The sequence below is a fragment of the Ruegeria sp. HKCCD6119 genome (assembly GCF_013110585.1).
Taxonomy (GTDB): Bacteria; Pseudomonadota; Alphaproteobacteria; order Rhodobacterales; family Rhodobacteraceae; genus Ruegeria.
Genome location: NZ_WVQV01000001.1, coordinates 397,488 through 621,458, shown reverse-complemented (window position 1 = coordinate 621,458; position 223,971 = coordinate 397,488). Strand labels below are relative to the sequence as shown.

237 protein-coding genes and 1 tRNA gene (2 of these 238 running past the window's edge) are annotated in these 223,971 nt (G+C 59.3%); 108 read left to right on the top strand and 130 right to left on the bottom strand.

Translation table 11 applies throughout. The features are described from left to right. The 4 genes from hflX to trkA all read right to left on the bottom strand — a co-directional run. Window positions 1–1,237 carry the 5' portion of a GTPase HflX gene (gene hflX / locus GS611_RS03175; protein WP_171632101.1) on the bottom strand. The gene continues 41 nt to the left of window position 1, outside the view, so the window shows 1,237 of its 1,278 coding nt (coding positions 1–1,237); it begins with the start codon at window positions 1,235–1,237; the stop codon falls past the left edge of the window. Then, window positions 1,237–1,476 carry an RNA chaperone Hfq gene (gene hfq / locus GS611_RS03170; protein WP_005982826.1) on the bottom strand — a complete coding sequence of 80 codons (240 nt, stop codon included), beginning with the start codon at window positions 1,474–1,476 and terminating at the stop codon, window positions 1,237–1,239. The genes hflX and hfq overlap by 1 nt, the downstream gene beginning before the upstream one ends. A 132-nt stretch (window positions 1,477–1,608) precedes the next feature. Continuing rightward, a complete protein-coding gene (locus tag GS611_RS03165) occupies window positions 1,609–3,147 on the bottom strand; it encodes a TrkH family potassium uptake protein (protein ID WP_171632099.1) in 1,539 nt (512 codons plus the stop codon). Continuing rightward, a complete protein-coding gene (trkA, locus tag GS611_RS03160; protein WP_152458149.1) occupies window positions 3,147–4,523 on the bottom strand; it encodes a Trk system potassium transporter TrkA in 1,377 nt (458 codons plus the stop codon). The genes GS611_RS03165 and trkA overlap by 1 nt, the downstream gene beginning before the upstream one ends. 96 nt (window positions 4,524–4,619) lie before the next feature. On the opposite strand from trkA, the gene GS611_RS03155 reads away from it, so the two are divergent. After that, entirely contained in the window at window positions 4,620–5,099 is a 480-nt protein-coding gene (locus GS611_RS03155) for a hypothetical protein (RefSeq protein WP_171632096.1), read from the top strand. Window positions 5,100–5,117: 18 nt separating this feature from the next. Here GS611_RS03155 and GS611_RS03150 read toward each other — a convergent pair whose 3' ends face one another. The 5 genes from GS611_RS03150 to dusB all read right to left on the bottom strand — a co-directional run bounded on the left by GS611_RS03150 (window position 5,118) and on the right by dusB (window position 12,347). Continuing rightward, window positions 5,118–6,527, bottom strand: coding sequence for a sigma-54 dependent transcriptional regulator (locus GS611_RS03150; protein ID WP_171632094.1), 1,410 nt, complete (start codon window positions 6,525–6,527; stop codon window positions 5,118–5,120). Next, window positions 6,524–8,788: a PAS domain-containing sensor histidine kinase gene (locus GS611_RS03145; RefSeq protein WP_171633817.1), complete on the bottom strand. Its 2,265-nt coding sequence runs from the start codon at window positions 8,786–8,788 to the stop codon at window positions 6,524–6,526. Before GS611_RS03145 ends, GS611_RS03150 begins: the two co-directional genes overlap by 4 nt. Window positions 8,789–8,911: 123 nt before the next feature. Next, window positions 8,912–10,279 carry a response regulator gene (locus GS611_RS03140; protein WP_171632092.1) on the bottom strand — a complete coding sequence of 456 codons (1,368 nt, stop codon included), beginning with the start codon at window positions 10,277–10,279 and terminating at the stop codon, window positions 8,912–8,914. Next, window positions 10,279–11,367: a nitrogen regulation protein NR(II) gene (locus GS611_RS03135; protein WP_171632089.1), complete on the bottom strand. Its 1,089-nt coding sequence runs from the start codon at window positions 11,365–11,367 to the stop codon at window positions 10,279–10,281. Before GS611_RS03135 ends, GS611_RS03140 begins: the two co-directional genes overlap by 1 nt. Further along, on the bottom strand, window positions 11,364–12,347 hold the full coding sequence (dusB, locus tag GS611_RS03130; protein ID WP_256418883.1) for a tRNA dihydrouridine synthase DusB: 984 nt from the start codon (window positions 12,345–12,347) through the stop codon (window positions 11,364–11,366). Before dusB ends, GS611_RS03135 begins: the two co-directional genes overlap by 4 nt. A 182-nt stretch (window positions 12,348–12,529) precedes the next feature. On the opposite strand from dusB, the gene GS611_RS03125 reads away from it, so the two are divergent. The 7 genes from GS611_RS03125 (at window position 12,530) to GS611_RS03095 (ending at window position 19,714) form a co-directional block, all read left to right on the top strand. After that, complete coding sequence (locus GS611_RS03125; RefSeq protein ID WP_171632085.1) at window positions 12,530–13,660, top strand: bifunctional 2-C-methyl-D-erythritol 4-phosphate cytidylyltransferase/2-C-methyl-D-erythritol 2,4-cyclodiphosphate synthase; 1,131 nt, start codon at window positions 12,530–12,532, stop codon at window positions 13,658–13,660. Beyond that, window positions 13,657–14,154, top strand: a complete 498-nt coding sequence (locus GS611_RS03120) for a phosphatidylglycerophosphatase A (RefSeq protein ID WP_171205028.1) — start codon at window positions 13,657–13,659, stop codon at window positions 14,152–14,154. The genes GS611_RS03125 and GS611_RS03120 overlap by 4 nt, the downstream gene beginning before the upstream one ends. Continuing rightward, window positions 14,151–14,627, top strand: a complete 477-nt coding sequence (locus tag GS611_RS03115; protein ID WP_171632082.1) for a CinA family protein — start codon at window positions 14,151–14,153, stop codon at window positions 14,625–14,627. The genes GS611_RS03120 and GS611_RS03115 overlap by 4 nt, the downstream gene beginning before the upstream one ends. Before the next feature lie 197 nt (window positions 14,628–14,824). Further along, a complete protein-coding gene (locus GS611_RS03110) occupies window positions 14,825–16,006 on the top strand; it encodes an ammonium transporter (protein WP_171632079.1) in 1,182 nt (393 codons plus the stop codon). Window positions 16,007–16,148: 142 nt separating this feature from the next. Then, a complete protein-coding gene (locus GS611_RS03105; RefSeq protein WP_171632077.1) occupies window positions 16,149–16,829 on the top strand; it encodes an orotate phosphoribosyltransferase in 681 nt (226 codons plus the stop codon). Between the two features lie 225 nt (window positions 16,830–17,054). Continuing rightward, window positions 17,055–18,545, top strand: coding sequence for a replicative DNA helicase (locus tag GS611_RS03100; RefSeq protein WP_152458159.1), 1,491 nt, complete (start codon window positions 17,055–17,057; stop codon window positions 18,543–18,545). A gap of 122 nt (window positions 18,546–18,667) precedes the next feature. Next, window positions 18,668–19,714: a Hint domain-containing protein gene (locus GS611_RS03095; protein WP_171632074.1), complete on the top strand. Its 1,047-nt coding sequence runs from the start codon at window positions 18,668–18,670 to the stop codon at window positions 19,712–19,714. Between the two features lie 46 nt (window positions 19,715–19,760). Here the strand turns inward: GS611_RS03095 and GS611_RS03090 are convergent, their stop codons facing one another. Continuing rightward, on the bottom strand, window positions 19,761–20,300 hold the full coding sequence (locus tag GS611_RS03090) for a GNAT family N-acetyltransferase (RefSeq protein WP_171632071.1): 540 nt from the start codon (window positions 20,298–20,300) through the stop codon (window positions 19,761–19,763). Beyond that, complete coding sequence (locus GS611_RS03085; protein ID WP_171632069.1) at window positions 20,279–20,542, bottom strand: hypothetical protein; 264 nt, start codon at window positions 20,540–20,542, stop codon at window positions 20,279–20,281. The genes GS611_RS03090 and GS611_RS03085 overlap by 22 nt, the downstream gene beginning before the upstream one ends. Between GS611_RS03085 and alr the strand changes: the two genes are divergently transcribed. From alr to GS611_RS03060, 5 genes are read left to right on the top strand one after another with little or no spacing between them, the layout of a single operon-like run. After that, the gene (alr, locus tag GS611_RS03080; protein WP_171632066.1) at window positions 20,541–21,575 is read left to right on the top strand and encodes an alanine racemase; all 1,035 of its coding nucleotides are present in this window, start codon (window positions 20,541–20,543) and stop codon (window positions 21,573–21,575) included. The two genes, GS611_RS03085 and alr, sit on opposite strands and share 2 nt — an antisense overlap. Beyond that, a complete protein-coding gene (locus GS611_RS03075) occupies window positions 21,572–22,354 on the top strand; it encodes an ABC transporter permease (protein WP_171632063.1) in 783 nt (260 codons plus the stop codon). The genes alr and GS611_RS03075 overlap by 4 nt, the downstream gene beginning before the upstream one ends. Continuing rightward, window positions 22,351–23,097, top strand: coding sequence for an ABC transporter ATP-binding protein (locus tag GS611_RS03070; RefSeq protein ID WP_171167850.1), 747 nt, complete (start codon window positions 22,351–22,353; stop codon window positions 23,095–23,097). The genes GS611_RS03075 and GS611_RS03070 overlap by 4 nt, the downstream gene beginning before the upstream one ends. A gap of 12 nt (window positions 23,098–23,109) precedes the next feature. After that, window positions 23,110–23,763: a hypothetical protein gene (locus GS611_RS03065; protein WP_171632059.1), complete on the top strand. Its 654-nt coding sequence runs from the start codon at window positions 23,110–23,112 to the stop codon at window positions 23,761–23,763. Beyond that, window positions 23,757–24,206, top strand: coding sequence for a paraquat-inducible protein A (locus GS611_RS03060; RefSeq protein WP_171633814.1), 450 nt, complete (start codon window positions 23,757–23,759; stop codon window positions 24,204–24,206). The genes GS611_RS03065 and GS611_RS03060 overlap by 7 nt, the downstream gene beginning before the upstream one ends. A 182-nt stretch (window positions 24,207–24,388) precedes the next feature. On the opposite strand, the gene GS611_RS21085 is transcribed toward GS611_RS03060, so the two are convergent. Continuing rightward, window positions 24,389–24,544 (bottom strand): hypothetical protein, encoded by a 156-nt coding sequence (locus GS611_RS21085; RefSeq protein ID WP_253283784.1) that lies wholly within the window; start codon window positions 24,542–24,544, stop codon window positions 24,389–24,391. On the opposite strand from GS611_RS21085, the gene GS611_RS03055 reads away from it, so the two are divergent. The 4 genes from GS611_RS03055 to purF all read left to right on the top strand — a co-directional run bounded on the left by GS611_RS03055 (window position 24,537) and on the right by purF (window position 29,425). Beyond that, entirely contained in the window at window positions 24,537–25,139 is a 603-nt protein-coding gene (locus GS611_RS03055) for a DNA repair protein (protein ID WP_253284946.1), read from the top strand. The genes GS611_RS21085 and GS611_RS03055 overlap by 8 nt on opposite strands. A gap of 121 nt (window positions 25,140–25,260) precedes the next feature. After that, window positions 25,261–26,625, top strand: a complete 1,365-nt coding sequence (gene radA, locus GS611_RS03050) for a DNA repair protein RadA (RefSeq protein ID WP_152458168.1) — start codon at window positions 25,261–25,263, stop codon at window positions 26,623–26,625. 40 nt (window positions 26,626–26,665) lie between these two features. Next, window positions 26,666–27,259: a CvpA family protein gene (locus tag GS611_RS03045; protein WP_171632054.1), complete on the top strand. Its 594-nt coding sequence runs from the start codon at window positions 26,666–26,668 to the stop codon at window positions 27,257–27,259. A 642-nt stretch (window positions 27,260–27,901) separates the two neighbouring features. Beyond that, entirely contained in the window at window positions 27,902–29,425 is a 1,524-nt protein-coding gene (gene purF / locus GS611_RS03040) for an amidophosphoribosyltransferase (RefSeq protein WP_171632051.1), read from the top strand. 24 nt (window positions 29,426–29,449) lie between these two features. Here the strand turns inward: purF and GS611_RS03035 are convergent, their stop codons facing one another. Next, window positions 29,450–29,725, bottom strand: coding sequence for a hypothetical protein (locus GS611_RS03035; protein ID WP_171632049.1), 276 nt, complete (start codon window positions 29,723–29,725; stop codon window positions 29,450–29,452). Between GS611_RS03035 and GS611_RS03030 the strand changes: the two genes are divergently transcribed. After that, window positions 29,724–29,972, top strand: a complete 249-nt coding sequence (locus GS611_RS03030; RefSeq protein ID WP_152458171.1) for a hypothetical protein — start codon at window positions 29,724–29,726, stop codon at window positions 29,970–29,972. The two genes, GS611_RS03035 and GS611_RS03030, sit on opposite strands and share 2 nt — an antisense overlap. A gap of 42 nt (window positions 29,973–30,014) precedes the next feature. Further along, the gene (locus GS611_RS03025) at window positions 30,015–30,659 is read left to right on the top strand and encodes an SDR family oxidoreductase (RefSeq protein WP_171632046.1); all 645 of its coding nucleotides are present in this window, start codon (window positions 30,015–30,017) and stop codon (window positions 30,657–30,659) included. A 60-nt stretch (window positions 30,660–30,719) separates the two neighbouring features. Here the strand turns inward: GS611_RS03025 and GS611_RS03020 are convergent, their stop codons facing one another. The 4 genes from GS611_RS03020 to GS611_RS03005 all read right to left on the bottom strand — a co-directional run bounded on the left by GS611_RS03020 (window position 30,720) and on the right by GS611_RS03005 (window position 33,237). Then, complete coding sequence (locus GS611_RS03020) at window positions 30,720–31,562, bottom strand: ATP-binding protein (RefSeq protein ID WP_171632043.1); 843 nt, start codon at window positions 31,560–31,562, stop codon at window positions 30,720–30,722. Window positions 31,563–31,678: 116 nt separating this feature from the next. Continuing rightward, a complete protein-coding gene (gene tatC, locus GS611_RS03015) occupies window positions 31,679–32,560 on the bottom strand; it encodes a twin-arginine translocase subunit TatC (protein WP_171362748.1) in 882 nt (293 codons plus the stop codon). Beyond that, window positions 32,557–33,015, bottom strand: coding sequence for a Sec-independent protein translocase protein TatB (tatB, locus tag GS611_RS03010; protein WP_152458175.1), 459 nt, complete (start codon window positions 33,013–33,015; stop codon window positions 32,557–32,559). The genes tatC and tatB overlap by 4 nt, the downstream gene beginning before the upstream one ends. A 6-nt stretch (window positions 33,016–33,021) precedes the next feature. Beyond that, entirely contained in the window at window positions 33,022–33,237 is a 216-nt protein-coding gene (locus GS611_RS03005; RefSeq protein ID WP_152458176.1) for a twin-arginine translocase TatA/TatE family subunit, read from the bottom strand. Window positions 33,238–33,459: 222 nt separating this feature from the next. Between GS611_RS03005 and GS611_RS03000 the strand changes: the two genes are divergently transcribed. Together GS611_RS03000 and GS611_RS02995 are read left to right on the top strand one after the other, a co-directional pair. Beyond that, on the top strand, window positions 33,460–33,765 hold the full coding sequence (locus GS611_RS03000; protein WP_171231525.1) for a hypothetical protein: 306 nt from the start codon (window positions 33,460–33,462) through the stop codon (window positions 33,763–33,765). 21 nt (window positions 33,766–33,786) lie between these two features. Continuing rightward, on the top strand, window positions 33,787–34,458 hold the full coding sequence (locus GS611_RS02995) for a YafY family protein (protein ID WP_171228194.1): 672 nt from the start codon (window positions 33,787–33,789) through the stop codon (window positions 34,456–34,458). A gap of 58 nt (window positions 34,459–34,516) precedes the next feature. On the opposite strand, the gene GS611_RS02990 is transcribed toward GS611_RS02995, so the two are convergent. The 8 genes from GS611_RS02990 to GS611_RS02955 all read right to left on the bottom strand — a co-directional run bounded on the left by GS611_RS02990 (window position 34,517) and on the right by GS611_RS02955 (window position 41,952). Next, window positions 34,517–35,683: a M23 family metallopeptidase gene (locus GS611_RS02990; RefSeq protein ID WP_171632038.1), complete on the bottom strand. Its 1,167-nt coding sequence runs from the start codon at window positions 35,681–35,683 to the stop codon at window positions 34,517–34,519. A 63-nt stretch (window positions 35,684–35,746) separates the two neighbouring features. Continuing rightward, a complete protein-coding gene (locus GS611_RS02985) occupies window positions 35,747–36,397 on the bottom strand; it encodes a protein-L-isoaspartate(D-aspartate) O-methyltransferase (protein WP_152458180.1) in 651 nt (216 codons plus the stop codon). Continuing rightward, complete coding sequence (gene surE / locus GS611_RS02980; protein WP_171632035.1) at window positions 36,394–37,176, bottom strand: 5'/3'-nucleotidase SurE; 783 nt, start codon at window positions 37,174–37,176, stop codon at window positions 36,394–36,396. The genes GS611_RS02985 and surE overlap by 4 nt, the downstream gene beginning before the upstream one ends. A gap of 114 nt (window positions 37,177–37,290) precedes the next feature. Next, window positions 37,291–38,385, bottom strand: a complete 1,095-nt coding sequence (locus GS611_RS02975) for an ATP-binding cassette domain-containing protein (protein WP_171632032.1) — start codon at window positions 38,383–38,385, stop codon at window positions 37,291–37,293. Between the two features lie 80 nt (window positions 38,386–38,465). Beyond that, on the bottom strand, window positions 38,466–39,515 hold the full coding sequence (locus GS611_RS02970; protein WP_171632029.1) for a methyltransferase domain-containing protein: 1,050 nt from the start codon (window positions 39,513–39,515) through the stop codon (window positions 38,466–38,468). A gap of 106 nt (window positions 39,516–39,621) precedes the next feature. After that, the gene (locus tag GS611_RS02965) at window positions 39,622–40,734 is read right to left on the bottom strand and encodes a hypothetical protein (RefSeq protein ID WP_171632026.1); all 1,113 of its coding nucleotides are present in this window, start codon (window positions 40,732–40,734) and stop codon (window positions 39,622–39,624) included. A 2-nt stretch (window positions 40,735–40,736) separates the two neighbouring features. Beyond that, window positions 40,737–41,516, bottom strand: a complete 780-nt coding sequence (locus GS611_RS02960; protein WP_171633812.1) for an SDR family oxidoreductase — start codon at window positions 41,514–41,516, stop codon at window positions 40,737–40,739. Window positions 41,517–41,589: 73 nt separating this feature from the next. Further along, window positions 41,590–41,952, bottom strand: coding sequence for a nuclear transport factor 2 family protein (locus GS611_RS02955; protein ID WP_171632024.1), 363 nt, complete (start codon window positions 41,950–41,952; stop codon window positions 41,590–41,592). A gap of 109 nt (window positions 41,953–42,061) precedes the next feature. On the opposite strand from GS611_RS02955, the gene GS611_RS02950 reads away from it, so the two are divergent. The 4 genes from GS611_RS02950 (at window position 42,062) to GS611_RS02935 (ending at window position 46,917) form a co-directional block, all read left to right on the top strand. Further along, window positions 42,062–43,666, top strand: coding sequence for a peptide chain release factor 3 (locus GS611_RS02950; protein ID WP_171633809.1), 1,605 nt, complete (start codon window positions 42,062–42,064; stop codon window positions 43,664–43,666). Window positions 43,667–43,715: 49 nt separating this feature from the next. Next, window positions 43,716–44,459, top strand: coding sequence for a hypothetical protein (locus GS611_RS02945; RefSeq protein ID WP_171632021.1), 744 nt, complete (start codon window positions 43,716–43,718; stop codon window positions 44,457–44,459). After that, a complete protein-coding gene (locus tag GS611_RS02940; protein WP_245223405.1) occupies window positions 44,456–45,385 on the top strand; it encodes a glycosyltransferase family 2 protein in 930 nt (309 codons plus the stop codon). Before GS611_RS02945 ends, GS611_RS02940 begins: the two co-directional genes overlap by 4 nt. 185 nt (window positions 45,386–45,570) lie before the next feature. Next, entirely contained in the window at window positions 45,571–46,917 is a 1,347-nt protein-coding gene (locus tag GS611_RS02935; RefSeq protein ID WP_171632019.1) for a DEAD/DEAH box helicase, read from the top strand. Here the strand turns inward: GS611_RS02935 and GS611_RS02930 are convergent. From GS611_RS02930 to GS611_RS02920, 3 genes are read right to left on the bottom strand one after another with little or no spacing between them, the layout of a single operon-like run. Then, window positions 46,914–47,816 carry an EamA family transporter gene (locus GS611_RS02930; protein ID WP_171632016.1) on the bottom strand — a complete coding sequence of 301 codons (903 nt, stop codon included), beginning with the start codon at window positions 47,814–47,816 and terminating at the stop codon, window positions 46,914–46,916. The genes GS611_RS02935 and GS611_RS02930 overlap by 4 nt on opposite strands. A 21-nt stretch (window positions 47,817–47,837) precedes the next feature. After that, window positions 47,838–48,740: a fatty acid desaturase gene (locus tag GS611_RS02925; protein ID WP_171632013.1), complete on the bottom strand. Its 903-nt coding sequence runs from the start codon at window positions 48,738–48,740 to the stop codon at window positions 47,838–47,840. Continuing rightward, window positions 48,733–48,936, bottom strand: coding sequence for a DUF2061 domain-containing protein (locus tag GS611_RS02920; protein ID WP_171167827.1), 204 nt, complete (start codon window positions 48,934–48,936; stop codon window positions 48,733–48,735). Before GS611_RS02920 ends, GS611_RS02925 begins: the two co-directional genes overlap by 8 nt. A gap of 109 nt (window positions 48,937–49,045) precedes the next feature. Here GS611_RS02920 and GS611_RS02915 point away from each other — a divergent pair, with 109 nt between their 5' ends. Next, a complete protein-coding gene (locus tag GS611_RS02915; protein ID WP_171632011.1) occupies window positions 49,046–49,915 on the top strand; it encodes a helix-turn-helix domain-containing protein in 870 nt (289 codons plus the stop codon). Between the two features lie 79 nt (window positions 49,916–49,994). Continuing rightward, entirely contained in the window at window positions 49,995–50,177 is a 183-nt protein-coding gene (locus tag GS611_RS02910; RefSeq protein ID WP_117868740.1) for a hypothetical protein, read from the top strand. Between the two features lies 1 nt (window position 50,178). Here the strand turns inward: GS611_RS02910 and GS611_RS02905 are convergent, their stop codons facing one another. From GS611_RS02905 to GS611_RS02890, 4 genes are all read right to left on the bottom strand, one after another. After that, on the bottom strand, window positions 50,179–50,937 hold the full coding sequence (locus GS611_RS02905; protein ID WP_171632007.1) for an SDR family oxidoreductase: 759 nt from the start codon (window positions 50,935–50,937) through the stop codon (window positions 50,179–50,181). Further along, a complete protein-coding gene (locus tag GS611_RS02900) occupies window positions 50,934–52,400 on the bottom strand; it encodes a carnitine 3-dehydrogenase (RefSeq protein ID WP_171632005.1) in 1,467 nt (488 codons plus the stop codon). Before GS611_RS02900 ends, GS611_RS02905 begins: the two co-directional genes overlap by 4 nt. Before the next feature lie 8 nt (window positions 52,401–52,408). Further along, entirely contained in the window at window positions 52,409–52,726 is a 318-nt protein-coding gene (locus GS611_RS02895; RefSeq protein ID WP_171632002.1) for a hypothetical protein, read from the bottom strand. Window positions 52,727–52,787: 61 nt separating this feature from the next. Beyond that, entirely contained in the window at window positions 52,788–53,702 is a 915-nt protein-coding gene (locus tag GS611_RS02890; RefSeq protein WP_171631999.1) for a 3-keto-5-aminohexanoate cleavage protein, read from the bottom strand. Window positions 53,703–53,835: 133 nt separating this feature from the next. Here GS611_RS02890 and GS611_RS02885 point away from each other — a divergent pair, with 133 nt between their 5' ends. Then, window positions 53,836–54,822 (top strand): GlxA family transcriptional regulator, encoded by a 987-nt coding sequence (locus GS611_RS02885; protein WP_171631997.1) that lies wholly within the window; start codon window positions 53,836–53,838, stop codon window positions 54,820–54,822. A 76-nt stretch (window positions 54,823–54,898) separates the two neighbouring features. Here the strand turns inward: GS611_RS02885 and GS611_RS02880 are convergent, their stop codons facing one another. From GS611_RS02880 to GS611_RS02870, 3 genes are read right to left on the bottom strand one after another with little or no spacing between them, the layout of a single operon-like run. Next, complete coding sequence (locus GS611_RS02880; RefSeq protein WP_171631995.1) at window positions 54,899–55,945, bottom strand: aldo/keto reductase; 1,047 nt, start codon at window positions 55,943–55,945, stop codon at window positions 54,899–54,901. 31 nt (window positions 55,946–55,976) lie between these two features. Further along, on the bottom strand, window positions 55,977–56,435 hold the full coding sequence (locus GS611_RS02875) for a DNA polymerase III subunit chi (protein ID WP_171631992.1): 459 nt from the start codon (window positions 56,433–56,435) through the stop codon (window positions 55,977–55,979). Window positions 56,436–56,439: 4 nt separating this feature from the next. Then, window positions 56,440–57,906, bottom strand: a complete 1,467-nt coding sequence (locus GS611_RS02870; RefSeq protein ID WP_171631990.1) for a leucyl aminopeptidase — start codon at window positions 57,904–57,906, stop codon at window positions 56,440–56,442. Between the two features lie 229 nt (window positions 57,907–58,135). Between GS611_RS02870 and lptG the strand changes: the two genes are divergently transcribed. The 5 genes from lptG to rsmA all read left to right on the top strand — a co-directional run bounded on the left by lptG (window position 58,136) and on the right by rsmA (window position 64,531). Further along, a complete protein-coding gene (gene lptG, locus GS611_RS02865; protein ID WP_171633804.1) occupies window positions 58,136–59,236 on the top strand; it encodes an LPS export ABC transporter permease LptG in 1,101 nt (366 codons plus the stop codon). Continuing rightward, window positions 59,236–61,398, top strand: coding sequence for an LPS-assembly protein LptD (locus GS611_RS02860; RefSeq protein WP_171631988.1), 2,163 nt, complete (start codon window positions 59,236–59,238; stop codon window positions 61,396–61,398). Before lptG ends, GS611_RS02860 begins: the two co-directional genes overlap by 1 nt. After that, window positions 61,389–62,642, top strand: coding sequence for a peptidylprolyl isomerase (locus tag GS611_RS02855; RefSeq protein WP_171631986.1), 1,254 nt, complete (start codon window positions 61,389–61,391; stop codon window positions 62,640–62,642). The genes GS611_RS02860 and GS611_RS02855 overlap by 10 nt, the downstream gene beginning before the upstream one ends. Further along, window positions 62,639–63,604, top strand: a complete 966-nt coding sequence (pdxA, locus tag GS611_RS02850) for a 4-hydroxythreonine-4-phosphate dehydrogenase PdxA (RefSeq protein ID WP_171631983.1) — start codon at window positions 62,639–62,641, stop codon at window positions 63,602–63,604. The genes GS611_RS02855 and pdxA overlap by 4 nt, the downstream gene beginning before the upstream one ends. Window positions 63,605–63,688: 84 nt before the next feature. After that, window positions 63,689–64,531, top strand: a complete 843-nt coding sequence (gene rsmA, locus GS611_RS02845; protein ID WP_171631979.1) for a 16S rRNA (adenine(1518)-N(6)/adenine(1519)-N(6))-dimethyltransferase RsmA — start codon at window positions 63,689–63,691, stop codon at window positions 64,529–64,531. A gap of 54 nt (window positions 64,532–64,585) precedes the next feature. On the opposite strand, the gene GS611_RS02840 is transcribed toward rsmA, so the two are convergent. The 3 genes from GS611_RS02840 to prfA all read right to left on the bottom strand — a co-directional run bounded on the left by GS611_RS02840 (window position 64,586) and on the right by prfA (window position 67,303). After that, window positions 64,586–65,164 (bottom strand): DUF4167 domain-containing protein, encoded by a 579-nt coding sequence (locus GS611_RS02840; protein WP_171631977.1) that lies wholly within the window; start codon window positions 65,162–65,164, stop codon window positions 64,586–64,588. Between the two features lie 241 nt (window positions 65,165–65,405). Beyond that, window positions 65,406–66,251 carry a peptide chain release factor N(5)-glutamine methyltransferase gene (gene prmC, locus GS611_RS02835; protein ID WP_171631975.1) on the bottom strand — a complete coding sequence of 282 codons (846 nt, stop codon included), beginning with the start codon at window positions 66,249–66,251 and terminating at the stop codon, window positions 65,406–65,408. Then, entirely contained in the window at window positions 66,248–67,303 is a 1,056-nt protein-coding gene (gene prfA, locus GS611_RS02830) for a peptide chain release factor 1 (RefSeq protein ID WP_171633802.1), read from the bottom strand. The genes prmC and prfA overlap by 4 nt, the downstream gene beginning before the upstream one ends. 62 nt (window positions 67,304–67,365) lie before the next feature. On the opposite strand from prfA, the gene GS611_RS02825 reads away from it, so the two are divergent. Next, window positions 67,366–67,647: a hypothetical protein gene (locus tag GS611_RS02825; RefSeq protein ID WP_171631964.1), complete on the top strand. Its 282-nt coding sequence runs from the start codon at window positions 67,366–67,368 to the stop codon at window positions 67,645–67,647. Window positions 67,648–67,662: 15 nt separating this feature from the next. On the opposite strand, the gene GS611_RS02820 is transcribed toward GS611_RS02825, so the two are convergent. The 5 genes from GS611_RS02820 to GS611_RS02800 form a co-directional block, all read right to left on the bottom strand. Continuing rightward, window positions 67,663–68,064 carry a DUF1499 domain-containing protein gene (locus GS611_RS02820; RefSeq protein ID WP_171631961.1) on the bottom strand — a complete coding sequence of 134 codons (402 nt, stop codon included), beginning with the start codon at window positions 68,062–68,064 and terminating at the stop codon, window positions 67,663–67,665. Window positions 68,065–68,130: 66 nt separating this feature from the next. Continuing rightward, window positions 68,131–69,078: an agmatinase gene (gene speB / locus GS611_RS02815; protein ID WP_171631958.1), complete on the bottom strand. Its 948-nt coding sequence runs from the start codon at window positions 69,076–69,078 to the stop codon at window positions 68,131–68,133. Between the two features lie 33 nt (window positions 69,079–69,111). After that, entirely contained in the window at window positions 69,112–69,669 is a 558-nt protein-coding gene (locus GS611_RS02810; RefSeq protein ID WP_171631956.1) for a hypothetical protein, read from the bottom strand. Next, a complete protein-coding gene (speB, locus tag GS611_RS02805; RefSeq protein ID WP_171631953.1) occupies window positions 69,666–70,628 on the bottom strand; it encodes an agmatinase in 963 nt (320 codons plus the stop codon). The genes GS611_RS02810 and speB (GS611_RS02805) overlap by 4 nt, the downstream gene beginning before the upstream one ends. Before the next feature lie 12 nt (window positions 70,629–70,640). Beyond that, the gene (locus tag GS611_RS02800) at window positions 70,641–71,804 is read right to left on the bottom strand and encodes a M20 aminoacylase family protein (protein WP_171631950.1); all 1,164 of its coding nucleotides are present in this window, start codon (window positions 71,802–71,804) and stop codon (window positions 70,641–70,643) included. A gap of 66 nt (window positions 71,805–71,870) precedes the next feature. Here GS611_RS02800 and mazG point away from each other — a divergent pair, with 66 nt between their 5' ends. Genes mazG through GS611_RS02785 form a run of 3 tightly spaced genes read left to right on the top strand, consistent with a single transcriptional unit; the run spans window position 71,871 to window position 74,179 of the window. Next, window positions 71,871–72,737, top strand: coding sequence for a nucleoside triphosphate pyrophosphohydrolase (gene mazG / locus GS611_RS02795; protein WP_171631948.1), 867 nt, complete (start codon window positions 71,871–71,873; stop codon window positions 72,735–72,737). A gap of 54 nt (window positions 72,738–72,791) precedes the next feature. Further along, window positions 72,792–73,733: a nucleoside hydrolase gene (locus tag GS611_RS02790; RefSeq protein WP_171631945.1), complete on the top strand. Its 942-nt coding sequence runs from the start codon at window positions 72,792–72,794 to the stop codon at window positions 73,731–73,733. Next, the gene (locus GS611_RS02785; protein WP_171631942.1) at window positions 73,730–74,179 is read left to right on the top strand and encodes an N-acetyltransferase; all 450 of its coding nucleotides are present in this window, start codon (window positions 73,730–73,732) and stop codon (window positions 74,177–74,179) included. Before GS611_RS02790 ends, GS611_RS02785 begins: the two co-directional genes overlap by 4 nt. Here GS611_RS02785 and GS611_RS02780 read toward each other — a convergent pair. From GS611_RS02780 to GS611_RS02755, 6 genes are all read right to left on the bottom strand, one after another. Further along, on the bottom strand, window positions 74,176–74,340 hold the full coding sequence (locus GS611_RS02780; protein WP_171631940.1) for a hypothetical protein: 165 nt from the start codon (window positions 74,338–74,340) through the stop codon (window positions 74,176–74,178). The two genes, GS611_RS02785 and GS611_RS02780, sit on opposite strands and share 4 nt — an antisense overlap. A 140-nt stretch (window positions 74,341–74,480) precedes the next feature. Then, complete coding sequence (locus tag GS611_RS02775) at window positions 74,481–75,020, bottom strand: GNAT family N-acetyltransferase (RefSeq protein ID WP_171631937.1); 540 nt, start codon at window positions 75,018–75,020, stop codon at window positions 74,481–74,483. Between the two features lie 48 nt (window positions 75,021–75,068). Continuing rightward, window positions 75,069–76,346, bottom strand: coding sequence for a phosphopyruvate hydratase (gene eno / locus GS611_RS02770; protein ID WP_171631935.1), 1,278 nt, complete (start codon window positions 76,344–76,346; stop codon window positions 75,069–75,071). A 136-nt stretch (window positions 76,347–76,482) separates the two neighbouring features. Beyond that, on the bottom strand, window positions 76,483–77,361 hold the full coding sequence (locus GS611_RS02765; protein WP_171631932.1) for a DMT family transporter: 879 nt from the start codon (window positions 77,359–77,361) through the stop codon (window positions 76,483–76,485). A gap of 133 nt (window positions 77,362–77,494) precedes the next feature. Further along, complete coding sequence (locus GS611_RS02760; RefSeq protein WP_171631929.1) at window positions 77,495–77,908, bottom strand: Fur family transcriptional regulator; 414 nt, start codon at window positions 77,906–77,908, stop codon at window positions 77,495–77,497. Window positions 77,909–77,973: 65 nt separating this feature from the next. Beyond that, window positions 77,974–78,696, bottom strand: a complete 723-nt coding sequence (locus GS611_RS02755; RefSeq protein WP_152458217.1) for an endonuclease/exonuclease/phosphatase family protein — start codon at window positions 78,694–78,696, stop codon at window positions 77,974–77,976. Between the two features lie 165 nt (window positions 78,697–78,861). Between GS611_RS02755 and GS611_RS02750 the strand changes: the two genes are divergently transcribed. Next, entirely contained in the window at window positions 78,862–79,821 is a 960-nt protein-coding gene (locus GS611_RS02750) for a DMT family transporter (protein WP_171631926.1), read from the top strand. Between the two features lie 14 nt (window positions 79,822–79,835). Here GS611_RS02750 and GS611_RS02745 read toward each other — a convergent pair whose 3' ends face one another. Beyond that, the gene (locus GS611_RS02745) at window positions 79,836–81,254 is read right to left on the bottom strand and encodes a YdiU family protein (protein WP_171633799.1); all 1,419 of its coding nucleotides are present in this window, start codon (window positions 81,252–81,254) and stop codon (window positions 79,836–79,838) included. A gap of 85 nt (window positions 81,255–81,339) precedes the next feature. Between GS611_RS02745 and GS611_RS02740 the strand changes: the two genes are divergently transcribed. Further along, the gene (locus GS611_RS02740; RefSeq protein ID WP_171631924.1) at window positions 81,340–81,759 is read left to right on the top strand and encodes a cupin domain-containing protein; all 420 of its coding nucleotides are present in this window, start codon (window positions 81,340–81,342) and stop codon (window positions 81,757–81,759) included. A gap of 96 nt (window positions 81,760–81,855) precedes the next feature. After that, window positions 81,856–82,623 (top strand): extensin family protein, encoded by a 768-nt coding sequence (locus GS611_RS02735; protein ID WP_171631922.1) that lies wholly within the window; start codon window positions 81,856–81,858, stop codon window positions 82,621–82,623. A 17-nt stretch (window positions 82,624–82,640) separates the two neighbouring features. Here the strand turns inward: GS611_RS02735 and GS611_RS02730 are convergent, their stop codons facing one another. From GS611_RS02730 to GS611_RS02720, 3 genes are all read right to left on the bottom strand, one after another. After that, window positions 82,641–83,102, bottom strand: coding sequence for a hypothetical protein (locus tag GS611_RS02730; protein WP_171631919.1), 462 nt, complete (start codon window positions 83,100–83,102; stop codon window positions 82,641–82,643). 10 nt (window positions 83,103–83,112) lie between these two features. Continuing rightward, window positions 83,113–83,403, bottom strand: a complete 291-nt coding sequence (locus GS611_RS02725) for a hypothetical protein (protein WP_171631916.1) — start codon at window positions 83,401–83,403, stop codon at window positions 83,113–83,115. A 78-nt stretch (window positions 83,404–83,481) separates the two neighbouring features. Beyond that, on the bottom strand, window positions 83,482–84,630 hold the full coding sequence (locus tag GS611_RS02720) for an anhydro-N-acetylmuramic acid kinase (RefSeq protein WP_171631913.1): 1,149 nt from the start codon (window positions 84,628–84,630) through the stop codon (window positions 83,482–83,484). Window positions 84,631–84,860: 230 nt separating this feature from the next. Here GS611_RS02720 and tyrS point away from each other — a divergent pair, with 230 nt between their 5' ends. Then, entirely contained in the window at window positions 84,861–86,150 is a 1,290-nt protein-coding gene (tyrS, locus tag GS611_RS02715; protein WP_171631910.1) for a tyrosine--tRNA ligase, read from the top strand. A 75-nt stretch (window positions 86,151–86,225) separates the two neighbouring features. On the opposite strand, the gene GS611_RS02710 is transcribed toward tyrS, so the two are convergent. Then, window positions 86,226–87,038, bottom strand: a complete 813-nt coding sequence (locus tag GS611_RS02710; RefSeq protein WP_171631907.1) for a hypothetical protein — start codon at window positions 87,036–87,038, stop codon at window positions 86,226–86,228. A 222-nt stretch (window positions 87,039–87,260) separates the two neighbouring features. Here GS611_RS02710 and GS611_RS02705 point away from each other — a divergent pair, with 222 nt between their 5' ends. Further along, the gene (locus tag GS611_RS02705) at window positions 87,261–88,016 is read left to right on the top strand and encodes a 3-hydroxyacyl-CoA dehydrogenase (RefSeq protein ID WP_171631905.1); all 756 of its coding nucleotides are present in this window, start codon (window positions 87,261–87,263) and stop codon (window positions 88,014–88,016) included. Window positions 88,017–88,026: 10 nt separating this feature from the next. Continuing rightward, window positions 88,027–88,581: a sugar O-acetyltransferase gene (locus GS611_RS02700; RefSeq protein WP_171631903.1), complete on the top strand. Its 555-nt coding sequence runs from the start codon at window positions 88,027–88,029 to the stop codon at window positions 88,579–88,581. A gap of 437 nt (window positions 88,582–89,018) precedes the next feature. Here the strand turns inward: GS611_RS02700 and GS611_RS02695 are convergent, their stop codons facing one another. From GS611_RS02695 to GS611_RS02685, 3 genes are all read right to left on the bottom strand, one after another. Then, on the bottom strand, window positions 89,019–90,827 hold the full coding sequence (locus GS611_RS02695) for an ABC-F family ATP-binding cassette domain-containing protein (RefSeq protein WP_253284945.1): 1,809 nt from the start codon (window positions 90,825–90,827) through the stop codon (window positions 89,019–89,021). Window positions 90,828–90,895: 68 nt separating this feature from the next. Then, window positions 90,896–91,651, bottom strand: a complete 756-nt coding sequence (locus tag GS611_RS02690; RefSeq protein WP_171631900.1) for a GNAT family N-acetyltransferase — start codon at window positions 91,649–91,651, stop codon at window positions 90,896–90,898. Between the two features lie 84 nt (window positions 91,652–91,735). After that, window positions 91,736–92,209 carry an outer membrane protein assembly factor BamE gene (locus GS611_RS02685; RefSeq protein ID WP_171631898.1) on the bottom strand — a complete coding sequence of 158 codons (474 nt, stop codon included), beginning with the start codon at window positions 92,207–92,209 and terminating at the stop codon, window positions 91,736–91,738. Window positions 92,210–92,294: 85 nt separating this feature from the next. On the opposite strand from GS611_RS02685, the gene GS611_RS02680 reads away from it, so the two are divergent. From GS611_RS02680 to GS611_RS02645, 8 genes are all read left to right on the top strand, one after another. Further along, entirely contained in the window at window positions 92,295–92,831 is a 537-nt protein-coding gene (locus GS611_RS02680) for a DUF177 domain-containing protein (protein ID WP_171631895.1), read from the top strand. Window positions 92,832–93,036: 205 nt separating this feature from the next. After that, a complete protein-coding gene (rpmF, locus tag GS611_RS02675) occupies window positions 93,037–93,243 on the top strand; it encodes a 50S ribosomal protein L32 (protein WP_008756996.1) in 207 nt (68 codons plus the stop codon). Between the two features lie 24 nt (window positions 93,244–93,267). Next, window positions 93,268–94,356 carry a phosphate acyltransferase PlsX gene (gene plsX, locus GS611_RS02670; RefSeq protein WP_171631892.1) on the top strand — a complete coding sequence of 363 codons (1,089 nt, stop codon included), beginning with the start codon at window positions 93,268–93,270 and terminating at the stop codon, window positions 94,354–94,356. Between the two features lie 21 nt (window positions 94,357–94,377). Then, a complete protein-coding gene (locus GS611_RS02665; protein ID WP_171631890.1) occupies window positions 94,378–95,349 on the top strand; it encodes a beta-ketoacyl-ACP synthase III in 972 nt (323 codons plus the stop codon). Window positions 95,350–95,445: 96 nt separating this feature from the next. Then, window positions 95,446–95,748, top strand: a complete 303-nt coding sequence (gene ihfA / locus GS611_RS02660) for an integration host factor subunit alpha (protein WP_152458234.1) — start codon at window positions 95,446–95,448, stop codon at window positions 95,746–95,748. Window positions 95,749–95,766: 18 nt separating this feature from the next. Further along, the gene (locus GS611_RS02655) at window positions 95,767–96,372 is read left to right on the top strand and encodes a MerR family transcriptional regulator (protein ID WP_171631887.1); all 606 of its coding nucleotides are present in this window, start codon (window positions 95,767–95,769) and stop codon (window positions 96,370–96,372) included. Window positions 96,373–96,433: 61 nt separating this feature from the next. After that, window positions 96,434–96,510: transfer RNA gene (locus GS611_RS02650), tRNA-Pro, on the top strand. A gap of 61 nt (window positions 96,511–96,571) precedes the next feature. After that, the gene (locus GS611_RS02645; RefSeq protein ID WP_171631884.1) at window positions 96,572–97,651 is read left to right on the top strand and encodes a 2'-deoxycytidine 5'-triphosphate deaminase; all 1,080 of its coding nucleotides are present in this window, start codon (window positions 96,572–96,574) and stop codon (window positions 97,649–97,651) included. A gap of 3 nt (window positions 97,652–97,654) precedes the next feature. On the opposite strand, the gene GS611_RS02640 is transcribed toward GS611_RS02645, so the two are convergent. The 6 genes from GS611_RS02640 to argS all read right to left on the bottom strand — a co-directional run bounded on the left by GS611_RS02640 (window position 97,655) and on the right by argS (window position 103,265). Further along, window positions 97,655–97,870, bottom strand: a complete 216-nt coding sequence (locus GS611_RS02640) for a hypothetical protein (RefSeq protein ID WP_171631881.1) — start codon at window positions 97,868–97,870, stop codon at window positions 97,655–97,657. A gap of 65 nt (window positions 97,871–97,935) precedes the next feature. After that, the gene (scpB, locus tag GS611_RS02635) at window positions 97,936–98,586 is read right to left on the bottom strand and encodes an SMC-Scp complex subunit ScpB (protein WP_171631878.1); all 651 of its coding nucleotides are present in this window, start codon (window positions 98,584–98,586) and stop codon (window positions 97,936–97,938) included. Next, on the bottom strand, window positions 98,579–99,373 hold the full coding sequence (locus GS611_RS02630) for a ScpA family protein (RefSeq protein ID WP_171204907.1): 795 nt from the start codon (window positions 99,371–99,373) through the stop codon (window positions 98,579–98,581). Before GS611_RS02630 ends, scpB begins: the two co-directional genes overlap by 8 nt. Further along, window positions 99,363–100,370, bottom strand: coding sequence for a beta-N-acetylhexosaminidase (gene nagZ / locus GS611_RS02625; protein WP_171631875.1), 1,008 nt, complete (start codon window positions 100,368–100,370; stop codon window positions 99,363–99,365). Before nagZ ends, GS611_RS02630 begins: the two co-directional genes overlap by 11 nt. Continuing rightward, on the bottom strand, window positions 100,367–101,431 hold the full coding sequence (locus tag GS611_RS02620) for an SPOR domain-containing protein (protein ID WP_171631872.1): 1,065 nt from the start codon (window positions 101,429–101,431) through the stop codon (window positions 100,367–100,369). Before GS611_RS02620 ends, nagZ begins: the two co-directional genes overlap by 4 nt. Window positions 101,432–101,519: 88 nt before the next feature. Then, window positions 101,520–103,265, bottom strand: coding sequence for an arginine--tRNA ligase (gene argS / locus GS611_RS02615; protein ID WP_171631869.1), 1,746 nt, complete (start codon window positions 103,263–103,265; stop codon window positions 101,520–101,522). Between the two features lie 133 nt (window positions 103,266–103,398). Between argS and GS611_RS02610 the strand changes: the two genes are divergently transcribed. Next, window positions 103,399–103,950, top strand: a complete 552-nt coding sequence (locus tag GS611_RS02610; protein ID WP_171631866.1) for a hypothetical protein — start codon at window positions 103,399–103,401, stop codon at window positions 103,948–103,950. Here the strand turns inward: GS611_RS02610 and GS611_RS02605 are convergent, their stop codons facing one another. Then, window positions 103,951–105,090: a deoxyguanosinetriphosphate triphosphohydrolase gene (locus GS611_RS02605; RefSeq protein ID WP_171631863.1), complete on the bottom strand. Its 1,140-nt coding sequence runs from the start codon at window positions 105,088–105,090 to the stop codon at window positions 103,951–103,953. It abuts the gene before it with no gap. Between the two features lie 76 nt (window positions 105,091–105,166). Here GS611_RS02605 and GS611_RS02600 point away from each other — a divergent pair, with 76 nt between their 5' ends. Together GS611_RS02600 and xth are read left to right on the top strand one after the other, a co-directional pair. Next, window positions 105,167–105,490, top strand: coding sequence for an iron-sulfur cluster assembly accessory protein (locus GS611_RS02600; RefSeq protein WP_152458245.1), 324 nt, complete (start codon window positions 105,167–105,169; stop codon window positions 105,488–105,490). A gap of 278 nt (window positions 105,491–105,768) precedes the next feature. Beyond that, on the top strand, window positions 105,769–106,548 hold the full coding sequence (xth, locus tag GS611_RS02595; protein ID WP_171631859.1) for an exodeoxyribonuclease III: 780 nt from the start codon (window positions 105,769–105,771) through the stop codon (window positions 106,546–106,548). 4 nt (window positions 106,549–106,552) lie between these two features. On the opposite strand, the gene GS611_RS02590 is transcribed toward xth, so the two are convergent. Both GS611_RS02590 and dksA read right to left on the bottom strand, forming a co-directional pair. Next, window positions 106,553–107,698, bottom strand: a complete 1,146-nt coding sequence (locus GS611_RS02590; protein ID WP_171631856.1) for an FAD-dependent monooxygenase — start codon at window positions 107,696–107,698, stop codon at window positions 106,553–106,555. Between the two features lie 72 nt (window positions 107,699–107,770). Further along, the gene (gene dksA / locus GS611_RS02585; RefSeq protein ID WP_171167736.1) at window positions 107,771–108,193 is read right to left on the bottom strand and encodes an RNA polymerase-binding protein DksA; all 423 of its coding nucleotides are present in this window, start codon (window positions 108,191–108,193) and stop codon (window positions 107,771–107,773) included. 382 nt (window positions 108,194–108,575) lie between these two features. Here dksA and GS611_RS02580 point away from each other — a divergent pair, with 382 nt between their 5' ends. The 5 genes from GS611_RS02580 to GS611_RS02560 all read left to right on the top strand — a co-directional run bounded on the left by GS611_RS02580 (window position 108,576) and on the right by GS611_RS02560 (window position 112,712). Further along, window positions 108,576–109,421: a MoxR family ATPase gene (locus tag GS611_RS02580; protein WP_171631853.1), complete on the top strand. Its 846-nt coding sequence runs from the start codon at window positions 108,576–108,578 to the stop codon at window positions 109,419–109,421. Window positions 109,422–109,522: 101 nt separating this feature from the next. Continuing rightward, window positions 109,523–109,981, top strand: coding sequence for a GNAT family N-acetyltransferase (locus tag GS611_RS02575; protein ID WP_171631848.1), 459 nt, complete (start codon window positions 109,523–109,525; stop codon window positions 109,979–109,981). Continuing rightward, complete coding sequence (locus GS611_RS02570; protein ID WP_171631845.1) at window positions 109,978–111,345, top strand: DUF2927 domain-containing protein; 1,368 nt, start codon at window positions 109,978–109,980, stop codon at window positions 111,343–111,345. Before GS611_RS02575 ends, GS611_RS02570 begins: the two co-directional genes overlap by 4 nt. Then, complete coding sequence (locus GS611_RS02565) at window positions 111,326–111,523, top strand: hypothetical protein (protein ID WP_171630689.1); 198 nt, start codon at window positions 111,326–111,328, stop codon at window positions 111,521–111,523. The genes GS611_RS02570 and GS611_RS02565 overlap by 20 nt, the downstream gene beginning before the upstream one ends. Window positions 111,524–111,527: 4 nt before the next feature. After that, entirely contained in the window at window positions 111,528–112,712 is a 1,185-nt protein-coding gene (locus GS611_RS02560) for a VWA domain-containing protein (RefSeq protein ID WP_171631843.1), read from the top strand. A 15-nt stretch (window positions 112,713–112,727) separates the two neighbouring features. On the opposite strand, the gene GS611_RS02555 is transcribed toward GS611_RS02560, so the two are convergent. Further along, window positions 112,728–114,212: an inorganic phosphate transporter gene (locus GS611_RS02555; protein WP_171631841.1), complete on the bottom strand. Its 1,485-nt coding sequence runs from the start codon at window positions 114,210–114,212 to the stop codon at window positions 112,728–112,730. Window positions 114,213–114,429: 217 nt separating this feature from the next. Here GS611_RS02555 and GS611_RS02550 point away from each other — a divergent pair, with 217 nt between their 5' ends. Then, complete coding sequence (locus GS611_RS02550; protein WP_152458255.1) at window positions 114,430–115,116, top strand: M48 family metallopeptidase; 687 nt, start codon at window positions 114,430–114,432, stop codon at window positions 115,114–115,116. 70 nt (window positions 115,117–115,186) lie between these two features. Here the strand turns inward: GS611_RS02550 and GS611_RS02545 are convergent, their stop codons facing one another. Genes GS611_RS02545 through GS611_RS02525 form a run of 5 tightly spaced genes read right to left on the bottom strand, consistent with a single transcriptional unit; the run spans window position 115,187 to window position 120,457 of the window. Next, window positions 115,187–115,729, bottom strand: a complete 543-nt coding sequence (locus GS611_RS02545; protein ID WP_171631838.1) for an RSP_2648 family PIN domain-containing protein — start codon at window positions 115,727–115,729, stop codon at window positions 115,187–115,189. Beyond that, window positions 115,726–116,928 carry an RSP_2647 family RNA methyltransferase gene (locus GS611_RS02540; protein ID WP_171631835.1) on the bottom strand — a complete coding sequence of 401 codons (1,203 nt, stop codon included), beginning with the start codon at window positions 116,926–116,928 and terminating at the stop codon, window positions 115,726–115,728. Before GS611_RS02540 ends, GS611_RS02545 begins: the two co-directional genes overlap by 4 nt. A 38-nt stretch (window positions 116,929–116,966) precedes the next feature. Further along, complete coding sequence (locus GS611_RS02535) at window positions 116,967–117,239, bottom strand: hypothetical protein (RefSeq protein ID WP_171631831.1); 273 nt, start codon at window positions 117,237–117,239, stop codon at window positions 116,967–116,969. Further along, complete coding sequence (locus GS611_RS02530; protein WP_171631829.1) at window positions 117,223–120,018, bottom strand: glutamine-synthetase adenylyltransferase; 2,796 nt, start codon at window positions 120,016–120,018, stop codon at window positions 117,223–117,225. Before GS611_RS02530 ends, GS611_RS02535 begins: the two co-directional genes overlap by 17 nt. A 49-nt stretch (window positions 120,019–120,067) precedes the next feature. Continuing rightward, window positions 120,068–120,457 carry a nuclear transport factor 2 family protein gene (locus tag GS611_RS02525; RefSeq protein ID WP_171631827.1) on the bottom strand — a complete coding sequence of 130 codons (390 nt, stop codon included), beginning with the start codon at window positions 120,455–120,457 and terminating at the stop codon, window positions 120,068–120,070. A 142-nt stretch (window positions 120,458–120,599) separates the two neighbouring features. Here GS611_RS02525 and GS611_RS02520 point away from each other — a divergent pair, with 142 nt between their 5' ends. The 4 genes from GS611_RS02520 (at window position 120,600) to GS611_RS02505 (ending at window position 122,816) form a co-directional block, all read left to right on the top strand. Continuing rightward, window positions 120,600–121,022: a DUF2852 domain-containing protein gene (locus GS611_RS02520; protein ID WP_171631824.1), complete on the top strand. Its 423-nt coding sequence runs from the start codon at window positions 120,600–120,602 to the stop codon at window positions 121,020–121,022. Between the two features lie 65 nt (window positions 121,023–121,087). Next, window positions 121,088–121,519, top strand: a complete 432-nt coding sequence (locus GS611_RS02515; RefSeq protein ID WP_171631821.1) for an RDD family protein — start codon at window positions 121,088–121,090, stop codon at window positions 121,517–121,519. 75 nt (window positions 121,520–121,594) lie between these two features. Continuing rightward, entirely contained in the window at window positions 121,595–122,419 is an 825-nt protein-coding gene (locus GS611_RS02510) for an arginyltransferase (RefSeq protein WP_171631818.1), read from the top strand. Window positions 122,420–122,426: 7 nt separating this feature from the next. Then, window positions 122,427–122,816: a VOC family protein gene (locus tag GS611_RS02505; protein WP_171631814.1), complete on the top strand. Its 390-nt coding sequence runs from the start codon at window positions 122,427–122,429 to the stop codon at window positions 122,814–122,816. Window positions 122,817–122,948: 132 nt separating this feature from the next. Here GS611_RS02505 and GS611_RS02500 read toward each other — a convergent pair whose 3' ends face one another. From GS611_RS02500 to GS611_RS02490, 3 genes are all read right to left on the bottom strand, one after another. Then, a complete protein-coding gene (locus GS611_RS02500; protein ID WP_171631811.1) occupies window positions 122,949–125,303 on the bottom strand; it encodes a TRAP transporter large permease subunit in 2,355 nt (784 codons plus the stop codon). Between the two features lie 17 nt (window positions 125,304–125,320). Beyond that, complete coding sequence (locus tag GS611_RS02495) at window positions 125,321–126,247, bottom strand: TRAP transporter small permease subunit (protein WP_171228130.1); 927 nt, start codon at window positions 126,245–126,247, stop codon at window positions 125,321–125,323. Window positions 126,248–126,367: 120 nt separating this feature from the next. Beyond that, window positions 126,368–127,450, bottom strand: a complete 1,083-nt coding sequence (locus GS611_RS02490) for a TRAP transporter substrate-binding protein (protein WP_117868673.1) — start codon at window positions 127,448–127,450, stop codon at window positions 126,368–126,370. Window positions 127,451–127,695: 245 nt separating this feature from the next. On the opposite strand from GS611_RS02490, the gene GS611_RS02485 reads away from it, so the two are divergent. Together GS611_RS02485 and GS611_RS02480 are read left to right on the top strand one after the other, a co-directional pair. Continuing rightward, window positions 127,696–129,129, top strand: a complete 1,434-nt coding sequence (locus GS611_RS02485) for a cache domain-containing protein (RefSeq protein ID WP_152458267.1) — start codon at window positions 127,696–127,698, stop codon at window positions 129,127–129,129. After that, window positions 129,126–129,773, top strand: a complete 648-nt coding sequence (locus tag GS611_RS02480; RefSeq protein ID WP_171631808.1) for a response regulator transcription factor — start codon at window positions 129,126–129,128, stop codon at window positions 129,771–129,773. Before GS611_RS02485 ends, GS611_RS02480 begins: the two co-directional genes overlap by 4 nt. Before the next feature lie 95 nt (window positions 129,774–129,868). Here the strand turns inward: GS611_RS02480 and GS611_RS02475 are convergent, their stop codons facing one another. Both GS611_RS02475 and GS611_RS02470 read right to left on the bottom strand, forming a co-directional pair. Beyond that, window positions 129,869–130,240, bottom strand: coding sequence for a VOC family protein (locus tag GS611_RS02475; protein WP_152458269.1), 372 nt, complete (start codon window positions 130,238–130,240; stop codon window positions 129,869–129,871). 47 nt (window positions 130,241–130,287) lie between these two features. After that, on the bottom strand, window positions 130,288–131,133 hold the full coding sequence (locus GS611_RS02470; RefSeq protein WP_171631805.1) for a hypothetical protein: 846 nt from the start codon (window positions 131,131–131,133) through the stop codon (window positions 130,288–130,290). Window positions 131,134–131,555: 422 nt separating this feature from the next. On the opposite strand from GS611_RS02470, the gene GS611_RS02465 reads away from it, so the two are divergent. The 3 genes from GS611_RS02465 to GS611_RS02455 all read left to right on the top strand — a co-directional run bounded on the left by GS611_RS02465 (window position 131,556) and on the right by GS611_RS02455 (window position 134,971). Further along, window positions 131,556–133,307 carry an acetolactate synthase 3 large subunit gene (locus GS611_RS02465; RefSeq protein ID WP_171631802.1) on the top strand — a complete coding sequence of 584 codons (1,752 nt, stop codon included), beginning with the start codon at window positions 131,556–131,558 and terminating at the stop codon, window positions 133,305–133,307. A gap of 69 nt (window positions 133,308–133,376) precedes the next feature. Beyond that, entirely contained in the window at window positions 133,377–133,937 is a 561-nt protein-coding gene (gene ilvN / locus GS611_RS02460; protein WP_171631799.1) for an acetolactate synthase small subunit, read from the top strand. Window positions 133,938–134,251: 314 nt separating this feature from the next. Beyond that, window positions 134,252–134,971 (top strand): helix-turn-helix domain-containing protein, encoded by a 720-nt coding sequence (locus tag GS611_RS02455; RefSeq protein ID WP_171631791.1) that lies wholly within the window; start codon window positions 134,252–134,254, stop codon window positions 134,969–134,971. Between the two features lie 9 nt (window positions 134,972–134,980). Here GS611_RS02455 and GS611_RS02450 read toward each other — a convergent pair whose 3' ends face one another. The 4 genes from GS611_RS02450 to prfB form a co-directional block, all read right to left on the bottom strand. Then, a complete protein-coding gene (locus GS611_RS02450) occupies window positions 134,981–135,766 on the bottom strand; it encodes a DUF2189 domain-containing protein (RefSeq protein ID WP_171631789.1) in 786 nt (261 codons plus the stop codon). A gap of 26 nt (window positions 135,767–135,792) precedes the next feature. After that, window positions 135,793–137,193: an amidase gene (locus GS611_RS02445; RefSeq protein ID WP_171633794.1), complete on the bottom strand. Its 1,401-nt coding sequence runs from the start codon at window positions 137,191–137,193 to the stop codon at window positions 135,793–135,795. A 103-nt stretch (window positions 137,194–137,296) separates the two neighbouring features. Then, complete coding sequence (locus tag GS611_RS02440; protein WP_371732216.1) at window positions 137,297–138,001, bottom strand: M50 family metallopeptidase; 705 nt, start codon at window positions 137,999–138,001, stop codon at window positions 137,297–137,299. 1 nt (window position 138,002) lies between these two features. After that, the gene (gene prfB / locus GS611_RS02435) at window positions 138,003–139,130 is read right to left on the bottom strand and encodes a peptide chain release factor 2 (RefSeq protein WP_171631785.1); all 1,128 of its coding nucleotides are present in this window, start codon (window positions 139,128–139,130) and stop codon (window positions 138,003–138,005) included. Window positions 139,131–139,265: 135 nt separating this feature from the next. Between prfB and GS611_RS02430 the strand changes: the two genes are divergently transcribed. Continuing rightward, window positions 139,266–139,622, top strand: a complete 357-nt coding sequence (locus tag GS611_RS02430) for an aminoglycoside phosphotransferase family protein (RefSeq protein ID WP_171631782.1) — start codon at window positions 139,266–139,268, stop codon at window positions 139,620–139,622. Here GS611_RS02430 and GS611_RS02425 read toward each other — a convergent pair. The 3 genes from GS611_RS02425 to GS611_RS02415 form a co-directional block, all read right to left on the bottom strand. Further along, the gene (locus GS611_RS02425) at window positions 139,616–142,105 is read right to left on the bottom strand and encodes a PBP1A family penicillin-binding protein (RefSeq protein WP_171631779.1); all 2,490 of its coding nucleotides are present in this window, start codon (window positions 142,103–142,105) and stop codon (window positions 139,616–139,618) included. The genes GS611_RS02430 and GS611_RS02425 overlap by 7 nt on opposite strands. A 94-nt stretch (window positions 142,106–142,199) precedes the next feature. Then, on the bottom strand, window positions 142,200–143,420 hold the full coding sequence (locus tag GS611_RS02420) for an N-acetylmuramoyl-L-alanine amidase (RefSeq protein WP_171631776.1): 1,221 nt from the start codon (window positions 143,418–143,420) through the stop codon (window positions 142,200–142,202). A 66-nt stretch (window positions 143,421–143,486) separates the two neighbouring features. After that, window positions 143,487–144,650, bottom strand: coding sequence for a pyridoxal phosphate-dependent aminotransferase (locus GS611_RS02415; RefSeq protein WP_171631774.1), 1,164 nt, complete (start codon window positions 144,648–144,650; stop codon window positions 143,487–143,489). On the opposite strand from GS611_RS02415, the gene GS611_RS02410 reads away from it, so the two are divergent. From GS611_RS02410 to GS611_RS02400, 3 genes are read left to right on the top strand one after another with little or no spacing between them, the layout of a single operon-like run. Then, window positions 144,649–146,031 (top strand): M48 family metalloprotease, encoded by a 1,383-nt coding sequence (locus GS611_RS02410; RefSeq protein WP_171631770.1) that lies wholly within the window; start codon window positions 144,649–144,651, stop codon window positions 146,029–146,031. The genes GS611_RS02415 and GS611_RS02410 overlap by 2 nt on opposite strands. Then, the gene (locus GS611_RS02405; protein WP_171631767.1) at window positions 146,028–146,786 is read left to right on the top strand and encodes a DsbA family protein; all 759 of its coding nucleotides are present in this window, start codon (window positions 146,028–146,030) and stop codon (window positions 146,784–146,786) included. The genes GS611_RS02410 and GS611_RS02405 overlap by 4 nt, the downstream gene beginning before the upstream one ends. 24 nt (window positions 146,787–146,810) lie before the next feature. Continuing rightward, window positions 146,811–147,881, top strand: a complete 1,071-nt coding sequence (locus GS611_RS02400; protein WP_171631764.1) for an agmatine deiminase family protein — start codon at window positions 146,811–146,813, stop codon at window positions 147,879–147,881. Between the two features lie 18 nt (window positions 147,882–147,899). Here the strand turns inward: GS611_RS02400 and ispG are convergent, their stop codons facing one another. The 3 genes from ispG to hemA form a co-directional block, all read right to left on the bottom strand. Beyond that, window positions 147,900–149,021 carry a flavodoxin-dependent (E)-4-hydroxy-3-methylbut-2-enyl-diphosphate synthase gene (gene ispG / locus GS611_RS02395; protein WP_171631761.1) on the bottom strand — a complete coding sequence of 374 codons (1,122 nt, stop codon included), beginning with the start codon at window positions 149,019–149,021 and terminating at the stop codon, window positions 147,900–147,902. A gap of 71 nt (window positions 149,022–149,092) precedes the next feature. Further along, window positions 149,093–150,298, bottom strand: coding sequence for a helix-turn-helix domain-containing protein (locus tag GS611_RS02390; RefSeq protein WP_171631757.1), 1,206 nt, complete (start codon window positions 150,296–150,298; stop codon window positions 149,093–149,095). Window positions 150,299–150,427: 129 nt separating this feature from the next. Continuing rightward, window positions 150,428–151,651, bottom strand: a complete 1,224-nt coding sequence (gene hemA, locus GS611_RS02385) for a 5-aminolevulinate synthase (protein ID WP_152458284.1) — start codon at window positions 151,649–151,651, stop codon at window positions 150,428–150,430. 325 nt (window positions 151,652–151,976) lie between these two features. Between hemA and GS611_RS02380 the strand changes: the two genes are divergently transcribed. Next, a complete protein-coding gene (locus tag GS611_RS02380; protein WP_171631753.1) occupies window positions 151,977–153,362 on the top strand; it encodes a dipeptidase in 1,386 nt (461 codons plus the stop codon). A 153-nt stretch (window positions 153,363–153,515) separates the two neighbouring features. Here the strand turns inward: GS611_RS02380 and lpdA are convergent, their stop codons facing one another. Next, window positions 153,516–154,910, bottom strand: coding sequence for a dihydrolipoyl dehydrogenase (lpdA, locus tag GS611_RS02375; RefSeq protein ID WP_171631749.1), 1,395 nt, complete (start codon window positions 154,908–154,910; stop codon window positions 153,516–153,518). Window positions 154,911–155,123: 213 nt separating this feature from the next. On the opposite strand from lpdA, the gene GS611_RS02370 reads away from it, so the two are divergent. Next, entirely contained in the window at window positions 155,124–155,558 is a 435-nt protein-coding gene (locus tag GS611_RS02370; protein WP_171631746.1) for a hypothetical protein, read from the top strand. A 46-nt stretch (window positions 155,559–155,604) separates the two neighbouring features. Here GS611_RS02370 and GS611_RS02365 read toward each other — a convergent pair whose 3' ends face one another. The 4 genes from GS611_RS02365 to GS611_RS02350 form a co-directional block, all read right to left on the bottom strand. Beyond that, window positions 155,605–156,180, bottom strand: coding sequence for a DUF924 family protein (locus GS611_RS02365; protein ID WP_171631742.1), 576 nt, complete (start codon window positions 156,178–156,180; stop codon window positions 155,605–155,607). Window positions 156,181–156,289: 109 nt separating this feature from the next. Further along, entirely contained in the window at window positions 156,290–157,561 is a 1,272-nt protein-coding gene (locus GS611_RS02360) for an MFS transporter (RefSeq protein ID WP_171631739.1), read from the bottom strand. 111 nt (window positions 157,562–157,672) lie between these two features. Continuing rightward, a complete protein-coding gene (gene queA / locus GS611_RS02355; RefSeq protein ID WP_171631735.1) occupies window positions 157,673–158,719 on the bottom strand; it encodes a tRNA preQ1(34) S-adenosylmethionine ribosyltransferase-isomerase QueA in 1,047 nt (348 codons plus the stop codon). 42 nt (window positions 158,720–158,761) lie between these two features. Next, window positions 158,762–162,136 carry a DUF3971 domain-containing protein gene (locus GS611_RS02350; protein WP_253284943.1) on the bottom strand — a complete coding sequence of 1,125 codons (3,375 nt, stop codon included), beginning with the start codon at window positions 162,134–162,136 and terminating at the stop codon, window positions 158,762–158,764. An 80-nt stretch (window positions 162,137–162,216) separates the two neighbouring features. Between GS611_RS02350 and GS611_RS02345 the strand changes: the two genes are divergently transcribed. The 6 genes from GS611_RS02345 to aqpZ all read left to right on the top strand — a co-directional run bounded on the left by GS611_RS02345 (window position 162,217) and on the right by aqpZ (window position 167,310). After that, window positions 162,217–162,678: a peroxiredoxin gene (locus GS611_RS02345; RefSeq protein WP_171115431.1), complete on the top strand. Its 462-nt coding sequence runs from the start codon at window positions 162,217–162,219 to the stop codon at window positions 162,676–162,678. Window positions 162,679–162,738: 60 nt separating this feature from the next. Further along, window positions 162,739–163,581: a ferritin-like domain-containing protein gene (locus GS611_RS02340; protein WP_171631731.1), complete on the top strand. Its 843-nt coding sequence runs from the start codon at window positions 162,739–162,741 to the stop codon at window positions 163,579–163,581. Window positions 163,582–163,755: 174 nt separating this feature from the next. Beyond that, complete coding sequence (locus tag GS611_RS02335) at window positions 163,756–165,087, top strand: DUF5930 domain-containing protein (RefSeq protein ID WP_171631728.1); 1,332 nt, start codon at window positions 163,756–163,758, stop codon at window positions 165,085–165,087. Further along, entirely contained in the window at window positions 165,077–165,577 is a 501-nt protein-coding gene (locus tag GS611_RS02330) for a polymer-forming cytoskeletal protein (RefSeq protein ID WP_117868644.1), read from the top strand. The genes GS611_RS02335 and GS611_RS02330 overlap by 11 nt, the downstream gene beginning before the upstream one ends. Before the next feature lie 121 nt (window positions 165,578–165,698). Beyond that, window positions 165,699–166,508, top strand: a complete 810-nt coding sequence (locus GS611_RS02325; RefSeq protein ID WP_171631725.1) for a zinc-dependent peptidase — start codon at window positions 165,699–165,701, stop codon at window positions 166,506–166,508. 112 nt (window positions 166,509–166,620) lie between these two features. Further along, window positions 166,621–167,310, top strand: a complete 690-nt coding sequence (gene aqpZ, locus GS611_RS02320) for an aquaporin Z (RefSeq protein WP_171631722.1) — start codon at window positions 166,621–166,623, stop codon at window positions 167,308–167,310. Between the two features lie 62 nt (window positions 167,311–167,372). Here aqpZ and GS611_RS02315 read toward each other — a convergent pair whose 3' ends face one another. Together GS611_RS02315 and GS611_RS02310 are read right to left on the bottom strand one after the other, a co-directional pair. Beyond that, complete coding sequence (locus tag GS611_RS02315; RefSeq protein WP_171631719.1) at window positions 167,373–167,930, bottom strand: peptidylprolyl isomerase; 558 nt, start codon at window positions 167,928–167,930, stop codon at window positions 167,373–167,375. Further along, complete coding sequence (locus tag GS611_RS02310) at window positions 167,923–168,429, bottom strand: peptidylprolyl isomerase (RefSeq protein WP_152458298.1); 507 nt, start codon at window positions 168,427–168,429, stop codon at window positions 167,923–167,925. The genes GS611_RS02315 and GS611_RS02310 overlap by 8 nt, the downstream gene beginning before the upstream one ends. 133 nt (window positions 168,430–168,562) lie before the next feature. On the opposite strand from GS611_RS02310, the gene pgk reads away from it, so the two are divergent. The 7 genes from pgk to GS611_RS02275 all read left to right on the top strand — a co-directional run bounded on the left by pgk (window position 168,563) and on the right by GS611_RS02275 (window position 174,877). Further along, window positions 168,563–169,753, top strand: a complete 1,191-nt coding sequence (gene pgk, locus GS611_RS02305; RefSeq protein WP_171631715.1) for a phosphoglycerate kinase — start codon at window positions 168,563–168,565, stop codon at window positions 169,751–169,753. A gap of 71 nt (window positions 169,754–169,824) precedes the next feature. Further along, a complete protein-coding gene (locus GS611_RS02300) occupies window positions 169,825–170,169 on the top strand; it encodes a lysozyme inhibitor LprI family protein (protein ID WP_171631712.1) in 345 nt (114 codons plus the stop codon). A gap of 140 nt (window positions 170,170–170,309) precedes the next feature. After that, entirely contained in the window at window positions 170,310–170,609 is a 300-nt protein-coding gene (locus tag GS611_RS02295; protein ID WP_171115419.1) for a septum formation initiator family protein, read from the top strand. A 170-nt stretch (window positions 170,610–170,779) separates the two neighbouring features. After that, a complete protein-coding gene (pdhA, locus tag GS611_RS02290) occupies window positions 170,780–171,769 on the top strand; it encodes a pyruvate dehydrogenase (acetyl-transferring) E1 component subunit alpha (protein ID WP_171115415.1) in 990 nt (329 codons plus the stop codon). 15 nt (window positions 171,770–171,784) lie between these two features. Next, the gene (locus GS611_RS02285) at window positions 171,785–173,158 is read left to right on the top strand and encodes a pyruvate dehydrogenase complex E1 component subunit beta (RefSeq protein WP_171631707.1); all 1,374 of its coding nucleotides are present in this window, start codon (window positions 171,785–171,787) and stop codon (window positions 173,156–173,158) included. Between the two features lie 14 nt (window positions 173,159–173,172). Then, window positions 173,173–174,480 (top strand): pyruvate dehydrogenase complex dihydrolipoamide acetyltransferase, encoded by a 1,308-nt coding sequence (locus GS611_RS02280; protein ID WP_171631704.1) that lies wholly within the window; start codon window positions 173,173–173,175, stop codon window positions 174,478–174,480. Between the two features lie 154 nt (window positions 174,481–174,634). Continuing rightward, window positions 174,635–174,877: a hypothetical protein gene (locus GS611_RS02275; protein WP_171631700.1), complete on the top strand. Its 243-nt coding sequence runs from the start codon at window positions 174,635–174,637 to the stop codon at window positions 174,875–174,877. A 4-nt stretch (window positions 174,878–174,881) separates the two neighbouring features. Here GS611_RS02275 and cysE read toward each other — a convergent pair whose 3' ends face one another. After that, window positions 174,882–175,691 carry a serine O-acetyltransferase gene (gene cysE / locus GS611_RS02270; protein WP_152458304.1) on the bottom strand — a complete coding sequence of 270 codons (810 nt, stop codon included), beginning with the start codon at window positions 175,689–175,691 and terminating at the stop codon, window positions 174,882–174,884. 83 nt (window positions 175,692–175,774) lie between these two features. Between cysE and GS611_RS02265 the strand changes: the two genes are divergently transcribed. Then, window positions 175,775–176,113 (top strand): TraR/DksA C4-type zinc finger protein, encoded by a 339-nt coding sequence (locus GS611_RS02265; protein WP_171631697.1) that lies wholly within the window; start codon window positions 175,775–175,777, stop codon window positions 176,111–176,113. Here the strand turns inward: GS611_RS02265 and GS611_RS02260 are convergent. The 16 genes from GS611_RS02260 to GS611_RS02180 form a co-directional block, all read right to left on the bottom strand. After that, window positions 176,094–176,390: a hypothetical protein gene (locus tag GS611_RS02260; protein WP_171631694.1), complete on the bottom strand. Its 297-nt coding sequence runs from the start codon at window positions 176,388–176,390 to the stop codon at window positions 176,094–176,096. The two genes, GS611_RS02265 and GS611_RS02260, sit on opposite strands and share 20 nt — an antisense overlap. Continuing rightward, window positions 176,390–180,505 (bottom strand): glycoside hydrolase/phage tail family protein, encoded by a 4,116-nt coding sequence (locus tag GS611_RS21080; RefSeq protein WP_253284942.1) that lies wholly within the window; start codon window positions 180,503–180,505, stop codon window positions 176,390–176,392. The genes GS611_RS02260 and GS611_RS21080 overlap by 1 nt, the downstream gene beginning before the upstream one ends. Further along, window positions 180,505–180,951: an NlpC/P60 family protein gene (locus GS611_RS02245; protein ID WP_171631691.1), complete on the bottom strand. Its 447-nt coding sequence runs from the start codon at window positions 180,949–180,951 to the stop codon at window positions 180,505–180,507. Before GS611_RS02245 ends, GS611_RS21080 begins: the two co-directional genes overlap by 1 nt. Next, on the bottom strand, window positions 180,948–181,835 hold the full coding sequence (locus GS611_RS02240) for a DUF2163 domain-containing protein (RefSeq protein ID WP_171631687.1): 888 nt from the start codon (window positions 181,833–181,835) through the stop codon (window positions 180,948–180,950). Before GS611_RS02240 ends, GS611_RS02245 begins: the two co-directional genes overlap by 4 nt. Continuing rightward, window positions 181,835–182,467, bottom strand: coding sequence for a DUF2460 domain-containing protein (locus tag GS611_RS02235; protein WP_170343941.1), 633 nt, complete (start codon window positions 182,465–182,467; stop codon window positions 181,835–181,837). The genes GS611_RS02240 and GS611_RS02235 overlap by 1 nt, the downstream gene beginning before the upstream one ends. A 15-nt stretch (window positions 182,468–182,482) precedes the next feature. Continuing rightward, complete coding sequence (locus GS611_RS02230) at window positions 182,483–183,145, bottom strand: phage tail tape measure protein (protein WP_171204954.1); 663 nt, start codon at window positions 183,143–183,145, stop codon at window positions 182,483–182,485. Continuing rightward, the gene (locus GS611_RS02225) at window positions 183,132–183,341 is read right to left on the bottom strand and encodes a rcc01693 family protein (RefSeq protein ID WP_170343939.1); all 210 of its coding nucleotides are present in this window, start codon (window positions 183,339–183,341) and stop codon (window positions 183,132–183,134) included. Before GS611_RS02225 ends, GS611_RS02230 begins: the two co-directional genes overlap by 14 nt. Beyond that, window positions 183,338–183,658 carry a gene transfer agent family protein gene (locus GS611_RS02220; RefSeq protein ID WP_170343938.1) on the bottom strand — a complete coding sequence of 107 codons (321 nt, stop codon included), beginning with the start codon at window positions 183,656–183,658 and terminating at the stop codon, window positions 183,338–183,340. The genes GS611_RS02225 and GS611_RS02220 overlap by 4 nt, the downstream gene beginning before the upstream one ends. Window positions 183,659–183,662: 4 nt before the next feature. Then, window positions 183,663–184,076 carry a phage major tail protein, TP901-1 family gene (locus tag GS611_RS02215; RefSeq protein ID WP_170343937.1) on the bottom strand — a complete coding sequence of 138 codons (414 nt, stop codon included), beginning with the start codon at window positions 184,074–184,076 and terminating at the stop codon, window positions 183,663–183,665. A gap of 20 nt (window positions 184,077–184,096) precedes the next feature. Further along, entirely contained in the window at window positions 184,097–184,510 is a 414-nt protein-coding gene (locus tag GS611_RS02210) for a DUF3168 domain-containing protein (protein WP_171631683.1), read from the bottom strand. Beyond that, window positions 184,507–184,845, bottom strand: a complete 339-nt coding sequence (locus GS611_RS02205) for a phage head closure protein (RefSeq protein WP_170343935.1) — start codon at window positions 184,843–184,845, stop codon at window positions 184,507–184,509. The genes GS611_RS02210 and GS611_RS02205 overlap by 4 nt, the downstream gene beginning before the upstream one ends. Next, on the bottom strand, window positions 184,842–185,441 hold the full coding sequence (locus tag GS611_RS02200; protein ID WP_171631680.1) for a head-tail connector protein: 600 nt from the start codon (window positions 185,439–185,441) through the stop codon (window positions 184,842–184,844). The genes GS611_RS02205 and GS611_RS02200 overlap by 4 nt, the downstream gene beginning before the upstream one ends. 170 nt (window positions 185,442–185,611) lie before the next feature. After that, window positions 185,612–186,790 carry a phage major capsid protein gene (locus tag GS611_RS02195; protein ID WP_171631678.1) on the bottom strand — a complete coding sequence of 393 codons (1,179 nt, stop codon included), beginning with the start codon at window positions 186,788–186,790 and terminating at the stop codon, window positions 185,612–185,614. A gap of 34 nt (window positions 186,791–186,824) precedes the next feature. Beyond that, complete coding sequence (locus GS611_RS02190) at window positions 186,825–187,370, bottom strand: HK97 family phage prohead protease (protein ID WP_171631674.1); 546 nt, start codon at window positions 187,368–187,370, stop codon at window positions 186,825–186,827. A 26-nt stretch (window positions 187,371–187,396) separates the two neighbouring features. Next, window positions 187,397–187,615, bottom strand: a complete 219-nt coding sequence (locus GS611_RS02185) for a hypothetical protein (protein ID WP_171631671.1) — start codon at window positions 187,613–187,615, stop codon at window positions 187,397–187,399. After that, window positions 187,608–188,768: a phage portal protein gene (locus tag GS611_RS02180; RefSeq protein WP_171631667.1), complete on the bottom strand. Its 1,161-nt coding sequence runs from the start codon at window positions 188,766–188,768 to the stop codon at window positions 187,608–187,610. The genes GS611_RS02185 and GS611_RS02180 overlap by 8 nt, the downstream gene beginning before the upstream one ends. 521 nt (window positions 188,769–189,289) lie before the next feature. Here GS611_RS02180 and GS611_RS02175 point away from each other — a divergent pair. Continuing rightward, complete coding sequence (locus GS611_RS02175; protein WP_171631665.1) at window positions 189,290–189,778, top strand: hypothetical protein; 489 nt, start codon at window positions 189,290–189,292, stop codon at window positions 189,776–189,778. A 25-nt stretch (window positions 189,779–189,803) separates the two neighbouring features. Here GS611_RS02175 and GS611_RS02170 read toward each other — a convergent pair whose 3' ends face one another. Together GS611_RS02170 and GS611_RS02165 are read right to left on the bottom strand one after the other, a co-directional pair. Next, complete coding sequence (locus tag GS611_RS02170) at window positions 189,804–191,030, bottom strand: DNA-packaging protein (protein WP_245218020.1); 1,227 nt, start codon at window positions 191,028–191,030, stop codon at window positions 189,804–189,806. 597 nt (window positions 191,031–191,627) lie between these two features. Next, window positions 191,628–192,005 carry a VOC family protein gene (locus tag GS611_RS02165; RefSeq protein ID WP_171631662.1) on the bottom strand — a complete coding sequence of 126 codons (378 nt, stop codon included), beginning with the start codon at window positions 192,003–192,005 and terminating at the stop codon, window positions 191,628–191,630. A 39-nt stretch (window positions 192,006–192,044) separates the two neighbouring features. Between GS611_RS02165 and GS611_RS02160 the strand changes: the two genes are divergently transcribed. Both GS611_RS02160 and GS611_RS02155 read left to right on the top strand, forming a co-directional pair. Continuing rightward, complete coding sequence (locus tag GS611_RS02160) at window positions 192,045–192,581, top strand: winged helix-turn-helix transcriptional regulator (protein ID WP_171631658.1); 537 nt, start codon at window positions 192,045–192,047, stop codon at window positions 192,579–192,581. Window positions 192,582–192,908: 327 nt separating this feature from the next. After that, a complete protein-coding gene (locus tag GS611_RS02155; protein WP_171631655.1) occupies window positions 192,909–194,174 on the top strand; it encodes a DEAD/DEAH box helicase in 1,266 nt (421 codons plus the stop codon). 81 nt (window positions 194,175–194,255) lie between these two features. Here GS611_RS02155 and mltG read toward each other — a convergent pair whose 3' ends face one another. The 7 genes from mltG to fabD all read right to left on the bottom strand — a co-directional run bounded on the left by mltG (window position 194,256) and on the right by fabD (window position 200,565). Further along, entirely contained in the window at window positions 194,256–195,413 is a 1,158-nt protein-coding gene (mltG, locus tag GS611_RS02150; protein WP_171631652.1) for an endolytic transglycosylase MltG, read from the bottom strand. Beyond that, window positions 195,414–196,679 carry a beta-ketoacyl-ACP synthase II gene (gene fabF / locus GS611_RS02145; protein WP_171631648.1) on the bottom strand — a complete coding sequence of 422 codons (1,266 nt, stop codon included), beginning with the start codon at window positions 196,677–196,679 and terminating at the stop codon, window positions 195,414–195,416. It lies immediately after the preceding gene. A 182-nt stretch (window positions 196,680–196,861) separates the two neighbouring features. Beyond that, window positions 196,862–197,605, bottom strand: coding sequence for a HisA/HisF-related TIM barrel protein (locus GS611_RS02140; RefSeq protein ID WP_171631644.1), 744 nt, complete (start codon window positions 197,603–197,605; stop codon window positions 196,862–196,864). Between the two features lie 123 nt (window positions 197,606–197,728). Then, window positions 197,729–198,268, bottom strand: a complete 540-nt coding sequence (locus GS611_RS02135; protein ID WP_171631641.1) for a GNAT family N-acetyltransferase — start codon at window positions 198,266–198,268, stop codon at window positions 197,729–197,731. 138 nt (window positions 198,269–198,406) lie between these two features. After that, the gene (locus GS611_RS02130; protein WP_008756330.1) at window positions 198,407–198,640 is read right to left on the bottom strand and encodes an acyl carrier protein; all 234 of its coding nucleotides are present in this window, start codon (window positions 198,638–198,640) and stop codon (window positions 198,407–198,409) included. 206 nt (window positions 198,641–198,846) lie between these two features. Beyond that, the gene (fabG, locus tag GS611_RS02125) at window positions 198,847–199,584 is read right to left on the bottom strand and encodes a 3-oxoacyl-[acyl-carrier-protein] reductase (protein ID WP_171631637.1); all 738 of its coding nucleotides are present in this window, start codon (window positions 199,582–199,584) and stop codon (window positions 198,847–198,849) included. Window positions 199,585–199,626: 42 nt separating this feature from the next. Then, window positions 199,627–200,565: an ACP S-malonyltransferase gene (gene fabD, locus GS611_RS02120; protein ID WP_171631634.1), complete on the bottom strand. Its 939-nt coding sequence runs from the start codon at window positions 200,563–200,565 to the stop codon at window positions 199,627–199,629. A gap of 174 nt (window positions 200,566–200,739) precedes the next feature. Here fabD and GS611_RS02115 point away from each other — a divergent pair, with 174 nt between their 5' ends. Next, window positions 200,740–201,966 (top strand): cytochrome b/b6 domain-containing protein, encoded by a 1,227-nt coding sequence (locus GS611_RS02115; RefSeq protein WP_171631630.1) that lies wholly within the window; start codon window positions 200,740–200,742, stop codon window positions 201,964–201,966. Between the two features lie 60 nt (window positions 201,967–202,026). On the opposite strand, the gene GS611_RS02110 is transcribed toward GS611_RS02115, so the two are convergent. Next, window positions 202,027–202,599: a YceI family protein gene (locus GS611_RS02110; RefSeq protein WP_171631627.1), complete on the bottom strand. Its 573-nt coding sequence runs from the start codon at window positions 202,597–202,599 to the stop codon at window positions 202,027–202,029. A 126-nt stretch (window positions 202,600–202,725) separates the two neighbouring features. Continuing rightward, a complete protein-coding gene (locus GS611_RS02105) occupies window positions 202,726–203,244 on the bottom strand; it encodes a hypothetical protein (protein WP_171167615.1) in 519 nt (172 codons plus the stop codon). Window positions 203,245–203,527: 283 nt separating this feature from the next. Between GS611_RS02105 and rpsF the strand changes: the two genes are divergently transcribed. The 6 genes from rpsF (at window position 203,528) to GS611_RS02075 (ending at window position 207,312) form a co-directional block, all read left to right on the top strand. Next, window positions 203,528–203,881, top strand: coding sequence for a 30S ribosomal protein S6 (gene rpsF / locus GS611_RS02100; protein WP_152458335.1), 354 nt, complete (start codon window positions 203,528–203,530; stop codon window positions 203,879–203,881). A 28-nt stretch (window positions 203,882–203,909) separates the two neighbouring features. Beyond that, complete coding sequence (rpsR, locus tag GS611_RS02095) at window positions 203,910–204,137, top strand: 30S ribosomal protein S18 (RefSeq protein WP_005608650.1); 228 nt, start codon at window positions 203,910–203,912, stop codon at window positions 204,135–204,137. A 12-nt stretch (window positions 204,138–204,149) separates the two neighbouring features. After that, window positions 204,150–204,770, top strand: a complete 621-nt coding sequence (gene rplI / locus GS611_RS02090) for a 50S ribosomal protein L9 (protein WP_171631623.1) — start codon at window positions 204,150–204,152, stop codon at window positions 204,768–204,770. A 156-nt stretch (window positions 204,771–204,926) separates the two neighbouring features. Continuing rightward, on the top strand, window positions 204,927–205,412 hold the full coding sequence (locus GS611_RS02085) for a lytic transglycosylase domain-containing protein (protein ID WP_171631620.1): 486 nt from the start codon (window positions 204,927–204,929) through the stop codon (window positions 205,410–205,412). A gap of 236 nt (window positions 205,413–205,648) precedes the next feature. Beyond that, window positions 205,649–206,350, top strand: coding sequence for an autoinducer binding domain-containing protein (locus tag GS611_RS02080; protein ID WP_171631615.1), 702 nt, complete (start codon window positions 205,649–205,651; stop codon window positions 206,348–206,350). A gap of 107 nt (window positions 206,351–206,457) precedes the next feature. After that, window positions 206,458–207,312, top strand: a complete 855-nt coding sequence (locus GS611_RS02075) for an acyl-homoserine-lactone synthase (RefSeq protein ID WP_171631612.1) — start codon at window positions 206,458–206,460, stop codon at window positions 207,310–207,312. Window positions 207,313–207,413: 101 nt separating this feature from the next. On the opposite strand, the gene tig is transcribed toward GS611_RS02075, so the two are convergent. The 3 genes from tig to GS611_RS02060 all read right to left on the bottom strand — a co-directional run bounded on the left by tig (window position 207,414) and on the right by GS611_RS02060 (window position 211,964). Then, window positions 207,414–208,745 (bottom strand): trigger factor, encoded by a 1,332-nt coding sequence (gene tig, locus GS611_RS02070; RefSeq protein ID WP_171631608.1) that lies wholly within the window; start codon window positions 208,743–208,745, stop codon window positions 207,414–207,416. A 184-nt stretch (window positions 208,746–208,929) separates the two neighbouring features. Next, the gene (locus GS611_RS02065) at window positions 208,930–210,054 is read right to left on the bottom strand and encodes a porin (protein ID WP_171631603.1); all 1,125 of its coding nucleotides are present in this window, start codon (window positions 210,052–210,054) and stop codon (window positions 208,930–208,932) included. 308 nt (window positions 210,055–210,362) lie between these two features. Further along, window positions 210,363–211,964 carry an NAD(P)H-hydrate dehydratase gene (locus tag GS611_RS02060; RefSeq protein ID WP_171631599.1) on the bottom strand — a complete coding sequence of 534 codons (1,602 nt, stop codon included), beginning with the start codon at window positions 211,962–211,964 and terminating at the stop codon, window positions 210,363–210,365. 171 nt (window positions 211,965–212,135) lie between these two features. On the opposite strand from GS611_RS02060, the gene GS611_RS02055 reads away from it, so the two are divergent. The 5 genes from GS611_RS02055 (at window position 212,136) to GS611_RS02035 (ending at window position 216,657) form a co-directional block, all read left to right on the top strand. Further along, complete coding sequence (locus GS611_RS02055) at window positions 212,136–212,474, top strand: P-II family nitrogen regulator (RefSeq protein ID WP_152458342.1); 339 nt, start codon at window positions 212,136–212,138, stop codon at window positions 212,472–212,474. A 41-nt stretch (window positions 212,475–212,515) separates the two neighbouring features. Beyond that, the gene (gene glnA / locus GS611_RS02050; RefSeq protein ID WP_171631589.1) at window positions 212,516–213,922 is read left to right on the top strand and encodes a type I glutamate--ammonia ligase; all 1,407 of its coding nucleotides are present in this window, start codon (window positions 212,516–212,518) and stop codon (window positions 213,920–213,922) included. Window positions 213,923–214,048: 126 nt separating this feature from the next. Then, window positions 214,049–214,696 carry an MSMEG_1061 family FMN-dependent PPOX-type flavoprotein gene (locus GS611_RS02045; protein ID WP_171631552.1) on the top strand — a complete coding sequence of 216 codons (648 nt, stop codon included), beginning with the start codon at window positions 214,049–214,051 and terminating at the stop codon, window positions 214,694–214,696. Between the two features lie 66 nt (window positions 214,697–214,762). Continuing rightward, on the top strand, window positions 214,763–215,551 hold the full coding sequence (locus tag GS611_RS02040) for a lytic transglycosylase domain-containing protein (protein ID WP_171631486.1): 789 nt from the start codon (window positions 214,763–214,765) through the stop codon (window positions 215,549–215,551). A 197-nt stretch (window positions 215,552–215,748) separates the two neighbouring features. Further along, window positions 215,749–216,657 (top strand): hypothetical protein, encoded by a 909-nt coding sequence (locus GS611_RS02035; RefSeq protein ID WP_371732214.1) that lies wholly within the window; start codon window positions 215,749–215,751, stop codon window positions 216,655–216,657. 36 nt (window positions 216,658–216,693) lie between these two features. Here GS611_RS02035 and GS611_RS02030 read toward each other — a convergent pair whose 3' ends face one another. Beyond that, complete coding sequence (locus GS611_RS02030) at window positions 216,694–217,437, bottom strand: DUF3445 domain-containing protein (protein ID WP_171631455.1); 744 nt, start codon at window positions 217,435–217,437, stop codon at window positions 216,694–216,696. Between the two features lie 123 nt (window positions 217,438–217,560). On the opposite strand from GS611_RS02030, the gene dddP reads away from it, so the two are divergent. After that, a complete protein-coding gene (gene dddP / locus GS611_RS02025) occupies window positions 217,561–218,904 on the top strand; it encodes a dimethylsulfonioproprionate lyase DddP (protein ID WP_171631452.1) in 1,344 nt (447 codons plus the stop codon). 10 nt (window positions 218,905–218,914) lie between these two features. Here the strand turns inward: dddP and GS611_RS02020 are convergent, their stop codons facing one another. Then, window positions 218,915–219,109, bottom strand: coding sequence for a hypothetical protein (locus GS611_RS02020; RefSeq protein ID WP_171631450.1), 195 nt, complete (start codon window positions 219,107–219,109; stop codon window positions 218,915–218,917). A gap of 275 nt (window positions 219,110–219,384) precedes the next feature. Between GS611_RS02020 and GS611_RS02015 the strand changes: the two genes are divergently transcribed. Further along, complete coding sequence (locus GS611_RS02015) at window positions 219,385–220,599, top strand: bifunctional alpha/beta hydrolase/OsmC family protein (protein ID WP_171631447.1); 1,215 nt, start codon at window positions 219,385–219,387, stop codon at window positions 220,597–220,599. Window positions 220,600–220,629: 30 nt separating this feature from the next. Here the strand turns inward: GS611_RS02015 and GS611_RS02010 are convergent, their stop codons facing one another. The 3 genes from GS611_RS02010 to GS611_RS02000 all read right to left on the bottom strand — a co-directional run bounded on the left by GS611_RS02010 (window position 220,630) and on the right by GS611_RS02000 (window position 222,028). Beyond that, a complete protein-coding gene (locus GS611_RS02010) occupies window positions 220,630–220,950 on the bottom strand; it encodes a hypothetical protein (RefSeq protein WP_171631445.1) in 321 nt (106 codons plus the stop codon). A gap of 10 nt (window positions 220,951–220,960) precedes the next feature. Continuing rightward, window positions 220,961–221,521, bottom strand: a complete 561-nt coding sequence (locus tag GS611_RS02005; RefSeq protein ID WP_171631443.1) for a hypothetical protein — start codon at window positions 221,519–221,521, stop codon at window positions 220,961–220,963. Window positions 221,522–221,695: 174 nt separating this feature from the next. After that, a complete protein-coding gene (locus GS611_RS02000) occupies window positions 221,696–222,028 on the bottom strand; it encodes a hypothetical protein (RefSeq protein WP_171631440.1) in 333 nt (110 codons plus the stop codon). Window positions 222,029–222,116: 88 nt separating this feature from the next. Here GS611_RS02000 and purB point away from each other — a divergent pair, with 88 nt between their 5' ends. After that, window positions 222,117–223,421 (top strand): adenylosuccinate lyase, encoded by a 1,305-nt coding sequence (purB, locus tag GS611_RS01995; RefSeq protein WP_171228076.1) that lies wholly within the window; start codon window positions 222,117–222,119, stop codon window positions 223,419–223,421. A gap of 373 nt (window positions 223,422–223,794) precedes the next feature. Next, window positions 223,795–223,971, top strand: partial view of a tetratricopeptide repeat protein gene (locus GS611_RS01990; protein ID WP_171631438.1) — the start only. The gene runs 366 nt beyond the window's last position; 177 of the gene's 543 nt are visible here — the first part of the coding sequence; its start codon is at window positions 223,795–223,797; its stop codon lies beyond the right edge, outside the window.

The window sequence follows — 223,971 nt, the reverse complement described above, 5'->3', positions numbered from 1 at the left end:
TCCACAATACCGTGATGCGGAAACCGTCATCGGTCTGTTCTTCTGTGCGCACCACATCCTGCCGGAACAACCAGGCCCGCTTGTCCCCGTCCGAGAAAGACAGATCCAATACCGCCTCACGGCGTGCACCTTGCAGATGCATCGCGATCTCGGTCAGCAAAGGTGCGATGCCTTCCCCGGTCACAGCCGAAATCGCAAATATCTCAGGATCTCGGTCCGCCCGCGCTAATGTCGCCTCGCGTTCATCAGCGCTCAGCAGATCTATCTTGTTCCAGACCTCAAGCCGGGGCCTCTCTTCGTCGACGCCCAGCGAGGTCAGGATCGCCTCGACATCCTGCGCCTGCGCCTCGGTTTCCTCGTGGCTGATATCACGCACATGGACGATCAGGTCGGCCCCCAGGACTTCTTCCAGCGTCGCCCGGAAAGCCGCCACAAGCTCGGTCGGGAGGTTCGAGATAAAGCCCACCGTGTCCGACAGGATCACTTCGGGGCCGTCGGGCAACTGTACGCGGCGCATGGTCGGATCCAGTGTGGCGAACAGCATGTCCTTGGCCATCACTTCGGCCCCAGTCAGGTGATTGAACAGCGTCGATTTCCCTGCGTTCGTATACCCGACGACTGCGACGATTGGATAAGGCACCTTGGCCCGGGCGGCCCGGTGCAGTGTCCGGGTCTTGACCACCTTCTGCAACTGCCGCCGCAAGCGCACCAATTGCTCGTCAATGGCGCGGCGGTCGGCTTCGATCTGGGTTTCGCCGGGTCCGCCGACAAATCCCAAACCACCGCGCTGACGTTCAAGGTGAGTCCACGCCCGTACCAGTCGCGTCCGCTGATAGCTGAGCGCGGCCATCTCGACCTGCAATACCCCTTCCCGCGTGCGGGCGCGATCGCTGAAAATCTCTAGGATCAACCCGGTCCGATCGAGGATCTTGACCTTCCACGCCTTTTCCAGATTGCGCTGCTGCACCGGGGTCACCGGCCCGTCGATCAGAACCAGCTCAACCTCGTTGTCGCGAAAACGCGCACCAAGTTCTTCAATCTTGCCGCTGCCGAACAAATACCCGGCCTGCGCGCGTTGAAGTCGCACGATTTCTGATCCGATCACGTCCAGATCGGGCAATGCGGCGGCCAGTGCCACCGCCTCTTCCAGCGCCGGTTCGGGGACACGGCGCTGTTCATCTGATTTGATTTCGGGATGCAGCACCCAGGCCCGGGTGCGCGCCCGCTCATGTTCCATCAAGAGGCGTCTTCGCCCTCATACAGGTTAATCGGCTGTGACGGCATGATGGTCGAAATCGCGTGTTTGTAGACCAGCTGCGACTGTCCGTCGCGGCGCAACAATACGCAGAAATTGTCGAACCAGGTGATGACACCCTGCAATTTCACACCGTTGATCAGGAAAATCGTGACCGGAACCTTAGCTTTCCGTACATTGTTCAGGAAGGCATCCTGAAGATTCTGTCTGTCCGAAGCCATATTTTTATAATCTCGCCATTGTTCTTGCTACGCGCTGCGGACCAACGCGCTCCCTCCGGCAGAGTATGGAGTGCTACGCACAGATATTCCAGATGAAAAATCAGGCGTTAGCCGCCGCACGATGTGCCCGGCTCAATCCCGCCAAAGCGACGGGGTGATCAGGGCGATGATCGCCAGCGTTTCCAGACGCCCGATGACCATGGCCGCGCACAGCGTCAGCTTGGCGCTGGCAGAAAGATCGATCAGGCGAATTGGAACGTCCGTGGCCAACTCGATCAACGGCCCCGTCGTGCTGAGCGTGGCCACGCTGAGCACCATGGCCTGTTCGAACCCGGACCCCATCGCCGCAAGCAGAAGGTTGAAGACCGCAAGGGTCAGCGCAAAGAGCATCAGAAAGATCCAGGCGATGAACGCACCATCGCTTTGAATGCGGCGATTGCCCCCCCCTGCACCGCTGACGGATGAGGGATAGATCAGGCGGTCGATCTCTCGTGCGCCATTCAGATACAGCGCGAAGACCCGCAACAGCTTGACCCCTCCGGCTGTCGTCGCGACCCCGCCGCCGATCAATGCCAGCCCCATCAACAGCAAACCGGGCGTTCCCAAACCCGACAGTTGCTGTGCGTCGTTCCAGTTCGCGCTTTCGAAACCGGCCGTCGTCAGGAAAGCCAGAACGGTGAACAGCATCCCCCAGATGACCTGCAAGGCCTGCAATCGTTCCATTTGACCACCGATTTCCGTCACGCCCGCGACAACCCGGAAGAACAACAGGATTGCGACGCCCAGGACAATCATCAGACCAATACGAAACTCGGGGTCCGTATCCAGACGGGAATAGCCTGTTGTCGCGGTATCCTTCGAAAAAGTCAGACGCGAGAGAGCAAAGAACAGGAACAGAAACAGGATGGCTTCGCCCGTAAACCCGGCCTGCGCCCCTTCCATGCCCCCGACAGGAGAGATGCCGGACGTGGCCATCACTGCCATCGCATGGCACACCGCCGTCAGACCGACTTCACCGGCGATCAACAGAAGAACCCAGATCACGGTCGTCAGCCCGACATAGACTGGCGTCAGGGTCCTGGCGACACGGATCAGACGGCCACGCGGGTCCACGCGTTCGCTCTGCGCCACCCCTGACACCGGGCGCCCCGGCTGGCCTTTGGCAGTGACCTCGAACCCGCCAAGCGACAGCGGCGCAAGGATCGCCGCAGCGGCGATCCACATCAGCAGGCCGCCCATCCAACCGACCATGGCGCGCCACAAATGCAACGGGGCCGTCAGGCGGGCCGGATCCGGAAACAGGTCCGCCCCCGTGGTCGTCAGAGAGCTGACCATATCGAAATAGGCGTTCAGAAAGGTGGTCGTACCAAGCGCGTCGTGAAATGGGATCGCAAGAAATATGGGCAGCAGCGTGAAACAGGCCAGCATCACCGCCAGCTGCCCCAACGTGCCGCGCCGGGGTATGCGGTTGGAGGACGCCATCGCGATGGTGGCTACCAGAAACAAGCCCAGGATCCCGGAATACAGAAAGGATCGTGACGTGTCGTGATCGTCCAGAGCCAATGCATAGATCGCCGGAATCCACATGGTCAGGGATGCAATGCCCCAGATCAGCAGGAACAACGGCAACCGCCGCAACAATCCAACCTGTTGTGTCCCTGCATGCGCCATCAGAAGAAATCGATTGAAACCTGCATCAGGCGTTCAACCTCTGGCACGTCCTTGGCCATGGCAAAGATTGCGACCACATCTTTTTCATCGATCCGCAGGCTGCCTGTCGGTCGCAGAACCTCGTCTCCCTTGCGGACCGCGCCCACAAGCACCCCCTCGGGGAAGTCGATATCGCGCAGACGTTGCCCGGCCATAGGCGAGGTCGACAGAACCTCGGCCTCGATCACTTCGGCCTCGGCGTCCCCGATTGAATAGACCTGACGCACCCGTCCATGCCGGATGTGCCGCAGGATCGAGCTGACGGTCGTGGCCCGCGGATTGATATAAGCATCGATCCCCAAAGGCCCCATCAGGGCCACCATGCTGGGGTCGTTGATCAATGCAATCGCCAGAGCGCACCCTTCGGCCTTGGCACGCACCGCAGCCAGCATGTTCGTACGGTCGTCATCCGTAACTGCCAGCATCGCATCGGCCCGTTCGATCCCCGCCTCGCTCAGCAACCCGGCATCCAGCCCGTCGCCATGCAGCACGATCGTCCGTTCCAGAGCTTCGGCGGCGAGTTCAGCGCAATGGCGGTCGCGCTCGATGATCTTGGCCCGCACGCGGCTTTCGCGTTCTTCCAGCGTTCTGGCCACTTCCAGCCCGACATTTCCGCCGCCCACGATCACCACGCGATCCTGCCGTTTTTGCGCTTTGCCGAACACCTCCATGGTGCGATCCACGTCCTTGACGTTGGTGAAGACATAGCATTCATCGCCCACGAACAGCTGATCCTCGGACTCGGGCGCAAACAGCGTGCCTTCGCGCCGCACCCCAACCACAATGGAACTGAGGGTCGAGAACAGATCCGTCAGCTGCCGCAACGGCGTATTGACGATCGGGCAATCCTCTTCCACCCGCACTCCAAGCAGCTGCGCCTTGCCGTCCATGAAAATCTCGGTGTCAAAGGCGGATGGGGCTGACAGGCGGCGCATGGCGGCGGCGGCAACTTCGCGTTCGGGGCTGATCACCACATCAATCGGCAGATGATCACGACGGTACAGATCCGAGTGGATCGCCTCGAGGTAGGATTTCGACCGCAGGCGCGCGATCTTGCGCTGAATCGAAAAGACCGAATGCGCCATCTGGCAGGTGACCATGTTCACCTCATCCGAATGGGTGGCGGCAATGATCATGTCAGCGTCACGGGCCCCTGCCCGTTCCAGCACGTCCGGATAACTTGCAAACCCGGCGATCCCCTGCACATCAAGCGTTTCAGTCGCCCGCCTTACAAGGTCGGGATTGTTGTCCACGACGGTAACATCGTTCAGCTCGCCCGAAAGATGCCGCGCGATCTGCCAGCCGACCTGACCCGCACCGCAAATAATGACCTTCATGCTTCTGGCCCTTCTGCCTGAAAGGATTGAATGACAGATGCCCCCAGAGCGGTCAATTGAATTGTCATCGCAGCCCGGCTGCGGCATGATAAGCATATGAAAACGCTGTTTCCTATGCTGTTACCTTTGATGGTGCTGTCTTCTTGCGGACCACTTTCGCTGTACTACCGCGAAGGTGAAACCGTATCGCGCCTGCAAAAAGAGACCACTCAGTGCCAGCTGAAGGCGGTCAAGGAAGTGCCGGTAGCCAATCAGATCCGCCAAAGCCCGCCAACCTATTGGCCGGGGCGCACATATTGCGATGGCAGGGGTCGTTGCTATCAATCACCCGGCTGGTGGCAGCCCGGCCGTGTTTATACCGTGGATGTGAATCAGGGACTGCGCAACACGGTCGAAGCGCAATGCATGGCACAGAAAGGGTTTCGACCCGTAAGCCTGCCGCCGTGCAAACAGAACGTGAAATCACGCGTGCCCGCAACGCGAACAACCACTTTGCCACCGCTCAACAGCGCGTCGTGCTTTGTGAAATTCGATGACGGCTCATTTCAGATCATAACGCCCGGTCAGGCCGGCTGAGGCCGTGCGACCGGCAGATTATTCTGCCGGTTCGGGTTCATCGATTTGCGCCACGCGCGCGCCGGATTTGTTCGAAGTCACTACGCCCAGCGATTTCAACTTCCGATGCAGGGCGCTGCGTTCCATACCTACAAAGCTGGCCGTGCGGCTGATATTGCCGCCAAACCGGTTGATCTGTGTCAGCAGATACTCTCGCTCGAACGCCTCGCGGGCTTCGCGCAACGGCAAGGTGGCCAGTGCGCCAGACAATACGACACGACCTGAATCTTCTGCCTTTTCTTCTTCGTTGGGCAACTCACGCGCCTCAATCGGGCCGGAGCCATCGCCAAGGATCAGAACCCGCTCGATCAGGTTTTTGAGCTGGCGCACGTTGCCGGGCCATGTCATCGTCTGCAACAGGGCAACAGCCTCTTCCGACAATTCCCTGATCGGCAAACCCTGTGTTTCGTTGCACATCTCAATAAAGTGCTGCGCCAGAACCGGGATATCTTCGCGCCGATCTTCCAGTGACGGCACGGCAATCGGGACGACGTTCAGACGGTGGTACAGCTCTTCCCGGAACCGTTCAGCCGCGATTTCTTCGTCAAGATCCTTGCTTGTTGACGAGATCACGCGAAGGTCCACGCGCACCTTGTCACTGCCACCGACACGCTGGAACTGCTGATCCACCAGCACCCGCAGGATTTTTGACTGTGTCCCAAGGGGCATGTCGGCGACTTCGTCAAAATAGATCACGCCTCCATGCGCCTCTTCCAGCAAACCCGATTCCACGCCGCGTTCCGCCGATTCCCGGCCAAACAGCACCTCTTCCACACGTTCGGGTTCGATCCCGGCACAGTTTACCGTGACAAATGGCGCGTTGGCGCGATTTGAATGGGCATGGATATACCGTGCTGCGATCTCTTTGCCGGACCCCGCAGGGCCGCTGAGCATCACGCGGCCATTCGACTTGGTCACCTTGTCCAACTGCCCCTGCATGGCGCGGAACGCGGCGGATTTGCCGATCATGTCGGAATTGTTGACTTCTTTCCGCTTCAGAGACGCATTCTCGCGACGCAGGCGAGAGGTCTCCATCGCGCGGCGGATCACCACCATCAACTGGTCTATGTTGAACGGCTTTTCGATAAAATCATAGGCGCCCTGCTTGATTGCGGCGACGGCAATTTCAATGTTGCCGTGGCCGGAAATGATCACCACCGGCACATCCGGGTTGTCGCGTTTCACCGCTTTCAGGATATCGATGCCATCCATTCGGCTGTCTTTCAGCCAGATATCCAGGATCAACAACCCCGGCGGTTCAGAGTTGATCGACGCCATGCACTCGTCCGAGTTGGCCGCCAGCCGGGTTGAATAGCCTTCGTCCTCCAGAATGTCGGACACCAGCTCGCGAATATCGCGCTCATCATCTACGATCAGAATGTCACTCATCTTTGGCCTGCTTTCAGTTTGTTGGTTCTAATTGCCTGCTTCTGTGGCGCTGCCGCTTGGGACCCAGTAACCCCCGGCAATCGGATCACGGCCATCGCGCCAAAATGGTCCTGTCCGTCAAATACGGGCGCATCCTCGAGGGTCAGCGCGCCGCCATGCTCTTCAATGATCTTCTTGACGATGGGCAGGCCCAGTCCGGTCCCTTCGTCACGTGTCGTTACATAGGGCTCAAACAGCCGTGCCCGATCCTCGGGCAGGCCGATCCCGTTGTCTGCAATGGTTATGACCGTACCCGCATCATCACTGGTGACCGCCACTTTGATCTGGGGCTGAAGGTTGTCGGGCGCCCCTTTTTCCTTAAGGGTTGCAATGGCTTCCCCGGCATTCTTGATGAGGTTGGTAAGCGCCTGGTTCAGCATGGTTGCATCCACATCGGCCATGATGGGCTGTTGCGGCAGATCGGCATCAATCTGCACATCCGGCTGCCCGGCCTGTTGCAGCAGGACAGCCTCGTGCACCAGATCAACAAGGTTTTCTTCCCTGCGTTCAGGTTCAGGCATCCGTGCAAATTTCGAGAATTCATCCACGATGCGACGCAGATCGTTGGTCTGACGCACAATCACGTTCGTCATCGAATCCAGGCTGCTGCTGTCTTCCTCGTCCAGTTTGCGCGAGAACTTGCGCTTGATCCGTTCCGCGCTCAGCTGGATCGGGGTCAGAGGGTTCTTGATCTCATGCGCGATGCGGCGGGCCACGTCACCCCAGGCCGCCATCCGTTGGGCGCTGACCAGATCGGTGACGTCATCGAAGGCAACCACATAACCTTCCAGGCCGCCATCTTCTCCGCGACGGATGGCCATGCGGACCAACAGGTTCTCAAGCCGTCCCTTGCGGGTCACTTTGATTTCACCCTGAACGGCCTCTTGCCCGCTGTCCTTCAGACTTTCAAACAGGGGCAGAAATTCCGGCACCGCAATGCCGATGGCCAGATGCTGCTCGCCCCCGGTCCAATCCAGCAACCGCTCGGCCGAACGGTTCACGAATGTAATGCATCCTTCCGGGTCCACTCCAACGACACCCGAAGTGACCGAACTGAGCACCGAATCGAACAGACGGCGCCGGCTTTCAATTTGCCGCGTGTTCTCCAACAGCGTATCGCGCTGTCCTTTCAACTGCCGGGTCATCTGGTTGAAATACCGGCCCAGCATCGCGATTTCGTCGTCGCTGGCCTCTTCAATCACCTGGACGCTCAGATCACCGGCCCCAACCCGCTGCGCCGCGGTGGTCAACCGCCCCACGGGACGCGACAACCGCTCGGCAAACCACATGCCCAGGGACATAGCCGCAAGGATCAGGATCAACGCAAAGCCCAGATACAACAGGCCGAACTCGAACAGCACCCTGCCCCGTTCGCTTTCCAGTTGCTGATAGAACTGTGCCGTTTCCTTGGTATCGTCCAGCAGCGTCAACAACTGCCCATCCACCTCGCGGCTCACATAGAGATAGCGATCCAGATAAGCCTTCAGAGGGACCAGCGCCCGGAACTCATTGTTGGGCCAGTCGGCGATGATCAGCAGGCCCTTGTCCGTGGCTTCTGCAATCTGCTCGGGGGTTGGGGCTTCGTAGTTGAACAGGTAGGACCGGTCCCCGCGCGATTTGATTTCGCCACCACCGTCGATGACATAGGCTTCGCGCAGCCCCCGTTGAATCTGAGCTTGCCCCTGCGCCAAAACTTCGCGCAGTTCAGCGTCCGAGATATAGAAGTCCAGCGATCGCGCATTATCCAGATATCGCGCAAGAACAGACGCGTCTTGCGTCAACCCCCGACGGTGTTCCTGTTCATACGCTTCTGCCGCGGTCAGCGAAGATCCCACGACCTGACGCACGCGGTCGGAAAACCAGCCCTCAAGGCCGATATTGACGGTCAATCCGGCAAAAATCGCCACGGTCACGGTTGGAACCAGCGCCAGCAGAGTAAACGCCCCGATCAGGCGCAAATGCAGGCGCGAACCCGCCGACTTGGCCCGACGTGCGGCAATCAAGCTGCCAACCTGCCCAAGCACAAGTGCAGCAACAACCAGAACGTATACGAGATCGGCCAACAGAATCAGCCGCAAAGTCGGTGCCGTCGCGCCAAGATCGAAAGGACCGATGACAAGATAAGTGGCCAGCGCCAGGACAGGCCCCATGAGAACCAGGCCAAACGTGCCAAAGTTGCGCAGTTTCCGTGATTTACGCCATCGACTGATCGATGGGATCATCCCGCTCTGTGCTCGGGTTGCCACTGTCTGCCCTCATCCTGATGTGCCGCTTGCGCGGCTTACCGCCATATATCGTGATCTTTTCCCAACAGATGCCGGGATGCCACGGTTTGTGTGGCGATATTACATCAGTTTGCGTCGACGTGTCACCTGAATATCGAGATCCGTAATCTTTTTTCGCAACGTATTTCGGTTGATTCCCAGCAAATCGGCACATTTCGCCTGATTTCCGCCAGTTGCATCCAGCGCGATTTCGATCAGCGGGACCTCAACTTCCCGTAAAATGCGCTGATACAGGCCCGGGGGCGGCAAAATGTTGCCGTGCAGGTCAAAATATCTCCGCAGATGCCGCTCGACCGAGGTCGAAAGCTTTTCGCGTTCGCCGCCGCTCAGGACCGGTTCCGCCTCTGGCTGGCTGCCCAGCACCATTTCCACTTCGGCTTTGGTGATTTCATCGGCCCGGCTGGTCAGACCCAACCGGCGCACGGCATTTTCCAGTTGCCGCACGTTCCCGGGCCAGGAATAGCGCCGCACCAGTTCCACCGCCTCGGGGCTGAGCCAGCGTTTGGTGCCGTTTTCCCGCTCTTCCCGAGCCAGAAAGTGCTCGGCCAGCAGCGGAATGTCATCCACCCTTTCACGCAGTGATGGAACGTGGATCGTCGCCCCGCACAAACGATAATAAAGGTCCTGACGGATGCGCCCGTTCTCCATCCCTTCGGTCAGGTCTGATTGGCTGGTGGCCATGAAACGGGGAACGTGATCGCCCGGAGTATCCATCATGCGGACGATGCGCGCCTGAACCTCATCTTCGATATCTGCGATTTCGTCTATCAACAGCGTGCCGCCGCGAACCCGCGCCATCACACGGGCCGGGCCTTCCAGATCGCGCAGTTCGGCAGCGGTGACAGTGACAAAGGGCAAGGTTCGACGGTCGGAAAAATCGTGAATGGCCCGCGCAATCAGTGACTTGCCCGTGCCGCTTTCACCGAAAATCATGACCGAGAGGTCCGTGTTCATCACCCGGGCGACCAACCGGTACAGAGCCTGCATCACTGGTGTTCGCCCGACCAGTGGCAGTTCTTCGGGGCGCTCGCTTGTGCCCACGGCCGGCTCTGGCTGGGCGCGTTGCTTCTGATCCAGCGCCCGCGCCGTCCGTTTCATCAGATCCGGCAGGTCGAAGGGTTTTGGCAGATAGTCGTACGCATCCGCCTCTGTCGCCTGAATCGCCGTCATGATGGTGTTTTGTGCGGAAATCACGATCACCGGCAAACCGGGGCGGTCTTCGGCAATCTTCGGCAGCATCTCAAGACCGTTTCCATCGGGCATGACCACGTCGGAAATCACCACGTCGCCTTTTCCCTCGCCGACCCAGCGCATCAACGTGGTCAGTGATGAGGTCGCATGCACCTTGCACCCGGCACGCGTCAGGGCCTGTGTCAGAACAGTGCGGATCGTGCGATCGTCGTCCGCGACCAGTACGGTGCCATCCATCAGGTGCTCTCCTTCTTGTCCTCGATTGCGTCTCGCGGCGCGCGGCGCAGCGACAGTTTGAATACCGTTCGCTCGGGCACGGATTCGGCCGAAATCCAGCCGTCATGGTCCGAGATGATCTTGCTGACCAGCGCCAGCCCCAGGCCGGTGCCGTTTTCCTTGCCGGATACGAAGGGATCAAAAATATCGCCGCGGATGTCTTCTGGCAGGCCCGGACCATCATCGATGATCTCGATCTGCAAGGGCAGCGAATGCCCTGACCCGTCACTGCGACGCAACCGGAAGGAATGTTCGAAATAGGTCCGCAGGCGGATCGTTCCGCCCTGCGGTCCTGCCGCTTCGGACGCATTCCTGAGCAGGTTCAGGATCACCTGCAGGATCTGATCCGGGTCTCCGTAAGCCAGCGGCAGCGACGGGTCATAGTCTTCGACGATCGTCATGTCAGCGCCAAATCCCAACAATGCCGACCGTCTTGCGCGATCCAGCACATCGTGGATGTTGACTGGCTTGAAGTCAGGTTTCTGAAGGTTCCCGAATTGCTCGACCTGTTCCAGCAACTTCACGATCCGGCGGCTTTCGGCAACAATAAGATCCGTTAGTTCAAGATCTTGCGGCGGTATATTCATGCTGAGCAACTGCGCCGCACCAGTGATCCCGGCCAGCGGGTTCTTGATCTCGTGCGCCAGCATTTCCGCCATGCCGATGGCGGATTGTGCCGCGGATTTGACCGTATTCCCCCGCGTCATCCGACCTGCCAGTTCACGAGGCGAGATGATCATGATCATGGAGCCCGGATGCCCGACCAAAGGCGCAATCTGCAACGCGCATTGCAGCGGCGCCCGGCTACCCGACCCCACATCCACATCATTCACGAACAATGGCGTGCCCTGCCAGCGGGCGCGCTCGAACGCCTCTTCCAACGGCGCGTCGACGGCGATCTGATCCCACACCGGATGGCTGATCACCGATTTGCGCGACGCGTTCAGAAACCCCTCACCCGCAGCATTCACATCGGATATCCGATCCTGTTCATCAATAATGAACGCCGGAACCGGCAGCGAGTTCCAGATGCTGGCATCGGAATTCATGCCGCCACCTCGTCCGTGTCGCTGAGTGCATCCGCCAACAGGCGCAGAACTTCCGCCGGATCACGTGACGTCAGCACAGCCCGACGCAAGGGCGCGGGCGTTGCGGCTTCGTCCATGTACCATCCCAGATGCTTTCGGGCGACACGCAGACCCAGATCGGCGCCGTAGAAATCCAGCATCGCTTGATAATGCGCGCAAACCATATCAACCAGATCATGACCGGTCGGAATCTCGGGCGCCTCGGCCCCGTACAGGTCGTGACAGATTTGCGCCAACACCCAGGGCTTGCCCTGGGCGCCACGACCGACCATCACCCCATCCGCGCCGGATTGGCGCAACGCGGATCGGGCGGCGTCAGTGTTCACGATATCTCCGTTCGCGATGACCGGGATCGATACGGCCTCTTTCACCGCCCGGATTGCCCGCCAATCGGCGTGACCCTTGTAGAACTGACAGCGTGTGCGGCCATGGATCGTGACCATCTGAATACCCGCGTCCTGAGCGCGGCGTGCCACGTCGGGCGCGTTCAACAGAGTGTCGTCCCATCCCAGCCGGGTTTTCAGCGTCACCGGCAGATCGACCGCTCCCACCACGGCCTCGATCAATGCCAGCGCGTGATCCGGTGTTTTCAGAAGGGCCGAGCCGGAATAACCGTTTGTTACCTTCTTGGCGGGGCACCCCATGTTGATGTCGATCACCCGCGCGCCACGGTCGGCCACCTGACGGGCCGCCTCGGCCATCCAATGGGCCTCACGCCCGGCCAGTTGCACGGCGGTGTTTTCCACATCTGCGGACAGTTCCGCCCGTTCCCGCACACCGGGCTTGGCCTGCACCATCTCTTGACTGGCGACCATTTCACTGACGACCATACCCGCACCGAAACGCATCACCAGATCGCGAAACGGGCGGTCGGTGATTCCGGCCATGGGGGCCAGCAAAACAGGCGGTGTTATTTCCTTGTCGGCAAGGTGCAGTGTCAACGTGCTTAATCCTTGGGCAGTTGTGGTTTTGATATCGTTTTCTGCGCATATGAACAACAAATCGGCATGCAGCAAGCCCGCAAAATCATCATTTGCCTAATTATTAATCACATGACCATGGGTGATTGCCTCTGCATTCACCGCCGCCTAAACAATGCCCATCACGAGGAGAGCGCGCACATATGACAACTGCCGCCATCATAGTTGCCGCCGGTCGCGGGTCGCGCGCCGGGGGTGGCGTGCCAAAACAATGGCGCAGCCTTGCGGGCCGGCGGGTGGCCGATTGGACGATCGAGCGCTTTCGCGGACAGATGGATCACATTGTTCTGGTGTTGTCCGACGAAGACAGCGTCGCATGGGAAGAATTCCGTGAAACCGACCTGATCCTGGCTTCGGGCGGAACGGATCGCGCGGGATCGGTGCGCAATGGATTGGCTGCACTGGCCGGCCGGAACGTACAGCGCGTTTTGATCCATGACGTTGCAAGGCCTTGCGTCACACCCCGCATCATCACCGACGTTCTGAATGCCCTGGAAACATGTCCGGCGGCGGCGCCCGGGCTGGCGGTGACGGATGCGCTGTGGGTTGGGCATGAACAGGCCGTGACCGGCACGCAGGATCGCAGCAACCTGTTCGCTGCGCAAACTCCGCAGGGGTTTCACTATGACGCCATCACCGCCGCCCACGCCGCCCATCCGGGCGAAGCTGCGGACGATGTCGAAGTGGCCCGCGCCGCCGGCCTTGATGTCTGCATCGTACCGGGCGATGCGGACAATCTGAAAATCACCCGACCCGAGGATTTTGCCCGGGCGGAACGCATAATGGGAACGGAAATGGATGTAAGGCTGGGCAACGGGTACGATGTGCACCGTTTTGGCGATGGGGATCATGTGATCCTTTGCGGTGTGAAAGTGCCGCATGACCGCGGACTGCAAGGCCATTCGGATGCCGATGTCGGAATGCACGCGGTCACCGATGCGATCTATGGCGCTCTGGCACAGGGCGATATCGGGCAGCATTTCCCGCCTTCGGACCCGCAATGGAAAGGCGCCGCCAGCGAGATTTTCCTGCGCCACGCGGTCGAGCTGGCAAGGCAGATGGGATACCGCATCTCGAATGTCGATTGCACGCTGGTCTGCGAATATCCAAAGATTGGCCCGCACGCAGTGGCCATGCGAGAAAAGATGTCTGAAATCATGGGCCTGCGTGCAGATCAGGTTTCGGTCAAGGCGACAACGTCCGAGCGTCTGGGCTTCACCGGCCGCAGCGAGGGCATCGCCTCTTTGGCCACAGCCTGTCTGGTGAAAGCATGAACGCGGCACAGATGATCGGGACTGTCGGCGGCGTCGGCTATTTGCGCCCTGCCCCGGGCACCTGGGGATCGCTGGTGGCCCTGCCGATGGCCTGGGTATTGCACATGCTGGGTGGTTTCCCGTTGCTGGCCCTCGCAACGGTTGCGGTTTTTGTCGGCGGCCTCTGGGCCACACGCGTGATGACCGAAGGTCAGGATGACCACGACCCATCCGAAATCGTCATTGATGAGGTCGCAGGCCAGTTCATCGCGCTTTGGGCAATTTCCTATCCGTCCTGGGCGCATGGAATCGACATTACCGCGCTCTGGCCCGGCTGGGTTGCCGGGTTCATCCTTTTTCGTCTGTTCGACATCACCAAACCCGGCCCTGTCGGCTGGGCCGATCGGCGTGGCGATCCGATGGGCGTGATGCTGGATGACGTGATTGCAGGTATATTTGCAGCCATCGGAGTGATGGTTCTGGCAGGTATCGCACACGGAGTTCTGGGGCTATGAACGTGACAGACCTGCTGGACCGCGCCAAGGCGCAGGGCGTGATGATCGCCACCGCCGAAAGCTGCACCGGCGGCATGGTCGCTGCGGCCCTGACCGATATTCCCGGCAGCTCTGCCGTCGTGGATCGGGGTTTCGTCACCTACACCAACGAGGCCAAACAGGACATGCTGGGCGTTCAGGCCGAAACGCTGAACGCGCACGGTGCGGTTTCCGAACAGGTGGCCCGCGAAATGGCAGAAGGTGCGCTGCGCAATTCACTGGCGCAACTTGCCGTCGCGATCACCGGTATTGCCGGGCCGGGCGGGTCCGAATTCAAACCTGAAGGGCGTGTGTGTTTCGGGTTGGCCGCCGAGGGGCGGCCGACGCATGTGGAAACCGTCGAATTCGGCGCACCCGGTCGCGATGCCGTGCGTCGCGCGGCGCGTGACCACGCCTTGGCCCTGCTGTATACGGCCCTTTCCGCAGGTGCCTAATCTTTCAGCACCTGACCAATAGAACCGCTGCTTTTAAAGTCAGTTGAAAAAAGGCCGCCAAAACAGGCGCTTTTTTTTGCCATGCCTCTTTTTTCTCCAACCGACGGTGGCTTGAAACAGCCCACACCGCTCACGCAGCGCCGATCCGCGCCCAGTTTCCACGGATCCGCGCACTCATTCGGAAGGGAGAATGGCCCATGAACGGAGCCGATACAGCCTGGATCATCGTTGCAACCGCGTTGGTCCTTTTCATGACAGTGCCGGGCCTCGCCCTGTTCTATGGCGGGCTCGTGCGTGCCCGAAATGTACTCAGCGTTTTCATGCATTGCTTTGCCATTGCCTGTTTGATGAGCGTCCTGTGGCTGGTCGCAGGGTATTCCATCGCGTTCGGACCCGGTGAAAGCGGGCTTTGGGGTGGTTTGGGCAAGGCCTTCCTCAACGGCGTCGATGTTGACAGCCTTGCCGGAACCCTGCCCGAGATCCTGTTCTTTGCTTTCCAGATGACCTTTGCCATCATAACCCCTGCGTTGATCGTTGGCGCTTATGTCGAACGTGTGGGCTTTGGCTTTGTCCTGACCTTTTCGGCGCTGTGGATGCTGCTGTGCTATGCGCCCGTGGTGCACTGGATCTGGGGCGGCGGGATGCTGGCTGATGGCGGCATTCTGGGCGAGATCGGCGTTCGCGACTTTGCGGGTGGCATCGTGGTGCATGAAACCGCTGGTCTGGCAGCGCTGATTGTCGCGGTCATCCTCGGGCCGCGCCGCAACCGCACCACTCCGCCGCACAACCCCGGTTACGTCATGGTCGGCGCAGCAATGCTGTGGGTCGGCTGGTTCGGTTTCAACGGTGGTTCGCAACTGGCCGCCGATGGCGGAGCGGCGATGGCCCTGACCGTCACGCACCTGTCCGCGGCTACGGCATCGCTAAGCTGGGCCCTGTGGGAGCGTATCCGCTTTGGCAAGGCCTCGATGGTCGGTCTGGTCACCGGCACAATCGCGGGCCTGGCCTCGATCACGCCTGCATCGGGTTTCGTCGGTCCGGTTCAGGCCCTGATCATTGGCGCGGTGGCCGGTGTTCTGTGTCAGGAAGCCGTCAGCGTCGTGCGTAACAAACTGAATATCGACGACACGCTGGATGTCTTCGCCGTGCATGGTGTCGGCGGTATCTTTGGCACGCTCATGATCGCCCTTTTTGGCCTTGGAACCTGGACCGCTCAGTTGGGCGGGCTGATTGTCGTGGGTGCCTTTACGGCAGTTGTCACGTTTGTGTTGGTCAAACTGGTTGCACAGATCACGCCACTTCGCGTAGACGCCGAGACCGAGACAAATGGCCTCGACCTCTCGGTACATGGCGAGCGGGCCTATGACATGAGCAGTTAAGCCCACCTTGGCTGCCCATCGCCCGTAAGGGCAAAAGCGGACCTCTTGGGGGTCCGCTTTTCTTTTGCCCAATCCCTCTCGACTCCAGCCCAAGGGTCGGGCTATCAGCCCGCAACGTGTTTTCAGCCCCGAGGTTTGCGCCATGATCCCCAGTTCTTTTCCCGACAGCACCGAAATCGCCCGCCTGACTGCACGGATGCTGCTGGAGATCAAGGCCGTGCATTTCAACTCGCGGGAACCGTTCACGCTGGCCAGCGGGTTGCCTAGCCCGACCTATATCGACTGCCGCAAACTGATCTCGTATCCGCGTATCCGCTCGACCCTGATGGATTTCCTGACCGTCACGGTGATGCGTGATGCTGGCTTTGAGGCATTCGACAACATCGCAGGCGGGGAAACGGCGGGCATCCCCTTTGCCGCTATGGTCGCCGAGCGTATGGCTCTGCCCATGACCTACGTGCGCAAGAAACCCAAGGGCTATGGCCGCAACGCCCGAATCGAAGGGGCGATGAGCGAAGGCGAGCGTGTGTTGCTGGTTGAAGACCTGACCACTGATGGCGGCTCGAAACTGTCCTTTGTCGATGCGATCCGCGAAACCGGTGCCACCTGCGGGCACACCGCCGTCATCTTCTACTACGGCATCTTCCCCGAGACCGAGAAAACGCTGGGTGATCATGGCGTCAAGCTGCACTCGCTCTGCACGTGGTGGGATGTTCTGGCCGAGGCCAAGGCACAGGAAGCCTTTGATCAGGAAACACTTGAGGCTGTCGAAGCTTTCCTGAACGACCCGCGCGGATGGCAAGAGGCCAATAAACCAGCGTAAACCTCTTGTGGAAGGATTGGGGATAAACCCGGAAGAATCGGGCAGTTCGCCACGATATATGGTGACTTTTCCGACAATTCCTACATAATAAGCGATGCATATGCAGGCATCCAAGCGGTCTGGAAAGTTATCCCTAGGCTTTACCCCAAGTTAGCCACAGGTATTTCCAGATAGCTTGCGGTGACGTTTCGCGTGTAGAACCTCGGAACGGGCAGCGGGGATAAAATGAACGAGATCAGCAGTATCGAGCAGGCAGCGGCACAGATTCAGAATGCCGAAACCATGCCGCATTCCATCGAGGCCGAGCAGCAATTGCTGGGCGCGATTCTGACCAATAACGACCTGTACGACCGGGTCGCCTCGATCATCGGGGCTGAACATTTCTATGATCCGGTCCATGCCCGGATTTACGAGGTGGCCTCGGCCCGTATTGCAAAGAACGCGCTTGCCTCGCCCGTGACGCTCAAATCATTCATGGCCGAGGATGAGGGCCTGAAAGAACTGGGCGGTCCCGCTTATCTGGTCAAACTGGCGGGCGCTTCGATCAGCGCATTCGCGGTGCACGACTATGCCCAGATGATCTATGACCTTGCCATCCGGCGCGAGCTGATCCGGCTGGGTCGCGACATCTCGGACAAGGCGGCGCGGGTCGATGTTTCGAGCGAGCCGAAAGAACAGATCGTCGAGGCCGAGCAGCAGCTTTATCAGCTGTCCGAGCAGGGCCAGACCGAGCAAGGCTTTCAGTCCTTCCTCAAGGCCGTCACCGAAGCCGTCAACGTCACCAACGAGGCCTACCAGCGCGGCGGCGGCATGGCCGGGATTTCCACCGGTCTGGCCGATCTGGACAAGCAATTGGGTGGGTTGCACCCGTCCGACCTGATCATTCTGGCCGGCCGTCCATCCATGGGTAAAACCTCGCTGGCGACCAACATCGCCTTCAACGTTGCCAAGGCCTACAAGCGTGGCACAAAGCCCGACGGCAGCGAAGGCGCGATCGATGGCGGTGTTGTAGGCTTCTTCTCACTCGAAATGAGCGCGGAACAGCTTGCGGGCCGGGTTCTGGCGGAAGCCTCGGAGATTTCCAGCCACAAAATCCGTCAGGGCGACATGACCGAGGCCGAGTTCCGTCGATTTGTGGATGCGGCCAAAGAGCTTGAGGCCTGTCCCCTGTTTATTGACGACACCCCTGCCTTGCCGATCTCGCAACTTGCCGCCCGGGCACGACGGTTGAAACGGACCCACGGGCTGGACTTGCTGGTCATCGACTATCTACAGCTCTGCCGGGGCATGGCCGACAACCGGGTGAACGAAATCGCCGAGATTTCGATGGGCATGAAAGCTATCGCCAAGGAACTAAACATCCCGGTCATTGCTCTTTCACAGCTGTCGCGCCAGGTGGAAAACCGCGACGACAAGCGCCCGCAGCTGTCCGACCTACGTGAATCCGGCTCGATCGAGCAGGACGCCGACGTTGTGATGTTTGTGTTCCGCGAGGAATACTACAAAGAGCGCGAAAAGCCCGGTGATCACGAACTGGAAAAGATGGAAGAGTGGAAGCAGGCGATGGAACGTCTGCACGGCAAGGCCGAGGTCATCGTCGGCAAGCAACGTCATGGCCCAATCGGCACGGTCGAGTTGTCGTTCGAGGCCCAATTCACCCGCTTTGGCAATCTGGTCAAGCCTTGGCAACAGGGTGGTGAAATCGAGGGTTATTGATCGCGGGCAGAACACCTGCCCCAGATATTGAACGCCAAGTCCTTTGGTGTTTTTCCTGCCCGGTGTTAACGTGACGGTGACGTTCAACCCAACGCGCCAAACCCGCCCGGAGACCCACTGATTTGCCCGCGATCATATCGGAAATAAGATATCGCAACGGCCCGAACTTTGCTCCGGACGGAGATTTCATTGAAATCCGGGTTCCGACCGGAACCGACGTTACCGGCTTGCAGGTCGATGTTTACAACCCCAATGGCTCGGTGCGCAGTTCGACGGATGTCGACAACGGAACGATGACCACCGTGGGCGGGTTCGACTATTACGTGATTTCGGCGCGCATCAACCGGTTTGGGGCGGTTTCTCTTTCGGACAATGGTTCGGTTCTCAGCTTTGTATCCTTCGACTCGCAGGTAACTGCGACACAGGGGCCGGCCAGTGGCCAGACTTCTACCCAGATCGGCAGCAACGGCACGGACGATACCGCGTCTCTGTCATCGAAGGACGGGGTCAACTTTGTTGAGGATCCCAATCCCAGCCCCGGCGCCCCCTGTTTCGTTTCGGACACCCTGATCCTGACGGACCGTGGCGAAATCAGCGTTCAGGATATCCGCCCCGGTGACAAGGTGATGACGACCGAACGCAGCTCGGCAACCGTTCGGCTTGTTCTATCCCGGTCCCTGCGCCAGGCCGATCTGTTGAAATCACCCGAACTGCGCCCAGTCCGCATTACGGCCGGCGCCTTGGGGCACGGCCTGCCCCGCCGAGACCTGACGGTTTCGCGACAGCACAGAATGCTGGTCCGATCGGACATCGCGCAGCGCATGTTCGACACAAGAGACGTTTTGGTCTCGGCCATCCGACTAACAGACCTGCCGGGCGTTTACGTGGATTACGATGCGACGCAGGTGGTTTATCATCACGTTGTCTGTGACCGTCACGTGGTTCTTCTTGCCGAAGGCGCGCCAAGTGAAAGCCTGTTCACCGGCCCGGAAGCCCTCAAATCCCTTCCGCCCGAAGCGTTGCAAGAGCTGTTGCAGATTTTTCCGGGTCTCGACTGCAATAAGGATATGGACCCTGCCTTTTATATCCCCAGCGGCAGGCGACAGAAAAAGCTGGTGGCCCGACATGTCCGGAACAGCAAGGCGATCATAGATCAGGCCCTGTTCTAGGCTGTGGAACCAAGGCCATCGACCAAAGCGAATAAACCGATCCCGCCTACCACAGCAATGGATTGTTCAGCGCGGAAACGCATCCCGACGGGCCTTTCAGCGGTTTCAGGTCAAAACCGTCTAGCGCCTGTCCCAACCAGCCGTGCGGATGGCTGAGTTTCAGCGGTGGCTGAGCAGTATCCTCGGTGATCTGCACAAAACCCGTTTTGCAATAATAGGCCGGGTCGCCATAGGTCAGTGCCACGTCCACACCTGCCGCCCGCAAGCGATCCAGACCATAGGTAATCAGCGCCTGTCCAATACCTGTTTTTTGCTTGCCCGTTTGCACGGCCATCGGCGACAGGATGAACACATTGCGCGTATCCTGCGAAAACGTCATCCGGGAAAAGATGGCACAGCCAAGCAGCTCGTGATCCTGTAGAGCCGTGCACACAAGGATATCTTCAGGCGGCGTGGTGTTGAGCAATTCACGTACGAATGCACCTATTGCCGCCCCTTCCTCTGGCCCTTCCGATGCGGAAAAAACGTCGGCAAAAAGACGGATGATCTCTGACGGGTCCCGGGTCAAACCGGAAGAAAAATCCATGGCTCCCTCATGAGTTGACGTTGCGCCCGGCCTTTACCGGAACCGAACGATCCGGCTCTCAGGATCGCTTTAACCTTGACGTGAAGACAATCCCAAAAACCTGCAACCATGGCGGAATGCTGCCATTTCTTCTGGTTTTTTGGTGTTTTCCGTAACAACAGACCAAACACCAACATAAACCGACAGGTAAATGCGCCATTCCCTCTTGACCTTAAGCGGCGCAATGTCATGAACAGTGCCATGAGTACTGCACGTTTGACGATCAATCTTCAGGCGCTCGCCAGGAATTGGCGGGCGCTCGACGCGAAAACCGGGGTCGAAACCGGCGCCGTGGTCAAGGCCGATGCCTATGGGCTGGGTGCCGGGCCCGTCAGCGATACGCTGGCCGAGGAAGGCGTTCGCAAGTTTTTTGTGGCGGCCGCAGAAGAAGGCGCCGCTGTCCGCAATGCGGTTGGCCCCGGCCCGATGATCTTTGTCTTTTCCGGCCATATGGAGGGCGACACAGACCTTCTGCGCGCCAATGATCTGACGCCGCTGATCAATTCGGGCGAGCAGTATCAGCGCCATATGGAGGCCCTGCCCGACCATCCCTTTGGCATTCAGCTGGACAGTGGCATGAACCGGCTGGGGCTGGAACCCGCCGACTGGGCCGAACTGCGCCCAAGGGCCGAGGCCCTGAACCCAGCCGTTGTCATGTCTCATCTGGCCTGCTCGGACGAGCCAGACCACCCGATGAACAGGCAGCAGCTGAAAACCTTCCGCGAGATGACCGACGGTATCGCCGCGCCGCGTTCTCTGGCTGCGACCGGCGGTTTGCTTTTGGGGCCCGAGTTCCATTTCGATTTCTGCCGCCCGGGCATCGGCCTGTATGGCGGCCTGCCCTTTGCGGATGCCAAACCCGTTGTCACGGTCGATCTGCCTGTCATCCAGGTGCGCAAGGTGGCCGTGGGCGAAACTGTTGGTTACGGCAACAACTGGGTTGCGCGCCGGCCGTCCCGTATCGCCACCGTCGCGGCCGGGTATGCAGACGGCCTGCATCGCGCCATCGGGGGCGGCATCGACGCCTTCGCCGGCAATCAGCCCTGCCCGGTTGTTGGCCGTATCTCGATGGACCTGATCACGGTGGATGTCACGGACCTGCCCAAAGACCCGGAACGCCTGCGTATCCTGAATGGCCATCAGACCGTCGATGACCTGGCCGAAGCTGCAGGTACAATTGGCTATGAAATCCTCACATCAATGGGCAATCGCTACTCGCGGGGCTATGTGGAATGAACCCTCTCACCGCGCTCGAAGGTCTGGGCCGCACGGTTCTGAGCCTGCTTGCGGCCTTTGGCCGGGTGGCACTGTTCGCGCTTGATGCGATTTCGCATATTCTGCGCCCCCCCTTCTATCCGCGCGAATTTGGCATGGCCCTGCTGAACATCGGCTGGCTGTCTCTGCCGGTCGTCGGCCTGACCGCGATTTTCACCGGCGGTGCGCTGGCGTTGCAGATCTACGCCGGCGGCGCGCGTTTCAACGCCGAAGCCGTGGTGCCCCAGATCGTCGCCATCGGCATGGTGCGAGAGCTTGGCCCGGTTCTGGTCGGCCTGATGATTGCTGCGCGCGTGACATCCTCGATCGCGGCCGAGATCGCCACGATGAAAGTGACCGAACAGATCGACGCGCTGGTCACGCTGTCCACGCATCCGATGAAATACCTCACCGTCCCGCGCGTTCTGGCCGCCCTGATCACAGTGCCTGCTTTGGTGGCCGTGGGTGACATCATCGGAATTGCCGGCGGCTACACCGTGGCCACGCAGAACCTGGGCTTCAACCCGGCGGCCTATCTTAAAAACACCGTGGATTTCCTGGAAACCCGCGACATCGTCTCATCACTGGTCAAAGGCGCGGCCTTCGGCCTGATCGCAGCCACCATGGGCTGCTACTACGGCATGAATTCCGGCCGTGGCGCGCAGGGCGTGGGCCGCGCCACAAAAGGCTCGGTCGAGGCCGCCGCGGTGTTGATCCTGGCTGCAAACTTCGTTCTCACGGGGGTATTCTTCTCGCTATGATCCGGATGGAGAACGTACATAAAGCCTTTGGTGACAACCACGTGTTGCAAGGCATGAACCTTGAGATCCCCAAGGGTACCTCGATGGTCATCATCGGCGGTTCGGGCACCGGAAAATCGGTCGCCCTGAAATGCATTCTGGGCCTGATCAAACCCGACAGCGGCATGATCTATGTGGACGGCAAAGACGCGAGCAAAGGCGACCGAGATGCCTTTCTGGCCCGGTTCGGGATGTTGTTTCAGGGCGCGGCCCTGTTTGATTCACTGACCGTCTGGCAGAACGTCGCCTTCCGCCTGCTGCGTGGTTCTCTGAAACGTCCAACCGAGGAAGCCCGCGAAATCGCCATTGAAAAACTGCGCCGCGTGGGCCTGAAATCCGACGTGGCCGACCGCTTTCCGGCGGAGCTGTCTGGCGGCATGCAAAAACGCGTCGGCCTCGCCCGCGCCATAGCCGCCGAGCCCGAGATCATCTTTTTCGACGAACCCACCACCGGCCTCGACCCGATCATGTCCGGCGTCATCAACGATCTGATCCGCGAAATCGTGACCGAGATGGGCGCCACCGCGATGACCATCACCCACGACATGAGCTCGGTCCGCGCGATTGCCGACAACGTCGCCATGCTGCACGGAGGTGTGATCCAGTGGACCGGCCCCGTTGGACAGATGGATGCATCGGGTGATCCTTATGTGGAGCAGTTCATCAGCGGGAGCGCAGAGGGGCCGATCGAGGCGGTGCGATGACAGGAGAATATCGTGGATCCGTTTGAGCAATTAGAATCTGTAATTTCACGAATTAAAGAACTTAATGAAGGCACCCTATCTCCTACGCAAGACTACAGCCATGCGCTAGAAATCGCTGGAAGCTTGTTCGAGTACTATGGGCAAACTGTGGAGTTGGCCAAGTTGGTCGGTCACCCGATTCAAATCCTAGATCCGTCCAAGGCAGAATCAGTTGAAAAAGCTTGCGACATAGCCCTGTTACAAATCCAACAACTGGAGCTTATCTTCAAAATCAAGAAAGGAAGTACAAGCGTATTGGTGGACTACGAAAACCATCTCGTTAGGCTCTCGAAGGAACAAGTCGAAGAAATCGAGGAGCACATTAATGAAGCTCGGCAAAAAATTCGTTCCTCTAATGCGTTCGAAGAGAAACACAAGCGAAGACTCTTGAACCGCCTTGAAAAGCTTCAAGCCGAAATAAACAAAAAGATTAGCGATCTAGATGTAATGCTAGCCGGCGTGACAGAAGTAACTGCGGTAGCTGGCAAGAGCGCAAGAAACCTTGAACCCGTCGTAGACCTGTTCAAAAAAATCTTCACAATCGCTGAAGGCGAGACGGACGAACCGCTTGGCCTGCCGTCGCCACCGAAACAAATTGAAGACAAATCCGGAGAATCTGAATCTTAAAGCTCGCCACCCTCTCCCTCCTGATCCTCTACCCCATCGCGTGGTTCGCCCCACTAATGCGCGCAGGATTCCTGCCGATCTTCGGCCTCAGCGAAATCAGTGTCATCACCGGCCTCCAGTCGCTTTGGAAATCCGACGTTTTCCTCGCCCTGATCGTCACCATCTTCGCCCTCTTCGCCCCCTACATCAAAACCATCGGCACCGCGCTGATCCAATGGAACCTGCTGGATGCCCGCGTCCAGCCTGCGCTCAATATCCTCGGCAAACTGGCCATGGCGGACATTTTCCTGATCGCGCTCTACATCACATTGGCCAAGGGCATCTCTTACGCCACCGTTGAGACCGCATGGGGTCTCTACCTGTTCACAGCCTGCATTCTGGCCTCCATCGTGCTTGGCCATATTACAGAGATGACATCCACTTCACGAAAAGCTCAGACCTAATTGATTGAAAACACAAATCTAAGTATCATCTTTATATTTCGAGCAGTTGAGAGTTGTAGTTTTCGGGTCCGCAGCGGATCGCCCTAAGTTGTTTGTTTATCCTCCGCTTCGGCCCGGTGTGTACCGGTTTGAAGAAGGAGTTCGACGATCATGGCCGCCCTCCACAGTATTACATTGCAATTTCAGAATGCCTTTTTAAGACTGACTTTTTTCCTGATCTGCTTGGCGGCCTTATTGGCCGTTTCAGCCACACTGTTATCCGCTTTTGGCGTATTGCCCTGGCTTTCGATGCAGGCCGGATTTGGCGAGGCACCGGCAAAGGATGCCGGCATGTTCATCCAGATTGGCCTGACAGCGCTGATTCTCATGCTGGCGTTTTACCTGCCGGCAAATGCCCGAATGATGGCGCTGGAAAACAACCACCGCAATTTTGCGCTCAATATGCATGACATCGCGGACGCGTATCAAATGGCACATGCCGCCGATCGCGGCGGGCTGTTCATGATGTCGTCCGAGTTTGACGCCGTCAAGGAACGTATGGGGTTTCTGCGCCAGCACCCCGACCTGCAATCGCTCGAGCCCGAGATCCTGGAACTGGCCGCGCAGATGAGCCAGATCAGTCAGGAACTGGCCCGGACCTATGGCGATGCGCAGGTCGAACGCGCGCGGATATTCCTGCAACAGCGACAGGAAGAGATCGAACTGTTTCAACAGCGTCTGGAAGAGGCGCAGGTCATCCAGAACGAATTGCGCCAGTGGACGCGGGATGTGGAAATGGAAGAGACGATCGCCAGGTCGCAACTTACCCGCCTGCGGGATGAGCTGTTCGAGCTTCTGCCCGAATTGTCGACCCAACTGCACACACCGCGCAAAAATGGCTCCTCAAAGGCGTCCAGCGTGGTTGCAATGTCGCCCCTTCGACCGGCGGAATAGGCGCGTCAGCGCCCGCTTCGGGCGATGGCCCATCTGGGCCTGAGACCGCAGCGCGCCATCGGCCATGAGGAAAGCCCGTAAGGGCTTGAAGAACCGCCCAAGCTCGGGCACCAAGTGCGTCATGGCAAAGACGACATCCTTCTCCTGCTCGGCCTGCGGTGCGACGCATACACGATGGTCCGGACGCTGCGACGGTTGCGGCGAATGGAACACCATCGTTCAGGACGCACCCATATCGACTGGCCCGGCCAGAAAATCCCTCGGCGGCAAACGCGGCCAGTCCATCGCACTCACGGATTTGTCCACCGAGGAAACACCGCCGCCCCGCACCCTCTGCGGGGTCGAGGAGCTGGACCGTGTTCTGGGCGGCGGGCTGGTCCCGGCCTCCGCCCTGTTGGTGGGAGGAGACCCCGGCATCGGGAAATCGACCCTGCTGCTGCAAGCCGCAGCGCGTTTCGCGCGTGCGGGCGTGAAAACCATCTATGTCTCGGGCGAAGAAGCCAGCGCACAGGTGCGTATGCGCGCCCGCCGTCTTGGGCTTGAGGACGCCCCCGTTCAACTTGCCGCCGAAACCAACCTGCGCGACATCCTCACGACGCTGGAAGCCGAAAAACCAGGCCTGGCCATCATCGATTCGATTCAGACGATGTGGGCAGACAATGTCGACAGCGCACCCGGTTCCGTATCACAAGTCCGGGCCGCGGCCCATGAACTGACCACGTTTGCGAAACGGCACGGTGTTTCGATCATCATGGTTGGCCACGTCACCAAGGAAGGCCAGATCGCGGGCCCTCGCGTGGTCGAACACATGGTTGATACCGTCCTTTATTTCGAGGGCGAGCGCGGCCACCAGTTCCGCATCCTGCGCGCGGTCAAGAACCGTTTTGGACCAGCGGACGAAATCGGCGTGTTCGAAATGACCGGCAAGGGTCTGGCGCAAGTGACCAACCCCTCGGCCCTGTTCCTGTCCGAACGTGGCAGGCCAAGCCCCGGCTCTGCTGTTTTTGCGGGCATTGAAGGCACCCGACCCGTGCTGGTCGAATTGCAGGCTCTGGTCGCACCCTCGCCCCACTCACAGCCCCGCCGCACCGTTGTTGGGTGGGACAGCGGGCGGTTGGCAATGATCCTTGCGGTGCTCGAGGCCCGCTGCGGCATTCCCTTTGCCGGGCTCGACGTCTATCTCAACGTTGCCGGAGGTCTTAAAGTCAGCGAACCCGCCGCCGATCTGGCTGTGGCTGCCGCCCTTCTCAGTGCCCGAGAAGACACAGCATTGCCCGCCGACACGGTCGTTTTCGGAGAAATCTCGCTGTCCGGGGCACTTAGACCGGCCCCACAGACCGAAAACAGGTTGAAAGAAGCGCAAAAACTTGGTTTCACGGCGGCAATTGCTCCGGCTGGTGGCAAAACCGGCACTGTGGCAGGTCTGACACTCACCCGACCCTCTGATTTGGTGGGGTTTGTTGGCGAAACCTTCGGAGCAGGTTAAAGTCGCGCCCCGAGGGGCAGAAAAAGAACAGGCGAGGGCCATGGAAGGTTTTACTATAATTGACGGGGTCGTCGCCCTGATCATCGTGCTGTCGGGCTTGCTGGCCTACTCACGTGGCTTCATGCGCGAAGTTCTGGCCATTGCAGGCTGGGTCGCGGCGGCCGTTCTGGCATTCATCTTTGCCCCACAGGCTGTGCCGCTGGTCAAAGAAATCCCTGTGGTCGGAGATTTCCTGCGCGACAGTTGTGAACTGTCGGTGATCACCGGCTTTGCAGCCGTCTTTGCCGTGGCTTTGATTGTGGTCAGTATCTTCACACCGCTGTTTTCATCGCTGGTGCAGCGCTCGGCATTGGGCGGTCTGGATCAGGCGCTGGGGCTGTTCTTCGGCATCGCGCGCGGCATTCTGCTGGTTGCAATCGCCTTCTTTGTCTATGATACGGTCATGACCGGCCAATCCTATACAATCGTGGACGAAAGCCGCTCGGCCAAAGTGTTCGAGCAGTTCAGCAGCCAGATTGAAGAGCAAAACCCCGAAGCCGCTCTGGGTTGGGTGACTGCACAATACGAAGAACTGGTCGCCAGCTGCACGGCAGGAAACGAACAACCCGAAACCACAGCACCAACTGACGGGTAATCATGGGGTGCATTGCGTAATGAAAGCCCGGCACTGTCCGGGCTTTTTCGATTCAAACATACCCTTCCCCGCCACAGACCGTGCAGCGGATCGTTTTCAGCCCAAAACACCCGTCGCATCGGCTGGAGATCGGTTTGCCAAGAATATCCCGGCTTTTGACAACTTCGCCCGCCCCGTTGCAGATCTGACAGGGCGCCCGGCCCATTCCCCGGCACCTGTGGCACCGTTGTTTGATCCGGTCCTGCTTCTTTTGAGGTTTATGTTGCCACATTCCGGCCCTTTGCGTGCTTCACCCATCCTGTTTTGCACATATTAATTGGCATGACAGCACATTTGATTGCACATGTCATCTTCTTCCTGACCCTGCCCCGATCCGCGAAATCCCGACCTGCGGCAATAGGTGAGTGTGATCCTTTGATGACAGCCACGCCATTAGGCATTATGTGGAGGCCAACCCGCCACGGAATCGGAGCCACCGATCTTGTTCTTTCTGTTCGAATGCGCGCTGGTCGTTGTGATGGTCGCCCTATTGGCGTCTTTGTCGCCTGCCACCAAACCGACCGCACGCGCCTTGCAGAGGATCCGATGCCGAACGGCGGTCAACCCTCAGGTCAAATCGTCATAGAAGTTGGAGCCCCTTAAATGTGTGGGATTTTGGGAATCGCAAGCCGGACACATGATGTGTTTGCCGAAATCTATGACGGGCTGCTGATGTTGCAGCACCGGGGTCAGGATGCCTCAGGGATCGTGACCTACAACGGCGAATTCTTCCGGGAAAAGAAGGCCAACGGTCTGGTAAAGGATGTGTTCAACGCCCAGGATGCAGAAACCCTGTTGGGTCGTGTGGGCATGGGGCATGTGCGCTATCCGACGGCGGGGTCCCTCAGCGCGGCCGAGGCGCAGCCCTTTTTCGTGAACGCCCCTTACGGCATCTATCTGGTTCACAACGGCAACATCACCAACACCGCCGAACAGCGCGAAAAGGTTACCGGCAAATACAGCCGTCACCTGCGCACCACGTCAGACTCTGAAATCCTTCTGAACGTGCTGGCCGACAAAGTGGCGGACGCGATCAAGGTGAATGGCAACGGCGAACCCATCCGCAATCTGTTTGCCGGTGTGAAGATGACGATGGAACGCGTTCAGGGCGCCTATTCCGTGATCTGTCTGGTCGCGGGTGTCGGTATGTTGGCCTTCCGCGATCCGTTTGGTATTCGCCCACTTTCGGTCGCCAAACGCGAAGTGGACGGAGACGGTGATGATTATGCCTTTGCCTCGGAAGACGTGGCCTTTGGCATCAACGGCTTTCAAAAGCTGCGTGATCTTCGCCCGGGTGAGGCGATCCTGATCGATCTGGACGGCAACATGCACGAGTTTCAGGCGGTCGAGGGAAAGCTGACGCCCTGCATATTCGAGTATGTCTACCTGGCGCGCCCGGATTCTTTGCTGGACGGTGTTTCGGTTTACAAGACGCAGATGCGCATGGGCCAGACGCTGGCAAAACAGATTCAGGACTCGGGGCTGGAAATCGATCGGATCATCCCGGTGCCCGACAGCGCCCGCCCCGTGGCCCTGGAAGCCGCAAAGATCACCGGCATCCCCTATCGCGAAGGGCTGGTGAAAAACCGGTATGTCGGGCGTACGTTCATCATGCCGGGTCAGGCAGAGCGGCAGAAATCCGTTCGCCGCAAGCTGAATGCCGTGCCGCTGGAATTCGACGGCCATAGTGTTCTGCTGATCGACGATTCCATCGTACGGGGCAACACCATCAAGAAGATCGTTCAGATGTGCCGCGATGCCGGGGCCAAGAAGGTCTATGTCGCCAGCGCCTCGCCGCCGGTGAAATACCCCAATGTCTACGGTATAGACATGCCAACCAAGGCCGAACTGATCGCGAACGGCAAGGAAATCGAAGAGATCCGCGAAGAACTGGGTGCCGACGCCCTGTTCTATCAGCACCTGGAAGATCTGATCTGGGCCGCCAAGGAGGGCAATCCCGAGATCGAAGCCTTCGACTGTTCCTGTTTTGACGGCAAGTACATCACGGGCAGCGTCAGCGAAGGTTATCTGGACAATCTGGAGAACAGCAGCCGTGTCAGCCAGAAGCGCGCCGACATGCAGGTTCCGGGCGAGTCTTGGAACGCGGCGAAACTGGCCTCGGGCTGAGCGGACGAAACGGGACTGACACAGTCAGTTTTCCGTTCTGAGAAGCGAATCAAAACGGCGGAACATCCCGGCCAACCGATAGCTGTCGACCGGCTTGATTGCTGTCATGGGATGTGAATGAGTGGAAATCTGCCACAACCAGTCGGCGAATTCCACGCAATCACAAGGGCTTTTTTCAAGGGCGCCAAATCGTGATGACACCTGTCCGTGCAGCGCTTTTGTTCGCTTGAGCGTTTTGCTATCTGGCCGCGACCACTCACTCAAAAAGGGGTCCGGGCCACGGCCCGGTCCGCGGATCATGTCAAACGCCAAAGTCCAAAGCGCGGCCACACAGCGGGGCGCGCTGAAGAAGAATTCCGTCTCGGTTCTGGGCGTATTCGGGCCGAAAGCGGATATGCGCGCCCTGATGCGCCTGTCATCAGGCCGCGTGAAAGAAGTAAAACCCGGAAGCCGCGTTGCCTCGGGCACAGTTATCGCGATTGATGAGCATGGCATAATGCTGCGACAAAGCGGCCAGACCCGGCGTATCGCCATCCCCGGCGGCTGATCACATCTTGACGCCCCGCGCGCGGGGGTTCAAACCGCAGGCATGACCGATACGACCAAAATCGCCCTGATAACCGGGGCCTCGCGCGGGCTGGGCGCTGCCCTGGCCGAAGCGCTGGCGCCCGAATACCACATTGTCGCCGTCGCCCGGACCACTGGCGGGCTGGAAGAACTGGACGATCGCATCAAGGCCAAGGGTGGCTCTGCCACGCTGGCACCGATGGACATCACTGATCCGAACGCGATGGCAACCCTGTGTCGCGGGATCCATGACCGTTGGGGCAAGGTGGATTTGTGGCTGCATACGGCCATTCACACTTCGGCGCTGACACCGGTACATTTCGTTGACCCCAAGGAATGGACCAAGGCAGTCAACACGAATGCAAACGCAACCTCGGTCCTGATCCCATATGTCGCGCCGCTGCTGGGTGAAAACGGCCACGCGGTGTTTTTCGATGACCCGAAAGCCGGTCACAAGTTCTATGGCATCTATGGTGCCACCAAGGCCGCGCAAATGGCGCTGGCCCGCAGTTGGGCGGCCGAGACCGAACGAACCGGTCCGCGCGTTTCGATCGTGGAACCAGCACCGATGCCGACCGCCGTGCGTGCCCGGTTCCACCCGGGCGAAGATCGCGATGCACTGACGAGCACCGCAGATGAAGCTGCGCGGATCCTGGCGCTGCTTTAGGAAATGGCCCTGACGGGCCATGCCTCCGGCGGGGATATTTTTAGCCAGATGAAGCTGGAATCAGGCGATATGAACGCCGTTCCGCCCGGCCAGATCGACGAAGAACTGCCACGCGACACGGCCTGAACGCGATCCGCGCGTGGCCTGCCATTCAATTGCTTCGGCGCGCAGGATTTCGGCATCGACCGAAACGCCATAGGCGGCACAATAGCGGTCGATCATGGCAAGATATTCGTCCTGATCGCAGGGGTGGAATCCCAGCCACAGACCGAAGCGGTCGGACAGTGATACCTTTTCCTCGACCGCCTCTGACGGGTTGATGGCGCTGGAACGTTCATTTTCAATCATGTCCCGCGGCATCAGGTGACGGCGGTTCGAGGTCGCGTAGAACACCACGTTTTCCGGGCGACCTTCGATACCGCCATCCAGAACGGCCTTGAGCGATTTGTAATGCTGGTCATCGTGACTGAACGAAAGGTCGTCGCAAAACAGGATGAACCGATAAGGCGCCGCGCGCAGGTGGTTCAGCAGACGCGCGACCGAGGCCATATCCTCGCGCTGTAGTTCCACAAGCTTCAGGTCAGGATGATCTGCGTTCAGCGTGCCGTGGACGGCCTTTACGAGGCTGGATTTGCCCATCCCGCGCGCGCCCCACAACAGTGCATTGTTTGCCTTGTAGCCGGCCGCGAAGCGGCGGGTGTTGTCAAGTAACGTGTCGCGCGACCGATTTATGCCGACCAGCAGATCCAGATCGACGCGATTGATCTGTTCGACCGGTTCCAGGCGTTCCGGTTCCACATGCCAGACAAAGGCCGGGGCCGCATTGAAATCCGGTGTGGCCAAAGGCGCCGGCGCCATGCGCTCCAACGCGGCAGCAATACGGTTCAGGGCTTGGTCGTCCATCGGCTTCTCCGGTCAGATACGGATCGGTTCAAAGCATGTTCTGATTGGCGCAACAAGGCCCGCGAACGAAAAAGGCGCGCCCGAACGGGGCGCGCCTCGGCTGTTGTTTCAGCAGGTTACTTGTCGTCTTCGAATTCCCGCATCAGATCTTCGTCCGCTTCGGCTTCTTCATCGTCGTAGTAACCTTCAGCCCGCAACTGCTCTTCCCGCTTCCTTTCAACCCGGGCCACCAGGAAGATCGAAATCTCATAAAGGCCATAAACCACCACAAAAAGGATAATCTGCGTGATCACGTCAGGAGGCGTCACGATCGCCGCCAGCACCAGAATGCCGACCACCGCATATTTGCGCACGGCCCCCAGACCCTCGGCGCTGACCAGACCTGCCTTGCCCATGAGGGTCAGAAGAACCGGCAATTGGAAGCACAGCCCAAAGGCCACGATGAACTTGATCGTCAGGTTCAGGTATTCCTGTGCCGAACCCTGAAACACCACGCTCAGCGGCGCGGCCGTCGCGCCATCGGCCACGGCCTCGCCTTCAGCGCCGAATTGCTGGAACCCAAGGAAGAAGTCATAGGCCAGGGGCGTGACGACATAGAAAGCAAAGCTGGCGCCCAGAAGGAACATGAAGGGCGAAGCCAGCATGAAGGGCAGAAACGCATTCTTCTCTGACTTGTAGAGGCCCGGAGCCACAAAGCGCCACATCTGCATCCCGATATAGGGAAACGCCAGAATGAAGCCCCCCAAAAGCGAAACCTTGATCGCGACAAAGAACCCTTCCTGCGGCGAGATGAAGATCAGGCCGCAATCCTGTCCGCGCTCGGTCAGGACCTCACACAAAGGGTTGGTCAGAAAATTGAAGATCGGCGTGGCCACCGTAAAGCAGATGATCATCCCGACCAGAAAAGCCACGACGCAGTGGATCAACCGCGTACGCAGCTCGGCCAGGTGCTCGATCAATGGGGCCGAGGTATCTTCGATCTCGTCGGTCTTGGTCATGTTTCGCCTTCAGTCTTCAGCGCCGCTTCGGCTTCTTCGGCCTTGGCCAGGGCCTCGGCAGCTTCCTTGGCCTTGCGCTCGGCGGCAGCGCGGGCCGTTGAGGCCTGAATTTTCTTGGCCTGTTCGGCTCGCTCGGCTGCCAGTTTACCGGTTTCGCTGTCAGGATCGAACTTGGTGGGATCCATGCTTTTTGCCATATCCTGCGCGGCTTGTTTCACGCCGTCCATGGCCGAGCCAACAGGATTCGCTGCGGCGTTGAGACCTTTCTTGATCTCGTTCACACCGGCCTGATCGGCAGCCTCGTTCATGGCGCTGCTGAATTCGCGTGCCATGCCACGGGCCTTGCCGACAAACCGCCCGACATTGCGGAACAAAACCGGCAGGTCCTTCGGCCCGACAACGATCAGGGCGACAATGCCGATGACCAGAAGTTCGGTCCAGCCCAGATCAAACATCTGCGCTTACGCCTTGTCTTTCTCGGTTTCAGGCGTCACGTCCTTGGCCAGTTCCGACGCGTCCTGTTCCAGTTCTTCCGAACCGTCCTTCACACCCTTCTTGAATGCGGTGATGCCTTTGCCGACTTCACCCATCAGCGAGCTGATCTTGCCGCGACCAAACAGAACCAGAACCACAACGGCGATCAGCAGAAGACCGGGAAGGCCAATATTGTTCAGCATCTCATTTCTCCTTTTTCATCGGCGCCCTTATGCGCCGGAAATATGAACTGGGTCCGTGTTTACGCCCCCAGGCCCTGTCCCAAAAGGGATCCGGCACAGATTGAGGGCGAAAATTGACCTCATCTGCAAAAAACTATGGGCTCGCATTTTCCAACTGACAGGTTTATGTCAGTTGGAAGTGGCTAGAACGATGGCATCGAAACCTGGTCAACGGAGACTCACATGACCCATGTTGCTGAAATCGTCACCTTCACTCTTGCCAACGGCACCACCCCTGAAGAGTTTGTAAAGCTCAGCAAGGCATCCGAAGCCTTTGTTCGCAGCGCACCTGGCTTTGCCCATCGACAGCTCAGCCAAGGCGCAGACGGTCGCTGGACCGACTATGTCGTCTGGACGGACATGAAGGCCGCGCAGGACGCTGCGGCACAGTTCCCGCAACAGGAATGTGCAGCAGGCATGATGGCGGCCATCAACCCTGAAAGCGTTCAGATGCGCCATGAGGCTGTTTTATGGAACATGACTGCCTAGGCGCGGTCCGGACGGCGTGTCATGCGCCGAACTGACCGCCTGTTCGATATCATCCAGATCCTGCGCGACGGAAAACTGCACCGCGCGCAGGACATCGCGGACCGGCTCGAGGTGTCGGTCCGTACCATCTATCGCGACATGGACACGCTGGTCGCCTCGGGTGTTCCTGTCGAAGGAGAGCGGGGTGTGGGTTACATGGTGCGCGAGCAGATCACCCTGCCGCCGCTGAATCTGACCCCGGCCGAGCTTGAGGCCCTGAACCTCGGCATGGCGATCGTGGCCGAAGCCGCAGATCCAGACCTGAAAGCCGCCGCGAACTCTCTGGCAGACAAGATCGATGCCGTCCTGCCCACACAGGTTGTGGCCGAAGCCGATAGCTGGAAATTCGCGGTCTACCCTTTTGCAGATGCAGCCCGCGGGCTTGCACATATGGCTCCGATCCGCGCCGCCATCAAATCACGCCAAAAGCTTCGGCTGTCCTACCGCCGCATTGACGGCGTTCTGACTGAACGCACAATCCGTCCCTTGCATATGGAATACTGGGGACGGGTCTGGACACTTACCGCATGGTGCGAATTGCGAAACGGTTTCCGTGTCTTCCGTATCGACCTGATCGAATCCGTCTCGCCGCTGCCAGAGATCTTCGCAGACGAGCCAGGAAAACGCCTGAGCGACTACCACCCAAACGCCTGACAGGCAGCCGTATTCAGAAGTGTTTCGGGCAGAGGCACAGCCCGAAACGAGCGATGTATCATTTCAGGTAGGGATCTGGATCCACTGATTCAAACCCTTTGCGCACCTCGAAATGCACATAGGCATCGTCTCCGCCCCTCAACTGCGCCAGCTTTTGTCCACGGCGTACACGATCCCCTTTCTTGACGGTGATGCCATCAACATTGGCATAGACCGTCAGCAGATCGTTTTTGTGTTTGACCACGATGATCGGAACCTGATCCGCGTCCGCGGTAATCGCCGCTACGGTTCCGGCCTCAGCCGCGGTGACGGCTGTGCCGGGGGCCGCAGCGATGTCGATACCTTCGTTCTTGCCCTTTTTATAGCCGCGGATGATGGTGCCGCTGACCGGCAGGGACAGGGCCGTAGATCGCGTGTTTGTCGGGGCTTCGGCCGTCACATCAGGGGCTTCAGCGCGCGGCGCGACCTTTTCGTCGGGCAAGGGCTGCGTGGCACTTGGAGGCGTCGGCGTCGGCGACCCCTGCCCCGGCTCCGTTACCTCGGTGGCCGCAACCGGTGCCGTTGCAGCAGCGCTTTGACGTGGCGCGGATTGGTTCTTGACCGGGATCAACAGAAACTGACCTTCACGCACGGTGAAGTCGGACCCCAGGCCGTTCCATTCCGCCAGCGATTCCACCGGAACCTGATAGAGGCGCGAAATTGTGTACGCCGTTTCGCCGCGCTTGACCTTGTGGCGGAGAGGTTCCGGCCCGCTTGCGACGGGCGCCGTGGCTGGCTTGGCGGGCTCCAGCGTCGTCGTCCGGACGCCCCCCGTTTCAGGGGCCTGATCAATGGCGGCTCCGGCAACTGATGCGATATCTACGCCACTGCCTGCACCTACCGAACGCGGCAAGGCCAGAACTTCGCCCTCTCGCAGGGTATCGCTTGTCTGAAGGCCGTTGAACCGCGACAGCTCACCCTCGGGCAGGCCGACACGCGCGGCAACATCGCGCACCGTGTCGCCGCGTCGGGCCACGACAACCTGGTAGTTCGGATAGGTTATCACCCCCCGGCTGTCGGGCGACGGGCGCGACGTTGTTGCCGACTGCACTGCATCAGTGGTCGAAAATCCGCCGACCTGACCGCGCAGGTCGTAATCCAGTGGCCCCTCACACCCGGCCAGAATGGCCAGAGCGGCCACTCCGGTCGCGCAGCGACGCATAGCTGATTTGGATACTGCACTCATAATACTGTCCTCAACGCCCGCCCCTGTTGTCCGGGGTTCCGGCGACCAAATTTATCAAGCCTGTTACGCCTCGTCCTTGCCAAGCCCCTCAAGCAGAGGCACGAAACGGACTGACGTCAATTCTTCATAGTCCAGGCCGGCCTCGGTGCGCGTTACTTTGATCAACTGCTGCACCGTGTCCGACTGACCCACGGGTAATACCATAATACCCCCGATTTTCAGCTGCGCCAAGAGCGGTCCCGGAGGGTCTTCGGCTGCGGCCGTCACGATGATCCGATCAAACGGAGCCTGTTCCGGCAAGCCAAAGGATCCATCCGACAACATGGCCGTGATATTCGTAAGCCCCAGATCGGCAAAAAGCTTCCCTGTCTCGCTGACCAGCCGCCGATGGCGTTCGACCGTATAGACCCTGCGCGCCAGTTTCGACAGGATTGCGGCCTGGTAACCTGACCCGGTTCCGATCTCGAGCACGGTATCGCGCGGCCGAACGTCCAGCGCCTGCGTCATGAGACCAACGACCGACGGCTGACTGATCGTCTGACCGCAGGAGATCGGCAATGGCATGTCCTCGTAAGCGCGATCTGCGAACAGGCCGGTGACAAAGCGGCCCCGATCAACCTGTTCCATTGCCTCCAGAACGCGCGCATCCGTGACCCCCCGTTTGCGCAGGGCAAACAGGAACTGCATCACGGTTTCCGGGTCCAGTCCGCTCATTCGACCGCCTTCAATGCCTCCAGCATGTCATATGCGGTCAAGTCGGCGCGCATCGGTGTAACCGAGATATAGCCTTCCAGATTGACCGCAGCATCCGTACCCGGCGCAGTCGGGTTATGCTGATAGCCACCCTTGATCCACAGGAACCGCCGCCCCGAGGGCGAGCTGTGCGGCTCGACCGTAAAATGCGTGTCGCGCCGGAATCCCTGCGCGGCAACGCGCGTACCGCGCACTTCATCTGCCGGAACAGGGGGGAAGTTCACGTTGTAAAACAGGCGGTAATCGCCCTGCTCGACCGGGGTTGCATCCAGAATACGCCGGACCAGATCGGCCCCGAACCGCGCGGCAGCCTCGAACGGGTCGTCCAGCCCCAGATTTTGCGGGCCGAAATACTGTGACAGAGCAATCGCAGGAACCCCCTGCAGCGCCGCTTCCATCGCGCCGCCGATAGTGCCCGAATAAAGCGTGTTCTCGGCCGAGTTGTTGCCCCGGTTCACGCCGGACAGGACCAGATCCGGCGGGCAGTCTGACATCACGTCATGCAGCCCCGCCAACACACAATCCGCAGGCGACCCTTCCGCCGCATAACGCCGTTCGCCCAACTTGGCGATCATCGTGGGATGGGTATAGCTGATGCAATGCCCAACACCCGATTGTTCAAAGGCGGGCGCGACCACCCAGACCTCACCATCCGGACCTGCCAGTTCGGCAGCGATCGCCTCCAGCGTGATCAAGCCCGGAGCGTTGATCCCGTCATCATTGGTCAGAAGAATACGCATGTGCCCGACTTACCCCCGCGTTTGGCCCTTGATAGACCCAGCCCCGCGATGCGGCAAGCGACGCGACCCTGCAATCTGAGGCTTTCGCGCACCACTTGCACGGAAATCGCGAGGTTAATTCTGCGCCTCGGGGAAAACGAAACATTTGTCGCGACGAATGGTCAGCCACATGACACGGCCCGGATTGGGCACAAAGACATTGGGGACCGTCGCCCTGAGAATCGAGCCGTCGTAGTCCATGCGAAACTCGACCAGGCTTTCGTTTCCCAGAAAACGCGCGCGCTCGACCACGCCCCGCGCGGCAACGCCATCAGTTGCGGTCGGCAGCGGGCCCTTGCCGTTACGGTCGAAATCCAGTTTGACATGCTGGGGGCGAAATACGATCTCGACATCCGTTCCATCCGGAATACCCGGTGCCAGAAACTGGCCGAACGGCGTGTCTGCCAGCGCTCCGTTCACCTGCGCCCGCAACACGTTGACATCACTGAAAAAGGCCACGGCAGCCTTGTCCGCCGGCCGGGTATAGACATTGTATGGCGCGCCCTGCTGGACGATCTTGCCGCGCCGCATCAGCGCGATCTCATCCGCCATCCGCATCGCCTCTTCCGGTTCATGCGTGACCAGCAGAACGGCCGCATCCTCTTCCTTGAGAATGGACAGCGTCTCATCCCGAATACCGTCGCGCAGACGGTTGTCGAGGCCCGAAAAGGGCTCGTCCATCAGCATGATCCGGGGCCGTGGCGCCAAAGCGCGGGCCAGGGCCACACGTTGTTGCTCGCCGCCAGACAGCTGATGTGGGAACCCGTCGATGAACCGCATCAGGTCCACTTTGCGCAAAAGCTCTTCGACCCGGGCTCGTTTTTCGTCCTTGCTGCCTTTCAGGCCAAAGGCCACGTTGTTGGCCACGCTCAGATGAGGAAACAGCGCAAAGTCCTGAAACATCAACCCGATCTCGCGCCGTTCCGGGGGCACCCGAAACACGGTGTCGCAGATCAGTTTGCCATCGACGTAAATCTCGCCCGAGTCCTGCATCTCGACCCCGGCAATCATGCGCAGGGTGGTGGATTTCCCGCAACCTGACGGCCCCAGCAAACAGGTCACCTTGCCGGCCTGCACCGTCAAAGACACGTCATCCACAACGACCCGCCCTTCGAACCGGCGAACAATGTTGCGAATTTCCAGACGCGGAGGAGTTGCGTTACCTGTCACCGATGGCCCCCATTGCCTTTCCCGATCAAATCCATCGGGCTTGGGCGGGGATAGCAACCCCGCCCTTCAGGTGCAAGAGATCAGCAGCAACCGCCGGATGATGCGGTTTCGCCTGTTGCCTCGAACGGGCTTTCGCCGCCGCAGCCTTCGAAAATGCCGAAATGGGTGGAAAAATCGCCGATAAAGTCGAAATGGCGGGCAAACCGCGTGTCCCGCAGCATCATCCAGGTATTGCCGCAGACCGGAAAGACCTTGCCGGCTTCGATGACATGGTGATCGTCCAGAACAAACGCATGCGGCGCGTTGGGAACGGTGCCTTTGTAGACCACCGCCTGGCCGTAATCCTCGCAGGCCGGTTCCAGCTCCGGCAGCTTGAACAGACGGTAGGTCGCCGACAGGAATCTGAGCGGGGCAACACGATCCTCCAGCGCAGGATTCTCGATGGTCAGCGGGCGGTGCGTCACCCGGCGCGGATCACCGAAACCTGCCTTGCGCGCCATCGACAGAAAGTCATTCCAGTACAATGCACCCGACAGACATTCGCCATACAGAACCTCATCCGCGGCCATCGCGTGCGGGACACGGCGGTCGGCATAGACGTCCGAGAAATACATCTCGCCGCCTTCTTTCAGCAACCGATGCGCGCCGCGCAGCACGGCATCCTTGTCGGTCGCCAGGTTGATGACGCAGTTCGAGACGATGATGTCGAACGATCCGGGTTCCAGATCCAGTTCCTCCAGCGTCTCGATATAGCCGTGATGGAATTCCACATTGCTTTTGGCGTGCCCAAAGGCTTGGACGTGATAGTCCTGATGCGCGCGGGCAACGTCCAGTTGTTCGGGCGTCATGTCCACACCGACGACCCGGCCCTTTTCACCAACCATGGCAGACAGCGCATAGACGTCGCGCCCCGCCCCACAGCCAAGATCGAGGATCGACATGCCCTCGAGATCCAGAGGCGCGATCAGACCGCACCCGTAATATCGGGTCAGCACATCGTCATGAATCCTGGACACTATCCGCTTGAGATGATCCGGCATGTCGTCCGGCGTGCAACAGGCGTTGGTCTGCAAGTCCGCACTGCTTTGCAGAACTTCACCATAATAATTCCGTACCGAATCGTGTTTCATCGCTGCTTCCCCGTCATGCTAGCCTGTACGCAGCTAGTGCAGTGGCCTTGCATTCGCAATCCGGCCACGGTCGTTCTGACGAAAGCGTGAGTGTTCCTGCACCCAACTACTCCAGCAACTCAAAGTCCACACCGGCACGGACAACGCCGTTCACCTGAACCTCAAGCCGATGCGCGCCGGGGATCAGCCTGAAGGTAGAGGCATCACCCTTCAGCCTGTGACGCTTGGCCAACGTGAGCCTGCCGTTGTTCAAAGCCGCCTGTTTCAACTTGTACACCTTGGGTGATGTTTTTCCCGCAGGGCGATGAAAATAAATAATATAATCCACCAGAACCGGTTGTTTCCCTGCCCCGGTCAGATCAACGGAAAACTCCAGCGCTTCGCCGATACGGGCCTCGGAACTCAGATCAATTGTCACGGCGATATCCGCATCAGGGTCATATCCCAGCATCTTCATCGCCTCAGGGTGCCCGGCCTTGACCAATCCGCGCAGCGTATGAGAGGTCATCCACTCCAGCTCTGCCGCAGTCTGTCGCGCCTCGGTGCGCCACTTGTCCAGACGCCCCAGCACCAGGCTCGGGTCTTTCTTGGTGATATCATTCAAATGGTTGGCCACCGACCGCGTCACATACCGGGTCGGATCGCCGTGCAACCTGTCCAACAGCGGCAACGGGTCCGTCAGACCCAGACCGATGCCCTGCCCCCATGGCAGACGGGGCCGCGTTCCCTCGCTGACCAATCGGCGCACGTGATAGCTGCCGTGGGTACACCAGTCCTGCATCCGCCCAAGCACCCTGTCTGGGGCATGGTTCAGGAAAGGCCGAATGGCCCATTCCATCGAAAACCGCTGCGTCAGCTCCTCCAACACATCCAGAGACAGATCGACGTGATCCAGCCCGATGGCCGCGACCCAGTCTCCCAGCGGCGCGAAAATGAAATCGCCAAAATCATCATCCGATCTGGCAGGGTCCAGCGGAGGCGGCAAAGACCGTAAAATCACCGGGGCGACTGTCGGCAAGTCGCCCGGCACGGCCTGTTGCAGGCATGTCGCGATCCAGCTCATACGCTGTTTCAGTTCCAGTTCAGGCAGGCGCGACATGACCTGTGCCTGAAACGCAGAGGCGTCGAAGCCCGGTTCAGCATCCAAGAACAAGTCGCTGAGAAAGCGGACTTTCTCAGCGTTGAACAACTGATCTTTCAACGAAAACCCCTGCGCCATGATCACATCGTCAGGTTGGTCGCACCGCCGTCCAGCAGGATATTCTGGCCAACGATGAAGCCCGCATGTTGCGAACACAGAAACGCGCAGGTCGCACCAAACTCCTGCCGCGAACCATAGCGCCTGACCGGGATCGTCGCCGCTCGGTTGGAACGCGCTTCGTCAATTGAAATACCCTGTTGCGCCGCCACACCGCTGTCCAGAGAATCCGCTCGGTCCGTGGCATGGATGCCCGGAAGCAGGTTGTTGATGATCACCCCGTGTGGCGCCACCTGACGCGAGGTTCCGGCCACATAGCCCGTCAGACCTGTACGCGCCGCGTTTGACAGGCCCAGAACCGCAATTGGCGCACGCACGGATTGCGAGGTGATATTCACCACCCGGCCCCACCCCTTTTCCATCATTCCGGGAAGCAGGGCCTTCATAAATGCAATCGGCGTCAACATGTTGGCATCCAGCGCCTTGATGAAATCATCACGCTCCCAGTCCGACCACGATCCGGGCGGCGGTCCGCCGGCATTTGTCACAAGTATATCAACGCCCTGCGCGGCCTCGATCACCTGCGCCTGACCGTCGGGCGTGGTCACGTCGCAGGCCACGGTCTGCACCTCAACGCCGTGCTCTGACCGCAGGCGTGCGGCTTCAGCCTCCAACACCTCGGGGCCGCGTGCATTCATCACCAGATTCACGCCAGCCGCGGCAAGCGCCTCGGCGCAGCCAAGACCCAATCCTTTGCTGCTGGCACAGACCAGCGCGCGTTTTCCTTGAATTCCCAGATCCATCGGATCCTCCCTGTCAGTCATCGCCGCATGTCTAGCACCGGCCAGACAGGGAAGACCAGAAACGGATCATCGATCAATAGAAGAACTCTTCCCGGATGATCTTGCCGTCGGCGACGTGATAAACACCCACTTCGCGCATATCGAACGCTTCGCCGGTTTCCTTCACGGTACCCTGCACTTCGAAAATCACGGCAAAACGGTCGTCGCCATGAGGAAGCGGATCGCTGACAGACGCACCAGACACTTCATGCGCGCTTTCCCACCACTCATGCTTGCCACGGATGGCGTCGATTCCTTTGGTTTCCCGACCCATTCCCTGAAAATCCTGCCCTTCGACCGACACCGCATCCGGCGTATACAGCTTGGACAGGTTTTCTTTGGCCCGGTCTTCCCGGCAACCAGCCACGAGTTCATCGGCAATCTCTTTCAAATTCATTGATCCACTCCATCATTTGTTCACTATATGTTCTTTTTGCCACAGACCCATGATTCGTACCAGACCCTTTGTCTTGCTTCGGCAGGATTCCCCGCATATACGCGCGCTCATGCTTGATACCTCGAACCAACCCACCCTGCCGCCCGAGATCGCCCGGCGCCGGACATTCGCCATCATCTCGCACCCGGATGCGGGAAAGACTACGCTGACGGAAAAGTTCCTGCTGTACGGGGGCGCGATCCAGATGGCCGGTCAGGTGCGTGCCAAGGGCGAGGCGCGGCGGACCCGGTCGGACTTCATGCAGATGGAAAAGGATCGCGGCATCTCGGTCTCGGCCTCAGCGATGTCGTTCGACTATGGGAACTTCCGGTTCAACCTGGTGGATACACCCGGCCACAGCGATTTCTCGGAAGACACCTATCGCACGCTGACAGCCGTGGACGCGGCCGTCATGGTGATCGACGGCGCGAAAGGTGTGGAAAGCCAGACGCAGAAACTGTTCGAGGTCTGCCGCCTGCGCGATCTGCCGATTCTGACCTTCTGTAACAAGATGGACCGCGAAAGCCGCGACACGTTCGAGATCATCGACGAAATTCAGGAAATGTTGGCCATCGACGTCACGCCCGCCGCCTGGCCCATCGGCGTGGGGCGCGACTTCATCGGCTGCTATGACATGCTGCGCGACCGGCTGGAACTGATGGACCGCGCCGACCGCAACAAGGTGGCCGAAAGCATCGAGATCAACGGGCTGGACGACCCCAAACTGGCCGAACACGTCCCCGAGCATCTGCTGGACAAACTGCTGGAAGAGGTCGAGATGGCGCGCGAACTGCTGCCCGCGCTTGACCCGCAGGCCGTTCTGGAAGGCCACATGACCCCGATCTGGTTCGGCTCAGCCATCAACTCGTTCGGCGTCAAGGAACTGATGGAAGGCATCGGCGCCTATGGCCCGCAGCCACAGGTTCAATCCGCTGAACCCCGCCAGATTTCCCCAGATGAAAAGAAAGTTGCAGGCTTTGTCTTCAAGGTTCAGGCCAACATGGACCCCAAGCACCGCGACCGGGTGGCCTTTGTCCGCATGGCCAGCGGCCACTTCAAGCGCGGCATGAAGCTGACCCATGTGCGCAGTAAGAAACCGATGGCGATCTCGAACCCCGTATTGTTCCTGGCCTCTGACCGCGAGTTGGCGGAAGAGGCCTGGGCCGGTGACATCATCGGCATTCCCAACCACGGGCAGCTGCGCATCGGTGACACGCTGACCGAAGGCGAAGCGCTGCGGGTGACCGGCATTCCGTCGTTCGCGCCGGAGCTTCTGCAAGGCGTCCGCGCGGGCGACCCGATGAAAGCCAAGCATCTGGAAAAAGCCCTGATGCAATTCGCCGAGGAAGGTGCGGCCAAGGTGTTCAAGCCTTCGATCGGCTCGGGCTTTATAGTGGGGGTCGTGGGCGCGTTGCAGTTCGAAGTGCTCGCCAGCCGGATCGAGATGGAATATGGCCTGCCGGTACGGTTCGAAGCATCGCAGTTCACCTCGGCCCGCTGGGTAAGTGGTGACAAGGCCGAGGTCGAAAAGTTCGTCAACGCCAACAAGCAGCACATCGCGCATGATCATGACGGCGACATCGTCTATCTGACCCGCCTGCAATGGGATATCGATCGGGTGGTCCGTGACTATCCCGCGCTGAACCTGACCGGGACAAAAGAGATGATGACCTGAGGCAACTGTCTGATTGCACAGGCAGGTTTGGCTGTGCAATCCTGCGCGCATGAGTGACGACAAACTGACCTATTCCGGTGGCCTGCCCGACATGCTGGACAGCTATGAGAACCGGCGCAGCCCGTTTCAGTTCGGCACCCTGACCCTGCCCGAGCTTGACGTCAATCTGGAAGAACTGGCCAAGCTCACCGTGCCCAACACCGCCACCGAATTGCCGCCCGGGCGCAGCACCAACTGGGATCGAAAACGCGTTCAGATCGCGCGGGAATTCGTCGGAAAGTCAGAGCTTGCCTTCCTGAACGCCCAGCTGATCTCGAACCTCAGAAAACGCTCCTTTCCGCGTCAGGCCCCTGCGCTTTTCTGCCGGCTGTGGGACGAACAATCCGACCATCTTCTTTCCGCCCTCGACCTGCGTTGGCTGGTGTCGTCTGTTCAGACTTTTGCGGATCACGGTCAAACGCCGACACAGCGCGAGGTCGGACATGCCTTGCGCGTGTTCTTCAGCATGATGAAGCTGTATGAGTTCGAGCGGCTCTTCTCGGGGCTGGCCCCGGAAACGCCGTTTCAGTTCAAGGACAGGAACCACGTCCCGCTGCCCTATCAGATGAAAGGCTTTTCCTTTGAAAAAGGCGGGCTTGACGTCAATCTCATCGCTCCGATCTGGACCAGGGCGATGAATGATCCCACGATTGCGCCGCTGGTGGATCACCTGATGATCCAATTGAACAAGGACCCAGGTGGAATTTTTCGACGCCTGAAACGCATGCGCGACGCCCGCGCACCGCACAAATGACCACCTGGGGCATTGTGTCCATGGTCCGGGGGCCAACCGAAGACGTCCTTCGGTTCGTAGCCCATCACCTCGAACTGGGGGCGGATTTCATGTATATCTACATGGACGAACCCAACCGCCGCACGTTCAGGGCTCTGAGAATGCATCCCAAGGTCCGGGTCCGTAACTGTGATGACGCCTTTTGGGAGAAACGCGGGCGCGCACGACCGGAAAAGCATCAGGTGCGCCAGTCGGTTCACGCCACTTTTGCCTATCGAAACACCCGGCTGGATTGGTTGACACATATCGATGTGGATGAGTTTCTTTGGCCGGCGGCCCCCATTTCTGATGTTCTGCGCGATGTTCCAGACACGGTTCCCGCGGTGCGTGTCCGCCCGTTGGAGGCCTTGGCCGGGGGCGATGACCTGTACAAAGCTCATATCCCGCGTGGCCCGAACCGCGAAGCGCTGGTCGAGACCATTTACCCGAATTACGGCGCCTTCGTCATGGGCGGTTTCCTGAGTCACGTTCAGGGAAAGCTGTTCGTGCGCACCGGCTTGAAAAACCTAAGCATCCGCATCCACAACCTGTTTCAGAACAAGGTGCTGCTGCCCTGCAAATTCGAGCTTGCCCAGATCGATCTGTGCCATCGTCATGCGCCGGACTGGAACCACTGGATAGCACATTACCAGTTCCGCATGGATCGTGGCTCGTATCAGGCCGGCATGGCTCCGAATGTTCCGCGCGAACAGGGCGGGCTGAACAAGAATGAACTGCTCAACTGGATCGAGGCCGAACAGGGCATGGACGGGCTGCGCGCGTTCTACAATGAAATGAGCGGCGCGGACGCAGAGGTGCGCGCCAACCTGGAACGCCACGGCCTGCTGCGCCACCGCCCTTTGAACCTGGACGAAAAACTACAGAAACACTTTCCCGGAAGTTGCTGAATTGTTGCTGAAATTCACCGCAGACAACAGGCAGGGACAGGTGAAATTCTCTTCATTTGACCCCGATCAACGATTTTGTTATGTCCGCGTACAAGCCGAAATGTCGCATTACGCGCATGGCCATCCGGGCCCGGCACATCTTTGACGCGCGGGCCTGGTCAAGTGTCCGCAAAAACCGGACATACATGACAAAATTCAACGAACTGAACCTGAACCCGAAGGTCCTCAAAGCCATTGAAGAGGCCGGATACGAATCCCCCACTCCGATCCAGGAAGGCGCGATTCCGCCCGCTCTGGAAGGCCGTGATGTCTTGGGGATTGCCCAGACCGGCACTGGCAAGACCGCCAGCTTCACACTGCCGATGATCACCCTGCTGGCCCGTGGCCGCGCCCGCGCGCGCATGCCGCGCTCGCTGGTCCTGTGTCCGACGCGGGAACTGGCTGCTCAGGTGGCCGAGAATTTCGACACCTATACAAAGCACCTGAAACTGACCAAGGCGTTGTTGATCGGCGGTGTCAGCTTCAAAGAGCAAGAGGCGCTGATCGACCGCGGCGTCGACGTTCTGATCGCAACTCCGGGCCGCCTGCTGGACCATTTCGAACGTGGCAAGCTGCTGCTGACCGGTGTTCAGATCATGGTGGTGGACGAAGCCGACCGGATGCTGGATATGGGCTTTATTCCTGATATCGAACGCATCTTCTCGCTGACGCCGTTCACGCGGCAGACATTGTTCTTCTCGGCGACCATGGCTTCCGAGATCGAGCGCATCACGGATACTTTCCTGTCCGCCCCTGCCCGGGTTGAAGTCGCCCGGCAAGCGACCGCATCCGAGACGATCGAACAGGGCGTTGTCATGTTCAAAGGCGGCCGTCGGGACCGTGAAGCAAGCCAGAAACGCAACGTGCTGCGCGCCTTGATCGACGCAGAGGGCGAAAAGTGCACCAATGCAATCATCTTCTGCAACCGCAAGACAGATGTTGATATCTGCGCGAAATCGCTGAAGAAATACGGCTATGACGCTGCCGCGATCCATGGCGATCTGGACCAATCGCAGCGGATGAAGACGCTGGACGGGTTCCGCGACGGATCATTGCGTCTGCTGGTTGCGTCCGACGTCGCTGCGCGCGGTCTGGATGTTCCAGCCGTCAGCCACGTGTTCAATTTCGACGTCCCCGGCCACCCCGAAGATTACGTGCACCGTATCGGCCGCACCGGTCGCGCCGGGCGCGAAGGCAAGGCCATCACGATCTGCTCGGTCCGCGATGAAAAAGCCCTGGCCGCGATCGAAAAGCTGATCCAGAAGGACATCCCGCGCATCGACAATCCGGTCAAGGAAGAGCCCAAGCCTGAAAAGCCGAAGCCCGAGAAAAAAGCCCGGGACTCCGAAGCCAGGAAAGACACCCGGAAAGAGCGAGAGCCCAAAGGGCGTGGCCGTGGGCGCAAGGAAGACAATGGCCGGGCCGTGGTGGGTATGGGCGATCACCTGCCCAGCTTTATTGCCCTGAGCTTTGACGAGCGTCGTGCCGGCTAAATCGCCAGCACCATGGCCAGTATCGAGACACCCAACAGCAACATCCCGGCGATTTCTCGCCGGGTGATCGTCTCGCGGAAAAACAGGATCGAGGCCATCAGGCTGAAGATCAGCTCTACCTGCCCCAGCGCTTTGACATAGGCTGCGTTTTGCAGGGTGAAGGCCCAGAACCAACAAAACGAACCGCCCAGACTGGTCAGGCCGACAAACAAGCCGGTGGATCGGGTCTGCCACACCGCGCGCAGTTCGGCCCGGTCGCGCCACAACAGCCACAGGCCCATGCTGACGAACTGAAACGTCACGACGGCGGCCAGGGTGATCAATGCCCTGAACCAGGCGTCGACATCACCCAATTGCAACGAGGCCCCGCGATAGCTGACGGCGGAGAACGCAAACAAAACCCCTGATCCAAGCCCCAATTGGGACGCGCGGTTGGTCAGATGCCGCCACCAGGCGCCGCCTCCTCCGGGGGTTTTCGACAGCAAAAGCACCGCCATCAACCCCAACAAGATCGCAACCAGCGCGCCGCTGGAAACGCTGTCGCCCAAAACCAGAAATCCGACGATCGCGGTCTGAATGACTTCGGTTTTCTTGAAGGTGATCCCGACCGCAAAGTTTCGTTGTTTGAACAACGCCACAACACAGATCGTCGCCAGGATTTGCGCCGTGCCTCCGATGACAGCGTACAGCCAGAACACTCCGCCAATCGGAGGCAAGCTGGCGCCCGTTGTCAGCATCGCCACAAACAGCCCGGCAACGGCCAGCGGCATGGAATACGCAAATCGCGCAAAGGTCGCGCCGGAGGCGGACAGTTTCACGCTGCTCAAGGATTTTTGCAGCATGAACCGCACAGTCTGAAAACTGGCGGCGGCGATGGTGACAGGGATCCAGAGACTCATGTCACCTGTTGTGTCGTCAAATCAAGACTTTGGCCAGAGCGGATGCGGCACCGGGTCCTTGGCGCGTAGAAGGTACTGCCGGAAGATCTGTGCATAAGAGCGGTAAACATACACCTCATTGCAGGCCAGATACCTGTCTTTGCCATCCCGATACAACGACGGCAGCCGATACCATGGCGCGGCGGGATTCATATGATGTACAACATGCAGGTTGTTGTTCAGAAACAGAAACGCCAACGGCCCGCTGTCTTCGATAATAACGGTCCGCGCGCGGGACTTCTCGTGCGCGCGGTGTTCCAGAAACGTGCGGATCTTCAGCAACGCCAACCCGATATAGGCCGAAATCAGATAGGCCCAGATCGGCATGGCCGATTGTGCAACGATCCACAGCACCGCAACCGCGCCGGGGATGTGCAAAGTCCAGGCCAGCAGGATCGCCCTGTCGCCGCGCCGCAGCCCCCGCCATTCGTCGCGCAGAAACAGCACCTGCCCAATGGCCGGACCCAGAACCATCCGCCCCAGAAGCGTGTTGTTCAGGGCCAGCACAGCCTGCACGCCGCGCGGCAGGTCCGCCCAAACCTTGGGATCCAGATAGTTGGATTCGGGGTCGTCATACGGGTCGGTCAAAGTGGCATCCTGATGATGCGCCAAATGCAGATCGCGAAAACGGTTATACGGAATGGCCAAGGTCAGCGGCGGCGCCATCAGCGCCTCATTCAGCCATTTGGCTCGGAACGGGTGCCCATGCAGGGCTTCGTGTGTCAAAGACGAATGCAGGGCGGCAACAAAGCCCAAAACCAGCGCCGTCAACCACAGCGAAACATCCGCCAACCAGAACAGCCCGACCAGCCATGCGGCATAGCAGCCGACGATCAGGGCAAATGTACCCCATTCGGGCGACTTGGGTGTCGAGGGCTCAGCCATTGCGCCCCCACGAAACTCCGGCCCAAATTCTTTCATAGACAATGTAAAGCGTCAGGCCGATGGCGGTATTCACCAGCGCCAATGCCCCGCCGACGGCGGCCGAGCCTGTGGCGATCAGGCCCACCAGCGTCATGGTCGCCAGCCCCATGACATTCCACACGATTGCTTTCACGACAGATCTTCGCCGCGTTTCCATTTCGAACCCCATTCTTTTTTGCTTTTACAAAGGGGTTACCGTTCAGTGCGCGTGCTGAAAATTCTGTATATGATTAACAAAACTCATCACTTGTGATATTTTTCATCTTATGCAGGAAAATATCGACAAACGCGACCGCGCCGCTCAATTCCGCCTACGCCTTGCCCGCGCGATGGAGGACCGTCACGTCAGCCAAAGCGCGCTTGCGCGCCATATCGGCGTGGACCGATCAACCGTATCTCAGTTGTTGACCGATCATGGCGCGCGTCTTCCCAATGCGCATGTTGTGGGTGGCTGCGCCGCGGCACTGGGCGTTTCGGCCGACTGGTTGCTGGGCCTGTCCGACAGGCCGGAAAGCGCGGCAGAGATTCTGGCCAGTTCCCTGTCCATTACCGAAGCGCCCCGCGCCCTGGTCGATGAGCGGATTTTCGACTGGCACAAAGAAGCCGCCGGGTACAAGATCCGCTATGTTCCGGCCACCCTGCCCGACATGCTCAAGACGCGCGCGGTGCTGGAGTGGGAATATGCCCCCCATCTGGGGCGCACGGCGGATCAGGCCATCGGTGCGTCCGAAGACAGGTTGGCCTGGATGCGCAGTGCGCAGTCTGATTACGAAATTGCAATGCCATTGTTCGAGATTGAAAGCTTTGCAAGCGGCACGGGATATTACCATGGCCTTTGCCCGGAAATTCGTCAGGAGCAGATCGATCATCTGCTGGAGCTGTGTGAACAGCTTTATCCCCGAATGCGTGTCTATCTGTTCGATGCCAAACGGCTTTATTCAGCCCCTGTAACGATTTTCGGGCCGCTGCTGTGCGTTTTTTATGCAGGCAGTCACTATATGGCATTCCGAGACCGGGACCGGATCGAGACGTTTTCACGGCACTTCGACACACTTGTGCGCGAGGCCGATGTGGCCGCCCGCGATTTCCCGGACCACTTGCGACAACTCAGAACGGCTGTATCCGGCAAGAATTGATGCAGCGGCGCAAAACCTGTGCTATCGTCCCTTGGCGCGAACCAACGGGCATTCCGATCACAAACGGAGGACCACAGGAATGGACGCAATTCAAACCGCTCAATACGCGCGCGCGCTGTATGCCGCGCACGGAGACCGGGCCGAGGCGGAAGCCGCGCAGAAAATGCGTGAATGCGAAGCCGCCGGAAACCAGAAAGAGGCGCAGGATTGGCAGGCGGTCCGTCAGACCATCCGCCAGATCCGAGGACCAAATCAGGGCTGACCTACAGTTTTGGGTCGGGATTGACCGTGTGCCCATCCACCGCAATCACCTGCCCAGACACCAGCCGCGCTGCGTCCGAAGCCAGAAAGACGGCCATATTGGCGATATCCTGCGCTTCCACGAAGCGCCCCATAGAGGTGCCCGAGGCATAGCCCTGATAGACCTCATCGCGGGTCATGCCTTTGGCGGCTGCCTCTCGGGCCAAGACACCTTCCATGCGCGGGCCCTCCACGGCACCCGGGCATATGGCGTTTGCGCGAATGCCCAGCGGCCCAAGTTCCATCGCCAGCGTTTTCATCAACCCTATGACCGCCCATTTGGCCGAGGCATAAGGCGCTCGGAACGGATAGCCGTACTGACCGGCGGTCGAAGAGGTCAGAATGATGCTGCCCGCCCGCGCCGACTTCATCATAGGGGCTGCGTGCTTGGCGGCCAAAAAGGCCCCGTCCAGATTGACCGTGACGCAGGCGCGCCATGCATCCAGATCGATATCCTCGATCGCGCTGGTCGGCCCGGCGATTCCGGCATTTGCGCACAGAACATCCAGCCCGCCTGCGGCCCCGACAGCCTGAAACACCGCGCTCATGTCGGCCTCATTTGTCACATCAGCCCTGTGCGCCACCCAATGGTCGGGCAAGATATCCAGGGCTGACTGGTCAATATCCGTCACCCAGACATCATAACCGGCGGCGTCAAACGCCGCGGCCAAGGCTCGACCGACACCCGATGCCCCGGCTGTTACCAATACGCGCCGGGTCACGATGGCGTCCGAATGGCGGCACCCGCCCCTTCAGGGTAAGGCAAACCGGCCTGTGCCTCGGCAATCCGCGCCATCGCGGCTTCGATCCTGGGCGACGGCGGGCTGGGACGGCGGGTTTCAAGGCTGACGTGCAGCAGAAAGCTCTCGCCCGTGGCCAACAGCTTGTCGCCTTCATACATGCTGTGAAAGACATGCAGCTTCTTGCCCTGCCCCAACAGCATCTGCGTGCGCACGTCGATCTTCGCCCCTGCATGGACCTCGTCGATGTAACGGATGTGGTTCTCGGCAGTGAAATAGCTGCCACCCGACGCGATATACTCCATATCGCAACCGATGATCTCCATGAAACGGTCCGTGGCGGCCGCAAAGGCTTCCAGATACTTGGCTTCGTTCATGTGGCCGTTGTAATCCGTCCAGTCCAATGGAACGGCGCGGGACAGGGTCAGGATCGGCTGGCTCAGATCCGCCTGATCCAGCGACGGCAGGGCACCCGGTTTCAACAGCGCATCATGCTGGTTCAGCACCGCCCCCGCACCATAATTCTGCGCCTTGAGGGCCCGCATCATGCCAACAAGATTGTTGTCGCGAATGCGTTCCAGTTCCCGGATTGAATGCATTCCGGATTGCGCGTCTGACTGATCGGCGATCAGGTCGACCAGTTCATCGGTGAATTCCGGCACGTCCATCAGTTTGGTCCAGGGCCATTTCAAGGCTGGCCCGAACTGAGCCATGAAGTGCCGCATTCCCGCTTCACCTCCGGCCACGCGGTAGGTTTCGAACAATCCCATCTGTGCCCAGCGGATGCCAAAGCCCATTCGGATCGCCTCGTCGATTTCTTCGGTGGTGGCAATGCCATCCTTGACCAGCCACAGCGCCTCGCGCCAGACGGCTTCCAGAAAGCGGTCGGCGATATGCGCGTCGATCTCTTTCTTGACATGCAGCGGAAAGAAACCAACCGAGGTCAGCAATTCCCTGGCCCGTTCAATCATCTCCGGTGGGTTTTTGTCGGTCGGCACCAGCTCGATCAGCGGCAGCAGATAGACTGGGTTGAACGGGTGCGTCACGACGATCTGTTCGGGCCGCAAAGCACCGTCCTGAAGCTCGGATGGTTTGAACCCGCTGGTCGATGACCCGATGATCGCATCTGGATCACAGTCCTCTTGCAAGCCCTTGTAAACCTTCAGCTTCAAGTCCAGCCGCTCTGGCACGCTTTCCTGGATCCACGTCGCGCCCTGTACGGCGTCGGCCATGTCGCCATGAAAGCTCAGCGCGCCCTCGGCCGGTAATGGAACGTCACTCAGCCCCGGCAGGGATCGCCGCGCATTGTCCAGCACTTCGCCTATTTTGCGTTCTGCTTCAGGGTCCGGGTCGAACACCCGAACGTCCCAGCCATTGAGCAGGAACCGTGCGGCCCATCCGCCGCCGATGACACCGCCCCCGATAATTGCTGCCGTCTTTGTCATGCTGTCCTCTAATCGATACAGATTACCTGCGCGCGCCCCGCCTCATCCAGATGCGGAATGCATCCGAATTGCGGTGTCACCGCGCTGCATTGTTTGGTGTCCGACAGGCAGAACCCTGCGCAGTCAGAGGCTTTTTCACAGGAGCTTCCAGCGTCGGGCAAAGGTTCAAAGCAGATAAACTGCCGTATCCGCCCGCCCATCTCATAGCTTCCCCCTTTGGCTTCGCAGTTCTTGCGGGCCAAAGGGTCTTCCGCGGTCTGTGCCACCCCGACCCGGGGCAGACATACGGCCAGAACCGTCGCGCAGATTACAAGCACCGATCGCATTGCTCACTTCCTTTTGCTGGCACCCCTGCACTTACCGGTCATGGCAAGGGACGCAAACAGGTCAACCTTTGGGCGCCCGTTTGACCAGCCCCAGCTTCTCACGCACTTCCTGCGGCCCGATCACCCGCGCGCCCATGTTCTCGATGATGGTGCCTGCGCGTTCGACCAGTTGCCAGTTTTCGGCCAGCACACCCTTGTCCAGCCACAGGTTGTCCTCGAGCCCCACGCGCACATTGCCGCCCGCCAGCACCGAGGCCGCCACATAGGCCATCTGATGCCGCCCCAGCGAGAACGCGCTGAAGGTCCAGTCATCGGGCACGTTGTTTACCATCGCCATGAAGGTGTTCAGATCATCCGGCGCGCCCCACGGCACGCCCATGCACAGTTGAACCAGGGCGTTGGGTTCTAGAATTCCCTCTTTCACCAGTTGCTTGGCAAACCACAGATGGCCGGTGTCAAAGGCCTCGATCTCGGGTTTCACGCCCAAATCGGTCATCATCTGCCCCATAGCCCGCAACGCGCCGGGCGTGTTGGTCATGACGTAATCCGCCTCGGCAAAGTTCATCGTGCCGCAATCCAGCGTGCAGATTTCGGGCAGACATTCGGCCACATGCGCCACACGCTCGGTCGCGCCAACCAGATCTGTTCCTGCCTGGGCCAGTGGCAGCGGATTTTCGATGCCGCCGAACACCATGTCTCCGCCCATGCCAGCCGTAAGGTTCAGCACTGCGTCCACCTCGGCATCCCGAATCCGATCGGTCACCTCACGATACAGCGCCAGATCGCGCGACGGGGCGCCTGTTTCGGGGTCGCGCACATGGCAGTGCACCACGGCCGCACCTGCCTTCGCGGCGGCAATCGCACTGTCGGCAATTTGCTTCGGTGAACGTGGCACATGAGGGCTGCGATCCTGTGTCCCGCCCGAGCCGGTCACGGCGCAGGTGATGAAGACTTCGCGGTTCATTTCCAGAGGCATGGCGTTTTCCCCAAGTTATACCCGGTTTTGCCTTGGGTTTTCCCCAGGCTTCTCCCCGGATTCCGATTTGCGTTCTGCCCCGACTCTGGCGCAGCTTTGGGAAAACCACTTGGCAGAATGCGAATCGAACTTGATGCAATCCGCAAAAAACATACTGCAACCCGAACATCGGGCCCTGAAAACCGCCGTTCTGGTGCTGGATGAATGCAACACGCTCAGCTTCGCCTCGGCGGTCGATCCGATGCGCGCTGCCAACCGTCTGGCGGACCGGCCCGCCTTTGACTGGGATTATGTGACCGCCACAGCCGAACCCGCGATGCTGACAAGCGCCCTGCAAGTGCCCGGCATCCCGCTCTCTCGCCTGCAAGGCTGCGACCTTATGATTGTCGTCGCGGGCTTCCAACTGGCCCGCCACGCCACTCCCAGCCTGCTGGCCGGGCTGCGCCGCATTGCCGGTACCGGGGCGACGATGGCCGGGATTGACGGCGGCCCCTGGCTGCTGGCCGAGGCAGGGCTGCTGGACGGTCACCCTGCGACGACCCACTGGGAAGACCTGCAAAATTTCGCTTCCCGCTTCCCCGACGTCGACGTGCGCCCCGACCGCTTTACTGTCTCGGACGGTCGCCTGACCTCTGGCGGCGCGATTCCCGCTGTCGAGATGATGCTGCACATCATCGCCGCCCGTCATGGCGCGGGTTTCGCATCCCGTGTCTCGGGCCTGTTCCTCTATGATGGCGCGCCGGACCCGGGCACACCGCAAAGCCGCACCGGCGCACCACACCGCCACACCGCGCTGACGTCAAAGGCGAATTCGCTGATGCAGGCATCCCTGGATGACCCCCTGCCACTGGCCCATATCGCTGACCAGCTGGGCACCAGCCCGCGCACCCTGCAACAACAGTTCCGCCTTCGCCTGAACACCACGCCGCAGGATCACTATCTGCAACTGCGCCTGGCCGAGGCCCGCCGTCTGGTCACCGACACCGACCTTCCACTGATGGATGTCGCGCTGGCCACCGGTTTTTCCTCGCAATCCAGCTTTGCCCGCGCTTTCCGCACCGCCCACGGTCAATCGGCACGCGACCTCAGGCAAGAGCGCGCGCACCCCACCCATCACTGACCGGATCCAACTTCATCTGGCCAGAAATATCCCGGGGGAGGCACGCGCAGCGTGCCGGGGGCAGAGCCCCCTCGCCTCAGTACGGCATCGGGTGCGCTTTGTGGACAGCGTCCAACTCGGCCAGCACCTCGTTTGACAACGTCAAATCCGCACCGGCCAATACGTGTTCAAGCTGCGCGACCGTGGTCGCGCCAAAAATCGCCGACATCATGAATGGTCGCGAGCGGCACCAGGCCAGCGCCATATGGGTCGGATCCAGGCCATGTCGCGCGGCAACATCCATATAGGCCGCGACTGCATCAAAAACCCGGTCAGACTTGCGCCCGCCCAATTGAGGCGAAAGCGACATACGAGAGCCGTCCGGCACGGCCCCGCCCTGATATTTCCCGGTCAGCAGCCCGGTGCCCAGGGGTGAAAACGCCATCAGGCCGACATCTTCATGTACGCTCAGCTCGGCCATGTCGGTATCGAACAGACGGCACAGCAACGAATACTCATTCTGCACGGACGCCGCTCGCGGTGTGCCTGTCTGTTCGGCCAGTCTCAGCCACTGCGCCGTACCCCATGCGCTTTCATTCGACAGACCAAAAGCGCAGATGTTGCCTTTGTCCACCTGAACCTGCAAGGCCCCCAGACACTCCTGCATATTTTCCAGAACGTCCGCAGTATTGTGGCCCGAAGGCGCATAATCCCAGTTTTGACGGAACATATAGCTGCCGCGATTGGGCCAGTGGAACTGGTAGAGATCGATGTAATCCGTCTGCAAACGCCGCAAAGACCCTTCGATGGCCTCAGGAATGGTCTTGGCCGTGATCGGCGCACCGTCGCGAACATATGACAACCCCTCACCTGAATGCTTGGTCGCCAATACGAAATCCGCCCGGCGCGACGAATTTGCGGCGTTCCAGTTTCCAAGAATTTCTTCAGTACGACCAATTGTCTCTTTGGCGACAGGATTCACCGGATACATCTCGGCGGCATCCACAAAGTTGATCCCCGCGTCCAGCGCCATGTCCATCTGCCGGTGCGCATCCGATTCCGAGGTCTGCGTCCCGAACGTCATCGTCCCGAGGCAAAGATCGCTCACGACAATCCCGGTGCGGCCCAGAGGCTTCATCTGCATCCTCAAATCTCCTGATAAATGGCACAGCCCGTCAGGCTTCGGCCTTCTTTTCCCACCGCCCGGACTCTTCCGACCAGTATTGCGCGGCGCATCCGGCGCCGGTCAGCGCCTTCCACTGCCCGCGCGCGTGCTGCACGGCCATGTCGTCATTGCCGTCGAACAGAATGCAAACCCGCTCCAGAGCCGACACTTCTTCGGGTTCGATCGACGCGCCGTCCACCGCCATGACACACACCGCGCCGTTGGGGGCCTCGGCGCTGGTGGTCAGAAGGATCGGCTGCTCGGCGTCATGCGGGCCGCCTTCGCGACCATGCGGCAGGAACCCGTCCTCGGGGCCCAGCCACAGCTTTTCATCCAGCCAGTCCATCCGTGCGGGATCGGTGCCCCGCACGGCAATCTTCCACCCGGCCTGTCGCGCCTTGTCCAGCAGCACAGGCAAGGTGTGCTCCAGCGGCTGGCGGGTCAGATGGTAGAAATAGACAGCACCCATTCGCTTACTCGAAATTGTCCTGCACGAACCGGCTCAGCGCGCGCACACCCCAGCCCGTAGCACCTTTGGGCGCATAGGATGTCTCGGACGCCACCGAGGCCACACCCGCGATATCCAGATGGATCCAGGGTGTATCCTCTTTCACGAAACGTTGCAGAAACTGCGCCGCCGTGATCGAGCCCGCCGGACGGCCACCGACGTTTTTCATGTCGGCGATGCGCGATTTCAGCATCTTGTCATAGGCATCGCCCAACGGCATCCGCCACGCGCCTTCATCCTCGGCCCGGGCCGATTTCAGGAAGGCGTCACAGAATGTGTCATTGTTGGAAAACACACCTGCATTCTCATGACCCAGCCCGATGATGATCGCTCCGGTCAGGGTGGCTAGATCGATCATGCCCACCGGTTTGAACCGCTCCTGTGCGTACCACATCACGTCGCACAGAACCAAACGGCCTTCGGCATCGGTGTTGATGATCTCGACCGTGTCGCCCTTCATCGACTTGACCACATCGCCCGGACGGGTGGCATTGCCCGAAGGCATGTTCTCGACCAGCCCGACAAGGCCCACCACATTGGCCTTGGCCTTGCGCTTGGCCAGCGCACGCATCGTGCCCGCGACAACGCCCGCGCCGCCCATGTCCATGGTCATGTCTTCCATGCCACCGGCCGGTTTCAGCGAAATGCCACCAGTGTCAAAAACCACGCCCTTGCCCACCAAAGCCAAGGGCGCATCGTCCTTGTCGCCACCATTCCAATGCATCACGACGACTTTGGACGGGCTGGCAGAGCCCTGCCCGACGCTCAACAAAGTGCGCATGCCCAGTTCAACCAGCTTGTCCTCTTCCAGAACTTCGACTTCCAGGCCCAGCTCCTGCATCTCGACAAGACGATCGGCAAATTCCGTGGTCGTCAGAACATTTGCAGGTTCGTTGGTCAGATCACGCGTCATCCGCACACCGTCGGCAATCGCGTATAGCGGTGCAAACTCTGCTTCGGCTTCCTTGGGTTTCGAATGTCCTATCGTAATCGAACCGCTGCCTTCGCTGTCCTTGGTTTTGTGCGCGTTGAAATCATAACTGCGCAGCACCATGCCAAGGGCCAGGTTTTCGGTCTGCGCCTGATTGCCGACCATCACCAGCATGTCCTTGCCACCCGCTGATTTGACCAACGCGGCACCAGCCTTGCGGGCCTCATCGGCTTCCGGGCGGCGCGGCAGCACCACGACGTCCAGCGCTTCGGCCGCCATCCCAGCCGGCCAGGCCATCGAGATAACATCGCCGGTCTTGGACTTTCCGAATTTCTCACTTTCGACAAGCCGCGCCACAGCGCCTTTCGTCAGGCGATTGGCCCGGCGCGCCGCAGGGTTCATTTTTCCGTCCGACGAAATGATGATGGCCACCCGCCCTTCGGCCTGCGCCATCGCATCCAAGTCAAACTCCTGAAAGCGGACCGGTATCAGACTGCTCATTGCAAACTCCTCGAATTCTGTTCCCCAAGACCTAGCCCGCGCCGCCCGACTTGACCAGATAGCAGTTTTCCCCGCGTTTCAATTGCAGTAAGGTCCCGCAAAAATAACCGGCAGGCTCGGGGGAGAAAGACGTGACACGAGAGGGCAGGCATACGCCGTCGCGCAGGAAGACATGCATGCGCGATTTCGGCCCGTTTTCCGGCGCAAAAGGCTTGGCGGGGGCAGTCTTGTGATCCTCGACCGCTATTTCGCCCGCCGCTTTTCACAGAGCTTTCTGGTCATCGGCGGTATTTTTCTGACCTTGATGATTCTCATCGATCTGATCGAACAGATCCGCCGATTTGACCAAGTCGACCTGTCCTTCGGCCAATTGCTGCACCTGACGCTTCTGAACACACCGGCCGCCATCAGTGAAATGCTGCCCCTGCTGGTCATTCTGTCCACCATTGCCTTGTTCGTCGGGCTGGCACGGACCTCTGAACTCGTGGTGACCCGCGCCACGGGTCGCTCGGGTATCCGCGCACTGGTCGCGCCAGCGGCTCTGGCCCTGATCATCGGTGCGCTTGCAGTGGCATTGCTGAACCCCATCGCGGCGGCCACATCCCAGGAATTCCAACGCCTGTCTGATTCCTATCGCAACAACGGCAGTTCAGCGCTTTCGATCAGCAGCGAAGGCCTTTGGCTGCGTCAGTCGGCGGAAAACGGTCAGGCTGTCATCCACGCCCGGGGCACCTCGAACGGGGATGCTCTTGGCCTGGACGGCGTGACCATCATCACCTTCGCGCGCGACGGCAAACCCACCCAGCAGATCGTCGCCGACAGGGCCGTGCTGGAAGACGAAAACTGGGTCTTGTCCCGGGCCAAGATCTGGAATTTGCAGAATGGGCAGAACCCCGAAACCAGCTCGGTGGAACATGAACGGCTGGAGTTGCCAACCTCGCTGACGCGGCAGCGGATTCTGGACACGCTGGGGCAACAGGATTCAGTGTCGGTTTTTGACCTGCCGCAACTGATCAAGGATCTGCGCGAAGCCGGGTTTTCGACCAAGCAATATGAAGTCTGGTTGCAGGTGCAACTGGCCAGGCCGTTCTTTCTGGTTTCGATGGTGCTGATCGGGGCTGCGTTCACCATGCGTCACGTTCGGTTCGGCGGTACCGGAATCGCCGTTCTGACGGCCGTACTGCTTGGCTTTGCCATCTATTTCGTCCGCAATTTTGCGCAAATCCTCGGGGAAAACGGACAATTGCCCATCTATATCGCGGCCTGGGCGCCGCCCTTCGCCGCCATCCTGCTGTCCCTTGGTCTGCTTCTTCACGCGGAGGACGGCTGATGCGGAACATGATTTCCCTGCTGCTGACCAGCGCAATCGCTTTGTCGGCACCGACGGTTCTGGCGGCGCAAACCACCTCGGCTGAGCCTGACCCGCAAGCGGCGCAGTCACAGGCCGAACCCGCCCTTTTGGTTGCCGACAAGGTCTTTATCACACCCGACAGGAAACTGGTGGCCGAAGGCCATGTCGAAGCCTTTCAGGGCGATACCAAGCTGTCGGCCCAACGCATCACCTATGACCGGGAAACGGGCGAGCTGACACTGGAGGGCCCCATTCGTATTGATCAGGGGGGCCAGTCGACCCTTCTGGCCGATTCCGGCCAGCTGGACAGCGGCATCCAGAACGGCCTGCTGATCGGTGCTCGGATGGTTTTCGATCAGCAAATCCAGATTGCCTCGGTTCAGGCGAAACGGGCCGCGGGCCGCTATACGCAATTCAGCAAGGTCTCGGCCACTTCCTGCCATGTCTGCACCAATGGAAAGCCACCGCTCTGGCAGATCCGCGCCCGCAAGGTCACTCATGACCAGTTGGAACGGCAGTTGTACTTTGAGGGCGCGCAGCTTCGGGTGCTAGATTATCCGGTATTCTATTTCCCCTATCTGCGCTTGCCGGACCCGACTTTGGATCGCGCGACCGGCTTTCTGGTGCCGTCGATCCGCAGCACCTCGCAACTGGGAACGGGGGTCCAGGTTCCCTATTTCTTCAAGCTGGGGGACCACAAGGATCTGACCTTGACGCCGTATCTGTCGGCCAAGACCACAACTCTGGGATATCGGTATCGTCAGGCGTTCGTGAATGGGCGCATTCAGCTTGAAGGCGCCTATACCCGTGATGACGTCCAGCCCGACCAGGATCGCGGCTATCTGTTCGCCGGCGGTTGGTTCAACCTGAAGAACGATTTCCGGCTGACATTCGATCTGCAAACCACCTCGGACGACGCCTATCTGGCCGACTATGGGCTGCCGGACCTGGACCGTTTGCGTAGTGAAGTCGCGCTGGAACGGATCAAACGCGACACCGCGTTCAAAACAAGCCTGATCCACTACAAAACTCTGCGTGACAGTGAAAATCAGGACGAAATCCCATCCCGCGTCTTCGATCTGAACTATGAAAAGCGGTTCTTTCCCGGCGCACTTGGTGGCGAGGTGCGGCTGGCCTTTGTTGGCCACGCTCATGAGCGCACCAGCGACGCTGATATCGTCGGCCGTGACATAGCAAGGGCAACTGTTGATGCCGAATGGTTGCGAAGCTGGACATTTGCATCGGGGCTGCGCGCGGACGCGACGCTGGGCGCATCGGTGGATACGTTCAATATTCGCCATGACAGCAATTTTCCCAGCATTGTGACCCGCTCGACCCCGCGCGCGGCGTTGACGCTTCGCTATCCGATGACCCGTCGCGAAAAAACCGGCGCGGTTCAGCTTCTGGAACCGATCGCGCAGTTGGGATGGACCCATGTCTCGGACACTGATGCGCCAGATGATGAAAGCACGTTTCAGGAATTCGATCAGGGAAACCTGCTGGCCCTGTCCCGTTTCCCTGCCGAAGATCAGCGCGAAGACGGTGCCACAGGGGTCATCGGCCTGAACTGGGCGCGCTATGGTGCGGACGGACAGCAGGCGCTCGTAACGGTGGGTCAGGTGTTTCGGGCGGATGCCGACCCGAATTTCACCCTGACATCCGGGTTGCAGGGCACCACGTCCGACTTGCTGGTGGCGGGACAAGTCACCACGGCCAACGGTTGGTCGCTTGGCGGGCGCGGTCTGATCGACAGCGATTTCAGTTTCGTCAAAGCTGAATTGCGCGGGGCCTGGGCTTCTGAATTTGCCGGCCTGTCCGGAAGCTATATCTGGCAGGAACCGGATCCGGCGGAAAACATTGCGGAAGAAATTTCGGAAATCTGGCTTCTGGGCCGCTATCAGGTCGACCAGAACTGGCTTACCAATGCCGAGGCACGCTATGATCTGAACCAGTCAGAGCCAATCCGGCTTGGGCTTGGTGTAACATACCAGAATGAATGTGTTCAGGTTAACATGTCCGTAAGCAGACGCTTTACTTCAACATCCACTATTGAGCCTTCGACAGAATTCGGCTTTACCCTATCGCTGACAGGATACGCCCTTGAAGGCGGTGGTAACACATACAAGAGAAAATGCAGTTGATATCAGGTTTCTCCAGGTTTCTCCGTTCCGGTTGGCACAAACCGGTCACGCCGGCACTGGCCGCCGTTTTCCTCGCTTTATCGGCGCCGCAGGTCAGCGCCCAAAGCCTGTTCTCGCCAGCGATCCGCGTGAATCAGGACATCGTCACCTGGTACGAGCTGGAACAACGCCTGCAATTCCTGAATGTTTTGGGTTTGCCCGGCGGCAATGAGGCTGACGTCAGGGAAGCCCTGATCGAAGAAAAATTGCGCAAGCAGGCCATGCGCGAAGCGGGCGTGCAAGCTGCCCCGGAAGCCGTACAACTGGGGATCGACGAGTTCGCCTCGCGCGGGCAATTGTCCACCGAACAGTTCCTGCAACTTTTGGGTGAGGCAGGCGTCGACCCGGAAACTGTCCGTGATTATGTTGCAGATCAGCTGGCCTGGCGCGACTATATCAGCTCGCGCTACCTGTCGCAGGCCCGTCCGACCGAAGACGAGATTGATCGCGCGCTGGGACAAACCGGTGGCGGCGGCCTTCAGGTCCTGCTGTCCGAGATCATCATCCCGGTGAACCCGCAAACCGTTGCACAGACCGAATTGCTGGCGGAAGAGATTTCGCGACTTGAAACTATCGAAGCGTTTTCAGCCGCAGCGGCGCAATATTCCGGAGCGGCCACCCGCAACGAAGGCGGACGTCTGGACTGGCTGAATATCTCCAACCTGCCTCCTGCCTTGCAACCGGTTATTCTTGGGCTCCAGAACGGTGAGATCACCGATCCCATCAGCCTGCCAAACGCCGTCGCCCTGTTTCAATTGCGCGGATTGCGCGAGGTGGCGACCGCTGCGCCGGCTATCTCCAAACTTGACTATGCGGCCTATTACCTGCCGGGCGGCCGCAGCGCCGAGGCTCTGGCACAGGCTGCCGCCCTGCGGGAGGAGATCGACACCTGCGACGACTTGTACGGAATCGCCAAGGATCAACCCGTCGAAGTCCTGGACCGTATCGAAGCCAGCCCATCAGAAGTACCACGCGATTTCGCCGTGGAACTGGCCAAGCTGGATCGCTTCGAAGTGTCAACAAACCTGACCCGCAACAACGGGCAGACGCTGGTGTTCCTGATGCTGTGCAACCGCACCCGCAACCTGGGCGAAAACACCTCGCGGGCGGATGTCGCGAATGCACTGGCGCAACAGCGGCTACAGGCCTTTGCGTCCAGCCTGGTAGAGCAGCTGCGGGCTGACGCCACCATTGTTCAGGAATGACACGCCCGATCGCGCTCAGCTGCGGTGAACCGGCCGGGATCGGCCCTGAAATCGCGGCCAAAGCATGGGCAGAGCTGCGCCAAACCTGCCCGTTTTTCTTTATCGGCGATGCCAGCCACCTGCCTGCTGGCACCCCCGTTGCGAAAATCCAAACCCCTTCGGATGCCGTTGCAGTCTGTGATCAGGCCTTGCCCGTGCTGCAACTGAACTTTCCTGCTGCGAACATGCCCGGTCAGCCAGACCCGGCCAATGCCCCATCGGTGATCGATGCCATCGAAACCGGCGTCGACTTTGTGAAAGAGGGGGCAGCGGCCGCTCTGTGCACCGCGCCCATTCACAAGAAGGCCCTGATCGACGGGGCCGGGTTTACCTATCCCGGCCATACCGAGTTTCTGGCCGCGCTGTCGGGCACCCGCCGGGTTGTCATGATGCTGGCCAGCGACCAGTTGCGGGTTGTCCCGGCAACAATCCACATTCCCCTGGCGCAGGTTCCCGCCGCGCTGACGCCGGACCTGCTGCGCGAGACAATCGAAATCACCACGCGCGGTCTGCGCGACCAGTTCGGCATACAACACCCCCGCATCGCCATAACCGGCCTGAACCCCCATGCCGGCGAAGGCGGCAAAATGGGCCGCGAGGAGCTTGACTGGATCGCCCCAATGCTGGCCGATCTGAACCCGGAAGATGCGACCCTGACGGGCCCGCACCCTGCGGATACACTGTTCCATGCCGCTGCCCGCGCCCGCTATGACGCGGCGATCGCAATGTATCATGATCAGGCCCTGATCCCGATCAAGACACTGGACTTCGACCGGGGTGTGAACGTCACCCTTGGCCTGCCCTTCATCCGCACGTCGCCAGATCACGGCACTGCACTGGATATCGCCGGGAAAGGCATCGCGAATCCAACCAGCCTGATCGAAGCTCTGAAGCTTGCCCAACGCATGGCGCAAGGCTCTTGATCCTTCATCTGGCTGAAAATATCCCCGCCAGAGGCAAAAAACTTCTGGCGCTGCCCCTGCGGCCTGCGTCACGGTAATCGGATCATGAGTGCAATCGACAATCTCCCCCCTCTGCGCGAGGTCATCGCCACACATCAACTCTCGGCGCGCAAATCCTTGGGTCAGAACTTCCTGCTGGACCTCAACCTGACCGCCAAAATCGCCCGTCAGGCTGGCGATCTTGCAGACTGCGACGTACTGGAAATCGGCCCCGGTCCTGGCGGCCTCACCCGAGGGCTCCTGTCCGAAGGCGCACGCAAGGTCGTGGCGGTGGAAAAAGATACCCGCTGCATTGCCGCCCTGAACGATATCGCCGCCGCCTATCCCGGAAGGCTGGAGGTCATCAATGGTGACGCGCTCGAGATCAACCCGCTGGAACACCTGACCCCGCCAATCCGCATCGCAGCCAACCTTCCATACAACGTCGGCACCGAACTTCTTGTGCGCTGGCTGACACCCCCTGAATGGCCCCCCTTCTGGCAGAGCCTGACGCTGATGTTCCAACGCGAAGTGGCCGAACGCATCGTGGCCCAGCCGGGCAGCAAGGCGTATGGCCGCCTCGCCATCCTTGCCCAATGGCGGGCCGAGGCGCGCATCGCCATGTCCCTTCCCCCCGACGCCTTCACCCCTCCGCCCAAAGTCTCCAGCGCGGTGGTCCACCTGACCGCCCTGCCCGAACCGCGCTATCCTGCTGACGCCGCGACCCTGTCGCGTGTGGTGGCCTCCGCCTTCAATCAACGCCGCAAAATGCTGCGGGCCTCGCTCAAAGGCGTTGCCCCGGATATCGAGGATCGCTTGCAGGCCGCAGGTATCCAGCCCACTGAACGGGCCGAGCAGGTTCCGCTTGAAGCGTTCTGTGCCTTGGCGCGCGAAATCCAGACACCCTGATCAAAAAAAGCCCCGAGGCTTGACCTCGGGGCTTTGCGGTTTCTGATGCCGGCTTTATTCAGCCGCTTCCGGTGCGTCGCCATCCGTTTTGGGCGCATCTTCAGCCACTGGCGCCGGTTTGGGCTTGCGCGCCCGCGGCTTGCGCGCAGGCTTTTCCTTCTTTTCCGGCGCCGGGGCTTCGGCCCCCTTGCTTTCCGGTGTCTCGACCAGACCGCTTTCCGGAGCAGCGTCCGGTGCGGCGAAATCCATTACATCCGGCTGCGGGGCTTCGGCAGGATCGGCCTGCCGGGCCGCTTCACGTTCCTGGCGCTCGGCGCGCTCACGGTCACGCTCGGCCTGGCGTTCGCGGTTCTGGCGCTCCTGCTCTTCGCGGCGCGCTTCAATCTCGCGCTGCGCCTCACTCAGCATGCGCAGATAATGTTCTGCGTGCTGCTGGAAGTTTTCCGCCGCAACGCGGTCGTTTGACAGTTGAGCGTCACGCGCCAGCTGATTGTACTTATCAATGATTTGCTGCGGCGTGCCACGCACCTTGCCTTCAGGGCCCGAGCTGTCAAATACCCGGTTTACGACGTTACCGCCGGAAGGACGATTGCGGTTGTTCTTGGCCCGCGAGCGGGATTTGGAAGATCTCATTTTACTTTACGTCAGCCTTATCAATGCGCTGTCGCTCAACCCGTGTTTTGCACTGCTCTGAGGCGTTTGCCGTGACGGGATGTCGACTTTTTTGGGCTTGGCGTCAGGGGTGCGCTGCAACAGCGTCAACCTCGCCGACTAATCCTGAGTAAACATGTCCTGACCGTGCAGACAAGAGGAATCTCGAATTTTCACACGCTTTTTTACTCGGGGCAGCGTTTTTTGGCCTCAGACACCAGTTTCAACCCGGCATCTTTGCGCCGACAACCCGGTCACGCCCGTCCAGATCGGGGATTACGCGAATATCCGCCAAACCCGCCGCATCAAACAAGGCAGACACCAGATTTGCCTGTGTCGGGCCAATTTCCACAAGTAATCGCCCGCCTGGCAACAGATAATCCGGGGCCGAGGCCGCAATCTGCCGATACGCGCCCAGCCCGTCCCCTTCATCGGTCAGCGCCATGCGCGGCTCGTGCTCCCGCACTTCGGGCGAAAGGTCCTCCATTTCGGTTACGGAAATATACGGCGGGTTGGAAACAATCAGGTCAAACCGGCCTTCAATGCCTTCAAACCAGTTTGACTGCGCAATCTCGGCTCGTCCCTGCACCTGGTGGAGCACGGCATTGGCGCTGGCCTGAAGACAGGCGGCTTCACTCAGGTCGACCCCAAGACCCGAAGCGCTGGTTCGTTCCGCAAGCAGTGTGACCAGAATACAGCCAGACCCGACCCCGAGGTCCAAAACATGGTCGAAGGGTTCGCTCAGCGCCGCCTCGATCAGGGTTTCAGTCTCGGGGCGAGGATCCAGAACATCGGAGCTGACACGAAACCTGCGCCCATAGAACTCGCGTTCGCCCAGCAGATGAGACACCGGCACCCGAATGGCACGCAAAGAAACCAACTGGTCATAGCGTTCAGCGATCTCGGGCTGCAACTCTTCCGGGGCAATCAGCGTCACCCGGCTGGCCTCTATCCGTGCGGCATGGGCCAACAACAGGCGCGCATCCCGCGCCGGGTCATCCACGCCCGCGGCCCTCAAGCGCGCGGTTGCGGCCACCATGGCCTGCGCTGCTGTTTGCAGGCCCGTCATTGCGCCATCTCGGCCAGCAACCGGGCCTGATCATCCGCCGTCAGAGCGTCAATCACTTCGTCCAGATCCCCCTGCATCACCTGATCCAGTTTATAGAGCGTCAGGTTAATCCGGTGATCCGTCATCCGCCCCTGTGGGAAATTGTAGGTGCGAATGCGTTCCGAACGATCCCCTGATCCTACCTGGCTGGCCCGGTCGGCGGAACGTTCGCTGTCGATCCGCTGCCGCTCGAGGTCATAAAGCCGCGTCTTCAGCACCTGCATGGCGATCTCGCGGTTGCGATGCTGGGACTTCTCGGAACTTGTGACCACCAAGCCCGTCGGAATATGGGTGATCCGCACCGCCGAGTCAGTGGTGTTCACGTGCTGCCCGCCCGCGCCGGAACTGCGCATCGTGTCGATACGGATGTCATTGGCGTCTACCTGGATGTCGACATCCTCGGCCTCGGGCAGTACCGCCACCGTCGCCGCCGAGGTGTGGATGCGCCCGCCGCTTTCGGTTTCGGGCACGCGCTGCACACGGTGCACGCCGGATTCGTATTTCAGCCGGGCAAAGACGTTGTCGCCCTTGATATGGGCCACCACCTCTTTGATCCCGCCCAGATCAGAAGCCTGTTCTTCGATGATCTCGAACTGCCACCCGCGGGCCTCGGCATAGCGTTGATACATACGCAACAGATCGCCCGCGAACAAAGCGGCCTCGTCCCCGCCGGTACCCGGGCGAATTTCCAGCATCGCCGGACGCGCATCCGCCGCATCCTTCGGCAGCAGCGCCAGTTGCAGCGCGTGTTCCGCCTCGGGGATGCGCGATTGCAGGTCCGGAATTTCTTCTTCGGCCAACTCCTTCATATCCGGGTCGGCCAGCATCGCCTCGGCCTCAGCCAGGTCTGCCACCAGCTGGCGCCAGGCCATGATCTGATCGACCACGGGTTTGAGGTCGGAATATTCCTTGGCCAACGCCGCAATATCGCCGCCCGATGCGCCATCCGCCATGGCTGCTTCGAGGTATTGGAAACGTTGGGTGATCTGTTCAAGACGTTCTTCGGGGATCATCCCGGCGGTGTCTATCATCCGGGGGCTTTGGTCAAGGGCCACGTCGTGCTAAGCTTGCTGTCATGAAACGGTTTTTGCTTGCCCTTTTGCTGACGTCCACGCCGGTTTCCGCCGATTACATCGGCCCTGACGGCAAGACCCGCGATTGCTATTGCACCGACACGTCCGGGTCCCGCATCGAACTGGGTGAGATGATCTGCCTGCAAGTCGACGGCCGCATGTTCACGGCACAATGCCAGATGTCCCTGAACGTGCCCATGTGGCGCGAGGTGCAGGAAGGGTGTTTATCGTCCGGGTTGCAGAGCGATCCTGTTGATCACTTTGAACAGGATGAGGCGTCCTGAGCGTCGGTAGAACAGTTACATCTGCTCCAACCACCCATCAACCCGTGCCTTGTTCGCACCGAAATCCCTGCGACCGAACCGCAAACGGCCATGGATGCGCAGCGTGTCGCCGTCCTGCTGAACAGTGGTATAGTCGGGGAAACCAATCCATATCGTGCGGGTGACATAGGTGATCATGCCCTCATCGACCGAACCTGCCAAAACCGAGGTGCGCGGCGTGGCGCGGGCGATCCGATCGAGGTTCTCCAACCCTTCCGGGCCGGTTGTAACAACGCGCAGAACGCCACCCGGCAAGTCCTGATCAACCTCTGCAACCGGTGCAATATGCCATTGCGCCAGAGCTGACGGGGCCAACCGGACGTGAGCGACCAGCCCAAGCACCAGCGCGATCACTGCCCACAAAACCATCTTTTTCATCCCGCTTTGCCCTCTTGCAGAAACCCTATGCGGATCAGGCGCCGGGGCAAGCCGTTCCGGGCCGGTTTACCGCGACGTCACACCCGGCAGGATACACAGCATCTCGTAGATCAGGTTGGCTGCCGTCAGGGCCGTGTTGCCGGATGGGTCATACGGAGGTGAAACCTCGACCAGATCACACCCCACCACATTCACACCCTGCAACGCGTGGATCAGTTGCAGCGCCTGCGGCGTGGTCAGCCCGGCAATCTCTGGTGTACCCGTGCCCGGTGCAAAGGCCGGGTCCAGGCTGTCGATGTCATAGGTGACATAGACCGGATGATCCCCGATGATCTTGCGGATCTGAGAACCGATCTGCGTCAGGTTCTGCTGCCACAACTCCCAGGCCGGGAACTGGCGGAAGCCCCAATCCCTGGCTTCGGTGAAATCCGAAGCCGCATAGCCCGATCCGCGAATGCCGATCTGAAAGGTCTTGTCGGGGACAATCAGCCCCTCTTCATAGGCGCGGCGGAAGACGGTTCCGTGGGTCTCTTTCTCGCCGAACATCTCGTCATTCACATCCGCATGGGCATCCACATGCACCAGAGCCACCGGCCCATACTTTGCCGCAATGGCCCGCAGGATCGGCAGGGTGATCGAATGATCGCCCCCCATCGCCACCGGGGTCACGTTCTTTGCGAGGATCGCGTCATAGCTTTCCCTGATGATCCTCAGGCTGTCCGCAAGCGAGAAGGTGTTGATCGCCAGATCCCCGATGTCGGCGATTTGCAAGCTGTCGAACGGAGCCGCCGAGGTAGCCATGTTGTAGGGCCTTATCATCGCGCTCTCGCTGCGGATCTGTTTGGGTCCGAACCGGGTGCCCGATCGCCACGAGGTGCCGATATCCATCGGAATCCCCAAAACCGCCACATCCAGCCCCGCCAGCGAGGCTGCCTGGGACAGGCGCATAAACGTATTCGGCCCCGAAAACCGCGCCAGATCATTACCGCTGATGGGTTGGTTGAATTGTGTCATATTCTTTCTCGACAAGCCCCAGAGTATTTTGCTTTACGAACTGTTTCGAAGTTCGCGCAAATTTTCCGAAACATCATCATTAATTGGATAAGAAACACTTAATGACGTCTCAAAATCTGCGTCCGATGAAAACCGGGTGTACGTCGCACCCCAGCGCCTATCATCCCCTCGGGGATGGCTTTCCCATACGAGAAACGCATCCCAAGTGTCCAATCCGTGATTGTTGTCGGGCCTTAGTGCAGGCAATTCTCTTTCGATCAACCCGATGACACCTGTGTCCAGTGCGTGGCGTTCGCTTGCGTTCATCGGTCGCAAGGCATCAGAAACAGAGCACCCTCTATCACTATATCGAAGCATCATTACTGTTTCGGGATCAACCCAAGCCAGCCCGTCAGCCCGCTCAAGGCGCACTAGACGTTTTTCTGGAGCAACGACCTGACCGTCGGCAAATGGTACGCAGTATGTCTCAAACAAAGTCATTGCTGAATGCTCGCGAGCAGTTGGCTGATGCAGGCGATCACGCGCAAAATACCCGAGCGGCAACCCAAGGAGAACAATGCACGCCCAGATCAGAGCTTTTCGTTTAGTCATGCGAGTTTATTCCACCCCAACAGGCAGACGATCTGCGTCGCCACATGCGCGCCCGCAATCGCCGTCGCGCCGGATGTATCGAACGGCGGAGACACTTCGACCACGTCGCCGCCCTTGATGTTGATCCCCGCAATTTCGCGCAGGATGATCTGCGCCTGAATGGAACTCAAACCACCCCAGACCGGTGTCCCCGTACCCGGTGCAAAGGCCGGGTCCAGACCGTCGATATCAAAGCTTAGGTAGACCGGGCTGTCGCCCAGAATGCCCTTGATCTTCTGCGCCACGGCGGCGGGGCCGGATTCGTAGACCTCGCGCGCGTCGATGATGTTGACGCCCAGCGTGTCCTCGTTGGTGGTGCGGATCCCCACCTGAACCGAGCGTTTCGGATCCACGATCCCCGACTTCACCGCCTTGTAGAACATGGTGCCGTGGTCCACCCGGCTCATGTCGTCATCGGCCCAGGTGTCGGTATGGGCGTCGAACTGCAACAGCGACATCGGCCCGTATTTCTCGGCATAGGCCTTGAGGATCGGAAAGCTGATATAGTGGTCGCCCCCCAGCGCGACCGAGGCCACATCCGCCGTCAGAATGGTGCGGATATGGTCGGTCAGCGTGTCGGGAAAGGCGGGAATGTTGGCATAGTCATAGGCCATATCGCCGTAGTCGATGATAGCCAGCTCGCTGAGCGCATCGAAGGGCCAGCCATAAGGTGCATCGGGCGATTGCAGCGCGCTGGCCTCGCGGATTGCACGCGGGCCAAGGCGGGTGCCCGGGCGGTTGGTCACCGCCTGATCAAACGGCACGCCGGTCACGGCGATGTCGACGCCGGTCAGGTTCTTGGTATACAGCCGCCGCAGAAACGAGGTCGCCCCGCCAAAGGTGTTTTCATAGGACAGGCCTTTGAGATCCGGGTTGGTGAATGCCTCGTCCACCTGGTTTTTTGCGTCTTCCAGTGCCATTTCGCTCCCCCATCAGCCCAACGGCTGCGCCTTTTCCACGATCCGTGCGAAGAACGATGCCCCCACCGGCGCGATATCATCATTGAAGTTGTATTTCGGATGATGCAGCCCGGCACCATCACCCTGCCCAAGGAACAGATAAGCCCCTGGTCGCGACTGAAGCATGTACGAAAAGTCCTCGGCCCCCATGTCGCGCCCCATTGTGTCGATCACCCGTTCAGCCCCCGACACTTCGCGTGCGACGGCCGCGGCAAAGGCTGCCTTTTCAGCATCGTTGATCGTCGCCGGGTATCCCACCTGATATTCAAGCCGTGCCTCGACACCGTAAGACGCGGCCTGCCCCTGAACGATCTGCTCCATCCGGTCCATCACCATTTTCTGCACAGAAGGATCGAATGTACGAACCGTGCCGTTCAGATAGGCGGTGTCCGGGATCACGTTGTTCACCGTTCCGGCGTGGATCTGAGTGACCGAAACAACCAGGTCTTCCACTGCATAGTGGTTGCGGCTGACGATGGTCTGGATCGCCTGTGCAATGCCGCAGGCCGCCATGACCGGGTCGCGGGTCTGATGCGGCATGGCGCCATGGCCGCCGACGCCTTGGATATGAATATCGAACGTATCGACCGCCGCCATGATCGGCCCCGGCGTTGTATGGAACGTACCTTCCGGGTTTCCCGGATCGTTGTGTATTCCATAGACCTCAGAGATATCGAACCGCTCCATGATGCCTTCTTCGACCATGACACCCGCACCGCCACCTTCTTCCTCGGCCGGTTGAAAGATCAGGGCCACACGGCCGCGGAAATTTCGCGTCTCGGCCAGATACCGCGCCGCGCCCAGCAGCATTGTGGTGTGCCCGTCATGCCCGCAGGCATGCATCTTTCCAGGATTCTTCGATGCATAGTCGACGCCTGTTTCTTCGGTGATCGGCAATGCATCCATATCGGCGCGCAGGCCAATGGTCGGGCCGTCGCCCTGCCCGTTGATGATCGCGACCATCCCGGTCTTTGCGATCCCTTCATGCAATTCATCAACCCCGAATTCACGCAGACGCTCGGCCACAAACGCGGCAGTCTCAAAGCACTCGAACTCCAACTCGGGTATCGTGTGCAGATATTGGCGCCATCTGGTCATATCGGCAGAGAAATCGGCAATTCGGTTGACGACGGGCATCTGGGGTGGACTCCTGATCGGGACTGCGGGATGGATGCATCTGACACCGGAATGAAAGGGTTCGCAATGGCCGATAATCCTCTGATCCATGACAGTGACGCAGGGATCGAACGCCTGCTGGAAATCATGCGCCGCCTGCGTGATCCGCAAACCGGCTGCCCGTGGGATATCGAACAGGATTTCGCCACCATCGCGCCCTATACGATCGAAGAGGCCTATGAGGTCGCCGACGCCATCGAGCGTGAGGCCTGGGACGAGCTGAAGGGAGAGCTGGGCGATCTGCTGTTCCAATCCGTCTTCCACGCTCAAATGGCGGAAGAAGCGGGATATTTCACCTTTCAGGACGTGGTTCGCACCATGTCCGACAAGATGGTGGCCCGGCATCCGCATGTCTTCGGTGACGAATCCCGCGATAAATCCGCCGAACAGCAGACCAAGGACTGGGAAGCCATCAAGGCCGCCGAACGTGCGGGCAAGGAACAGAAAGGCGCGCTGGACGGGGTGGCCGCCAACCTGCCAGCCCTGCTGCGGGCGCATAAGTTGCAAAAACGGGCCGCGCGCGTAGGGTTCGACTGGCCCGACGCCAGCCACGTTCTGGCCAAGATCACCGAAGAAGCCGCCGAACTGGAAGAGGCGCGTGACAAGATGGACGCGGATGCGCTTGAGGATGAATTCGGCGATCTGCTGTTCGTGATGGTCAATCTGGGTCGTCATCTTGGCATCGAACCGGAGGCCGCGTTGCGCCGCACCAATGCCAAGTTCACCCGTCGCTTTGAACAGGTCGAGACCCGGCTGGCCGAACGGGGAAAGACCCCCTCGCAAAGCGATCTGGCCGAGATGGATGCGCTGTGGGACGAGGTCAAAACCGAAGAGCATCGCGCCAACGGCAAACTCCCGCCGGTTGAAGTCATGGCCGCACCCAGAAACGGGTAGACAAGGCACCCGACACTTGCGAGTGTCCCACCTTCACGACCACCGGAGACGCCCATGCCCCCTCGCAAGATCATCATCGACACCGATCCCGGACAGGACGATGCCGTCGCCATCCTGCTGGCGCTGGCCAGCCCGGAGGACATCGAGGTTCTTGGCATCACGGCGGTCGCAGGCAACGTGCCCCTGGAATTGACCGCCAAGAACGCTCGGATCGTGTGCGAACTGGCGGGCCGGACCGACATACCTGTTTATGCGGGCTGCGACAGACCGTTGAACCGCCCGCTGGTCACGGCCGAGCATGTGCATGGCAAGACAGGTCTGGATGGCCCGGACCTGCCCGATCCGCAGATGCCGCTGACCGAAGGGCATGCGGTGGATTTCATCATCGACACCCTGCGTTCTGAAGAACCGGGCACAGTAACCCTTTGCCCGCTGGGGCCACTGACAAATATCGCGACCGCGTTCAGCAAGGCTCCGGACATTGTGGACCGGGTACAGGAAATCGTTCTGATGGGCGGAGCGTATTTCGAGGTCGGCAACATCACCCCGACAGCTGAGTTCAACATTCACGTCGATCCAGAAGCTGCTGATATCGTTTTAAAATCCGGCAGACCAATCGTGGTCATGTCGCTGGATGTCACGCACAAGGCGCTGGTCACCAAACCCCGCAATGATGCGTTCCGTGCGCTGGGAAACAAAGTCGGAATCGCCGTCGCCGAGATGACCGATTTCTTCGAAAGGTTCGACAAGGAAAAATACGGCAGCGCAGGTGCGCCTTTGCACGACCCTTGCGTGACCGCCTATCTGATCCGGCCCGAGCTGTTTTCGGGCCGTCATGTGAATGTCGAGATTGAAACCCAGTCCGAGCTGACAATGGGCATGACGGTCGCCGATTGGTGGGGCGTAACCGACCGCGCGCCCAATGCGCTGTTCATGGGGGAAATCGACGCCGACGGCTTCTTCAATCTTTTGACGGAAAGGCTGGCCAGATTATGAGCGCCGCCCTGCGCCTGGCGCGCCCCGAGGACCTGGATCGTCTGATGGCACTGGTCACCGCCTTCCATACCGAGGCCGGATTGACGCAAGACCCGGACCAGACCCGAAACGCTCTGACACCCCTGCTCGAGGGTATTCCCCATGGCTGTGTCTATCTGATCGGCCCCGGACGCGCGCCGTTGGGCTACATCATCCTGACCTTCGGCTGGTCCGTCGAATTCGGCGGCATGGACGGTTTCGTGGACGAAATCTATATCCGGCCCGCTGTTCGCGGCCGCGGCATCGCAACCGAAGTTCTACTGGCGCTGCCCAAAGCTTTGTCCGAAGCGGGGCTGACTGCCCTTCATCTGGAAGTCGACCGGCACAACGAGGCCGCTCAGAAGATCTATCTGCGCACCGGGTTCAAACCACGCGACAGATATATGCTGATGAGCAAGTCGCTTTAACGAGACTCGCCGCGGAAGATATTGGCCGGGTTCATGTCCTGTACCGGGTCATTCGACGAAACTTCTTCTCCGGTTATCGGATACGTTCCCGGACCCGCGCAGGCAGACAATACTGTGATGGACGCTGTGACGATTATCAGAAGGAATTTGGATACAGACATCGTGGTCTCCTTTCTGCAATGAAGAAAGACTACGGCATTTGGAGTGAACGTGATAAGTAACAAGTTCACACATAAGAATAATTAAGCCACTTAAATATTATCAAATTTCCACGTCTAAGACGACCATGCCCCTGAGAATTTTATCTTTTTTCTGGCACGCCAATGTCTTCTTCAAAAAGCGGCATCTCGAAAAAAAGCAGGTGATCGCGTGCGATTTCAGGAGTTTCGTAATAGGCGTCGCGCAGGTGAAAGCCCAAAGACAGGTATAACCGAGTCGCCACTTCCAGGGGTTTGCCGGTGTCCATTCGAATATAGTCGAACCCAAGATCTCGGCACATTTCGATCAGCGAAAGCATGATGGCACAGCCTGCGCCGGTCCCCCTTGCTGCGTCGGTTACAAATACGCGTTTGATTTCAGCCACACCGGGCTCGTAGGTGTGAAACATGCCGCAGCCGACCGGTTCCCCATGCAGCAATGCCAGTTTGATCCCACCGTTCGGCGGTGCGTGTTCCGCGTCAATGTTGTCCATTACACGGGCGTATTTTTCGCTTGGGTAGAAAGCCTGCACAATCTGGGCGGTTCTTTCATCCAGTGCCAGCAGGAAATCCCTGTAATCCCAACACAAACGCCGAACCGCTTCAAACTGGTCCGGCGTTTCCGGTTCGATGATGTTCAGCACAATGCGACCCCCGGATTAAACCCGGGGGTCAGCCTAGCACCAAGTGCGTTATTTGCGAAGGATCGACGCGCCTGCGTATTCGGCCACTTCCCCCAGCGACTCCTCGATGCGGATCAGCTGGTTGTATTTCGCCAACCGGTCCGATCGCGCCAATGAGCCGGTTTTGATCTGACCACAATTCGTCGCCACGGCCAGATCGGCAATGGTCGCGTCCTCGGTCTCGCCCGAACGGTGCGACATCACGTTGGTGTACCGCGCGCGGTGCGCCATATCGACGGCGCGCAGGGTTTCGGTCAGCGAACCGATCTGGTTCACCTTGACCAGCATTGAGTTCGCGCAGCCACGTTCGATCCCTTCGGCCAGACGTTCCGGGTTGGTCACGAACAGGTCATCACCAACCAGTTGCACCTTGTCGCCGATGGCATCGGTCAGGGCCTTCCAGCCATCCCAGTCATCTTCAGACATGCCATCTTCGATCGAGATGATCGGATAGTCATTGACCAGAGCAGCCAGATAGGCTGCGTTTTCCTCGGATGTCAGGGTGATCCCCTCGCCCGCCAGAACGTATTTGCCGTCTTTGAAATACTCGGTCGCCGCGCAATCCAAGGCCAGGTGGATTTCTTCGCCCGGCTTGTAGCCCGCCTTTTCGATGGATTTCAGGATGAAATCCAGCGCCTCGCGTGTGCTGGAAATGTTGGGGGCAAAACCGCCCTCGTCGCCCACGCCCGTGGCCAGACCCGCGGAAGACAGTTCTTTCTTCAGTGTATGAAACACCTCGGACCCCATGCGCACCGCTTCGCGAATGTTCGCGGCGGCGGTCGGCATGATCATGAATTCCTGAATGTCGATCGGGTTGTCGGCATGTTCGCCACCATTGATAATGTTCATCATCGGAACCGGCAGAACCCGCGCCGAGGTGCCGCCCACATAGCGATAGAGCGGCTGGGTGGTGAAATCCGCCGCCGCCTTGGCCGTGGCCAGCGAGACGCCCAGGATAGCGTTCGCACCCAGACGGCCTTTATTCTCGGTGCCGTCCAGCTCGATCATGGCCTGGTCAATGGCCACCTGCTCGGTCGCGTCAAAGCCCACCAGTTCTTCGGCAATCTCGCCGTTCACGGCGGCGACGGCTTCCAGAACGCCTTTGCCCATATAGCGCGCCTTGTCGCCATCGCGTTTTTCAACCGCCTCATAGGCACCGGTGGACGCGCCCGAGGGTACGGCAGCGCGGCCCATGGTGCCGTCTTCCAGAATCACGTCAACTTCGACTGTCGGATTGCCCCGGCTGTCCAGAATTTCGCGTGCGTGGATGTCGATGATGGTGCTCATGAAGCCTGTCCCTGTGACTGCGGTCGGTTGCACGCGTCATAGCAGCAACCGGCCAAAAGTAAACCGGTTCCGTTAACGCTAACACGCATATTCCCGGACATTTAGGGCTAACAATTCGCTGTTTGCGCCAACAGGGTCAGGCAGGTGCCAATTCCCGCGCCAGACGCCGTTCGCGGACAAAGGTATAAAGACCCGAGCCGATGATCAGGGTCGCCCCCGCCATTGTCAGCGCATCAGGGCGTTCACCGAACATCAGCATTCCTGCAAGGATCGAGAACACAAGGCGCGTGTACCGGAACGGCATCAGGGCCGAGGCTTCGCCCACCCTCATCGCAGTGACAATGCCGTAATAGCCCAACACGCCAAATCCGATCGCCCCCGCATAAGGGCCCGTTTGACCGGCTTGAACCGGCACGAAGGATGCCCCGGACATGATCATCAGAACCAGGCCGGCCACAGCCACCGCAATATAGGCCTGCATCGCAACGACGGATGAGGGCACGCGTGGGTCCAGCTTGCGGGTGATCAGATCGCGCGCCGCAATGGCGACCACGGACAACACCACAAACAGGGATTCCGGCCGAAAGCCCTCCATCCCCGGACGGATGATCATCAGAACACCGACAAAGCCGACACCGATCGCGCTCCAGCGACGCCAGCCGACCTGCTCTCCAAGGAACAGGGCCGCACCCATGGTGACGACCAGCGGCATGGCCTGAAACACGGCCGCAACGGTGGACAGGTCGATCAGCGACAACGCCGTCACGAACGCCACCGCGCCAAAGCCTTCGGTCGCAGCGCGGATCAATGGCAGGGTTTTCCATGCCACGGGGTCAAAGATCCGCTTTCGGGTGACCACTGACATCGCGGCAAACACGAGCCCGCAAAACACGCCCAGAAACACCATGATCTGCCCTGTCGGCACAGAGCCGGACAGGAGCTTGATGAACATGTCCTCAAGTGCAAAGGCCGCCATCGACCCGATGAGCAGCAGGATGCCGTTTACGTTGTTCATTTGCGCGTCCGTTGGAAAGGGCACAACTGGTGCCTGTAGATGCACAACAACCTCAACCAACGGCATCTGGCAAGACAATTCCCGTCACGCCTGATGAATTAACGTGAGGCGATCAATCGCGTTTCGTGATGGGTCAGTCCTTTTCCAGCGGGACGCCGTACAGCTCCAACCGGTGCCCTTTCAGCTTATACCCAAGCTTGGCGGCGATTCTTTCCTGTAGGGCTTCGATCTCGGGGTCGACGAATTCGATAACCTCTCCTGACTGCATGTCGATCAGGTGGTCGTGGTGATCGCGCTCGGCGTCCTCGTACCGGGCCCGTCCGTCGCCGAACTCAAGACGTTCCAGAATACCAGCCTCTTCGAACAGTTTGACCGTGCGATAGACCGTTGCAATGGAAATGCCTTTGTCCGCAGCAGACGCCCGCGCATAGAGTTCCTCGACATCCGGGTGGTCATCGCTCTGTTCCAGTACCTGCGCGATGACCCTTCTTTGACCGGTCATGCGCAGCCCTTTGGCTTCACAACGCCCAATAATCGTTTCCGACATGATGCCCCTCAGACTTGCTCGGGTGTCTGTCTTAATATGTCTGCGCAGGTTTCGCTACAGGGATTTCACCTTTTGCGACCTTCTGATCTGGCGCGCGTCAGATCGGCCCAGACGGGCAGGTGATCAGATGCGATATGCGCGGGACGTGTGTCGTGAACACCATGCGCCACGGCCTGTATTCCGCTGCCCAGCGCGATCCGATCCAGCGCGCCCAGGGGCTGCGCGGCGGGAAAACTTGGTCTGGGAGGCAGAAACCGCATTTCGGGGACCAGGTGATCCAGTACTGGCTGACGTGACCACTCGTTGAAGTCACCGGCCCAAACAGTCGGCATCTGGTCCATGTCCCAGTCGTTCCGCCGAATGTGCAAAATCTGCTGTCGCCGCGACGCTGGCAACAGTCCAAGATGCATACCCATCACGCGCAATGGCCCGATATGGGTGTCGAACTCGACACGCACCGCACCGCGCGGCTCCAGCCCCGGCAACTCGTGATGCCCTTTTCGGCGGACCGAGATACCCTCTCCGCGCCAGATCACCGCGTTGCCGTGCCAGCCCAGACTTCCCGCGCCGCCCAGATCTACGATCTGCCATCCCGCCTCGTCCAACATAAAATGCGGCAGCGCGGCCGGACGGGGCGGCAGGCGCTTGTCGGCCTCCTGCAACACCACGATATCCGCTTTCATGTTTTCGATGACTTGCAGAATACGTTGGGGTTGGCGCCGGAAATCCAACCCGACGCATTTCTGAATGTTGTAGCTTGCGATACGCAGCGTGGAGGAAGTTGGCATGAGGGCGTGACCAAATGAATTGCCCTAAAGTGCCATGCCTGACGTGAGGCGCAACCCCTCTGCTTGGTTTCCTGCTGCGACAATTCCGATACGGCATCCGCCCCCAGCAATCTGCCTGCTATTTCGGCGATTGAAACCTGGCTGATATCAAAGCGAAGGTTCCGCTTGATCCCCGGCCCTGCAACGCTCTATCCCGATGCGGTGACGACAACACATCGCAGCCAAAGCGGGGCCCGCATGAGCCTGAGCCAGACCCAACCCGACAACAGCACCCGGGCCAGTATCGTTTTGGTGACAGGCGGCGCGCTATGGGGCCTTTATTGGATTCCGGTGCGGTTTTTCTTTGATCAGGGCCTGACCGGCCCCTGGTCAGGGATCGCGATGTACTGCGCGGCCCTGATTGCGTTGATCCCCTTCGTCTGGTCCGACAGGCGCATGCTGGCCCGGCAATGGCGCGATTTGATGCTCAGCGGAATGTTCACAGGGGCTGCATTCGGCCTGTATTCGATCAGCCTTGTCTACACCGACGTCGTCCGCTCGATCCTGTTGTTCTATCTCACCCCGATCTGGGGCACGATTCTGGGCGTCGTATTTCTGAAAGAACGCCTGAGCCTGATGCGCCTTGCGGGTCTGATCTGCGGGCTTGGCGGGCTGTTTGTCGTGCTCGGAGGCGCCGGGTTCGTGCCATGGCCGCAGAACTTGGGTGACTGGCTGGCACTGGCATCGGGCATATGCTGGGCATTGGGTACGCTGGGCCTGTACAAGGCTGGCAGCATGACCATCTCGGGTCAGGTCTTTGCCTTTGTGATTGGCGCGTTGTTGCTGTCGCTTGTCAGCCTGCTGATGCTTGGGGGCCAAACCCTGCCGAACATCACAGGCGAAGAGTCGATCCGCATAGCGGGATATGCAATGCTGTCCACCTTTTATGTCCTGCCCATGATCTACATGACCATCTGGCCAGCAACCAAGCTGTCCCCCGCAAAGGTCGGCCTGCTGCTGATGAGCGAGGTTGTCGTTGGCATCGCTTCAGCCGCCGCCCTGTCAGGAGAACCATTTGGCCTGCGTGAGTTTCTGGGCGCCATCCTGATCGTCAGCGCCGCGGTGGTGGAAATCCTGCGGAAATAGATGCAGGCCTCGCGTCACGTCCCGCAGAATGTTGCATGGACCACCTCATTTTCGGCCGGAGGACGCCTCAGGTCTTCCGCATCCCCCTGATCCTCGTACGGTCGCGCCAACACAGCGTTCAGCCGGTCGAAGGGCGCGTAATCACCCTGCACCGCCGACTGGATCATCTGTTCGATCCGGTGATTGCGCGGAATGAATGCGGGGTTTGCGGCGGTCATCACCTCCAGTGGCGCCGCTTCGTGCGCCAACCGTGCACGCCAGTCTTTTTCCCAAGCGTCAAACGCTGCCGGGTCAAGGAACTGATCCCGCGCCGTGCCACCGCCCAGCGCCCGGAAGGTATTGGTGAAATCCGCCTGCCCCCCGGCCATGCGCTTCAGAAGGTCGGTGATCAGTTCCTGATCGCCCTCGTCCGCGGTTGCCAGTCCGATCTTTGCCCGGAACCGGGACAACCAGTTCTGTTGCAGCAGGTCCGGCATCGCGTGGACGATCTCGGTCGCCTCTTCCACGGCGGCCTCTTTGTCGTCCATCTGCTGGATCAAGGCCGTTGCCAACTGCGCGAGGTTCCACACCGCGATATTAGGCTGGTTCGAATAGGCATAACGACCCATCCGGTCAATCGAGCTGTAGACGGTGTTGGGGTGATACGTGTCCATGAACGCACATGGGCCGTAGTCAATGGTCTCACCCGCGATCGAGCAGTTATCGGTATTCATCACCCCATGGATAAACCCCACGCTCATCCATCGTGCAATCAAACCGGCCTGCGCATCGCGCACCGAACGTAACAGGCCCATCGGCCCATCTGCCTTTGGGTAATGCCGCGCAATGGCATAGTCCGTCAGGCGCTTCAGGCTGTCCATCTGCCCACGCGCTGCAAAAACCTGAAAGGTCCCCACCCGCAGATGACTGGATGCAACCCGGGTCAGAACAGCTCCGGGCATCTTAGCTTCACGAAAGACGGTCTCGCCGGTTTCCACGGCTACCAAGGCGCGTGTGGTCGGAATGCCCAGGGCATGCATCGCCTCGGACACCACATATTCCCGCAGCACCGGCCCCAGCCAGGCCCGGCCATCGCCCCGGCGGGAAAACGGCGTAGGACCCGAACCTTTCAACTGGATGTCCCGGCGCACCCCGTCCGTTCCAACCGTCTCGCCCAACAGCACCGCACGCCCGTCGCCCAGCTGCGGGTTGTATTTCCCGAACTGATGCCCGGAATAAAGCTGTGCGATGGGCTCGGCACCTTCGGGAATACTGTTTCCCGCAAAGGCTTCGGCCATGTCCTCGACGTCTCCGGGCGATATCCGCAGCAACCTGGCCAGATCATCGTTGAACGCAATCATCCTTGGCGCGCGCACGGGAACCGGTGACTGCCGTGCAAAGAACGCATTCGGCAGACGGGCATAGGAGTTATCGAAGGGGATTTTCAGGGTCATGTCGTAAACATATCCCTCGGACGCATGAATACCATAGCGGATCACGCCGGCCCGTGCATAATCGCACCCAAACACGAGGAACCACATGACCGCACAAGAGATTATCGACGGCCTGAACCTGCAACGGCATCCCGAAGGTGGTTGGTACGCCGAGACATGGCGCGCCGAAAACGAAGGTCGCCCCACCGGCACCTGCATCTACTTCCTGTTGCAGAAAGGCGAAAGCAGCCACTGGCACCGCGTCGATGCAACCGAGATCTGGCTGTACCATGCCGGTGCACCGCTTGTCCTGTCGCTCAGCGCAACCGACCAAGGCCCCGCCACCGAACACGTGCTGACACCCGACCTTTCCGCTGGCGCACCACAATTGATCGTCCCGGAAGGCCATTGGCAAGCCGCCCGCAGCACGGGTGATTACACGCTGGTCAGTTGCACAGTCTCGCCCGGCTTCCAATTTGAAGGATTTGAATTGGCCGCCCCGGGCTTTGATATCCCAAAGGCGTAAGCCGACTTCAACGATCTCGGAAAAGGTAAGTTTACAGACGGTTGCCCATTGATCATTCTGTACACGCAGCCACAGGCGACGGAGTAACGAGTAAGTATGAAGCAGGTCCTGCTGACTGTCTTGTTCTTGTGTCAAAGCGCAGCAATCGCCAGCGCAGAGCCCGCTTGCGCCGAGGCCCGTCTTGCATCCGATCTGACTGCGCCAGAACTGAACGGGGAAGAAACGGCTGAAGATGCTGACCCGATCGTGAAAGCCGAACCTGCGGTGCTGGTTTCCAGGCGTCCTGCCCTGCGACCCTGCAAGTTTCGGAAATTCGAAGTGGGCCGTGAACGAATGCAGGAACGGGGCGCCGTGTGCGGCGACTGGACAATTCTGGGTGAAACTCGCAAGCCCGTCGCCGGAAAGGCCCGCGGATGCGGGATCACGAACCCGGTTCGGGTTTACAAAATATCAGATATCGCTCTCAGCCAGTTCTCATTGATGGACTGCCAGACAGCGGTCACGCTGAAAACGTGGATCGAAAACACGGCCAAGCCAGCCTTTGCCGATATGGGCGGCGGGCTGAAGGGGATGCGGATCGTTGGCCACTATGCCTGCAAGACCCAGAACAACCAGCCGCGCTCACGCATTTCGGAACACGCGCGCGGAAAGGCGATCGACATATCGACCTTCGTTCTACAGGACGGAACACAGATCACGGTCCGGGACGGATGGAACAACGCGCAGGGCACTGTTTTGAGAGAGTTGCACGAAGGCGCCTGCGGCATATTCGGAACCGTGCTTGGCCCGGACGCCGACCGCTATCACGTCGGGCATTTCCATTTTGACACGGCCCGCCGCAAGGGCGCTCCGGTGTGTCGATGAACCTTCGGGTAGCGCCTCTATTTGTCGCTTCGGCTTTTGATCAACAAATTGATCAGCGGTACCAGCAGCGTCGCTGCCGATCCCAAAGGGTTCGATCCAATGCTCTTGACCGCCTGCACGACCTCTTTGGCCTCTGCCGTCATCTCCTCCAATTCGTCTTCAATATCCGCTATGGCCATATCGCGCACCTCGACGGCCGGTGCGACTTCGTCGTCGATATTTCGGCGTCTTGCAATCAGCACCATAAGCCCGGCGAAAACGATGTTTCCAAAGGCCAACAGCGCCGCCGCCGATGCTGGTGACATCGCGCTCTGAAGCGCCAAGAAAAAAGAGACATTCAAAAGCACCACCGCCGACAATGCCGCGATGCCCGCGATGCCCATCAGTATGGTCTGTTGCTGCACCACCCCAAGACGGCGGCGTGCAATCAAACGTTCGGTCCGATAGATCGTAACCAGGTTCTTGCTCAGTCTGCTCATAACCCGCCTCCTAGCCCTGCGCGCGCCCGACGACGTACCCCAGCGAAAACGCAATCAGCAACGCCGTGATCGGATAGTCTTTCTGAAGCCGACCGAACTCCTCGACAACGTCATGTCCCAAGGACTGAACCTGGCTCAGGTCGATCCCGTGGTCTTCCAGCAGCTGCCGGATTTCATCCGACGATTTGGCGCCCTCAGGCGGATCATCGGAACCCGATTCCTTTTCGGCCTGCGCCTCCAACGTCGCATTCCGCTTCCGCAACTTCTCCAACTCGGCCTCAAGCTCTGCCTTGGTCGCCATACTGCCATGCCCCTGATCCATCGGTCCGGGCAATCGTCGCACAAAGAGTTGTTTTTTTGAACTGTTTTCCGGATCGGGTTATCCGACCGGGTCCATCGACACCGTACTGACGACCCCGCCACCGACAAGCGCCTTTACGCCGGTGGTTCCGGGACAAGAGGTCGGCAGCCCCCGCGCGACACGCACCGCCAGATAGGCAAACGCCTGCGCCTCAAGCATGTCGCCGTCCAGCCCCACCGCCTCAACCGGTTCGACCGGGCAATCCAGCGACACGCGCAACATCTCCATCAGCACCGGGTTGCGTCTGCCGCCCCCGGTGACCAACACACAAGACGGAGGTTTCGGACAATGCTCCATCCCCTGCACCACAGCTGCGGCGCACATACCGGTCAGGGTCGCCACCGCGTCAGCGTCATCCAGTTCCTTGACCAAACCGATCATTTCCGAAAAATCGTTCCGGTCCATGGACTTCGGCGGCATGCGAGAAAAATACGGCTCGGCCAGAAACAGCTCCAGCGCGCCCATTTCCACCGTTCCATCGCGCGCAAGCGCCCCGTCGCGGTCCATCGGAAGCCCCAGCCGGGCCTGCATCAGATCATCGACCGGCGCATTGGCCGGGCCTGTATCAAAGGCCAGCAACGCACCGGGCGCTTCGGGGCCCTCGAACGCCGGGTCCACATAGGTCAGGTTGCCGACCCCGCCCAGGTTCAGGAAACACAGCGGCCGGTCCGCGCCGAACCATTTGGCACAGGCGAAATGAAAGAATGGCGCAAGCGGAGCCCCCTCGCCCCCCATCACCACATCGTCGCTGCGGAAATCCCAGACCACCGGGCGCCCGAGGGCCTGCGCCAGCCCCAGCCCATCACCGACCTGCAATGTCCCGCGTCCGCGCGGCTCATGCGCCAGCGTCTGTCCGTGAAAGCCGATCAGATCCACATCCTCGAACTCGGACAGTGCTTCGGCATGGGCGATTGTCACCATCTCTGCCGCCGCATCGACCTGGGGACCATGCCACTGGCCCAGCGCGGCGCGCAACACGTCGCGTTCCGCATCCGAATACGCGCGGTATCCGCTTTGCCCAAACCCGTAAATCAAATGCCCGTCGGTTTCCACCACCGCGGCATCAACCCCGTCCATCGAAGTGCCGGACATTGCGCCCAAAGCCCGGAGCTTTCCGTGTTTCGCGATGGTCTGGCCCAAGCCTGCCTCCTGAATTGGCTGTTTCATTCGCCGCCTCCGGGTCCGGGATTTCACCTTTGGGTTGCAGCCCGGTCAACGTGCCTTCTGTTGGGGCGCAAAGGCAAGCGTTCCGGACCGGCCCGGCAATTTTTTTCTCAGCGCGCGTGTCTGGATCGACACCCTCGACCACACCCCGCGCCCGAGGTGAAAAGGTGGCTTTTCCTCCCACGCGCTGCCGCCTATACAGTGCCCCGCAACATTAACCCAAAGGGCACGATATGACCTACCACCCCAAATCGGATTTCATCGCCACGATGATCGAGCGCGGCTTTCTCGCCGACTGCACCGATTATCAGGGCCTTGACGACGCGCTGATCAGTGGGGTGCAAACAGCGTATATCGGCTATGACGCCACGGCGCAGTCGCTGCATGTGGGTCATTTGATGAACATCATGGTACTGCGCTGGCTGCAAAAGACCGGCCACAAACCGATCACGCTGATGGGCGGTGGTACCACCAAGGTGGGTGATCCTTCGTTCCGATCGGATGAACGCCCCCTGCTGGGCCCTGAACAGATCGACGCCAATATTGCGGGCATGAAGCAGGTCTTCGCCAAGTACCTGTCCTATGATGACAGCGAAACCGGCGCGCTGATGCTGAACAATGCCGAATGGCTGGACAGCCTGAACTACCTCGATTTCCTGCGCGATATCGGGCGACATTTCTCGGTCAACCGGATGCTGAGCTTTGAATCCGTGAAATCTCGGCTGGATCGGGAACAATCGCTGAGCTTCCTCGAATTCAACTACATGATCCTGCAAGCCTATGACTTCCTCGAGCTGAACCGCCGCTATGGCTGCGTTCTGCAGATGGGTGGTTCAGACCAGTGGGGCAATATCGTCAACGGGATCGACCTGACCCGCCGCGTGCTGGATCACGAGATCTATGGCCTGACCACCCCCCTGCTGACCACCAGCGATGGCCGCAAGATGGGCAAGTCGCAAGGCGGCGCGGTCTGGCTGAACGGCGACATGCTGAGCGCCTACGAGTTCTGGCAGTTCTGGCGCAACACCACAGACGCAGATGTTGGCCGGTTCCTGAAAATCTTCACGGAACTGCCGGTCGAAGAGTGCGACCGTCTTGCAGCGCTTGAGGGTTCAGAGATCAACGAGGCTAAGAAAATTCTAGCTGATGAGGTCACCACTCTTCTTCACGGCGTTGATGCAGCAAAAGCTGCCCGAGCTACTGCGGAAGGCATTTTTGGTTCGATGGCAGTTCGGGAGGGCGGGCAAGACTCATTCTCAGCTTCTGGTAATGTAAGCGCACTACCCACCCTCACGGTCACTAAAGATGAGCTTGGCGACGGAATTTCTATTGTTCAACTCATTGTCAAATCCGGCCTCGCCAAATCCGGCAAAGAGGCCAAGCGTCTGATCGCCGAGAACGGTGCCAAGCTGGACGACGCGCCGCTGACCGATGCCGGGCTGATGATCGACGCAAACGCCCTGTCTTCGCCGATCAAGCTGAGCGCAGGCAAAAAGCGCCACGCGCTGGTTCAACTGGGCTGACCTGGCAAGGCTGAAAGACACGAAATCGAAACGGCCACCCAAACGGGTGGCCGCTTTTCATTCGGTAAGCCGTGCTTATCTGCGTTCTTTTCCGCCGCCACGACCGGGCTGGTCGCCACTTTCGTCATTGTTGGCGTTATGACCGCGGCCCGGGCTGCTGCCTTCACCGCCATTGCCATGGCCGTTGTTGCCCTTGCCACCACCTTTACCCTTGCCGCCTTTACCTTCGCCTTCGCCTTTGCCTTCACCGCCGCCGGGTTCACCGCCGCCGCCAGATTCACCTCCGTCGCCGGATTCACCACCGCCACCGGACTCACCACCGCCGGACTCACCACCGCCGGACTCACCACCACCGCCAGTTTCACCGCCACCGCCGGATTCACCTCCACCGCCAGTTTCACTACCGCCACCGGTTTCACTACCGCCACCGCCGGATTCGCTTCCTCCACCGCCGGACTGGCCACCTCCTTTGTTATCGCTTTCTTCAGACGCGCCGCTGGGGCCACTTTCACCGCCTCCGACAGCTCCACCAGCATCGGCGAATCCAGACCCACCGGGTTCAGATCCGCGGCTTTCACCCCGGTTTTCCGCCGAACCAGACAGGTTTGCCGTCGGCAAATCCGTCAGCAACGCGGCCAGCCCCGGGCATTGCGCTCCGGTTACAGTCAAAGTTGTTTCAAAGTCGGCACGCTTTTGAAGCCTGTCCAGAAAACTCGGGGTTACCTGCACACAATCGCACAACCCGGCATAGTCCCCCGCGTTGGCAAGAGTCCGAGCCGTTTTCCAGTTGCAGGTTTCCGGTGCGGCAGCGGCATCGCCAACCATCACCATTCCAAAAACGGGCACAGCGACAACTGCACCCAGTATGTGTTTCGTACTTATTACCATAACAGATCCTCCTGACGGAAAAACACACAAAGGCGCCGAGTTCTTCGCTCACGAACAGGCGCGTTTTCGTGAAGTCGGCATTAAGTATTGTTGAGGATCGGCCGAAAAATCGGGGCCAAGGACCCTACCCGCCAACCAAGTTCCTGCCTTCTCAAATATGTGGACTCTGGCCCCAAAATGCAGTTATTGAACAAGTGTTCATATCCTTGGGAGGAGTTCACCATGCACCTGTCCACCACTGCCGCCCTCATTACCGGAGGCGCATCCGGTCTTGGCGAAGCCACGGCACGCCACTTCGCCTCGGAAGGCGCGCAGGTCACCATTCTGGATCGTGATGCGGATCGTGGCGCACAGGTCGCCGCCGAGATTGGCGGGCATTTCGCGCAAACGGATGTAACCGACCAAGAGTCGGTGGCCGCAGCCGTGCGCCACGGCATGGACAAGATGGGCAAGATCACGGCCACGGTGAATTGCGCCGGTATCGCCTATGGTATCAAGACCGTCGGCAAGGATGGCCCTCACCCTCTGGATGCTTTCCAGCGTACGATCGACATCAATCTGGTTGGCACCTTCAACGTGTCCCGGCTGGCCGCTGCCGAAATGGCAAAGAATGAACCCGAACCAGACGGGGCACGCGGGGTGATCATCAACACCGCCTCGATCGCTGCGTATGACGGGCAAAAGGGTCAGGCGGCCTATGCGGCCTCGAAGGGCGGCGTCGTGGGCATGACGCTGCCGATGGCCCGCGACCTGGCCTCGACCGGCATTCGCGTCATGACCATCGCGCCGGGCATTTTCATGACCCCGATGCTGGCGGGCCTGCCCGAAGAGGTGCAACAACAGCTTGCCGCCGACGTCCCGAACCCTGCCCGCCTTGGCGATCCGCATGAGTACGGACGACTGGCCGGCTTTATCGTCGAGATGTGCTATCTGAACGGTGAGGTCATCCGCATCGACGGTGCCCTGCGTATGCGCTAAACCGGGGCTCATGACCGAGCGGCAGAAAATGGAAGCGGGTGAATGGTATTGCTGCCTTGACCCGGAACTGGATGCGCTCCGCGCCGAAGCGCGCCGGGCCGTTCATGCCCATAACACATGCCCGCCGGATGCCCGTGGGGCCATCGCGCCGGAACTGGCAGCCCTGTTCGCGGGCTTTGGTCAGGATAGCTTTCTCGAGGCTCCGTTTCACTGTGCCTACGGAATAAACCTGTCGTTGGGAGACCGCGTGTTTTTCAACGCAGGCTGTGTCGTGCTCGACACCGCGCCGGTGACGATTGGGAATGACACGATGCTTGGACCTGCGGTGCAGATCTATTGCGCCGAACACGCGAAAGATCCTGCCTTGCGCGCTCAAGGCCTCGAAGTTGCCCACCCTGTCAGGGTCGGCGACAACGTCTGGATCGGCGGGGCCGCGATCATCATGCCGGGCGTTACGATCGGCAACCATGCCATCATCGGAGCGGGCAGCGTGGTGACAAAAGACGTTCCCGCCGGCGAGACCGTGGTTGGCAACCCTGCCCGGCCGATACGCGCCCGCCGATAACCCTGCTCTTCCGCCAATCCACCAGGGCCTTGTTCGCGGGGCGTAGCGCCTGTTTTTTTTGATCAGGCCGCGCCGGGTCAACGTGTCCCCAAGGAAGGGCGCCCGGGCAAGGTGGATTTCGACTGCGCCGAACTCGAAAGAGACATCGCCTACGCCGAAGAAGAATGCACACAAAACGACCCGCATGTGGTTGCGACATAACCCGGTGTCGTTGCCTTCCATGCAATTTGGAACAGCCGCGAACCGTCGCAGACGCTTTTGAACGCGCTTCATCTCGCCACTTGCATAAATATACTCGACGGGGTCGCAGCCAAACCAAGCTGAACGAATTGACGCGGATCCGCTGATCCTGTCCCCGGCAAAACCGAAGCAGCAGGCGAACTCCGGTTTTTCAGAAGCTTTTCCACGCCGCCTGATAAGGCGCGCGCAGTTGGCGTCTACTCAGCCTGGGCTTTCTCTTCCAGTGTCAGCCATTCCTCTTCGGCCGCCGACAACTTGTCTTGCCGTTCGACAAGCGCCTCGGACGCTTTCTGGAACTTGACCGGCTCGCGGGTAAACAGCTCGGGGTCGGACATCAGTTCTTCGAGCTTTGCAATCTCGGCCTCCAGCCGTTCAATCTCGGCCGGCAGCTTTTCCAGACGGTGCTTCTGGGAAAAGGATAATCCCGATCTGGCTTTTGCTTCCTGCTTCACCTTCGGCTTGGAAAGCTTTGTCTTGATGTCTTTTTTCACGGAAACTTCGCCCCGCTGCGCAATATAGTCGGACCAGCCGCCGGCATAGACGGTCGCCCGCCCGTTGCCTTCCATCGCGATGGTCGTCGTTGCAACGCGGTCCAGAAAATCCCGGTCGTGGCTGACCAGCAGAACCGTTCCGTCGTAGTCGTCCAGCAGTTCCTGCAATAGATCCAGCGTTTCGACATCCAGATCGTTGGTCGGTTCGTCCAGCACCAGAAGATTGGAAGATTTCGCCATCAACTTGGCCAGCAGCAACCGAGCCTTTTCCCCACCCGACAAGGATTTGACAGCCGCCCTTGCCTGCCGCTCGTCAAACAGGAATTCCTTGAGATAGCCCACGACATGTTTGGGCTGCCCGCCAACCATCACCTGATCGGCCTTGCCGGAAACCCGCATATCCGGGTCGCCGGTCAGGCTGTCCCACAAGCTCATCTCGGGGTCCAGTTGCGCGCGGGTCTGATCGAACACCGCGACCTCAAGATTGGTACCCAGCGACACCGAACCTTCGTCCGGCTCCACCTGCCCCAGAAGCATCTTCAGCAAGGTCGTCTTGCCGACCCCATTCGGCCCGACAAAGGCCACACGATCACCGCGCTGCACCAGAAGATCAAAATTCCGAACGATCTGCTTGTCGCCGAACCCTTTGGCCAGCCCTTTGGCCTCGATCACCTTGCGGCCCGATTTTGGCCCGGCCTCCAGCGTCATCGCAGCGGAGCCCTGACGCTTGATCTGTGCCGCCTTTTCGGCCCGCAGCGCCTGTAGGGCCCGCACCCGGCCCTGATTGCGTTTGCGTCGGGCGCTAATGCCCTCAACCGCCCATTTGGCCTCGGACTTGATCAGACGGTTCAGCTTGTGACGCTGCTGGTCTTCTTCTTCCCAGATCTTGTCCCGCCAAGCTTCGAACGCGTCAAAACCTTGCTCCTGCCGTCGGACAGCGCCCCGATCAATCCAAAGTGTCGCCCGCGTCAGTGCCCGTAAAAAGGCCCGGTCGTGCGAGATCAGCACAAACGCTGCACGTGTCGAGCCAAGCTCGCGCTCCAGCCACGCGATGGCTTCGATATCCAGATGGTTGGTCGGTTCGTCCAGCAGCATCAGGTCCGGTGCCTCGGCCATTAGCTTGGCCAATGCCGCCCGCCGCCTTTCACCGCCCGAAGCAGTCTCAACGGCGCGCGCAGGATCGAATTTCAGCCCCGCACCCGCCCGTTCAACCTTGTAGAGCTCCCCCGGCTCCAAACCGCTCGACGCATAGTTGCCCAGGGTGGCAAAGCCCTCCATCGTCGGGTCCTGCTCCATATAGCCCACGGATTTTCCGGGCGGCACGACAATTTCACCGCGGTCAGCCTCGACCAGGCCGGCCATCACTTTCATCAGCGTGGATTTGCCCGATCCGTTGCGCCCAACCAGCGCCACGCGGTCTCCGGGCTGTACCACCAGATCCAGTTCGGAAAACACCGGTTCGCCCCCGAAAGTCAGGGATATGCCGGACATCTGCAACAAAGGAATTCTCGCCATGCCCGCCAGCTAAACCGGCGGCCACACTGCGTCAACGCCCTGTTTTCACCTTTTCGGAAATACTTACCTTAAACGGCCAATGCCCGAAACAGGCGTCTTCGGGCCGGCGGGATCGCCCCGATTTCAAGCCCGGTAAACACATGCAACGTGTTCATGTGACGATCCACAACCGCGTGATCACTCACCCACCCCCCCATCATCAGATAGGTTCGCAACAGGGGCGGCATGCGCGACATGGCCTTTTTCGCATCCGGCCGGCGCCGCAGACGTGCGGCAAAGCGGAACACGTCCGGAGCCTTGACCCGCGGCAACCACCGTTTCGGGGCCAGGTGGCGATGTTTGAGCATCGCAAAGGCATCAAGGTATCGCCCGGTTTCGGTCCCGGCAAAGGACGAACATCCAAACAGCATCTGAACATTGTGTTGATCGACATAGGACGTCATTGCACCCCAGGCGACACGCAGAATGTCAGGATCGTTCAGGCCCGGATGAACGCAAAACCTGCCCATCTCGACCATGCGGCCACTGAACCCTGCCAACGAGCTCAGGTCGTAGAACTGTGCTGAATAGCTGCGTCCGATTTCACCGCCATGTTCCATTGTCAGCATCCGAAAGCAGCAGACCAACTGCCCGGCGGATCGCATATCTTCAACCAGGACATGGCTGCATTGCGCGTCAAAAGCGTCAACGTCCGGTTGCCGGGTGCCGAATGCCAATGTCCGCAGGCTTTGTGCGGCCCTGATATCCTCGGCCGATTCCGCCAGACGGGCGCGATAGCGCCCCTTGCTTAACATAACTGCCGCCGCCACGGTCGCGTCCTCCATGGGTGCCGACCCACGAGTGTCGGCACGACACCGTTAACACAAGACATGTGACCGCCTTGTGACCAACGCAAGGTTCCGCCGCGATCAGTTGGCGCCAGGAATATTGGCCGGGTTGAAGTTGCCGATATTGCCCAACAGCTGACGCAGGAAGCCTTTGTCCTGAACGTTGGAATCGGTCACACGGCGTTCCAGCGGAATCACGATGCCGTCTTCCAAGCCAAAACGCTCGATGTTTCTGACCACTCCACGCTGATCAAAGCTGATGGCGACCAGTTCGCGCGCCACCACTTCGGGCCGTTTCGGGCCGTAATGGCGGACCCGCGAGCGGACATAGTAATAGCCCGTATCCCGCACGACCCCGGACGCACCCGGTGCGCCGATGGCTTCTTCCACGCTGTCGCGCGTATCCACGCCCACTTTGATTTCGGCCAGTTCCTCGGCCGGAGGCACATAGCCGTGATTCTTGTAGATCGGCGTACAGGCCCCGGCCGCAGCCAGACAGGCAACAAACACAAGCGATTTCGTCGCTGGTTTCAACCGGTTCACTACCTTCAACATGCACACCCTCTTGCCTTGGCCTCTTGCGGCTTCTATCCGATTACAGAAACCGCTGCCACGGTTCAACACATAGAAAGGCTCACGAATGGGCAACGTTACATCATTTCGGGTGGCTGACCTGCCCCAGAACGCCCCGACACCCTTTGAACTGCGCCCCGCAAGCGCCGAATTGGATGAGATCAGGCAAGATCTGGGGCTGCTGGGGCTGCGCAAACTCAGCTTTTCCGGCGAGCTTCGCGCACAGGGCAAGCGCGACTGGGTTCTCAACGGCAAACTCGGTGCAACCGTGATCCAACCCTGTGTCGTGACGCTTGAGCCGGTCACGACCCGGATCGACATTCCCGTGCATCGCACCTTTCTGGCCGATTGGACCGACCCCGATGAACCCGAGTTCGAAATTCCGCAGGATGACGAATCCGAGCCCTTGGGCCCGGAAATCGACCCCGCATTGGTGATGGTCGAGGCGCTGTCGCTGGCCCTGCCACAATACCCGCGCAAGGAGGGTGCGGAACTGGGTCAGGCAGACTATACCGAACCCGGAAAACAGGCGATGACCGACGAAGACGCCAAACCTTTCGCCGGATTGGCAGGATTGCGCGATACGCTCAAAAAAGACGAGTGACAGAACGCAGATTTCCTGTCATAGCAGGCGGTCAGAAAAATCGCTTGAACATACCGAGAATCGCAGTATTTTCGCGCGCTCATCGGATTTAGGGTTGGACATTGCGGGGCCCGTCGCCTAAACGCGCGTCAAACCACGATAAACGAACTACGAAACCCGGGTCGGCAGCGAATCTGCGACCCCCAGTCAGACAAAGGTTGAGACCATGGCCGTCCAACAGAACAAAGTTTCCAAGTCGCGTCGCAACAACCGCCGCGCACACGACGCTCTGGTTGCTGCAAACCCGAACGAATGCCCGAACTGCGGCGAGCTGAAGCGCCCGCACCACGTTTGCGCATCCTGCGGCCACTATGATGATCGCGAAGTCGTCGCTCAGGCCGATGAAATCGATCTGGACGAAGACGCAGCCTAAGCCTGATCGAGCGCAGACCAAGGCATGACTGAACAGCCCACGCACGCCGGACGGATAACCATCTCGGTCGACGCTATGGGTGGGGACGCAGGTCCCTCTGTCGTTGTTGCCGGTCTTGCGAAATCGGCCGACAAGAACCCGAACATCAGGTTCTTGCTGCACGGGCCCGAACAGGTATTGCGCAAGCTTGTCGCCAAACGGCGTGTCCTTGAGGGGCGCGTCGTTTTTCGTGATTGCTCGGGCGTGGTCACGATGGAGGACAAACCCAGTCAGGTCGTGCGCAACGGCAAAGAGACCTCGATGTGGTCCACGCTGGAAGCGGTACGCCAGGGCGAAGCCCATGGCGCGGTGTCCTGCGGCAATACCGGTGCGCTGATGGCCCTGTCGATGATGCGCCTGCGCAAACTGCCGGGCGTGAACCGACCGGCCATCGCGATACTGTGGCCCTCGCGCAACCCTCAGGGGTTCAACGTGATGCTGGATGTCGGCGCAGATGTGCGCGCCGACGCCAAGGATTTGCTGCAATACGCCCTGATGGGCGCCTCTTACGCGCGCAACGGTTTGGCCCTGAACCGCCCTCGGATCGGGCTGCTGAATGTCGGAACTGAAGAACACAAGGGACGCGCCGAACTGAAAGAGGCGCACTCGATGATCGCGGGCTTCGCGGAACAGGCGAATTTCGATTTCGTGGGTTTCGTCGAAGGCAGCGACATCCCCGGTGACAAGGCGGATGTCATTGTAACCGATGGCTTTACCGGCAACGTCGCGATCAAGACCGGCGAAGGTACGGCAAGCCTGATCGGCGACCTGCTGCGGCAAGCGTTCAAATACTCCCCGCTATCCCGATTGGCCTCGATTCTGGCTATCACGTCGCTGAACCGTTTGAAGAAACGGATCGACCCGCGACGCGTGAATGGTGGTGTGTTTCTGGGGCTGAACGGCACCGTGGTGAAATCCCACGGCGGCGCTGACGCGACAGGCGTGTCAGCTGCAATCAAACTGGCCTTCACTTTGGCGCAGTCCGGCTTTTCCGAAAAATTGGCTGCGCGGGTTGCATCCACTGCCCAGCTTGCACAAGATGCCGCGCAATCAGCGCCGCAAACAGATAAATAACAAAAAAGGCAGTACCGGAAAATGGCAGGCCGTTCAGTTGTAGTAGGTGTCGGGCATTATTTGCCTGAGCGCGTTGTCCCCAATTCCGAGTTTGAAAAAACCCTGGACACAACCGACGAATGGATAAAGACCCGCTCGGGGATCGAACGCCGCCATTTTGCAGCCGAGGACGAGACGACATCCGATCTGGCCACCAATGCCGCCCAAGCTGCGCTGGCCGACGCAGGCCTGACGGCGGATGATATTGACGCAATCGTACTGGCGACTTCAACGGCGGATCTGACCTTTCCTTCGGCCGCCACCATGGTTCAGGCACGGCTGGGCATGACCAAGGGTTTTGCCTTTGACGTGCAGGCTGTTTGCGCCGGATTCGTTTTTGCACTGTCCAACGCAAATGCGTTGATTGTTTCAGGTCAGGCCAAACGCGTGCTGGTGATCGGGGCCGAGACTTTCTCACGGATCATGGATTGGACCGATCGGTCCACCTGTGTTCTTTTTGGCGATGGCGCCGGTGCAGTGGTGCTGGAGGCCCAAGATGGCAAAGGCACCGCCGAGGACCGCGGTATTCTGGCAACCGACCTGAATTCGGACGGGCGCTACAAGGATCTTCTCTATGTCGATGGCGGCGTTTCGACACAATCCACCGGACATCTGCGTATGCAGGGCAATCAGGTTTTCCGCCATGCCGTTGAAAAGCTGACAAAAACAGCGGAAACAGCGTTGGAACGAGCGGGGCTGGGCAATTCCGACGTGGATTGGATCGTGCCGCATCAGGCCAACATCCGCATCATTCAGGGCACCGCCAAAAAAATGAACCTGCCGATGGAAAACGTGGTTGTGACCGTTCAGGATCACGGAAACACCTCGGCCGCATCCATCCCATTGGCCCTGTCCGTGGGCAAGCAGCGCGGACAGATCAAGCCGGGTGATCTGATCGTGACCGAAGCCATTGGCGGCGGTCTGGCCTGGGGCGCAGTGGTTCTGCGCTGGTAACCGGCGCAAACCGGCTTACACAGCCGCCCGCAATTCATTGATATTGACAGCGAATTTGCCATACCCATATGCTTCAATAGCAACAGGGGAATTAGCATGGGCGACAAAACACTGACTCGAATGGACCTGAGCGAAGCCGTCTTTCGTGAGGTAGGTCTGTCACGGAACGAAAGTGCGCAGCTGGTTGAAAGCGTTCTGAACCACATGTCCGACGCCTTGGTGCGTGGTGAACAGGTGAAGATCTCGTCTTTCGGCACATTCAGTGTTCGCGACAAGACTGCCCGTGTCGGTCGCAACCCCAAAACCGGCGAAGAAGTCCCGATTCAGCCGCGCCGTGTGCTGACTTTCCGCCCGTCGCATCTGATGAAAGATCGCGTCGCAGCCGGGAACCGCAAGTAAGTTCAGGACGTCCAGGTTATGAGTAAGTCCCCCGATGCCTTTCGCACCATAAGCGAAGTTGCAGACTGGCTCGGTGTTCAGGCTCATGTTCTGCGTTTCTGGGAAAGCCGGTTCACGCAGGTAAAGCCCGTCAAACGCGCAGGTGGGCGCAGATATTATCGCCCAAATGATATGCGTCTTTTGGGCGGGATCAAAAAACTGCTCCACGAGGACGGAATCACGATCAAAGGTGTCCAGCGTATCCTGCGCGAACAAGGCGTCGCACATGTCGCGGCGCTGTCCCCTTCCCTGGACGATCCCGGCCCAGCCCCGATTGCGCCTGCCCAGGACACCGTGGTGCCGTTCGAACCAAAGCCCGCCGCCGCCACGGAACAGATTCGCATGGATCTGCGCGACCCGATCCAGCCAACCGGTAAGGACGATGCGCAGACAAACACACGCGCCTCTGACGCGTCACAGCCGGAGCCAGAGCCCGAACTGGATGCCGCGCCCTTGATGGGTGGAATCGCGTCGCTTGCGTGGAAACAGACAGATTTTGATGACGACCTGCTGCGGCGCATCGCACCGATTGCAAAAGATCTGCGCCGCTGGCTGGACCGGGTTGAAACACAGGCGACGGGTTAGGACAAAAGGCATTGATTTCCTCTTGCCCCTGCCGGGAAAATCTTTATGAACACCCCAACGTCGGGCTATGGCGCAGCCTGGTAGCGCGTCCGTCTGGGGGACGGAAGGTCGCAGGTTCGAGTCCTGCTAGCCCGACCAAATTACACCGACGTTTATGGCATACAGGCCAGATCCCGCTCTGGCACCAGGGGGGATCGAGATGACAGGTGTTTGCCCAAACCAACAGCTAGAGGCGATGATCGCGCGCGGTGAGATCACCGCCGACCCAGAGGTTCTGCCTGCCCAGATTCAACCTGCCAGCCTTGATTTACGACTGGGAACAGTGGCTTACCGTGTACGCGCCTCGTTTCTTGCGGGCGAAGGCCGGACTGTCACGGATCGCTTGACCGAGTTTGAGATGCACCGCATCGATATCTCGGATGGCGCGGTTCTGGAAAAGGGCTGCGTCTATCTGGTGCCCCTGATGGAATCGCTTGCCCTGCCCGACAGCATGAGCGCCGTGGCCAACGCCAAAAGCTCGACCGGGCGGCTGGACCTTCTGACGCGGACGATCACTGATGGCGGCACCGAGTTCGACCGCGTGCCCGCAGGTTACACAGGCCCACTTTATGCCGAAATCTGCCCGCGCTCGTTCTCGGTTCTGGTTCGTCCCGGGATGCGTCTGAATCAGATTCGTTTCCGCCAGGGTCAGGCCGTGTTGTCCGATGCGGAACTGAGGTCCTTGCATACCGAATCTCCGCTTGTAGACGGACCTGCCGTCATTCAGGACGGTCTGGGCTTTTCGGTCGACCTGCAACTGCCCGAGACCGATCTGGTGGGCTATCGCGCCAAACCTCATACCGGGGTGATCGATCTGGATCGAATCGGTGAATACGATCCGCAGGACTATTGGGAAGAGGTGCGCACCAAAGATGGTTGCATCATCCTGGACCCCGGCGCGTTCTATATCCTTGTCAGCCGCGAGGCGGTGCACATACCACCGATGTTCGCGGCTGAAATGGCGCCCTATCTGGCGATGGTTGGTGAGTTCAGAGTGCACTATGCAGGGTTCTTCGATCCCGGTTTTGGCCATGCCGCTGCCGGGGGGGCCGGTTCCCGTGGCGTGCTTGAGGTGCGCTGCCACGAAGCGCCATTCGTGCTGGAACACGGACAGGTCGTCGGACGTCTGGTCTATGAGAAAATGGCTGAAATGCCGACGCAGCTTTATGGTGCGGGCATTGCCTCGAACTATCAGGGTCAGGGCCTGAAACTGTCAAAGCACTTCAAAGCCGCAAGCTGACCCCTAGAACTTCATGAACCGGCGCATTTGACGGGTCACGCGCTGTGCGTGCCTGAGGTTCTGCGCATGTCGCGGTGCACTGGTTTTTCCGGGCCCATTCGATGTGCCGGATCCGCCGCCCTTTCCGCTGGCCAGATCGATACCCTTGTTCACACCTTTGTTGACCAGACGGCGCATGACCTGGCGCACAATCATGTCGATGATCCGGTTTGCATTCATCGCTCAACTCCGCGTCCGCACGCACAAAGATAGACGCTTTATGCGGCAACAAAAGGGCTGTTCGATCAATCTTCTTCGAACAACTCGCTCTGGTCTTCATCAACTTCGTCCTCGCGCCCTTCGCCCAAAGGGATCGCACCCGGAGGAGGCCGATTCTCCAACAATCCCGCGGCGCGCAGTTCTTTCAGGCCTGGCAGGTCTCGCGCGTTCTCCAGGCCAAAATGATCCAGAAACTCAGGCGTCACCACAAACGTCACCGGACGACCCGGCGTCATGCGGCGGCGGCCCAGCTTGATCCACTCCATCTCAAGCAACTGATCGATGGTCCCGCGCGAGACCGACACGCCCCGGATTTCCTCGATCTCGGCCCGTGTGCAGGGTTGGTGATAGGCCACGATGGCCAGAGTTTCGATCGCAGCGCGGCTGAGTTTGCGCGTCTCGACCGTTTCCTTCTGCATCAGAAAGCCCAGATCGGGGGCCGTGCGGATGGCCCAGGCATCCCCTACACGCACAACGCGCACGCCACGCCCCTCATACCGTTTCTGAAGCAATTCAACCGCTTGCGCCGCGTCGCTGCCATGGGGCATCCGCGCCTCAAGATCCGCAATCGTCACCGGCTCGGCGCTGGCGAACAGAACGGCTTCGACCATACGCTCCTGCTCTGCCAGCGGAGGCGCCTCGAACAGCGTACCGGTCTCTTCAGGGGCATCAGTCACGTGTTTCGGTCCTCTTGCGCAATTGGATCGGAGCGAATGTCTCGCTCTGCTTGATTTCCATATGTCCTTCTTTCACCAGTTCCAACGAGGCCGCAAAGGTCGCCGCCGTTGCCGACCTGCGCCGTACCGGGTCGGAATCCCAGCCGTCGGGCAGGTAAGTTTCCATGTCGGTCCATGTCCCGGCAAACCCGATCAGCGGGCGCATCCGTTCCAGCGCCTGTTCCATGGTGAATACCGAATCGCGGTCCATCACAAACGGGCGGAATTCATCACGGGTGCGGATGCGAGCATAGCCCTGCATCAGATCCAGCAGCGTGGCGGAATAGGTGACGGTGCGGATCCGGGTGATATCTTCGCCCTGCCCGCGTTTGAAGAAATCCCGCCCCAGCTGATCGCGCGCCATCAACCGCGCAGCCGCATCGCGCATCGCCTGCAAACGTTCCAACTGAAACGCCAGATGTGCGGCCAGTTCCTCACCCGATGGTCCTTCGTCATCCGGATCTGGCGGCAACAGCAGGCGGGATTTCAAAAAGGCCAGCCAGGCCGCCATCACCAGATAGTCGGCGGCCAGTTCGATCCGCAGCGCCCGCGCCTTTTCGACAAAGGCAAGGTATTGCTGCGCCAGCGCCAGAACCGAGATTTTCCGAAGGTCGACCTTCTGCGTGCGCGACAGGGTCAGAAGAACGTCCAGCGGGCCTTCGAACCCATCGACATCAACGATCAGCGCTTCGGCCGCAAGACGATCTGCGACCGAGACAGGGTCTTCGCTGAAAAGATTATCGTTCATATACCTGCCCGCCCATTAGGGCAGATAGTTCCGCCTCGGCGGCAGGGATGTCAAGTTCCTGCGGAGCTTTGCGCATCGCCAGCGCCCGTTCTGCGCGGGCCTGTGCCACATCGGACATTTCCCCGGCAGCTTCCAGCACCTCGGCGCGCTCGGCAAAGCTTCCGTTGCAGTGTAGAACTACGTCACAGCCCGCGCTTATGGCTTGCCGTGACACCTCAGCGGGCGTTCCGCTGAGCGCCTTCATCCCGATGTCATCGGTCATGATCAGCCCGCCGAAGCCAATCCTGTCGCGGATCACATCCATCATGGTTGCCGAGATTGTGGCAGGTTGCGGGTCAATCCGGCCATAGACCAAATGCGCAGTCATCCCCATCGGCAGGTCGTTTAAGGCCCGGAACGGCACGAAATCGCTGCGCTCAAGCTCATCCAGGGGCAGATCCACATGCGGCAAGTCATGGTGGCTGTCCAACGTGGCACGTCCATGGCCCGGAATGTGTTTGAGCACCGGCAACACACCGCCATCCAGATGACCCTGCGCCACGGCTTTGCCAATTCTGGAAACGCGTTCAGGATCAGCGTCATAACAGCGGTTCTTCAGAAACTTGTGCGTCTCGGGACGCGCGACATCCACCATGGGCGCACAGTTGCTGTCGATGCCCAGACCAAACAATTCATCGGCAATCAGGCGGTACCTCAGATACATGGCGCGCTCGGCCTGCTCGGCGGCATTGGCCACGTGATCCAACGGAGGCAGCCATTCGCGGGCCAGCGGCGCCCGCAGGCGCTGCACGCGGCCACCTTCCTGATCGATGGTGATCGGGCAATTGCGCCCGACAGCCTCGCGGAAATCATCACACAAGGCGCGCACCTGATCCGCGTGGTCGATGTTGCGGGCAAAAAGAATGAACCCGAACGGGTTCATTTGCCGAAACAAGTCTTTTTCCTTTTGCGTCAGGCGCAGGCCCTCTGCATCGGTGATCGCGGCACCGTACTTCACCTGACGGCCACCGGGATACAATCAGCCCCTTGCGCAACAAGCGCGGCACAAAACTGGCGCGAGTCGCTCAGGTCTTCAAAGCCCAGCACGCGCAGGCGGTAAAAGGTGCGCCCACCGCTTGAGGTCTTCTGGATAACGCGCTGTTTTCCGGCCATATATTCGCTGAACTTCCCGTTCAGGCGATCCCATTCCGTTTGCGCCACCTGAACGCTGTCATAGGCCCCAAGCTGCGCCAGACGCGTGCCTTTCGCCAGCGTATCAGGATCAACATCCAACCCAACCGCAGCCTTCACCGCAGCATTGATAGCGTCTTCGGATTTCTCACTTGGCGACACCCGGCTGCGTGAGGCGCGTGCCGGGCGGGTCAAGGGGCGCAAGGACCGGCGCACGCCCGGCAGCGCGGCAATGGCCGGGTCCGGCAAGGCGGCTGCGAAATCGGCCGGGTCAATTGCGGGTTCTTCCTCGGGGGTGGTCAGCGATGCCACCTGCACGCCATCCTCAGCGTTTTGCTGCGTTTTGGCTGCTTCACCAGCCAATTCCGCAACCAGCGCATCCACTGCGTTCTGGCGCAATCGGGCGGCTTCCTGGGTTGAAATCGGCTTTTCCACGACATGCAGCGCCGGTGTCGGCTTCAGATCAGCGGCAGGTACGTCTTCATCCGTCAACGAGACCGGCCGCGGCGCAAGGATCAGACGATCCGCCGGGGCGGCAGCACTGCCCTTGGCGGCCACGGCATTGACGGCCAAGCCCTGATGATCGGCCGGTGTTCCGCCCGGGTTTTCGGGCTGCACCCGCATCGGCCCTTCGGCCGCACGCACGACCGGCACGCCGCTGACATCCCGCATGACAAGCTTGTATCCCCAGATACCGACGCCGGCGACCAGTGCCAACGATGCGACAGCCCCCAGGAAATTGACCGCCCGCCCCAGTCCGAACGCGCCGCGCGGCGCGTCGTAATCCTGCATCTCGTCGGGATAGTCATACGCATCCTCGAAATGCGCTTGATTCGGGTAATCATTCTGCCCGGGGCTTTGGTGCCCCGAGAAATCGTAACTCGCCATGTCCGCCTCACTGCCCGCTTCGCGCCCGAAAATAAGGCGCGCGGGTCATTTCTTGCCTACCTCGTACCGGCGGTTCGGGCGATATTTGTTACCGCATCTCCTGCGCCGGGGTGACGCCAAGAATACCCAAGCCCGCTGAAATCACAACAGAAACGGCCCTGGCCAGCGCAATTTTCGACTGGCTTGTGGCAACATCGCCATCCTGAATGAAACGCAACTGGGTTTCATCATTGCCCTTGTTCCACAGAGCGTGAAAATCCCCTGCAAGTTCATACAGATAGAAGGCGACGCGGTGCGGTTCGTTGGTCCGCGCAGCGATCTCGACCAGGCGTGGCCATTCCGCCAGCTTCTTGGCAACCGTCAGTTCGGCGGGGTGGTCCAGCGACGCCAGATCGGCCCCTCGCAAGGTGTCGTCGGTGGCGTCGATCCCCGCCTCGGCGGCACGGCGCAGCACGCTCATCACCCGGGCATGGGCGTATTGAACGTAGAACACGGGGTTCTCGCGGCTCTGTTCCAATACCTTGTCGAAATCGAAATCCAGCGGCGCGTCGTTCTTGCGGGTCAGCATCACGAAACGGGTCACGTCGGGACCAACCTGATCGACCACATCCCGCAGGGTGACAAAGTTCCCGGCCCGTTTCGACATCTTGAACGGTTCGCCATTTTTCCACAGTTTCACCAACTGCGTCAGCTTGATATCCAGCGGCACATTGCCATCGGACAAGGCCGACACGGCCGCCTTCATCCGCTTGACATAGCCGCCATGATCCGCCCCGAACACGTCGATCAACGCGTCAAAGCCACGGCTCACCTTGTCATAGTGATAGGCGATATCGGGGGCGAAATAGGTCCAGCTGCCATCCGACTTCTTGACCGGGCGGTCGACGTCATCACCATGTTCGGTGGATTTGAACAAGGTCTGTTCGCGCGGCTCCCAATCTTCGGGCTTTTTGCCCTTGGGCGGCTCCAGCACGCCTTCATAGATCAGGCCCTTTTCGGTCAGCGATTGCAGCGCGGCCTCGATCCGGCCCGTGCCATAGAGCGATTTCTCCGAGAAGAACACATCCATCTCGACGCCCAGCGCCTTCAGGTCGGCGCGGATCAGGTCCATCATCGCGTCGGTCGAAAACTCGCGCAGCTCTTCCAGCCATTCGCTTTCCGGCTTGTCGATCAGGCTGTCGCCATATTTCTCTTTCAGCGCCTCGCCGATCGGGATCAGATAGTCGCCGGGATACAGCCCTTCGGCAATCTCGGGGCTGAGGCCATTGGCCTCGCGATAACGTTCGTAGGCCGACCGCGCCAGCACATCCACCTGCGCGCCGCCGTCGTTGATATAGTATTCACGGGTCACGTCATGGCCCGAATAGGCCAGCAGGCTTGCCAACGCATCCCCGAACACCGCGCCGCGTGTGTGCCCGACATGCAGCGGACCGGTCGGGTTGGCCGAGACATATTCGACATTGACCTTCTGCCCCTGCCCCATGGTCGAGCGCCCGAAATCGATGCCTTTTTCCAGAACCGCCGCCAACACACCTTGCCAAACGGACGGCGCAAGACGCAGGTTCAGGAAACCGGGCCCTGCCACTTCTGCGCTTGTGATCCGGTCATCCGCCGCCAGTTTCCCGGCCAGAACATCCGCAATGTCGCGCGGCTTCATCCTGGCTAGTTTCGCCAGCACCATCGCGGCGTTGGTTGCCATGTCCCCATGGGCCGCATCGCGCGGCGGCTCGACCGCCACGTTGTCAAAGCTCAGCCCCTCGGGCAATGCGCCTTCGGACTGCATCTGCGCCAGCGCGTCCAGTACAAGGCCGCGGATCTCGGAAAACAGGTTCATTTCGGATGTCCTTTTGCTTGTCGCGGGGTTTACCACGCAAACCGGCAAGGTCAATGGACGCCTAATGTTTAAGCTTGGTTTGGCGAAACATCTCGCTAATCTTGGGCCTGTACGCCGCTACCGGAGACCGTTGATGCACCGCGCCTTGTCCTTTGCCTTGCTTTTGTCCACCGCCTTGCCTGCGCTGGCCGACCTGCCACAGCCCAAAGGCCATGTGCTGCTGACGCTGGGCGGCACGGTCAGTGAAACAAACCTGCCTGCGCGAGGTGAGAATGACGGCGGTCTGCTGGGCTATCTGGAGGTCACGCATGACGGCGCGGCAGGGTTTGACGCAGCCATGCTGGACGGGCTGGAGCAGTTCGAGATCACAATCCCCTATGGTCCTCCGGGCAATGAGCGGGATTACAGGTTTTCGGGCCCGCTTTTGGCAGACGTCATGACACTGGCGGGGGCCGAGGGGAAAACCGCTTTTCCCATGGCGCTGGATGGGTATCAGGCTGAAATCGAGTGGGACAGTATCGCAACGCACAAACCGATCGTTGCAACGCATGCTGATGGCGCACCGATGGGGATCGGAGGCTATGGCCCGACAATGATCGTGTTCCCACCGACAAAGAACGCCGATCAGTCTGCGAGACAAGCGGCTCAGCAAGTCTGGGCCATCGCTTACATAGCCGTGGAGTGATCAGCCCGTCAGCCGCGCATGGTCCTGCAAGGCAAATCGGTCGGTCATGCCCGCAATGTAATCGGAAACAATGCGGGCCAAGGCTGTGTCGTCCCTGGCAGCTTCAATGTCATCGTGCCAGCGCACAGGCATTTGCCTGGGATCGTTCATGTAGATCGGAAACAGATCTTCCACGATCTTTGCCACCTCTGCCCGCACTGACATCACCCTGGGTGCGCGATACATACGTGTGAACAGAAACGCCCGGATTTCACGCAGTTGCGCCCAAACCTCATCCGAGAACTGGATGACAGGATACCCAAGATGTCGGATTTCTTCGACGGACTGCGCGCCAGAAACGGCAATGAGATCGTTCGAAGTGTTGATGACATCCCCCACCATGACCCCGAAAACCCGCCTTAGCGCTTCGTGACGCCGGCGATAGGAATCCAGCCCTGGGTATCTGGCATCCACCTCGGCGTAACACACCCCGACAATCGGCAGGTCCTGCAAATCGTCATCCGTGAACAAGCCTGCGCGCAATCCGTCCAGAAGATCGTGATTGTTGTACGCTATGTCATCAGAAAGGGCCGCAACTTGCGCTTCCGCGCTGGCATGGGTGTGCAGTTCAAGATCGAATTCCTGATTGCACTCGGCCAATGCCCAGGGCAGATCGCCCTCAACCGGGCCATTGTGCTTGGCTATTCCTTCCAGACATTCCCAGGTCAGGTTGCACCCATCGAATTCTGCATAGTGGCGCTCCAGCTTTGTGACGATCCGAATGGCCTGCGCGTTGTGATCAAAACCACCAAAGGGTTTCATCAACGCGTGCAACGCGTCCTCGCCGGTATGTCCAAAGGGCGTGTGCCCCAGATCATGCGCCAGGGCCACGGCTTCGGTCAGCTCTGGGTTCAGGCCCAGAGCACCGGCAATGGTCCGGGCCACCTGCGCCACCTCGATGGAATGGGTCAGGCGGGTGCGGTAGCTATCGCCCTCATGCTCAACGAAAACTTGCGTCTTGTGTTTGAGGCGCCGAAAGGCACTGGCGTGAATGATCCTGTCCCGGTCGCGCTGAAAGCATGATCGGAAACTGCTTTCCTCCTCGGCTACGAGCCGTCCCCTGGTGCGGTCCGGATCCGAGGCAAAACTAGCTCTGTCCAAATGGCCCGTCCTTGTCGCCTGTCCTTGCACTTTCTATATTGTATGGCGTAACGGAAGGAAACCTTTGGAGACCGGCATGAATCTGCCCCCAACAGTCACGGATCGCGCCTTTGAACGCCTCGCAGAAATCGGCGCGGCGGATCAGGGTCAGGCACTGCGCGTCGCAGTGGAAGGCGGCGGTTGCTCGGGGTTTCAATACGAAATCGCTTTGGATACGCCGAAAGAAGATGATCTGGTCCTTGAAGGCAAAGGGCAAAAAGTCATTGTCGACGCCATTTCGCTGCCCTTCCTGGAAAACGCGGTTATCGACTTCACCCAGGAACTGATCGGTGCGCGATTTGTAATCGACAACCCCAACGCCACCTCTTCCTGTGGTTGTGGCACATCTTTTTCGATGTAACCGTGGGGGCTTTGCCCCCACACCCCCAGGATATTTTCAGCCAGATGAAGCAGGAGTCCGCCCTCTGACCGAAAGACCAGAGGGCTTCACTTGGCGCTGTCATCGGCGTCCCCGCCTGTACCGCCACTTCAGCTTGAAGAAATTCGGTTAATAATCCGTTTCTTCATCTGGCCAAAAATATCCAGGAGCGCGAGGCAGAGCCTCGCAAATACGATCTCCGCCTTGCCGTTGGGCCCGTTCTGCGCGATAGGTTGCACCAAGTCTTCGGAGGATCGCGCATGAAAATCGCCACGTTCAACATCAACGGCATCAAAGCGCGGGTCGAAGCCCTGCCCCGTTGGCTGGACGAAGCGCAGCCGGACGTTGTGCTGTTGCAAGAGATCAAGTCGGTCGATGAAAACTTCCCGCGCGAGATATTCGAAGAGCGTGGGTTCAACGTGGAAACCCATGGACAAAAAAGCTTCAACGGCGTTGCAATCTTGTCGAAGCTTCCCCTCGAGGATGTATCCCGCGGCCTTCCCGGCGATGACGCGGATGAGCAGGCCCGTTGGATAGAAGCCACCGTCGTTGGTAAAAAGGCTCTTCGGATCTGTGGATTGTACCTGCCCAATGGCAATCCGGCGCCCGGCCCGAAATACGATTACAAACTGGCATGGATGGAGCGGCTTTATCACCGTGCCCGTGATTTGCTGGCAACCGAAGAACCTGCGTTGATGGCGGGGGATTACAACATCATCCCGCAGGTGGAGGACGCCAAACGCCCCGAAGCATGGCGCGAAGACGCATTGTTCCGCCCCGAAAGCCGCACCGCGTTTCGCAAGATCCTGAATCTGGGCTTCACCGAAGCGTTCCGGGCCACCACCCAAAGCGCGGGGCACTATTCATTCTGGGACTACCAGGCCGGGGCCTGGAACCGGAACGACGGAATTCGGATCGATCACTTTCTGCTGACCCCGCAAGCGGCAGATCTAATGCGGGATTGCCAGATTGATGCCGCCGTGCGCGGGCATGAAAAACCCTCGGATCACGTGCCTGTCTGGGTCGATCTTGATATTTAGCGGTTCAGGCCGTGACGTCGTAGCTGTATATCCATTCGTAGCGGCGTGACAATTTCCGTCCGATGGCCATAAGCGCACATTGGGCCGCCAAACGGGCGGGGCCTGACAGGTGGAAATTGCGTGCGTTCGACCCGGCAACGGCAACCACGCTTTCTGCCCTTGGTCGCCGCGTTTTCTCGTAGGCGGCAAGCGCGCTGGTGACGCCCGAGTGTTCGTCGAAAGATCGTGCGAGCACCCAGGCATCTTCCAACGCCAAGCAGGCGCCTTGCGCCATGAACGGCAAGGTCGGATGCGCCGCGTCCCCCAGCAATGCCAAACGACCGTTTTGCCATTTTTCTGCGACCGGGCGCAGGAACAGGGCCCACAGATTCACATCCGAGACCTTTGACAGAATCTCACCTACCGGACCGCCGAACCCTGAAAAACGTGCGCGCAATTCATCCGGATCGCCGTTCAGCTTCCATCCCTCTTCCCTCCAGTCCGAGCGTTCCTCGACCGCAACGATGTTCATCATGCTTTGATCGCGCAAAGGATAGGTTACGACATGCCGACCCGGCCCCATGGTCAGGGATGCCGTCACCACGCCTGAATCCAGTCGCCAGGGAATGGTCGCGCGCCAGGCGACCTGGTGCGTGAACTCTGGTGTCTCGGGCCCGTTCAGAGCCGGGCGAATCGCGCTTCGGCCACCGTCGGCGGCGATGACGCATTCGGCGCGCAGCCGTTCGCCGCTCGCCAACAGAATTTCGGCTTCGTTGGGGTGTTTGTGCACGTTGGAAACCTTGGCCCCCAGACGGACATCCACGCCGGCCTTGCGGGCCGCAGAGTGCAGCAGATTCAACAGATCGGCGCGGTGAAAGTAATAGGTCGGGCCAGCCGAAGGACCGGGCAGCCGGCTGACAACGCGGCCTTTGCGGTAATCGCGCAAGATCGTACCGTGCGACTTCTGGCCCGCAGACAGATCCGCCACCCCAAGCGCGCGCAACACGCACAACCCGTTTTCACTGATCTGCAGACCGGCGCCAACCTCGGTTAATGCCGGGGCTTGCTCTAGCAGGGTGATCTGCGCCCCGTGTTGCCGCAGCGCCAACGCAGCCGCCAGACCGCCGATGCCGCCACCAATTACACAGAAATTCAACCGATTGATCTTCATGCCCCCCGCATAACGCAAAAACGCCAGAGCCACAGGCCCCGGCGTTCGAAATTTTCCAGTTTCACCCGGCGATCAATCGTCGCGGTGGACCTTTTCGCGGCGCTCGTGGCGCTCTTGCGCCTCCAGCGTCATGGTTGCAATCGGACGTGCATCCAGGCGTTTCAGCGAAATCGGATCGCCGGTCTTTTCGCAGTAGCCGTATTCACCCTCTTCGATCCGGCGCAGGGCTGCGTCGATCTTGGCAACCAGCTTGCGCTGGCGGTCGCGTGTCCGCAGCTCCAGAGCGCGATCGGTCTCCTCGCTCGCGCGGTCTGCGACATCCGGGATGTTTCGGGTGTTGTCCTGCAGCCCTTCGATCGTATCGCGGCTGCCCGCCAAAAGCTCATTCTTCCAATCCAACAGCTTGCGGCGGAAATATTCAAGCTGACGTTCATTCATGAAAGGTTCATCTTCGGCCGGGCGGTAATCCTCCGGCAGAAAAACTTCCTGTTTCATATTTGCTCCCTCGGTATGGCCAGAAACGTCGGTCGCGGATGTTTCACCTGACATTTGGCACCCCCTTCTGCGCAGCGTTTAGCCGACGGGCGTGGGATTGTCACTACACAAACGTTGCTTCAGCCCGCCCTCGTGCCGTTTTGTCTAAATATGAGACAAACAACAACAAAACCCTGTTTTTCTATGAAATTTAGCAGGCCTTTTTGAGGCAGGTGTCAATTGGCAGGGTACATTCGCGCGCACGAATCAACCAAAAGGGCTTGGAGTTCCTGCAAAAATCGCCTCAACCGACGCAGGGACGCGGGTTGTCAAAATCATTGACCGTCTGTAACCCGGACAACACAACCTGCCCACGGATCACGAAAAACCACACGAGAAGCCCATGACCGCACGCTTTCAAGGTACAGCCGAATATGTCGCCACTGACGATCTGACGATTGCCGTGAACGCCGCCGTCACACTTGAACGCCCATTGCTGGTCAAGGGCGAACCCGGCACCGGCAAGACAGAACTTGCCAAACAGGTGGCCGGCGCGCTGGGGCTGAGGATGATTGAATGGAACGTGAAATCCACCACCCGCGCGCAGCAGGGCCTGTATGAATATGACGCGGTCAGCCGCCTGCGGGACAGCCAGTTGGGTGAGGAACGTGTGCATGACGTGACGAACTATATCCGCAAGGGCAAGCTGTGGCAGGCCTTCGAGGCCGACGAAAAGGTCGTTCTGCTGATCGATGAGATCGACAAGGCGGATATCGAGTTTCCAAACGACCTTTTGCAGGAACTCGACAAGATGGAGTTCCATGTCTACGAGACAGGGGAAACCATCCGGGCCAAAAACCGCCCGATCGTCATCATCACCTCGAACAATGAAAAGGAATTGCCGGACGCGTTTCTGCGCCGCTGCTTCTTCCACTACATCCGCTTCCCGGACGAGGCCACGATGCGCCGCATCGTCGAGGTTCATCACCCCGGCATCAAGGATGCGCTGCTGACCACCGCCCTGACCCAGTTCTATGAAATCCGCGAGACGCAGGGGCTCAAGAAAAAGCCGTCAACATCGGAAGTGCTGGATTGGCTGAAGCTGCTGCTGGCCGAGGACCTGAGCGCCGAAGACCTCAAACGCGGCGGCACAGATGCGCTTCCGAAACTGCATGGCGCGTTGCTGAAGAATGAACAGGATGTGCATCTGTTCGAACGTCTGGCCTTTATGGCACGCGGCAAACGATAGCCGGACGGTGACCAGACGGTGATCATGGGTTGCCTTGCGGCGGCCCGGATGCCAGCATCGGCCCATCTGGCGAAACAGAGCTTCGCCGCCCACAGAATTGGATGACTCGCGTGGCGAACGCACTGACAATCCGCACCCTGCGTGCCGAGGACAAAAGCCAATGGGCCGACATGTGGCGGGACTATCTGGCATTTTATGAAACCGCCCTGCCCGATGATGTATACGAAACAACCTTTTCCAGGCTGCTGGGCGACGACCCGCAGGATTTTTCCTGTTTCGTTGCCGAGCAGAATGGCGCCCTGGTCGGGTTAACACATTATCTGTTTCATCGCCACGCCTGGAAGGTGGAAAAGGTCTGCTACCTGCAAGACCTGTTCGCGCGACCCGAGGCACGAGGGGCAGGCGTTGGCCGGGCCTTGATCCAGGCGGTCTATGACGAGGCCGATCGTCAGGGCGCGCCGTCGGTCTATTGGCTGACCCAGGATTTTAACCACACTGCGCGGAAACTGTATGATCGCATCGGCACACTGACACCGTTCATCAAGTACGCCCGCTCATGAAGCGATTGAGTGCCCTTTTTCTGGCACTGGTTGTTGCTGGCTGCGCGACGGTTGAAACGATCGAGCTGCCCGATCAGGTCACGGTTATCGAAGCAAGCCTGCCACCTGCCAAGTCTTTTTCAACGGCGCGACCTTCGCCGCCTGCTCGATCGAACAAGAACATCGCCTCGGATTTCTTGTCCCTGCATTTTGAACTGGAAAGCGGCGCCGCCCTGCCCGTTTTCACGCGATTTGAGACCCCGGTCACAGTCCGCCTGGCCGGATCGCCGACCGCAAGCATGCAGCAAGATCTGACCCGGTTGCTCAACCGCCTGAGGCGTGAAGCCGGAATCAACATCCGACAGATCGACGAAGGCCAGGCGAATATCACCATCGAAGCCGTCAGCCAGAAAGACATTCTGCGCATTCTGCCCAACGCGGCCTGTTTCGTCGTCCCCAACGCCTCCAGCCTTGAAGAATATCGCCGTGACCGCCGAAAGATAAAAAGCAGCTGGACAGAACTGCACAAACGCGAACGGCTTGGGATTTTCATCCCATACGACGTCAGTCCGCAGGAAATACGTGATTGCCTGCATGAAGAACTGGCGCAAGCGCTTGGTCCGCTGAACGATCTGTATCACCTGCCGGATTCGGTGTTCAACGACGACAATATCCATACGGTTCTGACCGGGTTCGACATGTTGATCCTGCGGGCTGCCTATGCGCCGGAACTGCGCACCGGCATGACCCGCGATCAGGTTGCCGCGGTCATCCCGGGGGTTCTGAGCCGGATGAACCCGCGCGGGGACAGGGTGCCCGTTCAACCCTTTACGGATACACCGCGCGAATGGATTGACGCGATCCAGAAATCACTGGGACCGGGCGCGGGGTCGCCCAGACAGCTGCGCGCTGCCCGAAAGGCGGCACGGATCGGTCAGCAGCAGGGATGGACGGATCACCGCCGCGCCTATCCTCATTACCTGATGGGCCGGATGGAACAATTCCGGGACCCCATCGAAGCCCAACGCCAGTTTCAGATTGCGCAGCAATTTCTGAAGGCCACGCCCGGCACAGAGGTGCATCAGGCCTATGTCACCACGCAAACCGCGGCATTCGCGCTGGCACAGGAAAAGGGACCCAGTGTTCTGCCCGAGCTGAACAGGGCCATCGATGTCATGACACGGGCAGAAAATGCGTCTTTGCTGGCCACGTTGCTGTTGCTGAAATCAGAAGCGCTGAAACAGGCGGGGCAGATACAGCAGGCACGTGCCGTCAGGCTGGACAGCCTGGGATGGGCGCGGTACGGGTTTGGTTCGGATCTGGTGGCCCAGTCGTTGTCGCGGGACAACGGTCGAAGACATACGGATGGCACGAAAGACGGATGACGCACATATGTTGGTAGTTCTGGGAATGGCGGCACTGGGTGCAACCTTGGGAGCCCTGACCGCGAAAAAGCGCAGCGGTAATCGGGCCGACATGGCGCAATATGCCGCCGGATACGGCATTGCCTTTGCGCTGGTGGGTCTGGTGATCTCGTTGATTCTGGTGCGTTTGGTGGCCTGACACGATGTTCCTGCCCTTTTTCGAAAACCTTCGCAAAGCTGGCATCCCGGTATCGCTGCGGGAGTATCTGACTTTTCTGGAAGGCATGAAAAAGGGTCTGGCCACCTATGATATCGAGGCGTTCTACTATCTCGCGCGCGTGTCGATGGTGAAGGACGAACGCAACATCGACAAGTTCGACCGCGCCTTTGCCGCCAGTTTCGAAGGACTGAACGAGATCAGCTTCGATCAGGTTCTGGAAGCCGTTGACATCCCGGGCGACTGGCTGGCCAAAATGGCCGAAAAGCACCTGTCTGATGAAGAAAAAGCCGAGATCGAGGCGCTTGGCGGTTTCGACAAGCTGATGGAAACGCTGCGCGAGCGTCTCAAGGAACAACAAGGCCGCCATCAGGGCGGCAACAAGTGGATCGGCACGGCCGGGACCTCTCCTTTCGGGGCCTATGGCTACAATCCCGAAGGCGTGCGCATCGGCCAAAAGGAAAGCCGCCACCAGCGCGCGGTCAAGGTTTGGGACAAGCGCGAATTCAGAAACCTGGACGACACGGTTGAACTGGGCACCCGCAACATCAAGGTTGCCCTGAAACGCCTGCGCCGCTGGGCGCGCGAAGGTGCTGCGGAAGAACTGGATCTGGACGGCACCATTCGCGCTACGGCCGAGCACGGCTATTTGGATGTCAAAACCCGACCCGAACGTCACAACGCGGTCAAGGTTCTGCTGTTTCTGGACGTTGGCGGATCAATGGACCCGCATATCAAAGTGGTGGAAGAGCTGTTTTCAGCCGCACGGTCCGAGTTCAAGCATCTGGAATATTTTTATTTCCACAATTGCCTTTACGAGGGCGTCTGGCGTGACAATCGCCGCCGCTGGGACCAGCAGACGCCCACGCATGAAGTGTTTCGCACCTATGGGCCCGACTACAAATGCATCTTCGTCGGCGACGCCTCGATGAGCCCGTATGAGATCGCCTATCCCGGCGGCGCCAATGAGCATTGGAACGCAGAGGCCGGGCAGGTCTGGCTGCAACGCGCGCGGGATCAATGGGCGTCGAACCTGTGGATCAATCCCGTGCCCGAGAAGTATTGGGAATACACCCACTCCATCAGCATGATTCAGGAGATCTTCGAAGGCCACATGGTGCCGATGACCCTGGCCGGGCTGGAACAGGGCATGAAAGCGCTGACCCGTTGAGGTCAGCGCCAGAGTTTACCCGGCAATTACCTGAATCCCAAGAAACAGGATCGCTGCCAGCATTGCAGCGGCGGGAACCGTGATAACCCACGCAGCAACGATGGTCAGGAAATGCGACCGGCGAACCAGCTTGCGGCGGCGGCGTTCTTCCGGCGCGACGCGGGGGCGTTCAGGGAAAGCCCGGCTGGCGCGTCTCAGCCGTCGCTCGGCATCCCATTCCCGAAAGAACCCGACACCGAAGACAGCGCCAACCGCGATGTGGGTGGAACTGACAGGCAGGCCCAGCCAGCTTGCAACGATCACCGTGATTGCGGCCGACAGGGCAACGCAATAGGCCCGCATCGGGTTGAGCTTGGTGATCTGGCTGCCGACCATACGGATCAGTTTCGGACCAAACAGGAACAGGCCGAACGATATCCCGAACGCACCGATGACCATGACCCAATAGGGAATGCTGACGGCATGAGTGAAGTCGCCCGAGGCAGAAGCCTGCACAATCGCGGCCAACGGTCCCACCGCGTTGGCAACGTCATTTGCACCATGCGCAAAACTCAGCAGTGCCGCAGACACGATCAGCGGAATTCCAAACAGAATTTTCAGCGACTTGTTGCGGTTTTCAAGCCCCTCGGACTGGCGGCGGATCACCGGGATCATCACTGCCCAGATCAGCCCGCCACACGCCGCACCGATCAGCAACGCTGTCCCGAGATCAATCTTGATGATTTTCTTGAGACCCTTGAGCGCCAGATAAGATGCAAAGGCGCCCGCCATGATCCCGACCAGCATCGGCACCCATTTGCGGGCCGCGGCGATCTTGTCTTCCTGATAGATGATCCTGGCCTTGATGAACCACAGGAAACCGGCTGCGACCAAGCCCCCCAGAAGTGGCGAGATCACCCAGCTGGCAGCGATCTTGCTCATGGTGCCCCAGCTTACGGCGCCGAACCCAGCCGCGGCGATCCCTGCCCCCATTACACCGCCCACGACCGAATGCGTGGTGGAAACCGGCGCGCCGATCCAAGTCGCCAGATTGACCCAAAGCGCCGAGGACAGCAGCGCCGCCATCATCGCCCATATGAAGACGTCGGCCGTTCCCATGCTTTCCGGCGCGATGATTCCCTTGGCGATGGTCGACACGACATCGCCCCCGGCAATGAGCGCCCCGGCACTTTCAAAAACAACGGCAATCGCGATGGCACCGCCCATCGTCAGCGCATTCGCCCCCACTGCGGGACCCATGTTGTTGGCGACGTCATTGGCCCCGATATTCAGCGCCATATAGGCCCCGAACATCGCCGCGATCACGACGACAAGTGAATTGTTGCCCTGCCCGAACAGGAAAGCGGCCACAAGGCCTGCGACGACAATGAATGCCAGGGCGATCCCTGAGCCCACAAAGGGTCGTCCAGCCTGTGCGGTCGCCATTTCGAGGCGCGAAAAGCGCCGCAAATCCCGGTCGAGTGTTTCCAGGTGACGCGCTTCATAGTTCTTGTCGGTCATGGGTCCCCCATCGATAGCGCCCTGTCGGTTAAGTGGGATCGTTGAAATAATCAACAGCTCATATCGCAAGATCACAACTTATCGAAGGTTGTGCCGATTTCGGCGCACGAAAAAAGGTTATGCCGATTTCGGCGCACGAAAAAAGATTATGCGGGTCCCGACGCACATCCCGCAGGTGTGACTTGCGCAACGCCCATGTTCGGACCATATCTTTGACATGCTTCGATTGACCCCGATCCTGCTGGCAATTGGCTATGCCATCGTGATGTACCGCATTTCGGTCTGGCGCACCCATCGTGAGTTGGACGCAAAATCGACCGAACTGGCCGACCCGGTGCTGAAACGTATGACGGACCGGCTTGCCGCAGCTTTGGAAATCGATCGGGTCCCTGTCTATATCTACGAGATTGACCCGGTGAACGGGCTGGCTGCTCCGGATGGTCGGATTTTCATCACGCGCGGGTTTTACCGAAAATTCCGCAACGGAGAGGTGTCGGCCGAGGAAATGGCCAGCGTGATCGCACATGAGCTGGGACATGTAGCCTTGGGTCACGCAAAGCGACGGATGATTGATTTTTCAGGCCAAAACGCGATGCGGACGGCGCTGATCATGGTGCTGAACCGGTTTATTCCGTTTATCGGAGCGATGATTGCGAATGCCTTGACATCATTACTGGCCTCGCGCCTGTCACGACAGGATGAGTATGAGGCGGACGAATATGCCGCCGCCTTGCTGACCAAGGCCGGAATCGGGATCGGGCCGCAGAAATCCTTGTTTCACAAGCTGGAAGACCTGACGCAACAACGGGCGGGCGTTGCCCCGGCATGGTTGATGAGCCACCCGAAAACGGGTGAGCGCATTGCGGCACTGGAGGCCCTTGAGCAGCGTTGGGCGCGTGGCTGAGGGTGCGCAGCGAGAGGCCAGCCTCTCGCGCTCTCCGGGATATTTTTAGCCAGATGAAGTGGGATCCAGTTTATTGGGTGAGCGCCTTGCCAAGGCGTGGAAGGCGGGCCTTTTTCATCAGCGCCCGCAGGGTCCATTGGTGGCCGGAAAGGCGGATGGCTTCACTCAGAACGCGATCGGCGATGGTCGCCAGGCCGTCAGGGTCAGATAACCAGAGACCATGCAGCAAGCCGTCGGGATCTCGGCGGTCGAGCCCCTCCTCTGCCAGAATATTTCTGGGGAAATCCTTGGCGTTGACGGTCACGATGACGTCGGCCGAGGCGGTGATGGCCGTCGCCAGAACGTGGATATCGGCTGCGTCGGGCAGCCAGAGGCGCTGCTCCAGCCCCGGGACCGGCGCGCGTTCGGCCCTTGGCCACTGCGCTTGCGCCAAGGCAATTTCGGCGCGGGCTTGCGCCTCGCCCGTCGGGCCCAGCTTGCGCGCGGCGCGGGCCCATTCTTCGAGGATGCGGGCAGACCAGATCGGAGTGAAATGGCCAAGGCGGGCCGCGCCCAGCAGCATCTCGCGCATCACCGTGGGATAGATGACGCAGGTGTCGAGAACGGCCTTCACAGGCGGTAGAACACTGCTTTGAGGTAGCCGCTTTCCGCCAGTTGCGGCAGTTGCGGGTGATCGGGACCCGCAAACCCGGTGTGGATCAATTGCGCCTGACGCCCGGCGCGCCCGATCCCACGGGAGGACGCATCGCGGAACCGGCTCAGGTCAGCCGCGTGCGAACACGAACACAGCCCCAGATAACCACCGGGTTTGACCAGAGGCGCCGCCAGTCGTGCGATACGTTCATAGGCGCGCAGCCCCGCATCCAGCGCTTGCCTGGACGGTGCAAACGCGGGCGGATCGCAGATCACCACATCAAATCGCGCGCCTTCTTCACCCAGTTGAGTCAGAACCTCGAACGCGTCGCCCTGTCGGGTCTGGAACTTTTCAGCAAGGCCCGACGCCTCGGCCCCTTTTTTCGCCAGGTCGAGCGCGGCGGCTGAGCCATCGACGGACAATGCCTGCCCCGCACCGCCTGCAAGCATCGCCAGACCGAAGCCGCCCACATGGCTGAACACGTCCAGCACCTGCGCATCGGGATGAACCAGGCGCGCGGCAAAGGCGTGGTTGGGGCGCTGGTCGTAAAACAGCCCGGTCTTCTGACCGCCTGTCAGATCCGCCATGTAGGTGGCGCCATTCATCGGTACCGGCAGGGGCGCATCGGGCGCGGTTCCGCGCAATACCTGGTTGACGTCGTCCAACCCCTCCAGCCCGCGTGTACGGCCCGAGGCGTTCTTCAGCACCGTGGTCACGCCAGTGACTTTGACCAGAGCTTGGGTCAGCACATCCAGGTGCGCCTCGGCCCAGGCCGCGTTCGGCTGAATGACGCAGGCCTCGCCAAAGCGGTCGATGATGACGCCGGGGAAGCCGTCCGCTTCGGCATGGATCAGGCGATAATACGGGGCGTCAAACAGGCTTTCTCGCAGATCGAGGGCGCGCTGCAAACGGTTCTCGAACCACGTCGCGTCAAGCTGCGCGTCGATGTCATGGTCCAGCACCCGGCACATGATCTTGGACGAGGTGTTGACCGCGACCAGCGCGACGGGCGCCCGTTTGTCATCTTCGAGCACGGCCAGAGCGCCCGCCGGAATTTTTCGGGTACGGCGGTCGGTGACGATGTCATTGGCGTAGACCCAGGGGAAACCATGGCGCAGGCCGCGCGCATTGGCTTTGGGTTTCAGGCGGATACGGGGACGGTCGGCAGATTGGGTCATGGCGCCCTCATAGTCCTGAACGCGCCGGTGGGAAAGCCCTAGCGGTTACGGGATCGCCAACCGCCGCGGCGTTCTGGGGCCTTTGCCGTCTGAAGGCCTTCGGTCAGAACCTGTGTCATCGGATGATCGGGGTTCTGCTCGGCATAGCCCGCGTGCAGCTCGGCCAGCGCCGTGTTCTGGTCGCGATCTGCGGGAAGGCTCAGCGCCCAGTCCAAAAAAATGCTGCGACACTCTGGCAGGGTGATGCCGTCGATTCGATAGGCTTCGCGGATCAGACCTTTGTGGTCGTTGGGATCACTGCTGCGCGCCATCTTCTTCCCCCTTGATCACGCCGCCGATCAGATCGGCCGCAGTCGTGTAACATTCCTGCAATGCCGCCTGTAACGCCTCGACCTGTTCGAACCCGGTGGCGCGGCACAAAAATGCTGTACCGCCTTCGCCGATCTTGTCGGCTTCGATCGTCTTGCCCGACAGCAACCGCGCGGCGCATTGCACCGACCAGAATAGGTCATAGCAGTCTTTCAGAGATTGCGCCTGCGCGACATCCAGCAAGCCGGCTGCGACGGCGCCATCCAGACCCGACGCGACATCGCGCTGCGCCGACCCTGCCAGCAAAGCACCGGTTTCGGCCATCAATTCGATATCCATCAGCCGGCCGGGGCCGTTCTTGGCGTCCCAGATGCCGGCGGGCGCCTTGGCCGCCGCCAGGCGCGACCGCATCTCGGCCACTTCGCGCAGAACCTTCCCCTGCTCTCGCGGGTGCGACAGAAACTCGGTGCGGAAGGCCTCGATTTCCTCGGCCAGTCCGGCATCCCCGGCAACAACATGCGCGCGGGTCAGGGCCAGATGCTCCCACACCCAGGCTTCGTTCCGCTGGTAATTGACAAAGCTGGCCCAACTGGTCGCGACCGGCCCCTGATTGCCCGAGGGACGCAATCGCATATCGACCTCATACAAGCGTCCCTGCGACATCGGAGCGGACAATGCCGTGATCAGGGCCTGCGTGAACCGCGCATAATACGTGCGCGTGGCCAAAGGGCGCGGACCGTCAGACATGTCCTGATCCAAAGGATCGTAGATGACGATCATGTCCAGATCGGATTGCGAGTTGATCCGGCCTGCCCCCAGCGACCCCATCCCAAGCACGGCAGCGCCACGCCCCGGTGCAGGGCCGTGTTTGCGGGCGAAATTCTCGGTGACATGCGGCAGGATGGCCGGGATGACCGACTGCGCAAGCTCGGCATATTGCCGACCTGCCTTTTTTCCGTCGATCAGGCCGCGCAGGTGATGCACGCCGACCCGGAAATGCCATTCCTTGCACCAGCGTCGGGCAAGATCAAGCTGGGTTTCATAATCCGTTTCTTCCGACAAAGCCTGCGTCAATTCCGCTTTCAACGCCTCTTGCCCGGGCCAATCCGCAAAGAAACTGCCCCCGATCACCGCATCGAACACCGACGCGTTGCGGGACAGGTGCGATGCCAGAGCATGCGAGGTTCCGACGATATCGATCAACAAGTCGATCAGTTGCGGATTCGCCTCGAACAGCGAAAACAGCTGCACCCCGGCGGGCAGGCCCGCCAGGAACCCGTCCAAAGCCATCAATGCTTCGTCGGGCTTGGCGGTTTTGGCCAGACGTGACAGCAATTCGGGGCGCAGACGTTCGAAAATCCGCGCGCCGCGCTGGGACCTGAGGGCCGGATATGTCGTCCATCGGGCCAGAACGTTCTTGTCGAACTCCACATCCTGTACATGGGCGGGCGCCGCACCAGGTCCGGGGGCAAAGAACCCTTCGGTCAGCTCATGCACTTCGGTCAGGCGGTTTTTCAGGTCCTGCGTCAACTCGGCGCTGCTGATCCCCATCAGGCAGGCGACGCGTTCGATCCCGTCGGGTGAGTTCGGCACCTTGTGGGTCTGCGCATCATGAATCATCTGGATGCGATGTTCGACTTCGCGGTGCGCGCGGTAATGATCTGTCAGCTTGTCCGCCACATCCTGTGGCACCCAGCCTTTTGCCGCCAGCGCCGCCAACCCGGGAACCGTGCCTCGCACCCGCAGGTCAGCGTCCCGCCCACCCGCGATCAACTGGCGGGTTTGCGTGAAAAACTCGATCTCGCGGATACCGCCCTGCCCCAGTTTCATGTCGTGACCGGGGATCGACAAAGACCCGCCCGTCCCTTTGTTTTCCCGGATGCGCAGGCGCATGTCATGGGCGTCCTGAATGGCGGCAAAGTCCAGATGGCGGCGCCAGACAAAGGGGCGCAAGCCGTCAAGGAAACGCTGCCCCGCATCCAGATCCCCGGCGCAGGGGCGCGCCTTGATGTAAGCCGCGCGCTCCCACGTACGACCGAGGCTTTCGTAATACCGCTCGGCGGCCTCCATCGCCATGCAAACCGGTGTCACGGCCGGATCGGGGCGCAGCCTCAGATCCGTTCGGAACACATAGCCATCCGCCGTCTTCTCGCTCAACGTCGCACAGAAGTTGCGCGTGGCCCGAACCATGCCCTGCCGGGCCTCGTAGAAGTCATCGGGGTCAAAGCGCGTTTCATCAAACAGGACGATCAGATCGATATCCGAGCTGTAGTTCAGCTCATGCGCGCCCATCTTTCCCATCGCCAGTATGACCAGGCCGGCTGCGGTTTCGACATCATCCTCGGTCATGCCCGGCAGCTTCTTACGCCGGATCAATGTTGCGATCTCGGCCTTGGCGGCAACATCTGCGGCCAGCGCACCGAAATCGGTCAGGGCCGCCGTGACCTTCTCCAACGGCCACGCACCTGCAATATCGGCCAACGCCGTGAGCAGAGCCATTCGCCGCTTGGCCTGCCGCAATCCGGGTTTCAACTGATCCGGCGGCAGATCACGCGCAGCAGACATGACGTCAGCCAATGCCTGATCCGGGTGCATCAGGGCCTCGGGCAGCCAGCCCTTCTCTTGTTCGATCAGACTTTTCAGATAGGGGCTTGAACCGGCGGTGCCCGCCACCAATTCCGCCATCTCGGCCGGCAAATCAGGCATCAGGGCCCGCGCTTCGGCCCCCAAGGATGGATCGAAAGCGCGCGGAAGTCGTGAAATGGCTAAAACGTCTGTCATGGGCGCAAACTGCGCATCGCGGCGCGTGATCGTCAATGGGGCATTCTGATCAGGTGTTCTGAACCGGCGTGTCCTGACTGAAACTGTTGACCCAAACGTCGTCTCTGCGTTCCCATAACGACGAAATCAGCATCGCCTCGCGCGTTGTCGCACCCGGGCGCAGGTAATCGGCCTTGTAGGACAGCAAGACGATATCCGGTGTCAGAACACGCAGTCTTTCGCCGCTCAGTTCGAACTCGGCCATCGTCGGTGCGTCTGCAAATTGACCGACATGATCGTCACGATTGGCAAATCCCGTCGGATAGACCCCAAGAAAATCCGCGCTCAGCAACGCCCGGTCCGCGCTTGCGTTGCCCTCGACCAGCGCCATCCAGACCTGCTTTTCCAAATTCAGAATTTCATCCAGCGCAGGTGCCGTTTTGTGTTCTGTCAAATCCATTTCCGCAACCTGCGGCTGATTGCGCTCACCGTCAACCGAATTGCTGAATGTAAATCTTTTTTACATTACCCCCTTGCAACCCCCGCCCACGACCCCATCTAATCAATGTGAAAAGAGTTTACATCAACCCTGGAGAGCTCAAATGACCGCATTGTCCGACCCCGCCGTCCCCGCGAATCCGGGATGGCTTTATCGAATCGAGGCCTGGCTGGATGACAAAGGCAAAGGGGCCTGGATTGCCGCCATGGTCCTTGGTTTCATCTTCTTCTGGCCGGTTGGCCTGGCCCTTCTGGCTTACATGATCTGGAGCAAACGCATGTTCAGCAAATCCTGCAGCCGCCGCAAATCCTGGCACAGCCACATGAGCGCGATGAAACCATCAGGCAACAGCGCATTTGACGCCTACAAGGCAGATACACTGGCCCGCCTTGAACGCGAACAGCAGGACTTCGAGGCGTTCCTGCGCCGCCTGCGCGATGCCAAGGACAAGGCCGAATTCGACGAGTTCATGGACGAACGCGCCCGCGAGAACCATGAAGACGACGAAAATGCCAAGCCGGCCTGATTGACCTTGCCCTGTCCCGGCAATCCGGGACAGGGTACCCTGACCCATTTTTTCGGACCTGACGAATGAACCACCTGCCTGACCCGGATACCCAACCTGATTTCTACCGCTCGGTGACAAGCAAACGCTTTGTCGCTTGGTTGTTTGATATCGCCTTCATCTCGCTGCTCTGCACGGTGGCGATCCTGTTGAGCGCAGGCCTCGGTCTGTTTTTTCTGGCAGTGATCTATGCCGTGATCAGCTTTGTCTATCGCGTAGTAACCATCACCAACGGCTCGGCCACACTGGGCATGCGGTTCATGGGAATCGAATTGCGCGACGCATTCGGAGAACGAATGGATATGGGCAAGGCCATCGCCCACACTGCCGGCTATTTCGTCAGCATGGCGTTTGCGGTGATCCAGATCATCTCGGTGATCATGATGTTGACCAGCGCCCGCGGTCAGGGTCTGACCGACAGTTTTCTGGGCACGGTCATGATCAATCGACGGGCCTGACACGCGGTTGCGCGAAACACTTGGCGGCCTCGGGAACGGTTGCTATCATCCCTCCCGAGGCTATCTGGGAACTTCATGCGACACACGCTGCCAATTGCGCCACAATTCTATGTCACGGCCCCGCAACCCTGCCCCTATCTCGATGGCAGGATGGAGCGTAAGCTGTTCACCGCGCTTCAGGGCGAAGGTGCGGAACAGTTGAACAATTCCCTGTCGCAGCAGGGGTTTCGCCGGTCGCAGAATGTGCTCTACCGCCCTTCCTGCACAGATTGCGCAGCCTGCCTGTCCGCCCGGATCGACGTCTCGGCTTTCCGCCGGACAAAAAGCCAGAAACGCGCTGTGAAACGCAATGGATATCTGCAACGCCGCGCCACATCGCCATGGGCCACGGACGAGCAGTATGAGCTGTTCCGCCGCTATCTTGACACCCGGCACGCCGATGGCGGCATGGCCGACATGGACGTGTTCGAATTTGCGGCAATGATCGAAGAAACCCCGATTCGAAGCCAAGTGGTGGAGTATGCAGATCCTGAGACCGGCGACCTGATCGCTGTCAGCCTGACCGACGTGCTCGATGATGGGCTGAGCATGGTCTACTCTTTCTACGATCCGAACCAGCCTCAGAATTCTCTGGGCACCTATATGATCCTGGACCATATCGAGATCGCGCGCGAAGCTGGCCTGCCCTATATCTACCTGGGCTATTGGGTCCCCGGCAGCCCCAAGATGGGTTACAAGGCAAAATTCTCCGGGCTTGAAGCCTATGTTCAGGGCGAATGGCAAAAGATCACAGATCCTGATACCTTCTGCGCTTCCTCACGGCACCCCCTGTCCACCGCTCCGATTGCCGAGCAAGTGGCCAATATCCAGCTTCCCGACCGCCACCCCACCAAGGGCTGACCATCCGATGAAACAGAAGCTGCACGCCGTCACCCTCGTGGTGCCGGATTACGATGACGCACTTGCGTTTTATACGGAAAGACTTGGCTTCCAGCTCTTGAAGGACATCGATCTCGGAGGCGGAAAACGCTGGGTCCTGATCACACCGCCGGGTTCAGACGGCGGCGCCCTTCTTCTGGCCAAAGCCGACGGGCCCGAAAAACGCGCCGCCATCGGCAACCAGACCGGCGGCCGTGTGGGTTTTTTCATTCAAACCGATGATTTCCAACGCGACTACACACAGATGCGTGCCAATGGGGTCCATTTCGAAGAAACCCCCCGCGTCGAAACCTATGGCACAGTCGCTGTCTGGTGCGATCCTTATGACAACCGCTGGGATCTGATCCAATTCACCTGATCCGCTTCTTCATCTGGCCGAAAATATCCCGGGGATGAATTGGCGGCAGGGCAAGAAGGGGCTGGCCCCTTCTCAGCAACAAACAAGAAAAAGGGGGCCTTCGGGCCCCCTTTTGCATTTTGATGATCCGGATCAGTTCGGGATCAGGTCCGGTACGATCGTGACAATCGCCGGGAAGAACCACAGAATTGCGATCCCTACCACCTGGATCAGAACAAACGGAATGATCCCGCGATAGATATGGCCCGTCGTCACTTCCTTCGGCGCAACCCCTCGCAAGTAGAACAACGCGAACCCGAACGGGGGTGTCAGGAAGGATGTTTGCAGGTTCACCGCCACCATGATCGTCACCCATTTCGGGTCGAACGAACCGCCATAGATCACCGGCCCAACGATCGGGATCACGATGTAGATGATCTCGAGGAAATCCAGCACGAAGCCCAGTATGAACAAAACCAGCATCACGATCAGGAAGACCGTGAACTCGTTGTCAAAACTCTTCAGGAATTGCTGGATATAGTGCTCCCCTCCGAACGAGATCACCACCAGGTTCAGCAATTGGGATCCGATCAGGATGGTAAACACCATCGAGGTCACCTTGGCCGTCTCGCGCACCACCGGGGTCAGAACTCCGCTGGAGTACAGCACCCAGCACCCGAACAGCAGCCCGAACAAGGCGTACAGATAGGCCGCATACGCGATGATGAAGGCGATCCAGGTCTCCAACGTCACATTGCCCTGATTGACCCGCAGGTCAAAGTTCACCCCCATCAGCAAGGCGATGATCACGGCAAAGGTCGACCAGATGATCACCTTGCCCGATCGCCCCTGATCCTGCAGCTTGCGATAGGCCGCCAGCATGATCGCGCCACCCGCACCCAGCGCCGCCGCCGGCGTCGGGTTGGTCACTCCCCCCAGGATCGACCCCAGAACAGCGATGATCAGAACCAGTGGCGGGAAAACCACGCGGATCAGGTCATTGGTCGCACATCGCGCTGCGGCTTCCTTGCAACCATACATGGCCAGCGCAAATGGCAACGCGAGCAACAGGAACGTCGCCCCCGAAGATGTCGTGGGCGAAATCAGCAAGATATCGACCAACACCATAAGAAGCAGACCAATCGCACCAACGATAAGCGGCTGTGGCGTACGCGAGGGGGCGATGCCACGACCCAGAACCAGAGTAAGGCCCAACAGCACGACGGTGATCGCGACACCCGTTCCAATTGGTGCGGCTGATGCAATCATTTCCTGTTGTGCGGCGGCCAGTTCTTCTTCTGTCAGGCGCTGAGACTCAGCTGCACCGCCAGCGGCGTCAATGGCGTCCTGCTCGGCGACGGCCTGATCCCAGGCGGCCTGACCATGAAGATCGATCATCGATACCTTGCATTCTTCCGACACGTTGGTTCGCAACGATGCGCCCTGTCCGATGTCCGAGAAAGCCGAGACCGAAATGTTCTGGCTGCCGATCAGGCCGACATTGCCCAGCAACACGGTGCCGACAATCAGCGCAACCGGTGCCCCCAGCAGCCAAGTCAGACCTTCGGACCGGGTGATCGGCTCACCCGACCCGCCTGACAGCGCCACGGCAGGTGCCTTATGGGGATTCAGCAATGCATAACCAAACGCATACAACGCATAAAGCAGCGCCAGAAGGATCCCCGGCAAAAGCGCCGCCTGGAACAAGGTTCCGACCGATACAACCGCCGGCTCTCCCAAATAGGTCAGCGCATCGGTGCAGCCGGCCTCGACAGCGCGTGTCTCTTGCGCCGTGGAATACAGATCGCCCGCCAATGTGCCAAGCAGAACGATCACGATCGAGGGCGGAATAATCTGCCCCAGCGTACCCGAGGCCGCGATCACACCCGTTGCGAGTTCCGGCGAATAATTGTTCCGCAACATGGTTGGCAGCGCCAGCAGGCCCATGGTCACCACGGTCGCGCCAACGATGCCGGTAGAGGCCGCAAGAAATGCCCCCACAACCACGATGGACACGGCCAGACCACCCGGCAGCGGTCCAAAGACGCGCGCCATCGTCGTCAGCAGGTCGTTCGCGATTTTTGAACGCTCCAGCGTGATACCCATCAGAACGAACATCAGCACTGCCAGCAATGTCTCGATGGACTGACCGGCCAAAACACGTTCGTTCATGCGATTGACGATGAACGACACGTTGCGGTCCAGCGCGGTTTCCCAACCTTGCACAAAAACCGGCTCGGCGATCCTCGGTAACTCCGGGTATCGGAACACGGAAATGACATCCGCTTTGACCCCGGAATTCACCAGATCCCGATAAGCTTGTGAGCCTGTGTCGATTGCCTGGTGGACCAACAGCCCTGCGCTGTCCAGCGCGGCAATGATCCCGAAGGAAATCACCCCGGCGCCACCGATGGCAAAGGCCACCGGGAAGCCGGAAAGGATGCCCCCAAAGAGGCAGAAGAATACGATAATGAGGCCTATCTCGACGCCATCAAGTCCGAATAGCATTGTCTTGGTCTCCGTCCTTAATGCGCGCCTTCATAGGCTTCTTCGCCCTCACCAAGGCTGTCCTTGTCGAGGTATTTTCCAGTGCTTTCCGGTCCTTCCACATACTCAAGATACGAGCGGTACAGGAATGCGATTGCGTGCAAGAACACCATCGCGGCAAAAGCCACCAGCAAGATCTTGAACAGGAAGTATCCGTTGAACCCGTTTGGGCTGAACCCGATGGTTTCCACGTTCCAGCGCAGGGCGCGGGACTTGGCCACCAGCCGGTCCAGCGTGTCACTGGCCGAAGGCTTCGGCACGATCAGGTGCCGCCACATGAAGTACCAGCCATACATCCAGGTCAGCACCGCCATGGGCATCATGAACAAAACCGCACCGCACATATCAACCACCCGTTTGGCACGGTGGCTGATGCCTGCATAAATGAGGTCAACGCGCACATGCCCACCCTGCACGAATGTGTAGGTACAGCACAGGCAGACAACCATCGCATTATACAGCTTCAGTTCTTCCGCGAACCAACTGATATCCATCTGGAACGGGATACCCAAACCAAAAGACATATCGGGTCTGGTAAATACCCGCTGCATGAAAACGATCACGATCTGCTGGATCACCATCAAAAGGCCCGCCCAGGCAAAGAAACGCCCGGTGGTATTGGCGAACCCCTCAAGGCCCCGCACGATGGCCCACATGAAGTTCCGGTAGTACAGCCCGATGGCCGTCAGAACCAGAAAGAACGTGAAAACCACAAAGAAGAACTCGACCGAACCGCCGTAATAGACAAAGCGCATGATCGACGCCTTGTCGGACCAGTCCAGCCAGAGTTGCGGATGCGTGATGGCGTATCCGAAATTATAGAAGGCTTCGGCAATGTTCTGAATGAACCAGACCAGTCCATTCCACAGGGCGCCGAAGAACGAGATACCGTTTTCGTCCTGCATGTTGTCCCCAGGTCGTCTCAGTTGTGCATGGGATTATTGTTGCTTGCCCAAACCCCTTAGCGCAACGGGAAAGGCTCCCCCGCGCCGCGGGGGAACCGGTTTTTCTTGGATCAGAATGGCTTAGCCGCGAACACGGTCGCGCTGAGCGGTGTAAACACCCGATGACAGGTTGTTCCAAGCAGACGATGCTGCCATCGACGTCATCGCGCTGTCGTGGATCTTCTTGAACAGCTCATCGCCCATGTTCTCGTCCAGAACTTCCTGGCTGGCCTGACCAAACGCGTCCCAGACACTGTCCGGGAATTCCAGGACCTTGACGCCACCCGCCTGCAGACGCTGCAGCGCTGCGCCGTTGTTGGCCAGGAACTGTGCCAGGTTCCACTGGTGCGCTTCGGCGGCAGCGATCTCGATGATCTTCTGCTGTGCCGGGGTCAGTTCATTGAACACGTCGCGGTTGGTTGCCAGCGACAGACCTGCGCCCGGCTCGTGGAAGCCCGCAGTGTAGTAGGTCTTGGTGATTTCCTGGAAGCCGGCCTTTTCGTCGGCCCATGGACCGATCCACTCGGTACCGTCGATCGCGCCGGACGACAGCGCCTGATACACTTCCGAGCCCGGAATGTTCTGTACGGATGCGCCCAGTTTACCCAGTGCCTTGCCGCCCAGACCCGGCATACGGAACTTCAGACCGTTGAAGTCTTCGGGGCTGTTGATCTCTTTCGAGTACCAGCCACCCGCCTGCGCACCGGTGTTGCCGGCCAGGAAGGACTTCAGGCCAAAGATTTCGCCCAGCTCGTCATGCAGCTCCATACCGCCGTCATGATAGTACCAGTTCACCAGTTCCTGCGCCGTCATGCCGAAAGGAACGGCCGTGAAGAACGCATAACCCGGGTGCTGACCCACAAAGTAATAGTCAGCGGCATGGTACATGTCGGCCTGACCCGACGACACCGCGTCAAATACTTCGAAGGCGCCAACCAGCTCGCCCGCTGCCTTGATTTCAACATTGAGACTGCCATCAGACATGGCGTTGATGCTGTCGGCACAACGCTGCGCGCTGTCAAACACGCCCGCCAGACCACGACCCCACGAGGTCACCATGGTCAGAGTACGCTGTCCCTGCGCATAAGCCGGTGCTGCCAGAGCAGTTGCAGCAGCAGCCGAACCGCCCAGCGCGGATTTTTTCAGAAATGAACGACGATCCATATGAGTGTTCCTCCCCTTCATAGTCACGGCCCGGCAGAACCGGACCTGTCGCATTCAGTGCGCGTCAGCCTAATGTGACCGAACTGAAAGGGAATACCTACTACTGCGTAGAGAATCGGATTCTTTGCGATTTCCGGCAAGAAATCAGACCGCAAATCACGTCTTCCCCGACGATAATCTCTGTATTCCCCGAACAAAGCCCAATCTTTTTGCATTTTCGCCGCCGCTTGCGTATCGATTCGTCCATGCAAAGACTCCGACATCTGGTCTCGCTGACCTATGCGCAGAAATTGTCACTGGTTGCGGCAATCCCGCTGGTCGTGGCCGTGGCGGCAATTGCCGTGCTTGTGGCATACGAGGCCCGCGCGACCGCCGAGCGTGAGATCGAAGCGCTGGAACGCAGCCTGGTCGAAGCCAAGAAGGAAGAGTTGCGCAACTACGTAACACAGGCGCGCAACGGGTTCGCCTATATCTACGGCCGGGCCGAGCCTGATGATGAGGTCGCGAAAAACCTCGTGTCCCAAATCCTGTCGGCAATGATCTATGGCCAGGATGGGTTCTTCTTTGTCTACGATTATGACGGCAACAACCTGGTCAGCCCCCGCCAGACGCAGTTCATCAACCGAAACTGGGAAGGGCTGACGGACAGCGACGGCACTCCGATCGTTGACGAGTTTATCCGCCTCGCCCGCCAGGGGGCCGGTTGGCACAGCTTCATGTGGCAAAAGCCCTCGACCGGAGAGGAAGCACAGATGATCGCCTATGTCGTCGGGCTTCAGGACTGGCGCTGGGTCGTGGGAACCGGGGTCTTCATCGACGACATCGTTGCAACGGTCGCCAACGCCAGGGCCGAGGTCGAGGCCCGCGTTCAGCGCACCTTCATGTATATCGGCGCGATCGTTGTGGCGGCGGTGCTCATCGTCTTTGCATCCGGCATGTTGCTGAACATCCGCGAGCGCAGACTTGCAGACGCCAAGCTGAAGGAACTGACCCAGCGCGTCTTCGATGCCCAGGAAGAGGAACGTGGCCGCGTTGCCCGCGAACTGCATGACGGCATCAGCCAGATACTGGTCGGTGTACGCTATGCGCTGGACAACGCGCGGCGCCGCCTGTCCCGCGGCGATGACGCGGGCGCACGCGATCCGCTGGACAAAGGGATTGACCATCTTGGCACCGCCATCACCGAGGTCCGCCGCATCAGTCGCGACCTGCGCCCCGGCGTGCTGGACGATCTGGGTCTTGGGCCAGCGCTGAAAGCTCTGACCGACGATTTCCGGGACCGCACCGGGATCGAGACGGAATTCTCGACCGTGGTGTTCCGCAACCGGCTGGATCAGGACAGCAAGATTGCCCTGTATCGCATCGCGCAAGAGGCGCTGACCAATATCGAGCGCCACTCTGGAGCCACGCATGTTACGATAGACCTGCGCGGGCACAAGAAAGGTGCAACCATGCGGATCACGGACAATGGCCGGGGCATGCGGACCGATCCCAGCACCCCCAGCACCGGGATCGGGTTGCGCAACATGCAAGAACGCATCGAACAGCTTGACGGGTCCCTGCGCATTCTGTCATCACGCGGACCGCGTGGCGGCACTGTCATCGAAGTCAGTCTGCCGCTGAGCCACCTTCTGCCGCCGCAGGAAGACGCAACTCCGAACCGAAAGGCCGGCACATGAGCGCCGAAAGCATCCGAGTTCTTATCGTCGACGACCATCCAATGGTGGCCGAGGGCATCCAGTCCATCCTCGAAAGCTATGATGAGATCCAAGTTGTCGGTACGCTTGGCAGCGGACAGGCGGCAGTGGATCAGGCTGTTGATCTTGCCCCGGATGTGATCCTGATGGATCTGAACATGCCCGGCCTCGGCGGTCTCAGCGCCACGGAAATCATCCTGGAACGATTGCCGGAAACGCGCATCCTGATCCTGTCGATGCATGACAGCCCGGAATATATCTCGACCGCGCTCAGCCACGGTGCCAAAGGTTACGTGCTCAAGGACGTTCCCACTGAAGAGATCAAGCAGGCCATTGATGCGGTGATGCGGGGTGAACGGTATCTGTGCACCGGCGCCAGCGGATCGCTCAAGCCCAAGGGCGACAACGTGCGCGAAGCGCTGACCGGACGTGAACAGACCATTCTGCTTGAACTGGCGCAGGGCAAATCCAACAAGGAAGTTGCGCAAACGCTGGATATTTCCGTGCGGACGGTCGAAACGCACCGCAAGAATATAAAGCGCAAACTCGGCATATCCTCAACCGCCGGGCTGACACGCTACGCTTTGGAACATGGCGTACTGCAAGGGACCGGCGTCGGATTCTGATCTGCACGCGCCCGCAGCGCGCAGCGCTGCCCGGCCCAACCAGAGGATACACGCCGCAGGCGTGTTGACGATGGGCGGGAGCGGTACCCGCCGGGTCAAAGACCTTCTCCGAAAAAAACCAGTGTCCCGTCTTCGTCCAGAACGTGGAATTCACGCTGATTATAGGGCTGATTGAACGGCGGCCTGACACGGCCTTCGGGCAGATCGGCCAATCGGTCACGCAGGCTGTCATAAAGCCCATCAATATCTTCAACATCGATATAGAAGGAGTGTTCATCACCCAATGGCTTGCCGTCATCCCGCGGCGGGCACTCCAAAAGGCGGATCGCAACAGGACCACGTTTCAAAAAGGCATAATTGTCTTGCGTGAACCCACAGGTGAACCCAAGGCGATCACAATAGAAGTCGATCTGGTCCTTCAGGGACGAGCACAACACAAATGGTGTAAGCTGCAAAATCTTGGGCATCTGACTCTCCGGACAGGAAACAGATGCATTGTACCGAGGTTGACCACTCAATCCAGCAATTGATCCTTTCGCAGCCCCGCGCGCTTGTAGTGATGCGACAAAACGCGGCCATACAATTGCTGCGTCCGTTCCACACCGCCACACATGCCTTCAGCCTCGACAAAGGAAAAGATGCCGACATAACGACGGCACATGCCGCTGACCGGAGCAACCCGGTGCAGTGAATACCGGCCCTTGAAGATCTGCAAATCCCCCGGCTGCAGTTCCAGCCGGCGAACCCGCCCCATGTTCCCATCGAGAACCGAGGCTACCAGATCAAAGTTTTCATTTTCCGCCGTCCGCAGATTGGGCGCGTACTCGAACGCGCCGCCCGTCTCTGCGTTCTGGATGGCCAGCGTCACGGTGTAGTTGTTGGTGTCGAAATGCCAGGGAAAGCCCTGCCCTTCTTCCACGACATTGATGATCACGTCCGCCAATGGGTCATCGTAGCGAAAAAAGCGGTCTTCGGGTTCATTCAGGGCATCGCGGACAAAGGGAAGAAAGCCGTCGAACTCGTAAATGCGCCGCAGCGGGCCGGATTTCGCAAGATTGTCGGCCGGAACAAAGGCGTTCGAACGATCATAGAACCGGCGGATCGGATGGGCGATGCCAAGCCTTGGGTCGTCCTTCGTGAAATAGGCGTTGGTTCTGTTGAAGGACCGGTGCGCCTTGGGCGCCACCCCCTCGGCTTCTTGCACCAGAAGTTTGACCCCTGCCTCGTGCACGAAACCCGGCAGAACAGCACATCCATCCTGTTCCAACTCGCGTCTCAAATCCTCGATCAGCTGATCATAAGCCGGTGAATCCGGACGATCGATTGGATAGCGGCCAAGATCAACCAGGTCCTGCAACATTTCAAGCCTCCGGGTTTTGCCCCCTGCACGTTCAGGGTGGCGCAGAAAAAAGTAATGATCATGCCCGTTTCGGACATCGGCCTGACGCTTTCAGACCGCCTTATCCGCACACAAAACGGCCAGTTTTCACGTCTAATTCCCGGAAATTCCCGACATGCGGCAATCTGCGCAATAAAATGTCGCAAAATACAGCCGTTGAGATAGAAAATTGGTGCAATTGTCTGTTGACGCCCCTTCCCCCCGACCATAATGTCGCCCCCAAGCAAAAAGGAGCCTCTGGCGATGAGAACGCTAGTCGTAATCGTAGGAACCACGCGCATGGGCCGGTAACGGTAAACCATAATCGAACCCATGCGCCTCCGAAAAATCGGGGGCTTTTTTTTGTCGAACGCAAGACACATGTCGCGAACGGAGCAAAGCAGATGACACGTGAGATGACCGGCGCAAAGATGGTGGTTCAGGCCCTCAAGGATCAGGGCGTGGACACGGTATTCGGATACCCCGGTGGCGCCGTGCTACCGATCTATGATGAGATCTTTCTGCAAAACGACATTCGCCACATTCTGGTGCGTCACGAACAGGGCGCGATCCACGCGGCCGAAGGTTATGCCCGATCGACGGGAAAACCGGGCGTTGCGCTTGTCACGTCCGGCCCCGGTGCCACCAATGCAGTCACCGGTCTGACCGATGCGTTGCTGGATTCGATCCCCATCGTTGTTCTGACCGGGCAAGTCCCGACCTTCATGATCGGATCGGATGCCTTTCAAGAGGCCGACACCGTTGGTATCACCCGCCCCTGCACCAAACATAACTGGCTGGTAAAGGACACGAATTCGCTGGCCGAAACGTTGCACGAGGCTTTCCATGTGGCCAAGTCGGGCCGTCCCGGACCGGTACTGATCGACATTCCCAAGGATGTTCAGTTTGCCACGGGTGAATACAACAGTCCGAAACCTTCGACCTCGCACTACCAGCCTGTGCTGAAAGGCGATTTGGAGGAAATCAACGAGCTTGTTGCAGCCATTGAAAAAGCCAAGAAGCCGGTTTTCTATACGGGTGGTGGCGTCATCAACTCTGGCCCCGCAGCCAGCCAGTTGCTGCGCGAATTGGTGGATTCCACCGGCTTCCCGATCACATCTACCCTGATGGGTCTGGGTGCCTATCCGGCATCGGGCGAAAACTGGTTGGGTATGCTGGGGATGCACGGCCTTTACGAGGCGAACCTTGCGATGCATGGCTGTGACCTGATGATCAACATCGGTGCACGGTTCGACGACCGGATCACGGGGCGCATCGACGCGTTCTCTCCAAAGTCGAAGAAAGCCCATATCGACATTGATCCGTCTTCGATCAACAAGGTCATCCGCGTTGACATCCCGATTGTCGGCGACGTGGCGCATGTACTGGAAGACATTCTGAAGGTGTGGAAGTCACGCGGGCGCAAGACGGATGCGGCAGCCGTCAAGAAATGGCAGGCGCAGATCGCCGAATGGCGCAAGATCAACTGCCTGGCCTTCACCAACAGCGAAAAGTCGATCAAACCGCAATACGCTCTGCAACGGCTTGAAGAATTGACGAAAAAGCATGATCGCTACATCACCACCGAGGTGGGTCAGCATCAGATGTGGGCGGCGCAGTACCTTGGGTTCGAAGACCCCAACCGCTGGATGACATCAGGCGGGTTGGGCACGATGGGCTATGGCTTCCCCGCCTCCATCGGTGTGCAGATGGCACATCCGGACGCGCTGGTGATCAACGTCGCCGGTGAAGCATCATGGCTGATGAACATGCAGGAAATGGGCACCGCCGTTCAGTACCGCCTGCCGGTCAAGCAGTTCATCCTGAACAACGAACGCCTTGGCATGGTCCGCCAGTGGCAGGAACTGCTGCATGGCGAGCGGTATTCGCACAGCTGGTCCGAAGCCCTGCCCGATTTCGTAAAACTCGCCGAGGCGTTCGGCGCCAAAGGTATCCTGTGTTCCGACCCCGCCGATCTGGACGACGCGATCATGGAAATGATCAACTATGACGGTCCGGTGATCTTTGACTGTCTGGTGGAAAAGCACGAAAACTGCTTCCCCATGATCCCGTCGGGCAAAGCCCATAACGAGATGCTGTTGGGCGAGGCGGAAACGCAGGGCGTGATCGACAGCAAAGGCTCGGTTCTGGTTTAACAAAATTCGACGGATTTGGTTGAGCGCCGCGCTGCGCTCAACCTGTCAAGGATGATGAAAGGGACATAAATGTCTGCCCTACATATCAAAAAAGGCGCTACCCGCCATTCGGCCTACAACCTACGACCTACCTTCTCGGACGTGCAGGAACGCCATACCATTGCCGTGCTGGTCGAGAACGAGCCCGGTGTCCTGGCCCGTGTGATCGGACTGTTCTCGGGGCGCGGCTATAACATCGAAAGCCTTACCGTGGCCGAGGTAGATCACACAGGACACCTGAGCCGCATCACCATTGTCACCACAGGCACACCGCAGGTGATCGAACAGATCAAGGCGCAGCTGGGCCGGATCGTGACTGTCCATGACGTGCATGACCTGACGGTCGAAGGTCCTTCGGTTGAACGCGAACTGGCCATTATCAAAGTCGTCGGCGAAGGCGACAAGCGGGTCGAAGCCCTGCGTCTGGCCGATATCTTCCGCGCCAATGTGGTTGACAGCACCCTGAACTCTTTCATCTTCGAAATCACCGGTGCGCCCGACAAGATCGACGCTTTTGCTGACCTGATGCGCCCGCTGGGCCTGATGGAAATCGCGCGTACCGGCGTGGCGGCCCTGCTGCGCGGCGATTGACCGACCTGTCCCGCCTTGGCACTTGTCTTGCAGCCAAGGCGGGAACACTTTTTAAGGTGGCCGGCGATTTGCAATTCAACTCTGGCGATCTGAATGCGCTAAAATTGCCATAGGGTCGGCTTTTCCGGAAAAAGATCAGGCATTTTCAGATAAAGCCTATTGCCTTTACACATGAGAACGTTAGCCTTGTCGCCGCAACGCGACGTGGGGATACGTTGCTTGGGGTCATTCTGTACGATTTTTGAATATGCACCGGGCTTCGGCGTCGGTGCGTTGACGGTTTCTTCCGGAAACTTAGCAAGACGTGGACACCCATGACTGACGATATTCGTAGTCCAGCCGAGATTCGCGCAATGTTTGGTGCGAACCTTCGGCAATTGGCAAAGCGATATCGCTCGGTCTCGGCGCTGTGCCGCCAACTTGGCGTAAACCGTACCCAGTTCAACAGATATCTTTCCGGTGAAAGCGTTCCCAGACCGGATGTGCTGGACCGTATATGCCGGTTCTTCGATGTGGATGCCCGCATTCTTCTGAAACCGCTGGACGAGATCGAAAAGATCGAAGAACACCCCGCAACTCCGGCCCTGACAGAGTTTTTGGGTTCTGGTGCGGATGCGATCGAGAAATCCCCGTTTTCACCCGGGTTCTACGCGGTAATCGAAAGCCTTTCGGCTGAACACCGGATGACCCTGCTGCACGCCCGACCCTTGGCCCAATGTACGTTGATCCGTGGCTACGTGTCGCGCGCGGCAATGCCCGAGGCAACACCGAAAGCGCGGGAAATACAGGGGATAGCAGCCTCAAGCGGTGACACCGTCTATATGCTGACCTCCCAGCGGGAAGGTCAGAACAGCCGGGTCTATCTGATCTCTCCGGACCCTACGGGAACGGCAGTTCATTGGCGTGGGTCGGTCATCAGCCCGACAAATGCGACAACGCCCGAACCCGTTGTGCTGAAATACCTTGGGCACGACTCGACGGCCATTTTTGCTGCTGCGCGCTTGTCGACGAACAACGTGGCTCAGAACCTGTAACCTTCCGTCTCAGGTTGGTGTTTCCTCTTCATCGTCCTGCGTGATCTGCCGGTAAAGATGCCAACTGGCATGTCCCAGCAACGGCAGAACCACCAGCAACCCCAGAAACCAGGGCACCATCGCCAGAAATGTCAGCACCGCGATGAAGGCACCCCAGGCCAGCATCACCGGAAAGTTCTCTGACACGTAGGTAAAGCTGGTGATCATGGCCGTTACAAAATCCAGCTCGCGGTCCAGCAGCAGAGGGATCGACAGAACGGTGATCATGTACAGAACGGTTGCAAAAACCGCCCCGACGGCCGTGCCGACGGCCAGCATTGTCAGGCCATTCAATGTCAGAAACACCTCAAGCGAGGTCGACACGTTGGTCATCGTCGCCAACCCCATGAACAGGGCAAAGATCATGTGCCCCAGAAAAAACCAGAAAAGAAACACGACAACTATGATCGCGCAGATCGAGGGCAATTGTCTGCGGCTTTGCTGCATCACGACCCCGAAGATCGCGCCAAAATCGAGCGGCTCTCCTTGTTCCAGCCTGTGCGATACCTCGTACAGACCAACAGCGGCGAACGGACCGATCAGCGGAAACCCGATGGCCGCCAGCACCAGCCAGAAGGTTGTTCCGGTTTGAATTGTCACCCACGCCATCGCCCACCCGGAAAGTACGTAAAACCCCGCAAAAATCAGGCCGAACAGCGGTGCGCGGCGAAAGTCGGCCCAGGCGCGCTGCAATGCAGTACGCAGCATGGCGGTATCGACCGGTCGCATATCCGGAACACCAAAGGGTTTTTCCATGTTGTCTTCCTCCTCCCTGACCGGCGTTATGGCATCGCCGGCCTCTTGTTTGGCCAATTGGTTTCGGCGTGGTAAGCCGCTCCGACTGACAACAGTTTCCGGTCCGATCCTTTGGGCCCGAACAATTGAAACCCCATCGGCAGCCCCTGCGTGCCAAACCCCGCGGGCGCAGCAAGGCATGGCAGGCCGATCAGGCTGACCGGTATCGTGACATGCATCCATCGGTGATAGGTATCCATGGCCCGGCCCGCGATCTCTGTCGGGTAAGGCAGATCAACCGAAAACGGCCAGATCTGAGCAGACGGCAGAACCAACGCGTCAAACTGTTCGAACAGCATCGCCGCGCAGCGGAACCATTCCGAGCGGATGACACTGGCGTGGTGCACCTCCATTGCACTCAGTGCCAGACCCCGATCCAGTTCCCATTGTGCCGTGTCTTTCAAGTCTTCCTTTTGCGATGCCAAGGGTTCCAGCCCGGCGGCCACGCTGAACGACCGCAAGGTGATCCAGCTGGTCCAGAGTTTTTCGGCATCGAAAGGCGGGGCGATGTCCTCAACCCGCGCGCCACGCGTTTCGAACACGCCCATCGCGTCTTTGCAGATGTCAAGAATACCGGGATCGGTCGGAAAAGCGCCGCCCCAGTCGCCAAGCCACCCGATCCGCAGCCCTTGCAGCTCTGCGGCGGTCACTGGCGACACCGGCGCACTTTCAACGGCCAGCGGCAAGCGCGGGTCCGGACCCGAGATGACATCAAGCAGAACACCCAGGTCTTCGGGGCAGCGCGCCATGGGGCCCAGTGTCGACAACTGGTGCAAAAAGCTGTCCCCCACGGGATCGGAAGGCACCCTGCCCCAGCTTGGCCGAAAGCCATAAACGTTGTTCCAGGCAGCAGGGTTGCGCAAGCTGCCCATCATGTCTGAGCCATCGGCCAAAGCAACCATGCCCGTCGCCAAGGCAACCGCCGCCCCGCCGGATGAGCCACCGCAGGTACGATTGGCATCATAAGGGTTGCACGTTGCCCCATAGACCGGATTGAACGTGTGCGATCCCAGCCCAAATTCCGGCGTATTGGTCTTTCCGATCAGGATGGCACCGGCTTGCCGCATCCGCGCGGCGATCAGATCGTCGCTGGCTGGCACGTGGTCTTGAAAAACAGGTGATCCTTGCGACGAGACGACACCCGCCACGTTCACAAGATCCTTGACTGCGATTGGAAGACCGTGCAGCGGGCCGGTGATCGGGCCGTCGTCACAGGCCTTCGCCTCGGCCATCAAACCATCTGAATCCCTTAATGCGACGATGGCATTCACATAACCATTGACCTTGGCGATGCGATCCAGCGTGGCCTGCATCACGTCCGAGGCTGAAACCTGCCGGTTGGCCAACTGTTTCAAAAGGTCTGTAGCCGATATCCGGGTCAGGTCCATGACGCGCCAATCCATTGTCGTTTCCGGCAGCCTAGCGGGCAGCTCGGATCATTTAAACCCACTGTTTAAATGTATCTTTTCAGTGAAGTCTCAGACGGCAATGTCAGCGCGCTGATCTGCGAAAATGCAGGTTGCTGTCAGCCCCAAGCCAGTAGCGCAGGCAAAGAACGATCACGATGCAGCTGAGCACCAGCCAGATCCCGCCCCACAACATGGCAGAGCCACCGAATTCCTCGGCCAGCATGAATGCATCCGACCGCGCGCCGGACCGTCGGATCGTGTCATCGAAGATGTCGAAAGGGACATAGATCATGCTGGTCAATCCGATCACGCGCAGCACCAGATCGCTTACATCCGGGCGCAGATACCACGCCGCAGCAATCATCGCAGCCCCGGTTCCGATGCTGAAAACAAGGGCGAACGGGTCGCGGATATACAGCACCGCCACCAGACACATGACGCCGCCAAAACCCGCCAGAACGGCGCGGTCGGCCCGTGTTCGCAAGGCAAGGATCAAAAGGGCCATGCCCAGCGCGAGGGAACCAAGATACCCGGCAGACAGGCTGAGAAAGCGATTGCCGCCCCGGCCGACGACAACGCCGCCCTGTTGTGGTGAGATCGAAAAGCTCTCGACCGAGCCGCCCGTCATCAGGATCGTCACCGCATGAGACAACTCATGCAGAAAGACGACCAGTATCTTCAGTGGAACCGCAACCGGTGTATTCCAAAGCAGAAACACCAGGGCCGTGATGAGGATAAGCTGCCAATGCCCTTTCAGAACGTTCAGGAAAGGGCTGTTACGCTTCACCTCAGCTGTCGCCCTGGGCCTCGGAGCGGCTCTTGCCCGCCACGTTCAGGGCCAGTGTGGCCGCCATGAAGCCGTCCAGATCGCCGTCCAGAACACCCTTGGTATCCGAGGTCTCGTAATTTGTCCGCAGGTCTTTGACCATCTGGTAGGGCTGCAAAACATATGACCGGATCTGGTTGCCCCAGCCCGCATCACCCTTGGCCTCATGTGCCGCGTTGATGTCGGCGTTCCGGCGGTCCAGTTCCTGCTGGTACAGGCGCGATTTCAGGGCTTTCATGGCAATATCGCGGTTCTGGTGCTGCGACTTTTCCGAGCTGGTTACAACAATCCCGGTCGGGATATGCGTGATCCGAACAGCCGAGTCCGTGGTGTTCACGTGCTGACCACCGGCACCCGATGACCGGTAGGTGTCGATGCGGATATCGGCGGGGTTCACCTCGATCTCGATATTGTCGTCGACCACGGGATAGACCCAGACCGAACAGAACGAGGTGTGCCGCTTGGCCGCCGAGTCAAAAGGCGAAATCCGCACCAGCCGGTGCACGCCGCTTTCGGATTTCAGCCAGCCATAAGCGTTGTGCCCCGAAATCTTGTACGCAGCGGATTTGATCCCTGCCTCTTCGCCCGGGGTTTCGGACTGAAGCTCGACCGTATAGCCTTTCTTCTCGGCCCAGCGCACATACATCCGCGCCAGCATCGACGCCCAGTCACAGCTTTCGGTTCCGCCCGCGCCCGAATTGATTTCGAGGAAGGTGTCGTTGCTGTCGGCCTCACCGTCCAGCAGCGCCTCAAGCTCTTTCTTCGCGGCCTTGGTTTTTAGCGTCTTGATCGCGGCTTCGGCATCCTGAACGACTTCTTGGTCTTCCTCCATCTCGCCCAGCTCAATCAGCTCGATATTGTCGCTGAGATCGGTTTTGATGGACTCGTAGGTTTCGATCGCGTCGACCAGCATCTGCCGTTCGCGCATCAGTTTCTGCGCCTTTTCGGGATTGTCCCACAGGTTGGGATCTTCGACGCGCGCATTGAATTCCTCAAGGCGATGCGGCGCGGTCTCATAGTCCATGCGCTGCGCCAGCAGCTCCAGCGACTTTTCGATTTCCGCCACAGTGTTCTGGGTTTCGGCGCGCATGGTCTTGTCCCAACTTGCTCAATCAGGCCTGCGTGATAGCAAGAGGTGCGAGACACCACAAGACGGGCTGGGCGTGAATGCAAGGCACATTCAAAGAGTTTCCGGACCGATGGGAATTGCATCAGCCGGAACTGGTTGCCGAGACAGCCCACGCCGGTGCCCTTGCACGGGGATCTTCACCCGGGCAACATTGTTCTAACCCACAATGGCCCGCGGGTTTTCGATGCCAAAGGATATGCAGGTGATCCGGCCTTTGAGCTGGCAAATGCACTGCGGCACCCAAAAGGCATGACCGATTTGGTGCGCAATCCCCGGCAGATCGAAACCTGCCTGTCGCTCTATTCCGAAGCCATGAAGGTTTCAGAGAAACGGCTGGCCCAATGGGCAACCGCCAAATGCGCCTTGTCCATCTGCTGGCGATCCGGCGGTACCATCGAAAACGACCCGGAAGCCGACCTTTTGCGCCTTTTTCTGGACGCGACCGATCAGTAAAGACCGCCGGTACTCAGATCGCCTTGCGTAGCCTTGGGGCCGACCGTGATGGTTTGACCGGTGGAGGTTTGAACCTGCACACCTGCGCGCTGCGCTTCCTCGAACAAGGGCAGGTCGGAACCAATCGCAAAACCACCATCATAAACACGGTCGATGAACCCATCGACACCGTCGCGGAAGAATTCGGCCACGACATAGTCGCCGGTGGCGTCATCCGGCAGGCGGGCGCCGCTGAAACGGTCGATTTTGATAAAGTGACCACCTTCTGGAACCTTGAATGGCCCGCCGCCATACTTTTCGACGGCTTTTTCCATGAAGCTTTGGAACACCGGGCCGCACAAGGTACCACCATAAGCCCCCCGCCCCATCGGGCGCGGTCGATCGTAGCCGATGTAGCAACCCGCCACGATGTTCGACGTAAAGCCGATGAACCACGCATCCTTGGATTCGTTGGTGGTTCCGGTCTTGCCTGCTGTTGGCACAGGCAGATTCACAACTCTGGATGCCGTCCCGCGGTCGACCACACCCTTCATCATCGATGTCAGCTGATAGGCGGTGATCGCATCCATGACCTGCGCGCGGTCTGTGACAAGGGTCGGCGATTCATCCGGTTCCAGCCAGGTCGAGTTACAGTCCAGACACTGACGGTCATCGTGGCGATAGATGGTCTTGCCGAACCGGTCCTGAATGCGGTCGACCAGAGTCGGCTCCACACGCTGGCCGCCGTTGGCGAACATCGCATATGCCGCGACCATCTTGTAGAGCGTGGTTTCCTCGGCGCCCAGCGAGTTGGCCAAAAACGCGCCCATCCGGTCATAGACACCGAACCGCTCCGCATAGCCGGCAACGACGGGCATTGTAACTTCCTGCGCCAGACGGATGGTCATCAGGTTCCGCGACTGCTCGATCCCGGTGCGCAAAGGCGTCGGCCCGTAGAACTTGTTCGACGAGTTCTTGGGCCGCCACAAGCCCTGTGGCGTGTTCACCTCGATCGGTGCGTCCACAACGATAGTTGCGGGGCTGTATCCGCTGTCCAGCGCAGCGGCATAGACAAAGGGTTTGAAGCTGGAACCCGGCTGGCGCTGTGCCTGCGTGGCGCGGTTGAAAACGGTGTCCTGATAAGAAAACCCGCCCTGCATCGCCAGAACGCGGCCCGAGTTCACATCCATCGCCACAAAGGCGCCCTGAACTTCGGGCACCTGACGGGCAGACCACTGCCCCTCTTCGCCCTCGACAACAAGGATCACATCACCGCGTTTGAAGTTCGCCGCAAAATCACCCTGCATCCACTTGATATCGGACCGCGGAATGGTGCCATTCGCAGGGCCGTCTTCGATCCCGACGGTAAGTTGCTGATCCGAGACATTCAGAACCACGGCGGGATACCAGCGGGTCGGCAGCACCACATCACGCGGAATTTCCAGAAGCGACAGCGCCTGTCGCCACTGCGCCTCATCCGCCAGTTTTTCTTCCGGGATCACTTCGCCTGTGCCACGCCATTTCCCGCGCGACCGGTCATATTTTTGCAACGCCGTGCGCAGGGCCTTTGCGGCCTCGACCTGCATTTCCTCGTCGACCGACGCACGAACCGTGAAGCCGCCGGTAAAGAACTCACCTTCACCAAAGTCCTCGCTCAGTTGACGTCGGATTTCATCGGTGAAGTAGTCTCGCGGCGGCAATGCGGTGCGGAAGCTTTCGAAATCGCCGTTCTGAACCGAGCGCAGCGGCATCTCGACCTCGGACTCATAGGTCGCCTGATCAATGTAACCGTTCTGGTACATCTCGCGCAGCACATAGTTTCGGCGGGCCAGCAGGCGTTCCTTTTCCCGAACCGGGTGGTAATCCGACGGCGCCTTGGGCATCGCGGCCAGCATCGCGGCCTCGTGCGGGGCAAGTTCCTGCAAGGTCTTGTTGAAATAGGTCTGTGCGGCGGCCGTCACACCGTACGAGTTCTGACCCAGAAAGATCTCGTTCAGGTAGAGCTCAAGGATCTGCTCCTTGTCCAGGGTATCCTCGAGCCGGGTGGCGAGGATGATTTCCTTGATCTTGCGTTCTGCCCGGCGGTCGCCCGACAACAGGAAGTTCTTCATTACCTGCTGCGTAATGGTCGATGCACCCCGCACGGTCCCGCCTTTGGTGCGCACCGCTTCGACACCTGCCGCGACAATGCCGCGTGGGTCGTACCCCTGATGGGTATAGAAATTCTTGTCTTCCGCCGAAATAAACGCCTGTTTCACCAGATCGGGAATTTCCGAGGACGGCGTGAACAGGCGGCGTTCCTGCGCGAATTCGTCGATCAACTGGCCTTCGCCCGAATAGATCCGGCTGATCGTCGGGGGCTTGTACTGGGCCAGGGATTCGTGGCTGGGCAGGTCCCGGCCATACATCCAGAACACCGCACCGATCACCAGTGCGACCATGAAAATACCCAAGGTAACGATACTGAAGATCGCCCCGAAAAACGAAAGAATGAACCGGATCACGTTACTGCCTTTTTCTCGCGGTGGTGCCTATATAGTGTTGCACCGCCCAAGGGTCAAAACACCAAGCGTATTCTAGCCGTTTTGCGTCGCAAGGTCACTGGCCAATCAGGGATTTGCGGATCACATCCTGCTGACGCCAGTCTTCGATCCCCTGAAAGATCCCCAAGGCCATCTTCGCCCGCCATTCCGAATCCCTTAGGTTTTCCCGATCTCTGGGGCTGGACAGAAATCCAAGTTCGACCAAAACAGACGGAATATCGGCCGCCTTGAGAACCGAGAACGAAGCAGTCCGCAGCGGTTTGCGGTTCATCGGCCCGCCTTGCTGGGCCATCCCGTTGGCGATCGCGCTGGCCAGTGACCTGGTCCGCGGCATCGTTTCCTGGCGCGCCAGATCAAGTAGAACATCGGCCACCTGATCATCGGCACCATTCAGATCGATACCCGAGATCAAATCCCCCCGATCATGCCGCTCGGCCAGTTTTGAACTGGCCACATCCGAAGCATCGGCAGACAAGGTATAGACGGCAGCCCCGTGGGCCTGACCTTCCGACAGGGAATCCGCATGCAACGAAATGAACAGATCCGCGCCAGCCCGATGCGCCAGGGCAATCCGGCGCTCCAACGAGACGAACTGGTCGTCAACGCGGGTCAGGACCACCTCATAACCTTCTGATCGCAAGAGAACTTCGCGCAGTTCGCGGGCAAAGGTCAGCATCAGGTTTTTTTCACCAACGCCATCGATTTCGGCACCCGGATCGATCCCGCCATGCCCCGGATCGAGCATTACGCGCAACGGCCTGTCTGCCGAGCGCGCCGATGCCTGCGGCACATCAGCCGGCTCCGGCAAGTCCCATCCCGGGTTGCGCGGCGCACCTGCGGTTGCGTTGAACGTATCAAAATCCGTGCCCTTGAGGCTCAGAGACAGCAGAGCCGCCCCCGAATCCTCGGCAACCGTCAACTCGGCAGTGTCTACGGCCATCGGAGCGCCCAGTTCCAACACCAACCGCGACCAACCCGGAACATAGGCCCCGAATTGCACGCCGCTGACGCGTTCGGATTGCAGGAAATCCGTTCGGTTCAGCCCGGTCCAGTCCACTTCGTTGAAGTCCAGAACCATCCGGTACGGATCCTGCAAGGTGAAGATCCGGTACGGCACCCCCTGGCTCAGGCCGATATCCACGCGAACGCCGGTTCGCCCCACATCCGTGATGCGGCTCTGGTCGGGCTGAACGCGTGCCAGCGCGCTGAAATCCTGCGCGACGGCACTGCCGCACAACGCCCAGATCAGGGCGATGCAAATGAAGATCCTGCTCATGGCCTCAAGTTTTCCCGAGATCGTTTGCCGGGCAGCCTATACCACAAGGGCTGATTTGTGAACGGCTCAGGCAGGTTCCCCGATCACCTTCCGCTGGGTCATGAACAAGCGCAACCGTTCCAGCCCGTCCTGAATGTCGGCCGTCGAACGCGCATAGGAAAAACGCAACGTCGTATGGCCGCGTTGCGGATCGAAATCCAGACCCGGCGTGACCGCGACACCGGCCTTGTCCAGAATCTCGGCCGCAAATGCGCGGCTGTCATCGGTCAGGTCAGACACGTCGGCATAGACATAGAAAGCCCCGTCCGGAGGCGCGATTTTCGTAAAGCCCGCCTTGGGCAGCCCGTCCAGCATCAGGGCGCGGTTTCGGCGGTACACGTCCAGATTGGCTTGCAGCTCGTCCTCGCAATCCATCGCGGCCAGTGCGGCAACCTGACTGGCATGCGGCGCGCAAATGAACATGTTCTGGGCTATCCGCTCGACAACGCGCACCTGATCCTCGGGCACGACCATCCAGCCCACGCGCCAACCGGTCATCGAGAAATACTTGGAAAACGAGTTGATCACATAGCACTCATCCGTCAGTTCCAGTGCGGTCACGGCCTTGGCCTCGTATTCCAGACCATGATAGATTTCGTCGCTGATGAAGGATGCCCCCTGCCCGTGTGCGGCTTCGATCAGCGACCCCATGGCGGCGTGATCCAGCATCGTGCCGGTAGGATTCGCCGGAGACGCCACCATCAGCCCCTTCAGGCCCATTCCCTGAATATCCGCTGCCACGGGTTGCAGACGGTTTTCAGGCGCGGTCGGCAGATCGACCGGCACCAATCCAAGTGCCCTGAGAATCTGGCGATAAGACGGATACCCCGGCGCACCGATTCCGACGCGATCCCCGCTGTCGAACAATGCCGTGAAAGCCAGCAGAAACCCGCCGGACGATCCGGGCGTGATGACCACGCGCTCCGGGTTCAGGTCCACATCGTACCACTCACCATAAAGCTGCGCGACACGCTTTCGCAGCGCAGGCAAGCCCAGAGACACCGTATAGCCCAACGGGCTTTGATCCATCGCCTTCGCCAGCGCCTCGGTCGCGCCCTTGGGGGCGCCGGTTCCGGGCTGGCCAACCTCCATGTGAATCACATGGCGGCCCGCTTCTTCCGCACGGCGCGCGGCTTCCATCACGTCCATCACTATGAAGGGATCGACCCCGGACCGGGTTGAGTTTCTCATGCCCATCTCCCATGTTGCAGCCATGGCTTTTGAACGCGTATCCCTGCTGACGTCAATCCCGGCTCTGATCCTGTCGGTTGGTGTCTGGCTGGCGGCGGCAGCGCAATCCCATGGGCAAAGCCTGATCCGCGACCCCGATATCGAGCGTGGCCTGCGCGAGCTGGCCTTTCCGGTTCTGCGCGCCGCCGGTCTGAACACCAATCGGGTTCAAATCCTTGTGGTCAATGACAACACGTTCAATGCATTCGTCATCGACTACAACGCCATCTATTTGAATTACGGGCTGATCCTTACGGTCGAAAGCCCCGAAATGCTGCAAGCGGTGATCGCGCATGAGGCCGCGCATATTGCGAACGGCCATCTGGCCCGCCGCGCCGAAAACCTGAAGGCGGCGCGGCGCAATGCGGGCCTTGGTACCGCTTTGGCCCTGCTTGCGGCTGCGGCCGGAGGGGGTGAAGCCGCCATTGGCATCGCCGCAGGCACCCAAGGCGCGGCAATCCGCAGCTTTCTGGGCCATACCCGCGCCGAAGAGGCCTCGGCCGACCGAAGCGCTGCAAGCTATCTGCGATGGGCTCAGATTTCCCCCAGCGGCATGGTTGATCTGCACAGGAAATTCGCGGGTCAGGAGTTGCTGAGCGTCGCCAATCAGGACCCGTACATGCGGTCGCATCCCACCAGTCGTGAACGGTTGCGCGCCGCCGAAGCGTTTCTGGATGAGTTCGGCGACAAGGCCGTTCCGAATGCCAATGCCGACTACTGGTTCGCCCGCGTCAAAGGCAAATTGTCGGCCTTTTTACGCTCACCCAGTTGGACATTACGGCGCGCCAAAGAAGAAACCGCCCAGGACATCCGCCTGATGCGCGAGGCTTCGGCTTATCATCAGAACCGTGATTTGGATCGCGCGCGCCGTGCCATCGACAAGGCCCTGACTCTGCGCCCGAACGACCCCTACTATTATGACCTGAAAGGGCAAATTCTGCTGGAAAACAGGCAAATAGGCGCGGCTGTTGAAGCGTATGGCAACGCTGTTGAAATGGCTCCGAACGATGCGCTGATCCTGGCTGGCTACGGGCGGGCGTTGCTGGCGCAGGGCCAAACCAAACAGGCCCTGAGCGTGCTGGAAAAAGCCCGCGCCCGGGACTACCGGAACGCCAGGCTGTTGCAGGATCTGGGTGTTGCCTATGCTCAGGTCGGCAATGATGGTATGGCGTCGACCGTGACGGCAGAGCGTTATGCGCTGCAAGGGCGGTTGAAAGATGCCGGAATTCACGCAAAACGCGCCGTGGCACGTCTGCCCGAAGGCTCACCGGGTTGGCAAAGGGCACAAGACGTGTTGATTGCATCGGAACGACTCGACAAAGACAAAAGGAAACGGAAATGATCCTCAGACATGCTGCACCCGCCCTTCTGGGGCTTTCCTTGGCGGCGACCTCGGCGCAGGCGCTGGACTTGAACGCGATGAACGATGCCGAGAAGGCGGAATTTGGTGCCCAGGTGCGCGAATACCTGCTGGAAAACCCCGAAGTGATCATCGAAGCCATCAACATTCTGGAAGAGCGCAATGCCGTCGCCGAAGCCGCGGCGGACAAAGAACTGGTCGCCGCCAATGCGGATGAACTGTTTGATGACGGGTACAGCTGGGTTGGCGGCAACCCGGATGGCGACATCACGCTGGTCGAGTTCATGGACTACCGGTGTGGCTATTGCCGCCGTGCCGTTCCCGAAGTTACCAGCCTGCTGGCAGAAGACGGCAACATCCGCCTTGTGATCAAGGAATTCCCCATCCTGGGTGATGCGTCTGTGCTGTCCTCACGTTTTGCCGTGGCCACCAAACACGTGGCGGGCGACGACGCATACAAGCAGGTCCATGATGCTCTGCTGGAATTCACCGGCGAGCCAAGCGAAGTTGCCCTACGCCGCATCTCGGACGGTTTGGGGCTGAACAGCGACGAGATCATCGCGGCGATGGACAGCGATCGCGTCACGGATGAGATTGCGCGCACCCGTGCTCTGGCCCAGCGGATGCAGATCTCGGGCACACCTTCGTTTGTGTTGGGCACAGAGATGCTGCGTGGCTATTTGCCGGCCGATCAGATGCAGCAGATCGTTAACGGTATACGTGCCGAACGCGGCTAAGGCCGGATCTGTCGGCAACGTGCCATGAAGCGGCGGGAATTTCTGGTGGCCGGAGGAGCCTTGGGTATGACGGGTTTCTCTGGCCAGTCAATTGCGCAGCCCGCGACCGGCTTCCACGTGCCGGCCGAAGACGCCCGGCATCATCGCACTTTCATGCAATGGCCGGTCAGCCGAACCGTCTATCGCGATCCCGTTTTTCTGGAAATGGTACAGGGGACCATTGCGGAAATCGCAAACACGATCTCTGCTTTTGAACTCGTCACAATGCTCGCCGGATCGGAACATCACGCAGATATCAGCAAACGGCTTTCTGCGGCGGTCGAGATCTGGGATGTCCCGACCGAAGATCTGTGGTGCCGGGACGCAGGCCCGGTCTTTGCGATCAACGACCGTGGCGCGCTTGCGGTCCAGCAGATCCAGTTCAATGGGTGGGGAGGAAAACAGGTTCACGCACATGATGCGAAAATTGCCGGCAGAGTGGCCGAAAGGCTGGGTCTGCCCCTGTTGCCGACCGGGCTGATCGGCGAAGCCGGTGGCGTCGAGCAGGATGGGCATGGGACGCTAATGGCGCATGAAAGCTCGTGGGTGAATGACAACCGCAATCCCGGCCTCACCCGGGACGAGATCGAAGCCCGGTTGTTGGCGGCCTATGGGGCCAAACGCATGATCTGGTCCGAAGGTGTCTGGGGCGAAGATATCACCGACTATCACATTGACAGTTTGGCCCGCTTTACCGGCCCCGGTCGCGGCATCATCAACCTGCCGGATGAGCCGGACAAATATGACCCTTTCAACATGGCCGCGTTGGACACCCATGATCGTCTCATTGCCGCGGGCATCGACATGGACGTGATACCCGAGCCGCATATCCGCCGGGTCGAAAACCTGGATTTCGTGGCCTCTTATGCCAATTACTACGTCTGCAATGGCGGTGTGATTGCGGCCCGGTTCGGAGACTCGGAAACAGACAGGATCGCGTCGGAAACGCTTGCAAAACACCACCCCGGGCGTGAAGTCGTGACGCTTGACGTGGATGTGCTGGGAGAGCTGGGTGGCGGCATCCATTGCGCTACACAACAGATGCCCGGTTTTTAAATGTCGTGAAGAAACAGGCTATTCAGCCGCTTCAGCCGCCGAATCCAGTTCAGCCGCCTTTTTCTCGACCTCTTCCACGATGTGATCGATCATCTGGTCGTTCGACATTTTGTGGCTGGCTTTGCCGGCCAGATAGACCATGCCGGACCCTGCACCGCCGCCGGTGAAACCAACATCGGTCATCAGCGCTTCGCCCGGGCCGTTGACCACGCAGCCGATGATCGACAGGGACATCGGCGTCTTGATGTGTTCAAGGCGATGTTCCAGCGCCTCGACGGTTTTGATGACATCAAAACCCTGTCGCGCGCAGGATGGGCACGAGATGATATTGACACCCCGATGACGCAGGCCAAGGGATTTGAGGATTTCAAACCCGACCTTGACCTCCTCCACCGGGTCAGCAGACAGGCTGACGCGGATCGTGTCGCCAATCCCCATCCACAGCAGGTTGCCTAGCCCGATGGCCGATTTGATCGTGCCGCTGACCAGCCCTCCGGCCTCGGTAATGCCCAGATGGATGGGGGCATCCGTCGCCTCGGCAATGCCCTGATAGGCCGCGGCCGACAGGAACACGTCGCTGGCCTTTACGCTGATCTTGAACTCGTGAAAATCATTGTCCTGTAGGATGCGGATATGTTCCAGCCCGCTTTCGACCATCGCTTCGGGGCACGGCTCGCCATATTTCTCAAGCAGGTGCTTTTCCAGGCTGCCCGCGTTCACGCCGATGCGGATCGAGCAGTTGTGGTCGCGCGCCGCCTGGATGACTTCTTTTACACGGGTTTCGTCTCCGATATTGCCGGGATTGATGCGCAGACAGGCAGCGCCTGCTTCGGCGGCCTCGATCCCGCGCCGATAGTGGAAATGAATATCCGCAACGATGGGCACCGGGCTTTCGCGCACGATCTCTTTCAATGCCTTGGACGACGCCTCATCAGGAACCGAAACGCGAACGATGTCAGCGCCAGCCTCGGCCGCCGCCTGTACCTGCGCCACGGTCGCCGCCACATCGGTGGTCAGCGTGTTGGTCATGGTTTGAACGGCAATGGGTGCATCGCCACCGACGGGGACGTTGCCGACCATGATTTGACGGGATTTACGACGATAGATGTCGCGCCATGGGCGCACGTGATTGAGGGACATAAGGACGGATCCGCGTCTGCCTGAGTTGCGACTGTAGATAGTTCGGCAACAGGGTTATCGCAATGGCTAGATCACTCGGCGGGCGTTTCTGTCGCCTCGGTTTGCAGTTCCGCCACCAGTTGCTTGAGCGCACTGTTCTGTTCCGCCTCCAGATCGGCGACGGCATAGGCCTCGGACACGGCGTCTTTCGACAGAACGACACCCTTGGCGACCGTTCCCGGAGCACCCGCCGGGCCGTAATGTTCACCGTTCATCGCGAAATATACCGATCCCGACGCGCCCGCACGCAATGTCGGCGGTTCTTCCGTCAGGGGCACTTCGAATACACTGCCCTGCTCGACGGTTCCCAGTGTACCTTCGAAAATGACGCTGCCATCCGCAGCCGTCACGCGCATCCATGCCGGATCAACCGCCACGATCTTTAGCGTGGTATCGATCTGTTCGACCACTTGCGGCAAGGCCGGTTTTTCGACCGTGTGCAGTTCAGCCACTTCGAACTGCGGCAATTCGGGCGGGCGGAAGGTTCCAACCTCGCGCGGATCAAGCGTGGAGATCGGAGCATCCCGCGCAACCAGCACCGGAACATCCAGCGCCTGCGGACGATAGAGACGGTCCAATGCTTCGGCGCTTGCCACTTCCGCAACATGATCTGACACGTTGCTGCGCGCCGCATCCAGCGGATCCAGATCAGACAGAACCACCGGTGCCTGTTCAACCGGGCTGACCTGAACTTGCTGAATCTTGTTCAAAACAGCCCAACCGCCATAGCCAATGCCACCGATCACCGCGAGCAAAACCAGCGACGAACCGATTGCACGGGGTTCAATCTGACTGACCAGAGACTCCTTGCCCGGAATATAGGGCGTATTGGGCGAAATGAACGGATCCCGCCCCATCGGGCCGCGCGCAGGCAGAGCCCCCGAAGGTTTCCGCACCACCGAGGCCTCTGCGGACATGCCATGCGCAACCTCAAATCCGCTTTCCTTGCAGAAAGACGCGAAGGTCTCATCAGGGTTCATCCCCAGATAGCGCGCATAGGAACGCACATACCCGGCGATAAAGCCGGGTGTATCAAACGCATCGGGGTCGGCGTTTTCAATTGCAGCGATATAGTTGGCTTTGATCCGCAGCTCGCGCTGAACATCCAGAAGAGATTTGCCCATCGTTGCGCGTTCACCACGCATCTTGTCGCCTAGTCGAACTTCGTAGTCGTCAAACCCTTTTGGTCTGACATCTACGTCCTCTTCGGATTCGCGCTGAGATCTGCGCCCAATCATCCCTGCTGCCCCATTCTGCCTGTCGCGTATTTCGCGTAAGTGGCGAATCATCCCCAGAATGATTCGTCTACTCGTTTTGTTAGCGTAAGCTTAACACGCGGCAAACTCGTTGCACACTTTGGCGTTAGGTTATCCGGCAAGTTCGGCGCGATTTAGCGCACAATGTGACCAAAGTTCGTCCATCGCCTGCACCAGACGGTTCATTTCGTCGGGTCCATGCACCGGAGACGGGGTAAAACGCAGACGCTCGGTTCCGCGCGGGACGGTCGGGAAATTGATCGGTTGCACGTAAATGCCATAATCGTCCAGCAGCATATCGCTGAGCTTCTTGGTGTGCACCGGATTGCCGACGATCACAGGCACGATATGGCTGCCGTGGTCGATCAGCGGAAGGCCCATTCCCTTCAGCCGCAGCTTGAGGATCTTCGCCTGAGTCTGGTGCTGCTCGCGCAGCTCAGACGCGGTTTTCAGGTGCGCAACGGATGCAGCAGCTCCTGCGGCAACTGCCGGCGGCAACGATGTCGTAAAGATAAAGCCCGGCGCATAAGACCGCACGGCATCGCACATCTTTGCGCTGGCGGCGATATAGCCCCCCATGACGCCATAGGCCTTGGCCAGAGTGCCATTAATGATGTCGATCCGATGTGCCAGCCGGTCACGCTCGGTCACGCCGCCACCGCGCGGGCCATACATGCCCACCGCGTGCACTTCGTCGATATAGGTCAGCGCGCCGAATTCATCTGCCAGATCGCAGATTTCTTCGATCGGACCAAAATCACCGTCCATCGAATAGACAGATTCAAAGGCGATCAGCTTGGGTGCGGCGGGATCGTCCGCCTCAAGCAATTCGCGCAGATGCGCCACGTCGTTATGACGGAAGATGCGCTTGGCCCCGCCGTTTCGGCGCACCCCTTCTATCATCGAAGCATGGTTCAGCGCGTCAGAATAGATGATCAGCCCCGGAAACAGCTTGGGCAGCGTGCTGAGCGTGGCGTCGTTGGCGATATACGCGCTGGTGAACAAAAGCGCGGCTTCCTTGCCATGCAGATCTGCCAGCTCGGCCTCGAGCCGTTTGTGATAGACCGTTGTCCCCGAGATGTTGCGCGTACCGCCCGACCCGGCACCTGCGGCTTCGACCGCCTCGTGCATTGCGTTCAGAACAACAGGGTGCTGGCCCATGCCCAGATAGTCATTGCCGCACCATACGGTGATGTTCTGCTGCGAGCCGTCCGGGCGCGTGCGCACCGCGTGCGGAAAATGACCGTTGCGACGTTCGATATCGATAAAGGTCCGGTAACGTCCTTCGTCATGCAGCCTGGCAATCGCTGAATCGAGCTGAGCAGTATAGTCCAACGGACCCTCCTTGAATGCCCGTTTCCGGTTTCCCTTGGGCAATTAGTCTGCCACATCCCACAGCTTAACCTGTATCAGCAGCTTTGTGTTACTTTATTCAGCTGGTTACAGCCGAACAGGTGAACCCAACTTTGATTTGCATCAAATATAAGTTTGCAATGCTCACGGCAAGTAGAGTTCCGGCTATCGGACGCGTGGAAACGACGCAGCCCGCCCAACGTCATTCGTGGGCTTTTGATTGCATGAACAATTCAGATCAACCGCTCTGGACGGCGCTGTCAACGCTGCTAGGGTTCGCCCGAACACTGACAAGCAGGAGATCCCCATGTCGCTAGACACCGTGCTGAACCGGATTGACGAAGATCTGCAAACCTCGATCGACCGCCTGATGGAGCTGCTGCGCATCCCTTCGATCTCAACCGATCCCGCGTACAAGGCCGACGTCAGCCGTGCAGCCGACTGGCTGGTTGCCGACCTCAATAGTATCGGAATTGCAGCAGAAAAACGGGAAACTCCGGGGCACCCGATGGTCGTAGGCCATGTGGGCGAGGACTCGGATGCACCCCATATCCTGTTTTATGGCCATTATGATGTGCAACCTGTCGATCCGTTGAACCTTTGGACGCGCGACCCGTTCGACCCCGCCATCGAAGATACCGAGCACGGCCCCGTTATCCGCGGGCGCGGCGCATCGGACGACAAAGGTCAGTTGATGACATTCGTCGAAGCCTGCCGCGCCTGGAAAGCGGTGCACGGATCCCTGCCCTGCCGCATCACCTTCTTCTTTGAAGGCGAAGAGGAATCCGGCTCACCCTCTCTGGTCCCCTTCCTCGAAGAAAACGCGGCCGAACTCAAAGCGGATCTGGCGCTGGTTTGCGATACATCCATGGTATCGCGAGGTGTTCCGTCGATTGCCGCGCAGCTTCGTGGCATGCTGAAGGACGAGTTCACCATCATCGGGCCCCGCATCGATCTGCACTCCGGCCATTACGGTGGCCCGGGGCTGAACCCGCTGCGCGAGCTGTCGAAAATCGTTGCCTCATTCTATGATGACGAAACCGGGCGTGTCGCGGTCGATGGTTTCTATGAAGGCGTTCATGAAGTGCCCCAGGACCAGCTGCGCCAGTGGCAGAATTGCGGCTTCGATGAAGCGGATTATCTGAATTCGGTCGGCTATACCCAGCCGCACGGCGAAAAAGCCTATTCGACGCTCGAACAGCAATGGGCGCGCCCGACACTTGAGGTGAACGGGCTCTGGGGCGGATACAATGGCGCAGGCTCGAAAACCGTTATCCCTTCGGAAGCGCATTGTAAAATCACGTGCCGACTGGTGGGCGATATGGACCCCGACGCGCTGCGCAGCAAGATCCGCAAACATGTCGAGGATCGCCTGTCCCCGGATGCAAAAGTTGTCTGGGACAACGATCTGGAAGGTTCGCCCGCTTCAGTCATGAATATCGATCGCCCGGAATTCGAGGCCGCGCGCAAAGCACTGTCGGACGAGTGGGACCGCGAAGCGGTGTTTACCGGCATGGGCGGCTCGATCCCCGTCGTCGGGTATTTCAATACCGTTCTGGGGCTGGATTCGATGCTGGTCGGCTATGCCAACGAGGATGACGCCATCCATTCGCCGAATGAGAAATACGACGTCAAAAGCTTCCACAAGGGTATCCGTTCTTGGGCCCGCATTCTGGATGCTTTGAACCAGTAACGGATTTCAGCGAGGCTCTGCCTCGCGCTCCGGGATATTTGCCGCCAGATGAATAAAGGATCCCTTGTTCATCTGGCACAAAATATCCCGGGGGAGCCGCGCGCAGCAAGGCGGGGGCAGAGCCCCCTGCCCGACCGCAACACGCCTATGACGTTACATATGGATCACGCGACCATACGCATCCAACACGCTTTCATGCATCATTTCTGACAGAGTCGGGTGCGGGAAGACCGTGTTCATCAGGTCTTCTTCGGTGGTCTCCAGCTGCCGCCCAACCACATAGCCCTGAATCAGTTCCGTGACTTCCGCGCCGATCATATGGGCCCCCAGCAATTCGCCTGTCTTGGCGTCGAACACGGTTTTGATCAGACCTTCCGGTTCGCCCAGAGCAATGGCCTTACCGTTGCCGATGAAGGGGAAGCGACCGACTTTGACGTCGTAACCCAGCTCTTTGGCCTTGGCTTCGGTATATCCCACCGAGGCCACCTGCGGCTGACAATAGGTACATCCGGCGATGCTTTCGGGCTTGACCGGATGCGCATGCTGGCCCGCGATCAGATCGGCAACCATGACACCTTCGTGGCTGGCTTTATGTGCAAGCCAGGGCGCGCCCGCGATGTCACCGATCGCATAAAGGCCATCGACGCCGGTGCGGCAATATTCATCCGTCACCACATGCGTGCGGTCGATCTTGACGCCCAGTGCCTCGAGCCCGAGGTTTTCGACATTCCCAACAATCCCGACAGCCGAGATAACGGTGTCGAACTCGTGCTTTTCAACCTTGCCCTTGACCTCGATATGAGCGGTGACCTTGCCCTTGCCGCGATCCAACTGCTTGACCATGGCTTTTTCCATGATGGTCATGCCTTGCTTGATGAAGGCTTTCTTGGCCAAGGCACTGATTTCCGCATCCTCCACGGGCAACACGCGGTCCATCACCTCGACCACCGTCGTGTCGGCCCCCAGCGTGTTGTAGAAACTGGCAAATTCGATGCCGATCGCGCCCGAGCCGATGACCAGCAGTTTCTTTGGCATCCGGGGCGGTTGCAGCGCGTGCTTGTACGTCCAGACCAGATCGCCGTCAGCCTCGAGACCGGGCAGTTCGCGGGCCCGTGCGCCGGTTGCAAGAATGATGTTCTTGGCCGTCAGTTCTTCGGTGCCCTTGTCGGTCTTGACGCTGACTTTGCCTTTTGCGGGGATTGTTGCCTCCCCCATCACCACGGCGACTTTGTTCTTTTTCAGCAGATGGCCGATGCCGCCCGAAAGCTGCCCGGCAACACCACGGGACCTCTTGACGACCGCGTCCAGATCGTAACCGATCTTGTCGGCCTTCAATCCGAAATCCTTGGCGCGTTCCATCAGATGGAACACTTCGGAGGACCGCAGCAATGCCTTGGTGGGAATGCACCCCCAGTTCAGGCAGATGCCACCAAGGTGCTCGCGCTCGACCACGACGGTTTTCAGACCAAGCTGGGCCGCACGGATGGCGGCGACATAGCCACCGGGGCCAGCCCCGATTACGATCAGATCATAGGATTGTGCAGCCATGTGTTCCTCTCGGCGCAGGTGGTGAAAATTTAGTTTACCATTAAACTATTTCCAGAAACGCATCAACACGCCTTCCCGCGACAAATGAGACGCAAGGTAAACCATGCCTGAATGTGCGGATTTCAGCCTATACCCCGGCCCGCGCTATGGCTAGAACGGAACTGCCGACGCCGCTCGGACATTCGTGAAGACATTGAATTCAAGGGGTTTACCATGGCCAAAACACTGAAAGATCTGGCGCTTGCTCTGCTTAACGCAACTTTGATACTTGTGGCGCTTTGCTTGTTTTTAGGCTGGAAGCTGGCATCGAAAGTCGAAAGCGTCTCGGCAGAATTCTCAACGGCCGTACAGGTTCTTGCCCCTTTTCGGGATGAGGCGAAGGGCATTCGGGGCGAACTTTCCGCGTTGCGTGACGATTTGGCGACGCTGATGAAGGAAAATCAGGTTACGGACAGTCAAACCGCTCAAAATATCCAGGCAACATTGCGCCGCCTGAACGCGGTTGAACAAAAGCTGCAATCTGCGCAGGAGCGATTCACAGAACTTGCAGAGACACCAGAGGTTCTGATCGCCCAAGCCATACAGACCGGAGCAGACATCGCATCCGAACGCGTCCTGGCGTTCAAAGGATGTGAGCCGGGATCCTGAAGCGCCCCGCGCGAACAACCGAGGCGCACAACATGTATCTGCGATCTCAGGCCATCGCTTGCAGTTGTCGTACGGTGCTGCCATAGCCGCCCATGTCGACGTAAGCCACTTCATGGGGGGTTGAGCTGCGCGACAGTGCTTTGTTCCGGTAAGGGAAACGACCGAACTTGCGGATCACTTCACGATGCGCACGGGCGTGCAGCAGATTGCTTGTATCGCCGCTTAGGTTCTGACAGATCAGACGCACGCAGCGTTCCTGATCACACAGATTTTCCGAATGCATCATCGGCAGGTAAAAGAACTGCCGGGCCGGTTCATCGATCTTCTTGTCCCAACCTCTGTCCACCGCGCATTTCGCAGCCGCCAGGGCCGCTCGGTCCGTCGCGAAAGCACGCGCTTGCCCGCGGAACATGTTGCGTGGAAATTGGTCCGTCAAAATTATGTAAGCCAGTGACCCGCTGGGATAGGTCAGCCAGAGCGAAAACTTGCCCTCGGCCGCAGCCTCCCAGGTTGATTGAAAACGTGCGCGGATTTCTGAATCCAGCGCTTCATCCTCACTGTACCAGCCCTTTGGACCCACCTCATCTAACCAAAAACTCAATACTTCTTCAGGCGTTACCATTGCCTTAAACTCCGTCTTGTGCCCGTAGTCTGGACGTAACGTCATTTAAGGCCGTTTTGCAGAACTGTTACAGTAACATATTGCAACACTTGCGACATAATCCTGTGTCCTAGGCATCTTCCTGCTCAGCCTGTTCGGCCTCGGCGGCTTCGATGGCGACTTCCTGTGCCACTTCAAACGCAACTGGCGAAGCTGTTGGATACAGCGTCGACATTGTGCCGGTTTCGTCCACAGGTATCGATGCCCGCTGCGTCGTCCGATACAGGGCGTAAAGTGCCATTGCGAGTAACAGTGCCGCAATAAAGAGAAAAAAGCCCGGTGGCCCGAATACGGCATCCCCCATCAGCCATCCGGTGATCACCGGCCCAGCAATCGCGCCCAGACCGTTGATGAATACCAGCCCACCGGATGCGGCCGCCATGTCCTCGTGATCCAAAAAGTCATTCGCATGCGCAATCAGCAAGGAGTAAAGCGGGTTGGACATACCGCCGATCAGGAAAGCCGAAGCTAGCAGAATTGGAAACGATCCGCCCATCATCATAGCGATCGTTGCGCCACCGGCGCCGGCGAGCGCTACAAGCAGGATCAGAAAGCGGCGATCCATACGATCAGAAAACCAGCCCAAAGGGTATTGCAGGACCACCGCACCAACATAAAACGCTGCAACGAAGGTCGAAATTTCAACTAGCGACAACCCTGCCCGGGCGCCATACACCGCCGCCATGCCGAACTGCGCCGAAAACACGCCCCCCAGAAGAAACATGCCCACGCAGCCCAGAGGCGAGGTTTCCAGTAGTTTCTTCAGGGTCATCGGTTTGGTGGTATCAAAGGCCGGTGTGGGCGAGATTGACAGCAAAATCGGTGCGAAGGACACTGAAACTAGGATCGAGGCGATCACAAAGGTCTCGTAACCGGCCGGGTCACCAACAAGAACAAGCGCCTGCGCACTGATGATCCCCGTCATCTGGACGATCATATAGAGCGACAGCGCCTGCCCGCGATTTTCGTTGCTGGCCGCATTGTTGAGCCAGCTTTCGGCGGTGACATAGACGCCCGAAAAACAGAACCCGATCACCACCCGGCCCAGAATCCATGCGATCGGGTTTGTCAGCATGGGATACATAATCATCACGGCTGAAATGAACGACGCAAGGGCCGCAAAGACCCGCACGTGGCCAACACGCCGGATCATCTCGGGCGCAAGGCGTGATCCGCCCAGAAAGCCCAGGAAATAAGCCGACATGACAAAAGACATCTCGAAGGTCGAAAAGCCTTCGATCTCACCCCGCACACCCAGAATCGTGCCCTGAAGGCCGTTTCCGACCATCAGCAACCCCATGCCGAGCAGCAGCGCCCATGCGCTGGAAAGGACCTGAATCATTGGGGCCTCCGACTAATGCCAACCTGTTTTTAATGTCGTTCTGCGATCAAAGACCGCCTGCGTCGCGCTTGTCTACGACATTCCCGATCCGTGATACTGTTTCCGCGCCTCTCAAGGGAACAAAAGCGACGCGTCGCCATAGGAAAAGAACCGGTATTTCCGGGCGATGGCATGCGCGTAGACATCGCGCATCCGATCCTGTCCCATCAGTGCCGAAACCAGCATGAGCAACGTGGATTTCGGCAGATGAAAATTGGTCATCAATGCGTCAGTGACATGGAATTCAAAACCGGGATAGATGAAGATATCCGTTTCGCCTTCCCAGGGTTCAATCTTTCCTGACCTTGCCGCACTTTCGATCAGGCGCAAAGCCGTCGTCCCTACCGGGATCACCCGCCCGCCGGCGACCTTGGTTGCCTGTATCTCGGCGGCGGCGCCGGGGCTTACCTGCCCCCATTCAGCATGCATCTTGTGTGTTGTGACATCCTCAACCTTGACCGGAAGAAAAGTCCCTGCCCCCACATGAAGCGTCACATGCGTGAAGCTTACCCCCCGTTTTGCCAACGCCCGCATCAGCGCCTCATCGAAATGCAACGATGCGGTCGGGGCGGCCACGGCGCCTGAATGATTTGCCCAGATGGTCTGATAGTCCGTCTTGTCCCGTTCATCAGCCGGACGTTTGGCTGCGATGTAGGGCGGCAAAGGCATTGCTCCGGCCTGATCCAGCGCCGCGTCGAAATCCTCGCCGCTGAGATTGAAGCGCAGATGCGCCTGGCCATCCGCAACCCTGTCCAGCGTGGCGCTGAGATCGTCCGAGAAGACAATCTCTTCCCCAAGCTTCACCTTCTTGAGCGGCTTGATCAACGCAGACCACGTGCCATCGGCCTGTGGATCCAGCAAAGTGGCCTCGATCCCTGCGGAAACCGGCCCCTGCGCGCTGTCTCGGTGACGCCGGCCGTTCAGTCGCGCCGGAATAACCCGTGTGTCATTCAACACCAGCCGGTCGCCGGGCCGCAAGAAATCGGGCAGGTCGAAAACATGGCTGTCCGTGATTGCATCCCCCTGCGCCACCAGCAAACGCGCAGAGGAACGCGGGCTGGCCGGCCGCGTGGCGATCAGGTCTTCGGGCAGATGGAAATCAAAATCGCTAAGTTTCATGCCCGCGCCTTACAACCCTGCATCAGATTCGGCCATATCCTGTCAGCGGTCACTTGGGGATGAGCCGAATGTGCGTTTGGGTTCATCCGGCTTCTGCGGCACTGCGTTCGGACCATCCTGAGCTTTGGGTGCCGGGGCGCGCATCAGGTCGCGCAGGAACAGAGGTGCGAGACCGGACAACGGATTTACCGACACTTTGGGCGAGGCAAGCGGGCCGGTCAGAGTGTAGTTGAAGCCAAAAACGCCTTCACCCTTGCGCGTAAACACGCTGCCAACTGCGTTGAGCAGGTATATGGGCGAGATCGCACCGCGCAGGTTCAGCAATCCGTTCACCGTGTCGATGGTGCCATCAAAAGACAGGCCCATCGACGGGCCGACGGCACTGCCGCTGAGCACTTTGATGTCTGTGGGGGTGACACGCATCCGGCTGTCGATTGCCGCAAAAAAGATACCCTGCCCCGCCATTTCATCCAACAGGCCCACAAGGCTGATGGCATTCAGCAAGGCCGCCATGGCCGGGGCGTCGGTGATCCGTGTGTTGGTGATTCTCAGTATCACGTCATAGCTGCCGGCTGCGGCCACAGGTTCGAGCTTGAGGGTCATTTCTCCGCCCCGCGCCTGTGTCAGTACTCCGGCCGATCGCAGCACGGATCCCGCATCTTGCGACGTCAGGTCAACGGCACTTCGGTTCCCTCTGGGGCTGACCTGCCCCCTGACCGGCGCGCCACCATTGACCTGCGCGGTGAAGTTCCCTTGTATTCCGCCGGTCGTCTGAAAGGCACCCTGGAACCCGGTCAGCGCGACGGTTTCCGTAACCTGAAGGCGATCCAGCGTCACGTCCAGTTTCGGCCCGGCACCGCCCCCGCCGCCCGATCCGCCGCTTTCGCCGAAATTCGCGCGGCCCATATCAAGGACGCCGCCAAGCACACGGATATCCGGCATGGCGTTTCCGCGCCCGATCAGCTCTGCCGGGACCGCCAGCCAATCGCCCAGGTCAAAAGAGGTGAAGCGAACCCGGTCATATTCGCCGTTTTCACGAAACGTGATGGAGGCTGTTGTACGCAAACCCGCTGCATTTATGCGCAGGCTATCCACCTTCAACTGCGACCCCAAAGTCGCTTCGGCCGTCAGAGAGCCGGTCGAATTGGCCCCCTTTCTCCAACCAAGTTCGGGTATGGCCAGCGCGACACCCTGCAAATCGGACGTGACGGACAATTTCGGGGCAACCCCGGCGCCGAGCCCCAACGTGATATCTGCAATCCCTTTGCCGGTCAGCATCCCCGGAGGCAGACCGGCGCCGATCTCATCCATCAATCGCGGCGACAGCTCGATCTGACCGGTCAGGGTGCTTCGCTGTTCAGACTTGCCGTCTATCGGCTGCCGCCAGAGCGCCGTCAGCGGTACGTCCCCGAACTGCCCCTGCCCCTGAATCTGAACGCCGGACTGATCACCAGAAAGGGCCAGAAGATCAGCACTGATGTCAAATCCGGGCACCAAGCGGTCACTGAACAGGTTGGCCAACCTTCCGTCGAAATGGAACTCGGTCTCGTCAAACTTGAGACCCTTTTTCAAGGGCAGGGAAAGGGTTCCCGCAAGCGACACCGTTCCTTTTGCTACATCAACGGGTAACCCCGCCTTGCTGAGCAATTCCAGCGGAGGCCGGTCCAACAAAGACAACGCGGCCGTCACGCTGCCTTTGGCCTGAATGCGCGCAATCGCCGGCGCGGATTTCTTGATATCCGTATCGGGTATGATGAAGGACGTCCCCGACGCATCAACAGCACCGCCGTCATCCGCAATCACAACGCCCTGCTGCGCAGTGACGGTAAAGCGTTGATTGAGCAAGCTGGCCTGACCCTGAGCGTTTTCGATCGGCGGCAGGGTTTTGACAAATCGGACCTTCGCCTTTTCAAACCCGAAATCCAGATAGAGATCGGGTTTGGATCCGGGCAGCAGGCGCAGGGCAAAATCCATATCCGACAGAACCCCTTCGTACAGGTTTTCGGTCACCCACTCTCGCGGTTTCGGGGCCAGACGTTCGGGCCAGTAACTGAGCACCTTGTCTGAGGTCATCTGATCCAAATGGGCATCCAGCTTGACGGCCCAACCATCCGGCCGCCCGGTCAGGACACCAAAGGCACGCACCGTGTGACCCGGATCTTCTATGGTCATCTGACCCAGATTCAGTTGGAACGGATTGAGGGCCATCTTGAAATCCAGGCTGGCCCGCGAAAGCTGAATAGGCTGCGGGAACAGGTTTGCCGGGTTTACGTTGATACCGGACAGCCGCAACTGTGCAGACAGGCTGTCCAGCACGCCATCTTCCACACCTTCCAGAAACGCCTTTCCGTCAGCCTGTACTTCACCCCAGGCCGAGACCACCGAAACTTCGTTGAAATTCAGGATCTGGCCTTCGGGATCATAGGTGAAATAGGTGCGCGCTGCTTCGAAAGGAACCGGGCGTGTTTCCGGGTTTGGCTGCACCGCCCCCGCCCCCAGATTCAGCGTGGCGTACAAGGTTCCTATCGCGCCGTTTTCATCGACACCACCGCGCAAGGCACCCGAGATCGGGGCCCGCAGAACCTGCAACCAGGCAAGTGCGGGCGTTTGGCCCGCGATGTCCTCGGCCGGAAGATCGGTGACCGAGATTCCGAAATGTGCGGCAGGTGTGCCCAGAACGCTTGTATAATTGGCCTCGATGGCACTGACATAGTCACGCCCCGCCAGAACCGAAAACCCGGTTGCCAAGCGCACTTCGTTGCCGGCTCGGTTGGCTTGAATATGCCCACCGTCCAGAATCCAGGACCGCTCCTGCCGAAGATCTCGATAATCCAGTGTGATCGCATCAAGCTCGACCGAGGTCAGCGCCGACAGGGCCGGAGACAGGAAGACCTGATCCGAAGCCTCGATAAGCTGTGCCAGGTTCGGGGCCTCCTGCACCGGTGCGCTGCCGGACCCGACCGTAAGGCTCAGCGCCCCGTCCTTGTCTCGGGTCACGGCGACCTGCGCACCCCTTAGAATTATCCTTTTGGGACGAACGTGCCCCCGCAACAAGGGGCGCATCGCCAGACTGGCGCGCATGTCGGACACCTGCGCAATTTGCCGACCCTCAGCGTCGCTGATGGCCACATCGGTCAGACGCAGACGGGGTCGCCATCCCTCGTGAATGATGAAACTCACGTCGCCAAACCGGATTTGCAGCCCGCCCAATGCCTGTTCAAGCCGCGCCTCGACCCTGTCCCGCAGCCAGACGGGTGCGTGCATTCTTTGCCCGACAACCATGAAACCGGTGAACAGCGCCAGCAACACCAGCACGAAAGTGCCGCGCATGGCCCACAGACCAGCGGCCCGACGGCGAGACCGACGGCGCGCGGGCTTAACGGGCCGTGCTCCGTCACCGTCTTCGTGCTGCTTCAAATTGCTATCCACGCCTTCCAACCCGCACGCGTTGCCCTATGATATCAGGCAGCCTTTAAAAACCTTTAGCGGAGTTTCCAATGCCCGACGTTTCAGACATCGCCCCTGACTTCACTTTGCCGCGCGACGGCGGCGGCGAGGTGACGCTTTCGGCGTTGCGCGGTAGCACCGTGGTTCTGTTTTTCTACCCCCGCGATGATACGCCGGGCTGCACCAAGGAATCCATCGGTTTCTCGGAACAACTTCAGGCCTTTGCCGATGCGGGCGCACAAGTTTTCGGCATCTCGCGCGACAGCGTCGCCAAACATGACAAATTCGTCGCCAAGCATGGGCTGACCACACCGCTGTTGTCGGATGAGAGCTCGACCGTCTGTGAAGACTACGGCGTGTGGGTCGAAAAAAACATGTACGGGCGCAAATCGATGGGGATCGAGCGTTCGACTTTTATCATCGATCCCGAAGGCAAAATTGCCCGCGTTTGGCGCAAGGTCAAAGTTCCCGGCCACGTGGACGAGGTGCTGGAAGCCGTGCGCGCGCTGTAACGTCCTCGACCACGGTCGCCATCCGGTTTAAGAGCCACAGGACCAACCAGGCGGAGAATAATGGTGTCCAAATCGCTGACTCAGATGGCGACCGAAGTTCTTGCAACGGCGGAAGGTCGGGAAAAGACCGCCCTGTCCAAACAGCACGCCGTAGCGTGGTTTGCCTCGCGCAAGGGCGACGCGCCCCCGATCGAGATCGGTACGGCATCTCCCCCATTGCGACCCGCGCGCCCGGAACGGCCCGAACTCCTGTCTCCGCGCGAGGTGCCAAAGCGCAAACCGGGCACCGAGGCGGGCCGCATCGCCCTTTTGCACGCCGTGGCGCATATCGAACTGAACGCCGTCGATCTGCATTGGGATATCATTGCCCGCTTTGGCCATGTGCCGATGCCGATCGGGTTTTATGACGATTGGGTAAAATGCGCCGAAGAGGAATCGCGCCATTTCGAGATGGTCTGCGATTGTCTGGAACAAATGGGCAGCCATTATGGCGCCTTGCCCGCCCATGCGGGAATGTGGCGCGCGGCCGAGGACACCGCAGACGACCTGATGGGACGGCTTGCGGTCGTGCCGATGGTGCTCGAAGCGCGTGGTCTGGATGTGACGCCCGGCATGATCGAGATTTTTCGTAAGGCCAAGTCTGAACAGGCCATCGCGGCGCTTGAGGTGATCTATGCCGAAGAAGTCGGCCATGTCGCTTATGGGTCCAAGTGGTTTCACTTCCTGTGCGGCCGTGAAAACACGGACCCCAAGGATGTGTTTCACGCATTGGTACGCCGGTATTTCCACGGCGTCCTCAAACCACCCTTCAACGAGGAAAAACGGGCCGAGGCCGGGTTGCCGCCCGATTTCTACTGGCCGCTGACCGAAGACCTGCCCACGCCCGGCGGAATCCCAAACTGACGCCTCAAGATTGTTTTCGGCAATTTCCCGCCGATCTTTGGGGGGATTTCTACGCAGTTGGCGCCGGACTGATCAACAAACTTGCCCGAACGCTGCCTGCCCTTTATGCAGTCGGCCCAAGGAGCGGCCGGCACCCACAACCGGTCCCGATCTTGGGGATGAGAGGTAGGACGCGTGCGAACACGTCTGGCAATAAAAATACACTCCGCATTTGAACGGTACTTTCCGGAACGCCGGGTTTTTCTGAAGTCTGACAAAGATACACGTTTTATCCGTCTCAGCTCGGAAACGCAGGTGGTCGCGGTGGCCGGTGTTGCCGTCATGGTCGGATGGACCGCGGTAGCAACTGCCATTCTGCTGATGGACAGCATTGGTTCGGGCAACTTCCGGGAACAGGCGAAACGCGACCAGGCAACCTATCAAGAACGATTGAATATCCTGTCCGCAGAACGCGACGCCCGTGCGCAGGAAGCGCTCGCCGCTCAGGATCGTTTCAATGCCGCGCTGGAACAGATATCCGCCATGCAGTCCGAACTGCTGGCTTCGGAAAACCGCCGTCGCGAACTTGAGACGGGGATCGAAGTCATTCAGACCACGCTGCGCACCACCATGAAACAGCGCGAAGATGCGCGGAAGGAACTGGCGGCGCTGAAGCAGGAAAACAGCAAGGCTGACATGTACGTAACGGCCTCCAGCGCGCCGGTACAGATGGCCTTCATGACGGATGCTCTGGCGCGCACGGCCGAGGAACGCGATCAGATCGCCGCCGACGCCCGAGAGGCACTGGACCAGCGCGATGATCTTGAGCTGGAAATCCGCCTTATGCAGGAACGCAGCGACGAGATTTTCCGACAGCTGGAAGAGGCCATGGTGATCTCGGTCGAGCCGCTGGACAAGATGTTCCGTCAGGCGGGAATGCCAACAGACCGCATCATCGAAGAGGTCCGGCGCGGATATAGCGGTATGGGCGGTCCGCTGACCCCTTTATCCCTTAGCACGCGCGGTGAGGTGGACGAGGTGTCCGCCGAGGAAGCCCGCGCGAATACATTGCTGAAACAGATGGATCAGCTGAACCTTTACCGACTTGCTGCGGAAAAGGCCCCCTTTGCCAATCCCGTACATTCGGCCGTGCGTTTCACCAGCGGCTATGGCAGCCGGCGCGACCCCAAAACCGGTGGTCGCCGGATGCATAACGGGGTCGATTTCGCAGGGCCGCAAGGCACGGACATCTTTGCGACAGCAGACGGCGTCGTTACCCACGCAGGCTGGCAATCCGGTTTCGGACGGCTTGTGAAAATCAAGCACGCATTCGGAATTGAGACACTTTACGCTCATAACACCAAGATCAACGTGAAGGTTGGTCAAAGGGTCTCGCGCGGGGATCATATTGCTGATATGGGTAGCACCGGACGGTCGACCGGCACGCATCTGCACTATGAGGTGCGCGTGAACGGAAAACCCGTAAACCCAATGACTTACATCAAGGCTGCGAGAAATGTTTTCTAAAAGCAAAATCAACGAGCCCGCATCCAAGGCACCCGAGGCGGCCAAACCAGCCGCTCCGGCGACCCCAGCGGCCCCTGCACCGACCGAGTCGAAACCTGCCACTGCACCCAAGCCCAAACCGCCTGCGTCGGTTTTGTCTTCGGATCTGCACATCACTGGCAATATCAAAACCTCTGGTGACATACAGGTGGAAGGCACAGTCGAAGGCGACATCCGCGCTCACCTTCTGACCATTGGTGAGTCGGCAACGATCAAAGGTGAAGTCACCGCAGATGACGTCGTGATCAACGGACGTATCGTGGGTCGCGTACGTGGTCTCAAGGTGCGTCTGACATCGACCGCACGTGTCGAAGGCGACATCATCCACAAGACCATCGCCATCGAAAGCGGAGCGCATTTCGAAGGATCCGTACAACGGCAGGACGATCCGCTGAATCCGGGCCGCAGCGCCAAAGCCGGATCGAACCCGGCAGCAGACGTCAAGCAGTAATTCGACCCATCAGGTCAGATCGGAAACGCCGCGGGGAGACCCGCGGCGTTTCTTTTTTGCACCGCAGCCTGAATCCGGGAAACCTGTTTTGATCCCGCCGGGATCACGTTAGGGTCGGGCCATGTTGATTTTTCTGACACTTGCTGCGGTGATCGCCGCAGGTCTGGCCTTTTACTTCTGGTCCAAACGACAGGCGCGCCACGCCCTGTTGGCCGCGCCGTTGACTGACAAGCAACGGCAGCTTGTCGACGCTCAGGTCCCGATCTTGCGGAAACTGCCGCAAGGCCTGCGCGCAAAGCTGGAGGGCAAGATCAACCTGTTCCTGGATCAGGTTGAATTCATCGGGTGTGACGGTCTGGACGTTTCCGAAGACATGCAACTGTCCATCGCCGCGCAAGCCTGTCTGCTGGTTGTGAATACCGATCTCTGGTATGACAATCTGACCACCATCCTGATCTATCCCAGCGCATTCAAATCCAGACAGAGCCGGCACAGCGGCTATGTCGTCACCGAGAGGGAAATCGTGCGCACAGGGGAAAGCTGGAACCGCGGCCCGGTGATCCTGTCCTGGGCGCATAGCCAGCGCGGGGCCATGAACGATCATGACGGCCAAAACGTTGTGTTTCACGAATTTGCACACCAGATCGACGATCTGACAGGGTCGGCCAACGGAGTGCCCGTACTTAGCGACGACCAAAGCTTTTCAGAATGGGAATCCGCATTCCTGACAGCCTATGACGCGCATGTACGCGCCGTTGAATCCGGGCAGCCAACCGTAATCGACCCTTATGGCGCGGAAGGGCACGAGGAGTTTTTCGCCGTTTCGGTTGAAGTGTTCTTTGAGCGGCCAAAGGCCCTGCGCAGGTCGGACCCGGAGGTTTACAAGCAACTGTCCAAGCTGTTTCACCTGGATCCTTCTCAATGGCACTAAGGCTTTGCGACCCCTGGTGCGCGGGTGCCGGGAAAATTCCCCGTTCGGCTCAATTTAACAAAAGTTAATTTATGAATTACACTTAAGCTCATTGCATTGTGGAGGAAATTTCATGTCATCAAAACTACTGGCCGAGTTCTTCGGCACCTTCTGGCTGGTTCTCGGAGGTTGCGGCAGTGCCGTATTGGCAGCGGGCGTTGCAGATGTCGGCATTGGGTGGCTTGGCGTTTCCTTCGCCTTCGGCCTGACGGTTCTGACAATGGCTTACACGGTTGGCCATATCTCGGGCGGGCACTTCAATCCGGCGGTCAGCCTTGGTCTGATGATCGGCGGGCGGTTTCCGGCAAAGGATCTGCTGCCCTACTGGATCGCTCAGGTCATCGGCGCCATAGCCGCCGCAGTGGTTCTGTATCTGATCGTCAGCGGTGCGCCCGAGTTCGCCGGCGTCGGGGGATTTGCGTCCAACGGATATGGTGAGGCCTCACCCGGCGGATACTCTCTGATGTCCGCTCTGGTGATCGAGATCGTGATGACCGCTTTCTTCATCCTTATCATCCTGGGTGCAACCTCGGACAAGGCGCCGACCGGTTTCGCCCCCATCGCAATTGGTCTGGCCTTGACCCTGATCCACCTGGTGTCAATTCCGGTCACCAACACTTCGGTCAACCCGGCCCGGTCCACAGGCGTCGCCCTGTTTGCCGACGGCCCTGCCCTGTCACAGCTGTGGCTGTTCTGGGTGGCCCCGCTGATCGGCGGCGCAATCGGTGCGGTCATCTGGAAAGCGATGTCACAAGACGATTGAGTTTCGTTCAATCGACCATAAGAAACAGCCCGGCGTTTTTTGGAACGCCGGGCTGTTTCGGTTCATTCGGTGACGGTGACTTTTTTCATCATGTCGGGCTGTCCCGTAACCGCTCCGGTCTGGGAATGCCCCCGTTTGATCGCATCCACAACGTCCATACCATCGGTCACCTGTCCGACCACGGTGTATTGGCCATCCAGAAACGGGCCGGGTTCGAACATGATAAAGAACTGCGAATTGGCCGAATCCGGGTTCTGCGATCGGGCCATGCCGACCACGCCACGATCAAAGGTCAGATCAGAAAACTCAGCCGGCAGATCCGGGCGGTCTGACCCGCCACGCCCGGCATACCGCATGTCAAAGCCGTTCGCGGTGGAATTGCCGTATTGAACATCGCCGGTCTGGGCCATGAAACCTTCGATCACGCGGTGGAACACCACACCATCGTACTTGCCGTCCGCAGCCAATGCCATGATCTGTTCTACGTGCTTCGGCGCGACATCTTCGAACAGATCGATGGAGATCGTGCCATTGGCCCCTTCCCCTTCGACCTCGATCTGCAAACCGCTGGCCAGCGCCGGGCTTGCCAGCAGGGCAAAGGCGGCGGCAAGCTTATACATCTGCGGCCACCTTGACGCTGATCATGCGGTCGGGGTTCGCAGGCGGCTCACCACGTACGATTGCGTCCACATGCTCCATGCCTTCGATGACGCGGCCATAAACGGTGTACTGACCGTTCAGGAAGTGGTTGTCCTTGAAGTTGATGAAGAATTGAGAGTTGGCCGAATCCGGGTTCTGCGACCGGGCCGCGCCCAGCGTACCGCGATCATGGGGCAGCTTGGAAAACTCTGCCGGCACGTTCGGCAGCGACGAACCGCCGGTCCCCGCCATACGCAGGTTGAACCCATCTTCCATGTCGCCGTGCTGCACGTCACCGGTTTGGGCCATGAAGCCGTCGATCACTCGGTGAAAGGCCACGTTGTCGTATTCTCCGCTGCGGGCCAGTTCTTTCATCCGCGCGCTGTGCAAAGGCGCTACATCCGGCAGCAGCTCGATGACGACATTGCCGTCTTTCAGCTCGATGATGATCGTGTTTTCGGGATCCTTGATCTCGGCCATGAGGCCCTCCTGTCGTTTATCTTGCGCAAATACCTATGACGCACGCGTACGAATGCCAAGTGACGCATTGACCTGAGGGCAAATTGCAGGAAAAGAACCGCCTAAATCATTTGCCAATGACAAGGATCGCACAATGGGCTGGAAAACACTGGACGATATGGACCTGAACGGCAAACGCGTGCTGGTGCGTGTGGATATCAACGTGCCCGTGGTTGACGGTGTTGTGACCGACGCCACCCGCATTCAAAGGATCGTCCCCTCGGTGCGCGATATTCTGGCCGCTGGTGGAAAACCGATCCTTCTGGCTCATTTTGGCCGTCCCGGTGGCGAACGGCGTGAAAGCCTGTCGCTGAAACAACTGGTCCCGACATTGGAAAGCGCTTTTGGCGCAAAGGTGCTGTTTGCTGCCGATTGCGTCGGGGCCAAGGCGGAACTGGCCGCCGGTGCCTTGCAGCCCGGCCAGGTGCTGTTGCTCGAGAACACGCGTTTTCACGCGGAGGAAACCAAGAACGATGCCGATCTGGCCGCAGGTATGGCCAGGCTGGGTGACGTGTACTGCAACGACGCGTTTTCAGCGGCGCATCGGGCCCACAGCTCGACCGAGGCCATCGCCCGCCTGCTGCCTGCCTGTGCGGGCCGTTTGATGCAGGCCGAGTTGCAGGCACTGGAAAGCGCGTTGGGCGCGCCCAAACGCCCGGTAACAGCGGTTGTGGGCGGGGCCAAGGTCTCGACCAAGCTGGAACTGCTGGGCAATCTGATCGACAAGGTCGATTATCTGGTGATCGGTGGCGGCATGGCCAATACGTTCCTCGTCGCGCAAGGTGTCAGTGTCGGAAAATCGCTGGCCGAAACTGCGATGAAAGACACCGCTGCCGAAATTCTGGCCAAGGCCGAAAGCACCGGCTGCCAGATCGTTCTGCCACGTGACGTCGTGGTTGCCAAAAAGTTTGAAGCCGATGCCCCTCATCAGGTTTTGCCCGCGGATCAATGCCCCGAGGATGGCATGATCCTGGATGCTGGCCCCGAAAGCGTGGCCGCGATCATCGAGATATTCGACAAAAGCAAAACCCTGATCTGGAACGGTCCGCTGGGCGCATTCGAACTGGAACCGTTCGACGCCGCCACCAATGCCGCCGCCTTGAAGGCGGCCGCGCTCAGCCGTTCGGGCCAGCTGATCTCGGTCGCCGGAGGTGGAGACACGGTTGCTGCCCTGAACGCCTCGGGTGCCGCCAAGGACTTCACCTATATCTCAACCGCGGGTGGCGCGTTTCTGGAATGGATGGAAGGCAAAACGCTGCCCGGTGTCGCAGCGCTGGATCAGTAAGCACTGCTTGCCGCCTTTGATCGCCTGACATGGTCCATGGTATTATCCCCTTTTGAACGGGGGATATTACCGTGAAGCCAATTTATTTTCTTGTCCTAATGATGCTGCCCTGCTCGGCCACCGCTCAATCCAGTTGCGGCGGCCAAACCCAGCTTGACGCCAATTTCTGCGCCAAGGAACAATGGGAGGCCGCAGATCGCGAACTCAACCGGCTGTGGGCACAGATCAAACCCGCAGCCGATGCGCGCGGCGACGGCGATGCTCTTCTGGCCGAACAACGCGTCTGGCTGAAGGTCCGAGACGCAACCTGCGACAAGGAATTGTCAGGCGGCGGCAGCGCTGCGCCGATGTTCTACTGGACCTGCATGAAAGAACAGACTGTCGCGCGAAATCAGGCGCTGGAATCCTGGCGCTGACGAGGATCAGGACGCGCTTAAATTACTGATGAAAAAATCGAAACAGGGGATTCACAACCCGAATCACCTGTGACATAGTGTGTTCAGATGCTCGCAAAGGGCACGTTTTTGAGGCTAGTTTTCATACGGCGGTAAACAGAGTGTCCCGTTCCCATCGGCCCGGTTTGGGCTCAATCATCTTTTTCTCGGTGGCTTTCATGCTTGGTGTGTATTTCACCTTTGCCGCCGTACAAGGTGACTATGGCCTGTTTCGGCGGGTCGAAATTGCTGCGGAACGGGACGCCCTGTCACAGGACCTGGAAAAGCTGAACGCCCAAATCGCCGAATTGGAGAACCTGACCCGGCGCCTGTCCGACACCTATCTGGATCTTGACCTGCTCGATCAGCAGGCACGTTCTGTTCTTGGTATGATCCGAGCGGATGAAATCGTGATCCGCTGATCCTGTTTGGGCCGCCGGATATTGTCGGACCATGGTCACACCGCTTTGCCCGTCGGCTGCGCCGCGCCCGTTCGGACGCTGCGTCACATTTCCCCTCGCCAGAAAGCCCCAAATGCTTTATGAGATAGTTTAACGCTAAACTATCTTGCCGAAAGGGGGAGATCGCCACTATGGCTGCGCGAAAAACCACAAAGAAACCAAATGTTTCTGCGGAAGAACTCAAGACATACTACCGCGAGATGCTTCTGATCCGTCGATTCGAAGAAAAGGCGGGTCAGCTTTATGGCATGGGTCTGATCGGCGGGTTCTGCCACCTGTACATCGGTCAAGAGGCGGTTGTTGTCGGGCTCGAAGCGGCAGCACAGGACGGCGACAAGCGGATCACCTCGTATCGTGACCACGGCCATATGCTGGCCTGTGGCATGGACCCGGGCGGCGTGATGGCCGAACTGACCGGGCGCGAAGGCGGCCTGTCCAAGGGCAAGGGCGGTTCGATGCACATGTTCTCGAAAGAAAAGCATTTCTATGGGGGCCATGGCATCGTCGGCGCGCAGGTGCCTTTGGGTGCAGGTCTGGCCTTTGCCGACAAGTACAAGGAAAATGGCGGCGTGACCTTTACCTATTTCGGCGATGGTGCCGCAAACCAGGGCCAGGTCTATGAGACGTTCAACATGGCCGCTCTGTGGGATCTTCCAGTGGTTTTCGTGATCGAGAACAACCAATACGCCATGGGCACAGCCCAGGCGCGTTCGACCTCGTCACCCGATATTTATGTACGCGGCGAAGCCTTCGGCATCCCCGGCGAGATCGTCAACGGAATGGATGTGCTGGCCGTCAAAGCCGCTGGTGAAAAGGCCGTTGCCCACTGCCGCGCCGGCAAGGGCCCTTACATTCTTGAGGTAAAGACCTACCGATATCGCGGCCACTCGATGTCCGACCCGGCCAAGTACCGCACCCGCGAAGAGGTTCAGAAAGTCCGCGAACAAAGCGACCCGATCGAACATGTGCGCGAGCTGCTGCTGACCGGCAAACACGCGACCGAGGATGACCTGAAGGCGATCGACAAGGAAATCAAAGAGATCGTGAACCAAGCCGCCGAATTCTCGAAAGAAAGCCCCGAGCCCGCCGTTGAAGAGCTCTGGACCGACATTTACGCCTGAGAGGACGAATAAGACATGGCAACCGAAATTCTCATGCCCGCCCTTTCGCCCACGATGGAAGAGGGCACGCTGGCCAAATGGCTGGTCAAGGAAGGCGACACCGTATCCAGCGGTGACATCCTGGCCGAAATCGAGACCGACAAGGCGACAATGGAATTTGAAGCTGTCGACGAGGGCATCGTCGGCAAGATCCTGATCGCCGAAGGCAGTGAAGGGGTCAAAGTGAACACCCCGATTGCGGTTCTGGTCGAGGAAGGCGAAGACGCCTCGGCCGTGACCGCGGCTGCACCCGCAGCCGCAGCGGTGACCGAAGCCGCCCCGGCGGCGGTCGAGGCCCCCGCTCCTGCCGCTGCGGCCCCCGCTGCGCCGGTGGTCGACCTGTCGCCCGACTGGCCGGCAGATGCCGAGATGAAATCCGAAACCGTTCGCGAAGCTCTGCGTGACGCGATGGCCGAAGAAATGCGCAACGACGAAGACGTCTATCTGATGGGCGAGGAAGTCGCGGAATATCAGGGCGCATACAAGATTTCTCAGGGTCTGCTGGACGAATTCGGCCCCAAGCGCGTGATCGACACACCGATCACCGAGCACGGCTTTGCCGGCATCGCCGTGGGTTCGGCCTTTGGCGGTCTGAAGCCGATCGTCGAGTTCATGACGTTCAACTTCGCGATGCAGGCGATCGACCAGATCATCAACTCGGCCGCCAAGACGCTGTACATGTCCGGCGGTCAGATGGGTTGTCCGATCGTGTTCCGCGGCCCCAACGGCGCCGCCGCGCGCGTGGCTGCCCAGCACAGCCAGGACTATGCCGCCTGGTACATGCAGATCCCCGGCCTGAAGGTCGTCATGCCCTATTCGGCAGCCGACGCCAAAGGTCTGCTGAAATCGGCCATCCGCGACCCCAACCCGGTGATCTTCCTGGAAAACGAAATCCTCTATGGTCGCACTTTCGACATGCCGCAGGTCGATGACCTGACCGTGCCGCTGGGCAAGGCGCGCATCTGGCGCGAAGGCTCGGACGTGACCATCGTCAGCTTCGGCATCGGCATGCAATACGCACTGGAAGCCGCAGACAAGCTGGCCGAAGACGGCATCAGCGCCGAGGTCATCGATCTGCGCACCATCCGTCCGATGGATACCGGTGCGATCATAAACTCGGTGATGAAGACCAACCGTCTGGTGACTGTGGAAGAAGGCTGGCCGCAAGGTTCGGTGGGCAGCTATATCAGCTCGGTCGTGATGCAGGAGGCGTTTGATTACCTTGACGCGCCGGTCATCAATTGCACTGGCAAGGACGTGCCGATGCCCTATGCCGCCAATCTCGAAAAGCTGGCCCTGATCACCACCGATGAGGTGATCGCCGCCGTCAAACAAGTGACCTACCGGTAAGGAGCGACAGACAGATGCCTACAGAAATTCTGATGCCCGCCCTGTCCCCGACGATGGAGGAAGGTACGCTTGCAAAATGGCTGGTTAAGGAAGGCGATACCGTCTCCTCCGGTGATCTGCTGGCCGAGATCGAAACCGACAAGGCCACGATGGAGTTCGAGGCCGTTGACGAAGGCACCATCGGCAAGATTCTGATCCCCGAAGGCACCGAAGGGGTCAAGGTCAACACCGCTATCGCGATTTTGCTGGAAGATGGCGAAAGCGCCGATGACATCGCCGCGACCCCGGCCAAAGCCCCGGAGGCGGCACCAGCCGCCGCGGGCAACGAGGCTGCCGCGCCAGCGGCACCCGAGGCGCCTGCCCCTGCCCCGGCCGCTCCGGCCAAGGCGGATGGTGGTCGGATTTTTGCCTCGCCGCTGGCCCGCCGGATTGCTGCACAAAAAGGTCTCGACCTGACGCAGATTGCCGGTTCCGGCCCGCACGGTCGCATCGTCAAGGTCGATGTCGAAGGCGCAACTGCCACCGCTCCGGCAGCAGCTCCTGCCACAGCTCCCACCGCCGCGCCCGCAGCTGCCCCTGCAGCTCCGTCTGGTCCATCGGCGGATATGGTCGCGCGGATGTACGAAGGCCGCCCGTACGAGGAAATCAAGCTCGACGGTATGCGCAAAACCATTGCCGCACGCCTAGGCGAGGCCAAACAGACCATCCCGCATTTCTACCTGCGCCGCGACATCAAGCTGGATGCGCTGCTGAAGTTCCGCAGCCAGTTGAACAAGCAGTTGGAAGGCCGTGGCGTGAAGCTGAGCGTCAACGACTTCATCATCAAGGCCGTCGCCAACGCGCTTCAGCAGGTTCCAGCCTGCAACGCCGTCTGGGCGGGCGACCGCGTGCTGCAACTCAAGCCGTCGGACGTGGCCGTAGCGGTCGCGATCGAGGGCGGGTTGTTCACCCCGGTTCTTCAGGACGCCGACATGAAATCTCTGTCGGCACTTTCGACCGAGATGAAGGATCTCGCCGCTCGCGCCCGCGAACGCAAGCTGGCACCGCACGAGTATCAGGGTGGCACGTTTGCCATCTCGAACCTCGGTATGTTCGGCATCGACAATTTCGACGCCATCGTGAACCCGCCTCATGCCGGCATTCTGGCGGTGGGTACCGGCGTGAAAAAGCCCGTTGTCGGGGATGATGGAGAACTGACGGTGGCGACCGTAATGTCCGTTACCATGTCCGTCGATCACCGCGTCATCGACGGCGCGCTGGGGGCAGAACTGCTCAAGGCTATTGTCGACAACCTGGAAAACCCGATGGTCATGCTGGCTTGACGACCCGAATAATGCCCGTGCCCCGGACAGCCGGAGCGCGGGCAGCCTCAAGTGTTTTCACTGAGTTGAACTTGCGTGATCGGGGCACCGATTGCCCGATGCATCAAGACGCCCCACTTCCTTCCATTGGAAGCAGACGGAAGGCAGGTGCGCGATGCTCTCAAAAAATCTCTTTCTCAGCCTGACTGTTTCGGCGTTTCCGGCAGCCATGTCATCTGACTTTGCCTTGGCAAAGCCCAACGGCTATCCGGGTGAGCATTCAAAGTTCAAGCCAAACGATCCGGCCGCGATTGCCCGGCAGAAAGCCGCACAGGACACACGGCAAGAGCTTCGCAAACAAAAACGGGAAGAACGGCGGCGCAAGCGGTTGGACAAACGCGCCAACCGCTCTCGCTGAGCTGCTACTGATCCTTGCCCAGCATATGATCCATCGAGATCGAAGGCTGGTCGCACCCGGCTTCCCCCACGATCTTGGCGGGGATACCGGCGACGGTCTTGCAGGGCGGCACCTCTTGCAACACCACCGAACCGGCAGCGATGCGGCTGCAATGCCCAATGGTGATGTTGCCCAGCACCTTGGCCCCGGCCCCGATCAGAACACCGTCTCCGATTTTTGGATGACGGTCTTCTTCTTCCTTGCCCGTTCCGCCCAGTGTCACCGAGTGCAGCATCGACACGTTGTCGCCCACCACTGCCGTCTCGCCAATCACGATGGAATGGGCATGGTCGATCATGATGCCCTTTCCGATTTTGGCTGCCGGGTGAATGTCGATCCCGAAAATCTCGGACGAACGCATCTGGAAGAAATAGGCCAAATCATAGCGCCCCTTGCGCCACAACCAATGGGCCACGCGATATGCCTGCATGGCCTGATACCCTTTGAAATACAGGATCGGCTGCAACAGCCGATGGCAGGCCGGGTCACGTTCGTAAACGGCCATAAGGTCCGCCCGAGCGGCTTCGAGCAAACCCGGATCGTCGGCATATGCCTCATCCACGATTTCACGCAGAACCATCATCGACATTTCGTTCGAACACAGCTTGGCCGCCACCCGATATGAAAGCGCGCGTTCAAGGCTGCGGTGATGCAGGATACAGGCGTGCACGAGCCCCCCCATGAGGGGCTCTTTCTCGACGGCCGCATGGGCTTCGGATGTGATACGGGTCCAGACCGGATCAACCGGTGTCACATGGCTGCGCTTTTCGAACATGGCTTTGATCCTTTGCTGCGCCTAGAATGCCATTTAGTGGCAAAAAGACCAAACGCAAACCCATGATCGGTCATGTAACGAAAATGAATGAGTCAGAGCGCACCCATTTCGAAACACGAATTCGCGTGCGATTGGTGGAATTGCAGCAGATGTCAGCGTCGGGGCAGCAGGCTCAGGCCGTTGTCGAACTGGATCAACAGGCCGTTGGACGGCTGAGCCGCATGGATGCGCTGCAAAATCAGGCCATGGCCAAGGCACAGCAGGCCAATCGCGATGTGGAAACACGCCGGCTTCTGGCAGCGTTGGACCGGCTTGACGACGGCGAGTTCGGATATTGCGAAGACTGCGGCGAGCGCATTCCGGATGGGCGTCTGAATCTGGATCTGGCCGCCAGCAAATGCGTCAGCTGCGCGTCCGGCTAGCCTGAAATCTGGCAAGCTGGTGCAGAACCATCTTAAAACACTGGCAATATTGCAGATCGTCAAACCCGGGTTCATTGGCCAGGGCCCTGTTTCGCGCAACGGCCATGAGAGAACCATTGCCGTAAACCGGGTGGAGCTTGCCCGTGCGCTCCAAATGCCTGTCGGCCAATTCCGCCTCGTGGATCATCCGCACACACAAAGCCCCCCTGTCCGGCTGCGGCACGGCCAGCAAGGCGCGCGCCGCAGCACTGACATCCCCATGCAGAACCGGCCGCATCAGGCAGCGTGCCCAACCGCAAGACGCGACCAGGCACCCGGTCCGAATACAGCAGATACCTGGGCCACTTCGACCTCATAGCCCCCGGACAGACCATCCGCCGCTTTCATGGCCGTCGAATAGGTCCACCTTGGTTCGGATGTCAGTTCTTCGCGCAGAACGGTTCCACTCGCAATGACACGGACCAGGTAGGATTCGCTTTCTTCGCCCAAGGGAATCTCCAGCCCCGACCAGTCATCCGCATCCGTTCGGGCACGTCGGATCCACGTAAGCTCATCCCCGGCGGTACCAGACCGAACCCGCATGTGCACAGGCGCATAGGGGCGCAATCCGTTGCCTGCAAACGAGGCAATCAGGTGTTGATAGGACGGATCATCATAGCCGCGGGTCGCAGGCCCAATGCGATAATGTTTGGCAAGACGCCTTTCGTTTCGCAGCAGGCTGATCTGTTGCACCCTGTCATTCAGCAGCACGAATACTGATCCATCCGGCCAGACATCAGGCATCAAAGCGTCTGTTCCCAGTTGACCCCTGAGCCGCCCGGACAACGCGTATACATCCGGGGCCTCGAGCGCCGCGTCAGCGAACTGAAAAACCTCCCAGTTACCGGGTGTTCCGTCACCGATTGCAGCCAGATTGACGCCATTCATCACCGAGCTGCGCGGACGGGATTCCAACTGATCCGTAAGCAGTTTGACCTTCAAGGCAGGGCCCTCATCCCAGACACCGACACTGGCGCGCCTCAGCGGTGTTTCGGTCACGCCGACCACTGCCCGCTGGGCAATGACGTCGCTCAGGCGATAGCCATCATCACTGGACGAGGAATAGACCGTTGCCGCCCCGGGCCATGGATCCCCGGTAACGGCCAGATAGGGCGCATGAGGGGCCTCGGCGCCCGTGATCAAGGGCAGATCCAGAAAAACCGGCAGCACGGGGACCGGCGCCGCATATGGTTTGACCGTTGCCGGGTCATCATTCAATTCGGACGCCTTGTACACGCCCTGTTCGATCCGGACCGCTTCAACCAGTTGCAGGTCGGCGGATTCCAACCGGTCGATCCGGTACACCGGCCCGGTTTCAGCGTCTGTCAAACGAACCAGATCCCCTGCCCCCAGGTGCATTTGAGACGGCGGAAGCGCAAACCGAACCGTATCGCGGGAAACTCTGGCTTCGCTCAACCAGCGTTCGGCCGTTTGCCGCCCTTCGGTGCGGGTCATGGACAGAGGCATCTCATTCACCGATACGGAATGGGTGCGATCATCGGGCAAAACCGCCTCCTCCGCGACGACGTCATGATCCGCGTCCGACTGAACAAAGCGCAGACGAACGCGCCCGGTCATTTCGGCCTCGGCCTCGCGCCGGTGTTCGACCGTGCCCTCAAGATCGCTGCTGATCGCCAGATGGTCGGGGTTCAAGGCAACTGCGCCGTACCCGTCGCGCATCTGGAACTTCAACACTCCATCCCTTTCGATCGCATCAAACCCATAGCGCAGCATCAGCGGCTGCAAGGCGGAACGGGCGTTCGTCACGTCTTCGATGACATACCCGCGAACCACACCGTACAGACCAGAGACGTCTATATCCGTGACACCTGCACCGTGGCAGATTTCGGTCACCACGGAGGCCAACGTACGAGACCCGGACCGACCGTTCAGCCAGTGCCCTCTGGGATAGTTCTCGCCATCGTCCCACTGGCTTTTCAGGTTCGGAAAGGTCGGAAACGGACGGGTATCCCATGCCCAGACATACGCGTTTGCCATGTCCAGCATCGGCGCGCCGTAGATATCCGAGATCGGATTGATCTTCGGATCGCTCCAATAGCCAAGCATCGCCGTCAGATACTGAACCTGAATGAAGTCGTCGCGCAGCCCGTTTGAATACGCGGGCAACAGCGATTCCGATGACTTCGGGTCCAGGAATTTGTTCGGCTGGTTCGTGCCCTTGTCGATTGCCGCACACCCCAACTCGGTGAACCAGATCGGTTTCGATGCGGGCACCCAATCGGTCGGATTGGATTGACGCACACCTCCGATCCGTTCGTGATGCGGATTCGACCACCAGTTGCGCAGGTCCTTGTATCTCCAGATCCACGGCTCGTCATGCCCCTGATCTTCGATCGGAGTCCTGATCTGCGCTTCCGCCTCTTCCGGAGAGGCGTAGTACCAGTCATACCCTTCACCGCCTTCGATATTGCTGCGAAGGTACCCCAGGTCGTAAATCGAAGGCGCGCCGGCCTCGGCGTCCAGATGGTGTTCACCGTCACGCCAATCGGACAACGGCATGTAGTTGTCGATGCCGATGAAATCGATGTTGTCGTCCGCCCAAAGAGGGTCGAGGTGAAAATACCTGTCGCTGGTGCCCTTTGGCTGGTATCCGAAATACTCGCTCCAATCCGCTGCATAGCCGATTTTCGTGTCCGGCCCCAGAATCTGACGCACCTCGGCCGCCAAGGCGCGAAGCTGCGCAACGGCCGGAAAGCCCGAAGCCCCCCTGATCTGGGTCAGGCCACGCATCTCCGACGAGATGCAGAATGACGAAACGCCGCCGGCAGCCTTGCACAGCATGGCATAGTGCAGAATGAAACGCCGCAGGCTCCATTCCTGAGGGCCGGAATATTTGATGATTTCTTTGGCCGTGACGCCGCTGTCCCCCAGCAGCCCGCCAAAGGTACCGCCCCCGGAGACCCAAGTTAAACCGGTATCCCCTCTGTCGTCAGGCCGACCACCCGGTCTGGGCCTGACCAGACCACCCGAGCCACCGCCGGTGCCGCCCGATCCGTTCGTATCCTGGTTGATCGCAAAATCCTGCGCACGTGCTGTTCCGAAGAACGCGGCGACCTGTGCATCGGCCGATGCCGTCTGGTCCGCGGAACCGGGACGCCCCGGCGCCACATCCAAGGTGATCCGCCCACGCCATGGCAGGTGAGGCTGACTTGACGCATCCGACCAGGGATCAGGCAGCCCGTTCCCCGGCAATTGCTCCATCAGGATAAAGGGGTAGAACATTACCCGCTTGCCGGATTGGTTCAGATGGCGGATCGCCTCGACCACGGCCACATCGGCCGGTGTCCCCCCATAGACCGGGCGGCCGTTCTGTCGCACCACAAGCCCGGCGTCGCTTCGGGCCTGATCAGATACGATCCAGGGCATGTCGCTGCTGTCGATCTCACGCTGTTCGATCTTTGGCCGGATCTTGCAGTGTCCGCATCTCAGGTCATCGCCGAACCACGACACCACCAAAGATGCGGCATCGCAATTGGGCAACTCGCTTTCCAGCGCTCGGGTCGAGGAGACAAGATCCGAGGTGCCGGACGCGGAATATGCGTTGGCAGGCCAGCTCTTGCCAGATTGTGAATAATTCACCTGAGAGCTGGCCAGAGCGTATTCCCCGGTCCCCGGTATCATGGCGACCCCGCGCACGATCTGAGGCAATGCACTGTCGTGATCGGGCATGTCCCGCTGCGTGGGGCGCACAACTTCAAATGAAAACTGCGGCACCCGGTTGCCAAAAGCGCCGAGCGGGAAGTCCTCGATCACGACATAGGCGGTTCCGCGATAAGCCGGAACCGTTCCGGCGCCTTCAATCGCCTCGATCAGCGGGTCCGGCAACTGATCCCACGTGCCATGGTAAACCCGCATATTGAGGCCGGATCGATCTTGTTCTTCTCCATCCGCCCAAATGCGCGCGACATCGGCGATCTCACCGGCGCCAACCGCAATCGCCAGCGAAATCGAGTAACTGTACGTGACGGTAGTCACCTCAGGGGTCTTGGGTTTCCCCTTGCCACCGCCGCCGCCACCTTCTGTGGTCGTTGCCTGGGTCTCCAGAAAATCCGAAGCCCAAATGACCTGACCACCCACACGCATACGGCCAAACACGGTGGTCACCGGCGCACCTTCGCCGGTTTCCGTCAACCGAAACCGATCCATGCGACCGGTTTCGACGACCTCACTGCCACTGCCCATAACGGACTGGTTAAAGAACTTCTGATCAAGGATCCGCCCGACCGTCGCACCAACAGCCCGACCGATAATTGCGGTTGAAAGGCCCGCAACCGTGCCCCCGATCGAACCGCCCAGCGCGGCCCCGGCCGCAGAAAGAAGAATAGTGGCCATCAATGCATCTCCATCGGGAATTCGAAACAGGAAACGATACGGCGGCACCAAGGCCTGCTCAGTGCGTTTTCCACCACGCCGTGGCCGGAATACGCGTGAATAAAGCGGGGTTCGGGGTGCGTGGTACTGACGATGCCCAGATGCTTGGCGACGCTTGCGTCGCGCATCCGAAACAGCAGAACATCCCCCGATGCCATCTTGCCTATTGGTTTTTCGACCAGATGCCGCCTGGCAGCCACCCACATCCGTTCCTCGCCCTGCGGTTCGGACCAGTCCATGCTGTAGGCCGGAACAGATTCAGGTTCCCGCCCGATCACGGCGCGCCAAACGCCGCGCAACAGGCCCAGACAATCCGCACCGGCACCTTTGACCGAGGCCTGATGCACATAAGGCGTTCCAAGCCAATTGCGCGCCTCTGTCACAATAACCTCTCTACGTATCGTCACCGTAAGCTGCCTCCGCTATTGGTTTTGCTTTTCTTGGGAACAGCCATGACCCAGTCTTCGCCTGGAAGATCTGGAAACCCTTGAAAATTCAGAAAGTTGTTGAACTTGAACTGGCAGGTTTCCATGCGCTTGTCGCATCCTGCCCGCAGCTTCACACTGTCGCCGATCGCCAGGCTTGCCCCGAAGCCGGACCAAAGCGTGATCTCCCGCCCGGTTGCCGTCTGCCTGTCGTTCTTGATCGAAGACCACAACCCCTTGGCAGAACCAGACAATACATCCACGCGTCCCCGTTCGAACCAGCCTTCTTCAATGGTCTGGCCTCCTGCGACATGCAGAAGAGTGCCGCCATCGAAACCCGAGATCACACCGTCGAACCAATAGCCCGGCGTGTCGGTGTTGAACCGGCAGGCCCGATCCCCCAACACAGCCGTGCAAGGCTTTTGGTAAACGCGCCCCAAAGGGCGGTTCAGCAAGTCGGTCAGGCCACGCAATTCCGCATGGAACGCGCCGCCAGAGCGGCGCAACTCACCAATTGAACCCCGGAACTGAAGGACGCGTTGATCCAGATCTGTCCAGTTGACCAACCAGGCGCGCACCTCGGCCCCGTCAAAACGTCCCGCTTCGATATCCTCGTCGCGAATGGCCGCATCAGACAGGGCGCCCATCGCTTCCGTGTTGTCGATTGACAGACCCGTAGCCTGCTCGATGGCAGCGGCCGTCAGACCGGTGCTGGCCTTGAAGGTCAACCCGTCAAAACTCAGCTCCATGTCGTGGTCGGTGAAACCGTATTCCTGACCGTCCGTGCGTTTGATCGCCCAACAGCGGCAGACCGTTGTCAACCCGCTTTGCAGATGCGCGTGCAGGCCCTGTATATCTTCAGCCATCAGATGCGCACCTCGACCACTGGAACGTTCGGTACGTCGCCGGCCTGGAAACTTGCCACACTGGTCTGGATTTTGTCGGTGTCAAAACGCACCGGCACATCAAATTCAAAACCCGCGGTGATATCGACTTCTTCCGGCGGCGGGTCCGCAAACGTGACCTTGCCCGTCGTCAGATCAACGTCAAAATCCACGCCCTCGCGGACCTCATCCTGATCCAGCCCCAGACGCACCGTCCCCAATACCGGTTTCACGATGGGGCGCGCATAGCTTACTCCGCCCGATTGGTAGGTCTTGATCAACTGGAATTCGGTGCGTGTTCCGTCGCCTTTGGCGATCACCTGATCTCCGAAACTGGTGTCCGCCGAGGCCTTGCCGGATTTGAAATCCGACCAGTCTTTCCAGCGAAAGCCGAACATCTGGCCCTGCCGTGCTTCGAAGAAGGAAATCAATGTCTCGATATCGTCCAGCGAACGCATCCCCAACCCCGCATCATATCGGCGGCGCGAATGGGCCCAGGGCGTGTTGCGCTCTTCAAAACCATTGGCCAGCGTCACGATGTCCGTGCGCCGTTCCGGGCCGCCGACCGAGCCAAAGCTCAGGCTGGCGGGAAATCTCACCTCGTGGAAATTCATCAGCTGCTCCCTGATTTATCTGTTGCGATTGCCGCGCCCTAACGCGCGGCTCATCTGGGCCGCTATCTGCCCCTGAGACCGGCGGAACCCTTGCACGTCCGGTGTTGAAATGTTCATCACCACATTCACGGCACGCCCAGCGCCCTGCGTGCGCACACCCAGCTTGCCATCGGCCCCGCGCGCAAGCGGCATGATCGCCTCGGGCCCGGCTTCTCCCATCAGCCCGGTGCCTCCGCGCATGGGAAACGTTGTCGGGCCGCTGACCACACCGCCATTGGCGAAGGGCATCACCCGGCCCTGGCTGAAGCTGCCGCCATCAGCAAAAGGCAGAATTCCCTTCACCAACCCGCCGACCGTGTTGGCCAGCATTCCTCCAAAGTGGTCCGTCACCGGCTTGATCGCGGCCGCATAAGCCGTTTGGATCAAGGAGTTCTTCAGGACATCCAGCGCACCGGAAAGACTCATCCCATCCAGAACGACACCATCGAAGGCCTTGCGCAATCCGCTGGACATGCCGCGCTCCAGCGTGGCGACATCCTTGCCGGTTTCTTCAAATGCGGCGCTTATGCGCTTCATCTGGCTGTCAAACGCCGCCGCCATAGTCGCAGCATCGCCGAGGGAATCGCCCAGCGCTTCGCCTCGTTCTTGCAGGTCATCAAACCCGTCACGATCTGTCATCACGCTCTCCTTGTGTCTTGTCCGGATAAGCCGCCAGCAAGGCATCCAACCCCGCCCGGTTCATTGCAGACGCTCCGGACCCCTGCCCCAGCATCAGCCGCAGCTCTGCCGGGGTCAGACGCCAGAATTGATCCGGCGTCAGTCGCAGCCCCAGAAACCCGGCCCGCATAAGGGCAGGCCAGTCGAACCCGCTCATGTGCCCTCCGGCACCATGAAGGCGCGCGCCAACAATTCGGCTGCGGTTCTGGCGGCAGCCATGGGGCCGCCTTCAATCTCGGCATGCATCAGGTCGGCCCGGGCAATGTTCCAGCCACCGCCCCGCAAACCGGCAACGATCAGCGCCAGAACATCCGCACTGGAATACGCACCGCCCTCGAACCGCTGCACCAGCTCAACCAGCGACCCAGCATTCAGCTCCTGCTCCAGCTCCGCCAAAGCACCCAGCGTCAGTTTGAGCACCCGCTGCTCGCCATCGATGGTCAGCGCCACCTCGCCTGTCCACGGATTGGCCATCGGATCAAAGCGCCGTAAAGGTCAGAGCACCGGCACTGGCCATGCTCATCTCATAGGTCGCCTCACCGTTGTGCGAGCCCGCATATTCGATGCTGGTCACCTGGAACGGACCTTCAACAATCCCGAAATCAGGGATGATGACCTGAAAGGCCGGAGTTTCGCCATCAAAGAACAACTGCCGTGCACGCTCATCCGTGCCGGCATCCTTGAACACGCCAGAGCCAGAGATCGAAGCCGATTTGACCCCCGCCCCGGACAAAAGCTCGCGCCATCCACCCTGGCTTTCCAGACTGGTGACATCCACACTTTCAGCATTGAAACTTATGCGCGTGGCCCGCAGCCCCGCGATGGTCTGGAACAGGCCGGTACCGTTCATATCCATTTTGACCAACAGGTCTTTTCCGTTCTGGGCAGCCATGTGCTCTCTCCGTTGATTGCTTAGTCATCTTCCACGCGAGCGCGGAACTTCAGGTCGATCTGGCGGATGGTGCCGCCGGTCCCGGTGCGTCGGGCCGAGGCCCGCTCGAACCACAGGCCCACCAAACGCCCGCGAACCAGGTTGAGTGGCGCGTTTTCCAGCGCGTCACACACCGCGCCGGCCAGTGTTTTGGCAGCACCGAACCCTGCCTCATGGGACACCACCGAAACGGTGAAGCGGTGTATCGCGCCCGTGCCTGTTCGGTCCGACGCGTCACGCACCTCTTCGGGGCCCAGCGTCACATAGGTCTGCGGCACGGTTCCCGCGGGTACGGCATCATAGATCGCGCCCCCCGATTGGCTGCTGACTGCTGCGTCCGCTGCAAGCTGTTGATACACGGCCGCCTGCAATGCGGCGGAAACGCCATAGCTCATGCCGCCACCTCTTCATCTGCGAAACAGGTCAGGAACTTGCCGCGCGGGTCACGCTCGGCCACGGCGCGGATTACGAAACAGCGATTTCCCTCGCGAAACCGCTGATCCGGCGCGGGGCGCATCGAAGACCCCATGGGCGCACCGCGTACCACGATGCGGTACCCGACACGCGACACGGACGCTCCGGCGATCTGCCGTTCCGCCCCACTGCGCGCCGTCACCTCGGCCCACAGTGTCCCCATCGCAGCCCATGTTTGGGTATAGCCCCCCGCCCCATCAGCAGTTCGCATTGGCGCCTCCAGCACCAATTTACGGTTCAGATGCGGCGTGTTCATTGCGATACCCCCGCCCCGAAACGCACCATGCGATAGCGCTGGATCAGGCTGGTGACACCAAAGGGCATACATCCCGCGCCCAACGAGGTTTCATCCCGGTATTCATAGTAATGCGCCGCCAGCAGCAGCACGGCTTGCCCAAGATCGGCAGGCAGCCCGCCCCAATCCTGCGCCATCCCCGCGACAAACGAGATCTTTACGGAACCACCCGTTTCGATGGCAGGCAGGCTGGATCCCAATGGGCGGATCCGGGGCCGCTGGCTGTCATGCTCCAGCCGATAGGTCGCAGCGTCTGCAACTGTTTCGGCTCCTTGCTTGTCAGTCAGCGTCACAGCCTGAACTGAAACCACCGGGGCCACAGGCAGCACTTCGCCCGACGGGTCGCGCCACCTGTTCAAACTCCACGAGAAATCCCGTGTGATCAGAACCGTGCCAGTGCGCGCCTCGATCGCCGCAATGGCGGCCCGCAGGAACCCCTTCAACACTTCATTCTGCACATCATCCTCGGCAAAGCCCGTGCCCAACCTCAGATGCGCCTTGAATTGTTCCACCGGCAGCGCCGCATCCGCGATGGCGGTCTCTTCGATCAACATCATCCACTCACTCCGCAATCTCGGACCCCTCCAGGGCCCCATCCTTGGAAAATGGCGGGCACGCGCCGCCCCACGTTGCTCGGACGGAGGGGAACAGCTAGACAACGCAGAGGATCTCACTCCGGCCCGCGCCCGCCGTCCGAGGGGCCAGGGCCCCCCGGATTCAGCCCGCGTTAGGCGGTGCCGAATTTCACCAGCTTGATCGCAGCAAAATCGCTGACATCGCCGCCGACGCGCTTGGTCGCATAGAACAGGACATGTGGCTTGGCGCTGAACGGGTCGCGCAGCACGCGCAGATCAGGACGTTCGGCAATGGTGTAACCAGCCTGGAAGTCACCAAAGGCTATCGAGAAACTGTCGGTTGCCACATCCGGCATGTCCTCGGCGATCAGAACCGGATACCCCATCAGTCGCGCCGGCTCACCTGCGGCCAAACCATCGGACCACAAGAAACGGCCATCGTTGTCCTTCAGCTTGCGGATCACACCCGCGGTCTTCGAATTCATCACGAAGGTCCCGTTGACCCGGTACTGCGCGCCCAGCGCATAAACCACATCGACAATCGCATCCGCATCAATACCCGCATCAATACCGGTCGCTACATAGCCAAGGCTGCCCCAGGACCAGCCATCATTCGGCACCGCTCGGTGGATCATCAACCCCTTGGGCTTGTCGACGCCATCGCCGTTGATGAATGCCGCCGCCTCGGCGCGTGCAAACTTGTCGGCAATGCGCCCGGCCAGCCAGCCCTCGACGTCGAAGGCGCTGTCATCCAGCAGGCGCTGCGACGCTTTGGGCAGCGCGCTCAGCTCGTGCAGCGGGATCGAGATGCGATCGATCGACGGTGTTCCGGTCTCCGCTGTGGCCGAGTTTTCGTCAGCCCAGCCCGCACCTACATCGGTGTGATCGATCAGCACGTCGAACGAATTTGCCTCGACATTCACGACCGATGCAATCGAACGGATCGAGGCGGTCGAGTTCAAAACCGACTTGATCGTCTCGGCAGTCTGCGGATCAACCAGATAGCCACCGTCGCTGTTGACCGCTGCTGACAGGGACTTGCCCTCCATCTCGAGGCCACGCAGCCCGTCATCTTCGCCGGACCGCACATAGGCGTCAAATGCCTTCTGATGCGGGGCTCCGTCTTCGATCGAAGCGGCAAGATGCGGGCGTGCCGCGATTGTTGATTTACGATCCAGCATGGTCAGTCGCTCTTCTGTTTGTTGCAGTTTGGTGTTAACTTCGACTTTCAAGCCCCTGAATTCATTCACGAAGCCAGCCATCGCCTGCTTCACTTCCTGAACCAGGGGCGCACCCTCTCCGGTCAAGGCCGGGGTTTCGGTCTTGCTCATCAGCATGTCCTGTTCTGAGTGGTTTTGAGGCGCGCTAGGTCCGCGCCAGCTCCTGCCGGGCATCGTTGAATACGTCGGCAATACAGCGCAGGGCTTCCTCGGCTTCAGGTGTCCTTCCCTTCGCCGCCACCCGCGCACTGGGCAGCATCGGGAAGGTCACCAATGACACCTCCCACAGCTCCAGTTCGGTCAGGACCCGCTGGCCCTTGTCATTCTTCCCGGCCCGTTTGGTACGGTAGCCGATCGACAGACCATCCATCGCACCTGCCCGGATCAATTCTGCCGCCTCGCGGCCCTTCTGCGTGCTCTCCAGCAAACGCCCCTTGACCCACAGGCCCTTGTCGTCCTCGCGCACTTCGTCCCACACGCCGATGGGCTGGGCCGGATCATGCTGCCACAGCATCTTGACGCGCTGACCCGCTCTGGCCAGCCTGTCAAGCGAGCCGCGATAGGCGCCACGCTGCACCACGTCACTGCCCTGATCGACCTGCCCAAACAGGCTGGCATAGCCCTCGATTGCCGCGTCATCCGTAACCGACAAACCGTCGCCGAACCGTGCGAATTTATGCTCTAAATCCATGAACTTCTCCATGTAACCCATTGAACTCATGGCGTGACCACCAAGAGGGATTGAAACGCCTGTGCCAGGATCACCGCCGCCACGCCATAGACCGTCAGCCACAGCCGGCGCTCCAGCCGCTCCATCATCTCTTCGATCTGATCCAGACGCCGACACAGATGTGCATGCTGGATCTCGGCCACCCGTTCATGCGCGGCCAGACGCAGACCTGGCGCGCACTCGAACGAGGGATACCCCTCACCCATCTGCACGCTCCGGCAGCCCCAGCAACGCGCGCTTTTCCGCATCCGTCAGAAAATCGGCCCCGTTGACCCGCGCCCATTGCGCATCACGTTCTGCCGACAGCGCGGGCACCTGATCCAGGTCAGGCTTCAACACCAGTTCCTCGCCGGTAAAGCCCGCCAGCCAGTCCGACACCGCCGCCGCCACCCGCGTCACCAGGGGCAGCACGGTCAGGCGATAAAACGCCCGGTTGGCCTCCTGATAGTTCGAATAGGTCGCGTCACCCTGGATCCCCAGCAGCATTGGCGGGACACCGAAGGCCAGCGCGATCTCGCGGGCGGCGGCTTCCTTGGTCTTTTGAAACTCCATATCGGACGGAGAGAACCCCATCGGCTTCCAATCCAGCCCCCCTTCCAGAACCATCGGACGGCCTGCATTGCGGGCCCCGCGATAGTTCGCCTCGATCTCGTCTGACAGACGCCGGAACTGATCTTCGGCCATCACCCCGTGGCCATCGCCTTTCCAGACCAAAGCCCCCGAAGGCCGCGCCGCGTTGTCCAGCAGCGATTTCGACCATCGCGACGCGCTGTTATGCACATCAATCGCCATCGCCGCCGCCTGCATCGGCGAGAACCCATAGTGGTCATCCTGAGGGTGAAACGATTTGATATGGCAGATGGCTTCCGCCGCAAACCGATGCTTCTTGCCGCCAACCGCATAGTCATACGCCTTGGGCCATCCATCCGTCCCCGGCACCACGCTCATCCTGTCGGATCGCAGCACATGCAGCTCAACCGGCAGCCCTTCTTCGGCCTGAACCGCCTCGACATAGGCATTGCCCGACAACAGCAACTGCCCGAACAAGGCCTCCATCAACTCCGCTTGCCCCTGCGCCGCATTCGGACGGCGCATCAGGGACAGGATCGGATGCGCATCAAAGCGCTGCGCCTGATCCTGCAACACCAAAGGCAGCGCCGCTGCCGCCTCGGCAATCAGCTTGACGGATCGAAACCCCACTGGGTTCCCCAAAAACCCCGTCCGCGTCAGCGACACCGCGTCCCTGGGGCTCCAGGCCACGCGCCCGCCCGTCTGCCACGCCACCACCGGCCCAGCCGCGCTTGCTTTTGCCTCGGGCGCCGCTTCAGCCGATCCACGACGCAAGAAATCGAATACCATCTGTGCTCCTTTCTGCCGCCGCTCTGCCCGGCTTGTTGAAAGGAGTTATGACGGAAAGAAGTTTAAGGCTTGGGAATGGGGCGTACGGGGGGTGGGCAACGGGTGGATATCTGTCAAAGAAATGCGCAGAACACTAAAGGCATATCCGCCAAGGCCAGTCGTCGTCTCGCATACCTACAAAATAGTGCCTTGTAAGACCTGCGATTATCAATGCTGTAACCAGCAAAGTTCCCATTCTGTGCTTTCCGCTGAAGCCGGGCTGATCAAAGTACCAAAGCGTGCCAAAACACCCAAGAAGCGCCAAAGCAACAAGTAAGAAATAAGTTTTTTTGTAGGACATTTTCAACACCTTAAGATTGCAGGCTCCAAACTCTTTACAACTTGGCGTATTGGTGTCAATCGAGGACCATACTCGAATTATCCCGCGCTTCCGCCAACGTATGTAAGGATCTGCGTCGTTGACAGTAAATTACGTCAGAATGGTCTCAATCCTATTTTCTCTGTTGCCCTTAGATTGCAACATGGCGCTTGCCAAAGACGCGCGATTATCTCTCGCTCATGAGATTCAAAAGGTGTCCGAGACCCGACAGGTTTCAGGAGGAAACAAGGTTGGCAACCACTGGTTTCCAGAAATACGTGTCAAACAGCAAATCAAGGTGGCAGGTTGCGACGCAACTGTTGAAATCGAAGAAACCAGAAAGCAAGGGACGCGCATATACGGCCTGACGTTTGATTTGGCTCGGACTCAGGTTCCTGACCCCCATAACACTGACAGCGCACTTTGGAGGTTCGTAGAACTAGAGAGTTCCGTCAAATTCGCAGACATGATTTTCTTGTTTACAGATCCCTACACGCCTACTCCGCATGGTAACCCTCACATCCCCATTCCTAATGCACCAGTAAAGTACTACCCGTTTGGCATGGCTGAATTGCAAGATGACGAACGGCCTCGTCGTCTACTGACCCTGCTGCGCAAATATCAAGAAGAATATTGCACTTTTACCGGGTGATCATAGCCACAAGAGAACAAGGCCTTCACAGACTCCGCACCCGAGGCCGCCGATACACCCCCGCAGGCCCCACAACCAACTCATGCAACGCCCAGACCAGAGCATCGACCCGGTCGGGTGAGCCCTGCCCTTCGAACCCCCTCGCGGTCATCTGGCACATCTGCTCCTCCAGCGCGTCCAACCCGGCAACATGCGACACCCGTCCCTGCTCATACAGGGCCGCCACAGGCTCTGCCCGCGCGACCTTGCCACGTGACGCACGCACCGGCCGGAACGGGACCAGAGGGTCCACCTGCCGCACGACCTCTTCCACCAACTGCCCACCCTGATTGACCTCGGCCACCAGCCGCTCGGCCCCGAACTCATCCATCGCGTCAATCGCCGCCTGCGCCCAGCCCGCCGGGCCAACGCCCTGCACCGTCCGGTCAGCCAGCACATAGGCGCGCCACGCCTCGGGCGGGCCTTGCACTTGCGCGCCAACCACCACGATCCCGCAGGCATCCGCGCCTGACCCGGACGTCACCGCCGGGTCCAGCGCCACCACGATGCGATCCAATTCGGGCACTTGTGCGCAGCGCGCCGCCTCAAGCATCGAACCCGTCCACAGCGCGCCGTCCGCATCCGACAGCAACACCCCGTCCAGCTCCTGCCGCCCCAGCCGCGTGCCGGCATAGCGCGCGCGCACTTCCTCCAGAAACGACGCCGCCAGATTGGCTCTGTTCGCCTCGGTCGGTGCATGGGTCTGCACCGTGGAGGGCGACGCCAGCAGATCCTTCAGCACCTTCACATTGCGCGGCGTCGTGGTCACGCAGACCCGGGGCCTCTCGCCCAAACGCAGCGCAAATTGCAGCATGTCCCAGGTATCGCCCGCTTTCTTCCACTTGGCCAGCTCATCCACCCAGGCCGCATCGAACTGCGGCCCGCGCAGCCCTTCGGGATCATGTGCCGAAAACGCCTGAGCCTCGGCCCCGTTGGGCCAGATCAGCTTGCGCTCAGATGCCTTCCACGTGGGTCGCCGATCCGGGGGCGAACATTGCAATATCCCGCTGTCGCCAAAGATCATCACATCGCGTACCTGATCGAAGGTCTCACCAACCAAAGCCACCCGACAGGCCTGCCCCTTATCCAATGGCAAAGACCCCTCGACCATCGACCGCACCCACTCGGCCCCGGCGCGCGTCTTGCCCGCACCGCGCCCGCCCATGATCACCCAGGACCGCCAGTCACCCTCGGGTGGCAGCTGATGCGGCATCGCCCAGAATTCGAACAGGAAAGGGAGGGCACACAGCCCTCCCTCCCCGATCTCACTCAGAAATCTGTCCTGCACCGCAACAGGCGCGGAGGCGAGCCAGCCTGCACCCGACTTCAAACCGAGCTCGGTCAAGATCGAGCGCGTACCCTCCTTGGGCAATTCCGGCTTGTCTGTGATGTTGTTCGACAAAGCTTGTCTCCACTTTCTGACAACTTCGGATCAGCCCCTCTAACTGCCCGAGTTGCTTGGCTGAACCAGCAAGATCTGCATCCTCCCCGGCTCCGATCTGTTTGCGCAGTTCTTCCGCCGCTTGCCGCAGATCGCGAATGGACCTCTCAAGCGACTGCAACAATTCAGCCGTCTGGGAAATCCGCTCTTCCGGGGTAATCAAAGTCATGTTTGCCTGTGACCTCATGCGTGAGTTTTCTCCGCACGAGAGAAGCAAAAAAACGGCCACCGGGTCGCCCCGGGGCCGCTGCCCACTTCTTCTAGCATGTCACAAGATATATAGGATTAAGTCCGCAAAGTCAATGCGTAACGCAACGCCGAGGCAACACGCAGCGATCGCTGTTTTGGGTTTTTCTTTACCTCTTACTCTCAGCGCTGGCCTGTCAAATCCTGCGCCAGCATCAGCGCATTCCTATCCGGATCATAAAACGTTGCCGTGCTGACCATCCCCTCAATCGTGTCCGTTTCACCGTCAAATTCCACGCCTGCAAGTTCCAACTTTCCACGCGCCTCCGCGATATCCGCGACTTCGAAGACAGGCACGCAATTCCCCGGAGAGGCTTCGGCCTGTTCGCCCAGTCCCAAAGTGACTCGGTCGACATTGGTTCGCAATTCGCTCCATCCTGCTTCATCAATGTGGTGGATAAGCTCGAATCCCAGCTTGGCGGCGTACCATTCCGCACTGGCATGTCGATCCCGAACGGACATCGCAAGTGTGATGGTGTTCTTCAATGAAACGAGCGACATAAGGCTTTTCCTTTTTGAAAAATATATTTACTATACTTTATGGACATAGATACACTTGTCAAGCTGACGTCGCGGGCTTGGTCCCTGAAAATTCTTGCGCTGCTGCACGCCAAAGTTCCGGGCCGACAAGCCCCGCTTCTGGCAGCGACCGACGCAAGCCGAACCGCCTTTGCAGCCAGTCTTGCTCATCTTATTGAACTTGGAATGATCGAAAGAAATCCCGGCCATGGGCACCCTCTACGTCCAGAATTTCGACTAACGCCATGCGGGACCGAGGCTGCCGCGATCGCCAGCAAGATAATTACCACCGCCCGCTCTGAGGATGAAATCAGACTTCTGCGAAAATCCTGGACTGTGCCAGTTCTGGCGTTGGCAAGCACCCCTCATCGTTTCTCGGCCATCAAATCAGGTCTTTCGGTCATTACAGATCGGGCGTTGTCCTCATCCCTTCACCAATTGGAAGCACAAAACTGGATCCGACGCGACATTCACACTGCCGAGAGGATGCCATTTCCAACCTATCAGGCCGTGAATACTGGAATGGCGATCAACAGGGCCGTTGGTTTAACACTGTAATTCAATGGCAGTCTGGTGCCGCGAACAGTGCCTTATTCGACTCAGAAGACCACCAGAAGGCTTGCCAGCGCTTGACATTCCATGGCGGAACCCTCATGTGCCCCACATCACAGCGCTGATGCGTGAGCCCAAGCGGACCTCGTCCGCCCCACAGCGCCAACTCATCATTCCGGTTCCCCATCACGCAGGGTTCTTGACGCGACGGCCGGATGGCGCAGGATACGCCTGCTCGTCCCGAGGTCTCGCACAACCCCTGCCGGTCGCCAACGCGCGACCCTTCATGACCTGTCCGCGGGCAAACGCTCCGGGCTGCAAAAGGATAGTTATTTGTTCGACTTTGATATGCTGGGCCTTGCCCCGGCACTAAACGAGGCACTCAAACGTGCCAATTTCACTCAACCCACCCCGATCCAGAACCAGGCGATTCCGCTTGCTCTGAATGGTCACGACATTCTGGGACTGGCGCAAACCGGCACCGGAAAGACCTTGGCTTTTGGCCTGCCTCTGATCGATCACCTTCTGGCCCAACCCGGCAAGCCCGACCCGAAAACCGCTAAAGCGCTGATCCTGGCGCCCACCCGGGAACTTGTGAATCAAATCGCCGACAGCCTCCGCACCTTGACGAAAGGCACCAAGCTGCGTGTGGCCACCGTCGTCGGCGGCCAATCGATCAACAAGCAGATAATGTTCCTTTCCCGTGGCACCGATATTCTGGTCGCCACACCGGGCCGCCTGATAGATCTGATGGAGCGGGGCGCGGTAAACCTCGGAGCGGTACGCCATCTGGTGCTGGACGAAGCAGACCAGATGCTTGACCTGGGCTTTATCCATGCACTGCGAAAAATCGCTCCGGCACTGGGCACCCCACGCCAAACCATGTTGTTTTCGGCCACCATGCCGAAGCAGATGGAAGAGCTCAGCCGTGCTTACCTGACCAACCCGCAGCGGGTGCAGGTCTCGCCTCCGGGCAAAGCCGCCGACAAGATTACGCAGTCTCTGCACTTCGTTTCCAAGCCCGGGAAACCAGCCAAGCTGCGTGAAATCCTCTCAAAAGATGTGGACGCTCTGACACTGGTCTTTACCCGCACCAAACATGGCGCGGAACGGCTGATGAAAGGGCTTGTGGCCGATGGCTACAACGCCGCATCCATCCACGGCAACAAAAGCCAGGGTCAGCGCGATCGTGCCATCAAGGCGTTTCGCGCGGGCGAAATCAACATACTGGTCGCCACCGACGTTGCCGCCCGGGGCATCGACATCCCGGGCGTCGCCTACGTGATCAACTTCGACCTGCCCGAGGTGCCTGACAACTACGTCCACCGTATCGGGCGCACCGCCCGCGCAGGGCGCGAGGGCGAAGCCATCGCCTTCTGTTCCGCGGAAGAAGTTGATCTGCTGCGCCAGATTCAAAAGCTGATGAAGATCGAGATTCCAGTTGCCAGTGGCGCGATGCCCGAAGCCGTGCAACCTGAAAAACCGGCGCGCCGCCCGAACAACCGTCGCCGGGGGTTCAAACCCAAGCCCGCCAACGGGGAAGGAAAACCCGCAGCAAACAAACGGCGTCGTCCACGCAGCAAACGTCCGGCGGCCTAAGATCGGAACACAAAAAAGCCAACGCCGGTTCAATGACCGGCGTTGGCGCAACACGATGAACGAAACCATTTTTCGTTCAGATCAATTTCCCGAATTCTGCTCTGCCTCAATCTCGCGCCATTTGGCGACATTGCGATTGTGCTCCTGCAAAGTTTCGGCAAATGCATGGCCACCCGTGCCATCGGCAACGAAGAACACGAAATCCGTGTCATCCGGCGCAACAGCAGCTTCAAGGCTGGCCAAGCCCGGATTGGCAATCGGCGTCGGTGGCAAACCGTCTATCTGATAGGTGTTCCACGGCGTTGGTCGGTTCAGCTCGCTGCGGCGCAGTCCGCGCCCCAACGTGCCTTGCCCTTTGGTGACGCCATAGATGACGGTCGGGTCCGTCTGCAACCGCATCCCCTGTTTCAGCCGGTTCACAAAAACACTGGCCACTTGCCCGCGCTCTTCCGGAACTCCGGTTTCCTTTTCGATGATCGACGCAAGGATCAGCATTTCTTCGGGACTTTGCAGCGGTAACCCGTCCTGACGGCTTTCCCAAACGGCGTTGATCCGCAATTGTTGCTTGTCCTGCATCGCCTGCAAAATGTCGTTACGGTCCAGGCCCGCCACAACATCGTAACTGTCTGGCGCCAGCATCCCTTCGGCCGGGATCTCGGTCACCTCACCTGTCAATGCGTCGAACGCCTTCAACGCCTGGACCACCTGCCACGAGGTCACACCTTCGGCCAGCGACACGCGGTAACGGGTGTCCGCCTCGTTGCGTTTCTCGGTATAGGCCTCAGGCACCTCTTCTTCCGACGGATCAAACGACGCGATTTCGACGAAATCCAGGGTCGCAGGGTTCAACTCGCGCACACGGGTCTGAGCACGCGTCACACCGATACGATACTCAATCTCGGATCCACAGGTGCTGGCACCGCTGCTGGTAATTTCGTCGATGATCTGCTCCATCGACGCGCCTTCCCGCACCAGAAAGCTGCCGGCTTTCAACTGCTGCGCCCGATCCGTGTAATCGGCGGCCATCCGAAAGATCGTGGCACTGCGGATCGCGCCCTGCTCTTCCAGTTCCTGACTGACACGTGTCATGTTCGATCCGCTTCTGACCTGAAGACAGATTGCGGTTTCAAGCGGGCCTTCGGCCTTGTACTGGGTCTGACCCCAAAGGATCAGTCCTCCCATCAGAAACAAGCCGACCACCAGAATGGTCAGCGCGTTCGAAGCAATGGCCCGCCACATTTAGTTGACCTTTCCGAAGATCACGCTGGCATTGGTGCCGCCAAACCCGAACGAGTTCGACAGGGCCACGTTGATCTCGCGCTCACGCTTGGCGTTCGGGGCCAGATCAATCGGTGTCTCCACCGCGGGGTTGTCCAGGTTGATCGTCGGAGGTGCGACCTGATCGCGGATCGCCAGAATCGAGAAGATTGCCTCGATCGCCCCCGCTGCACCCAAAAGGTGACCGGTTGCCGATTTGGTCGACGTCATGGTGGCGTTCGCGGCGTGGTCTCCCAGCAGACGTTCGACCGCACCCAGTTCGATCGTATCCGCCATGGTCGAGGTGCCATGGGCGTTGATGTAGTCCAGGTCCTTCGGCTCCAGCCCCGCGCTGCGCAACGCGGCTTTCATCGAACGTTCTGCCCCGTCACCGTCCTCGGACGGTGCCGTGATGTGATATGCGTCGCCCGACATGCCATAGCCCAGCACCTCGGCGTAAATCTTCGCACCGCGGGCCTTCGCGTGTTCATACTCTTCCAGGATGACGATGCCCGCACCTTCGCCCATGACGAATCCGTCGCGGTCAACGTCATAGGGTCGGCTGGCCGCCTTTGGATTATCCGCATATTTGGTCGACAACGCCTTGCATGCGTTGAACCCGGCGATGCCGATCTCGCAGATGCAGCCTTCGCCGCCACCAGCGACCATGACGTCTGCGTCCCCTGCCCGAATGATACGGCTGGCGTCACCGATTGCATGGGCACCGGTGGAACACGCCGTCACGACCGAATGGTTCGGCCCCTTGAAGCCATGCCGGATCGACACCTGACCTGATGCCAGGTTGATCAGAGCACCCGGAATAAAGAACGGTGAAACCCGGCGCGGGCCTTTGTCGCGGATCAGATTGGCGGTATTCGCGATCGAACCCAACCCCCCGATGCCAGAACCGATCAGAACACCTGTTCGCAGGCGGTCCTCTTCATCTTCCGGCAACCAGTTCGCATCCTTGCACGCCATTTCAGCGGCTGCGATGGAATACAGGATAAAGTCCTCGATCTTGCGCTGCTCTTTCGGCGGCATCCAGTCATCGGGATTGAAGGTCCCGTTGGTTCCGTCCCCGCGGGGCACCTCACAGGCGTAGGTCGTGGTGACACCACTGCCTTCCGCATCAAAATGCGTGATGGGACCAGCGCCGGACTCTCCGTCCAGCAGCCGCGACCAGGTTTCCTCGACCCCGCTGGCCAAAGGAGTGACCAATCCAAGACCGGTTACAACGACTCTGCGCATGAAGTGCCTCTTGCCTGCTTCCTGTTATGAGAACCGCTCTTACCCCGGCCCGGGGTCCGGGGGCAAGAGCAACGGCGATTTCATGCGGGCTTCTCGCCGCCGGGTAACCGAAGCAGTACCGCTTTGGGTTACGGAAATCGGCGCCGCCCTTTCACGATTCCGGTTGAAAGGGCGAAGCGTATTTATTGGAACTGTGCCACCGGCTCATGCGCCGATTTTGCCATTTCCAGAGCATCCGTCAGGTCAAGTGTCTTGCGAAACAATGCACGCCCCACGATCGCACCCGAGATATTGGGAATATACGCCAGCCGCGAGATGTCATCCGCGGTACGTACAACCCCGCTTGCTATCACCGGGGTGCGCGATTGACTGGCGATCCCCGAGATCAAACCAAGTTGAGCTTCGACGTCCTCCATATCGCTGTCGATATCGGTCACCACGATAGCAGCAAACGGCGCCCCCTCGAACGCGTCGATAAACGCTTCGGGCGTGAATACGCTTTGGCTGCGCCAGCCATCCGTCATTACAAAACCTTGCCAGACATCGACCGACAGCACGATTTGATCCGGGTAGAGCGTGGCCAATTCCTTGACCAGCTTCGGCTCGCGCGCTGCCAGCGTCCCTATCACGACGCGACCGACGCCCTTGTCGATCCAGCGCTCGACCTGTTCGCGGGTCCGCATGCCACCTGCCAACTGAACCGGGATTTCGGCCGCGCGGATAATCTCTTCAATCAATTCGACGTTGGTATCTTTGCCCTCTATCGCATCGAAATCAGTCAGGTGCATCCATTCGGCACCCGCTTCGGCCCAGCTTCGCGCCGTTTCAACCGGGTTTACGTGCCAAATCATAGCGTTGTCCAAACGACCTTTGTCTAACGTGACACACCGGCCGTTCTGCAACTCCATAGTGGGGTATATCCTCATGAGCTCGGTCCTCCGCTCAATCGCTCTGAAAATCCCCGGCAGCATACACCTGGAACGCCCTCCCAATATCACCGGGATCGGCACAGTTTGGCCATTTTGCGGCATAGTGTCGAAGTGGCGGATTTACGCGAGCGCAGGTGGCCCGTTGCGCCGAAGCAAATGCACCGGGGTTTCATTATACACCCCTTCCCGCATCAATACATAGCCCAGCTTTTTGGCAAGCTTCTGCGACGAGGCGTTGGACGCATTCACCATCGCAACCAAAGGCCCGGGAATCACCCGGTCAAACCAGTCATGCGCTGCCTTGGCCGCCTCATACCCCAGGCCCTGCCCCTGCGCCTCGGGCGCCAGAACCCAACCCGCCTCGGGAAACCCGTCGAAATCCTCGCCCATCCGGCGGTTTCCGTAAAAGAAACCGGCCTGTCCGATCAGCTTTCGATCCGATTGTTGCAGCACACCCCATTGTCCAAACCCGGCCATGTGCCAATGCCCGGCATTGCGCAAAAAGGAATCCCATGCTTCTCCGCGCGATCGGGGTGAGCCGCCAATATGCTGAACGACGCACGGATCTCTCCAGATCTCGGCGAACCGGTCAAAGTCCTCCGGGCGCATGGCACACAGCGTCAAACGCGCGGTATTTATCATGGGAGTGGATCTTATCATGCCCTGTCCACTTTGAATTTTGCCTCAATGGAAACAGTGCGCATCCAAAAATGACCGCGCAAGCATGAATTTTGAACAAGCATAAAAAAACGGCGCCTCCGTTGCCCGGAAGCGCCGCATTTGTTCAGAGGGAAACGCTTAGGACGCTTCGCTGATGAACTTTACGGCGTCGCCGAAGGTCTGGATGGTCTCGGCTGCGTCATCGGGGATTTCGATGCCGAACTCTTCTTCGAAGGCCATGACCAGTTCAACGGTGTCCAGGCTGTCTGCGCCCAGATCATCGATGAAGGACGCGTTTTCCGCGACTTTATCTTCTTCAACACCCAGGTGCTCAACAACGATCTTCTTAACGCGATCTGCGACGTCGCTCATGTCTATTCCTCATTCCTTTACAGGGCGGTCTGCCCGATTCTGCCCTTGCCCGCACGGGTTGGCTTTGATTTGCCCGTTTCGGGCGGTTTGGGTCCCGGCGAACCGGGAAGTCGAAGGCCGACCTGAACAACCGGCCCCGCATAGATGCGCCGCCTATAGCATAGTCGACGCAAGAGGCAAACGCTTTCGCGCTGCCCCTGTGGCGATCACAACATGGCCATGCCGCCGTTCACATGCAAGGTGCTTCCGGTAACATAACCCGCTTCGGGGCTGGCAAGATACAGAACGGCCGCTGCGATTTCTTCGGGATCGCCCATGCGATTGGCCGGAACCTTGAGTAACAGACCCTTTTTCTGTTCCTCGGTCAACTTCTCGGTCATTGCCGTGGTGATAAAACCCGGCGCCACGGCATTCACTGTAATTCCGCGCGTTGCCACTTCGTGAGCCAAAGCCTTGGAAAACCCTATCATTCCGGCTTTTGACGCAGCATAGTTTGCCTGCCCCGGGTTGCCAATTGCGGCCACCACGGACGAGACATTCACGATCCGGCCCCAGCGTGACTTCATCATGCCGCGGATCACACCTTTGCACAGTTTCATCGTCGAGGTCATGTTCACGTCAATAACGCTCTGCCATTCCTCATCGGACATGCGCATGAACAGGTTGTCGCGCGTGATACCCGCATTGTTCACCAGGATATCCACCGATCCCATCGCCTCGGCCGCTTGCTTTGGCAACGCTTCGACGGCCTCCGGATCGCTCAGATTGCAAGGCAACACATGCGCGCGTTCGCCCAGTTCGTCTGCCAGAGCCTGCAATGGCTCGACACGTGTACCGGACAATCCGACCGCTGCGCCAGCACCGTGCAACGCACGTGCAATGTCGCCTCCGATACCACCCGAAGCACCGGTGATCAGCGCATTCTTACCTGTCAAATCAAACATTCGGTTTTCCTCTTGGTGCGTCGGCCACGACGCTTTTTGAGCTTACGATTCGGCCTGAATGGCCTTTTGAACATCTTCCGGTGTGCCCACTGCCTTGCCTGCAATGGCACGATCGATCTTGCGGATCATGCCGGACAACGCTTTGCCAGCACCGATTTCCCACGTTTCAGTCACGCCCTGCGCGGCCATGAACTGAACGCTTTCCCGCCAGCGAACCGAACCCGTCACCTGTTCCACCAGCAACTGACGTATCAGATCCGGATCACTGACGGCTTCGGCGCGCACATTGGCCACCAAAGGCACGGAAGGCGCCTTTATCTCGACGGCAGCAAGCGCTTCCGCCATGACATCTGCCGCAGGCTGCATCAGCGCACAGTGAAATGGAGCACTTACAGGCAACATAACAGCACGTTTTGCGCCTTTTTCCTTGGCAATCTCGGCGGCACGCTCGACAGCGGCCTTGGAACCGGACACAACGACCTGGGTTGGATCGTTGTCATTGGCAGCCTGACAGACCTGTCCCTGCGCGGCTTCTTCTGCAACGGCGCGCACCGCCTCCAGGTCCAATCCAAGAATGGCCGCCATTGCGCCCTCGCCCACCGGTACGGCACTTTGCATCGCAAGACCGCGGGTGCGCAGCAAGCGCGCGGTGTCCGCAACCGACAGAGCCCCCGCTGCCGCAAGGGCCGAGTATTCACCCAAGGAATGACCCGCCACGAAAGCCGCCTGACCAACCGAAACGCCTTCGGCTTCCAGCGCACGCATTGCCGCCATGGATGTCGCCATAAGAGCAGGCTGGGCGTTCTGAGTCAGCGTCAAGTCGGCGATGTCGCCTTCCCAGATCAATCTGCTCAGCTTCTCTCCCAGTGCCTCGTCCACCTCATCGAAGACGGCCTGCGCCGCCGGATAAGCATCGGCCAGTGCTTTGCCCATACCGATGGTCTGGGCGCCCTGCCCCGGAAAAACGAACGCGAGTGTCATTGCAACCTCATGGATGATGTCAGGTTGCGGCGGGGTGTAAACTGACTGATCGTCTGGCACAAGCACTGCCTGTGTTCTGCATTCTGGCACCTTGGCTGTGCACAAGCGCTTACTTGTGCCGACTTCCGATAACCTTAACTTGGGCGCAGCACAGAATCTCGGAGCGTTGCACCCATGGCCTCGACCAATTCCTTCTCAAGCTACGGAAGTGTCGCAAAGACGTTTCACTGGCTCACCGCGTTGCTGATCTTCACGGCCCTGCCGCTCGGCTGGATCGCGGACAACCTGGCCCATGCTGTATTGCATGCCTCCACAGCCCCAAGCGAGGCCGAAATCGCACGCGCGGCGCGCATGTTTTCATTGCACAAAACCGTAGGCATCACCGTGTTCTTCGTTGCTTTGGCTCGGATAGTGTGGGCCTTCACGCAAACCAAGCCCGGCCTGCTGAATGCCGACAACAAGCCCGAGGCTTTTGCCGCCGAAACCGTCCACTGGCTTCTTTATGGGTCACTGATGCTTGTGCCACTGACCGGTTGGGTGCACCACGCCGCAACCGAAGGGTTTGCTCCAATCCTCTGGCCCTTCGGCCAAAATCTGCCTTTTGTAGCGAAATCAACCATTGTGGCCGAGGTGACAGGCGTTCTGCATTGGCTGTTCATGTGGACGCTCGTCGGCGCGCTGGTCCTGCATGTTGCCGGAGCGTTGAAGCATCACATCATAGACAAAGACAGCACGTTGCGCAGGATGTTGCCGGGTGGGTCAGATGCACCGGAGCCTCCGCACCAGCATCATTCCCTTGTGCCCGCCGTCGCCGCGGTGGCCGTTTGGGCGCTTGTCCTCACCGGCGGCTGGGTCTCTGGCGAATTTGCGCGTGAGGCCGACGATGATGACGCCGACGTCCAACTGGCCGAGGTGCAATCAGACTGGCAGGTTCAGAACGGCACCCTGTCCATCACGATTTCCCAATTGGGCAGCCCGGTCACCGGCTCGTTTTCCGACTGGACAGCCGCAATTGCTTTTAACGACCCTGCCGAGCCTGGCCCGGCCGGGTCCGTCGAGGTCACGATCGCAATAGGGTCTCTCAGCCTCGGAACCGTAACCGAACAGGCCATGGGTGCGGATTTCTTTAACAACGCCCAGTTTCCGACGGCCCAGTTCACGGCTGACATTTTCAAAACCGAAAGCGGATATGAGGCACGCGGACCACTGACAATCCGCGACAAGACGATCGATATCATACTCCCGTTTTCACTGGACCTTCAGGACGACACCGCGACCATGACGGGCTCGGTTGATCTGAACAGGTTGGATTTCGGCATCGGCGCATCGCAGCCCACCGAAGACTCGCTCGGCTTCATCGTCACCGTCGCTGTGGAACTCGCCGCGTCCCGCAGTCAGTAATGCCAAAAAATACCGCCGGTGACAGGATCACCGGCGGTTTTCGTGTTCGTTGTCTTGCGCTTATTCGGCTTTTTGCGCTTCGACCGAGATCTGCACCTGCACTTCGTCACTTACAAACGGTGCGAACTGGCCCAGATCAAATTCACTGCGGACAAGGGTCGTGGTGGCGTTGAAACCGGCCCATGGCTTGTTTGCCATCGGGTGGGTGTCAACCTTGTTCAGTTTGGCATCCAGAACAACGGATTTGGTCACGCCGTTCATGGTGAGGTCGCCGGTGATCTTGGCCGTGTCTTCACCGGTCACTTCGATACCCGTCGAGGTAAAGGTGATCAGATCGCCCTCGGTCGCACCAAAGAAATCCTCGGTCATGAAGTGATCTTCACGTGGCTTCCAGCCGGTGAGCATCTCCAATACCGGCATCGACACGCTCACGCTGGAGGCGGCGGGATTTTCCTGATCGAACATGATTTCGCCCTCAAAGCCCGAGAACATGCCGGTTGTGGTTGAAAAGCCCAGGTGGTCATAGCTGAAGACAACCTGGCTGTGGCTCGGGTCCAGCACGTATTTCTCGGCGCTGGCGAATGCCGTGGTCGCCGATACGGCCAGTGCAGCAGCAAGAAGGGTGGATTTCATAACAATCTCCGCGTTTTTTGTGAATGCAAACCGTCTGGGTTGCTCACAAACAAAATGTGCCGCCTGTCAGCGGCACACAACCTTTTTCGAGTCACAACATCTGTTCCTTTTTGAACAGAATAAAGTTCAGCCGAAAATTGTTACGCTCTTGCTCAGTTGCCCTTTCAACGCTCGGCTGACATCCGCCGATTCAAGGGGCAGCTTCATCAAAAGGCTCCCATCCACATCAAACAAGTGGACTTCGTTTTCCTCAAAACGCGCACCACCCAGCGATTCATAGCTGCGGCGCAGCACCGTCTGAGGGCGTCCGTCTTCGTTCTTTTGCAGAACACGGACTTCGCGGCGGATCGGATCGAAATAGGCATCCGGGCGCTGATCAAGTACTTCGATCGTCAGCAAACTGACACCGACGATCAGAAACAGCATGGATGCCACCATCTTGATCGGCCAGACATCTGCACCCACGATCGAACCCGGCATCAGCCACATCGAAAACGCCGAAAAGATCAGGAACGCTCCGACCAACCGCGCCAGGATCAAACGGGCCTTCCAGTTTGGCGCGAAGGCAATCATTACCGGCACCGAATGCTCAAAGCGCGAGCCTGCCGCCTCTTCCCGGTATGTGTTTGTATTGGTCGCGGTCATAACACTTCACCTTTTATCAGGTTACTGTCGATTTTCTGTTTGGTCCGGGTAACGTCCGGTATGCAAAACAACTTTGAGCCGAAAAGCGTCAGCATTTGGGCGGCCCAAAGGAAATTGGGCGGCGTCTCAAAGGCATATGTGGCGGGGCTTGCTCCTGCGGTTCAAACGTGTATACGGGGCCATCCTTCGCAATCAGATGAATCGCGCAGCCTCTCGTGGCAGGGTCGCGAAGGACCGGATGGCCCCGCCTATGAAATGCGCCTTGACATAAACAGGAGTGCACATGCCACTGTATGAGCATGTAATGATCGCGCGTCAGGATCTGTCCAACGCGCAGGCGGAAAGCCTCGTCGAACATTTCGGCACCGTTCTGGCTGACAACGGCGGCAAGCTGGTTGATAGCGAGTACTGGGGCGTCAAGACGATGGCCTACAAGATCAACAAGAACCGCAAGGGCCACTATGCCTTTCTGAAAACCGATGCCCCCTCGGGCGCGGTGCAGGAAATGGAACGCCTGATGCGCCTGCATGATGACGTCATGCGCGTTCTGACCATCAAGGTTGACGGTCACGAAGACGGCCCGTCGGTTCAGATGCAGAAGCGTGACGAACGTGGCGACCGCCGCGAGCGTCGTTGATCACCGCCTGAGGAAAGGACACTAAACCATGGCCGCAAAACCATTTTTCCGCCGCCGCAAGGTCTGCCCGTTCTCGGGTGAGAACGCGCCGAAAATCGACTACAAAGACACCCGTCTGCTGCAGCGCTACATCTCTGAGCGTGGCAAGATCGTACCTTCGCGCATCACCGCCGTTTCGGCGAAAAAGCAGCGTGAACTGGCCCGTGCTATCAAGCGCGCCCGCTTCCTCGCCCTGCTGCCCTACGCCGTGAAGTAAGGAGAGACTGACATGCAAGTTATCCTTCTGGAACGCGTTGCGAAACTGGGTCAGATGGGCGACGTCGTTGACGTCAAGCCCGGCTACGCCCGCAACTTCCTGCTGCCCCAGGGCAAAGCCCTGAGCGCGTCCGATGCCAACATCGCGTCGTTCGAAGCCCAGAAAGCGCAGCTTGAGGCCCGCAACCTGGAAACCAAGAAAGAAGCTGAAGCACTGGCTGAAAAGCTGGACGGACAGCAGTTCATCGTGATTCGCTCGGCATCGGATGCTGGCGCTCTGTACGGCTCGGTCACCCCGCGTGACGCCGCTGACGCCGCAACCGAAGCTGGTTTCACTGTCGACAAAAAGCAGGTTGTTCTGGTCAATCCGATCAAGGAACTGGGCCTGCACTCGGTTGCAGTCAAGCTGCACCCCGAAGTCGAAGTTGAAATCAAGATGAACGTGGCGCGTTCGGAAGAAGAAGCCGAGCTTCAGGCCTCGGGCAAATCGATCCAAGAACTGGCCGCCGAAGAAGAAGCAGCCGCTGAATTCGAGATCGCCGAACTGTTCGACGACATCGGCTCGGCCGCATCCGAGGACGAAGAGCTGGCTCCGGAAGCCGCTCCTGCCGAGGAAGACGAAGCCAAAGCCTGATCCGGCAAGGTTTCGAACACAACAAAGGCCGTGCTTCAGCGCGGCCTTTTTTCTTGTCTACGAGACAAACCAGCAAATTTCAGCCCAACTCCATCCATAATCTTGCAGCCAAATACTCAGGCCATATCATTGCCACTCGAAACCCCGGAGAAACTCATGCCCCCGATCACCCGTCGCAATCTCTTGGCACTCTTACTGACAGCCCCGTTGGTTGCCTGCGGTGCAGGAGAAGTCTCCAAGGCCGAAACATCACAGTTCAACCCTATGCTCTATCCAAACGAAACGCCGGAACTTCGCGCGTCGATCAACAAATGGGCGGACCATTACGAGCTTCCGCGAGAGCTTGTTCACAAGCTTGCCATTCGTGAAAGCACGCATCGCCCCTGGGCGGTCAACCGACCCTATTATGGACTGCTGCAAATCCTTCCAGCCACCGCGCGTTCCATGGGGTACACCGGAAACGCCAAAGGCTTGTTGGACGCGGACACCAACCTTGAATTTGCAGGGAAATACCTTCGCGGTGCCTGGCTTCTGTCTGATGGCAACCAGGATCGGGCGATATTTCTTTATGCCAAGGGCTTTTACCCCGAAGCCAAAGCGCGCGGATTGCTGGTGGAAACTGGGCTAAAACCCGCCAACTGACGGTGATTAGCGTCAGAAAGCTGCGTGAAATTAGCACTTTTTGCCGAATAGTGACAAAAATGTTCTATTGAGTGTCTCATTATTTGGAATTGCGCAGACAATTAGTACCTCGCCTTGTCATGTTTAGGAAATTATGGTGTTCTGGCTCGGTGAGGTAAACGGGTTCCACTCTGTGTTATATGCATGCTCGACGACACCATCGGGCTGTAAGATGGGCCGCAGCTGGTAGGCACCACATGGAAATTGTCGATCTGAGCACTCTGCCGGATTCAGAAGTTCGATACACCGAATTTCTAAGGCAAATCTGTGAGAAGCATGATATGGATCATGCTGCATATGCTGGCATGAACCCGGCCGCCGGTACGGTGGCAGGCTTTGTGACCTATGACGACGCCTGGAACAAGCACTACCAGAACCAGGGTCTGATCATGATCGACCCGACCATCCACATGGCCCGCCGCAGCATCGCGCCGGTGGATTGGAGCCGCCTCGAGCGCAGCCCCGATTTCCAACGTGTATTCCGGGATGCCCATGATTTTGGATTGCCGAACCAAGGCGTTACGATTCCCGTGCGCGGCCCCTATGGGGATATCGGCCTGCTGAGCGCAACGCGCAATTGCAGCAAAGAGGAATGGCGCAAGCTTTATACGCATGTCATCAGTGACTTGCAGTCGATGGCAGTACACATCCATGACAACGTGGTTTCATCAGACGAATTGACCAGCGCGCTGTATCATCCAACGCTCTCCAGACGTGAGACAGAGATATTGCAGTGGGTTGCAGCGGGGAAATCGCAACAGGATATCGGCGATATTCTGTCCATTTCGCACCGAACCGTAGAAGTGCACTTGCGTTCCAGCCGAGAAAAGCTTAGTGCGCTGACCACCCCTCAGGCCGTTGGCCGCGCGATTGCAATTGGGCTTATTACCCCAAGTTAAACAAAAAAATCGCCAAATTTCGCCAAAATACGGGAAACCCCCAATAGAAAATCTCCCCGGGCCCGGTAACTTCTAAATTACCGAACAACCACTCGAAGGGGGAAGAAATGATCATCGTGGTAGATGGCCTGAACAGACATATGTTCAGCGAAGTTCTTGACGAAATGTTCGAGCTGAGAGCACGTGTTTTTGGTGGGCGCCTGGGATGGGACGTCAACATTCAAGACGGAAAAGAAATCGACGAGTTCGATCAACTGGACCCGGCATATGTAATCGGACTCGACGATGAGGGGAATGTCGTCGCAGCCGTGCGTGCCCTCCAGACCACCGGACCACACATGTTGTCGGATGTCTTCTCGGCGATCCTTTGCGGCGAAGCACCTCTTCGCAGCGCAACCATGTGGGAATCCACCCGTTTCTGCGTAGACACCCAACGCCTCACGCGTGGCAAGGAAAAGAACTCAGTCTCCTACGCGACTTGCGAGTTGATGATCGGTTCTTTGGAATATGCGAAAAACGCAGGTATTCAGGACATCATCACCGTGATCGATCCGGTCATGGATCGGGTGCTGAAGCGTTCGAATTGCGCGCCTTATGACTATGTCGGCAAGACGGTTCCAATGGGCAAGGTTCACGCATTGGCTGCTTTGTTGGACTGCACCGAAGAACGTATCGCCGGTCTGCGTGAATTTGCGGACATTCACAATGACGTCTTCATGGACGACGAAGAAGCGCTGGCCCTGTTTGCCGCGAAGAAAGCCGCAGCCAAGAATCCTGCGAATCAGGATCACAAACCACTCACCGATCTAGAGAAGTACTTTGTGGAACAGATGAGCGCGGCAAAAACCGAAGCTGAACGGAAAGATGTCCTCAAGCTGATCGAAGCGCTTACGGATACCTTCACGCCAGAACAAAAAACCGCTCTTTTGGAAACCCCCCGTGCTTTTGCTCATGAGGCCTGACCCCCTCACCTCATAGATACAAAAGCCACCCATGCGGAGCCGTCTGATTGCAGGCGGCTCCGTTTTTTTGTCCCTTCTTCCGATGAAGGGAAGGAAGAGGATTACTCCTCTTCCAGTGCCTCAACGGCTTTCTTAAGGTCGTCTTTGCTGACTTCCTTGTCAGTGACCTGAGCCAGCTCCAAAACGTAGTCCACAACCTTGTCTTCAAAGATCGGCGCACGCAGCTGTTGTTGCATCTGTGCGTTCTGCTGAACGAACTCAAAGAACTGACGTTCCTGACCCGGGTACTGACGTGCCTGGTTCATGATTGCCTGTGTCATCTCAGCGTCGGTGACTTCAACCTCGGCCTTCTGGCCCAGTTCAGCCAGCAACAGGCCCAGGCGCACGCGGCGCTCGGCCAGCTTGGTGTGCTCGTCCGTGGGCTCGATCGGGTCATGATCGTGGCCTTCGACTTCTGGGTTTTCTTCGTGCCACAGTTGATGCGCAATCTGCTTGGCCTCGGCTTCAACCAGCGACGGCGGCAGATCGAACGACACCTTCTCGTCCAGCGCATCCAGCAAAGCGCGCTTGATCACGGCGCGAGATGCACCTGCATATTCAGCTTCCAGGCGCTCTGCGATCTGGCTTTTCAGGGCTTCAAGATCTTCGGCGCCGAATTTTTTGGCCAGTTCGTCGTTCACTTCCGCAGCAACCGGTTCTTTGACTTCCTTGATTGTGCAGGTGAACACGGCGTCTTTCCCGGCCAGATGCTCAGCGCCGTACTCTTCAGGGAACGTAACGTTGACGTCCTTTACTTCTTCGGCTTTCACGCCAATCAGTTGATCTTCGAAGCCGGGGATGAAGCTGTTCGAGCCCAGAACCAGCGGGTAATCCTCTGCCGAACCACCTTCGAATTCTTCGCCGTCAACCTTGCCAACGAAATCGAACACGATCTGGTCGCCGTCCTTGGCTTTTGACCCCTTGCGGCGCGCTTTGAAGTCCTGAGCGGTTTCCGCCAGATTGTTTAGCGCCTCTTCGACGGCGGCGTCATCGGCCTTGACGATCAGCTTTTCCAACTCGACCGATTTCAGGTCAACTTCCGGGATCGCTGGTAGCGCCTCGTAGGACATGGCGACTTCCACGTCATCGCCTTCTTTCCAGTCCTCATTGGTCATCTTGACCTCGGGCTGAAGCGCGGGGCGATCACCGCTGTCTTCGAAATGCTTGTTCATGGCGCCGTCGATAGTTTCCTGCATCGCCTCGCCCAACAGGCGCTGGCCAAACTGCTTTTTCAGCAGCGCCATTGGCACCTTGCCTTTGCGGAAACCTTTCATTTCGATTTCCGGCTGCGCCTCGGTCAGCTTTTCATTGACCTTCTCGTCCAGCTCGGCTGCTGACACAACGATGTTGTAGCCACGTTTCAGACCTTCGTTCAGCGTCTCGGTAACCTGCATTATGGTAGTCCCCATAGGATTCGGGGCGCGCAAAAAGGGCGCGCCGGGCAAATTTGAAGCCTTCTATTTGCCCAGCCGCCCACGTGCAAGGGGCAAAGGCTGAATCCAGTGGTATTTGATCGCCAAAACCGCAAAAAAGAACGCCCCGGAAACCGGGGCGTTCGCGCTTGTTCCAGCCGGGCAATCAGAACTTCCAGCGTGCGCCCAGAACCCATGCCTCGTTGTTGTCAAAGGATGTGCCGTCATCGAAATCGTGGTTGCGGTATTTCAGATAGACATCCGTGTTGATCGGTTCGACTTTCTGCACGACCGCGATACCCCAGGCTTTGGTGTCAGAACCGTTGCTCTGGAAATCCGAGCCATCATAATAGTCGATACCGACGCCAGTCTTGCCCCAGGACACCCAGTTGCCTTCGTACGAGATCTTACCGTACCAATAGTTCGGATCCGTGGCACCGGCCTGATCATCGTCGCGCGTACCGCCCGCAATCGTAAAGCCCAGGCCACTGGGAAGCAGGACAGAAGCAGAACCGATCGTATCTTTGCGATCCCCCGAATTGTTATCCCGGTCTCTTACCGAATAGGCAACGGCTGCAGCGAACTCCACACCACCGGCAAAAGTGTTTTCGTAAAACAGACCGACGTCATAATAGTCGTCGTCGTCGCTGCTGGACAAAATGTTCTGACCGTAAGCGAATCCGGCGGAGAACCCATTGAACGACGGCGTATCATACCGCACACGACCACGCCGCGCGCCGTCAAAGTTGCTGGAACTGTCACCCACCGTAATACCGCTCAGCATTCCGGTCGTGTCGCGATAGAAGAACCCTGCATTTTCATCGTTGGTAAACGAATACAGCGCGGTTCCGACATATGACAGATCAACCTCTGCGGCGCCATCGGCGACCATGCTTCCCTGACCTGCCGAAAACTTGCCGTAGCCACCTTTCAACGAGAAGTCCACATGGCGAATGTCTTCGCGATTCCATCCATCTGCGTTGGTTCCGAATTGATCGGCAGACGCCGAACCCGGCAGGCCAAGGCCTGTTTCGAACCAAAACTGGAATTCGTTGCTTCCATATGGCTGCACAAGACGCAGGCCAACACGGCTGTTTGACAGATCGTTGTCGAGAACACGGGTCTCGGTATCCTGTCCGTCATCCACCGAGATCAAGGCGGGGTGCAGCTGTCCATACAACAGTACATATCCGCCACTATTGTTTTCGTACTTCATTTCCGCCACAGCCGGGATGGCGGTCGTCGCAGTCAGAACAGCGGCTATTGATATCGGTTTGATGTTAAGGGTCATTTCACTCACCATGAAAGGTTCGGGTTTCAGGTACTGTCCAATTGTTTACGAAATGCGAGCGTTCCAGTGGCCCGCATTCACTCCCTCGCAAGCATTGCAAATTCGCAACATGGCATATCGAAAAATTGGTTATTTTTCATTTTATTTCATACGGTTACAAGTCCATTCGAAGATCCAAAGCACAGTGTGCAAATAAATTGTGACGTCCAGCTATGCATCTGGCAAACATTCGGTCTGCATTGATGTGAACCTTGACGGCGGATTTCCGCCGACTCGCCGTGAATTGAGCCGTTCCACGCCCAACAAACTCAAATATTCAACTTTCTGAAAACCTCCGGCACCTGTTCCGGCAAATCTTCCGCGATCAAACCCGGCCCGAACTGGCGCGCACATTCCACATGCAGCCACGCCGCAGTTTCCGCCGACCGCATTGGTGGCAAACCTCGCGCCAACAAACCTGCGATGAACCCTGCCAGCACATCACCGGACCCGGCCGTCGCCAACCATGGGGCCGCTCTTTCGTATACGGCCAAGTTGACCACGCACCGGCCATCCGGCACAGCGATCACCGTGTCCGGGCCCTTGAACAGAACTACGCACCTAGCCCGTTTTGCAGCAGCACGCGTTGCGTCCACCTTGGAAAACGCCGGGCCTTTGGCCGGTTGCGCGTTCATCTGCGCGGCAATGTCCGGGAATACCCGTGCAAATTCCCCGCCATGCGGTGTCAGTACGCATTTGTCGTGCAATCGCGCGATCAGGGCGCCGGGATCCTCGGCAAAAGCTGACAAAGCATCCGCATCCAACACGGTCGCCCGCCGCGCAGCCAAGGCCATCGGCACCAGTGCCCGCGCCCGCTCGAATCCCAGCGCAGGCCCCAGGCAGAGCGCATTCAGGCGCGTATCCTCAAGTATTTCAGACAATCCATCAGCCCCATCAACCCGCTGCAACATGAGGGCCGTGATCTGGCTGGCAACCTCCATCTGCGCAGACGGCGGCACACCCAGCGTCACCAACCCCGCTCCAACCCGCAAAGCCCCCCGCGCCGCCAAACGCGCGGCCCCTGTTTTGCCCGCCCCCCCGGACAGGATCAAAGCATGACCGTGTGAGTATTTGTGGCCAACCGAACCTTTCGAAAGCTTCACCCCGTCAGCCTCAGTCGTGTGAACGATCTGACCGTCTTCCAGTGGTTCAAGCCCGATCGACTTGGTTCGGACCGTCCCGCAGGTCACCGGACCATCGCCCAGAACATGCCCAAGCTTTTTACTGTGAAACGTCACCGTCATGTCTGCAACTATCGCCTGACCAAGAATGCGACCACTGTCGGCGCACAAGCCGCTTGGCGCGTCAATTGAAACGACCTTTACGCCTCGATCTCGCAGCAGGTCTCTGACCGGCGCATTGGCCAACATGGAAAACGCCCCTGCAAATGGCCGGGTGAGACCCGTGCCAAAAGCCCCGTCGACAACCAGATCAATGCTCTTTGGAAACCCAAGAAAATCGTCCGCCAACGGGGCGGAGTCGACAGCGAAGACGCGAACCTCGTTCTTTGCCCGCCATCTCTCATAATTCACCCGCGCATCCGGTGGCAGCTTTTGCGGGTCTCCATACAGGAACACCTCAACCGCCCACCCCTGCTTCTGCAAAAGCCGCGCCACGACAAACCCGTCACCCCCATTGTTGCCCGGTCCGCACAGCACCACTGCGCGCAGCGGATCCTCTTCATCTGGCCCTAAATATCCCGGGGAGCGCGAGGGGCTGGCCCCTCGCCTGTCCAACATGGGCCATTCTTCGAAAATCGCGTCAACAACACCCTGGCCGGCCCGCTCCATCAGTTCCAGACCGGTCACGTCACCAGACTTGATGGCGGCCTGCTCAATGGCCCGCATCTGTGCCGCTGTCAGCAATTCCATCCTTTCACCCCGCGCCTGATTCAGTTTTGATTACTTTTTGTGCAAGTCGCTCAAAAATTAGCACCCAACCGTTTTTCCAAGCATCCCGACCTGCACGATATCGCAATCACATTGCCGCCCGATCTTAGACGTGATCACTGCCCCTGAGACAACCATTCAAGGTGAACCGGGATGAAAAAGATCGAAGCGATCATCAAGCCGTTCAAACTGGACGAAGTAAAAGAGGCCTTGCAGGATGTGGGCGTCCAGGGCCTCAGCGTCATCGAGGTCAAAGGCTTCGGTCGCCAGAAAGGCCATACCGAACTGTATCGCGGCGCCGAGTATGTCGTCGATTTTCTGCCCAAGGTTAAAGTCGAGGTCGTATTGGACGACGACCAGGTCGACGCCGCGATCGAAGCCATAGTATCGGCCGCCAAAACCGACAAGATCGGAGACGGCAAGATTTTCGTCTCGCCCGTCGACCAGGCCATTCGCATCCGGACCGGTGAGACCGGCTCGGAAGCGCTCTAACTCACACGATTACTGACACATCTATCAAAAGGACAAAGGGAATGAGCGTAGACGCAGTTCTCAATACAATCCGCGAAGAAGACGTCGCCTATGTCGACATCCGCTTCACCGACGTGCGCGGCAAGCTGCAACACGTCACGGTGGACGTCGATCTGGTCGACGAAGACTTCCTAGAAGAAGGCTTCATGTTTGACGGCTCGTCCATTGCAGGCTGGAAGTCGATCGAAAACTCGGACATGAAACTGATCGCCGACACGACCTCGGCTTACATCGACCCGTTTTATGCGGAAAAGACACTGTGTCTGCACTGCTCGATCGTTGAGCCCGACACCGGTGAAGCCTATGGCCGCGATCCGCGCGGAACCGCGCAGAAAGCCGAAGCCTACCTGAAGTCCAGCGGTATCGGTGACGTTGCCTATATGGGTCCCGAAGCTGAATTCTTCCTGTTCGATGACGTTCGTTTTTCCAACAGCATCAACAAGGTATCCTTCGAAGTTGATGCAACGGATGCGTCGTGGAACACCGACACCGAATATGAGATGGGCAACATGGGCCATCGCCCGGGCGTCAAGGGCGGCTACTTCCCGGTCAACCCCATCGACGAAGCCCAGGACCTGCGCTCGGAAATGCTGTCGACCATGAAACGTCTGGGCATGAAGGTCGACAAGCACCACCACGAGGTTGCATCCTGTCAGCACGAGCTGGGCCTGATCTTCGACAGCCTGACCAAGCAGGCCGACGAGCTGCAAAAATACAAGTACGTCATCCACAACGTGGCACATGCCTACGGCAAGTCGGCCACTTTCATGCCCAAGCCGATCGCGGGTGACAACGGCACCGGCATGCATGTGAACATGTCGATCTGGAAAGATGGCAAGCCCCTGTTCGCCGGCGACAAGTATGCCGACCTGTCGGACGAGGCGCTGTACTTCATCGGCGGCATTCTGAAACACGCCAAGACCCTGAACGCCTTCACCAACCCGGCAACCAACAGCTACAAGCGTCTGATCCCAGGTTTCGAAGCCCCCGTTCTGCGGGCCTATTCGGCACGTAACCGTTCGGGTTGTGTGCGTATCCCATGGACTGAAAGCCCCAAAGCCAAACGTGTCGAGGCGCGCTTCCCCGATCCGGCCGCCAACCCCTATCTGGCATTTGCCGCCCTGCTCATGGCTGGTCTTGATGGCATCAAGAACAAGATCAACCCCGGCGAGGCGATGGACAAGAACCTGTACGACTTGCCCGCCGAGGAACTGGCCGACATCCCGACCGTCTGCGGCAGCCTGCGTGAGGCTCTGGAGGCTCTGGCATCCGATCACGACTTCCTGCTTCAGGGCGATGTGTTCACCAAAGACCAGATTGACGGCTACATCGCGCTCAAGATGGAAGAGGTGGAAACCTACGAGCACACGCCGCACCCGGTGGAGTACGGCATGTACTACAGCTGCTAAGCTGAGTACGGAAACGATTTCGCAGGGCGCCCCTTCGGGCGCCCTCGTCATGTCTGCCCACACGGTTTGACGCGCCGCCGTTGATCCAACAAACTGGTGAGAACACTCCCGACCGGAGACGACAGTATGCCTTGCGATACCTCACCTTTCTCGAAATTCTCAAACTTTGTGACATCCGAACAGGAGCTGAGGAGGATCTCTGGCCATCCGCTGCCGCAGATCACCGCCAAGGAGGTGTCCTCACTCGATCAGATGTGTCGCGATTTCATTGCGACCTCGCCCTTTTGCCTGATCGCTTCGGCCAACACCGACGGGCATCTTGATGTGTCACCCCGTGGCGACCCGCCCGGCTTTGTTCAGGTGCTGTCCGATACCCTGATCGCAGTCCCGGATCGGCCGGGAAACAAACGCGTGGATACGTTTCACAATGTTCTCAAGGATCCGCGCGTCAGCGTCCTGTTCTTTGTTCCGGGCAAGATGGAAACGCTCCGCATTCGCGGCACAGCCCGTATCTGTGCTGACACCCGTTTGCTTGAAACCATGGCCATTGACGGGCACCCGCCCAAACTGGCGCTGCTCATCCATGTCGCGACAGCATTTGCACACTGTCCCAAATGTGTAATCCGCGCACATCTGTGGCAACCCAAAGACTGGCCGGATTCGACCCATCTGCCAAATATGAATGCGATGATGGTGAAACACGCCCGCATCAATGCCACCCCAGAGGAATGGTTCGAAACGCTCAGAAAAAAGGGCGAGCTGGACCTTTATTAACCGCTTTGCCCAAGACGCAGCCCACGCTAGGCTAACCGCAGATTTCAATTCCATCGGATTACGCCCATGTTTCGACTTGCCACCATTCTTGCCCTTTCCCTGACGTCCCCGGTTCTGGCCGCACCCTGTGGCAACACCAGCGCTGGATTTGAGGCATGGAAGGCCGATTTTGCCAAACAGGCACGCAAGGCGGGGGTGAAAAAGAAAGGTCTGCAAGCGCTGTCCCAGACACAATATGCCACGCGCACCATCGCCGCAGACCGCAATCAAAAAAGCTTCAAATACTCGCTGGACAAGTTCATGCGAGTCCGAGGCGCTGATACAATCGTCGCACAGGGGCGCAAACGCAAAGCCGCCAACCCGAACTATTATGCCGCCTTTGAGCGGCAATATGGTGTTCCTGCGGGCGTTTTGATCGCCATTCACGGCATGGAAACCGGCTTTGGCAATTTCATGGGCGACAGTCAGGTTGTTTCCGCAATCACAACATTGGCCTATGATTGTCGCCGGTCAGAGTTCTTTATTCCCCACGCAATTGGGGCACTGAAACTGGTCGACATGGGCAGTATCACAATGTCGACAAAAGGGGCAAAACATGGCGAACTGGGCCACACGCAATTCCTGCCAGGCAACGCCCTGACCTATGGTGTCGATGCTACGGGCGACCGGCGCGTGGACTTCTACAACATGACGGATGCATTGGCCTCAACCGCCAATTTCCTTCGCCAGAAAGGGTGGAAACCGGGACGCGGCTATCAACCCGGAGAACCAAATTTTCGCGTCTTGCAGCAGTGGAATGCAGCCTCTGTCTATCAGCAATCCATCGCAATAATGGCTGCCCGAATCGACAATTAGCCCCGCCGCACCGACAACACGCGCTGCGCCCAATTTCGCCACATTTCCGCCACAGTGACAAACAAAAGCCTTTGGTTGCTTGGTTTCCAAAGCGTAACCAATCGCCGGTAAATTTCACTTTTTTGCATTTTTTGCCAAATTCTCTGCAAGAAGGGGTGCTAACCTTTGGCTGACAGAATATAAAAAAGGACAGGGCAGTGGCTCGGAAGCACAGCTACCATGGCGGCCTGCAATTTGATGGCGACGCAACTGGCGCGATAGAGCGCTTTGGAACGATCGTCGCCACGACGCTGGAAGACTACGGTCATCTGGTCGAGCGCAAGGCCCTGCTCAGCGCGACCGAGGCCAGCATCGTCTCGAGCCAGTATCTTGTGCGGATGACTCTGGATACAGGCACCTCCGGACAGCAGGACCGATACGAGCGCATGGATCGCGCTGCGGGGTTGAAAACCATAACAAAGCCCGGCGTGTCACATCCACAAAACAGGTTGGTACTGACAATAACGCCAGTCTCGCCACTTTTGGACGACGCCGAGATTTCGGAACTGATGCTGGTGGTCACTCTGTATCGCATGGTCGATATCTGTTCGACCCGGCGGGTTGAATGGTTGTCGCCACACACGGTTCTTACTGTCGAGCACTTCATGAGCGCCTTTGACACCCTGACACCAAGCCGAACAAGCCGGGATCGAAAGCAGATCTTTCAATCACTGACCGGACAGTTCGCCGGGATGCAGCAGTCTGAACAGGATGACACGATCACTGCCTTACACACTCCTGCCGCGCGTCCAATTCAACTGACGGACGAACAATTGCTCAGCATCGCGTTCCGAAGCGACGAGGCAGACCTGCCCACCCGGAAGGACGCAGGCGCTTCCATCGCAGTTGATGACAAGCCAAGCGACATCCTGCGGCTCAGCAGTTGGTGCTTGACCGGAGTTCTGGCCAGCATTTCAGCGCCAATTGCCGTATCGATGGCCGCAGTCAATCTGATCCGGGGCGAAGATTTCCGCCTGAACACACAGGTGCTTGTATTCACATTTGCCATTGTCGCACTGAACGCCAGCAACGCGTTGGCCGATGTAGCGGGCGCCTTGGGCATGTAAAGGAATTATCGAAGACCCTCCTAGGAGGCCCCGCCATCAGGCGGGGTTTTCCGTTTTTGGGATCGCGTTTGCGGCCAGAACGTATGTGTGGATGGAAAACACGACCGCGTTGGTTTTCGGCAAACGCAATAGCGTCTGCCGCTCGCTTCGCAGATAAGACGCTTGACGCCGGTCCCGTATTTTGCGCGGCTCACTTGCACTGCGAGGCTGGAACAGCTCCGGGTCTTCGTACCACAGGGCGTTGAATCGCCAAAGCGGGCGACCGGGTTGAATACCGTCAAATAGCCTCTGCACCCGTTTCGCGACATTGGCGTCATAGCTTTCCACGGGCACGTGGATATCAATCAACGGTCGCATGAATTTCTCGGACAGGCGCCAACTGGCAGGGAAACACAGGATGGCACCCGTCAGAACATGCTCATTTCCCCGTTTCTGAAGGATGCAGAAGTCCTCTTGTACCAGCCTGCACAGCGTATCAAGCGGACAATCCCGATCGATCGCGACGGATACGCCATCCGGCCTTGCGGCCTCTGCCCCGGCCGTGGGATATGTCTGTGTCAACACCAGATCCAGCAACTCTTGCGCGGCAGGTTTGGCCCCAGAATCAAGCGCAAGAACATCGTCGCGCCGCTCAGCCAGAATTTCTTCGCGGCGCCGCATCTGGTCGGCAAAAGCCTCATCCTGATCTAGCCAGCTTTCCATGGTTGCCGGTTGAATACCCGGCAAAGCGCGTGGGCTTTCGACATCATACGGAATCTTGTTTTGCAGAATACGAGCCATGCTGGAGGCTTAGCATGCGCAACTTTTCTTGTCGGTCGAAAACGACAACCTCGCCGTCGCATTTTTCTCAGACGATTGGTTGTGGCGGATGAATTGTAATTGGAACAAGCAATGAGGCCAGCCATGAACCAGCACTATCGAGACACGCGCAAGATAGACCCCAGCCGCGGCACGACATTGGGCGATGGTACGCCGAACGAAAATGACCGGATCGAGATTGGGCCGACGCAGCTTGCGTTTGACGAGTGGGCCGCTGCGGGGCTGGAACTTCCCAATCTGGCACGGATGCGGGAACACCGCTGGAAGAGGCTGACACAGGCCATTGTGGACCGCGGCTATGGCGGCTTGCTGATTTTTGACCCGCTGAATATCCGCTATGCCACCGACAGCACGAATATGCAGCTGTGGAACACCCACAATCCGTTTCGGGCGGTTCTGCTGTGTGCGGATGGCTATATGGTGATCTGGGATTACAAGAACTCCCCCTTCCTCAGCACCTTCAACCCGCTTGTGCGCGAGCAGCGCTCGGGCGCTGACCTGTTCTACTTCGACCGGGGCGACAAGGTTGACGTGGCCGCAGATGTGTTCTCGAACGAAGTACGCGTACTGATCGAAGAACACGGCGGCGGCAACATGCGCCTGGCCGTCGACAAGATCATGCTGCACGGATTGCGCGCGCTCGAGGCGCAGGGGTTCGACATCATGGAAGGCGAAGAGCTGACCGAGAAGACCCGCGCCGTCAAAGGGCCCGACGAAATCCTGGCCATGCGCTGCGCCAGCCATGCCTGCGAAACTGCGGTTGCCGAAATGGAACGGTTTGCCCGTGCCAATGTCGGCGACGGCAAGACCTCGGAAGATGATATCTGGGCTGTTCTTCACGCCGAAAACATCAGGCGTGGCGGTGAGTGGATCGAAACCCGTCTGCTGGCTTCGGGCCAGCGGACCAACCCGTGGTTTCAGGAATGCGGCCCGCGGATCACCCAGCAGAACGAGATCATCTCGTTCGACACTGACCTGATTGGTTCTTACGGGATTTGCATCGATATTTCCCGCAGTTGGTGGATCGGCGATCAGAAGCCGCGTGAGGACATGATCTATGCCATGCAGCACGCCCATGAACACATCATGACCAATATGGAGATGCTCAAGCCCGGCGTGATGATCCCTGAACTGACCGCAAATTCCCACCGGCTGGACAAGAAGTTCCAGGCGCAGAAATATGGCTGCCTGATGCACGGCGTCGGCCTTTGCGATGAATGGCCGTTGGTTGCTTATCCGGACAAGGCGGTTGAAGGGGCCTACGATTATCCGCTGGAACCCGGAATGGTCTTGTGTGCCGAAGCCTGCGTGGGCGAAGTGGGTGGCGATTTCAGCATCAAGCTGGAGGATCAGGTTCTCATAACCGAAGACGGATATGAGAACCTGACGAAATACCCCTTCGATGCCCGGTTGATGGGGCTCGAGTGAGGCCGGCGCCTCATTCTGACCAATGAGACCGGCGCACGTTGCCGTGCCAGTCTTCGACAGTTGGACTTACCTGAGCCTGCGGCCCGCTGAAAACTGCGGGCCGGGATTGCCCGACGGCAAAACCCACGAGGCCAGCCAGAACAATCGCCATGACTGTACTGGGTAGTATCTTTGGAAGATGTGCGGCAACGTCTGCATGTGCCATCTGCGTCTCCTTTATCAATTGCTGTAGGCCGTAGATGGGCTTGATTGCAACATAAGTGAAACGAATGTTTGTTTCATGTATTATCACAAACATTGATGACGCGCCGACCACCCCCAAAATAGCGGCCGCGCCTGTCACCGCCCGGGGCATCTTTCGGATTGCAAGGCGCTCGCTTGGTTCTCACCTTCCCGTGACGCGTTTGACATAAGGGTTGTGACCCGGCGGGCTTGACCACAGTATTGGGGATGTTTCCCCGAACCGTTCAAGGAGCCGACATGCCCACGGAACGCATCACTTTTGCCGGACATGACGGCAGCCAATTGGCCGCGCGGCTGGATTTGCCGGATGGTCCGGTCCTTGCGACGGCCCTGTTTGCCCATTGCTTCACCTGTTCCAAGGACATACCTGCGGCCCGGCGCATTTCGGCCCGCCTTGCGGCCATGGGAATTGCAGTGCTTCGGTTCGACTTTACCGGCCTGGGTCATTCCGAAGGAGAATTCGCCAACACGACCTTCACGTCGAATGTCGAGGACCTGATCTCGGCCGCGCAATATCTGGCCGGACGAAACATGGCCCCTGCCCTGCTGATCGGTCACTCGCTTGGCGGCGCGGCGGTTTTGCGGGCGCGTGCCGGAATTCCGACGGTCAAGGCCGTGGTCACCTTGGGCGCACCGGCGGATCCCGGCCACGTGTCCCATCATTTCGAGGATGCCCTGCCCCAGATCGAACAGCAGGGCAGCGCCGAGGTCACCTTGGGCGGGCGCCCGTTTCGAATTGGCAAAGCGTTTGTGGACGACATTGCGGGGTCGGCCCTGTCTGCCTCGATCGCTGGTCTCAAGGCCGCTTTGCTGATCCTGCACGCTCCTCGGGACGAAACGGTCAGTATCGACAACGCAAGCACCATCTTTCTGGCTGCAAAGCACCCAAAAAGCTTCGTCACCCTCGACGATGCCGATCACCTGATCACACGGGCCTCTGATGCTGAATATGCCGCGGATGTCATCTCGGCTTGGGTTTCGCGCTATCTGAAACTTTGCCCACCCGCGCCGCCCCCGGGTGCGCCGGAAGGTGTCGTTCGCGTAACAGAAGTGGATCCGAATGGCTTCATGCAGGATATTCAGGCAGGCCCGCACCATCATGCCGTTGCAGATGAGCCTGCCTCTTATGGCGGCACGGATAAGGGCATGTCGCCTTATGGCTTTGTCTCATCCGGCCTCGGCGCCTGCACGTCCATGACGATAAGGATGTATGCGCGCCGCAAAAAATGGCCGCTGACCAGTGTCAGCGTCGATGTCTGCCATGACAAAGTTCATGCTCAGGATGCCGGTTTGGCAAATGAAGGCAAAGTGGATCAGTTCCGCCGCAAAATCCGCCTGAACGGCCCGCTTGATCAGGAACAAAAACAGCGCCTGCTGGAAATCGCAGACAAATGCCCGGTTCACCGGACACTTGAAGGCTCGGCGCATATCACGACCGAACTTCTTACCTGAGAGAAGGCCGCCGGACAGGCGGCCTTTTGATTATCTGCGGCGTGGTGCCGGACGATGGATCGGTGGCCGCGCGGCAGGTGGCCGGGCCACCGGGGGTCGCGGCCGCGCAGGAGGTTTGGCAACCGGTGGATTCGGGCGCTCGGGACGCACGGGTCGATCTGGGCGGTCCGGGCGGTTGATATCAACATTCACATCGACATCGCGATAGTAGTCGTTCCACAGCATCGAGTCATAGAACGGGTCATACCCGTATCCGACGCCGACCGTTACGCCGTCACAGGCCGACAACGTCAAAGTCGCGGCCCCCAGCCCCAATGCGAGGGAAATCCGTTTAATCAGTCCAATGCGCATCTTGCCCCCCTCACAGAAGCGACCGGAACGACGCGAAAACGGCGTTCAAGTCTTCGGCGAAATCCGGGTCTGCCCCATCCCGCAGGATGGCAACAGCTATGGCGACACGGTTGCGCGGCAAGTCAATGACAGTGGCCGTGAAGTTCACCCCCTTGCCATCGCGGCGCCCTGTCCCCCGAAAGACACGGGCGGGCAACCCGCCGATGCGGATGTCGCTGGTGCTGGTAAGGGTCGGGTCGTTGACCAGAAACTTGTCGATATCCTGCAAGTAGCGGACCCCATCCTGAATGGTCGCAACCCCTGAAGGTGAAACAAACCCCATCCAGACGTTGTCGTCCGTTACGGGACGCAGCCCCATGACCCGAGCCACCGCACGCGGATCATCCAACCCGGCGTCTTCGATCTCACGCGGGCCGCCAGTGCGCAGCACCCAGAAATCTGGCACGTCGAACCGAAACAGGGCGCGACCATCCTCGGTATATGTCACCGGTGTGTCGGCCAGTGCTGATCCTGCCCCACCCAGCCAGACAGCGGCGCAAGCGGCAAGAATTGGAGATGATAATAAACGCATATTTCAATAACCTGATGATTTCTTCACCCTCAGCTTGACCGCTGAAAGCGCGACTTGTCCAGCACTGCGTTGCAAAGACCCAGAAAAACCGCGTTCCGGTATTTCCCTTCCCCGCACGTGTCATCTGCCTCTTGCAAGCATCACGCCCCAATTTTTCAGACAAATACATGAAATCTATTGCGCATAGACCCCGACGGTCTGGCCGCCCGCATCATCAACGAAACGGATCGCGTCCCCATTTCGCCAGACGTCGTAGCAGGCCCACAAATCGGCAGGTGGCCATGTCGAGCAGTATTGATCCCCTCTCACCGCCCAGCGCCCGACACTGGGCCCGCCCGAGAAATACTGCGTGGTCATGCTGGCTTCGAAAACCTGCCAAACACCCGAGCCGTATTCCAGCTTCTTGCCGGCCAAGGCTGACAGGATTTCCTCTCCGGACAGTTTCTGGAAGTCTCCGGCCACCAAAACAACCGGCCAAAGAGCGAAAATCAGGGCAAACCGTCTCATACCTGCTCTCACATCTTGTTCCCTTGCGCACAGGCGGCTAAACCCCGCGCCAACGCCTCATCCCAATCACATAAAGGTGCTGCCGCCAATGATTCCCCGTTATTCCCGCCCTGACATGGTTGCCATTTGGTCGCCCGAAACCAAGTTTCGCATCTGGTACGAAATCGAGGCGCATGCCTGCGATGCCATGGCCGATCTGGGCGTGATCCCGCGCGAGAATGCAGAAGCCGTTTGGAAAGCCAAGGACGTGGAATTCGACGTCGCCCGTATCGACGAGATCGAAGCCGTAACCAAGCATGACGTCATCGCCTTTCTGACCCATCTCGCCGAACATGTCGGCAGTGAAGAGGCCCGGTTCGTGCACCAGGGCATGACCAGTTCAGACGTGTTGGACACCTGCTTCAACGTCCAGCTGACGCGCGCGGCGGACCTTCTGATCGCCGATCTCGAAGGGCTTTTGGCAGCGCTCAAGCGCCGTGCGTTTGAACACAAGGACACCGTTCGCATCGGCCGCAGCCACGGTATCCACGCAGAGCCTACGACAATGGGCCTGACCTTTGCCCGGTTCTATGCCGAGATGGACCGCAACCTGTCCCGTATGCGCGACGCCCGCGCAGAAATCGCAACCGGGGCCATCAGCGGCGCCGTCGGCACATTCGCCAATATCGATCCCGCCGTCGAGGAACATGTCTGTGACAAACTGGGCCTTGTGCCCGAACCGATCAGCACCCAAGTGATCCCGCGTGATCGCCATGCGGCCTTCTTTGCGACGCTTGGCGTCATCGCCAGCAGCATCGAAAACATCGCCATCGAAATCCGCCACATGCAGCGGACCGAGGTTTTGGAAGGCGCAGAATTCTTCTCGATGGGCCAGAAAGGCTCGTCGGCCATGCCGCACAAGAAAAACCCGGTACTGACCGAGAACCTGACCGGGCTGGCCCGCATGGTACGCGCGGCAGTGATCCCGGCAATGGAGAATGTCGCGCTCTGGCATGAACGCGACATCTCGCATTCCTCGGTCGAGCGCATGATCGGTCCGGATGCCACGATTACACTGGATTTTGCGCTGGCCCGTCTGACCGGTGTGATCGACAAGATGCTGATCTTCCCCGAAAACATGCTGGAAAACATGAACAAATTCCCCGGTCTTGTCATGAGCCAGCGTGTTCTTCTGGCCTTGACCCAGGCAGGGGTCAGCCGTGAGGACGCCTATGCCATGGTCCAGCGCAACGCGCTGAAGGTTTGGGAACACCGCACCGATTTCAAACAGGAACTGCTGGCGGATGCCGATGTAACGGCCGCGCTCAGCCCCGAAGAGATCGAAGAGAAATTCGACCTCGGCTATCACACCAAACACGTTGATACGATCTTCGCCCGGGTATTTGGCGAATAAGGTACGTCTCGACGCCGACTTCACACGGCCCGGTCTGCAATGCGCAGGCCGGGCCTTGTTTTTTGCCAGACTGCCCGAAATCGGTTATTCTGCGAATGATTTTTGGGGAGAGGCACCATGATCCGTACCGTTCTTTGCTCACTTGCACTTGTTTGTGTGGCATCTGCCGGCCTTGCATGCAGCGGGCATTCCAAACAGACGCAATCCTGCGCACCCGGCACAACCTGGGACACTGAAATGCAAAGCTGCACGAAATCGGTCAACAGCTGACGAATTTCTGTCCGACTTGTGAATAAAAGCAACCGTTCCACTGTTAGCTTTTTTGTAGATCGCACTATGATTTTGTGAGCAGCCCCGAGAACGGAGTAAGAATATGCGCCTTTTGTTAGCTTCAGCCCTCGCTTTGCAGGCCTTCGCCTTTGCCCCTGTGGTCCACGCCGCAGGCGGCGACAGCAGCAGCCCGCCGAAACCGACGAATACGACCAAGAAATGTTTGTTCGGTCGGGTCTATGACGAAGCCAGAGGCCGGTGCGTCAAACCCAACAAAACC

Bases quoted from the DNA above. Each gene is read 5' to 3' on its own strand.
- GS611_RS02555 (WP_171631841.1), bottom strand. From the start codon at position 114,212: ATGACCGACAAGAACTATGAAGCGCGTCACCTGGAAACACTCGACCGG.
- GS611_RS02055 (WP_152458342.1), top strand. From the start codon at position 212,136: ATGAAAAAGATCGAAGCGATCATCAAGCCGTTCAAACTGGACGAAGTA.
- GS611_RS02645 (WP_171631884.1), top strand. From the start codon at position 96,572: ATGACAGGTGTTTGCCCAAACCAACAGCTAGAGGCGATGATCGCGCGC.
- speB (WP_171631953.1), bottom strand. From the start codon at position 70,628: ATGGCACTGGAAGACGCAAAAAACCAGGTGGACGAGGCATTCACCAAC.
- GS611_RS02580 (WP_171631853.1), top strand. From the start codon at position 108,576: ATGACCGCACGCTTTCAAGGTACAGCCGAATATGTCGCCACTGACGAT.
- GS611_RS02600 (WP_152458245.1), top strand. From the start codon at position 105,167: ATGAATCTGCCCCCAACAGTCACGGATCGCGCCTTTGAACGCCTCGCA.
- GS611_RS02755 (WP_152458217.1), bottom strand. From the start codon at position 78,696: ATGCCAACTTCCTCCACGCTGCGTATCGCAAGCTACAACATTCAGAAA.
- GS611_RS02995 (WP_171228194.1), top strand. From the start codon at position 33,787: ATGCGCCGAACTGACCGCCTGTTCGATATCATCCAGATCCTGCGCGAC.
- GS611_RS02685 (WP_171631898.1), bottom strand. From the start codon at position 92,209: ATGTTGAAGGTAGTGAACCGGTTGAAACCAGCGACGAAATCGCTTGTG.
- GS611_RS02855 (WP_171631986.1), top strand. From the start codon at position 61,389: ATGCAGTTGATATCAGGTTTCTCCAGGTTTCTCCGTTCCGGTTGGCAC.
- GS611_RS21080 (WP_253284942.1), bottom strand. From the start codon at position 180,505: ATGGCCACTATTCTTCTTTCTGCGGCCGGGGCCGCGCTGGGCGGTTCG.
- GS611_RS02990 (WP_171632038.1), bottom strand. From the start codon at position 35,683: ATGAGTGCAGTATCCAAATCAGCTATGCGTCGCTGCGCGACCGGAGTG.
- GS611_RS02525 (WP_171631827.1), bottom strand. From the start codon at position 120,457: ATGGATTTGACAGAACACAAAACGGCACCTGCGCTGGATGAAATTCTG.
- GS611_RS02405 (WP_171631767.1), top strand. From the start codon at position 146,028: ATGATCCTCAGACATGCTGCACCCGCCCTTCTGGGGCTTTCCTTGGCG.
- dddP (WP_171631452.1), top strand. From the start codon at position 217,561: ATGAACCAGCACTATCGAGACACGCGCAAGATAGACCCCAGCCGCGGC.
- GS611_RS02925 (WP_171632013.1), bottom strand. From the start codon at position 48,740: ATGGCTGAGCCCTCGACACCCAAGTCGCCCGAATGGGGTACATTTGCC.
- GS611_RS02365 (WP_171631742.1), bottom strand. From the start codon at position 156,180: ATGGTAACGCCTGAAGAAGTATTGAGTTTTTGGTTAGATGAGGTGGGT.
- prfB (WP_171631785.1), bottom strand. From the start codon at position 139,130: ATGCGCGCCGAAACCCAGAACACTGTGGCGGAAATCGAAAAGTCGCTG.
- GS611_RS02470 (WP_171631805.1), bottom strand. From the start codon at position 131,133: ATGTTGCAGGACCTGGTTGATCTTGGCCGCTATCCAATCGATCGTCCG.
- GS611_RS02630 (WP_171204907.1), bottom strand. From the start codon at position 99,373: ATGAACGATAATCTTTTCAGCGAAGACCCTGTCTCGGTCGCAGATCGT.
- GS611_RS02560 (WP_171631843.1), top strand. From the start codon at position 111,528: ATGTTCCTGCCCTTTTTCGAAAACCTTCGCAAAGCTGGCATCCCGGTA.
- GS611_RS02940 (WP_245223405.1), top strand. From the start codon at position 44,456: ATGACCACCTGGGGCATTGTGTCCATGGTCCGGGGGCCAACCGAAGAC.
- GS611_RS02820 (WP_171631961.1), bottom strand. From the start codon at position 68,064: ATGAAAAAGATGGTTTTGTGGGCAGTGATCGCGCTGGTGCTTGGGCTG.
- GS611_RS02185 (WP_171631671.1), bottom strand. From the start codon at position 187,615: ATGGGTGAGGGGTATCCCTCGTTCGAGTGCGCGCCAGGTCTGCGTCTG.
- GS611_RS02240 (WP_171631687.1), bottom strand. From the start codon at position 181,835: ATGGCTGAAGATATACAGGGCCTGCACGCGCATCTGCAAAGCGGGTTG.
- GS611_RS02450 (WP_171631789.1), bottom strand. From the start codon at position 135,766: ATGGAAAAACCCTTTGGTGTTCCGGATATGCGACCGGTCGATACCGCC.
- GS611_RS02530 (WP_171631829.1), bottom strand. From the start codon at position 120,018: ATGACAGACGTTTTAGCCATTTCACGACTTCCGCGCGCTTTCGATCCA.
- GS611_RS02960 (WP_171633812.1), bottom strand. From the start codon at position 41,516: ATGGATCTGGGAATTCAAGGAAAACGCGCGCTGGTCTGTGCCAGCAGC.
- GS611_RS02810 (WP_171631956.1), bottom strand. From the start codon at position 69,669: ATGACTAAACGAAAAGCTCTGATCTGGGCGTGCATTGTTCTCCTTGGG.
- GS611_RS02690 (WP_171631900.1), bottom strand. From the start codon at position 91,651: ATGGAGGACGCGACCGTGGCGGCGGCAGTTATGTTAAGCAAGGGGCGC.
- GS611_RS02705 (WP_171631905.1), top strand. From the start codon at position 87,261: ATGCACCTGTCCACCACTGCCGCCCTCATTACCGGAGGCGCATCCGGT.
- GS611_RS02000 (WP_171631440.1), bottom strand. From the start codon at position 222,028: ATGAGACGGTTTGCCCTGATTTTCGCTCTTTGGCCGGTTGTTTTGGTG.
- GS611_RS02725 (WP_171631916.1), bottom strand. From the start codon at position 83,403: ATGGCGACCAAGGCAGAGCTTGAGGCCGAGTTGGAGAAGTTGCGGAAG.
- GS611_RS02445 (WP_171633794.1), bottom strand. From the start codon at position 137,193: ATGGACCTGACCCGGATATCGGCTACAGACCTTTTGAAACAGTTGGCC.
- GS611_RS03030 (WP_152458171.1), top strand. From the start codon at position 29,724: ATGTCAAACGCCAAAGTCCAAAGCGCGGCCACACAGCGGGGCGCGCTG.
- GS611_RS02280 (WP_171631704.1), top strand. From the start codon at position 173,173: ATGCCTACAGAAATTCTGATGCCCGCCCTGTCCCCGACGATGGAGGAA.
- GS611_RS02080 (WP_171631615.1), top strand. From the start codon at position 205,649: ATGGAAATTGTCGATCTGAGCACTCTGCCGGATTCAGAAGTTCGATAC.
- GS611_RS03100 (WP_152458159.1), top strand. From the start codon at position 17,055: ATGAACGAGATCAGCAGTATCGAGCAGGCAGCGGCACAGATTCAGAAT.
- tig (WP_171631608.1), bottom strand. From the start codon at position 208,745: ATGCAGGTTACCGAGACGCTGAACGAAGGTCTGAAACGTGGCTACAAC.
- GS611_RS02065 (WP_171631603.1), bottom strand. From the start codon at position 210,054: ATGACCCTTAACATCAAACCGATATCAATAGCCGCTGTTCTGACTGCG.
- GS611_RS02840 (WP_171631977.1), bottom strand. From the start codon at position 65,164: ATGAGATCTTCCAAATCCCGCTCGCGGGCCAAGAACAACCGCAATCGT.
- GS611_RS02475 (WP_152458269.1), bottom strand. From the start codon at position 130,240: ATGCCCAAGATTTTGCAGCTTACACCATTTGTGTTGTGCTCGTCCCTG.
- GS611_RS02875 (WP_171631992.1), bottom strand. From the start codon at position 56,435: ATGGGTGCTGTCTATTTCTACCATCTGACCCGCCAGCCGCTGGAGCAC.
- GS611_RS02620 (WP_171631872.1), bottom strand. From the start codon at position 101,431: ATGGCGAGTTACGATTTCTCGGGGCACCAAAGCCCCGGGCAGAATGAT.
- GS611_RS02400 (WP_171631764.1), top strand. From the start codon at position 146,811: ATGAAGCGGCGGGAATTTCTGGTGGCCGGAGGAGCCTTGGGTATGACG.
- prmC (WP_171631975.1), bottom strand. From the start codon at position 66,251: ATGACGGGCCTGCAAACAGCAGCGCAGGCCATGGTGGCCGCAACCGCG.
- xth (WP_171631859.1), top strand. From the start codon at position 105,769: ATGAAAATCGCCACGTTCAACATCAACGGCATCAAAGCGCGGGTCGAA.
- GS611_RS02360 (WP_171631739.1), bottom strand. From the start codon at position 157,561: ATGATTCAGGTCCTTTCCAGCGCATGGGCGCTGCTGCTCGGCATGGGG.
- GS611_RS02370 (WP_171631746.1), top strand. From the start codon at position 155,124: ATGGCCAAAACACTGAAAGATCTGGCGCTTGCTCTGCTTAACGCAACT.
- GS611_RS02140 (WP_171631644.1), bottom strand. From the start codon at position 197,605: ATGAGGATATACCCCACTATGGAGTTGCAGAACGGCCGGTGTGTCACG.
- pdhA (WP_171115415.1), top strand. From the start codon at position 170,780: ATGGCTGCGCGAAAAACCACAAAGAAACCAAATGTTTCTGCGGAAGAA.
- GS611_RS02465 (WP_171631802.1), top strand. From the start codon at position 131,556: ATGACACGTGAGATGACCGGCGCAAAGATGGTGGTTCAGGCCCTCAAG.
- fabF (WP_171631648.1), bottom strand. From the start codon at position 196,679: ATGCGCAGAGTCGTTGTAACCGGTCTTGGATTGGTCACTCCTTTGGCC.
- GS611_RS02665 (WP_171631890.1), top strand. From the start codon at position 94,378: ATGGCAGGCCGTTCAGTTGTAGTAGGTGTCGGGCATTATTTGCCTGAG.
- surE (WP_171632035.1), bottom strand. From the start codon at position 37,176: ATGCGTATTCTTCTGACCAATGATGACGGGATCAACGCTCCGGGCTTG.
- GS611_RS03035 (WP_171632049.1), bottom strand. From the start codon at position 29,725: ATGATCCGCGGACCGGGCCGTGGCCCGGACCCCTTTTTGAGTGAGTGG.
- GS611_RS02930 (WP_171632016.1), bottom strand. From the start codon at position 47,816: ATGAGTCTCTGGATCCCTGTCACCATCGCCGCCGCCAGTTTTCAGACT.
- GS611_RS02510 (WP_171631818.1), top strand. From the start codon at position 121,595: ATGCGACACACGCTGCCAATTGCGCCACAATTCTATGTCACGGCCCCG.
- GS611_RS02285 (WP_171631707.1), top strand. From the start codon at position 171,785: ATGGCAACCGAAATTCTCATGCCCGCCCTTTCGCCCACGATGGAAGAG.
- GS611_RS02030 (WP_171631455.1), bottom strand. From the start codon at position 217,437: ATGGCTCGTATTCTGCAAAACAAGATTCCGTATGATGTCGAAAGCCCA.
- GS611_RS02325 (WP_171631725.1), top strand. From the start codon at position 165,699: ATGTTGATTTTTCTGACACTTGCTGCGGTGATCGCCGCAGGTCTGGCC.
- GS611_RS03120 (WP_171205028.1), top strand. From the start codon at position 13,657: ATGAACGCGGCACAGATGATCGGGACTGTCGGCGGCGTCGGCTATTTG.
- GS611_RS03045 (WP_171632054.1), top strand. From the start codon at position 26,666: ATGGAAGGTTTTACTATAATTGACGGGGTCGTCGCCCTGATCATCGTG.
- GS611_RS02490 (WP_117868673.1), bottom strand. From the start codon at position 127,450: ATGGATCGTCGTTCATTTCTGAAAAAATCCGCGCTGGGCGGTTCGGCT.
- GS611_RS02200 (WP_171631680.1), bottom strand. From the start codon at position 185,441: ATGATGTTGATCGAAGAGACCGCCATCGCGGATGCGGCGCTGCCGGTG.
- GS611_RS02890 (WP_171631999.1), bottom strand. From the start codon at position 53,702: ATGCCTCTGGAAATGAACCGCGAAGTCTTCATCACCTGCGCCGTGACC.
- alr (WP_171632066.1), top strand. From the start codon at position 20,541: ATGAGTACTGCACGTTTGACGATCAATCTTCAGGCGCTCGCCAGGAAT.
- GS611_RS02505 (WP_171631814.1), top strand. From the start codon at position 122,427: ATGAAACAGAAGCTGCACGCCGTCACCCTCGTGGTGCCGGATTACGAT.
- GS611_RS02885 (WP_171631997.1), top strand. From the start codon at position 53,836: ATGCAATCCGCAAAAAACATACTGCAACCCGAACATCGGGCCCTGAAA.
- aqpZ (WP_171631722.1), top strand. From the start codon at position 166,621: ATGTCATCAAAACTACTGGCCGAGTTCTTCGGCACCTTCTGGCTGGTT.
- GS611_RS02610 (WP_171631866.1), top strand. From the start codon at position 103,399: ATGCACCGCGCCTTGTCCTTTGCCTTGCTTTTGTCCACCGCCTTGCCT.
- GS611_RS02695 (WP_253284945.1), bottom strand. From the start codon at position 90,827: ATGGCGAGAATTCCTTTGTTGCAGATGTCCGGCATATCCCTGACTTTC.
- GS611_RS02160 (WP_171631658.1), top strand. From the start codon at position 192,045: ATGGACATAGATACACTTGTCAAGCTGACGTCGCGGGCTTGGTCCCTG.
- rpmF (WP_008756996.1), top strand. From the start codon at position 93,037: ATGGCCGTCCAACAGAACAAAGTTTCCAAGTCGCGTCGCAACAACCGC.
- dksA (WP_171167736.1), bottom strand. From the start codon at position 108,193: ATGAAACAGGAAGTTTTTCTGCCGGAGGATTACCGCCCGGCCGAAGAT.
- GS611_RS02880 (WP_171631995.1), bottom strand. From the start codon at position 55,945: ATGCAGATGAAGCCTCTGGGCCGCACCGGGATTGTCGTGAGCGATCTT.
- trkA (WP_152458149.1), bottom strand. From the start codon at position 4,523: ATGAAGGTCATTATTTGCGGTGCGGGTCAGGTCGGCTGGCAGATCGCG.
- GS611_RS02710 (WP_171631907.1), bottom strand. From the start codon at position 87,038: ATGGTAATAAGTACGAAACACATACTGGGTGCAGTTGTCGCTGTGCCC.
- GS611_RS02965 (WP_171632026.1), bottom strand. From the start codon at position 40,734: ATGGCGCAGGGGTTTTCGTTGAAAGATCAGTTGTTCAACGCTGAGAAA.
- GS611_RS02010 (WP_171631445.1), bottom strand. From the start codon at position 220,950: ATGCGCATTGGACTGATTAAACGGATTTCCCTCGCATTGGGGCTGGGG.
- rpsF (WP_152458335.1), top strand. From the start codon at position 203,528: ATGCCACTGTATGAGCATGTAATGATCGCGCGTCAGGATCTGTCCAAC.
- GS611_RS02415 (WP_171631774.1), bottom strand. From the start codon at position 144,650: ATGAGAAACTCAACCCGGTCCGGGGTCGATCCCTTCATAGTGATGGAC.
- GS611_RS02235 (WP_170343941.1), bottom strand. From the start codon at position 182,467: ATGAATTTCCACGAGGTGAGATTTCCCGCCAGCCTGAGCTTTGGCTCG.
- GS611_RS02680 (WP_171631895.1), top strand. From the start codon at position 92,295: ATGGGCAACGTTACATCATTTCGGGTGGCTGACCTGCCCCAGAACGCC.
- GS611_RS02015 (WP_171631447.1), top strand. From the start codon at position 219,385: ATGCCCACGGAACGCATCACTTTTGCCGGACATGACGGCAGCCAATTG.
- GS611_RS02780 (WP_171631940.1), bottom strand. From the start codon at position 74,340: ATGTCTGTATCCAAATTCCTTCTGATAATCGTCACAGCGTCCATCACA.
- GS611_RS02950 (WP_171633809.1), top strand. From the start codon at position 42,062: ATGCTTGATACCTCGAACCAACCCACCCTGCCGCCCGAGATCGCCCGG.
- GS611_RS02910 (WP_117868740.1), top strand. From the start codon at position 49,995: ATGGACGCAATTCAAACCGCTCAATACGCGCGCGCGCTGTATGCCGCG.
- GS611_RS02420 (WP_171631776.1), bottom strand. From the start codon at position 143,420: ATGAGCAGGATCTTCATTTGCATCGCCCTGATCTGGGCGTTGTGCGGC.
- GS611_RS02310 (WP_152458298.1), bottom strand. From the start codon at position 168,429: ATGGCCGAGATCAAGGATCCCGAAAACACGATCATCATCGAGCTGAAA.
- queA (WP_171631735.1), bottom strand. From the start codon at position 158,719: ATGAAACTTAGCGATTTTGATTTCCATCTGCCCGAAGACCTGATCGCC.
- GS611_RS02085 (WP_171631620.1), top strand. From the start codon at position 204,927: ATGCCCCCGATCACCCGTCGCAATCTCTTGGCACTCTTACTGACAGCC.
- rsmA (WP_171631979.1), top strand. From the start codon at position 63,689: ATGAGTGCAATCGACAATCTCCCCCCTCTGCGCGAGGTCATCGCCACA.
- GS611_RS02900 (WP_171632005.1), bottom strand. From the start codon at position 52,400: ATGACAAAGACGGCAGCAATTATCGGGGGCGGTGTCATCGGCGGCGGA.
- GS611_RS02955 (WP_171632024.1), bottom strand. From the start codon at position 41,952: ATGAATTTGAAAGAGATTGCCGATGAACTCGTGGCTGGTTGCCGGGAA.
- speB (WP_171631958.1), bottom strand. From the start codon at position 69,078: ATGACACAATTCAACCAACCCATCAGCGGTAATGATCTGGCGCGGTTT.
- GS611_RS03150 (WP_171632094.1), bottom strand. From the start codon at position 6,527: ATGAGTGACATTCTGATCGTAGATGATGAGCGCGATATTCGCGAGCTG.
- GS611_RS02920 (WP_171167827.1), bottom strand. From the start codon at position 48,936: ATGGAAACGCGGCGAAGATCTGTCGTGAAAGCAATCGTGTGGAATGTC.
- GS611_RS02640 (WP_171631881.1), bottom strand. From the start codon at position 97,870: ATGAATGCAAACCGGATCATCGACATGATTGTGCGCCAGGTCATGCGC.
- pdxA (WP_171631983.1), top strand. From the start codon at position 62,639: ATGACACGCCCGATCGCGCTCAGCTGCGGTGAACCGGCCGGGATCGGC.
- GS611_RS02110 (WP_171631627.1), bottom strand. From the start codon at position 202,599: ATGAAATCCACCCTTCTTGCTGCTGCACTGGCCGTATCGGCGACCACG.
- eno (WP_171631935.1), bottom strand. From the start codon at position 76,346: ATGAGCACCATCATCGACATCCACGCACGCGAAATTCTGGACAGCCGG.
- GS611_RS03125 (WP_171632085.1), top strand. From the start codon at position 12,530: ATGACAACTGCCGCCATCATAGTTGCCGCCGGTCGCGGGTCGCGCGCC.
- radA (WP_152458168.1), top strand. From the start codon at position 25,261: ATGGCAAAGACGACATCCTTCTCCTGCTCGGCCTGCGGTGCGACGCAT.
- GS611_RS02915 (WP_171632011.1), top strand. From the start codon at position 49,046: ATGCAGGAAAATATCGACAAACGCGACCGCGCCGCTCAATTCCGCCTA.
- GS611_RS02760 (WP_171631929.1), bottom strand. From the start codon at position 77,908: ATGTCGGAAACGATTATTGGGCGTTGTGAAGCCAAAGGGCTGCGCATG.
- GS611_RS03155 (WP_171632096.1), top strand. From the start codon at position 4,620: ATGAAAACGCTGTTTCCTATGCTGTTACCTTTGATGGTGCTGTCTTCT.
- GS611_RS02590 (WP_171631856.1), bottom strand. From the start codon at position 107,698: ATGAAGATCAATCGGTTGAATTTCTGTGTAATTGGTGGCGGCATCGGC.
- GS611_RS02485 (WP_152458267.1), top strand. From the start codon at position 127,696: ATGCAAAGACTCCGACATCTGGTCTCGCTGACCTATGCGCAGAAATTG.
- GS611_RS02130 (WP_008756330.1), bottom strand. From the start codon at position 198,640: ATGAGCGACGTCGCAGATCGCGTTAAGAAGATCGTTGTTGAGCACCTG.
- GS611_RS02720 (WP_171631913.1), bottom strand. From the start codon at position 84,630: ATGAAACAGCCAATTCAGGAGGCAGGCTTGGGCCAGACCATCGCGAAA.
- GS611_RS03090 (WP_171632071.1), bottom strand. From the start codon at position 20,300: ATGGATTTTTCTTCCGGTTTGACCCGGGACCCGTCAGAGATCATCCGT.
- GS611_RS03105 (WP_171632077.1), top strand. From the start codon at position 16,149: ATGATCCCCAGTTCTTTTCCCGACAGCACCGAAATCGCCCGCCTGACT.
- GS611_RS02060 (WP_171631599.1), bottom strand. From the start codon at position 211,964: ATGGAATTGCTGACAGCGGCACAGATGCGGGCCATTGAGCAGGCCGCC.
- GS611_RS02735 (WP_171631922.1), top strand. From the start codon at position 81,856: ATGAAGCAGGTCCTGCTGACTGTCTTGTTCTTGTGTCAAAGCGCAGCA.
- GS611_RS02410 (WP_171631770.1), top strand. From the start codon at position 144,649: ATGCCCATCTCCCATGTTGCAGCCATGGCTTTTGAACGCGTATCCCTG.
- rpsR (WP_005608650.1), top strand. From the start codon at position 203,910: ATGGCCGCAAAACCATTTTTCCGCCGCCGCAAGGTCTGCCCGTTCTCG.
- GS611_RS02380 (WP_171631753.1), top strand. From the start codon at position 151,977: ATGTCGCTAGACACCGTGCTGAACCGGATTGACGAAGATCTGCAAACC.
- rplI (WP_171631623.1), top strand. From the start codon at position 204,150: ATGCAAGTTATCCTTCTGGAACGCGTTGCGAAACTGGGTCAGATGGGC.
- GS611_RS02785 (WP_171631942.1), top strand. From the start codon at position 73,730: ATGAGCGCCGCCCTGCGCCTGGCGCGCCCCGAGGACCTGGATCGTCTG.
- ilvN (WP_171631799.1), top strand. From the start codon at position 133,377: ATGTCTGCCCTACATATCAAAAAAGGCGCTACCCGCCATTCGGCCTAC.
- GS611_RS02765 (WP_171631932.1), bottom strand. From the start codon at position 77,361: ATGAACAACGTAAACGGCATCCTGCTGCTCATCGGGTCGATGGCGGCC.
- GS611_RS02275 (WP_171631700.1), top strand. From the start codon at position 174,635: ATGCTCTCAAAAAATCTCTTTCTCAGCCTGACTGTTTCGGCGTTTCCG.
- fabD (WP_171631634.1), bottom strand. From the start codon at position 200,565: ATGACACTCGCGTTCGTTTTTCCGGGGCAGGGCGCCCAGACCATCGGT.
- GS611_RS02005 (WP_171631443.1), bottom strand. From the start codon at position 221,521: ATGCGTTTATTATCATCTCCAATTCTTGCCGCTTGCGCCGCTGTCTGG.
- GS611_RS02330 (WP_117868644.1), top strand. From the start codon at position 165,077: ATGTTTTCTAAAAGCAAAATCAACGAGCCCGCATCCAAGGCACCCGAG.
- GS611_RS02730 (WP_171631919.1), bottom strand. From the start codon at position 83,102: ATGAGCAGACTGAGCAAGAACCTGGTTACGATCTATCGGACCGAACGT.
- GS611_RS02170 (WP_245218020.1), bottom strand. From the start codon at position 191,030: ATGCCGCATCAGCTGCCACCCGAGGGTGACTGGCGGTCCTGGGTGATC.
- GS611_RS03165 (WP_171632099.1), bottom strand. From the start codon at position 3,147: ATGGCGCATGCAGGGACACAACAGGTTGGATTGTTGCGGCGGTTGCCG.
- GS611_RS02230 (WP_171204954.1), bottom strand. From the start codon at position 183,145: ATGACAGATCGTGACGGGTTTGATGACCTGCAAGAACGAGGCGAAGCG.
- GS611_RS02210 (WP_171631683.1), bottom strand. From the start codon at position 184,510: ATGAGCTATGGCGTTTCCGCCGCATTGCAGGCGGCCGTGTATCAACAG.
- pgk (WP_171631715.1), top strand. From the start codon at position 168,563: ATGGGCTGGAAAACACTGGACGATATGGACCTGAACGGCAAACGCGTG.
- GS611_RS03135 (WP_171632089.1), bottom strand. From the start codon at position 11,367: ATGAATTCCGATGCCAGCATCTGGAACTCGCTGCCGGTTCCGGCGTTC.
- GS611_RS02315 (WP_171631719.1), bottom strand. From the start codon at position 167,930: ATGTATAAGCTTGCCGCCGCCTTTGCCCTGCTGGCAAGCCCGGCGCTG.
- GS611_RS03115 (WP_171632082.1), top strand. From the start codon at position 14,151: ATGAACGTGACAGACCTGCTGGACCGCGCCAAGGCGCAGGGCGTGATG.
- GS611_RS03110 (WP_171632079.1), top strand. From the start codon at position 14,825: ATGAACGGAGCCGATACAGCCTGGATCATCGTTGCAACCGCGTTGGTC.
- GS611_RS02800 (WP_171631950.1), bottom strand. From the start codon at position 71,804: ATGCCCGTCGTCAACCGAATTGCCGATTTCTCTGCCGATATGACCAGA.
- tatC (WP_171362748.1), bottom strand. From the start codon at position 32,560: ATGACCAAGACCGACGAGATCGAAGATACCTCGGCCCCATTGATCGAG.
- plsX (WP_171631892.1), top strand. From the start codon at position 93,268: ATGACTGAACAGCCCACGCACGCCGGACGGATAACCATCTCGGTCGAC.
- GS611_RS03085 (WP_171632069.1), bottom strand. From the start codon at position 20,542: ATGGCACTGTTCATGACATTGCGCCGCTTAAGGTCAAGAGGGAATGGC.
- GS611_RS03070 (WP_171167850.1), top strand. From the start codon at position 22,351: ATGATCCGGATGGAGAACGTACATAAAGCCTTTGGTGACAACCACGTG.
- GS611_RS02195 (WP_171631678.1), bottom strand. From the start codon at position 186,790: ATGAGCAAGACCGAAACCCCGGCCTTGACCGGAGAGGGTGCGCCCCTG.
- GS611_RS02655 (WP_171631887.1), top strand. From the start codon at position 95,767: ATGAGTAAGTCCCCCGATGCCTTTCGCACCATAAGCGAAGTTGCAGAC.
- mazG (WP_171631948.1), top strand. From the start codon at position 71,871: ATGGCCGATAATCCTCTGATCCATGACAGTGACGCAGGGATCGAACGC.
- GS611_RS02570 (WP_171631845.1), top strand. From the start codon at position 109,978: ATGAAGCGATTGAGTGCCCTTTTTCTGGCACTGGTTGTTGCTGGCTGC.
- purF (WP_171632051.1), top strand. From the start codon at position 27,902: ATGTGTGGGATTTTGGGAATCGCAAGCCGGACACATGATGTGTTTGCC.
- GS611_RS02495 (WP_171228130.1), bottom strand. From the start codon at position 126,247: ATGCAGGACGAAAACGGTATCTCGTTCTTCGGCGCCCTGTGGAATGGA.
- GS611_RS02045 (WP_171631552.1), top strand. From the start codon at position 214,049: ATGCCTTGCGATACCTCACCTTTCTCGAAATTCTCAAACTTTGTGACA.
- GS611_RS02935 (WP_171632019.1), top strand. From the start codon at position 45,571: ATGACAAAATTCAACGAACTGAACCTGAACCCGAAGGTCCTCAAAGCC.
- cysE (WP_152458304.1), bottom strand. From the start codon at position 175,691: ATGTTCGAAAAGCGCAGCCATGTGACACCGGTTGATCCGGTCTGGACC.
- GS611_RS02575 (WP_171631848.1), top strand. From the start codon at position 109,523: ATGACTCGCGTGGCGAACGCACTGACAATCCGCACCCTGCGTGCCGAG.
- GS611_RS21085 (WP_253283784.1), bottom strand. From the start codon at position 24,544: ATGAACATGCCGGCATCCTTTGCCGGTGCCTCGCCAAATCCGGCCTGC.
- GS611_RS02180 (WP_171631667.1), bottom strand. From the start codon at position 188,768: ATGGTATTCGATTTCTTGCGTCGTGGATCGGCTGAAGCGGCGCCCGAG.
- GS611_RS02215 (WP_170343937.1), bottom strand. From the start codon at position 184,076: ATGGCTGCCCAGAACGGAAAAGACCTGTTGGTCAAAATGGATATGAAC.
- GS611_RS02040 (WP_171631486.1), top strand. From the start codon at position 214,763: ATGTTTCGACTTGCCACCATTCTTGCCCTTTCCCTGACGTCCCCGGTT.
- GS611_RS03005 (WP_152458176.1), bottom strand. From the start codon at position 33,237: ATGCTGAACAATATTGGCCTTCCCGGTCTTCTGCTGATCGCCGTTGTG.
- prfA (WP_171633802.1), bottom strand. From the start codon at position 67,303: ATGATCCCCGAAGAACGTCTTGAACAGATCACCCAACGTTTCCAATAC.
- GS611_RS03145 (WP_171633817.1), bottom strand. From the start codon at position 8,788: ATGATCCCATCGATCAGTCGATGGCGTAAATCACGGAAACTGCGCAAC.
- GS611_RS02165 (WP_171631662.1), bottom strand. From the start codon at position 192,005: ATGTCGCTCGTTTCATTGAAGAACACCATCACACTTGCGATGTCCGTT.
- GS611_RS02740 (WP_171631924.1), top strand. From the start codon at position 81,340: ATGACCGCACAAGAGATTATCGACGGCCTGAACCTGCAACGGCATCCC.
- GS611_RS02535 (WP_171631831.1), bottom strand. From the start codon at position 117,239: ATGGCGCGCAGCAGTGATCCCAACGACCACAAAGGTCTGATCCGCGAA.
- ihfA (WP_152458234.1), top strand. From the start codon at position 95,446: ATGGGCGACAAAACACTGACTCGAATGGACCTGAGCGAAGCCGTCTTT.
- GS611_RS02480 (WP_171631808.1), top strand. From the start codon at position 129,126: ATGAGCGCCGAAAGCATCCGAGTTCTTATCGTCGACGACCATCCAATG.
- GS611_RS02700 (WP_171631903.1), top strand. From the start codon at position 88,027: ATGACCGAGCGGCAGAAAATGGAAGCGGGTGAATGGTATTGCTGCCTT.
- GS611_RS02945 (WP_171632021.1), top strand. From the start codon at position 43,716: ATGAGTGACGACAAACTGACCTATTCCGGTGGCCTGCCCGACATGCTG.
- GS611_RS02020 (WP_171631450.1), bottom strand. From the start codon at position 219,109: ATGGCACATGCAGACGTTGCCGCACATCTTCCAAAGATACTACCCAGT.
- GS611_RS02870 (WP_171631990.1), bottom strand. From the start codon at position 57,906: ATGAGCAGTCTGATACCGGTCCGCTTTCAGGAGTTTGACTTGGATGCG.
- GS611_RS02745 (WP_171633799.1), bottom strand. From the start codon at position 81,254: ATGACCCTGAAAATCCCCTTCGATAACTCCTATGCCCGTCTGCCGAAT.
- purB (WP_171228076.1), top strand. From the start codon at position 222,117: ATGATTCCCCGTTATTCCCGCCCTGACATGGTTGCCATTTGGTCGCCC.
- GS611_RS02970 (WP_171632029.1), bottom strand. From the start codon at position 39,515: ATGAAACACGATTCGGTACGGAATTATTATGGTGAAGTTCTGCAAAGC.
- GS611_RS02455 (WP_171631791.1), top strand. From the start codon at position 134,252: ATGACTGACGATATTCGTAGTCCAGCCGAGATTCGCGCAATGTTTGGT.
- GS611_RS02520 (WP_171631824.1), top strand. From the start codon at position 120,600: ATGACCGCATTGTCCGACCCCGCCGTCCCCGCGAATCCGGGATGGCTT.
- GS611_RS02075 (WP_171631612.1), top strand. From the start codon at position 206,458: ATGATCATCGTGGTAGATGGCCTGAACAGACATATGTTCAGCGAAGTT.
- GS611_RS02550 (WP_152458255.1), top strand. From the start codon at position 114,430: ATGCTTCGATTGACCCCGATCCTGCTGGCAATTGGCTATGCCATCGTG.
- GS611_RS02205 (WP_170343935.1), bottom strand. From the start codon at position 184,845: ATGAACACGCCGCATCTGAACCGTAAATTGGTGCTGGAGGCGCCAATG.
- GS611_RS03055 (WP_253284946.1), top strand. From the start codon at position 24,537: ATGTTCATCCAGATTGGCCTGACAGCGCTGATTCTCATGCTGGCGTTT.
- mltG (WP_171631652.1), bottom strand. From the start codon at position 195,413: ATGTGGCGGGCCATTGCTTCGAACGCGCTGACCATTCTGGTGGTCGGC.
- GS611_RS02540 (WP_171631835.1), bottom strand. From the start codon at position 116,928: ATGACCCAATCTGCCGACCGTCCCCGTATCCGCCTGAAACCCAAAGCC.
- GS611_RS02175 (WP_171631665.1), top strand. From the start codon at position 189,290: ATGGCGCTTGCCAAAGACGCGCGATTATCTCTCGCTCATGAGATTCAA.
- GS611_RS03075 (WP_171632063.1), top strand. From the start codon at position 21,572: ATGAACCCTCTCACCGCGCTCGAAGGTCTGGGCCGCACGGTTCTGAGC.
- GS611_RS02500 (WP_171631811.1), bottom strand. From the start codon at position 125,303: ATGCTATTCGGACTTGATGGCGTCGAGATAGGCCTCATTATCGTATTC.
- GS611_RS02825 (WP_171631964.1), top strand. From the start codon at position 67,366: ATGAAACGGTTTTTGCTTGCCCTTTTGCTGACGTCCACGCCGGTTTCC.
- argS (WP_171631869.1), bottom strand. From the start codon at position 103,265: ATGAACCTGTTTTCCGAGATCCGCGGCCTTGTACTGGACGCGCTGGCG.
- GS611_RS02565 (WP_171630689.1), top strand. From the start codon at position 111,326: ATGGCACGAAAGACGGATGACGCACATATGTTGGTAGTTCTGGGAATG.
- GS611_RS02105 (WP_171167615.1), bottom strand. From the start codon at position 203,244: ATGACCGCGACCAATACAAACACATACCGGGAAGAGGCGGCAGGCTCG.
- glnA (WP_171631589.1), top strand. From the start codon at position 212,516: ATGAGCGTAGACGCAGTTCTCAATACAATCCGCGAAGAAGACGTCGCC.
- lpdA (WP_171631749.1), bottom strand. From the start codon at position 154,910: ATGGCTGCACAATCCTATGATCTGATCGTAATCGGGGCTGGCCCCGGT.
- tatB (WP_152458175.1), bottom strand. From the start codon at position 33,015: ATGTTTGATCTGGGCTGGACCGAACTTCTGGTCATCGGCATTGTCGCC.
- ispG (WP_171631761.1), bottom strand. From the start codon at position 149,021: ATGTCCCTCAATCACGTGCGCCCATGGCGCGACATCTATCGTCGTAAA.
- GS611_RS02225 (WP_170343939.1), bottom strand. From the start codon at position 183,341: ATGAGCGGGTTCGACTGGCCTGCCCTTATGCGGGCCGGGTTTCTGGGG.
- GS611_RS02860 (WP_171631988.1), top strand. From the start codon at position 59,236: ATGCGGAACATGATTTCCCTGCTGCTGACCAGCGCAATCGCTTTGTCG.
- GS611_RS03140 (WP_171632092.1), bottom strand. From the start codon at position 10,279: ATGGATGGCACCGTACTGGTCGCGGACGACGATCGCACGATCCGCACT.
- GS611_RS03025 (WP_171632046.1), top strand. From the start codon at position 30,015: ATGACCGATACGACCAAAATCGCCCTGATAACCGGGGCCTCGCGCGGG.
- GS611_RS02345 (WP_171115431.1), top strand. From the start codon at position 162,217: ATGCCCGACGTTTCAGACATCGCCCCTGACTTCACTTTGCCGCGCGAC.
- GS611_RS03000 (WP_171231525.1), top strand. From the start codon at position 33,460: ATGACCCATGTTGCTGAAATCGTCACCTTCACTCTTGCCAACGGCACC.
- GS611_RS03020 (WP_171632043.1), bottom strand. From the start codon at position 31,562: ATGGACGACCAAGCCCTGAACCGTATTGCTGCCGCGTTGGAGCGCATG.
- GS611_RS02895 (WP_171632002.1), bottom strand. From the start codon at position 52,726: ATGCGATCGGTGCTTGTAATCTGCGCGACGGTTCTGGCCGTATGTCTG.
- fabG (WP_171631637.1), bottom strand. From the start codon at position 199,584: ATGTTTGATTTGACAGGTAAGAATGCGCTGATCACCGGTGCTTCGGGT.
- GS611_RS02220 (WP_170343938.1), bottom strand. From the start codon at position 183,658: ATGGCCAATCCGTGGACAGGCGAGGTGGCGCTGACCATCGATGGCGAG.
- GS611_RS02790 (WP_171631945.1), top strand. From the start codon at position 72,792: ATGCCCCCTCGCAAGATCATCATCGACACCGATCCCGGACAGGACGAT.
- GS611_RS02190 (WP_171631674.1), bottom strand. From the start codon at position 187,370: ATGGATTTAGAGCATAAATTCGCACGGTTCGGCGACGGTTTGTCGGTT.
- GS611_RS02115 (WP_171631630.1), top strand. From the start codon at position 200,740: ATGGCCTCGACCAATTCCTTCTCAAGCTACGGAAGTGTCGCAAAGACG.
- GS611_RS02135 (WP_171631641.1), bottom strand. From the start codon at position 198,268: ATGATAAGATCCACTCCCATGATAAATACCGCGCGTTTGACGCTGTGT.
- GS611_RS02515 (WP_171631821.1), top strand. From the start codon at position 121,088: ATGAACCACCTGCCTGACCCGGATACCCAACCTGATTTCTACCGCTCG.
- GS611_RS02985 (WP_152458180.1), bottom strand. From the start codon at position 36,397: ATGAGCGGACTGGACCCGGAAACCGTGATGCAGTTCCTGTTTGCCCTG.
- GS611_RS02390 (WP_171631757.1), bottom strand. From the start codon at position 150,298: ATGATTGGGCGCAGATCTCAGCGCGAATCCGAAGAGGACGTAGATGTC.
- GS611_RS02340 (WP_171631731.1), top strand. From the start codon at position 162,739: ATGGTGTCCAAATCGCTGACTCAGATGGCGACCGAAGTTCTTGCAACG.
- hfq (WP_005982826.1), bottom strand. From the start codon at position 1,476: ATGGCTTCGGACAGACAGAATCTTCAGGATGCCTTCCTGAACAATGTA.
- tyrS (WP_171631910.1), top strand. From the start codon at position 84,861: ATGACCTACCACCCCAAATCGGATTTCATCGCCACGATGATCGAGCGC.
- GS611_RS02265 (WP_171631697.1), top strand. From the start codon at position 175,775: ATGAATGAGTCAGAGCGCACCCATTTCGAAACACGAATTCGCGTGCGA.
- GS611_RS02260 (WP_171631694.1), bottom strand. From the start codon at position 176,390: ATGCGGCCGGTTCTGCATGGGGATGTCAGTGCTGCGGCGCGCGCCTTG.